The organism is Neolewinella aquimaris, assembly GCF_014197245.1.
Classification (GTDB): Bacteria; Bacteroidota; Bacteroidia; order Chitinophagales; family Saprospiraceae; genus Neolewinella; species Neolewinella aquimaris.
Window position 1 is genome coordinate 228,494 of record NZ_JACIFF010000001.1, and the last position, 230,686, is coordinate 459,179.

Below are 230,686 nucleotides of genomic sequence, written 5' to 3' on the forward strand. Positions count from 1 at the left end.
GGGCATTTACTCGTCCAAAATAGGCTACGGACTTAGCGCCGCGATCGGCGACTTTGACCGCAACGGCTATCCCGACGTGTACGTCTGCAACGACTTTTCGGAGAACGACTACCTCTACCTCAACCGGGACGGGAACGGTTTCGACGAGCGCATCCGGGAACGCACGGGCCATACCTCCAACTTCAGCATGGGCAGCGACGTTGGCGACCTGGATCGGGACGGCTGGCCGGACATCGTGAGCCTGGATATGCGACCGGGAGACGAGCGGATCCTGAAATCTACCGCCAGTGCGGATGCCTACAATGTGTACCGGATCAAGCGTAGATCGGGTTACTACGACCAACTGCCCCGCAACAACGTGCAGTGGAACCGGGGGCGGGGCCACTTTTCTGAAATCGGCGAGCTTTCGGGGCTGGCGGCGACCGACTGGAGCTGGTCGGTGCTACTGGAGGACTTCGACCTGGATGGTCACCCGGAGGTATTCGTGGCCAACGGCATCGAACGGCGGCCGAACGACCTGGATTACCTTAAGTTTATCAGTTCCTCCCTGGCGCGATCGGCGAGCAACCTGGCCGTGGTGGATCAGATGCCCACCGGGCACGTCGCCAATCAATTGTTCGTACGGACCGGTTCGCTTACTTACCGGGAAGCGGACTGGGGGCTGGGCTACGTGGGCAGTTCCACCGGTGCCGCGACGGCCGATCTGGACGGGGACGGCGACCTTGATCTGGTGGTCAACAACGTCAATGCCCCCGCAATGCTGTACGAAAATACCTTTCTGGGGCAGACGACTTTTCTCGATCCGGTAGCTCTCGAAGGACACCCCGGAGCGAAGCTTGTTCCGATGATCCGGGCGGATACCCTCGTCGGCCTACGCATCATTGATTCCCTTCTCGAACGCGGACAGGCGTGGTACGAATTTTTATACGCGGATGGGAGTCGTAGTGCCGTGGAGCGGCGGGTGCAGCGGGGCTTTCTGTCGCAGTCCGCTCCGGTATTCACCCTGGGCGTAGCCGGAAAATTGGGGCTTCCCGTCGGCTTGCTGCGGTATGCGGGTGACGGGAGTGTGGCGGAAGAATTTGAGTTGACCCTATCAGATAAGCAACTGAAGATCAAACAGGGAGCTGCGGTACGCCCCGCAGCCGAGGTCACGTATGAGGTTACTGCGTCCGACTCCGTAGACTACTGGCCGGACCGGTCCGCCAGCTTTGATCGGGAACCACTCCAGCCCTTTGCCGGCGCTACCGTGGGGGACAGTACGCTGATCCTAGACTTACCCGATGGCACACGCATCACCGGCGGCATGTGGCAGCCGCTGCGCTTCGGTACCCGTACTGACGGGGTGTGGCACTACGAAAGCATTCCGGGTACCGAGGGCTGGTGGCAATCCTTTACTCCAATACAAGTGGATGGGCGTACCGAAATTATCGCCGGCAACTGGGGGCTCAACAGCTCACTGGGATCGCCCACCTCCGCTGAGCCGTTGCGGCTCTATCTCGAAGACATCGATGGAAACGGCCGACCCGATCCCCTCATCACCTACGTGTGGAACGGAAGCGAATACACCCTGGCCGACAAGGACGAACTGGCCCGTCAGTTATCCGGATGGCGGAGGAATAACCTGAGCTATAGCGATTTCAGCCGACGCTCATTCCGGGAGAATTTTCCCGATCTCGGTCCCCCGCACCGCACCGCGGCCACCCTGGCCCACGCGCGATTGCAACGGATGGAGGACGGCAGCTGGCGGGTAACTCCACTGCCCGCTGAGGCTCAGGTCACGACCCTAAATGCGGCGGTGTCTACCCCCGCGGGAATCCTACTGGGCGGCAACCGGCTCGAGGTGCTCCCACGGGTGGGCCGACAGGATGCGGCCGCCCTGCAGCTACTGCTGCCCGACGGGCGTACCGTATTCATCGATCTTGGAGGCTCACGTAACCGGGAGGAAGTCACAGCCATCACTGCGGTGGGCCCGGACCGGTGGCTGATTTCTCTGCGCAATCAGCCGGGCGTAGTGGTTACATTGCCGTAATTTCGCGCCCAAATCGCCACCTATCGAACGCTCCGCATCCCTCCTCCGCACCCGGATCGCCGTCGCCCTGGCCTTTTCGATCAACGGCTTCATTTACGCAAACTGGACGAGCCGGCTGCCGCGACTGCAGACGATGTACGACATCGATAACGGGGAGACGGGCTTCGTCCTGACGTCCCTCGCGGTGGGGGCCCTGCTGGCGATGCCTTTGGCGGGCTACCTCATCGTACGCAACGGCAGTCAGCAGTTGTCAATCGTTTCGACGCTGGTATTCATTCTTTCCGTACCGGCCATGGCGTACATGCCGGGGTACCTGGGGTTGCTGATCCTGATGCCGCTGATCGGTGTAGCGACCGGGGTGATGGACGTGGCCATCAACGCCCAGTCGGTGGAGATCGAGCGCCTGTGGGGCAAGCCGATCACGAGTTCCTTCCACGCGTGTTTTTCCGGAGGTATGTTTCTGGGGGCGGGGACGGCGGCATTGTTCATCTACCTGGGGTTCGACCTGGGGCACCATTTGCTGGCGGTTTCGGTAATTGCCCTGCTGGTGGCCGCGGTTTCTTTGCCCTACTTCCTGCGCGACGACCCGGCTGCTGCGGTTGATTCGGGCGGTAACGGCTCCAAGTTCGGTCTGGCGATCATACTACTGGGCATCGCCTCCCTCTGCACCATGATCGGGGAGGGGGCAATGGCCGACTGGACACCCCTCTACATGACGCGGGTGACGGGGAGCGAAGAGGCTCTCGCGCCGATGGGGCAAGCTGCGTTTAGTGGCGCCATGCTGGTGGGGCGGTCCGTGGGCGATTACGTACGCGCCCGTATCGGCTCCCTTTCCGTGGTACGCATCGGCGCATTTTTGTCCTTTCTCGGGGTAAGCGCCGCGATCCTCTTTCCGACACCGCTGGTGAGTATTCTCGGTTTCGGGCTTGTCGGTCTGGGCCTGGCCAATATCGTTCCGGTGATCTTCAGCGAGGCGAGCAAGGTGCCCGGGTTGCGGCCGGGAGTGGGCATTTCCTCGGTGAGTACGATCGGGTACTCTGCCTTCCTGTTCGGGCCGCCGCTGATCGGCTTCGTATCGGATTACCAAAATTCCTTGTTGCCGCAGGGCATGGCTTTCTTTCCGGGCGTGGAGGGCCTACGCGTAGGCCTGGGTCTGGTTGCGCTGTTGATGGCCGTGCTGCTGGGGCTAGCGGTTTTTTACCTGCGGGTGGACGACTAGGGAGCACGCGGTGGGCGGGGCCGCGGGAGCCGTGAACGTGGGGTTGAGCGCTGTGCGGGTCCGGCTACCTTACTATTACATACATTTGCGGCGGGGAACCCAAAAAATAATGCATCAATGAAATTCAGTATTGACAAGCAGGAACGCTACAGCGTAATCAAGCCGGAGGAGGATAACCTCAACTCGGCCGTAGCGCCTCAGCTCAAATCGGAGTTCGTCATCCTGGCCAACGAGGGGATCAACAACTTGATCCTCGACCTGAGCGGGGTGAAGTACGTAGACTCCTCGGGCCTCAGCGCGATCCTTACGGCACGCCGGCTCTGGAGCAACCTGGGTACGTTCGTCGTCACCGGCGTAGAGCACAGCGCCGTAAAGCGGTTGGTAGAGATCAGCAAGGTCGACACCGTGCTGACCATCCTGCCTACTATGAGCGAAGCCATCGACTTTATTCTGATGGAGGAACTGCAACGCGATATGCAGGCCGAGCCGGGCGAAGACTAGGATCGCGGGTGCGCTTCGAGGTATCTATTCTGGGTTCGAACGGAGCGGTGCCGCTGGCCGGACGCCACTCCTCCGCGCATTTTCTGTCTTCGGAGGCCACGGACGTGCTCATTGATTGCGGAGAAGGCACCCAGATGCGCCTGCAGGCGGCGGGCCACGGACTGGGAAGGGTAGAGGTGATCCTGATCACTCACCTACACGGCGACCACTTTTTCGGACTTCCCGGCCTCATTACCAGCCTTGCCCTCACCGGCCGGACCGCCCCGCTACGGATCGTGAGTCCGCCCGGTCTGCGCGAAAAGATTGCCCCCCTCCTCGAACTCGACCGCTGGCAACTGCCCTTCCCTCTTACGTTCGTGCCCCATGCCGCACGGGCATACGGTCTGCTGACGACAACGGGTGATCTGGAAATCTTCAGTTTTCCCCTCCGGCACCGCATTTCAACCAACGGCTACCTGGTACGCGAAAGGGCGCGGGAGCCCAATATTCTGAAGGAACAGGTACGCGCGCTCGCTATCCCGTGGCAGGAAATCGCGGACATCAAGGCCGGCGCCGACTATACGACTCCGGACGGAAGGAGGGTGCCCAATGCGGAACTCCTTGCTCCCGCGTCCCCGCCGCGATCCTACGCCTACTGTTCCGACACCGTGTACTTTCCCGAACTGGCCAGCTACGTGAGGGGAGTGGACTTGCTGTACCACGAAGCAACTTTTCTACACGACATGGCCGAAGAGGCCCGGGAAAAGGGACACTCCACCGCGCACGAGGCTGCCGTAACCGCCCGCGCCGCGGGGGCCGGTACCCTGATTCTCGGTCACTTCAGCTCGCGCTATCCTCAGGTGAACGACCACGAAGCGGAGGCCCGGGCAATTTTTCCCCAATCCTATGCGGCCAGGGATTTATACCGCTACGGCGTGCCCCACGTGGGGCGGGACGCACAGAAGTGAAGGCAGTTCAGTACCTTGGCCTAAACAATGAAACCGACTATGCGCAACCTCTTTTTTATCTTTTTCGTCTGTCTGGCCGGCACCGCCGCCTGTCAAATTACCGACCCCAAAGCCACTGAATTCTACGAGCCCGTACCCCCGAAAGTCAAGCCCGGGGCCACCCTCGGTCAGCCGCCCGCCGACGCCATCGTACTGCTGGGAGAAGGAGCGGACCTGAGCGAGTGGAAATCGACAAAGTCCGACGCTACCGCGGAATGGACCCAGGAGGGCGACGCCGTCGTAGTGAAGCCCGGGGCCGGAGACATCGTGACCCGCCGCAAGTTTGGTGATATGCAATTGCACGTCGAGTGGCGCTCCCCCAGCGAACCGGACAAAGAAGGCCAGGGCCGCGGCAACAGTGGAATATTCCTTTCCAACCGCTACGAGGTGCAAGTGCTGGAAAGCGAAGGCAGCGACACCTACACCAACGGACAGGCCGGCTCCATCTACAAGCAGTCGCCGCCCCTGGTCAATGCGCTCAAGCCCCAGGGCGAGTGGCAGACCTACGACATCATCTACGACGCTCCGGAATTCAATAAGGACGGCATGTTGGTTTGTCCCGGATACGTTACCGTACTCATGAACGGCGTGGTGGTCCAAAACCACACTGAAATCAAGGGCACGACGGAATACATCGGACTGCCCCGCAACATTGCCCACGGCGACGATGTGATCAAGCTGCAGGACCACGGCAACCTGGTGGCCTACCGCAACATCTGGGTGCGGGAGCTCTAGCCCGGCCCGATCGCCGCCGCCGATACATGACCACCAAGCGCGTTGGACTACTGCTCGGTCCACTACTGTTCACGCTGATTCAGCTGTTCTTTCATCCCGCCGGACTGTCGGCGGGAGGCACCGCGCTGCTTGCCGCGACGGCCTGGATGTCTACCTGGTGGATCACCGAAGCGGTCCCGATCGCCGTCACCGCCCTGCTGCCCATCATCCTGTTTCCGCTTACGGGCGGTATGGAACTGGAGCCGACCACCGCCGCCTACGGTCACCGCTACGTCTTCCTGTTTCTGGGCGGCTTCCTCATCGCCATGGCCATCGAAAAGTGGAACCTGCACCGCCGTATCGCGCTGGGCATCATCGCCCTGATCGGAACGAACGTAAGGATGATCATCCTGGGGGCCATGACGGCCACCGCCCTGCTATCGATGTGGATCTCCAATACCGCGACTTCGGTCATGATGCTACCCATCGCAACCGCGATCGTAGCCCAGTTGCGCGACGATTCCAGCACCGAGATCGACGAGAACGATCAGTTCGGTAAGGCCTTCATGCTCGCCGTGGCCTACAGCGCTTCCATTGGTGGCATGGCCAGTCTGATCGGTACGCCCGTAAACTTGGTCTTTGCCGGGGTTGTGCGCGAGACCTACGGGGTGGAAATCAGCTTCGCCCAGTGGTTCATGATCGGGTTTCCCGTGTCGGTGGTCCTGTTGATCATGTGCTGGTGGTACCTCACCCGCGTCGCCTTCAGCTTCGACCGCAAAACCTTTACCGGGGGGCGGGAGGAAGTGCGCCGGCAGCAACGGTTGCTCGGGCCCATATCGCGGGAGGAAAAGAAGGTGCTCATCGTATTTGCCGTTACGGCACTGGCCTGGATCTTCCGCACCAGCGTACTGCAAAACTTCGTGCCCGGCCTTGATGATCCCATTATTGCCATGGTGGGTGGGGTTGCCCTGTTTATCGTGCCCGGTGACCGATACGATCGTCCTCTACTGGAGTGGTCGGAGGCCGTGCGCCTGCCCTGGGGCATTATTCTGCTACTGGGGGGAGGATTTGCGCTGGCGGCCGGTTTTTCGGATAGTGGATTGGCCGAGTACATCGGCAATACGCTGCGGGTACCCGAGGGGGTCGGCCTGCTCGTGGTTATTCTCATCATTACGGCCGCCGTAAATTTCCTTACCGAGATTACGAGCAACGTGGCTACGACCTCCATGCTCATGCCGGTATTCGCCGCCGCTGCCGTGCCGCTCGGTATTCACCCGTACGCCCTCATGGTGCCGATCACGCTTGCGGCTACCTGTGCCTTCATGCTTCCGGTGGCCACCCCGCCTAATGCCGTGGTGTTTGGGTCGGGCTATCTCTCGATCCCGGATATGGTGCGGGCGGGGCTGTGGCTCAACCTGCTTTCCATCGGGGTGATCGCCCTATTTTGTTACTACCTGCTTCCCCTGATTTGGGGCTACGATCCGGGGCACGTTCCCGACTGGGCGGTGCCGAATTAGATAAAGGGGGCCGGGGGTAAAAAAACTCCGGCAATGCTTTTGTAACCGAACTATCCAGCGTAAATTTGCGTCGCTTTAGCACCAACGGTACCGGCAGCAACTTATCGCCGCCGCGGCCCGTTGAGAGCAAAACACCCGGAGACGTGGGTGAGTGGCTGAAACCACCGGTTTGCTAAATCGACGTACCCTTACCGGGTACCGCGGGTTCGAATCCCGCCGTCTCCGCCACGGGGCATAGCGCAGTCCGGTTAGCGTGCCTGCTTTGGGAGCAGGAGGCCCCAGGTTCGAATCCTGGTGCCCCGACCAGGAAGAGTGAGGGATGATCGCAGCAGCGGTCATCCCTTCCTTCTTTTCAGGAGGTTTCTCCGGCTCCGGCGGCCTACAGCTGCATGGCATCCTCCCGCAAAACCCGTTGCAGGTATTCCACCAACTGGTCCGCATCCCGGCGGCGGAAGCAGAGGGGCGGTTTTACCTTTAGTACATTTTCGTGGGGTCCGTCGGTGCTCATCAAGAAGCCCAGTTCGCGCATGCGCTCCTTTAGATAAGTTGCCTGCGGGGTCGCGGGTGCAAGGTCTTGGTGGCACAATTCAAATCCCAGGAACAAGCCCGGTCCACGTACGTCGGCGATGATCGGGTGCTCAGCGCGCAGGGAAGAGAGCAATCCCGTCAGGTAACTTCCTACACCGCGGGCGTTTTCCATCAAGTGCTCTTCCTCAATAACCTGGAGTACGCTGAGCCCCACCGCGCTGCTTACCGGATTGCCGCCGAAGGTATTGAAGTATTCCATCCCGTTCGCGAAGGCCTCCGCGACCGCCTCGGTGCACACGACGGCCGCCAGGGGGTGGCCGTTGCCGATGGGTTTGCCGATGGTGACGATGTCCGGGACCACCTCCTGAAGTTCGAAGGCCCAGTAGTGCGATCCCACCCGCCCCAGGCCGGTCTGAACCTCGTCGGCAATACAGACCCCACCCCGCGACCGTACGTGGTCGTACACCTGCCGGAGATAACCGGGCGGGAGGGGAATCTGTCCGCCGCAGCTCAGGATGCTTTCGGCGATAAACGACACCTTGCTTTCGGGAAGGTGAGGAGTGGGGTCGAGGTTGCGGTTCCGCAGCTGGTCGGGTATGGGCAGCAGGGAGGTGTCGGGCGGCTGTCCCTGCCCGCCGCGGCGGGCGAATTTGTAGCTGCTGACCTCGATGGTACGGTTTGAATTACCGTGGTAGCCCATTTCCATAGCCAGGGTGCGCCGGGTGCCGGTGCAGGCTTCCGCCATGCGGAGGGCAAGCTCGTTGGCTTCGCTGCCGGAATTAACGAAGTGGACGACCGAAAGCTCACCGGGTAGGGTCGCGAGGAGTCGTTCGGCAAACTCTAGGATGTTGGGATGCAGGTACCGACTGTTGGTGTTCAACACTGCCGACTGCTGCCGGAGGGCTGCCACCACGCGTGGGTGCTCGTGACCGACGTGGGAGACGTTGTTGACTGTATCGAGGTAGCGGCGCCCGGTGTGATCGTAGAGGTACTGCATGGATCCGCGCAGGATGTGTAGCGGTCGCCGGTAGGACACGCTGAGGCTTTTTCCGAGCCTGGACCGCCGGCGCGCAAGGAGTTGGTTGGAAGTGGCCGGGGGGGGTGTTTCATCCGGCACGGGCACGGGGATCAGGGTGCGGGGATCGGGACAGATACCCAGCCACACCTCCCGTTCCTCCGGGTAGGCTACTCCCGGGAAGTCGGCTTCAGTATCCAGCACGTCGAGCATCACCTGGAAGTGAAGGTGGGGTGGCCAGCCTCCATTGGTATCCTTGGATCCGATGGTTGCTATTGGTTGATTTTGTTGCACCTGCGTGCCCGCCACTAAATCCTTTGCTATGGCGCCCAGGTGACCGTACAGGGTGTAAAAAGTGAGGTGGGGTAGGGGAGAATGCCGCAGAATGATGGTGTGACCGTAGCCCCCGGAGGTCGGGTCCGAACCGCAATGGTGGACCGTGCCGTCAAGGGGTGCCGTGACCGTGGTCCCCGACTGCCCGGTCCAGAAGTCCAGGCCGAGGTGAACGCTTCTCCAGCGCGGACCGTCGTTGCCGACGCCCTGAAACGCATCGGTGGTGTAGACGGGACGCGCTTCTCCGTATCCCCCGATTGCCCAGTCTGCGTGGCGATCCTCCAGGTAGCGGCGAACGAGGGTGGTAAAGGTGTCAATGGTTTCAAAGTTGTGGTTTAGTCCGAGGGTGGTACTTCCGACCCCGAGGTCGATGGGGATCAGTGCTTGTCCGTCCAGGGGTAACGGTGGTGCCGAATGGCACGTGCCGGCCCATTCGTGGAAGGCGTGCCAACTGGGGTGGGGCGTATACCCTGCGGCAAGTCGAAAATGTGCGCGGGCTAGATCGGGGTGAATGTTGCGGAGCCGCTCCAGCAACTTCCAGGCAGAAGCTTCGGAAACGGATAGGTAGGCATTGTGGGGGAACAGGACGCGATTTTCGGCGGCGGCGGTCACCGAGAGCAGGAGTCTGGCGCAGATCAGGTCGAACAGGGCATCCAGTTCGCCCTCCTCAATCGGAAATACCGACTGGTAACCGTTGATGAGCTCCCGCATCGGCGCAATCGGATCCGGTTGGTGCATGCCCGCGTAGGCACACGCGATCGCGAGTTCGCAGACCGTGGCCGTATAGACCGCATCGCCGAAATCAATGATGCCGGACACGGTCTCATTTTCCACTATCAAATTGTGCTCGTGGGCGTCGTTGTAGTTGACGGAGCGGCGGAGGCGATTAAAGTCTCGCCCTTCCAGCCTTTCGTAAAAATACTCAGCCAGCTTTTTCTGATCTTGATTTAGATACTTTACCAAGCCTTTAGTAGCTGGTGCCCGAACGGGGTCCCACTTGTATTCCCGGTGGGCGAACGCGTGATCGAAGCCAGCGAGCGTACGGGAGAGGTGGCCGCAGGTACGGCCCCATGAGCGGTAGAGGGTGGGGGTGCGTGGATTCACCTCGTCGAGTACCCGCCCTTCCACCCAAGAGTGAAGGCGAAGCAAGCGCGTACCGGCGGGGGTCTCGAACGGGTGCTCTTCGATGAGGGTCGGAATGCTAAATGGCAATTCGGTGCCGGAAAGATGGCGAAGCAGTGCAGACTGGAAGTGAATTGATTCCGGAGCAGCCGCCGGCGGGCTGATCTTGAGTACATAAGCAACGCCGTTCGAATCGGTTACCCGGTAATTCTCGTCGATTTCTCCGGGCAGAGCCTTTGCGGTGGCGGCCGCCGTGGGAGGGAAGTCGGTGACGAATCGGTGTAGATAGTTGTGGAGGGTAGCTGGTTCGGACATGGAGCGAACATACGAATCACCCGAATTGGGGTGGCTCCGAAGGCCGAAATGGTGCAAAATTTTGCCGTAAGTGGAAGAAATGTCTAACACGTTGACGGTTCAGAACACCAAAGTGACCGGTCAGAACATGAAAGCCGAAAAGCTAGTGATGTGGGCGGTTGCCACCCTATGTTTGTATCATCATCATACGGAGTTGCTCTATAAATTGACCGAATATCCCGACTGCTGCGACTGATGGTAGAATTATAATCCCGAGTTAATTGACATTACGAGAGACGTTGTTTTACTGCTTTATTGATTAGCCATAACGTTGTGAGAGACGTTGATTTTCAGGAACAACACATGTATTACATGATTTGCACCCTACACCCACACGAATACTGGCATATACAGCATTCGTTAAAGAACTAATTGTTGGTGCGATCTTATAAACCCGACCCACTTTTGTGGTCGGGTTTTTTTTATGTCCGTATCCGAAGGATTGGCTGCCGGTCGACTACTAAAAGCCGTTCGCGAGCGCCGTTCAAAACAACATCGAGGTATTTCAGAACTTTTGCCGTGGGTTACATAATTTTTGTCTGTGGATTACATTAATGATCTGCCGTACAAACTCATATTGTTAATTTAAATATTCAACCTTGATCGAAGACGCAATTTTCTAGGCGATGACTTATTCACCATTGTCACGCCGGCTACCGTTTGCGTCATTACGCTAAACGGGCAAGACCACCTATTCCCTCACCTACCCGCATCAGTTGGTCATTTTGACTACGGACACCGCTGACATCAGAGCGTGGCCATCCGATACTTGATGCGCTAAACTGAACCCGACCATTCTCGTGGCCGGGTTTTGTTTTGGTCACTCGAAATGACCGTTCAGAACACCCATCCTACGTTTGGGAACACGGAAAGGACAGGAGAAAATTTAGTGACCAATCCGGACATTATCTACCCGACATCCATAACTAACGTAGTGAAGAACGTAAGTGCTTAAAAACCTATTTTTATCCAGACAGCGAAATGTAATCCCAATCTGCTGTCGGTTCAGTTAGCCGTTGTGAGAGACGAAGTTTACTGAGAGATTAATCCATCAACTGTTTGAAGTTGTATTACCCGGCCCCGGACAAGGCCGGGTTTTTTATTCTTGCCACTTATCGTTGGGGTGCTTTTCCTTGGCAAAGTGACCCAGCGGCCCGTTCGGAACACGGATCGTGCAGTTGAGAACACAGGGGGGGCGGTACGTAATTTTACCTTCGATTGAGGCATTATCTATATGACATCGATAATGAAACGTTGTGAGAGACGGAGAGAAATTACCGATAAATTAGCTACCGAATTACTTGAATTTTAGTTTTCAGAGATTAACGTTGTGAGAGACGTAGACCTCTATTTAACCTGTTGAATTACACCATCACCCGGCCCTAACAAAGCCGGGTTTTTTTATGCATGTATCCACGGTCAGTACCGACGGCAACCGGTCCAGGTAACTATAGTCGTCAGGCCGGAATTTGCATAGATCTATATGAGTTATAATTCCCAGGAATTGGGGAAATTTTAGTCGGGTACGGCCCCGATTGATACTATACATATTGAGCAATTTTAATATGCATGTCATTACAATGTAACTCATTAAGAACACGCCACGGGTGATTCAGAACATAGCGCGCTTGGCATGTAACAACCCTAGCCGCTGAGCCTTATGTTTAGGCAATGGAAGGAAGGAAAGGGACGAAATCCAGGGTAGCAAATCAACCGTTTGCTCGTTCCGCAAAACCCGTTAATAGCTGTTACAGCATTAATTTTTCTGCTGCTTTTGCGTTCAATTAAATAGTCGATACGGGTGACTGAAAGACTGACTGCTTTGCGCAGGCATCAAGCTGGACTACGAGCTAGTCCGACGAGCCATGAGATGATTTGCCCTGCGCAGATCATGAAGACTACGTCTCTCAGTTAAGTCGCTTGGCTAGCGGCATTATCATTGGGGTGGGCGGACGCCAACGTGTCCGCCTCCCTTTGGTGATCTTACTAAATCAGCAGATCGTACCTTGTGCTATCTGTGTCACGAAAATTTCAGCAATCGTGCTACTATCGTATAAAATGAGGGGTTTCGCCCTTTCGGCACTGATACTGCTTTCTTTCTTCGGACAGGCCCAGACCGAGGACATGTGGCGTAAGCTGCTGACCGCCGAAGGTCTCATTACTGCTTCCCGCAATGACACCGCTATCGTTATACTGGACCGCATGCTGGTTTCTCTCGATCAAGACACGCCAGCCGACCGGGCATTTCGACTGCGGGTAAATTTGGTGCGCGCCCAGGCACTTACAAAACAGCGAAAATATCCTAAGGCGACGGAAGAACTGCTGCGGTTGATTGACCAGGCTTCCGTCCTACAGGAATATAAGATTGAAGCGGAGTCCGCCCTCGGGATGGCGTACATTCTCCAGCGACAGAATAGTCCCGAGGAATGCCTTGCCTACCTTAAGCAAGCCGAAAATCTGATCAAAGACCACGGGCTGCACGAACTGAACGCCCGGCTATGGAACCGCACCGCCGCCTACCATTACCACTACGGTGATCGGGATGTAGCCCTTAAGCTGGCCAATCGGGCCGTGATCGTTGCCCGCGAGCAAAACGATTCCCACCAACTTGCCCTGGGCCACTACATCATCAGCCTGTTAAAGCGAAAGGAAGACCCCCGTTCCAGCGAGCGCCATCTAGCCAATGCCGCTAAGTACTACCGCAACACCGGCAGCATGAGTGACTACCTCGTGATGACGCTTGCGGTAAACCGTCTGCAAATGGACGGCGGGCGGATTCGTGAGGCACTGGTCTCCAATGATTCCGCTATGGTGTATGCCTCCAGGGTCGAGGACCGGGACAGCACCTACGTTAGCCGTGTGTACGACTACCGGGCGGAGTTGATGAAAATGATGGGTGAACCGGATTCCGCATGGTACTACCTCAACATGGCCCACAACTCGCGGGTACAGCACCTGAAGAAGGTCAACGACCAGCGAGCCGTGGAGATTGAAGCGCGCTACAAGAACGAAAAGAACAGTCAGCTGATCGCCGAGCAAGAGCGGATGTTGATCGAGGAGCGGGACCGTCGTTCCACGCTGATGATACTTATCGGTTTTACGACGATCTGCCTGGCCCTGCTTGGGTATTTTTACAACAGGCTGCGGCGGGCCAAGACCGAACTGGAAGAGCAATACCTGATCGAGCAGGAAAACGTAGAACTAACCCAATCACTCAATAAGCAAAAGATCCTACAGGGTGAGGTCCATCACCGGGTCAAGAATAACCTACAGGTAATCATCAGTCTGTTGGAGCTGCAGATGGAAGACCTGTCCGATCCCGAGGCCAGGGCGTGTTTGGAGGCGATGTCCGGCCGCGTCTTCAGTATGGCCGCCGTCCACGAGACCCTGTACCAGGACGGTCGGGGAGGGGAGATCGACTTCTGTCTGTACACCGAAAAAATCTGCCGGCACTTCGATCAGTTATACGGGTTGCCTGAAGGCTGCGAGTTCGATATTCAGATCAAAGATTACTGGTTCAACCTGGAAACGGCCATTCCCCTGGGAACCGTGCTCAATGAGTTGCTGACGAACAGTTTTAAGTACGGCGTGCCCGAAACCGGGGAACCGCTGAAGATCTCGATCAGTATGTCGACCCTGGAGGACCAAATCTGCCTGGAATACCACGACAATGGACCCGGGTTCCCGCAGGGTGCCCTCACCGAACGCGAGGGTGGCCTGGGTACCTATCTACTGAATGGCATGAGCCGGCAGTTGCGTGGACGCATGGAATCCCTGAATTTGAATGGAGCGCTTACCCGGGTATTCTTTAAGCGTAAAAATCAATCTGCACTTCCCAGTCAGAAAAAGAACCGCAGAAAACGGGAGCGCGTACTAAATGGTACGGTCTGAGGAATTGATCGAATAGCGTACCTTCGCATGGCACCCGATTTAGCTTTATTTTACTCTCATGAAGTCCCCCGCATCTGCACCCGCTCCCGGTGGTTACCGCATCCTCGTACTGGAAGATGAATTCATCATCGCCGACAGTATTGAAAGAAACCTTGTCCGCAACGGTCATACGGTCACGGGAAAGGCCATATCGTACGAAGAAGCAGTCGAACTGTACGAAGAAGATCCCCCGGAGTTGGCGCTGGTTGACATCCGGCTGAGCGGCCACCTTACCGGTATCGATTTCGCCCACTTCCTGAACGAGCAAAAACCTCCAATCCCCTTCATCTACCTGACCTCACAGATGGACGGGACCACCCTGGATCTGGCGAAAGAAACCTTCCCCGCGGGATACCTCAGCAAGCCCGTGCAGATTCCTTCCCTCCTCTCCACGATCGCGGTAGCGATGCACAATCACCAATCCGATCCTGGAGTGGAAACGGTTACGCTGAAGGACGGTCGGGAAACCCACGTGGTCGATACGGCATCGATCAAATACCTCGAAGCCGAACACGTCTACCTCCGCCTGCACCTGTCCGATCGACCGGCCCTGGTGCTGCGCGCATCCCTGAGCGAACTACTAAGTCAGCTGCCCGAAACCGAGTTTGTCCAGACCCACCGCAGCTACGTGGTCAACCTGAAATCAGTGACGCGGTACACGAAGGACAGCCTGCACATCGGATCGGACGTCATCCCCATCAGTCGCGGCCGGCGGCAGGAGGTCCTCGCCAAACTTTAGTTTTCCCTCCGGACCAAACTACCTTCACCTGGAACGCTATCCCCCTTCCTCCGATCCATCGTTACGGGTCAGCAGTGTCGCCGACGAGCTGCTGCTGGAATGGGCGCATGAACACTGTAGCCACGCCGGAACAACGGTTGTTGCCCACGACCGATTCGGGGTGCTTGCGCTCGGCGCTCCACCGCCGGTGGTATTCATGTCCGCTTTCCACAGCCAGGAGGAAGCCCTGCGCCGCAATGCCGCGGGTCGTCCCGTGCGGCAGGTATCCGTGTTAGACCCACTGTCCGGGATAAACCGGGGGCTCCTGCGAATTCCGAAGTCGCTGGATCTATTTGCGGTTTATCTGGATCGCATAGCCGCCGCGGCCGGTCCCGGACTTATCGTGGCGGCAGGCTTCATGACCCGTCACTTCACGCCCCGCTTGCTGGAAGTGGCCGGTGGGTATGCCGATACGGTTGCCCAAACCAGGGCCCGGAAGAAAGCCCGACTGCTCGTACTCAGCGACTTCCGCGGGGAGCGTCCGGAAATCCGGTACAACGAACTCGCATACGGAGGAGTTACCTACCGACAGCACCCCGGCGTGTTTTCCGGGAACCACATCGACTACGCCACCCAGTTTCTACTTACCGTTTGGGAAAAGGTGGAGTCCGGCTTATCGACCCCCACGAGCATACTGGATATCGCGTGCGGGAATGGTATCATCGGCGATCAGCTCCTGCGCAGGTATTCGGAGGCCCGATTGACCGCGACGGACGACAGTTTGCTGGCGGTCCGAAGTGCCAAAATGAACTTGCCCGCGGACCGCTCCCGGATACTCTACGACCATACACTGGATCAGGTGGTGGATCGATCGATCGACCTGGTGGTTAGTAATCCCCCCTTTCATTTCGGGCACGAAAACAATATAGACGTCAGCCTGGGATTATTTCGTCAGGCCCGCCGCGTCTTACGGGAGGGTGGCTCGTTGGTGGTAGTGGCTAATCGCCACCTTAACTATGCGACCCACCTGGAAAAGCTCTTTCGGGCAACCACCGTGGCGGAAACCGATAAATACGTCGTTTACCGTGCGGATAAGGTTGGTTAACCGAACGATTTGTAGTCGGTTAGGTAGGACAGATTGGCCCCGAAATCGGGGGTGCCGCCACGTAGGATTTCCCGGCGCCAGCGCCAGAGGGTTCCGAAGTTGAGCATCCAGAGCGATCGACATTCGTCAAGATAGCGCAGGACGGCACTCCGCTGACCGTGGGCGAGGAGCCGGTCGGCAAGCAACATGGTGGGGCCGAAGGCCTTGATTTGGGGGGAACCCGGAGTGCGGGCGGAATCCATCAGGTAGGCCGCCGCGCGATCCACCCGGTCGTTCTCAAGCTCCACCAGACCGAGCATGGTATTTGCCTGGTGTATGGCGTTGCCGTAATTGGCACAGTTCGGAAGGCGCTGAGCCGCTGCGAGGTAGTCGATGGCCATCTGGCTGACCGCCAGGTAGTCGCGCCGGGCGTATGCTTTAAGCAGACGGCGCCCCATCAGTATTAGTTCGTTTTCCATTACAAGCGTTGGTTTCAAGCATGAACACTCTGTCACAACGCGAACGCAATAGTAGATGTTACGCCAACTTATTAATATTGCACCAACTCAGGATTGGCAGCTGCAATAGCGGGGTAACCGCGACAGCAGGAAAATTAAGTTTGTCCACTAGCCGAAAGACTTGGGATCGAGCAAATAACTTAGGTTCGCACCAAAGTTGGGTACCCGTCCGCGGCGAATCTCAAACTTCCACATCCACAGCTTACCGAAGCTTAACTTCCAGAACTTACTGCAGCAATCGAGGTACTTCAGCACGGCGTGTGACCGCCCCGCCTTCAGGAGCTTGTGCGCCAGCAGCATATTCGGACCGAAACCGGCCAACTGGCTGGAACCCGGCGTACGACCGGCAGCGGCCAGGTAAAACTCGGCGCGGTCGACGTGATCGTTCTCGAGGGCAAGGAGACCCAGTACCGTATTGGCCTGATGAATGGCATTGCCGTAATTTTTGCTTTGACGGTTCGATTCCGCCAGTTGCAGGTATTCCTTGGCAAGTGCGCGCACCGTGTCCGCGTCGCTGCTGCGAAAAGCACGGAGAAGGTGATTGCCCCAGAGGATAAATTGGGGACCCGCCGTAGCGGCTTCCAGTCGGGTAGGAACTGGGATGGTTTGAACGTTCATGAGAGTGAGACTTGAAAATTAATCGTTGAAATCATCGAACATGGTGTGCATAGACCAAATATTAACAGATTCCACATTTAAATTTCTTTAAGAATTCTTTTCGTCCCCCAGTTTATCCAGCCTTTTCGAATAAGGGTGCCGGCCCCGAGTCCCGATGATGCCGATGCGTGTCAAAACCTGTTTGTGCTCCAGGTTCAGAAACTGACCTACGTCACTAACTTTTGTGCCGATTTTGAATTATCTGTTATATGAGCCCTACCGAACAGCTATTCACCGCCATCCGCAATGGATCGATCACCGAAATACGTAACCTTATCACTCAACGGCCGGAACTGTTGCAGGCGCGTGACCCGCGCGGATCTACACCGCTAGTACTCGCCACCTACCTTGGACAACTGGAAATCACCAAGGAATTGGTTGCCGCCGGTGCCGATCTCAATGCCCGGGATGGAGCCGGTAGTACGCCACTAATGGGGGTTTGCTTCAAAGGAAATGAGGAGATCGCCACCTACCTGCTCGATCAGGGAGCCGATCCGTCCATCCAGAATCCCACCGGTGCCACGGCCCTGATCTTTGCGGCCATGTTCAACCGTCCCGCCCTGGCCAGCCTGCTGGTCGAACGAGGAGCTAATCCTTCCGTGAGGGATCAGCGCGGGCTTACGGCGGCCGACTACGCCCGCAACCAGGGCCTCACTGAACTGGCAACCCAACTGGAGGCCGATGCGGCTAATCGTTAACCACCTTCACCCCGAGGGACAATTGCGTGGCCCGAAAGCCATTGTCCCGACCGTACGCACTTATGTTTACATCAATACTCTTCAGCCCCCAACCCAGCAACCGTGCTCTGGTAAGAATATCGGAGTACGATAAACCGATGCTGAACTGATTGGCGACGAAAGCAGACAGGTCGTAATCGGAGGTATAAAACCGGTTGTCCGTGAGGTGCTCGTTAAACCCGGCAAAATAGTCGGCCGCCGTCTGGGTATAAAAGCGATAGGAAGGACGTACGGTCAGGTACTGGCCGAGTTTTACGGGAAGCTCCACGTTCAGCGTATGCGATCCTACCCCCCAGTCGTCCGCATAGTAGCGGTAAAAACTCCGCACTACCATTCGCTCGTTCAGGTATGCGTGCAACCTGCCCCCCAGGGCTAGTTTGACCCTGCTGTCCGGCAATCGCTCGATATCGTCCGCTAGAGGGAAATTCCCCGAAAAGCGATCGGTAAGGTCCGCAAAATAAACCCGCTGAAAGGGGGTCGACAGCAGGCCGGTCTGCTGCACCAGGTCTAGCGAGAGCATACCCTGTACGCTGCGGGACACTACTTGCGAAAAGTTTAAGCCAAGGTTGAAGCTGTTGCGGGAACTTTCATCGAGTAGATCGTCCTGCCCCCGTAGCTCAATGGGGTAGATCAACTTCCAGTCGTCCAGAAATACATTTGCCTTCAGGCTCAGTTCGGTATTCTTTTCGTTCAGCAGACGGGTGATGCTGCCACCAAAGCCGACGGACTGATAGTCGTACTCGTTGGACCCCGATACCGTGCCCGAAACTACCGTGTTGCGGTCCTCGGAGCTGTGGGCGTAGGTGAGCGTCCCGTTGATCCAGATGTCGTCTCCGGAGGCACCCGTAGAGGCCTGGAAGGGATCCGCCTGCCCCCGGCCGTCGAAGGGATCGACGTTGCTCGATGAAGCGGAAGTATAGGCGGATACTCCGAAGCTTGCGGTGAGTACACCATCGTCACTGAGCGGCATGGCCAGAATGACGGTCGGATGCACGTCGGTAAGTTCCTCCGTTCCCCGTCCACCGGTTACCGCCGCATTATCGCCGTCCTGGGCATAGTAGCTGCTGAGAATTTGCAGTTCGGCATTCTCCAGAACCCGTTTTTTATACGTGGTAGCAGCCACCGGCGCAACGTCCTGGGCGGGGACGCAGGAGCAATAAACGACCAATAAAGCGATCAGTACTGGCCTTGCACCCCGGCCGGTGAGCGATTCAATTGCAGCCACAGCCCCCACCGGTTTTTCCCCCGTTCGCGCCGGCCGCCGCTTCGCGGTAGCTCTGAAAATCGGCCTGCTGTATCTCCGTTCCCGTCGGATTAAGTGCCATATCCGGATCGTTAAGCCGGACCATCTCGTAGCCCCTGACGGATACGCAGGACGCCAGGGTAGCGGTAAGCAGTACGCACCCGATGCATGCTTTAATTATCGGCACGGTAGACTTCCAGGTCGATTCCGTTAGAGACATGTAGTTGATTTTTTTCGTCGACAATGATCAGGTCGATCTCCGGCAGTTGATTGATGAAGTCCAGGCCCGTTTCGATGCCCATTACAAATACGGCAGTCGCCAGCGCATCCGCCAGTTCCGCCTTCGGAGCGAATACCGTGGCACTCACGATACCACTACTCGGATAACCCGTGCGGGGGTCGATGATGTGAGTGTAGCGTACCCCTTCGAAGGTAACGAATTTCTCGTAGTCTCCCGAGGTCACCACCGCCCGGTCGGAAATAGGAAACCAGGCAAAGGCTTTCTCGCGGTTGAGCGGATTTGTAATGGCCACCTTCCATTCCTGGCCGTCGGCACGGGTACCCCAGGCCGTCAGGTCGCCCGAAGCATTGATGATGCCTCCCTTTACACCGGCCCGCTCGAGCAGCTCCCGCGCCCGGTCGGCCGCGTATCCCTTTCCGATCGCCCCAAATCCTATTTTCATTCCCGCTTCCGGAAGATAAACGCTGCTGCTCTCCGGGTCGAGTCGGATGTGCCGATACCCCACCTTCGCAACGGAGGCGCGAACTGCCTCGCGGTCCGGCATACGGGTCATCGATCCGTCGAAGGCCCAGATTCGATCCAGCGCGGCGTACGTTAGGTCGAAGGCCCCGTCCGTAAGCCGGGAGATGCCGTTCGCGCGCTGAATCAGGTCGAATAGTTCGCGGTCTACCACCACCGGGGCGGTACCGGCCATGCGATTGATGGCGGATGTCTGTGACGTAGAATCCCAGCTCGAAATGAGTCGCTCGATCCGCTGAATTTCCGCTACGGCAAGGTCTAGGTAGTCCTTCGCGCTGCCCTCGTCCGCAGCTACAACCGTAAGGTCGAAGTTGCACCCCATCAGCCGCTCCGCCCGGTGGTACCCAGCGTTTTGCCCCACCACCATCAGCGGAAATCCCAGGACTATGATCAACCAGCACCGCATTACTGAGCGGTAAAGGAACGCAGTAGGGCCAGGTACTCGGCCGGGTTTGATTTCAGGTAGCCGGTTAGGCCGACGGTTTCCCCTTCCGGCGTGATGACCACGACCAGGGGAAAGCTGCCTCCCCGGTTGTATTGGTTGGCGAGTTCGCCGTTGGTGGCGGCGATTGCTTCCGGAAGCCGGTTCTCTTTTTTGCGGGGAAAATCTGCGCGGTAGAAGACGAATTCCTCCCCGGCAGCCGCCCGAAAGCCTTCGTCCTGCCAAATCTCCCGATCGAGTTTAATGCAGGGCGCGCACCAGTCGGACCCGGAAAAGACCAGCACGATATGCTTTCCGTCACTTCCGGCCGCCCCTTGCGCGGTAGCGAAATCGGCAGCCCAGAACTGGGCGTCCACGGCACCGGAGCAAATGCAGAGCAGGAGGAGGGGGATGATAAGTTTCATACGACTACAACGGTCGGGAGGGAGAATGTGCAACGGCCGGGGTGAAAGAGAGCGGACAAACCATGACCTTTTAGCTCAGTAAGTTGTTGGGAACGGAAAGACAAAGTCGCTATGCCCTATCTCGCATTCCCACAAATTTTAGGCGGTACCGGGCCGGTCGCTTACCTGGTCCTTGCGGGTATCGTAGCACTCGTCGTCGGCCTCATTATCGTATTCTACCGCTTGCTGCAGCAGGAACCCGATTAGCCTGCTCCTGCGCCCCCGCCCATCGTGTTTAATTCCGGGGCTTGCGAATTTCCCAGGGGCCCGAGGCCATCTCCGGGCGGGCATTGAGTTGCGCAAAGTGTCGCTGCATGGGCTGACTGCGCCGGTACTGGACCGGCGGGGTGGAAGTGAAGTCCGTCACGATCTCGACCAGCACGTGTTCGGGCTCGGTTTGGAACCTTAGTGTACGGGACTTGAGCAATTCATCCGCCTCGTTTTTTAGCGTGTATTCGTGCTCGTAGCCGTAGTCTCCGGTGTCTGTGCGCCGGATTGTGAGCCGCCGTCCATCTTTATTATAGACGCGAATGGTGCTCGTAGCGTCCCCCCCGCTGGTTTGCCGATCGGAGGTTTTCTCCCATTCGGTAAGGTCGAAGTCGCCGAATTTTGGAAAGCTAAGGTGTTCCGGATCGCGCTGACCGATGCCCTTTTCCATGCCCCGGCGTTCCACGGCGCCACCGAAGACCCATCCCGTCTGACCCTCCGCGGTGCTTACCCGCAGCCAGGGTTCGGAGAAGGCGATTCCCCGCAGAACAATCGTCTCTATCCCGTCAGAGGTTTCTCCCGAAAAAGCCAGGGGAGTACCCTGACTTACCTGCGCTATAATTTGCGCATTCTTTTCCGGACGGGCCCGTACGTATAGGCCGTCGACCCACGCCATCACGGTATCGCCTTCGGTGAGGGGCGGCAAGGCAGGTTCCTGACTGATGCGGAGGGAATCGCTGTTGTTGGCGCCCTCCGCAGTAGCTGAATTCTCCGACGAGGAATCACCACAGCTAAAGAGAAAACAGAGCAAGAGAAGGGTGACGGGTATACGTAGCTGGGACATGGGCGGGCGTAGGTTTCCGCAAAGCTAAGCAGGCCGGGAGGGTTGTTGCTATAGAAAAGCCCCTTTAGCATGGTTAAACCGTCGGCGGTGAAGGGCGGTTCCTAAGCCATGACGACCGAAGATTTCAAGCGCATTGCCGACACCGTGCCCCGCCAACCGGGGGTGTATCGATTCATCAGTCCGGACGATACCATCATATACGTAGGTAAGGCAAAAACCCTGCGCAACCGGGTCGCCAGCTACTTCGGTGATCGCAAGGACCGACTGAACCGTACCCGGGTCATGGTGAAGAACGCCGCGCGCCTTGAGTTTACGATCGTCGAATCGGAGGCCGACGCCCTGCTGCTGGAAAATGCACTCATCAAAACCCACCAGCCCCGGTACAACATCAACCTGAAGGACGACAAAAACTACAGCTACATCTGCATTAAAAACGAGCGGTTCCCCCGGGTATTTATTACCCGTCAGGTGTGGCGCGACGGCAGTTATTACTTCGGTCCGTACACCAGCAAGAATCGCTTAAAGATCATTCTCGACCTGGTCAAAACGCTCTTCCCGCTGCGTACCTGCAACCTCAATTTGTCACCGGAAAATATTGCGGCCGGTAAGTTCAAGGTCTGTCTTGAGTACCACATCAAGAACTGTGAGGGCCCCTGCGTCGGGGAGGAATCGGAGGAGAACTACAACGAAAAAATCGAGCAGGTCAAAAACATCCTCAAGGGCAACTTCGTCGAAGTGAAGCGGCACTTTCAGGCGGAAATGGAGGAGCTGGCCGAGAACCTCGAATTCGAGCGGGCCCAGCAGATCGCCGATAAGCTAAAGGCCTTCGAAAGTTACCAGAGCAAGTCGACGATCGTGTCCACCAGCATCCGCGACCTCGATGTTTTCGGGCTGGCGATGGACGAAAAGGAGGCCTACCTCAACTACATCAAGATCGTAAACGGCGCGGTGATTCATACCCACACCCAGGAGATCGAGATGAACCTCGACGACGACGAGGAATCCTTACTCAGCTACGCCATTCCCGAATTGCGCGACCGCTTCAACAGCATCGCTCCCGAGATCATCCTAAACCACGAGCTGGAACTGGGGGGCGTCGACGCAACCGTTACCGTACCCAAGATCGGCGACAAAAAGAAACTACTCGACCTGAGTGAAAAGAACGCGAAGTACATGCTCCTGCAGCGCAAGAAGCAGCGCATCAGCAACGCCAATCGCCAGACGCCCGCCGAACGCATCCTGCGCCAGCTGCAATCGGACCTGCAAATGGACGAGCTGCCGATGCACATCGAATGCTTTGACAACTCCAACATACAGGGTACGAATCCCGCCAGCGCCTGCGTCGTGTTCAAGAACGCCAAGCCCAGCAAGAAGGACTACCGCCACTACAACATTAAAACCGTCGTGGGGCCGGACGACTTTGCCAGCATGAAGGAGGTGGTGCACCGTCGGTACCGCCGGCTGGTCGACGAGGGGGAGCCGCTGCCCCAGTTGGTAATTATAGATGGTGGTAAGGGACAGCTGAGTTCCTCAATGGAAAGCATCGACCTGCTCGGGCTCCGGGGAAAGATGACCATCGTCGGAATTGCCAAGCGGCTGGAAGAGATTTACTTCCCCGACGATATGGTGCCCTTACACATCAATAAAAAAAGCGAATCGCTGCGACTCATCCAGCAGTGTCGCGACGAGGCCCACCGGTTCAGCCTGCGGCATCACCGCAACAAGCGCAGCAGCGGCATGATGCAGACCGAGCTGACCAATATTCCGGGGGTAGGGGAGAAGACCGTGCAGAAACTGATCGCTCACTTTGGGAGCACGAAAAAGGTCAAAAACGCGCTGGCCAGCGAGATCGCGGAGGTGACTAATCTGAGTACGGCGAAAAAAATTATGGACTACTTCAGGCGGCAGGAGGTGAGTGAGGGGGAGGTGCCGAGGGATAGGGGGTAGGGGAGGCCGTTAGTACGGTAGTCAATTAGTAGGGTAGTACGGTAGTAGGGGAGTACGGTAGTCGGTTAGTATGTTAGTCGGGGGTGTTTTTTGATTGTTTGTCTTTGGCGTCTTGGATGGCTTTCCAGCGGGGTTGGGGGGTGGTGCCTTGTTGGGGGACGGGCCAGCCTTCGCGTTGTTGGGAGCGGTCGCCGTCGGTGGCTTCGGTTTGGTCGTGGAGGAGGTTGACGCGGGTTTCGTAGGGCATGTCGATCTTGGCTTCGTCGAGGGCGAGTTTGACGGCGGTGAGGACGCGGTCGTGCACCTTTACTACACTTGCGCGCTGGCTGTCGGTCCACCAACGGATGCGGATGGCGACCCAGCTGGCGGCGAGGTCCCAGGTGAAGACGTCGATGTCTTTGGCGTCTACACCCTCCACGCCGCGTACGGCCTTGCGGATGACCTCGGTGGCCTGATGGATGTCGTCACCGTATCCTATGCCTACATCGTATTCCGAGCGAATGAGTTGGTTGGCGGTTTTGACCCGGACGGCGTTGGTGTAGACTTCGCTGTTGGGTACGATCGCCCGTTCGTTGTTGTAGAGGTTGATGATGGTAGCTCGCGTTTCGATCCGCTCAACCGTTCCTTCGTAGCCGTTGACGACAATCTGATCGCCGATGTTGAAGGGTTGACGGAGGAGAAGTAATAAACCCGCCAGCCAGTTCTGCAGGATGTCCTTAAAGGCGAAACCGATGGCGACGGAGCTGACGCCGAGTCCGGCAATGAGGTCACCGGGGTTCAGGGTCGGTACGACGATGGTGGCTGCAATCAGGAAGCCGATCACGTAGATGACCCACTTGATGAAGCCTCCGGCGACGCGTCCTAGATTCTCCCGGTTCTTGTCTACGGTCCGTCGCTCAAACGTCCGGGCGACGAAGCGGGCAACGAAGATAAAGATGAAGAGGACAACGATACCTACGAGAATATTCGGTACGAGCCGTACCAAGCCGTCGACCCAGCTGTCGATCTTTTCCAGGATGGCTCCGGGGTTTAGGTCGATTTTTTCGGGAACGTCACTGGCGGTAGTGTCTTGCGGTTGGGGAAGCATAGGGGCTTAGATTACGGGAATAGAAGAGTGAGACGATTCATTAGTTCCCGATCGGGGCAACGAAACCTGGTGGCGACCAGCACATTTCGGTACGCCGGACCCCTGTCAGAAGTCGGCTACACGTCATTTAGCAAGGAAGTGGACCTATCGCGGCAAATCATTTATTGAATCGGAACTCACCAATCGGCGTACCTTAACTTTAGTTGCCGCGAATTGCGCCGTTTCCCACGGGGGGACGGCCGGCAGCACCCATCTTTCTAACCCATACCATTTCACTATGAGACAACGAACGTATACTCCCATCCTCACACTTATTCTCTTGCTCTTCGGATCGGCTGCCCTGTTTAGCCAGCTGCCGACCTCCGGAACGGCCAGGCTCAGCGGCCAGCAGGAAGTCCTGCCCGTGATCACCGCGGCTACCGGGATGGCCCGCGTAGATTTTGTTGCCGTGGGCACCGATCAGCTGCGGGTGACGGTCAGTGGGGAATTCAGTGATCTTAGTTCCGCGGTGGCCACCCAGATCAGCGGTGGAGCGCACATTCACGTCGGTTACCCGGGGCAAAATGGCGGAGTGGTGATTCCCCTGGTCCCCGAGCTTGCGGACGATTCACTGAGCGGCACATTTAACGAAGAGGATAATACCTTCGTCGTGCCGGTGACGGATTTTGAAGACGTCGACGTGGGGCAGGTGTACATCAACATCCATACTGCCAATTATCCCGGCGGCGAACTGCGGGGGGCGGTACTGCGGGACGGCCATGCGCCCTACTTCACCAATCTACTGGGGAGCAACGAGGTTCCGTCCGTGATCTCTTCCGGGTACGGGGCGCTCCTTTTGCAGGTGGACGAAGTCGAGAACGTGATGGTGGTCACCGGTTCCTTCCGTGACCTGAGCGACACACTGGCTACCCAGGTCGCGGGTGGAGTGCACCTGCACCTCGGACTTCCCGGCCAGAACGGTCCCGTGCGTATCACACTGAACCCGACGGTGAATACCGATCGGCGCAGCGGAGTCTTCGAGAGTGGCACGAATACATTTTCCGTTACCGAGGAGCAGAAAACGGCGCTGCGCAACGGTCAGATGTACGCGAACATTCACAGTGGGAGTCACCTGAGTGGCGAACTGCGGGGGCAGGTGCTTCCGCCCGCGGACGCCATATTTCGTGCCCACCTATCCGGTGCGAACGAGTGGCCCGTGGTCACCAGTGGTGGTTCCGGTCAGGTTCTGGCCCATATTGTGGATGAGAACCTGACCCTCGTGGGAAGTTTTTCCAACTTGGGTAGCCCCGTCGCGACCACCATTGCCGGCGGTACCCACCTTCATCCCGGTCTGGCCGGGGAAAACGGGCCCGTACTCCAGGCGCTGACGGTAGAACTCACCGCGGATTCACTGGGTGGAAGTTTTGCCAAAGCAGCGAATACGTATCAGTTGACGGAGGATACTCGTGCCCTTTTGCTGGGGCGGGAAATTTACCTGAACGTTCATTCCCAGGACCACCCTTCGGGCGAGCTGCGGGGTCAGCTTTTACCCGAAAGCCAGGCGGTGTTTACGGCCTTTCTGAACGGCAACCAGCAAATTCCCTCCGTAATCACCACCGGTCGGGGACTGGTCAAGGTCGAACAGATGGGTAGCCGGATGACGGTAACGGGAAGCTTCCGCGACCTGATGAGTGACCTGAATACCGCCATCGCCGGCGGCGCGCACGTACACGCCGGGTATCCGGGGCAGGCAGGACCCGTAATTTATCCCCTCAATGTCGCTTCGGACGACGATGACATGCAAGGTAGATTTATGCCGATGGACAACACCTTCGAGCTTACGGGTGATCGCCTGGATACGCTTACCGATCGTTTCTTCTACGTCAACGTACACTCGCTCGAGCAGCCCGGTGGAGAGATCCGGGGCAGCGCGCTGGCCGAGGCCGAGAGCTATTTCCTCGGTCCCCTCTCCGGGGCAAGCGAACCGCAGGGCGTACCGACCGACGCTACCGGAATGGTGGCTGCCGAAGTAACGGACAGCACCGTGATCCTGGTTGGCTCCTTCGCCGGACTTGACAGCGACTTTGCCGCAGACGTAGCCGGAGGGATGCACCTGCACCGGGCCATCGCGGGAAGCAACGGCGGGATCGTAGAAGCAATCAATACGGAAATAGCGGAGGACGACCGCAGCGGAGAAATTCACGCCGACAGCAACATGATCCAACTGACCGCTGCCGGTCTAGAGGCCATGCTGGACCGCATGATCTACGCTAACGTTCACACTGCCAACAACCGCGGGGGTGCCATTCGTGGCCAAATGCTACCACTGGCCGGCAGTTACTTCCACACGACCTTTTCCGGAGTCAACGAGCCAGCGTACGTAGCAACGACCGCCCAGGGAGGGCTTAAGATGGAATTAATCGATTCCACCCTGAAGGTATCCGGCAGCGTAACGATGTTGGAGGGCGACTTCGATGCATCGGTGGCCGGGGGTGCCCACCTACACCTGGCCCCGGCCGGGCAGAACGGTGGTATCCAGATCGGACTGAACGCCACGCCGGCGGAGGACCTTAAGAGTGCTACCTTCAGTATCGAGGACAATACCTTCACCCTCACGATGTCGCAGCTGGAAGACCTAAGGGGGAAACGGCTTTACGCCAACGTACACACTACCATGGTCAGGAGCGGTGAGGCCCGCGGACAGGTACTGGGTGAGTTGAACCTTCCCCCGGCGGCATCCAGCATAACTTCACCTACGGAGGGCGATAGCCTGGACTTGGCCGGCGATGCCGACGAGATGTTGCGGGTGATATATGAGTCCACGACCGACGTAGACGGTGATACGGTGATCTACATCTGGCAGTTGGCCGCGGATAGCCTGTTTGAGAATGTCCTCTTTGCGAGCAACACCGGTCGGGATACCTTTTTCGATTCGGATTACGCGACCCTGGACACCCTACTCGTAGGAAGTGGAATTCTTGCCGGTACCCCAACCGCCATCTACCACCGCGTGCTGGCCAGCGACGGAAGCAACTACCGTCCCGGACCGGCCTCCTCGATTGTTGTAACGCGGGGAGACATCGTAGGCACCCGGGATTTCCGGCCCGACGGATTTGCCGCGCGCATGTACCCCAATCCGACGAGTGCCGGACGGGGCGCTTCCCTGGAAATCGAGACGCGCCAGTCCTTCCGGGGACGGGTCTTCGTCTATACGCAACTGGGCCAACTTCAGCAGGAAATCTTCGTCAATCCCCAGCCGGGCAAACAGACGTATTTGCTGGAGACCTCAGCCCTTGCCGCCGGCACTTACTTCGTGACCCTCAGGAACGAGGACGGGCGGCTCATTCAGGCATTGCGTCTGGCGGTGCAGTAGTTCTAATACTGTAGGCATCGAACAGAGGGGAGGCACGAAAGTGTCGCCCCTCTGCCATTTTGTCAATACTGGCAGGTGGAATTGGGCCGGCTGTTTGCCAACTTGCCCGGCACCCGCGACCCCGCCCACCCCTGGCACGGTGGTTGCACGTTACGGGCCGACAACAGTGTCACACAACTATTAATAAACAATCGTATGAGCAAGATTATCGGAATTGACTTAGGTACGACCAACTCATGCGTGGCGGTAATGGAGGGCAACGAGCCCACCGTGATCTATAACGATGAGGGCCGTAATACGACCCCTTCCATCGTGGCTTTTCTGGACGCCGGAGAACGCAAGATCGGCGAGCCGGCTAAGCGCCAGGCAATTACCAACCCCACGCGGACGGTCGCATCCATTAAGCGGTATATGGGACAGCGCTTCGACGAAGTGAAGTCGGAAGTAGACCGCAGCGCCTACAAAGTAGTAAAGGGCGACAACGGTCTGGCCCAGGTAGAGATCGACGGACGTAAGTACACGCCCCAGGAGATCAGCGCCATGGTGCTGCAAAAAATGAAAAAAATCGCCGAGGATTTTCTCGGTCAGGAAGTAACCGAAGCCGTCGTAACGGTTCCCGCTTACTTCAACGATTCCCAGCGTCAGGCCACGAAGGAGGCTGGTGAGGTAGCCGGACTCAACGTCCGCCGCATCATCAACGAGCCCACTGCCGCGGCCCTGGCCTACGGTCTCGATAAGCGGAGCAAGGACATGACAATCGCCGTCTATGACCTCGGTGGCGGTACGTTCGATATCTCTATTCTCGACCTAGGTGAAGGCGTATTCGAGGTAAAATCCACCAACGGCGACACCCACCTCGGTGGTGACGACTTCGACCGCGTGCTGATCGACTTCCTCGCCGAGGAGTTCAAGAAGCAGGAGAATATGGACCTAAAGAAGGACCCCATGGCCCTCCAGCGCCTTAAGGAAGCCGCCGAGAAAGCCAAGATCGAGCTGTCCAGCACGACCGAAACCGAAGTCAACCTGCCCTACATCACGGCGGTAGACGGTGTGCCCAAGCACCTGGTCGTCAAGATCAGCCGCGCCAAATTCGAGCAGCTCGCTGACGAACTGGTTCAGCGTACGCTCAAGCCCTGCGAGAAGGCCATGAACGACGCCGGTATTAGCAAGGACGAAATCGACGAGGTGATCTTGGTTGGTGGTTCTACCCGTATCCCCGCGATCCAGGAAGCCGTCGAGAAGTTCTTCGGCAAGAAGGCCAACAAGAGCGTGAACCCCGATGAGGTAGTAGCCGTAGGTGCCGCGATCCAGGGTGGCGTACTGAGTGGAGACGTACAGGATGTGCTCCTCCTCGACGTAACCCCGCTGAGCCTCGGTATCGAGACCATGGGTGGTGTATTCGACACGGTGATCGAGTCAAACAGCACAATCCCCGTCAAGAAATCCAAGGTGTATTCCACTGCCTCCGACAACCAGCCCAGCGTGGAGATCCACGTGCTCCAGGGTGCCCGTCAGATGGCCAAGGACAACCGCCCCATCGGTCGCTTCGTACTCGGTGACATTCCCCCCGCCCCCCGCGGCGTACCCCAGATCGAGGTGATCTTCGATATGGACGCCAACGGTATCCTAAGCGTAACCGCCAAGGACAAGGGTACCGGTAAGGAACAGTCGATCAAGATCGAAGCCGGTACCGGACTGAACAAGGAGGACATCGAGCGCATGAAGGCCGAAGCAGCCGCGAACGAAGAGTCCGACAAAATCGCCCGCGAGCGCGTCGAGAAACTGAACGGTGCCGACCAGCTGGTATTCCAGACTGAGAAGCAGCTGAAGGAATTCGGCGACAAAATTCCGGCCGAGAAGAAATCGGTCATCGAGTCCGGTCTCAACGACCTGCGCGAAGCCCACAAGGCCGAGGACATCGCCAAGATCGATAGCGCGACCGAAGCACTGACCGCCGCCTGGAACGCAGCCAGCCAGGATATGTACCAAGCCCAGCAGGACGGCAACCCAACGGCGGACGCCGCAGGTGCCGGAACGGACGGTGATGCCAGCGGCAGCGCCGGAACCAAGGGCGCGGACGATGTCCAGGACGTCGAGTTCGAAGAAGTCGAAGGCAAGTAAGTCCATCGCTTCCCCTTTAGAGCTAAAAGCCCACTGGTCGCCCGACCGGTGGGCTTTTCTCATTTATTTACCACTCAGTTGCTATTTTAGCCTCCAACTCACCGACATTCATGCAAATAGATTACAACCTGCGCCTCCAGGACCTGCAAGGCAAAATGGATAACTTCTGGCGCCTATCCGGGAAAAAGATCACCTCGATCGAGCAGGATTACGACGAGAGCCAGGGCACTCCCGTCTTCACCGCAGCCGGCAGGTATACCACCCGGGGATGGACGGAATGGACCCAGGGCTTCCAGTACGGGTCGTCCATTCTCCAGTACGACGCAACCGGCGACGAAAGTTTCCTGGAGTACGGTCGGAAAGGAACCACCGAGCGCATGGCCAGCCACGTCAGTCACTTCGGCGTGCACGACCACGGATTTAATAACGTGAGCACCTACGGTAACCTGTTGCGACTGATGCGCAACGGGAAGATCGAGCCAAACGACTGGGAGCGGCACTTCTACGAGATTGCCCTGCAGTTGAGCGGTGCCGTACAGGCCCGGCGGTGGACGCCCATCAGCGACGGCGGCGGATTTTTGTACTCCTTTAACGGTCCGCATTCCCTCTTCGTCGATACCATTCGTACCGTGCGTGCGCTCGTCGTGAGTCATGAATTAGGGCATTCACTGATGGGGGACAACGATCTGAAAGTCAGTTTGCTCGAACGATCTGTTCAACACGGACTGGCAACCGCTCGCTTCGCTATTTACTACGGCGAGGGTCGGGACAGTTACGATGAATGGGGAAGGACCGCCCACGAGAGCATCTTCAATACCAACGACGGCAATTACCGCTGCCCGAATGCACAGCAGGGCTTCTCCGGATTCACCACCTGGACCCGTGGACTGGCTTGGGCGATGGCCGGATTTCCCGAGCAACTCGAATACCTTTCGCAGCTTGATCCTGAGGCACTCGAAGCGCTCGGTGGCTTTGAGGAAATTGAAGCAGTCTACCTGAAAGCGGCCCGCGCGACCTGCGATTTTTACCTTGCCAACACGGCTACCGACGGCATTCCGTACTGGGATACCGGCGCGCCCCGACTCCACGAACTCGGCGATTACACGACGCGACCCGCCGACCCGTACAATGAGTTCGAACCGGTAGACAGCTCGGCCGCCGCCATCGGTGCCCAGGGACTGTTGCGGCTGGGCCGCTATCTGGAACAGCGCGATCCGGAGGCGGGAAGAACCTACTTCCAGGCCGGCCTCACGGTACTGCGGACCCTGCTCGACGAGCCGTATTTGAGTACGGATGACGGCCACCAGGGGCTTATCCTACATTCCATCTATCACCGGCCCAATGGGTGGGACTACGTGCCCGACGGGGCCAAAATTCCTTACGGCGAATCCAGTATGTGGGGTGATTACCATGCGCGCGAAGCGGTCCTTTACGCGGGCAAACTTCTGGCGGGTGAGGATTACCGCTTTTTTGACTGCGTCCGATAATTCCCGCCATGCCCACCGACTTATCTAAACTCTGCGTACACACCATCACGACCAAACCCTGGTCGCTGGACGTTGCCGTTGACAAGTACGCCGCGGCGGGAGTCGCGGGAATTAGCGTCTGGCAGGATGCGGCTACCTCAGTCGGGCTAACCCAGGCCCGACGCATCCTGGAGGCATCTCCCCTGGAAGTGGTCAGTTACGTGCGCGGCGGCTTTTTTCCCAACCATAGCCGTGAAGAGCGCGCGCGCGCGCTTGACAAGAACCGGCAACTGATCGACGAAGCCGCTACCCTGGGTGCCCCGCTGCTAGTACTAGTCTGTGGTGCCGAGCCACGGCAACCGCTCGCCGAAAGTCGGCGGCAAATTCAGGAGGGCATCGAAAGCTTGATCGATCACGCCACGAGCAACGGAGTGAAGCTTGCCATTGAGCCGCTCCACCCGATGTACGCCGACACCCGCTCGGCCATCAGTACCCTCGGACAGGCCAACGATATTGCTGAGGCCATCGATCACCCACAGGTTGGAATTGCCGTCGACGTCTATCACCTGTGGTGGGACGACCGTCTGGAGCAGGAGATTGCCCGCTGCGGCAAAAACGACAACCTGTATGCCTTCCACATTTGCGACTGGAAGGTGCCAACTTCCGATATGCTCCTCGACCGGGGCCTGATGGGGGAGGGCTGTATCGACGTGCCCCTGATTCGCTCCTGGGTAGAGGCCGCCGGCTTCCGGGGATACAATGAGGTCGAAATATTTTCAAACGATTACTGGGCCATGGAGCAGGACGATTTCCTGGCGCGCATCACCGACGCCTACCGCGCCCACAGTTGAACCTAACTTCCGAAAAGACAACCGTAAATGAATCAATCCATACCCATACTTCCCGACCAACCTAAACCTGCCGGACAGCGAACCGTCGGCATTATCATGAACGGTGTGACGGGCCGGATGGGAACCAACCAGCATCTCCTGCGCTCGATCGTCGCCATCCGCGAGCAGGGCGGGGTATCGCTTCCGGAGGGCGGAACTATCTACCCGGAACCCATTCTAGTGGGGCGCAATGCGGAAAAGCTCCGTGCGCTCTGTGAGCGCACCGGCATCGAACGCATGACCACCGACCTCGACGAGGCCCTGGCGGATGATTTCTACGAAATCTACTTCGATGCCCAGATCACCGGACGTCGGTACGGGGCCGTGAAACGGGCGATCGAGGCGGGTAAGCACGTGTACTGCGAAAAACCCACGGGTACCTCCACCGAAGAAGCGCTCGAACTGTACCGCCTCGCCAAGGCGGCCGGGGTGAAACACGGGGTGGTGCAGGATAAGCTCTGGCTCCCCGGTCTGCGCAAACTAAAACGACTAATGGAGGCCGACTTTTTCGGCGACATTTTGAGCGTACGCGGTGATTTCGGCTACTGGGTCTTCGAAGGCACGTCCATCCCGGCCCAGCGCCCCAGCTGGAACTACCGGAAGGAGGACGATGGCGGGATCATGGTCGATATGCTCTGCCACTGGCGTTACGTCCTGGACAACCTGTTCGGTAAGGTAGAAAGCGTCTTCTGCCTCGGTGCCACCCACATCCCGCAACGGATCGACGAAAACGGTAAACCCTATAGAGCCACCGCCGACGATGCCGCCTACGCCATATTCGAACTGGCGGGTGGGGTAGTGGCCCAGTTCAATTCCAGCTGGGTCACCCGGGTACGCCGGGACGATTTGCTCACCATCCAGGTAGACGGCTCCCGCGGTTCCGCCGTAGCCGGTTTACGGGAGTGCCACGTGCAGCACTACGGCAACACCCCCAAGCCGGTCTGGAACCCCGACGTGAAGCAGCCCATCGACTTCTACGAAGATTGGTCGCAGGTGCCGGAACAGGAAGCCTACGGCAACGCCTTTAAAGTCCAGTGGGAGCTCTTCCTGAAGCACGTCGTCCTGGACACCCCGTTCCCGAACGACCTGCTGGAGGGCGCAAAGGGCGTACAACTCGCCGAACTCGGATTGAAGAGTTGGGAGCAGCGGTGCATGCTGAACGTAGAGGACCTGGAGATATGACAAACGCTGAGCACCAGCCATCGGCCTTTGTCACCGGCGGAAGCCGGGGCATCGGACTAGGTATCGCCCGCGCGCTGGCCACTGCGGGTTATGCGCTGGCGATCAACGGCATGCGGCCGGAAACTGAAGTAGGGGATGTTCTCGCGGAGCTCCGCGCGCTCACGGATCAAGCGGTGCACTACGTCCAAGGAAACATCGGCTACGATGCAGATCGTGAACGAATGGTTGACGAAGTGTATACCCACTTCGGACAGCTTCACGTACTGATCAACAACGCCGGCGTGGCGCCCCGCGAACGGGCGGATGTGCTGGACATGAAATCCGAGAGCTACGATCGGGTACTGGAAATAAACTTACGGGGTCCCTTCTTTTTGACCCAGGCCATCGCCAAACGTATGGTGGCCGACCGGCGGGATAGAGACACCTTTTCGGGATGCATCATCAATGTGGGGTCCATCTCCGCGACGGTAGCCAGCATCAGCCGTGCCGAATACTGCGTATCGAAGGCCGGAATCGGTATGATGACCCGCTTATTCGCCACCCGCCTGGCCCCGGAGGGTATTCCGGTATATGAGCTCAGGCCCGGCATCATCCGCACCGACATGACCCAGGGGGTTACCGAAAAGTACGACCGGCTCATCGCCGATGGGATCACCCTGCAACCCCGCTGGGGCTATCCCGAAGACGTCGGTCGGGCCGTGTCAGCCCTGGTCCGGGGCGACTTTCCTTATTCCACCGGTCAGGTCATCATGATCGATGGTGGGCTCACCCTGCCCAGGTTATGAAAAAGACGCTACCATGAAAGAGGCGGAAGAAAAATATACGGCGTGGCGCATTTGCTGTACCCTCGCCGTAGTGGTGATGGGCCTGGCCTTTACGCCGCTTCTGATTCCGGCTGGAGTCTGGACGCCGACGGTGGCCGGGATGCCCTACGCCCTGTGGACGGGCATTGCCCTTTGCATCGTCATGGTCGGCATCACTTACTTCGCTACGCTGGTACACCCCGGAACTAAAAAAGCTGACCGACCATGATGCTTGCCCTGATCGTCGTTGGAATCGTGTACCTGTCCTTACTGATCGGGGTGTCCGTATGGCAGCGGCGCCTCCAGACCAACAGTAAAGACTACCTGTTCGCGGGCGGCAGCCTGCCCACCGTGCTGGGCCTGTTCACCTTTGCCGCGACCTTGTTCAGCACCTTTACGCTTCTCGGGATGCCCGATCTGTTTCGCGTTCACGGGGTGGGGGCGTGGCACTTTTTGGCCGTCAGCGATATGGCACTCATCTTCGGAGTGATCTGGATCGGATACCACTTCCGTAAAGCGGCCCTGCGTCAGGGGTTTTACGGCATGGCGGGATTTATGAACCAGCGCTACGGCAATCGTTTGGCCGGCGGGGTAGCTTTTTTCGGTGTATTCATCTTCCTGATTCCCTATGTAGCCATCCAGATCAAGGGCGTTTCCGATTTCGTGGCCCATGCGTTTCCGGGTACCCTGCCGGGATGGGGCTGGTCGGTGCTGATGGTTTCGGTCATGTTGCTCTACAGCGAGCTGGGCGGATTGAAGGCCATCGTATATAACGACGCCATTCAGGGCCTGATCGTGCTCGTGGTCATCTGGATCGTGGGCATCAATTGCCTGCAGGGCGTGGGCGGACTGAGTGCGGGATACGCCACCCTGCAACAGCAAGAACCTGCCCTACTTAGCGTACCCGGTCCGAAGGGCTTGTTTACGCCCCAGTTCCTGATCGGCTCGATGGTAGCCATCCTGCTGATCCCCTTTACCCAACCGCAGGTCAGCATTCGACTGGCCATCATGCGCGACGACCGGTCGATGTACCGTATGGCGGTCGGGGTAGGCGTCTTTGCGATCCTGGTGATCCTTCCGACGGCCTTCATCGGGCTGTACGGTTCGGTGCGCTATCCCGAGCTATCGGCCTTCGAATTTTTGACCCAAACGCTGATTCGCGATCAGCCGCCCACCCTTGCGGCCTTCGTGCTTATCGGTCTGCTGGCGGCTGCCATTTCAACCGCCGACTCCCAGATCTTTGCCCTGGGGACGGAGTTGCGCTCCATTCTGGCCATTAAGGACGATCGGCGACTGCTTCGCATCACCAAGGTGGGCATTGGGGTCTTTGCCCTGGTAGCGCTGGCTTTCAGCATCGTGAGTGGCGATCAACTGGCTTTGCTCGCCCGCACCAGCTTCGCGGGTACTTCCCTGCTGGCGCCCATGATTTTCTACGCGATATTCGGGCGGCGGGGCGCGGGGAGCAAGGTATTACCCCTCATGACGCTGGCTGGAATTTTGGTGTTTGTGGGTTCCCTGTTTGGCGTAATCGGGGACCACGTTGCCGGCCTGAGGCTGGACCTATTGCTACTGATTGGGCTTGCGCTGACCGCCTTGGGCGTCGGCCTAATGAATGAGTCAGTCGCCGAAACTTCGTAGGATGGACTTATATAATTAGAATAGTTTTTTCTTCGGGCTACCGCGAATGCCGCCCCGAACAATTCCGCACCAAATGGGTCGTTTTTGCTCCGCACGAGCTGGCCTACGGTAACCGGCCACATTATTGCGTAAACGATCAGGCACAACTAACCTATGTACAGTACCAAACGCTTCCTTCTCCCTTACCTGCTGATCTTACCCATTCTGATGGGGTGGTGGTCGGGACTAGGTGCCCAGCACAAGACGTTCAACGAGGCGGAAAAGGTGGTCATTGACGTCAGTCAACCCTCTTCCCGGCTGGTAAATTTCCGGCACGCCTTCCGCATCGATAGCGTCTACGGACTCCAGAGTGGAGCGTATACTACTACCATCGAGGGCACCTCCTTTCTACGGGTACCCGTGGAAAACATCGGTCAGATCATCATTTATGCCCGGCTCATCGGGTCGGCGGACTCCAGCATCTTCGTCGATAATCCCAAATTGAGCGGGAGCATCACGATTTTACCCATTGTCAACGGTAAGGAAGTCGAAGCGGCCCGTGCCGTTTATCAATTCAGCGGGGCGGATACCTACCGTCAGATATACTATATCAGTCAGACCGTCGATGTGGATGAGGTAATTGTCACCTTCGAATCCACTGCCGGCTATTTCATCCTCTCCCGCGCCGAGATCATTCCCTACACACCCTACGGCATCGACAACATTCGCAACCAACGGCAGTACGACAATCAGCTGAGCTCCAAACCCGAGCGTTACCGAACCTTGCGTGGGGCATACACCGAAGAACTCAAACGGATCGAAAGCTACCATAAAGTCCTACGGGAGCTCATCGGCCGGGAAGAAAGTGCCGGCCTCGCCCGACTCAAAACCCAGGGCTACAACCCCTTCGGATCGGTTGAGTTCCAGCAATACTTTACCCAGCTGCTCGAAAAGGCCGATGCCACGGAGAAAACCGAATTGTCGCAGGTGCGGCGGGATATCTCCCAGTTCAACTTTGAGGACATCGCCCTCACGGTGGATAACCTCCTGCTGGGGGGCAAATTCTCCACCCTGATCGGGTTGATGGGCAATGCGTTCGCAGGAGGCATGTCGATCGCCGACAGCCGCGGCCGTACCCAGGATATTGTCGAACTGGACGGAACCCACTACTTCCGCGACGACCGCGGAAGCAAGATCAAACTGGAAGCCATCGACGACGAAGACGTGCTCCGGAAGGTCGAGGAGCTTTCCCTCAAAAACCGTCAGTTTCAGCAGTACATCTCTATTCTACAGCAGTTTATGGGGCAGGACCTCGACCTGCAGAACAAGATCAACCAGGACATCCTCGTTGCCCGCACCCTCATGGACGAACTGGAAAAAGTACAGTGGCAGCTCCTCGACGACATTACCGACCGCCCCCGCAAGGAGTTCATCGTCGACAATACCATCAACTATACTGCATCCTACGACGCCATCGTCCAGGAATTTCCCGACTTGAACGCAGCCTCGCTAGATTTTCTGGATCAGCAGGAAGTGCGGATGCAAACGGTGAGAAGTGAGCTACGCGACATTCGCACCAAGTACCAACGCCTGCTCGGCAACCTCAAAACCCACTACGACAATCTCTACCAGGACTATCCTCAGGACCGCTTAGCGGCCTTCCAGTCGCTCAATCAGCTTCCGGTCAGCCTGGGTGAATCGTGGAACGAAAATCAGCGGCAGATCATCTCACGTTACAAAGACAGTTCGCTGTTGAATATGCTCAACAGCGCGCTGTCCGGTCAGTAGGCGTGGTTGGTTGAAAGCTTTTGCTGCATCGCCTCCACGGCACGCAACGAAGGGAGGTGGGGAATGCGATTGCCCCGTTCGTCCAGATCGTATAGTCCGCAATTGGAATAGCTCGTCAGGTTATCCCAATCGGGCCGGTCGACCACGGGATAGATGCACACCCCCAGGCAGTCGTCGGTATGCTGCCGCAACAAACGGATTTCCTCGGTAATTTCCAGCAGCCAGGCTGCGCGGCCATCCCCGAAGTGGCCGGTTTCCGAGAGAAAGAACGGCCGATGGTACCGCTGGTGGGCGTGCAACAGCATCTGGTGCAGGGGTACCCGACGCGCTTCCGTGTCCGGCCAGGGTAGGGGCACCACACCGTCGGTCCACTGCCCGTTGTAGTAGTAGTTAAACCCTAAGATATCCAAGTACCGTTCCTGTCCCCCCAGGTCGGGACACATGCGTCCGGCAATGATGTCCATCGCCTGAAACTGATCGTTGTTGAGATTGGCAATGTGGGCGGGACTGGAATGTTCCGTAGGGTGCACCCGAATCAGGGGTTCGACGGTAAGGATCCGGCAGCCGGGATCCGTTTCCAGCAGCGCCTGTATACCGGCAATGGCCGCGCGACAGAGGTGCCACTTGATGTCCCAGCCCGCGTGGGTCGCGAAGGGCACCGTACCCCGCATATCGCCCGAGTGCCACGACAAAAAGCTGATCTCGTTGATGGGAACCACGAACAGGGTATCGGTCACCAGGCTCCGGTGAAAGCCGGCGAAGGCACGGCACAGCGCCACGAAGCGATCTACGAATCGGGGGTGGGTGGGCATGAGGTCGTCGGGGTAACCGAAGTGACACAGGTCCCAGATTACCTGGATACCCCGCCGCTGCGCCGCCAGCACCCTTGCACCGACTTCCGAAAAGTCAAACACGTAGGGAGAGGTTTCCACTGCCGACCAGCAGATGCCCTCCCGGACGGTATAGATGGATAAACCGGCGAGCAAGGTATAGTCTTCCTCCGCACGCAAGTCGTGCTGGGTAGTACGGAGTAAGTTCACGCGATCGCCGGAGCGGTTGACGTGGTCGGCACACTCAAAACCACCCATCAGGAAGGAGCGGAAGGGGGTCAACCGGCCATCGCCTTTACCGCCGTCGTGGGGATGGATTTCAGTTGCTTCGGTTCCAACTGCTGGAACAAATCGAGGGCGTTCTTGAACGCTTGGTCCATGTTGAAGTACTTGTAATTTGCCAGACGTCCCACAAAATACACGTCCTCCAGGGCTTCCGCCTCTTTCCGGTAGCGCTCGTAAATTTCCTGGTTGCGGGCGTTGGGCACAGGATAGTAGGGATCACCCTCGTCGGTGGTATACTCCTTGACGATGGTGGTCACGGCCGGACCCGTCTGGTTACCGAAGTGGCGGTACTCGACGATGCGGGTATAGTCTACTTCGCGACCGGGGTAGTTGATCACGGAATTCTCCTGAAATTCCTTACACTCAACAGTTTCGGACACGAAGTTGATGGAGCGGTACTCCAGCTTCTCGGTCAGGCTGTGCTTAAACTCGAAGAAGCGATCGATGGGACCGGTGTAGAACAGCTTTTCGGGCCGACCGATCTGGTCCTTCACATCGAAGTAATCCGTATTCAGCAGGACTTCAATATTCGGATGATCGAGCAGGGCGGCGAAGAAGCGGGTATAGCCTCCCTTCGGCAGGGCCTGGTACCGGTCGCTAAAGTAGCGATCGTCAAAGTTGGTCCGCACGGGAATGCGATTCAGCACCGATGCATCCAGCTCTTCGGGGTACTTGTCCCACTGCTTCTTGGTGTAGTGACGGAACATTTTTTCGTACAGGTCTTCCCCCACCTTGTGCAGTACGGCATCGCGGCCATTAGCGGCGTCCGGAATGTCGATCCGCTCGGCCTCTAACCACTCGCGCATCTCGCTTTCGTTGCTGATGGAAAGCCCGTATAAAGTATTCACGGTAGTGATGTTGACCGGGATCGGCACGAGTTTGTCGTCGACCTTGGCCAGCACCTTATGTTCCCACGGGTACCACTCGCTGAAGCGGTTTACGTACGCCCATACGTCGTCGTAGTTGGTGTGGAAAAGGTGGGCTCCGTACTTGGAAACGAGAATGCCGTTGTCGTCGACGTAGTCGTAGCAGTTGCCGGCAATATGATCCCGTTTCTCGATGATGGTGACCCGCTTGCCCCGGGAGGCGTAGCGTTCGGCCAGGACGGCACCGGAAATCCCGGCACCAATGATCACAATGTCAGAATGTTTCACGCGGGTTGTTTTGCGATGATGGATTCCATGCGGCGCACGGTGGCGTCCCAGGAGGTTTGGGTTAGGATGGCGGTGTAATCTGGGGCGGAAGCCTCGGCCAGCGCGCTGCGTACGGCCTCGGCAAAGGATGTTGGACTGTTGACGATCTGAACGACGTCGGCGTATTCCCTCACTACGTCCCGAATGGCGGTGGAAACGATGGGCCGACCGGCAGCCATGTACTCCAGGGTTTTGGTAGGACTGATAAACTTCGTTGCGTCGTTCAGGGCAAAGGGCATCATCGCCACGTCGAAACACTGCAGGTAGTTGGGGAGCTGCTGGTAATCGCGCATCCCCGGGTAATGGAGGTTAGACCGGCGGGGCAGATCGTCCGGTGAAATTTTGGCCAGGGGACCGATCATCACGAATTGCACGTCGGGGAGAAGTTCGGCCGTACCGTCCAGCAGGGCCAGGTCAATGCGTTCGTCAATAACTCCGAAGTAGCCAACGATCGGTCGGGAAAGCGCGGCCATATCGTCGGGTACCGGTAACCCCTTCAGCGCACGCGCGAAATGGTCCTGGTCCACCGAACTGGGGAAGCAGTGTACATCGTCGTGGAGTTCCGCTTTCGCTTCGTAGAGGGACCTGCCCCCGGTGAACACTACGTCCGCACGCCGCAGCAGCATCCTTTCCTGTTCGATCAGTTGGGCCGGCGCGCCGCGGAACAGACTTAACTCGTCCATGCAGTCGTAGACTACCTGGTCGAACGACAGCTCGGTAAGCACTCCGATGAAGGCAGGTGAATAGAACCAGCCAACGGACGCTCCGGTGCCGGCGTATTCGGTCACGATTGACCCCACCTGGCCGATATCGGTCACGTTGGGCTGGAGGACATCAAGCCCCTCCTGAACGGATCGCAGCGAGCTTCCGGACTGTTCCGGCCGGTGCCAGGGTTCCTCGACGAGCAGTACACGCTTGCGCTGGGCCAGGCGGCTGATGATGTGTTGGGGGCGTTGGTAGACAAAGTCCCAGCGCAGGTGACAGAACACGACGATATCGTAAGGCCGGCTGGCGGCCAGGGTACCGTGCGTTCCACCCGCCGGGGTGGTAGCATTGGTCATACAAATGTGGTGTTGAAAATGGCTTGTAAAGGACGACTCCTGGTCCCAGGAGTCCGGGTGGGCGTGTTAAAACATAGGCATGGCGCACCGATAATAAGCAACGCGGTCCACCGTAGGGGTTTAACTCAAATTTGAGAAGAATGGTTCTGGAGTGGCCAACTTATGTTGCCGGAAATGCTTTCGGGGGGATGAAATCACTAAAAAATAATGAAGCCGACGCTATTTCAGGTCAAGACACCGGCGTACATCTACCTCGTGCGGCGGGGCCTGACCGTGTTCCAGTAGTTCGAGCAGCCACCGACTACCCAGCGGAGCCAGCGAAGCTCCCTTCGTCCCCAACCCGTTAAAAATGTACAACCGCGGTCGCTCGGGGTGGCTGCCGATTACCATTCGGCGGTCGCGCGCGGTCGGCCGGATAGCGGCACGGTGATCCGTAATGGTAAAGGGTACCGTCATGACTTCCCGCAGACGGTCCGTGAGGTATTCCCGCGCAGCCGGCGTCGGCAGGTCGTCAGTAAAGTTATTTTCACTCGTGGCCCCGATCCAGTAAGATTGATCCGATTGCGGAACCAGAAACACGCGGTGCTTGAACAGCCGATCGAGCGGTGCCTCGGCCGTTGTCACGAACAGTACCTCCCCCTTGTTCCCACCCGGCGGAACAAAGTCAAAGTAAGGATTGAACCGGGAGCGCCAGCCCTCGCAGAAAATAATGCGGTCGTAGCCGTCCGGAAGCCGGTCGTAGTCTACGGACCCCGCGATGAACCGGTTCTCCTCGGAAATCCGATCGCGGAAGGCCGATACGAGCAGGCTAACGTCCACCCGGGCACTATGGCGGACGCAGGCGTAAGCAAAGGCAGGCACCGTGACGTCCGGGATGCGCCCGAGCGCGGGGTGATCCTCCATGTAGTCGGCGTAGCCCGCATCGGCCGATCGCGCCAGCCAGTCGTTCTCGTCTCCGCGGTTGAAAAGGGTTCGCACCAGGGGTGTATCGTGCCACAATTTCACCCCAAGGAGGGTTTCCAACTCTCCGTACAGGCGCCGGGCTTCGGGCAGCAGCTCGTCGATGCGCCAGCTCTTTACGAAGCGGCGACCGGTAATGGGATTGATGATTCCCGCGGCGACGCTACTAGCAGCGGTCTGCTCGGGAGCATCCAGGTAATGCACCCGGTGACCCGCAGCTTCCAGGCGGTAACCGATTAGCGTACCCGCCAGTCCCTGACCGATGATGAGGTAGTCGATGCCGCAAGTTGCGACTTTATTCGACGCTGGAGAAGGAAATCGCTGCGGAGCTTTTTCGGACGTCACCGTATCGGTGCCAGCGCCCATCGGCGGGTGGTTACCTTTGCGGCCTAAAGCCGACTCCCTTATGCGTACGATCACACTTTCCAAAGGCCGCGAAGGCGCCATCCAGCGGCGCAACCCCTGGGTGTTTTCGGGTGCCGTTAAGCAGGAGGAAGATGGCGTGGCTGACGGAGATACCGTTCGGGTGACTGACCACCAGGGCAAACAGCTGGGCGTCGGTCATTACCAGGCGGGAAGCATTCGCGTCCGGCTCCTTTATTTCGGCGAGGCGGAGATGCCCGAGGATCACCTGACCCGTCAACTTGCCGCCGCGATCGAGCTACGTGGCGTCCTGGGGCTGACTGAGGATCCGCTAACCAATGCTTACCGGCTCGTCCATGGGGCCGGCGATGAGCTTCCGGGCCTGGTTGTCGACCGCTACGCTTCGGTTGCGGTGGTGCAATGTCACAGCATTGGGATGCACCATCAGCGCGAAGCGATCGCCGCGGCCTTGCTGAATCTTCTGCCGGGGGTGATCACTTCCGTATACGACAAAAGTAGTGGGGTGCTCCCCGAACGCTATGTGGCCGCGGACAGTACCCTGGCGGGCGATCCCGTGAATGAGGTTGTCGTGCTGGAAAACGGCCGTCGCTTCCACGTAGACATCGCGGGCGGACAGAAGACCGGGTTTTTTCTGGACCAACGCGAAAACCGTTGGTTACTGGGTAGTTACGCCCGGGACCGGCGGGTCCTCAACACGTTCTGCTACACGGGGGGCTTTTCCGTGTATGCCCTGTTGGGCGGCGCCGCGCAGGTGCAAAGTATCGACCTAAGTGCAAAGGCAACGGAACTCACGGCCGAAAACGTCACCCGCAACGGGGAATTCGAAGCCGCACACGAAGCGCATACGGCCGACGTAATGGATTGGCTGAAGGAGAACGCGGAACCTCGGTCTTACGACATCGTCGTGGTAGACCCACCGGCCTTCGCTAAAAACAAGCACCGTCGCCACAAGGCCGTGCAGGCCTATAAGAGATTAAATGCCCGGGCGATTGAGGCCATTAAACCGGGGGGGCTGCTGTTTACCTTCAGCTGCAGCAGGGTAGTGGACCGTCAGCTTTTCTACGATACCATTGTAGCGGCGGGACTCGAATCGGGGCGGCGGGCGCAGGTCCTGCACCGTCTCGGGCAGGGGCCGGACCACCCGGTAAACCTTTTCCACCCGGAAGGGGAATATTTAAAGGGACTGGTACTGCGCATCGATTAGCCGTACCAGTCCCCTCGGAGGTTCCGCTCCTAGCGGATCAGTGAAGTAAGCGTGAAGTCGGCGGTGGTGGTGCTGGAGGCATTCACACTAAGCCCGAGCAGGTTAACGCCCGCAAGTGCGCTGGCGGAGAAGGTGCCGCGCATCTCGATCTTGCCGTCGCTATCGGTGTCCTTATAAGACACCGCGACCAACTCGTAGGTGCCGGACGGCAGAAAGGCGAGGGTGTAGTCGCCACTGGCCTTCACAGTCGTGCTCGATACGGCCCGGAGAAACCGGCTGTTCTCTTCCCCCTCGGCTTCCTGGCTGGAGTAGGTGCCTTTTTCGTAAGCGTAGACCACGATCGTGCCGTCTTCGGAAGTGGAGTTGGTCACCGTGCCGCTCAGGGTGCCCGACTGGTCGCGCCGCACCATTCTGACCGAGCTCTGGAGCCGGCTTTCCCCCGCAAAGCGGTAGGATTCGCTTGCGCCTTCCGTGCGGATCAGCGCCTTGCGCAGGTCAAAGTCGACCACGGCCTGTACGGCGCTGTTCTGCTTAACTTCCGTCGTGGAGTTCTCGATGCGGATCACGCCTTCGTTCGCGACCTCCAGGGCGACCTTTTCGTTGTCCTGGTTCAGCAGGTAGCAGCCCGGCTGACCGTTTACGTCTCCGTCTTCGAGGACTAAGTCGATACTCGAATAGGTTTTGGCGTCGAGTTGGCCGGTGAACAGAGTGGCGGTTTTTCCTTCGGTCAGGGAGGACAGTTCTACGGTAGTCTGATTGAAGCCCTCGACGGAATTTCCGTCGAGCCGTACATCGGTTACGGTGACAAAGACCGCCTTTACGCTGGCGTCGTCAATGGGTGCATCGGTGATTTCCATGGAGAATTCTCCCTTGGCCTCGGTACTGGACTCTTCCTTTTCACAGGAGGGCAGCAGCAGGAAAAGGAATAAGGCCGGTGCAAAAAGTTTCGGCAAATTAAACGTTGTCATCTGGAATACGGATTTAATGAATGCGGGTACGGGTCTGACCGCTACGGGGGGTGGTAGCAGCCGGTATAAAAAATGTGATCACCGGTACCCGCGTAAATAGGATAAAGTGAGTGGGCGCCATCAGCTGTCATCAAGACATTGATCACCGCCCGAACTGCGCAATGAACGAGGAAGGGACAGAACGTATTGTGGGCGGAGCGGTCGGGTTGAAATCGGTCGGCTTGTGGTGTCCGCTAACTTTCGGTATGCCGAACCGGGGAATACCGAACCTAGTAAAACATCCCCGGTTCTAAGGCGGTAACCCCAAACAAGTATTTCACCCTTTGGCAGCAAGTACAGGTAAGAAAGTAGGCAGATTCATCTTTTGGTTCGTCGCCTCGCTGCTGGGGTTGATCGTGCTGCTGTTTTTGTTGATCCAACTGCCCTTCGTTCAGCGAAAAATCACGACCGAGATCGAGAAGATCGCACAGTCTACGCTGCAGACCGACCTGGGTATCGGCGACATCAGCATCAAATTTCCTTCCCGCCTGGAGGTCGACAACCTGTACATCAACAACCCGGCCGGTGACACCATCGCCAAGTTGGGCCACCTGGGTCTGGGAATCAATATGTGGTCGCTCGTCAGGTCGACGGCCGAAATTACCGACGTCGAGATCAACGATGTATACGCTAATGTCGTCACGACGGATTCGAGCAGCAACATCCAGTTCCTGCTTGATGCCTTCTTACCGGTAGACACCGTGGCCATGGCCGATTCTCCCGCGGCCGATTCAGTAGCAGCCACCTCCGGTGGCTGGCTGATCGATCTGAACGGCGCGTCGCTCTCGCTCACCAATGCGGACATTTACTACCAAGACGATCCCGCCGGTATACTCGCCGACGTGACCGCCCGTACCTTGCAGGCCGAAATCAACGAGGCCGACCTGAATGCGATGCGCTTTGACATCGATTACGTGGACCTTGAGGGAACGGACATCGCCGTTGCCATCGGTGAAAGCAGCACGCCGGTCGATACGACCGCGGAAACCGTTCCGATCGAACTCGTTGCCGGAAGGCTCACCATTTCGGAGAGTGCATTCCAGATGAGCATGGACAGCCTGGATATCGCAACGGAGCTCCCCTACGTCAACTTGGAAGGATCCGAACTTACGATGGGCGACAGCATGGCCTTTCGGGGCGAACTGTTTCAGTTGCGGGACTTCGCACTGCGGATGGACACCCCCGCACCGCCCTTGGAGGGTCCGGGAATCGACTACAACCATTTGGCTCTGAGCGCGGTAGAGGCCGAAGCCACCGACATTGCTTACATCGTCGATTCATTGCACCTGCGTCTCCGCCAACTGAGTGCGCGCGAAAAGAGCGGTCTGGAAGTAGTTAAAACCGAAGGTACCGTGGTGTACAATCCTTCCTTTCTAGGCCTACAGAATTTTGTGCTGGAGACTACGAACAGCGCGTTGCGCAGCGACGATACGGCGATCAAGTACGACTTTGCGTCCACCGACCTGGAAAAAATGGTGGCCCGGGCGCAGCTCGACGGTCATTTAGGAATGCGTGACATTGCGCTCATCGCGCCCGACCTGGCCTCGGAATCCATTATCAACAGCAATCTCGGGCAGCAGATCAACTTTTCCCTCCGGGCGGACGGCACCGTTGCGCAACTGGAGATCGGCCGGATACAAATCGATGGGCCCGGTATTAAAGTACGCGCTAGCGGATCGGCCATGAATATTCTGGACACGGAGCGGGTAGGGGGCAGATTGTTCCTACGGGAATTTAGCATCACGCCAGGCCCCCTTCTGCCGCTCCTACCCCAGGGCACCCTGCCGCCCGGCATCGACTGGCCGCAACGGATCATCGCGGAGGGCAGGGCGGAATACCGGAACGATCGTCTCGTGCTCGACCTGTACGCGCTGGAGAATCGGGTATTCGGCAACGGCCTGAACAGCCGCGTAAGGACCAGTGGCATCGTAAATGGTGTAACGGCCTTTCCCCGCACCCGGCTTGACGTAACGCTGGATACGCTGCTGGCTACCCGGGCCACGATACTGGCCTATGTTCCCCCCGGCACCCTGCCCGAAGACTATACTCTCCCGGATTACGTACGGGGGAGTGGCTCGGTGACCGGCCCGATGGAGAACCTGGACGTTAACCTGCGACTCAATTTACCCGGCGACAGCACCTACGCCCGCATCAACGGCAACGTGCGCAATGCCATGGATCCGGATAAGCTGTCACTGGATCTGGAAGTAAGCGACCTCGGCATAAACATTGCCGACGTACGGAGCATTTTGCCCGATAGCCTGCTGCCGGCCAACGTCAATCTTCCCGATCTACGCATTCGGAATGCCCATATATCCGGTTCGCTCACCGATATGACCTTCGACGTACCCCTGGAAACCTCGAACGGAAACTGGGATTTGAGTGGGAGGTACAACCCCGAAGACCTCAACGTAACCGCTAATTTAACCGGCATCAGCATACCCGACTTGTTCATCGGGCCGCTACGTGACACTTTGCTTAAGCTCGAACTCGGTCCCCTGAACGTGAATGCCGAGGTAACCGGAAAGCTTGAGCCCACGATGGATCTGGATGTTGCTGCCATGGTCACTTACGCCGACGGGGATTCCCTGCTCGATCTTACTGCATTGGTTACCGATTCCCGTTACTCCGGCGAGTTTGCCGTGAAGCATCCCGATATGTTGGTGAGGGGAAGCGGGAAGTACCTGATCAACGCTGATAGTACAGTCTTCGTGGAAGGTCTGGTGGACGTGGAGCGGATCGAGCTGCGGAAATGGGGACTTACTTCCCAACGTATGGAAGTCTCCGGCGACATCGTGGCCCGTAGCGAGGGAATCGATCCGTATGCACTGGATGCTTTCTTCCGCCTGGACGACTTTATCCTGCGCGGCGAGACGGGAAGCAGCTACGTCGACAGCTTGTTGCTGACGGCCTCCATGCACGACTGGGACAACAAGATATACCTGCGCTCGGACGTCATCGACGGTGATGTGGTGGGTCGTTTCGATCCCCTGAAAACCCCGGAGAAGCTGACCCAATTTTTGATCGGGTACTGGGACCCCTCGGTCCGGCAGCCCGATCCCGTGGAGGACGGCAACTCAATGGACGTCAGTCTAAACCTAAAGCGTCCGCAGGTGCTGACCGGTGGCTTGGTGGATGGGCTGACCCAACTGTCTCCAATGAATATGTCGTTGCTCTACCGCGACGCTCAGCCGGAGTTGTTGTTCAACCTGAATCTGGGCGAGTTAGTGTTCTCCGGCATCGAAGCCCGCGACCTGCACATGAAGGCCATCGGTGATACCTCTTCACTGAATTTCACCGCCGACTGGGGGGATGTGAACTACAACGACCAGGTACAGCTCGGGCGGACGGTCATATCCGCAGAGACCATCGACGAGCAATTGCTGGTGGAACTCAAACTGTATACCGAGGCGGACAGCCTGCGCCACTATCTCGGTGCCTACATCGATCAGGAGGGTGATTCACTGACGGTGCAGCTAGAGGAAGAGCAAATCCTGAATTTCGATACGTGGATGGTCCCCGCCAACAACCTGATTGCGCTGGCGGGGCCGAATTTGATCATCAACAACTTTTCCCTCCGGCACCAGACCCAGTCGCTGATGGCGCAATCTGCCGACTCGAACAAGGTCCGGATCGAGTTCGAAAACTTCGATTTGCATACTCCGAGTCGTTTGCTGTTCTCGGAGGAGGAAGTACTGGGGGGCATTCTTAACGGGACGGTAGGCCTGGACAACGTCCTGTCGAACCTGGGGATTCAAACCGATCTGACGATTGAAGACTTGTCCTGGACGGGAACCGTAGTGGGAGACGTGACCGCCCGGGTGACGAGCGGCGATGAGCAGAATTACAACATTGACGTGGCACTCACCGATGAGGGCAACGAAATGACCGTCACCGGCGATTACGCCCTGAACGGCCCGATGGATCTCCTGATCGATTTGCAACGGTTTCAGTTGTCGAGTGCCGAACCATTCAGCCTGGGATACCTCACCGACACCGAAGGGTACCTTACCGGGCAAATTGACCTGACGGGTACTATCGACGCCCCCGTTCTCGATGGCAGCGTGGCCTTCCGCGAAGCTAGCCTGGTGATCAGTCTGCTGGGTGAGCGGTTCCGTATGGGTGAAAACCCCATCACCTTCACCGGTCAGCGCATCACCTTTACCGACGGACTAAGTATCTACGATACCAAGAACAACGATGCCGTACTGACCGGCGACATCTATCTCAATAGCCTGAGCGACATCCGGCTCGATATGCTGTTGGTAGCCGAGGACTTTACGGCCATCAATTCCACCGACGACGACAATCCCGACTACTACGGAACCATGTCGGTCGACGCACGGGTCGAGATAGGCGGTACCGCCACCCTTCCCGTGCTCAATGTAGACGCAACCACCAACGACGGCTCGGACATTACGTACATCTATTCCGTCCCTTCCGAGGGCCTGGTCGACAACGAGGGCATCATCGAATTCGAGGAAAAGTACCAGTGGGGGGACATCATTCGGCGGGATACCACCATCAACACCGATTCGCTCGTGTCCGCACGCACTGGGATCGATATGACCATCAACCTTGACATTAAGCCCAACTTATCGGTCACCGTGGTGGTCGATCCGGCCACCGGTCAAACCTTTGTCGGACGGGCCGAAGGCAATCTGACGCTAAAGATAAATCCGGACGGTAGTCAGGAGGCCACCGGGCGGGTCGAAGTAGTACAGGGGCGCTACGACTTCATCTACCAGGTCATCAATAAGGAACTGGATATCGTGAAGGGGAGCACCGTGACCTTCAACGGGGACATTCAGAATCCGATCCTCGATGTCACCGTGCGGTACGCCGTCAAGACTTCACCGCTCCCGCTGGTCGAAGCGATGAGCGGAGGATCGGTTTCCGATGCCGGCACCCTGAGGCGAAAGCAAACCTTCTACGCCCTGATCGGACTGGAAGGGGAGCTTACGAACAGCAAACTGACCACCAACGTCGAGTACCCGGAGGGCGTCTACGGCAACCTCGGACTTAGCTCCGTGTCCAACGCACTTTCCGCACTGCGGCAGGACGACAGCCGACTGACTACTACGACCTTTCAGCTGCTGGCCTTTGACGGATTTAATATCCCGATCATCGACCAGGGCGGAGGAGACGGTACCAGTCTGGTCAACACCACCCTCAATAATGCGCTGGGAGGATACCTGAATAACCTGGCCAACAAATACGTCGGCTTCGTTGAACTCGATTTCGGTCTGGACAGCTACCAGGCAACGAACGGTCAGACCAACACCAACCTTCGGGTAAGTTTACGGAAGACCCTGTTTGACGACCGGGTAGTCATCAGTGTAGATGGCGTTGCCGGCAACGCCGCCGACGAGGCAGCCGGTACCCAGCAGACCTACCTGGACAACATTACCGCCGAGTACCTCATCAACGACGACGGCACCTTCCGACTGAAATTTTTCAACGACCGGGACCGCGACATTCTCGTGGGAGGCAACGTCCTTCGCTACGGCGGGCGACTGACCTTCAGCAAGGATTTCGACCGTTTCTTCTGGACGCCAAATAAGAATCAATGATGGGCATGCGATTAATTCTGGCCCTGCTTGTCGTCACCGTCACCGGGTGCAAAGTGACCAAGTACCTGCCCGAGGGTGAACTACTCTACCGGGGCGCGTCGCTCACCATAGAGTCTGCCGATAGCGTGAATACCGACGAGTTGGAGACGGAACTTACCGCGGCACTGAATCAGAACACCAACCAGAAGATTCCCCTGATCGGATACCGCAACATCTGGCGCTACTATAAATTCGAGGAGAAAAAGGCCCGTAAGCCGGAAAAGTATGCTGACGATCCCGACGAGATAAGGGGCGAGGAGCCCATCTTCTTCGACGAAAATGTCGTGGAGGCAGTCAGCGACCTACTGGAAAACCGGGCGTCCAACAACGGATACTTCCTGAACGAGGCCACGTACAGCCTGGACACTAACCTACAGGCGCGGGAAGTTGCGGCCGACTATGTCATTTCGGTGGGTACGCCCTATACGATCGACTCCGTAGAGTATTTTTGGAGAGATACCAGTGTAGCCAGAATCGTTAACGCGGCAAGATCAACTACGTATTTGGAACGGGGAATCCGCTACGATCTGGACGCCATCAAGGCCGAACGGAACCGCTGGCAGGAAGCCCTCAAGCAGGAGGGGTATTTTTACGCCAACGGGAATGATTTTATTTTCCTGGCGGATACGGTTACCGGCGACTACGAAGTAGACCTGCTCGCCAAACTGAAAACCGACGTGCCCCCCCAGGATTTACGGCCCCAACGCATCACCGAAGTCAACATCTTCCCGAACTTCGACCTTTCGGACACCACCGACCGGGGCAGTATCAACCTGACCGAACTGAATGGCCTCAACATCCGGTGCGAAGATTGCCCCCTGCGTCCCAAAATAATTGACGAGGGCTTCTACATGGCTGCCGGAGATTTGTACAATCCGGATCGCCACCGCAAAACCCTCCAGCGCCTGGCCAGCTACAACATCTTTCGTTACATCAGCCTCGATTACGAGGACGTACCGGGGTCAGACTCCACCCTGATCCTCAACGCCTTCATGGACCCGCTGCCCCGCCACCGGTTCGAGGGGGAACTGGGATTGACCTACAACAGCGCACGGTACGTAGGTCCGAACGTGCGCCTCGCCTACTCCAACCGCAACCTGCTGCACGGGGCCGAACTATTTAAGCTGGAGGGAGACTTTAGCTACGCGGTGTTTCTCGGGAACCGGGATCAGATTCGGGTGCCCACCTCCGGTATCTACGGGCTGACTGCCTCGTTGACCGTGCCCCGGCTCTGGCTTCCAAATCGGCGTAAGCTCATTCCCCGGGTACTAAGCAGCGGTACGGTGATGTCGCTAGGGGGGAAGTTGGAAAGCCTATCCCTTACATTGAGCAAATTCAGCACCGAGATCGCGCAGCTTAACTTGTCTGAACTGGCCGACCTGCTGGAGGAAAATCCGGAAGCGAGCGAATCGGTCAGCCTGCTGCAGATAAAGGCGGAGTACGGTTACACCTGGCGGAGACGCGTCAAGAAAAGTCACCTCCTGAACCCCCTTTCGATCAGGCTACAGGACCCGGTAGTGAGCAACGACGAAGTACTCGACATCGCCCGGAACCTCGGTCTTGCCGAGGGTGCTTCGGATGCAAATACGAGCGCCACCAGCCGCTTCGACCGCATGATCGTGTATTCACCGAATTACACACTGACCTACGATTCCCGCCTGGACGGAGAGGACCGCCAGAACATATTCTGGCAGCAGTACCTGTCCATGAACTTCAATAATGTGTTTCCGGTCGGCAGTGGTACCGAAGACATCGGTCGCGTGTCGAGTATTTATCCCCAGCTGGAGACGGACCTTAGGTACTACCTAGGACTTACGCCTAAGCTACAGCTAGCCACCCGCCTACACGGAGGCATTGCTTATCCCATTACGGACCGGGCCATCGTCCCTTACTTTGATCTGTACACCATTGGCGGACCTAACAGCCTCCGTGGTTTTGCCCCCCGGCAACTCGGCCCGGGACGGACCGCGCCGGTGAACAACAACCTGCTGACTTCAAGCGGATATGGCAACCTCCTACTTGAGTCCAGCCTGGAGCTCCGGCAGCAGGTCACCCCGCTGATCGAGTTAGCAGCCTTTATCGATGCCGGTAACGTATGGACCTATAAGACCGAGTTCGAGCCGCTCGACACCGACTTCCGCCAGGGTGATTTCATCGACGAGCTGGCGATGGATTACGGCATCGGATTCCGCTTCGACCTGACCTTCCTCATTTTCCGGCTCGACCTGGCAAAGCCCTTTCAAATCCCCTATCAGGACGCCGTCAACGATTTTCAAATCCCCCAAAAGTTTGTCGGTGATCCGGTTGACAAAAATATTCGACTGGTTGTGGCCTTCGGCTACCCCTTTTAATTCGCCGGTCGGCTGATCTAACAATGCACACGTCCGAACCTTCCGGTACATTTTCCTATACATAGGAAAAGAACCAATGAGAGCATTAACCTATCACGGTCAGGGCGACGTACGCGTAGACACCCACCCCGACCCCCGCATTGAAAAACCCACCGACGCCATCATCCGCATTACCTCAACGGCGATCTGTGGCTCCGACCTGCACCTGTTTGACGGTTTCGTCCCCATGATGAAGGCGGGCGACATCATTGGTCACGAACCAATGGGCGTCGTAGAGGAAGTGGGCTCGGCCGTAAAGAATATTAAAAAGGGAGACCGGGTGGTGGTTTCCTTCACCATCTCCTGCGGCAGCTGCTGGTTCTGCGAGCAGACCATGTATTCCCTCTGCGACAACTCTAACCCCAAGCCCGAAAATGCCGAGAAGGCAATGGGCCATTCTCCGGCCGGTGTGTACGGCTATTCCCACTTACTGGGCGGAATTCCGGGCGGACAGGCCGAATACCTCCGGGTGCCCTACGCTGATGTGGGAACCATCAAGATCGCCAGCGACCTGCCGGACGAAAAAGTATTGTTCCTATCCGACATTTTCCCGACCGGTTACATGGCCGCCGAAAACGCCCAAATCGAGGACGGCGACACCGTAGCCATTTGGGGCTGTGGGCCCGTAGGTCAATTTGCCATCCAGAGCGCGTGGATGATGGGGGCCGGCCGGGTGATCGCCATCGACCAGGTGCCCGAGCGACTGGCGCTCGCTAAAACCCACGGCAAGGCCGAAACGATCGACTTCTCCGAAACCGATGTCCTGGAAAAGCTCAAGGAGATGACGGGCGGCCGCGGTCCCGATCGGTGCATCGACGCCGTTGGTGCGGAGTCCCACGCCGCCAATCAGGTCACCGCAGCTGCGGACGACCTCAAGCAAACCATGCACCTGCAATCCGACCGCCCCTACGTGCTCCAGCAAGCGATCATGGCCTGCCGTAAGGGAGGAACGCTGTCGGTACCGGGAGTTTATGCCCAAAACGTCACCCTGCCCTTCGGAGCGGCCATGAACAAAGGGCTCACCTTTAAGATGGGACAGACCCACGTACAGCGGTACCTCCAACCGCTACTCGATAAGATCGAGGCCGGTGAGATCGATCCGAGTTTCCTGATCACCCACACCGAACCCCTCGAGAACGCACCCGAGATGTACAAGACCTTCCGCGACAAGAAGGACGGCTGCATCAAGGTCGTACTGAAGCCGTAACAACCTAGCGTGGGGGCGGGCCTTACTTGACCTCGAGGTCGGTAGACGCCCGCCCGTCGTTCGACTGAACGATGAGGTGGTACTTTCCGGGACGTAAGTAAAAGGTTCCGTTGTCCGCCGCTTGGACCCTGACGGGCTTGCTGTCCTGCTTGCGGTCCTGGTTTAGCAGCTTTGCTACTTCATCAGCCTTACTGGCATCAAATGCAAGATCGTAGGTTAAGGTGTTGATGCCGGGAGTAAGTAATACCTCTTTGGTAGTCAGCACCATACCGTCATTGGTTTCTACCGATAGCTTTGCACCTGCGTCCCCGCCCTTGCTGTATACCTGGAAAACCACTTCCGGTTCCGTTTTGTCCGTAAACCAGCTGCTGCTGCCGTAGCGCCCCGAGTACCGCTGTGTTGGGACGGAAGAGATCACCAGCGCCGAATCGGTCGCTCCGGCAACCACTTGCAGCAGCTCCACGTCGGCCCGGTAGAGGCTTCTTCCGTGGGTGCCGACGATGAGGTCCTTTTCCTGCTCCTGTACCACCAGGTCGTGAACGGCTACCGCCGGAAGGTCGGTAATGGCGGCAAAGGTAGCACCCGTATCCTGACTGATGTAAAGCCCGTGGTCCGTTCCAACGTACACCAGCGCGGGGTTAACGGGATCTTCCTTGATGACGTTGACGGGTTCTACGGGGAGGTCGGTGCCGATGGGTTCCCAGGTCGTTCCCTTGTCTGTACTGCGGTACACGTAGCTGTCGAAATTATCGTCCCGGTAGCCGTTGAGGGCCAGGTAGACCACGTTCTCCCCGTGGTGAGAAGCCTGAATACGGGCCACCCACAGATTTTCCGGAAAGCCACCGAGCTTCTCCCAAGTGGCTCCGCCGTCGAGGCTGCGGTGTACGATTCCATCATCGCTTCCCGCGTAGAGCAGACCAAAACGAACCGGACTTTCGTCGATGGCGGTCAGGGTGCCGAAGGCAACATCGCCGCGGCGCCCTCCCCCCGTGAGGTCGGCACTGAGAGTCTCGAAATCGTCGCCCCGGTTGAAGCTTCGGTGAAAGTGATTGGAGCCCATGTAGAAAATATCGGGCTGGTGCGGACTGATCAGAATCGGTGCCTGCCAGTTCCACCGGTAGGGACGCTCGCCCAGCTCGTGTTTCGGCGTGATGTAGGTGCGCTTGTCTTCTTTCGGGTTGAGGCGATAGTAGTTGCCGAACTGGAATCCTACGTACACGGTTTCGTTGTCCCGGGGATCCACCTGCACCTGCATGCCGTCGCCGCCGAAGAGCATTTTGTAGGGGTATTCTCCGCGTTGCTGCCAGTCGGTGCTCGCTTCGTAATCGTGGGGGCCCCGCCACGTGCCGTTGTCCTGTAGCCCGCCGTACACCCGGTAGCCGTTCGGGTGATTATCTGCCGCAACGTTATAGAATTGGCCGACGGGCGGCATGTTGCACTTGATCCAGTTCTTGCCGCCGTCGTAGCTGATGTTGACGCCGCCGTCGTTGCCGTTGATCAGGTGATCGGGGCGGGCGGGATTGATCCACATGTAGTGGTGGTCGGCGTGGACGTTGTCGCCGTTTGCTCCCTTCCACGTTTTTCCCCCGTCGGTTGATTTGATGATGGGTACTCCCATGGCGTAGATGGTCTGCGGGTCGGATGGGTGCACGGCCAGCTGACCGAAGTAGTATCCGTAACTGTAGTACACGTCATCGATGTAGTCGGAGTGGGTGCGTTCCCACTGCTTGCCGTTGGTGCTGTGGTAGAGTTCGAACCCCTTCACCGGCACGTCGAAGAGCATGCTGTTGGCGTCCTCCAGGTACTCAACGAGCTGCAAAGGAGTGATGTCGCCGCTTTCCAGCCTTTTTCTCACCGTAGCTGCGGAAAGTTCCTCCGGAAAACCGTTCGTGCGTAGAAAATCTTCGAGCAGGTAGGTTTCCAGGCGGAGCAGGTCCTCCTTCGGCATGTTCCGCAGTTGATTCTTGGTGAGTGTTTCCGGGTCTTCCTTCTCCGCTTCCCGCAGAAAGTAGTTGTCGATGCTGGCGTACAGGTGGCGTTTTCCGCCCTTGTCGTAGCTGATGGCAAGTCCGATCCGCCCCGCGCCCCGGCCCGTCGGGAACCCGCTTTGCTCGGTCGAAAGCAGTTTCCAACTGTTGCCCCGGTCGCTGCTGTGGTAGATGCCGGACCCTGCTCCGCTTTCCGTAAAGTCCCAGGCCTTCCGTTCCCGCTGCCAGGTTGCTGCGTAGAGCTCGTTCGGTTTTTTGGGGTCGCGAATGAGGTCCACGGCTCCGGTGCTGTCGTTCACGAAGAGGGCCTTGTTCCAGGTCTTACCGCCGTCCACGGTCCGGTAAACTCCTCTTTCGGGATTGGGGCCGTAGAGGTGACCGAGGGCAGCTACCCAGACGGTATTGGGATCGCTGCCGTCTACGATCAGGCGACCGATGTGGTGTGTTTCGTCGAGGCCCAGGTGTTCCCAGGTCTCTCCGCCGTCCTTGCTGCGGTACACCCCGTTTCCAGCGTAGGAACTGCGGCTGCTGTTTACCTCCCCCGTGCCGACGTAGATGGTTCCCGTAGGCCAGTGAACGTCGATGTCCCCGATGGTCATGACGGCCTCATCGTCGAAGCGGGGCGTGAAGGTGGTGCCGTTGTCCCGGGTTTCCCAGAGGCCGCCGCTGGCGTAGGCTACGTAGAAATGGGTGGGGTCGGCGGGGTCCACCGCGATGTCGGTCACCCGTCCGCTCATGATGCTGGGGCCGATGTTGGTAAACGCTATTCCCCGTACCGGAGAATCCTCCCGCAGCAGCATTCGCTGTTCGTAGCCGGCCTCACGGTCGGCGGCCGGGGTAGGGGTTTGGGCGGGGACGCAGGTCCAAAGGAGGTTCAGTAAAAAGCAAAGGTAGAATGGGCGCATGCGGTTTGGCTTGTTCATTTCGCCAAGGTAAGCAGCGCAACGTAAGCCCTCTCCCTGCCGTAAAACAGCGATGGCCGCTACCCGGGGGGCAGCGGCCATCGCATGAAACGTTTGGTGCGTGGGGAAAGATTATTCCTTCGGCATCAGAACGCCATCGATCGAGTGGATCAGTCCGTTGCTTGCAGCAACATCGGTAGCGGTAATGGTGGCCATTTCGCCGTTACCATCGGTAAGGATGACGTTACCGTCCTGCATTGAAGCGATGAGGCTTCCACCGCCCAGGGTCTGGATGCGGAAGTAGCCTTTATTGGCTTCGATTGCTTTCATCAGGTCGGCTGCGGTGATGCGGGAAGCAACTACGTGGTAGGAAAGAATTCCCTGTAGCTTCTCCTTGTTGCTGGACTGCGTCAGATCACTTACGGTGCCTTCGGGCAGTTTGTCAAACGCATCGTTGGTGGGGGCGAATACGGTGAACTCCGTATCGCTTCCGAGCAGGTCACCGAGTTCGGCGGCCTGTACGGCAGTAACGAGGGTGCTGAAGTCTTCGTTGCCGCTGGCTACGTCGACGATCGTATTACCGTAGGTGGTCTTACGGGTGGTCATGTTACCCATGTCGTCCATCTCGCGGCTTACGTCGTTTCCAACCTCAGTAGTGTTCCGTTGTACGGCCTGGCTGGTTTCTTCACCGGCACGTTCGACTTCGTTTGCCATCTCGCGACCGGCTTCTTCCACCTCGTTGCCCATTTCCCGGGCGGTTTCGCGAACCTCGTTGGTAGCTGCCTGAGCGGTTTCACGCGCTTCGTTGCCCATTTCTTGAGCGGTCTCGCTTACCTCGTTGCCGGCTTCCTTAGCGGTTTCGCGCATTTCGTTGCCCATTTCTTCGGCGGCCATTTCGCCTTCCATCATTTCGTCGTCGGCTTCATCCTCTACGGCGCCCAGACGGTCTTCCATGGTATCGCTGACTTCCATGTCGTTCATGATCAGTGCGTCTACGTCCACGTTATCCGGAAGCAGCACGTGGTCGATCAGGTGAATGACACCATTGGAGGCCATCACGTCGGCGGTGGTTACCAGAGCGGTGTTGCCCTTACCATCGGTGAGTTGTACGGAACCATCCATCAGGTTGGCGGTGAAGTCACCGTTCAGGGTCGATGCCATGAAGGGCTCGTCGTCGGAAGCTCCTTCGATGCCGGCGGTTACGTCAGCGGCGGCTACTTTGCCATCGGCAACGTGGTACTTGAGAATCTCAACCAGTGCAGGGCGGTTTTCGGCCTTCAGCAGCGCACTGAACACTTCCGGTGGAAGCGCGCGGAATGCTGCGTCGGTAGGGGCGAAAACGGTATAGGGACCGTCGCCCTCCAGGGTCGATACCAGGTCTGCAGCCTTCAGAGCGGCAACCAGGGTACCCAGATCGGAATTCTCGCTCGCAAGTTGAACGATGTTTTTGTCTGCTTGATCCGTGGTCTGTGCAAGGACCGTAGCGGGATTGAATGCCATCACGGCAAGGAATGCCATGAGGCTAAATAATAAATTCTTCATTTTCAAAAGGTTTGTGATAAAAAAAGCGTGTCGGGCATTCGCCCGTTGTTGGGTTGCCATTAAAACGTAAGCCGGCGTGCCTTGTTCAGTAATCCACTTTCCTTGTGCTTATGCACATATCCCCCGATCAGCCGTATCTATGCCTGACCAATTAATTACCCAAGCTATGCTGAAACAGCTGAACCCAACTACGACCCTCGCCTGGAAAGAACTCGAAATCCACGCCCACGAAATGCAGCAGCGGCACATGAAGGATCTCTTCGCCCAGGATCCGGACCGCTTTCAGCGATTTAGCCAGACCGTCGGCGATATTTTGGTCGATTACTCTAAGAATATCCTGACCCAGGAGACCCTGGACCTGCTCAACAAGCTGGCCCGGGAATGCGGGGTCAAGGAAGCGACGGAAAAGATGTTCACCGGTGAAAAAATCAACGGAACGGAAGACCGGGCCGTGCTGCACGTCGCACTCCGCAACCGGGGCAACGATCCGATTATGGTCGATGGGCAGGACGTTATGCCCGAAGTAAACGAGGTGCTCGAACGCATGGACGCCTTTGCTTCCCGCATCCATTCGGGGGAACACACCGGCTATACCGGCAAACCCCTTACCCAGGTCGTAAACATCGGCATCGGCGGATCGGACCTCGGGCCGGTAATGGTGACCGAAGCGCTGCGACCCTACTGGATCGACGGGCGGGAGGTGTACTTCGTTTCCAACATTGACGGTACCCACCTGGCGGAAGTGCTCAAAAAAGTAGATCCGGAAACCACGCTGTTCCTCGTAGCCTCAAAAACCTTCACCACCCAGGAAACCATGACCAATGCCCGCAGTGCGCGGCAGTGGTTCCTCGATCAGGGCGGCAGCCAGGAGGACGTGGCCAAGCACTTCGTCGCCCTGTCCACCAACGCCGCCGGCGTAACGGATTTCGGCATCGCGGAAGATAATATGTTCGGCTTCTGGGACTGGGTCGGGGGGCGGTACAGCCTGTCGTCGAGCATCGGCATGAGCATTGCCCTCACGATCGGCTTCGATAACTTCGCGGCCTTGCTCGACGGGATGCACGACATGGACGAGCACTTCCGGCACACCGAACTGGAGCAGAATCTTCCCGTAAAGATGGCCCTGATCGGACTGTGGTACACCAACTTCTTCGACGCGGAGACCGAGGTGATCCTGCCCTACGATCAGTACATGAGCCGCTTTCCCGCCTACTTCCAGCAGGGCAATATGGAAAGCAACGGCAAAAGCGTAGACCGCAACGGCGACCCCATTGAAGACTACAATACGGGACCGATTATCTGGGGAGAGCCCGGAACGAACGGTCAGCATGCCTTCTACCAATTGATCCACCAGGGTACGCGGATCATTCCGGGTGATTTCATCGCGCCGGCGGTTTCCCACAATCCGCTGGGGGAGCACCACGCCATCTTGCTGAGCAACTTCTTCGCCCAGACCGAGGCACTCATGAACGGAAAATCCGCCGCCCAGGTAGAGGCCGAACTGCGCAAGGAGGGAAAGGCCGACGAGGAGATCGCCAAACTGGTGCCCTTCAAGGTGTTCGACGGAAACCAACCGACCAATAGCATACTGGTGAAGCAGATTACTCCCTTCACCCTGGGACAGCTGATCGCGCTCTACGAACATAAGATATTTGTGCAGGGCGTCATCTGGAACATTTACAGCTTTGACCAGTGGGGCGTCGAACTCGGTAAGCAACTGGCCAAGGCGATCCTTCCGGAACTGAAGGGCGAGAAGGAAGTCAGTAGCCACGACAGCTCAACCAACGGACTGATCAACAGCTATAAACAGTGGCGATAGGAGATGAAAGACCGCTCATTCGCCGGTAATCTGGTCTTCATCCTGCTGGAACTGGGGATTCTGATCGCGGGCCTGTACCTGATACAGTTCGATAAAAACATTCTGTGGGCCGAGGGGCGACCGGATTTCTGGCGCGTCCTCCTCTACTTCGCGATGACCGTGGCGATTCTCAACGTGACCACCCGGTTCGTAAAGTGGCTCTACCGCCGCCGCAACTACGCCAAACGCCGCGGAGCAAAAAACTTCGTGTACGGGGTAGAAAACATCCGCAAGCTGCTGCTGGGTGCCGTCGTGATCTTCACCATCTTTTCCCTGATCGGTATCGACTTCCGCACCTTGTTTACCTCGCTCAGCATCGTGGCGGCGGCGATCGCCATTGTCTCCAAGGACTTCGTGAACGACCTGATCGTCGGCATCTATTACAGCTTCACCGACGTGTTTGAGGTGGGCGACTACGTGCGATTTTACACTTATAGGGGTAGGGTAGCGGACATTGGATTGTTGAAGGTCAAAATACTTAACGATAACGACGACGTGGTCATTCTTCCCAACGGTAAGGTGTACACGAATGAGATCATCAATTATACCCGCCGCGACGTCCGATTGATGAGTGTCGACTTTGAAATGGACATTCGGGCCATCAAGAACATCGACCAGCTGGAGGTGGAACTCCGGGAGAGCATCAGTGCCTACGCCGACATGATCGAGGCCGATACCTACTTGCTCAAGATCGTCGAGGTGAAAAAGGACTTCATGGAGCTCAAGTTCCAGTTCCGCCTCAAGAGCTTTGACCGCAACCAGCAGCGGGAGATCAAGCGAAAGGTCGTACGGGAGATATTCAGCTACGTTAGTTCCCACAAACCGGGCTAAGCCCCGGTGTTTTTCTTAACTGATACTATAATTACCTACCGGCCGTTCGCCCTTTATACACCCTAGTTTACACACGTAAGTCGCATCCTTACCTGAATTTTTTCGGCTAAGTACCAGCGCTAAGCAACTTCCCCCGGGAGGCACACCATGAATCATCTTTTCCCAACCGTCCTGCTACTGCTATGCGTAGGTGGATCCGCTTATGCGCAAGACGTTCTCGCACAGCACTTTAGGGGCCACGAGTCAACCTATAATCCTGCTTTCACCGGACAGGTCGGCGCCACCCGGGTCACGGTCGGCACCCGCAGCCAGTGGGGATCGGCGAGCGGAAGTGGGGGAGCTTCGGTGGCGGGCTACGAATCGCGGGTCGTCAATTATGAAGAAGGGCTGCCGTGCTTGTTTTTTGATTATGGGCTGTTCGCCCGACGGAACTCCCAGGGCCACGGTCAATTGACCACCAGCGAAATGGGCGGCCGCGTCGCCGTCGCCATCCCCCTGACCAAAAACTCCACCGATCGGGTAAGCAACCTTCGCTTGGGCCTTGGCCTGACGCGCGGACAACGCCGGATCGACTACAGTGGACTGATCTTCCTCGATCAACTGAGCGACGTAACGGGGCTCATCGACTGGAACGGGAACCCCAACCCTACGGGATTCGTCCCGGCCGATCGGACGGGTAGCCCGTGGTATACGTCCACCAGCCTGGGCGCCTCGATCAAGGGGGGGATGCTCAACCGGATTCAGCGCATCGGCGATCGACCCATCACCTACGATGTCGGCGTAGCGGTACACAACTGGAGCGGACTGGTGAGTAAGGACGGCCGGCAGACCGCTTCCCTCATCGGACTGGACGGCGGGCTGCGCGAGCGCTGGGTATTCAGCGGAAACGCCAGCGTAGTGGTGGCCAAGAAAAATAAACGGTACTGGTCGGTACACCCCCTGATCATTGCCCAACGACAGCAACAGTTCTCCTACCTGGAGCTCGGCGGCGGACTCTCCTGGAACCGAAACTTCGAACTGGGGCTCTACCAGCACATCGCCAACTCCTCCGAGGGGAAGGCAAACTGGATGACCGTCCGCGCCGAGATGGGTACAGTACTGCCCGATGGATATACCCGGGTCGATCTGGGACTAGGGTGGTCCCTCCAGTACGGCAGCCTGAAAAATTACGTACGCGCACCCTTCGAGCTGACCGCCACCTTCAGCTTCGGTAAGAGCATCACCTGCCTGGCCACCGGCGGAACGAACGATTTTACCTCCGGCGGACGACCCGCCTGCTACAGCTTTGGCACCTCGCGTAACCGTATCTACGACAACATCTGGTACCAGAACTGATGAAAAAACTTACGCCACTTTTGACACCCCGTACCCAGTTCGGATTATTGTACGCTACGCTTCTCGTGTTTTTACTCAGCACCTGCGTCCCCGCCCAGAGCCTCACTTCCTGCAGTGCCGGCGATTGTGGCGATCTTCAGGTCCAATTCGGAGACACCGACCAGGAGGTTGCTTGTTGGGGAGAACCTTTCACCCTGCCGAATCGGTCCGAAGCAGGTATTGATTATTTCGTGATCGACTGGCGGGACGGTACCATCGATACCGTGCGCCACGCCGGACCGATCAGCCACGTGTACACAGCGACGGAAGACGGATTTTGCTCGCCCGCCGAAACCTACCGGATCACCTACCGCGGCGTACGCGAATGCGACCAGGGAACCAGCTGCGCGACCGGTGCGGTTTACGTGGAAGTATTCCCGGACCCTACGGCAGATTTCTCCGTCCGGGCGGAAGCCTGCGTGGGGGAGGAAGTGGTCTTTCTGGAAGAGAGCTGTAACGAAAGCAGCGACGGGTACTTCTGGAACTTCGGCGATGGCGTTACCAGTACCGAAGCGAACCCGAAACACGTTTTTTCTAGTCCGGGCAACTACACCGTGCGGCTGCGCGTCACCGCCCGCGGGGGCTGCGGCAACCGGACCGACGAGGTAGTGCGCCAGGTGCGGGTGGTTGCCCCTCCCGATCCCGCCTTTACCGTTAGTGAAGGAGACCGCACGGTCTGCGTAGGCGATGCGATCACCTTTACGAATCAGTCGAGCGAGTACACCAACGTGCGCTGGGCAATTTCTTCCCCCCAGGAGTGGGAATTCACCGATTCCGACATGGACCTCACGTCCGAAGTGATTACCGTCCGCTTCCGGGAAGTGGGAGACTTTCGGATCCGGCTGACCGGCGAGAATGCCTGCAGCAGCGAGATCGTGGAGAGTTCCATCCGGGTGCGTACCTCTCCGATCGCTAACCTGACGGCCCCCGATCCATCGTGCGGCCCCCTGGCACTGACGGTCGGTGAGCTCGATTTCTGGATGGGCGGAGAATACGACGAACTGTGCTGGATATTCGAGCAAGAAAGCGGGCGCGATACGGTCTGTCGCGAAGATTTTGGCACGTACACCTTCGAGACTTCGGGAACGGTGCAGCTGAACATTCAGAGCTCCTGCGGACTACAATCCTGGCAGGCGGACGTGACGGTTAACCTGGAAGGATCGCTCGAATTAACTGCCGAACCCACTTACTGCAGCGGCACCGCGCCCACGGAATTCACGGCGAACGTTGCGGGTGGGGAGTGGTCCGGCTCCGGCATCGTCGACCCCCTCACCGGGCGCTTCGATCCGGGCAGTGCCCGGCTGGGGGAGAACGTCATCACCTATACGGTCAGCAATAAGGGATGCGAATACTCCGACCAAATCACGGTTAAGGTTGTCGCAAGCGAAGCGGTCGCCACGCCGGATGCTGCCCTATGTATCGATGGTGCCCCTCAGCAATTGATCGCTTCCCCCTCCGGCGGCAGTTGGTCGGGTACCGGCATCACGGATGAGCGCAGCGGCCTGTTCGATCCCGCCCTGGCCGGCGTTGGGAGTCATACTCCGCTGTATACCTATACGGACGGTAGCGGATGTCGGGTCGTGGGACGACCGACCGTGGTTGTCGCGGAGCTTCCCGCGATCCCGGTGCCCGACACGATCGAAGTGTGCTTTGCCGATGCCGATTATGACCTCACATCCATCAGCGGACTGACCGACTGGGCCGCCCGCGGCACGCTCACCTGGTCGGTCGATAATAGCGAGATCGCGGCCGGTCGCTTAAATCCCACCCGAGTGACCACGGGGCCGGATACGCTGGTGCTTCAGGTGGTGTACTGGGAGGCGAATTGCACCGTCCCCCACGATGTTGTACTTCACGTAACCGAACCGGTACGGATTACCGTAGATCCGGTTCCGGACTTGTGCGTGAGTGAACTGACGTATCGGTTAGTCGCAAGTCCCCTGGGGGGTGTCTGGAGCGGACCCGGTGTAGATCCGCTAACCGGCTCAATTGACCTGAGCAGCACGGGCGGCGGTCGCTTCACTTACCGGTATACCCTGTACGGAGCAACCCCCTGCGAGCGGTCGGCAACAACGGTGATTACCGTCGATGATCCTGGCCACGGCCTGAGCGCTGGTGCCGGCCAGCAGGTCTGTGAGGGAGAAGCCGACACCTTACTGCTGCTGGGCGCACAACCGCTGGATGGGGAGTGGACGGGTCCAGCGCTTTCCGGGCTTACGGTCCACCTTACCGAGCTGATGCCTGATTCAGCCTACACCTATACCTACACCCGGACCGGTCCGTCGGGTTGTACGGCTACGGCAACGAAGGTGGTGAAGTACTCCGCCCGCCCGATCGTGACCTTCGGTACCCCCGATTCACTCTGTGTAGCCGAGCCGTTCCAACCCGCTGATGGTGAGACCGATGCATCCTTTCACTGGGATTTTGGCGACGGAGCTACTTCGGACATCCCGGCTCCGGAACATACGTACACCGAAGGCGGCCGATCCTATGACCAACGACTTACGGTCACCTCGGCCGCGGGCTGCCGGGTAGATACCCAGCGCACCGTTTACGTGACTGCCCGACCCACCGCTTCGTTTGCCCTCGATAGCCTGGTCGGTTGCTCACCCTTTACCCTTGATCTTCAGTCGGAGAGCGTGGGAGAGATCGTGCAGACATACTGGTTCGTCGGGCGGGACACCGTAGCGGATACACCCTCGGGCACCCACATCATTGACGGATACCTCAGGGACACTAGCCTGACGGTCACGCTGGTCGCCGAGAACGGATGTGGGGCGGGGACGCAGGAGCGGTCCGTACGGGTAAAGCCCCGGCCCAGGGCATCTTTCGCCTTAGCGCTCGACACCGGATGTTCCCCCTTCGTACCGAGGATCAATAACCGGAGCCAGGGGGAGGTCGTTTCTTACCAATGGGACTTTGGCAACGGAAACTACAGCACCGCTGCTCAACCGGAGGTGCCGGAGTACCTCGCCAGCCTCGACCTGTCGGTCCCCTATTCAATCAATTTGTACGCGGAGAACGCCTGTGGCCGCGACACCGCCCACCAGAGGATCCGGGTATTCCCCGCCGATGTGCGCTCCATGATTAGCCTGGAAGAAACCGTGGGCTGCCAACCGTGGACGGTTCGCCCGCGCAGCGGCGCGACGCCCGGCGCCGACCTGGCATGGTTCGTACTCGACTCGCTGGGGAAGAAAGTAGCCACCGGAGCGGGTGAATCCCCCAAACTCACCCTGCGGGAGGCCGGAGAATACCGGATCGTACTGGGGGCAAGCCGCTGCGGAACAGCCACCGATACGGCATACGTAACGGTCACGGCGGCACCTGACTTGAGCATAGACCTTCCCCAAGCGGTTTGTCAGACGGAAGCACTTACCCTTGAGCCCCACGGCAGCGCCTTCGTAAATCCCCGCTGGCGGATTGGCGGGTCGGTCACGAGCACCGATATGAGTCCGACCGTAAGCTTCACCAAAAAGGGGATCCACCTGATCGAGCTGACGGCCGAAAGCCCCTTCACCGGCTGCACGACCAAGGTTTCCACATCAATCGATGTCCTTCCCCAGCCCGTAGCCAGGCCAGCAGCAATCGACAGTAGTGGGTGCCAACCCTTCACCACCACTTTTAGCAGCGGAGCGGCTGCGAAAAGTGGTCTGACGTACCAGTGGAAATTCGATAAGGGCGGAGACGTATCCGACCAGGAATCACCCACTTACACCTACCCGCTTGCCGGAAACTACGAACCAAGCGTTACGGTGACGGACAGCAGCGGGTGCAGTACGACCGCCGTGCTGAGCCGGATACGGGTACTTCCCGTCCCCGTTGCCAATTTTACTGCTCCCGCGGAGGAGTTCTGTGGCCCCACCGCAGCAGTACCTTTTCGCAGCGGAGCAGTCGATGCGGCGTCGTACCGGTGGACCTTCGGCGACGGTCGGCAGTCGGATGCTGCCGCGCCCGTGCACACCTACCAAGAGCCGGGGGAGTACCCGGTAAAGTTGATCACCCGGTCGGGTTACGGGTGCAGCGACACCGCGGCAATGCGCGTGAGGATGCTGGCGGCACCGGTTGCTAAGTTCGAACTTCCCCCACCGGTGGCCTGCGGTCCGTTAGAAGTGAGCTTTCGCGCGGAGGATACCGATGCATCCCGCTTCGAATGGTACCTCGATGGAGAAGAATTAACCTTTGCCGGCCGGCTGTTCGATACCCTGCTCACCGAGAACAGATCCTATAGCCTGCGCCTGGTCGCCATTAATCAGGAAACCTGCCGGGACACTTTTACGGTGCCCGACGTGTTGCAACTGGAAGCCAGGCCTACCGCCGATTTTTTTCCTCACGTGAACGAAGATCCGGTAGCCATCGGCGACGTACGGTTTGAGAACAGGAGCACCGGGGCGGATACTTACCGCTGGGAATTCGGCGACTCTACGATGTCCACCGCCACATCCCCAGACCACATCTACCGCGGCGACGGAGCGTACAGCGTGAAATTGATTGCGGCCGCCAATTACGCCGGCGGGTTTGCCTGCCTCGACTCCGTGAGCCGGGTGGTCCAAACCGAATCCTTCGGACGCTTTTTCGTGCCTACGGCCATCTCGCCCACTTCCGGACCCGATGAGGTACGTCAGTGGGGCGCAAAGGGCATGCTGGTGCGGCAGTACGCGCTCGAAGTATTCAGTCCGTACGGTCAGCGCATCTTTGCCACCGAGGAGCTTGAGGACGGACGGCCAACGGGTCGGTGGGACGGCAGCTACAGCGGTAGCGACGAATTGGTGTTGCAGGGGGCCTACACCTGGCGGGCCCGGGTCACTTACGAAAGCGGCCGGACGGAAAACCTCATCGGCACGGTGACCGTCATCCGGTAGATCGGTGCACCTTTACGCGTCCACAGCCGTTCTTCTTTCCAAATCCCGGCGCCCGATGCTTAGACTTTCGCTATTCCTGCTCCTGCTGTATTCCTGCTCGGATCAGCCGCCCACTACCCCGGAGACCCGACCCGTCGAAAATCCCAACGCCGGCAACACCGCCATCTACGACGTCGATGCCGATGACCCGTATGAGATTGGCGACGGCGCGTTTATGGAGATGCGGCCCGGCGGCGACCTCGCACCGTTTTCCCGCGAACTGGAACAGGGGGATGCGGGCCACTTTTACATTAAGGGAAGGCGCGGCGATCGCCTCGGCTACTTGATCGCCGTGGAGGAGTCAAAGATCGGGAGTATTCACCTTACTTCTACGGACGTAGTGACGCGCGACGGTTTACGGGTGGGCAACACCTTTGCGGAGTTGGTGGAGCGAATCGGGAAACCCGATGCGATCGAGCAGGAGGGAGGCCGGGCTTGCGCGCGCAAAGATCGCCTGGCCTACTGCCTGGACGCAACGGATGTGTTGGACTCGGCCCGGGTAGTCGAGATCGTCATTCTACCCTAGGGCGGATGGAGCTTGCGATCCTCATGCTGGCCGCCGGCAGTTCTACCCGCATGGGACGGCCGAAACAATTGCTTCCCTGGCGGGGAGAAACCCTGCTCCGCCATACTATCCAACGTACGGAACCGATCGCCGCAACCGCTAGGTTCGTAATGCTGGGTGCGCACCGGGAAGAGATTGAGCGCAGTATTAAAGACCTGAAGATCAATATACTCTACCATCAGAATTACAGCGAAGGTTTAGGTTCAACCATCAGTTCGGGCGTGAGGCAAATCGTTAACAGTGGTAGGTTTACCCACCTGCTCATCGCCCTCGGGGACCAGCCCGGTGTAGAAACCCGCTACCTGCAGCAGGTGGTTGACGCGGCGGCGCGGGCACCGACACGGTTCATCGCGACTGCCTACGGAGAACACAGCGGTGTGCCGGCACTTTTTCCCGCGGCTTATTTTCCCGATCTTATCGCACTGGACGGGGACGCGGGAGCCGGCCAAATTTTAAAAGCAAACCCCTCCGGTGTCCTCCGCCTACACCCTCCCGCACCCATTTTTGACATAGACACCCCGGAAGATTACCGACGCCATGAAGGAGATCAGGAACATCGTTGAATTATACGACAAGTTTAGGCTCGATGGCACCGCCTGCGCACTGGCCACCGTCGTAAGTGTAGAGGGCTCTTCCTATCGACGCATCGGCGCTCGCCTCCTCGTCGGGGCGGACGGACGGTACACCGGTGGCATCAGCGGCGGCTGTTTGGAGGGGGACGCACTCCGCCGTGCCCAGCGCGCCATCTATCAAGGCATGCCCAGCAAACGCGTGTACGATACCCTGGAAGGGGAGGACCGTGAGATCGGCATCGGTCTCGGCTGCAACGGCCGCATCGAAGTGCTGTTCGTGCCGCTGGACTTTGGGAATAGTAACAATCAGATTGAGATACTACGCGTACGGCTCGACACCCGTGTTCCCCTCCTGCTGGTCCAGACCGTAACCGTGCCGGCAGGCGAAGCGCTCGACGGGAAATTACAGGAAGTGCCCCTACATTCCGTCGACTTACCACTCGGTAGGTCACGGGTGCACGGGTATACGGATGCCAGTGGCCGGAGGTACGAACGCCTTTACGAACTACTGCGACCCGAGCTTCACCTCATCGTCGTTGGTGACAATTACGACATACCGCCCCTCGTCACCACCGCCCTCCACCTGGGTTGGAAGATCAGTGTGATCGGGCAGAGAAGGAAATTTACCGCCACCCTTTCTTCCGTTGCCCGCAAGCTGTACGATTACGGAGAGGCATCCGCGCTGACCGTCGATGAGTACACCGCTGTAGCCTGTATGTCCCACGATTTCGACCGCGATACCCAGATGATCGAACACTTTCTGCCACAGTCTCCTCCCTACCTGGGTATCCTCGGGCCCCGTAAGCGAACCATCAAACTGGATGGAGTGCTTCGCCAGAACGGAGAACTTCGGCTCCTCGACTACAACTGTCTGTATTCACCCATTGGGCTCGACATCGGAGCCGAAACGCCCGAGGAGATCGCCATGTCGGTCGTTGCGGAGATCATTTCCGTCTTCCGTGATCGGTCGGGTGCTTCCCTTCGCCACAGGCCGGGCACCATCCACCAGCGGGTAGGGGAGTAAGCCCGGTCTATTCTTCCAGTTCCAGCTGCTCGGCGACCAGTGTGCGTTTGATCAGGTGGTAGGTCTCTTCCTGGCTGCGAATGGATAGATCGCTCCCTCCGCGGTAGTAGGTATTGCCCTGTTGATCGCTCAGTAGGCGGGCCTTTACGTTATCGGCGAGCTGGATGTCCAGGATCTCAAAGATTTTGTCCTTCAACTCTTCGTCGTAGACCGGGAAGGTGGTTTCCACGCGGTGGCTCAGGTTGCGCGTCATGAAGTCGGCCGAGGAGAGGTACACCAGTTCCTCACCGGAATGGTGGAAGTGGAATACCCGGGCGTGTTCGAGGTAGCGGTCGACAATGCTGATGCCGTGAATATTCTCACTGTACCCCTTCCGACCGGGAACCAGGCAACAGATGCCACGCACGATAAGGTTGATCTTGACACCTGCCCGACTGGCGCGGTACAGCCGCTCGATCATGGGCTCGTCCTGGAGGCTGTTCATCTTGAGGGTCATGGCGGCCTGCCTTCCGGCTTCGGCTTCGGCGATCTCGTGGTCGATGAGTTCCTCCAGCCCGCTGCGCAGGTTAAACTGTCCGACCATCAGGTGCTGAAAGGGCTGATCCGGTATCATCACGTTTTCCAGAAAACTGAAAATTCGGGAGACCTCACTGGTTATACGGGGGTCGGAGGTGAACAGTCCGAAGTCGCTGTAAATCTTTGCCGTATCCTCGTGAAAGTTGCCGGTGGAGAGGTAGTTGTAAATCTGTTCATCACCATCCTCTACCCGGCGGACCAGCGCCAGCTTCGAATGGACTTTCACCCCCGGAAAACTGTAGTGTACGTGTACGCCCGCCTCCTCCAGTTTTTCTCCCCACCGCAGGTTGGCCTCCTCGTCGAAGCGTGCCTTCACCTCGATGAATACGCTTACCTGCTTACCCAGGGTCACCGCCCGCATCAGGGCCTGCATAATGCGCGACTTGCGGGCCACGCGGTACTGCACGATCTTGATGTGAGAGACCGCCGGATCTTCGGCCGCCCGCTCGAAGAAGAGGACGACGGATTCGTACCGGTGGTAAGGATAGACCAGTAGGTGATCCCGCTCCCGGATGGCGGCCCAGTAGTCGGAGGATTCCTCCAGTGCGGGGTAGGGCAGGGGCGGCTGGGGAGGATTCTGCAGCTTCGTCATCCCAAAGGTCGGGAAGCTGAAAAAGTCAAAGTTGTTGTGGTACCGGCCCTCCGCCAGAATATCGTAGCGGTCGAGTTCGAAGGTGTCTTCGAGGTACTCCCGCAGTTCGGTTGGCATTGTGCGGTCGTAAACGAAGCGACTCGCGGGGCCGACGTGACGGCGATTAAGGCTGGTCTTAATTTTTGCGAGCAGGTCTCCCGAGAACTCATCGTCAATGTAGAGTTCCGCATCCCGGGTCAGTTTGATGCTGAAGGTATCCTCGATGTCGTAGCCGGGAAACATCCACGATACGGAGTGTCGAACGATGTCGTCCAGCATGATGAGGTTATGCACTCCGTCCTTTCCCGGCAATTCAATGAAGCGGGGCAGGTGGTCGCTCGGAATCTTGACGATCGCGTAGCTCGTCTTGCCCTTTACCTTATCTTTCATGTAAATCGACAGGTACAACTGGGCGTTGTTCAGGAAGGGACGTACCATGTCCTTAATCAATAATACGGGCTGCACGTAGGGGAGCATGTACTCCCGGAAGTAGCTTTCCACGTACGTCCGGTCTTCTTCCGTCAGGTCCAGGCGACGCTTGAGGGTAATTCCGTTCTTGGCGAGTTGGGGGATGATCTTTTTCTCGAAGATGCGGCTGAATTCAACCTGCTGGCGGTTGACGATCCGCTGGATGGTGCGGACGGTTTGCTTCGGGCTGATGTCGAGTTCCCGTTTGGTTTTCTTGTTTACCCGCAGCAAGTTGCGGTGGTTGGCCATCCGTACCCGAAAGAATTCATCCAGGTTGGAGGAATAAATGGCCAAAAACTTCAATCGCTCGAATAGGGGTAGGCTCGGGTCTTTCGCTTCCTGAAGCACCCGGTGGTTGAAGGAAAGCCAACTGATGTCGCGGGGTATGGCCGGATAATCTTTCATAATATTGGGTAGGGATAAAACCATCGGGGTTAAAAAAGGCGCATTTGCTCCGGGCCGCGGTGGGGCGACGGTCCCCGGGTTTCGGCAAACCCCAAACCCGCAAGGTGATTGGCAAACCAGGCGGAAGCATCGGGGGCCAGAACATTCTCCGGCTCGTGGGGAAAGATAAAAGATTCCGGCAGATTCCATTCCCGGAGCTTTTCGGCCCACTGCGCCAGGCGGGTAAAGTCGCTGTCGATCAATCCGTTGCCCACAAACCGGATCATGGTGCGTGGTGCGGTCACGTAGCCGTGTAGCACATCCCGCCTGCCGGCTACGTCGGTAATCACGGCCGCGACTCCCCGGGCGGCAAGGGCATCCATCAGGGATTCGGTTTTGAAGGGATCGGCAAACCAGCTCTCGTGACGAACCTCCAGGGCCAGGGGAAGCAGACGGGGCCAGCGGTCCAGAAAGTGTTCTACCACGGGGAGGCGGTCCGCGCCGAAGTAAGGGGGCAATTGAATGAAGGCACACCCCATTTTCTCCTTCAGGCCGTCGAGCGCGGCTACGAAAAGTTGAAGCGCATCGGAGCCCGCCCCGAGGTCGTTGACGTGGCTGATGGATTTGGGCAATTTTGGACAGTACCTAAAGTCGGCCGGTACGGCGGCATACCAATTCGCGATGGTATCGGCCGTCGGGATGCGGTAATGCGTGGTGTTGAGCTCAATGGTATTGAATTGCTCGCCGTAGTGGGAGAGGTAATCCTTTGTTTTGGTCCCGGCGGGATACCACTTACCCACCCATTCCTTCATACTCCAGCCGGTCGCACCGATGTACACCTGCGGCCTGCCCTGTCCCGCCCCCAGCTCGTAGCGGTCAAGCCGGGCGGGGTTGGCGAGCGGCTCGACCGGTAGTTGGTAGTCGATCGCAGCGGGGTCTGGAATCTGGCCAAATTTCATACCACCTAATACGTACCTACGGGACTCAGGGTTGGAATAATTGCCCGAAATGCCGGCACTTTGCCGCTCACCTTGCTCCCGCGCGCGCCGCCCCGAAAATCCTTTGACTTACTACACAATTACATATTCAAGTGTCCGTTATTTTTCTGAAGGATCATCAAAACGAAGAATATCTTCGATTGATTTTATCTCCTTGCCCGGCTGATTGGTCAGCCACTTATTCCGCTGTTTATGAAGGTCACCCGCCTTTTATTCCTGCTGCTCGTGGTAGGAATACACCCCCTTGCGGCCCAGTACGAAAAGGGGCTCGAATTTGGCCGCGTGTCAAAGGAGGACCGACAGCTCACTACGGTACCGGGCGATTCTACCGCATCCGCTTACGTACTGTACGACCACCTCGATCTCGCGTACCGGTACAACGATACCGATGGTCCTTCGCTGTTTGAAACCCACCACCGCCGCGTGAAGCTGCTTAAGCCGGCTTCTTTCGATTTGGCAAACGTAAGCCTGCACTACGATCGCGATCATCAGTCCATCGATAACTTACGGGCCGTGATCCACTTGCCCGACGGCGGCACCATTCAACTACGTGATACGGACTTCGTCAGCGACCGCGACTCGGACGGCCGTGCCACCGTAAAGTTTACCTTTCCGCGCGTAGTTGCCGGAGCGATCATCGAGTACACCTATTCGCGGAGCCAGGAGTCGATTCTCTCGCCCACGGTGTACTACTTCCAGGAATCCATCCCCGTACGGTGGGCGGAGTACACGGCACTCATCCCGCCGTATTATCAGTACATGAGTCTTGCCAACCCGGCACAGTACCACCTGAAGGAAGCCAAGCTGTCGCTTGCCGAGTTCGGTCCCAGCTTCGGGGTGGTTACTTACGGTTCCCGGGTAAATGGAATCGAACACAGCGAGCTTAGGTGGGTGATGAAAGACCTGGCCGCCTTCGAACGGCAACCGTATACCAATAATGCCGAGGACTACATCCCGCGCATCCGGTTGCAATTGCAGAAGGTCCAGTATCCGGGGGAGGGCCCACGACCCATTTTCAGCGACTGGGAGGAAACGGTGAACAGCCTGCACGACCGCCAGGACTTCGGCCGGTATTACCGGAAAAAGGGCAATTACGCAAAGCTCTGGAAGGCCGCCGAGGACGCCATCGCCGCAGCGGGCAGCGACCGGGAAAAAATCGAGGCGGCCTACCGCTTCGTGATCGATCGACTGTCGTGGAACGGCAACTACGGTGTTCTCGCCTCCGCCAGCCCGAATGCGGTGCTCGACGACGGGACCGGCAACAGCGCCGACCTCAACATCTGCCTGCTCGCTCTGCTCAATGAGGCCGGCATCACCGCCCACCCCTTGCTGGTGTCCCTGAGAAACAGCGGTGCCCCGATCGAAGTATACCCCGTGGTCAATCAGTTCGATCACCTCATGGTGTATACCGAACTGGGCGGGCAGCCCTTTCTGCTGGACGCCAACGACCCCGATCGCCCCGCCGGGCTGCCCCGCGTAGCGGCCCTCAATCACCGCGGCTGGGTGGCTGATCCCGATCGGCCGCGCTGGATCGACATCGATGTCCCCGCCGCCCGCCGGATCGTGATGCAGGAAATTTCGGTAACGGAAGACGGCACCGCCAGCGTAGCCCTCCGCAGCCGGTTGGAAAGCTATTTTGCTTTTTCCGCGCGCAGCGAGTTGCGCAACGCCAAGACCCCCGCCGAAGCTCCCCTGGCAGCCGAAATCATCGCCCGCTTTCCGGAAGCCGAAGTGACAATGCCGGGTACCGTCGCCGCTAGCGATGTACCAACCGCCCCGCTGGATTATTCCCTGAAACTGCGCATCCCATCAGCGGCAACGGCAGTTAACGACTACCTCTACGTACAGCCCCTCCTGTTGTCGGTACTCGACGATGAGCTCGATGACGTGGAAAGGCGTCTGTATCCGATCGACTTTGAATTTCCCTGGGAGCAGCGCTTCATCGTCAATATTCGCGTACCCGAGGGCTACGTCCTCGACGAAACGCCTCCCGCTCTAAAGGTGCGTGCCGAAGACGGCAGCATGGAGGGCACTTACGCCACCAACGTGATGGTGGATGGGGCAGTGACCCTAATCTTCAACGTCAGCCTGACCCGCACCTTTTACCCCGCCGACCAATACACCGGACTCCGCGATATGTATCGCCGAATTATTGAATTACAAAACTCCCCCCTGGTTTTCAGGCGGGAACACTAAGTCACCTATGCACCACCCATTCACCCTCGCTTTTAGTATTCTATTCCTGTTTGCCACCAATTTATCCGCTCAGTACGAAGACGGACTCAAGTTCGGAAAGATCACCGACGAAGACCGGCAGCTGCTGCTGGTCCCCGGCGATTCCGCTGCCGCCGCCTACGTGCTCTACGACAAACTCGACCTGAGCTTCGATTTTTTACCGGATAAGGGCCCGGTTCTAAAGGAATCGTTTCATCGTCGGGTCAAGCTGCTCAAACCGTCCAGCTTCGATCGCGCCAACATCACCCTTCGCTACGACCGATCCTTCCAGAGCCTAGGTAACCTGGATGCACAGGTGCACCTTCCCGACGGGACGACCATCAAACTGCGCGGCGGTGATTTCGTGCGGGAGAAGGGTGACGACCGGAAGGAAACGATGAAGTTTACCTTTCCCCAGATCACCCCGGGCGCGGTGATCGAGTATCGGTATACCCTTTCGACCGAGAGCATTCTGACGCCCACCAATTACGTGTTTCAGGAAGACATCCCCGTGCGTTGGGCGGAGTATACCGCTCGCATCCCTAAATACTATTCCTACTTGAGTCTGGGTATGCACGGCAACTACCACATTCGGGAGGTCGAGCAGCGACCGTTGCGCTGGAGTCCGGTTGCCCTACGGGGACTCAGCAACGAGCAAATGATCATGCACTCCGATATGCGTTTCGTAATGAAGGACATCGTACCCTTCAAGCACCAACCATACACCAACAACCTGCGCGACTACCTCCCCCGGGTGCGCCTGCAGCTGCAGTCCGTACAGTATCCGCAGTCAATGGTTCAGCCCGTGCTCAAGGATTGGCACGCCGTCGCGAATGAACTCGACGAACTCCGCAACTTCGGACGTGCCTACCAGGTAAAGGGGAACTACAACCAGTTGTGGAAGGCAGCCGGCCCAACGGTCATGGCCGCCGAATCGCCCAGGGAGCGAATCGCCGCCGCCTACTATTTTGTCGCCTCCCGCATTCGCTGGGACGAACGGTACCACTTTATCGGTTCGGACTCCCCGGACAACATTTTCAAGGCTGGCGTGGGAAACAGCGCCGACCTGAATCTTTGCCTACTCGCCCTACTGAACGAGGCGGGCATCGACGCCCAGCCGATGCTGGTCTCCCTGCGCGACGGCGGAGTACCGATCGAAGTGTATCCGCTGGTCGATCAGTTCGATCACCTGATGGTGTACGCTACGGTCGGAGAAGGCAGTATCCTGCTCGACGCAAACGGTGTAAGCCGTCCTCCCGGCTTGCCGCGTGAGCGGGCTCTGAACCACCGGGGTTGGATTGCGAGTACGCAGAATCCACGCTGGACCTCGGTAGAGGTGCCGCGTGCCCGCCGGGTGATGCTCTGTGAAATGAGCGTAGACGAAGCGGGCTTGGCAGAAGTCGACCTAACCGGACGGTTGGAAAGTTACTTCGCCCACTCGGGGCGGCTGCAACTCAAGAAGATGAAGGACGACACGGAAGCACCCATCGCCTCGGATATCCTTACCCATTTCCCCGAAGCCACCGTCGTGAGTAAGGAAATAATTAGCGGAGGCGATCATTCGGCCCAGCCACTGACCTACAAAGTGCGGATGAACGTCGCGGCGGGAATGGCAAGCGACGACTACCTCTACATCCAACCAATTTTGCTCCCCCTGCTTGACGCGGAGTTGGACGATGTGCAGGAGCGGCTTTACCCCATTGACTTCCCGTACCCCTGGCGCGAACAGTACATTACCAACGTTACGGTTCCCGAGGGCTATGCGGTGGAAGAACTGCCCGAGTCAATCCGCCTGCGCTCCGAAGACGGAGGTATGGAAGCCACCTACACCGCAGTTGCCAAACCGGATCGTACCATCACCATCAACTTCTCGGTAGATTTGGACCGTACGGTCTACCAGGCCGCCGATTACGCTACGCTGCGGGCCATGTACCGGCGAATCATTGAATTACAGGAGGCAAGCATCGTCCTAAAACGCGCCAAGTAATGAACGTACTCCACTACCTCTTTCTGGGATGCCTCCTTTTCTGGGCGGGCGCGCAGGTGCAGGGCCAACGGCTGGAGCTGAGCGCACTGGCGGCACCCGATTCCCTGCGGACCGGCAACTCCGTAGTCCTCTCCCACGACATTGAATACCGGATCACGTCGCTTAATTCCGCTACCTATTCCTCCCGTAAGGTGATTAGCCTACTAAACGCGGATGAGCGCAGCGGAAACGTAATGCACGAGTTCTACGACGACGACAGCAAGGTCACCACCTTCAGGGCCGCGGCATACGACGTTTTCGGGCAGCAAACGTACAAGCTTAAGAACAGCGACATCTCCGACAGTCGCTTTACCAGTCAGGTATCGTTTTATGAAGATACCCGGGTGAAGTACGCCGAAATACCCTGCGCAACCTATCCCTGTACCATCGTATTCGAGGTGGAGAGAAAGGTAGCGGACTTTTCCTACGTCGCGGGAATTCCCCACTGGCAGCCGGTTCGCCGCGGACAGTCGCTCGTAGAAGCCTCGTTTACGGCTTACGTTCCCTCCACCAACGAACTGCTCTACCGCAGCAATCTTCTCGCCGATCCGACGGTTGCTACGGAGGGCGACAACAAGGTATATCGCTGGACGGTCAGTAACCTCCCCGCGCAACCTAAGGAGTCGTATGCTCCGGCGGAATCGACCACGCTTCCGTACCTGCGGCTCGCCGTCGCCGACTTCGAAATCGATGGATTTCGTGGTAGTTACCGCAGCTGGGAGGATTTTGGAAAATTCATCGGAGACATTATGGTGGGTCGCGATGCGCTTCCCGACGGCTTGGCCAGGGAAGTACACGACAGGGTAGCCGGAGCGACTACGGAACTGGAAAAGATCGATCGGCTGTACCGCTTCATGCAGGAGCGGATGCGCTACGTAAGCATTCAATTGGGGATTGGCGGCTGGCAACCGTTTTCCGCTGCCTACGTCGAGCAGAATCGGTTCGGCGACTGCAAGGCACTCAGCAACTACATGGGCGCGATGCTCCGGGAAGTGGGCATCACCTCGTATCCCGTACTGATCGAATGGGAGGAACAAATGGATTACCCACTGACCGAAGAGTTTACCACCTCCTCCTTTAACCATATGGTTCTCTACGTGCCCTCCCAGGACATGTACCTCGAGTGTACCAGCAACGACGCCCCCACGGGCTACCTGGGGGAGGACAAGCAGGACCGCAATGTCCTCTGGATCACCCCCGAGGGTGGTAAACTGGCCCGGACGCCTATTCTCGAACCCGCCGCCAACGGGCACACGCGTACGGTAGACCTGACCGTGAACCACGACGGTTGGACGGAGGTCGGAATACAGGCCACCCTGTACGGTGGGGCGCAGGAATTCTTTCGGTACATGGTTGCCGAACTTCCCGATCCCCAGGATCAGGTCAAGTGGCTGCACGAGCAACAGCTGCTGCCCGACGTTTCCGGTAAGGGGTATTCCTTTGTCCCGAATAAGGATCGCCCGGAGGTCAGCATGACGTACACCACCGGGGTGGGCAACTACGTCCGGACCCTCGGTAAGCGGCTGTTCGTACCCATCAATGGCTATTTCCCGGAATCCGACGTGCCAAGCAGCGATCCGGACCGCAAGCTGCCGATCGAAACCTACACTACCCGCTTTTTAGTCGACACCGTCAACCTGCACCTTCCCCCCGAACTCGAATTTGAAAGTGGTGGCGGTGAATCCACGACCGAATTTTCCCACACGGCCGGGGAGTATCGTTCGCGCATCGTCCCCACCGAGACGGGCCTGCAGTGGATCAGGAGCCTCAAGCTACTGCCCGTAAGCTTGCCGAAGGAGGCCTATGCGGGATACCGTCAGTTCTTTCTCGATGTCTCAAAGGCCGAACGGATGCAGGTCGTCGTTCGGGAAAAACGGACCAAGTAGCTTAGCGCCCGAGGTTAATCGACTGGTTCTTCTTGTCCGTATCGAGCCCCTTATAGAGCCACTCAGAAAACAGCGTATCCATGAGCGGCGTGATGACGTAGTTCAGGAGTGGTACCAAAATGGCGGTCTCCAGAATTAACTTAAACCACAGGGGCTCGACCCCCACCCACTGTAGGGCGTAGGCAAGGATGAGCAGGATCGGAAACAGTCCGAGCCACTTCACGAGCATCAACTTCCAGGTTGGTGGGGCGGCACCTTCGTTCGGATTTCCCATGTTGGTCTGAATTTTAGGTCTAACCCGGCAGCTTCGGAAGGGTTGCGGACAAACAAAGGGGCCCGCCGGATCGTCGATCCAGCGGGCCCCGTTAGCATAAGCAATGACTACTTGCCTAGTAGCGGTAATGATCCGGTTTGAACGGACCGTTCTGCTCCACGCCGATGTACTTGGCCTGGGCTTCGCTGAGGTCTTCCAGATCCACGCCGATCTTGGCCAGGTGCAGGCGAGCGACTTGTTCGTCGAGGTGCTTGGGCAGCATGTACACCTTGTTTTCGTAGTTGCCGCTGTTCTTCCACAGTTCGATCTGGGCAAGCACCTGATTGGTGAAGCTGTTGGACATAACGAAGCTCGGGTGGCCCGTACCGCAGCCCAGGTTCACCAGACGTCCCTCGGCGAGGATGATCACGTCGTTGCCGTCGATGTTGTACAGATCGACTTGTGCCTTGATGTTGTCCTTGGTATGCCCGTAGTTCTTATTGAGCCAGGCCATATCGATCTCGTTGTCGAAGTGACCGATGTTGCATACGATCACCTTATCCCGCATGGCGCGGAAGTGGCGTTCCGTCAGGATGTTGAAGTTGCCCGTCGCGGTTACGATGATGTCGGCACGCGGGACGGAATCGTCCATCCGCTTTACTTCGTAGCCGTCCATGGCCGCCTGTAGGGCGCAGATCGGGTCGATCTCGGTTACGATCACGCGGCAGCCGGCACCGCGCAGGCTAGCGGCGGTTCCCTTTCCTACGTCACCGTATCCGGCCACGATGGCGACCTTACCGGCCATCATCACGTCGGTAGCCCGGCGAATGGCGTCTACGGCAGATTCCTTACAGCCGTACTTGTTGTCGAATTTGGATTTGGTCACCGAGTCGTTCACGTTGATGGCGGGCATCACGAGGGTGCCGTTCTTCATGCGCTCGTACAGCCGGTGAACGCCGGTAGTGGTTTCTTCGGATAGCCCGCGGATCTCACTGACCAGCTCGGGGTGCTCGTCGAACACCATGTTGGTGAGGTCTCCGCCGTCGTCGAGGATCATATTGAGCGACTTACCGTCCGGGAAGGCGTAGAGCGTTTGCTCGATGGCCCAGTTGAATTCTTCCTCGGTCATGCCCTTCCAGGCGAAAACCGGTACCCCGGTGGCTGCAATGGCGGCGGCGGCGTGGTCCTGGGTCGAGAAGATGTTGCAGCTCGACCAGCTTACCTCCGCGCCGAGCTCGACGAGCGTCTCGATCAGTACGGCGGTTTGGATCGTCATGTGCAGACATCCGGCAATGCGGGCACCGGCCAGGGGCTTGCTAGAGCCGTACTCTTCGCGGAGGGCCATCAGTCCGGGCATCTCCGCCTCGGCGAGCCTGATTTCTTTGCGGCCGTAGTCGGCCAGTTCAATGTCCCTTACTTTGTAGTTCGGGCGCGTTTCGGTTGCGGGCATAAATGCTTATTTTTTTCAGCCGCAAAGGTACGGCTAGTGGATGAAAGCATATTGGCGGACAATGGTTCAGCCAGAACCGTACCCCGTAGGGTTTCGTGCCAGCTTTGCCCCGCACCTTCGTGTGTTGCGCGCCGTTAGAATTCCTGACCGCCACCCATCCCGTATCTTTAACCCCAACGGTTTTCATCCTACCCTTTCGCCCTAAGTCGTATTTATGACCTTCAGGAACTTTCGCATTGTGCTCTTTTTCGGCATCCTTGTTGCCGTAGTGTATCCTTCACTTCCCGCCGGTAGTTACCCGATCGACGGATTTTCCGAAACCGGTATCGCCCGCCTCGTACGACTGACCAAAATGGACAGCGCCGCCCTGGTGCGTACCCTGCCTTACGGTGGACGGCACAGCCTGGAGTACGTCCGGCTGAACCTGATGGATCAGCCCCTGGATTCGTTACCCACCGTAGACGCCGAACTGCAACGGGAGATCTCGACGATCTTTCCCAATATGCATCCTTCCTACTCCGTCTCCGTACTGGACATGACGCCCGGCCGGGCTCCCCGCTACGCCGAGCGCAACCCAACGGCGGGATACCAGCCCGGAAGCGTGGGCAAGTTGGCCGTAGTGACCGCCTTTTTCTGCGAGCTACAGAATCTGTACCCGGAAGATTACGAAAAACGGTGGGAGCTCATGCGCACCAAAGTCGTCAAGGCGGGGCCCTTTGGCGTATACGATCACCACACCATTCCCCTGTACGACACGGCAACCGAACGCTACGCCCGTAAGCGGGTGGACCCGAACGATGAGTTCAACCTCTACGAGTGGGTAGACCATATGCTTTCGGTAAGCAACAACGGTGCCGCCAGCATCGTCTGGCGCGAGGCCCTTCTCATGCGCGTCTTCGGGGACGAATATCCCGACCTCACCTTTGAGGAGATGATGACTTACTTCAAGGAAACGCCCCGCGATTCCCTACGCAACATCGGCGAGGACATCGTCAACGGCCCCCTCCGCGACATGGGCATCGACGGCGACGCCTGGCGGTTGGGTACCATGTTTACCCGCGGGGCCAGCGCCATCGTTCCCCCCAAGGGGGGCAGCACCGGAACGGTCCGGGGCCTCATGCAGTGGCTCACCGCCCTCGAGTCCGGTAGGGTAGTGGATGCCCCTTCCAGTCTGGAAATTAAACGGCTCATGTACATGACCGATCGTCGCATTCGCTATGCCCACGCCCCCGTACTGGATTCCGCCGCCGTGTACTTCAAATCGGGCAGCCTCTACGGGTGTTTACCCGGCACCAGCTGCGGCAAGTACAAGGGCAACCGCATGAATTACATGAACTCCGTCGCTATTGTCGAGCAGCCCGACGGTACCCGCTACATGGTAGCCCTCATGTCCAACGTACTCGGCAGAAATTCCGCCTACGACCATCAAGTTTTGGCTACCCGCATCGACAAAGTCGTCCGCCGCACCAACTCCGCCGACCCCCGCGAAAGCATCGGCACCGGCGAGGATTCCAATGAATCAGGTAACGACTAGTCCTTGGGTTAGGTCGAGCTTTTTTTCAACGCAGATTTAAGCAGATTGTCTTCGCGGATTGTCGCGGATTTTAGGTCAAGCGGCCTCTGGTCCGACACGCTATCTAAGGTTGAGGCTTTCTAAGCCGACCCTGCTATGTAGGTAGGAAGCGTTCCAGGGTCGCCCCAGAGGGGCTCATCCTTTCCCTACCCCTTACTAGTTTGACTGGGCCGCACCTCCACCTTGCTCGGCAGCGTACGGGCCGGCATTCTTAGCAGGTCGACGACGAGCTGGCCGAGGTCTTCAATTTGGATTTTCCAGGCATCGTCCTCGTCGGGGGTGTTGCCGTTGAAGTGGGTGGCGACGGAGCCGGGCATGATGGTGGTCACCTTCACTCCTTCCTGACGTACGTCGAGCATGACGGCCTGGGTGAAGCCGACGAGTCCGAATTTGGAAGCATTGTAGGCGCTGCCCTTGGCGAAGAAGTTGGTGCCGGCCAGGCTGGCGATCGTGATCAGGTAGCCCTTGCTTTCGATGAGGGAGGGTAGGGTAGCTTTGACCGTGTTGAACACCCCGGTGAGGTTGATATCTAGAGTTTCCTGCCACTGCTCGGGCGTCAGTTCCTGTATGGGGGCAAAGTGACCCACTCCGGCGTTGGCGATTACGATGTCGACCCCGCCGAACTCCTGCTTGGCCAGGTCCATGGCCCGTTGCTGACTGTTGAGGTCCCGCACATCCGCCTCTACGCCGATGCACTTTCCGGGGTGGCCCAGTTTATCGAGCTGGTCGACGGCCTTGTTGACCGACTGCTGGCTGCGGCTCGTGATGATCACGTTTACGCCGGCTTCCATTAATTTTTCGGCTACGCCGTATCCGATTCCCTTGCTGCCGCCCGTGATAAAGGCGGTCTTATTCTGTAAATTTTCCATGCCACCACCAACGCAACATTGCTTTAAAGGTTGGGCCCTGAACCTGCGCCCGCCGCCACTTGTCTGTACGTATGATGGACAAATTGAGCATCGGTATAACGCTTTCGGGCGGCGGAGCGCGGGGAGCAGCACATATTGGGGCGCTGCGCGCGCTGTTGGAAGCTGGCATCGAACCGACGCGGGTCGTGGGCGTCAGTGCCGGTGCCCTAGTCGGAGCCATGTACGCCGCGGGAGTCCACCCCGACGATATGATGTCGTTCGCACTGGAATCCTCGATCTTCCGCTTCTACAAACTCGGGATGCCCCTCACGGGATTGACCAGCAGCGACTACCTGAAGGAGCGACTGGCTACGGTCATTCCCGAGAACAGCTTCGGCGGCCTGCGGTATCCGTTTCACGTAGGGGTGACAAACCTCAATACCGGGCAGCTGGAATGTTGGGATCGGGGACCCCTGCACGATCTGGTGGCGGCGAGTTGCGGCATTCCGTTTTTGTTTCGACCGGTGGTCATCGACGGGGCTCAGTACGTTGACGGAGGCGTGATCGAAAACATGCCGGTACGACCCTTGCTGAGCCGCTCCGACTTCATCATCGGTAGCAACCTGATGCCCTACGAGAACCTGAAACCCGCCGCCGTAAAGACCGTGGTCGGTATCGTATGGCGGTGTTTCGACCTTTCCATTATGGCAAACACCCTGCCGTCTGCCGAACTGTGCGATATTGTACTGGAGCCGAGCACACTGAACGATTACCATATATTCAACCTGAATCGGTTGACGGACCTGCACGATGTGGGGTACGAACATACCGTAAAGCGATTACCTTACATTCTGCGCTCCCTGGAAAGCAAACGTGAATTGCTCGAAACACTATCCTAGAGAACCCCAAGACGCGTCATGATCAGCCTCGTCAATTCTATTTTTAAGACCTACCTGGGCCGCTACCGCCGGGAGTTGCACGAGCATTACGAATTTCCACTTGACCTCCAGGCTGCCGTACTCCAGGATATCCTAAAGTCCAACCGCTCAACCGCCTTTGGCAGGGAGCACGATTTTGAGGGAATGTGGCGGCAGCCGGACCGCTACGGTTCGCGGATCCCCGTAAGAAACTATGACGCACACAAGCCTTACATCGATCGCATTCTAAACGGAGAAGAGCGCGTGCTCACCCACGAGCCACCGGCCTGGATCGCCACCACCAGCGGTACGACCGGCTCGGTGAAGTACCTCCCAATCCCCCAGCGCGCGGTAACGGAAATTCACCTGAAGGGGAGTTGGCTCAGTCTGGCTGCGCTCTACGAAAAGGACGAGGAGCTGCAGGTGTTCAGCCACAGGAACCTCCTGATCGGTGGCGCCTTTAAGGGAATGCACGAGGGCCTAAACATCCCCAAGGCAGACATCAGTGCCGTTATCATTCAGAGCATTCCGCGCATCATGCGGCCGTTTTACATTCCCGACGTGGCCCTCGCCACCGCCGTCAACTACGAGGAAAAGATCGAGAAGATCGCCCAGCTCGTCGCCCACGAGCCCGGCATCACCATTCTGGGCGGAGTCCCTACCTGGAACTTGCCCCTGTATCGCCGTATTCTGGAAATCCACGGCGGGGAGAACATGCTCGACGTGTGGCCTCAGGCGTCCGTATTCATGCACGGTGGAGTGAACTTCGCTCCCTACCGTAAGCAATTCGAGCAACTGTTTCCCAAGCCGAATTTTCTGTTTCAGGAAATCTATAACGCAACGGAAGGATTTTTCGCCATTCAGGACAAGGACGAGCTGCGCAGTATGCTTCTACTGCTGAGTAATGGCATCTACTACGAGTTCGTTCCCTGGTCGGCATACCAATCCGAAGATTTTACCGCGGTCCCCTTATCCGGCGTACAAACGGGTACTCCCTACGTGATGCTGATCACGACCGTCGCCGGCCTGTACCGCTACCCGATGGGTGATTTGATCGAGTTTACCGAGACGAATCCTTACCGACTCATTATTCTCGGACGCACCCAGGAATTTATCAATGCCTTCGGCGAAGACTTACTCCGGTCGGAAGCAGAAACGGCCCTTCTAATGGCTTCCCAAGAGACCGGTGCCCTGGTCAGGGATTTTACCGTTGCTCCCCAGTACATTGAAGTAGGCAAGCAGGGGCGCCATCACTGGCTGATTGAGTTTGAGCGTCCTCCTACGGACATCGAGAAATTTAACCGCACGCTGGACGAAGCGCTCCAGGAACAGAACAATAACTACGCCGCCAAGCGGGGGAATGACTTTGCTATCGTCCGCCACAAACTCACCCTGCTCCCGTCCGGATTCTTTCACAACTGGATGCGGGAACGTGGCAAGCTGGGTGGACAACACAAGGTGCCGCGCTTGGCTAATCACCGCGAATTTTTGGAAGACATTCTGGCTCACTTATGATCAGGGACACGCTATCCGTTCGACACCGATTCGATCGGTCGTCAGCGGGGTAGGGACGAGGCGATACTCCTGTTCCTGGACCCGTTTCGCCAGTTCGCCGCTGCCGTGACTGGCGTGCCAGTCGGCATACCAGTTCCTTACCAGGTAGGTTTGATCGTCGGTAACCTCAGTGGCACATTTTGGTAGATCGGCAACGTTGCGAAACACCGGGGATCCGGTTTGAAAACCATTAAAGTAGTCACCCAGGTTCCTGGTCACTTCGGAGCCGTAGAGTACCGACCCTTTCGGTGCTTCGCCGATCAATTGTTGAAATGACCGTTTTACCTCCGCGTATTCGAGCGTGCGGCCGTAAATAGCCTGCTGCACCGTCGGTGTACACAAGCCAGTAAGTAACAGCCCAATTGCCAGCAAGAAGGTCGAAGAGTTGGTGGCAATTCGGCGGAATCCGGTCAACAGGCTTAGCGACCGCACGGAACACACCGCGAAGATGGGGGAGAACAGCAGGATATGCCGCGGGTCCAAACAGATCGGATTATAGGACGTAAGCGAGATGGTCATGAAGTTCACGGACAGCAGTCCCAGAACCACGGTCAGGGGATAGAACAGGTTTCGCGCGTTCGCGGATCGCCGGTATCGCAGTACCACCAGGGTAACGACGGCTACGGCCAGGTGAATCAGCAGCCCGGCACCCGTAAAAAGTTGCCAGAAGCCGGTGGTCCAACGGTCGATCAGGGTAGCCCAGGGTAGGGAATCGTAGGAACAGGGATTCAGGTAATGGTTGCTGGTAATGGCCGTGAAGCGGGAGAACGGCGACCCGGTGAAGGAGTATATGACCAATAAATACGCCCCCAGGAGCACAGATGTCACGACCAGGAAATTGCGCCAGAACATCCACCGCTTACTGAGAACATCCCACAGGAAGTATCCCAGGAATATCGGTGCCAATAAAATGATGGTGCCCTTTGCGTTAAACGCCGCGAATAGGGCAAGGGCGGCTAAAACGCCCGCCCACCGGCCGAACGACGGCAGTTGCCTGCCCCGCTCGTAAGCCACCCAGCCGGCAAAGGCGAAGCCGCTGACGAAAATGTCCGGCATAAGCTTGTCCGAATAAAAAACGTTCCACTTCATCCCAAAATAGAAGCCGATACACAGGAGGAGTTTCCACCACGCTTCTCCCCGGAAGGTCAGGTAGAATAAGTACAGAATTCCTCCGGAACACAATAGAGCAGGAAGTGCGGAAGCAAGATCGTTGACGCCGAATACCGAGTAACTCAGTGCGATGAGAGCCAGCGGAAGAATGCGGTAACTGTAGGGATTATCTGGGTCGAACACCCCCGACGTGAGGTCATGGGCCAAGCGGGCATAGTGCAGGTCGTCGAAGCCGAAGTGGCCGTAGAAAAAGAAGGCATGGTGCAGCACGAGAGCGAGGAAAGCCACAATCAGTACTACGACATTCGCTTTCATGAAGTGGTAATCAATCGTAGTGCAGTGGCCGTCCGTTCCTGTCCCCTAATTATCCGGGCATCTGGGAGTAAAATACGGTAGCGTTCAAAAATTTTCCACCGGTCGGATGCCTCCGGATGCTCACGCTGGGGGTCGTAGGTCCAGGGCAGGTCCGGGGCACACAGTAGGGTAAGATCGTACTTAACTTGTCGCAGAGCTTCCCGAACGGAAGGGGCTACCTGGCCATACTTTACCTCGGACCAGACATAGATGACTTCCGGTCCGGTGTCGCAGACAAGGTAAGATGGCATGGGGGCGGCAAAAGTTTTTTCGGCAGTTAACTGCCGCTGACATATCTGGGGAAGGTCTGCGGGGCCGTACAGATTATCTCTTTCCTGAAGGTAGGTTCGGGCTTGTTCGGCGACGAATATCCCATCGAGGCTCCAGGCGAGGGCGCGTGCGAGGGTGGATTTACCCGATGATTCCGGACCGGTGATGAGTATACGCAATTACCGTTTAAGCTCGATCTTTTCGCGTTTCTTCTGGGCCTTGATCTTATCGCTGGTGGCCTTCATTTCCTCACCCATTTGCTGGCTGGCAACGAAGCTGGCCGTCATGTTGGCGAGCATATCGGAGCCGGCGGTCGGAGCGTTGGGGAGCATGATCAGGTTGGAGTTGACGTTCTCGCCCATGCTCTGCAGGGTATCGTAGTGCTGAGTAACGACGATGAGGGCGGATGCTTCCTGGCTGTTGATGCCGACGCTGTTGAGGATGTCGACCGACTCTTCCAGTCCCTTCGCGATCTCACGGCGCTGGTCGGCGATACCCTGGCCCTGGAGGCGCTTGGATTCGGCCTCGGCGCGGGCCTTGGCAACGATGCGGATGCGGTCGGCTTCCCCTTCGTACTCGGCGGCGAGTTTTTCGCGTTCGGCGGCGTTGATCCGGTTCATGGCAACCTTGACGGTGGCGTCGGGATCGATGTCGGTGACAAGGGCCTTAACGATATTGAAGCCGTAGTTTTTCATGGCGTCCTGCAGCTCTGTCTTGATGGCGTTGGCGATGTCGTCCTTGCGCTCGAAAACGTCGTCGAGTTTCATTTTCGGCACCTCGGCGCGGACCACGTCGAAGATGTAGGAGTTGATCTGCTCGTAGGGGTTGTCGAGCTTATAGAACGCATCGTAGACGCTATCGGCTCCTACGGCAAACTGTACGCCTACCTTCAGCTTGACGAATACGTTGTCCTTGGTTTTGGTTTCAACGTTGACGTCGAGTTGTTGCACCTTGAGACTGACCTTACCGGCTACGCGGTCGAAGAAGGGGACCTTGAAGTGAAAGCCCGGGCCCCGAATGGCCTGAAAGCGGCCGAGCCGTTCGAGGATCGCGGCGCTCTGCTGACGGACGGTGAAAAAACTCCCCGTGATGACAAGTAGGGCAAGGATCAGCGGGATAAGTATGAGGAGGGACATGGGATAATTTATGTTGCCGTAATATAACGACCATTCGGGAATGGTGGTTGCGGGTTTGGGCCGGTGCTTTACCCGAATTTTATTGCTCCGGTAGCTACCGGGGCGTCCCCGCCCCAAATGCCGTACGTTGCATTACCTCCTAAGCAGCGGTTTGCGTATCTTCGCCCTGCGCTCACGGGAGTTGCGGGACCTGGTAATGCCTTAAGTGGCATTACCGGGTTTTCTTTTACTGATCTTAACCGAACGTCATGTACGAACTGAACGATACCTATAAAGCCCACCTCGATGCGATTGCCGACGCGATCCAGGCCAGTCCCAGTCTGGCCCTTTACCTTGAAGAAGAGGAGGACGAGCACTACGAAGCCCTTAAGGCCGAGTTCGAGCCGCAAATAGAGGCCGCGCACGAACAGATCAACCATTACTCCCCCTTTGAGATCGAGGCGTTCGAACGGTACCTCCTTGACGACCGCTTTGAGGGATTGTTCCTCCCCCGCGTGTTGGGCTATAGCGTACTGCGTCCCGAGATCAACCAATTGTTCTACTACGCCCGCCAGAACGATCACTTCGGCACCCTGCTGACCTACATTGCGGGCAACATGAACTTCGACCAACTTCGGACCCGGATCGGGCAGGCCGTACAGGTGGGCTTCGCGCTGAGCAGCGACATCTACGTGACTGGGTTGATCGACGAAATTCCTACCAAGCGCGTTCGGCAGTTCCTGCTCCAGCAGAAATCCGACGATGCGCGTACCGCCGATGGCCGCAAGCAAATTTTCAACCGCTACAAACGGCAGTTTGCCAGTCGAAACTACCAGTACGCTCCGTTTCCCCAGCAGGTGGGCGAACTGATCTCCCACACCAACCACGCGGTTGAATTCCTGCTGTACCGGGTCTCGAACAAGGACCTGAACAACGATGCGCTTCCCGCTCCCCTGTACCACTTCGTGACCAATCCTGATTTTGCCGGACGGAAGGAGATCATTCGGCCCCTCGTGATTTACGGCGCATACCTGCCTCCACAGGACGATACCAAGCAGGCGGTGGTGGACGTACTGAACCGTGAACGCAAGGAAGACCCAAAGCGGGTATCGGAGCAGATCATGACCTTCATCCTCCGGCTAAAGAACGACCCGCAGGTGACCTTCGGCAAGGACGAGGAAGCCAATCTGGGCCTGATCATCGACCGCAGCATCGACGACGATCTGACCGCCTACTTCAACCTGACGGACAGAATTCACGCGGAGGGCTACGACGACGCGGACGTGCAGGAGGCCATACAGGAGGAAGTCCTGAAGCAGGAAGGGCTGAGCGACATCAACGAAAACATTCGCAAGACGATCCTGACGTACTTCGACGATCTGGCCGCCAGCCTGGGTACCGATGAGTACAATAAGTGGTTCCGCCTGACCGGGAAGTTGTTTCCGGTGTACATGAAAATATTTGCCAACGAGCAATTCAACCAGCACCTGAGAAGGCTGGCCATCCGCTACACCAAGCGCTTAATCAAAGTGCACACCAACAAGCGGGGAAAGGACTACCGGGACATCAAGAAAACCACGGTAGCTACCTGGATCGACTACGGTTTTATGAGCGATAAACAGCTCAAGGAGTTCTTCAAGACACCACGGAAGCGGAAATCCGCGGAGTAACGGCTACGGCAAGTACATCATCGAAGGTAGCGGCGAAGTGAGCCGTTATACCTTCCTTGATGTAGTCGTCCAGCTCCTCAAAGTCCTGGCGATTTTCCTCCGGGAAGATCAGGGTCGAAATACCCACCCGCCGGGCACCGATGGTCTTTTCCTTGACGCCGCCGATGGGCAGTACCCGACCGGTTAGCGTAAGTTCTCCGGTCATCGCCAGATTATCGTTGGGTGGCTGTCCGGTCGCCAGGGTGTAGAGTGCCAGTGCCATGGTGATGCCTGCACTGGGACCGTCCTTCGGCGTCGCTCCGGCCGGTACGTGCAGGTGCACCTGGTGGTTATCGTAGTAATTGTTACCCGCCGTGCTAAGGATGGACTTAATGTAGCTCAGGGCGATCTGGGCGCTTTCCTTCATGACGTCGCCGAGTTGTCCGGTCAGGCGAAAGCCCGCGTTCTCCGCCGGTATACCCCTTGCTTCGATGTAAAGGGTTGCGCCTCCGAGGGCGGTGTAGGCCAGCCCCAGGACTACCCCCGGCAGGGGCTCGGCGTAGAGTTTTTCCGTAGTGAACCGGGGGCGGCCGAGCATTTCTTCAACCATCGCGGCGGTAACTTCGAAGTCGTGCTGGTCCGATTCGGCCTGCTTAAGCACCAGTTTGCGAATGATTTTACGCAGTTGCTTTTCCAGGTTCCGCACGCCGGCTTCCCGGGCGTAACGGTCGACAAGAAAATCGAGGCTGGCGGCGGTGAAAGTCACCTCATCGGTTGCGAAGCCGTGGTCCTTCAGTTGCTTGGGAATAAGGTACTGCTGGGCAATCTTTATTTTTTCTTCCTTGATGTAACCGCTCAGCCTGACCACTTCCATGCGGTCAACCAGGGGCCCGGGGATGGTGTCTAGTTGATTGGCCGTGGTGAGGAATAGGACATTGGACAGGTCGAAGGGCACGTCCAGGTAGTGATCGACAAAGGTTTCGTTCTGCTCCGGATCGAGCACTTCGAGGAGGGCAGAGGCGGGGTCGCCATGTCCGCTACCCAGTTTGTCGATCTCATCGATCAGAATGACCGGGTTGCTGCTTTTCGACCGGTCAATGGCCTGAATCAGTTTGCCGGGCATGGCACCGATGTACGTGCGGCGGTGTCCCTTGATTTCCGTCTCATCCCGCATACCCCCGACGCTGAAGCGGTAGAAATGGCGGCCGAGGGCGCGGGCGATGCTCTGACCGATGCTGGTCTTGCCCACACCCGGCGGGCCCACCAGGCAGATGATGCTGCCCGCGACCGACCCACGTTTGATGATGGTAGCCAGATATTCGAGGATGTTGTCCTTCACGTCGTCCAGGCCGTAGTGATCTTCATTGAGAATGCGGCGTGCCTCAGATATATCGTTCGTGTCGGGACTGAACACTCCCCAGGGTAGACCGGCCATGGTTTCCAGGTAGGTACGGGTGACGTTGAACTCCGGACTCTGGGTATTGAGCGATTTTAATTTGTTCAGTTCCCGATCGAAGACCTCCCGTGCTTCCGGGGGTAATTCCTTTCCGGCAAGCTTGGAAACGATGCGTTCGGTGATGGATTCGCTGTCGTCCTGCTCTTCGCCCAGTTCCCGGCGGATCGCGGAAAGCTGTTCGCGCAGAAAGTATTCCTTTTGCTTATCGTTGACTCCCTGCTCGATTTGCTTGTTGATCCGCGACTGGATCTTGGCTACCTGCAGTTCATCCTTGATGATGCTGAGCAACTTCTTCGAGCGGGCGAAGATGTCCCAGGTTTCGAGGAGGTCCTGCAGCTTATCCTTTTCGGAACTGACCAGGTTGCTGATGACGTCGATGGTTTGTCCGGGCTTTTCGTAATTCAGCTGGGTGACCACCATGTTGACCTGTTCCTGAAAGAGGGGATTGAGGGCGAGCAGGCTCTTGATGTCGGAGCTGATCGCCAGCATGTAGGCCTTGAGTTCTGGATCCGGCTTGGTGGCGGGTTGGTTGTCGTACTGTACCCGCCAGCGCAGGCTGGGTTCGGTCTGCACTACCCGTTGCAGGCGGAATCGCTTGATGGTCCTTCCGAGCACCTGGACACTGCTGGACCCCATGGGCATTACCTTAATGATCTGGTAGACGGTCCCGACCTCGTAGTACTCCGATGCGCGGTAGTCTTCTTCGTTGCTTTCCCGCTCCAGGACCGCACCGATAAATCCGTCGTGTTGCTCGACGGCAATTTTGATGGCGGTCAGCTTGTCCGCTCCGGTAAAGGTCATGGGTAATGCCGTACCGGGAAAAATCGGACGCTGGGAAAGGGGAAGGATGGTGAGGAGCTGGGGCAGACTGGGATCGATCAACTGCATAGCGGTCCCGTTGATCGTTTGGGTGGGGTCCGGGTGGGTAAATTCTTCTTCCAAGGGGATGACTTTAGCTTTCGGTACAATACTGGTCACCCCCCTTATTTGTTCAGCCCGGCAGTACCTTGCGGGTATGACTAAGACTATCATCATCACCGGCGCAACAGGCGGTTTCGGACGCGCCAGTGCCGCCCGCTTTGCCGCCGCGGGGTACTTTCTCGGCCTCTTCGACGTGGACGAAGTCGGTCTCCGCGAGATGGAGGCCAACTACGGACCCGAACGGTGCTTCATTCGTCGACTTGACGTGACCGATGCCGACGAATGCCGTGTCGCCCTGGAAGCGTTCGCGGAGAAAACCGGTGGCCGACTGGACGTGCTGCTGAATAACGCCGGCATCATCGGTGTGGGTGATTTTGCTGAATTGCCGCTCGCGGCCGAGCACCGCATCATCGACGTCAACCTGAAGGGAGTAATGAACATGGCGTATTACGCTCACCCGTTGCTGAAAACGACCCCCGGATCACGCTTGATCAATTTGGGAAGCGCTTCTGCGCTTCACGGCAACCCCGAAATGGTGGCCTATAGCCTCAGCAAACGGGCGGTGAACAGCTTTACGGAGAGCCTCGACATCGCCTGGAAAAAGGACGGCATCCGGGTATGTGACATTAATCCCATGTACGCCCGCACGGCGCTCATCACCGCAAACCGTCACCTACTCCGCAAGCTTCCCGAATCGGGCATCAAACTTACTCCCGACGACGTAGCACGGGCAATTTATGCGAGTCTGGAGAGCAAGCGGGTACATCACTACGTAGGGAGGGATACTAAGGTATTCGCATTTGCGAATGGGTTCCTGCCGTTTGCCGTACGGCGGTTCTTTCTAAAAAAGGTGATTGGGTACTAAGCGTGGCCGGTCGTGCTCCGGAGTTTCCGGAAGGCTGACCCAAGGTGGCTGACGACATCTTCCGCCAACAGGCTTTCCTGCCCCAGCACCTCCGCCGCCAGATCGCCCGCCAGACCATGCAGGTACACACCCAGGCAGGCCGCATCCGTGGGGGTGTAGCCCTGGGCGAGCAGACCGGTCAACATACCGGTGAGCGCATCACCGGTCCCACCGGTACCCATGCCGGGATTGCCCGTCGAGTTGAAAAATAACCTGCCGTCCGGGGTGGCGATACTCGTGTAGCCCGTCTTCAGAATGATGGTGAGGCCGAGCGCCTGCGCCCGATCACGCTGCAGGGACCAGCGGGAAAAATCATCCTCCGTCGGCCCGAATAACCGTTCGAATTCCTTCGGGTGGGGAGTAAGGATGCTGCCGGCGGGTAGATCACCCAGCCGGTCGGGGAATGTCGCAAGGATATTCAGGGCATCGGCGTCGACGACCATTGGCACCTTACAGTCGGCGATCAGGGCAAAGAGTCCCTTTTCGGTGCTCTCGTCCGTACCCATTCCCGGGCCGACGCCAACCGTTGCATAGGGCGCGATGTCCTCCTCGATGCCGGTAAAGTGGTAACGGTGAACGTCCACGCTGCACATTGCTTCGGGAAAACTGATCTGCATGATCTCGTAGCCCGAGCGGGGGATGTGGGTGGTTACCAGGCCGGCACCGGCACGTAGAACGGCGCGGGCGCAAATGACGGCCGCTCCCATCTTACCAAACGATCCCGCGACGAGCAGTGCGTGTCCGAAGGTGCCCTTGTGGTCGTTTCCGTGGCGGTGCTTCAACAGCCCCGCGACGTAGCGATCGGAAAGCATGAAACGTTGGCCGGGTAGGCCATCTACGTAAGCGTCCGCTACCGCAAAGGGGACCAACTCCCACGGGCCGAGGTAAGGAGTGTTGCCGGGAGCAAACAGAGAGAGTTTGGGATAACCGAGGCTGAGGGTTCGGTGCGCCCTGACAACAGCACCGCGGGATACCTCGTCGGTGGCCAGGCCGCTGGGAAGGTCGAGGGCGATCCGGGTGACTTCCTGCTCGTTTAGGTGTTCGATCAGTTGGGCCCAGTATCCCTCGACGGGACGACTCAGTCCGGTACCAAACAATGCATCGATTACGATCGTGCCGGGGGGATAAACCGGGAAGGCGTCGTCCTTATTCAGGTAGCGGATGGGTACACCTACGTCCTTAGCCCGTCGCTGATTGGTCGCGTTGTCCGCCGCTGCCGTCCCGATGGTGGCACAAATTACATTGACGGTATAGGTTTCGAAGCGGAGGAGCCGGGCGACCACCAATCCGTCTCCGCCGTTGTTTCCCGTTCCCGCGAGGACGGTGATGCGCCGATTTTTGTTGGGATATAGTTGGCTGAATCTTTTGGACCAGGCAGTTGCAGCCCGTTCCATCAGGTCAAGGTTGCTGATGTCCTCCTTACGCATGGTGGCCTCATCGAGGGCGTGGTGCTGTTTGGCCGAGAGGATGCGCATGGCGTTAGTTTTCTTCCGCGATCTCCGCGTCCTTGCGATCAAATTTAAGCACGCGCTTGCGGCTCTTGAAGGGAACGTAGCGGTAGGGACGATCCTGGAGGTCGGAGAGGAGGGTATCCGCCGCAATGCTGGCCCGGTTGAGCCGGTTGTAGATCTCGTCGTCGGTGAGGAGCTTTCCGAGGGTCCCCTTGCCGCTCTGGACGTCGTTCATCACGGCCGTGACTCCACCCAGGGCGCGGTCGGCTTCATCGAGGGTTCCCCGCAGCCGCACGATGCTGGTGTTGACTTCATCCATGGTCTGGTCGAGATCGAGGCTGCTAAGGTTAGTGGTAAGGGTATCGGCGTTCGCGATGATGCTGGTGATGCTTTCCTCCTGATCACTTAGCGCTCCGGTGAGGGTGGCGAGGTTGTCGAAAGTTGTGTTGATCTCGCGGCTGTTGGCATCCATAATTTGTTGGAGGCGGGCGGTCGTTAACTTTAGGTTCTCCATGGTGACGGCCAGGTCGCGGGAGGAGCGCGCCAGCGGGTTATTGCTTTCTTCGCTGAATAGGGTCCACCGAATGCTATCGACGGCCTCACTGATTTGTCCCTTGATGCCCGCAGCCGGATCCGCATCCGGATCGGTCCCCAGGAAGGAAGCCAAAATCCCCTTTGAGGATCCCTGCAGGTAACTGCCGCTCTCGGCGCAGTCGTCCTCCCCAAAGCAGGGACGATCGTACTCCAGCTGTACGGCTTTCTCACCGAGCAAACTGATGGTGCTGATGTACGCCTGGGTTTCTACGGGAACGTTTACGTTCTTGCGGACCTCGAGGGTAACGACCACCAGCTTCTTGATCTGGTCGAGGTTGATCTGCTTGACCGTGCCGACGGTTACCCCGGCGATCTGTACCGGCGTTCCGACGGTAAGCCCCGCGACGTCTTTATAGTCTACGTAGTAGGTCTGTGATGAAGAAAAAAGGTTGCTCCCCTGGATAAATTTGAAACCCCAAAAGGCCAGTAAAATGGCCACGATGGCGAGGATTCCAATTTTGACTTCGTAACGCATAGGGGGGAGGGGTAACTAGATGAGGCGCGCCGGGCGCGGTCGGTGAATACCCGTGTGTAACGCGATGGTGAACCGATTGGTTTGGCCCGTGCGCGGCAGCATTCGGGTGGAGGAGAGCAGCCGACTCGCTACTCTACGATTTCGTATTCTTTAATCTTCCGGTAGAGGGTTCTTTCGCTGATGCCCAACTCCGCCGCGGCTTCCTTCCTGCGACCGTTGTGCTTCTTCAGCGCTTTGCGGATGAGTTCACGCTCCGCATTGGCCAGACTAAGGTCTTCCTCGACGATCTCACTGCGGTCATAGGCCCGTTGCATGCCCGTATCTACGATGATGGGGTCATCCATGGAGGGACGATATGCGTCGTTGTCGAGACCGGCCCGACGGTCTATTTCTTCAGCCGCGGCGGGGTAGGCCCCCGGCAGTTGTAGCGCCCGGATCTTTCCCATATCGGGGACCCGGAGGTCATTGCTGCGAATGAGCTCGAAGATGAGCCCCTTGAGGTCGTTCAGGTCAGCCTTCATGTCGAAAAGGACCTTGTACAGAATTTCGCGCTCCTGCATTCCGTCGCCCTGTCCGTTCTTCGTGATCGCGGGCAGGTTGCGGTCGCGCAGTTTGGGCATCATGGACAGCAGGTCCGGTCCGGTGAGCTCCCGTTTTTCGGCGAGGATGCTCAGCTGTTCGGCGACGTTCTTCAATTCCCGAATGTTGCCGGGCCACTGGTAATTTTCCAGCAGCCACCGGGCTTCCTCGTCGATCCGGATCGGTTCGAACCCCTGTTGCTCCGCGAAATTGTTGGCGAAGTAGCGGAAGAGCAGGTAGATGTCCTCCGACCGTTCCCGCAGGCTGGGTAGTTCGATGTTTACGGTAGCGAGGCGGTAAAAGAGGTCTTCGCGAAACTTGCCCGACTCGATCCGTTCGCTGAGCTTCCGGTTGGTGGCAGCAACGATGCGTACGTCCGTTCGTTGCACCGTACTCGATCCGACGCGAATAAATTCACCGCTTTCCAGCACGCGCAACAGGTAAGTCTGGGTGTCGAGGGGCATCTCGCCGATCTCGTCCAGGAAGATGGTTCCGCCGTCGTAGGATTCGAAATACCCCTTACGGTCACCCGTGGCATTTGTGAAGGCTCCCTTGACGTGCCCGAATAGTTCGCTGTTGATGGTCCCCTCCGGGATCGCGCCGCAGTTGATGGCGATAAACTTCTCGTGTTTGCGCGGACTGTTATCGTGGATGATGCGACTAAATACCTCCTTCCCGACGCCGGACTCGCCGGTGATCAGGATGGACAGGTCGGTGGGGGCCACGCGCAGTGCGGTATTCAGGGAATTTTCCAGAGCGGGGGAGCGTCCCACGATACCGTAGCGGCGTTTGGTGCTGTCGATGGCTGCCATACCGTTAGTGGGGGGTGTTGAGGTGTCCGAGCAGGGTGGCGGAGGTCGCATCGGTAACCGTCACCGTGACGTACTCGCCGGGGCGGTGGTCTCCGTTCTTGGGGAAGATGATCATTTTGTTCTGGGTGTTGCGCCCCTTCCAGTCCTGATCGGAACGCTTGGATTCTCCCTCAATGAGGACCCGGAACGTCTTGCCGATGTCCTGCTGGTTGAGTTCGTGACTGATACCGGTCTGCAGGTCAATAATCTCCTGGAGGCGCCGTTTCTTGACCGACAGGGGAACATCGTCCGCAAACTTCCGGGCGGCGGGCGTCCCGGGGCGCTCGGAATAGTAAAACATGTACGACATGCTGTAGCGGGCGTACTCGATCATCGACAGGGTGTCGCGGTGTTCCTCCTCCGTCTCCGAACAGAATCCGGTTATAACGTCCGAACTGATGGCGCACTCCGGGATGACCTCGTACACGCGATCGATCTTCTTCTGGTACCACTCCCGGTCGTAGGTACGATTCATTAGGTCCAGGATGCGGCTGTTACCGGACTGTACGGGTAGGTGAATGTACTTACAGACGTTCTCGTGAGCGCGCATGGCGTAAAGCACGTCATCGGTGATGTCCTTTGGATGGCTGGTACTGAACCGAATACGCAGATCGGGATGAACCGCCGCGGTAAGGGTCAGCAGCTCGGCGAAATTTACGATCTCCTCCGTTTCGGGATTGGTCCACTTGTAACTGTCGACGTTTTGTCCCAGCAGGGTGACTTCCCGAAATCCACGATCAAACAGGTCAGTAGCCTCGGCAACGATGCTGAATGCACTACGGCTGCGCTCACGGCCACGGGTGTAGGGCACGACGCAGAAGGAGCACATATTGTCGCAACCCCGCATGATCGAGATGAAGGCCGTTACACCATTGGTCTGCAGGCGCAGGGGGTTGATGTCTGCGTAGGTTTCCTCGCGACTCAGAAAAACGTTTACGCCCTTGTCCCCTTCCTCGGCTCCGGCCACCAGATTTGGAAGATCGCGGTAGGCGTCGGGGCCGACGACGAGGTCGACCAATTTCTCTTCTTCCAGGAACTTTGCCTTTAGCCGCTCGGCCATGCACCCCAGTACGCCGACCATGGTGCCCGGCTTGCGACGCTTCACCTTGTCGAAGACACGCAACCGCTTGCGTACAGTATCCTCTGCTTTTTCCCGGATCGAACAGGTATTGATGAGGATTAGATCGGCGGCGTCGAGGTCGCGGGTAGGGTTATAGCCAGCATCGCCGAGAATGGACGCGACGATCTCCGAATCGCTGAAGTTCATCTGACAGCCGTAGCTCTCTATGTAAAACAACTTGGTGTCGGGGTCTTCCGCCACGGCCGCAGCTGCGTACACCTGCCCCTGGGCTGACTCGTCGATCGTTTTAGACCCAAGGTCCTGAAGGGTCGGATTTTCGTTATACATGCTTCTATCCGGTTAGACCCGCAAAGGTAAACGATTGGGCTGACAGATTGTCAGTAAATCAAACATATTTCGTTGCTTGGGATCGAGTAATTTGCCTTCACCTCGTACTACGCCGCGTCGGTGAATGCCAATTAACCTTGCACTTCGTCACGTTCACGGCACCTGCGGCCCCGCCCCGTGGAAACAATGGCCGCCGTCAGTCGTTTTTCAGCAAATCTCCCTTCATGTCGCGCTTCTTTTTCCTTGCTTTCGCCCTCGTCCTGCTGGCCGGCTGCACGTACACGGCAAAGGTTACCGACGGGGCAACCGCCGTGGACCGTAAACAGTACGACGTGGCCGTTCCGATGCTACAGCGGGAATTCAAGCGGGCGAAATCGCGGGCGCAGAAGGGCGAGGTCGCAATGAATCTTGCCATCAGTCTGCGGGAAACCGGCCAGGACACCGATGCGGTCGAATGGTTCCAGGTAGCTTACGACAACGGGGTGGGCCCGGACGCCCTGCGGGAGCGAGCCGCTGCCCTGAAGCGACTGGAGCGCTACGAGGAGGCCATTCAGGTGTACACTGATCTAGGATTCGAGATCGGTTCCCGCTACGAGTTTCGCCGCGACATCGCCGGTGCCGAACTCGCCATGCGACTGAAGGCCCAGCAGGAAGCCGCCACCGTAAAGGAATACGAGGTGACGCCGGCCCCCTTCAACAGCGCAGCCGCCGATTATGCTGCCGTATCCTACGGCGACGAACTCGTGTTTACCAGTGACCGGGGCGCCGCCGCCGGGGAGGACAGCTACAAGTGGACCGGCCGCAAGTTCAGCGATCTCTTCCGGGTCGATCCCCAGGCCGCCGTAGTTCAGGGATTCAGCACGGGTCTTAACACCGGCGATAATGAGGGCACTCCAGCCTTCAGTCCGGACGGCAATACGATGTACTTCACCCGCTGCTCACCGCCCCAGAAGCGCTCCGATGCTTACTGCGGGATCTACCGCAGCGACCGGGTGGGGGAGGGCTGGGGTCCGGCGGAAAAGCTACCCTTCGTCACCGCGACCGCCAATTACATGCACCCGGCGGTGAGTGCGGACGGCGACAAACTGATCTTTTCGGCCAATCTGCCCGACGGATGGGGAGGATACGACCTCTATACCGTCACCCTCGGCCCCGACGGAAACTGGAGCGAGCCCGACCTGATGAACCGGGCGATCAATACTGAGGGCAACGAACAGTTCCCCACCCTGGACGGCGACACCCTGTACTTTTCCAGCGATGGGTTGGAGGGCCTGGGGGGGCTGGACATCTTCCGCACCTGGCCCCTCGAAGACGGGCGCTACAACGCTCCGAAAAACCTGCGCATGCCGATCAACAGCGGCGCCGACGACTTTGCCTACACCATCCTGCGGCGGAACGGCGAGGGGGTGGGATCGACGACCACAGGCTACTTCAGTAGTGCACGGCCCGGGGGAGCGGGAAGCGATGACATCTATGCCTACACCAAAACCGTACTGCCTCCGCCACCGCCCGATACCACACCCATTGCTTACCGCAACGTGCTCGACGTGACCGTAGTGGAAAAGATCCTGGAGGATCCCGCTAATCCCGCCAGCCGTACCCTCGGCGTGCGACCCGTACCCAACGCAACCGTAGTGGCCAAGGTGGGCGACCAGAGCCGGACCGTCACCACCGACGAGGAAGGGCAACTTAGTTTGGTGCTTGTAGACGATCAGCGCTACGAATTTCGGGCCGAGCGTCCCGACTACCTGGCCGCAGAGGGGCGCTTCAGCAGCCGTAACCTGCCCCGCGATCCGGATGCGCCCGAGCAGCGGTACGAACTTGAACTGGAGATCGAAAAGATTTTCCGCAACCAGGAGATCGTGCTCGAGAATATCTACTACGACCTCGACGAAAGCTTCATTCGCGAAGACGCCCAACCTACGCTGAATGAACTGTCCGACCTACTGACCCGCAATCCCGACATCCGCATCGAGCTCGGCAGCCACACGGATTGCCGCGCCACGGACGCCTACAACGACCGACTGAGCCAGGCCCGTGCCGCCGCCGCCGTCGATTACCTCGTGGCCCAGGGCATCAGTCCCGACCGGCTCACGGCCCGGGGGTACGGGGAATCACAGCCCGTAGCCGAGTGTGTCTGTCAGCGCTGTACGGAAGAGGAGCACCAGCGCAACCGGCGCACCACCTTCAGGATTTTGAACTAGGCAGGCGTACCGCCTTGATCATGTAGCCTTCCGGGCTTTCCCAGTCGTACAGTTCGATGTGCGTCTGTTCGATGAGGATATTGACGAGAGAGTAGGTTGTGCCGATCGCGTAGCCCTTATTGGCCAGGTACTGGGTCACGAACCATTTCAGGCCCACGTAGGTGGTGAAGTTAAGGTGGAGGGCTTCGTGGAGCTCGGCCATGATTTCCTCCGCCGTGATCACGCGGTAGCCGGGCGGGGCGGTATCGCGGTAGGTATTCGTCTTGTGCTCCAGCTTAATTTTTCCGATGATCTTGGGGCCGGTCAGTTTGACGCGGTGATCGTGGTCCTTCGGGGTGCCTCCGCCCACCGGACCCGTTGCCGGCTCCTCGATCGTGGTGTGGGGGCGTCCGCCGGCGATGTCCTGTGCCTGCTGTACCGCGGCCTCTTCCTGTTCCTCCCGGACCACTTCGGCGGCCGCCTGGTGAATCGCCTGCTTTTCCTTGAGCGACAGGACGATCTCATCGATGTGGTACTCCGCCTCCTTAATGATGGCGGTGAGTTCGGCCGACAGCTCGATGCCCTTACGCAACTCACTGTGGAAGAAGGTGGCCTGGTGGGCGACCTTATTCCGGATTTTGGACATCTCCTTCCACAGCCGCTCGAAGTTCTTGTCGCGGAAGAAGGTCTTAAAGTACTTGGTGTAGTTGCCTTCCAGGTTGGATTTGAGCTCCTGCAGCTCCTCCAGCGTTTCGATGGTGCCCAGGCGCTCAAGCACTTTTTCCGGTTCATTGAATCCCGTCGACTGCTTGTAGATCAGCAGTCCGAGGTCGTCGAAGTCGGCAAATTCGATGTCGCTGTTGATGAAGTAGCTGAACTGGTTGGAGCGGTTGCGCTGGCGGGCCTTGACCTTTTCGATCATTTTGGGCGTAGCCGTCACTTCCCACCACGACATGCCCACGCGCTGGAAGAAGAACTTGATCAGGTAGCGGCGCAGGAGGTTTTCTACCGCGTTGATCTTGGGATAGAGTTGGTTGGCGATTTCGCTGCTGATGTCGTCCTGTAGTACCCTCAGGTGGGCAAAGCGCAGTTTGTCGCTCAGGTGGCGAAGCAATCTTTGGCGAAAGGGCTCGAGGGGTTCGAATAATTGGCTTTCTACCCGCAATACGAAGGCGGCTTCTACGAGATCGGTAAGGATTTTACTGGTGTCGACATTAATGACGGTTACGATAAGTCCGCTTTCCCCCTTGATGTAATCGTTGCCGTTTTTGTCCTTCGTAATGATCGGGGAACGCCCGTTCCACACATCGTTGCTATAGCTGATGGCGTGGATAAACCCGCGCTGGTCGTTGATGTCGTCGGGGTCGATGCAGAGCAGTTCGAAGATAAAATTGGATGGCATATCATAATATATTGACTGGGAATTAGTAAAAATGGATTCCCGGAAATATACCCAATCTCACCCTCTGCACCTAACCGCCGGGCAATTTACGTGGGTGCCGCCCGGTCAACTGTTGTACTTTTACCCGGCCGTATTAACGAACCGTTAAAGGCACCCCTAACAAACCGCGGACGTGCCGGCGGGGTCGTTAGCCTGACCGGAGATACACATCGCTTTGACCAACTTCTTTTCGCACCTGCGCACCGCCGCCCTACTTACCTGCCTGCTGCTGCTGACGTCGTGGGCGGGGGCGCAGGTGGATAGTATTCCGGCAAAAGCAGGCTTTGCGGGCACCACGGCCAATTACGCGATCAGTGAGGACAGTCTGGTCGCTCCGGTAGAGTACAGCAGCCGCGACAGCATGGACGTAGACCTGGTCAATCAGCGCATCCACCTGTACGGTGATGCCCGGGTGAACTACCAGGAAGTTACCCTCGAGGCCAATCACATCGTACTCGATTACGGACAGAACATCGTGAATGCGGAGCCCTGGCCCGATAGTTCCGGCACCAAAGTAGGTGACCCCCGATTCAGCGATGGGGGACAGGAGTTTACGGCAAAGGGCCTCACCTATAACTTTAAGAGCCGTAAGGGGATCGTCACCGAAACGGTGACTACCCAGGACGACGTATTCGTGCGCGGGGGAAAGTCGAAATTCGTGAGCGGTGGAATCGAGACCAACGACAGCTCCCGCTCCGACGTGATCTACACCGAGGGGGCCATTTTTACCAGTTGCTCGCTGGACCATCCGCACTTCGGCATCCGCACCCAGCGGGCGAAGGTGGTGCCGAATAAGCTGGCCATTATCGGTCCTTCAAACCTGGAGATTATGGGGGTGCCGACTCCCTTCTGGCTGCCCTTTGGCTTCCTTCCACTCAAGAGTGGCCGCAGCAGCGGCCTGCTTTTTCCGAGCGATTACCAGTACAGTCCGCAGTGGGGATTCGGTTTTCAGGGGGTGGGGTGGTTCTTCCCCCTGGGCGAACACGTCAATCTTACCGCCACCAGCGACATCTACCTCAACGGCACCTTTACGATCAACACCGCTACCAGCTACCGGCGGCGGTACAAGTACAGCGGAAGCGCCAACTTCAGCTACCGGCGCCTGGTCGATGAAACCGCGATATCGGAAGGCCTGCAGCCAAACGTGAACCAGGGCATTACCCTGGGCTGGAGTCACCGGCAAGACCAGCGGGCCCACCCGACCTTTAACTTCGGCGGCAGCATCAACTTCCAGACCAACCTGGCCGATCAGCGCTATCTAAATACCTACGAAGCGGCGAGCACCAACATCATCCGGTCTGCGATGAATATCACCAAGTCTTTCCCGAAGCTAAAGTCGACCCTAACCGCCGGACTAAACCACAGCCAGAACAACCAGACGGGTGCCATCACGGTAAGCTTTCCCGACGCGCGATTCCAGACCCAGACGATCTATCCGTTCCGCAAACTCCCCGGCAGCCAGCGCGCCTGGTACAAGAAACTGAGCTTCCGGTACAACAGTCAGTTGAAGACCGAATTCTCCGGACAGGACACCACTTTCTTCACCCAGCAGACCTTCGATGAGGCGAGGTACGGCTTTCGACACGACGTCACCACCTCCCTCAGTCTAAACGCGCTGAGGTACTTCAACGTAAGTCCGAATGCCAGCTACAGCGAGGTATATTACGGCAAGACGCTGGAGTACTTTCTTGACCCCAGCACCATCGTCACCGCACCCGGAATCGACGAGAACGGAAACCCGGTAGTGGACACTACTTCGTTTGCCTCGATCAAAAGCCGACTCAATCCCGGACTCGCCAGTTTCCGAAGCTACAGCGCGGGCGTAAGCGTGAGTACCCAGCTGTTCGGGACCATTCGTATGGGCGGGCGGGGGCTGTTCGGCCTGAAGGGGCTGCGCCACGTGATCAAGCCGTCCGTTACCGTGGGCTACTCACCGGATTACCGCAACGCTACCGACTTCATTAGCGGAACGCCCTACTTCATTCGCCAGACCCTGATTGATCCGGTAAGGGGCAATCCCGACCTGTTCGTCACTCCCTTTGATAATCAGATCTTCGGTGCGCCGAACTCCTCGGAGGAGAGATTCGGCGTGAGCTACTCCATCGCCAACCTCTTCGAGGCGAAGGTGTACAACCGTAAGGACAGCACGGACAACATCATCAAACTGTTCCAAAACATTGGCGTAAGCGGCAACTACGACCTGACCGCCGACACCCTGAAGTGGAGCGCGATTAATGTGAGCGGCAGTACTCAGTTCTTCAAGGGGCTTACTCAGGTAAGTTTGCGGGCAAATTTCGATCCCTACATCAGCGAGTTTAATACTCGAACCGGGGCGGTGCGGAGGATAAATACCACAACGCTGAGTGAGCGCGGCGTGCCCGTTCAGCTCAACACCTTCAACGGCACCATCTCCACCAACCTGACCGTCGCCAAAATCCGGGAACTGTTCCAGGGGGAGGAAGAGGAGTACGTCACCGATGTCGTCGAGGAACGACGCCGGCGTCGGGAGGAGGAAAATACCCTGTTCGAGGAGACGGACATCCTGAGCCTCTTCGAGAAATTCAGCATTCGCCACACCCTGAATTACCGCCTCGACCGGGAAGTTTCTACTACGCCGGGTGCCCGTGACACGCTCAGGTTCAATACCAATGCCAACAGCATCGAGCTGAGGGGGGCTTTACAGCTTACGGAAAACTGGAGCGTTAACATCGGCCAAATTGGCTACGATTTCACGAGCAAAAGCATCACGTACCCCTACCTCAGTTTTGCCCGTGACCTGCACTGCTGGGAGATGCGCTTCAGCTGGGCACCGCAGCGGAATACCTATCAGTTCAGCATTGCGGTAAAACCGGGAACCTTTGACTTCCTGGAAGTTCCGATCAACCAGAACCGGTACGACGGACGCCAGCAGTTCGGATACTAAAAAGCCCGTTCCGCGGTGAAGCGAAACGGGCTTAGGTGTTACATCCGGACCGACGCGATCAAAGCCGGTCGTTGGAGGATGGATTGCGGTAGAAGTTGCTGTCGTAGAACGCATCGTCTAGGGAATCCGCGTCGCGGTGGTGATCGGTGGAGTACCGATCGCGGTCGTAGCTGGAGCCGTAATCGTGGAATCCGGCCAGGTAGTCGTTCGTGTCCACCTCATAACGGGTCGTATAGCCGCGTTGTCTGGGGAAGCGCGGATAGTCGATGATCTGGTCCAGGGTCAGGCCGTGCATGGTCACCGTGTTGTTGGCCTCGTTGATCTGAATTAGCCCGACGGGCACCAGAGCGTGCTTATCCGCGGCATCATAACGATCGAAGGTGTGGCGTTTGATCACATCGTCGTCGATTTCAACTTCGACGTAGCGTACCAGTTTGGCGTTGATATCGGCCAGCAGGCCTTCGACCTCGCCGATTGTTTCCCCGGAAGGAAGAACAACTTTATAGCCGCGGGGATCGGTATCGTCGTGATGGACCTTGTACCCCTCGAGGTTATCCAGTAATTCGAGGTTCTTATTTGGGTTATGATTCAGTGTGGTGCTCATGGCGTTTCGTTTTATGGTTAAGGAATGAGGAAATGGTGGTACTACTCCATCATCTCCAGCACGCGGCGCGCCTGGCCGAAAAAGCTACGTACGTCGGACTTTTGTTCGAGGGTCAGGGTGCTGCCATCGATGGCCTGCGCCTCGCTACGGAGCTTATTTACTTCAGCGTCAAACTCGCCGTCGTAGGCGCGTTCGTTTACGTCTTCCAGAATCTCGGTGATGAGCAGCGCACCGGTGACGATCTTGTCGGCGTGGCTTCCCGCCATCGGGTCACGGGTAATTTCATCGGCCATCTTACGCGCCCGGTTGGCTTTGCTGTCGGGGTCATTCGCGTCGATGCCCTTGCTTTCGGCGAGTGCGGCGGCGGCGTAGGAAAGGCGGGTGAGGGCGGTACTAGAAAAGTCGTGTCCCAGGCCCATTTCACCTTCCATATTGGCGGTGTAGTCTAGGTAAGACGTCCGGGCCTCACCGTAGTTGCCCATGCCGTTGCGCATTTGATCCTTGTCGACGGCCTCGTCGCCGTAATCGTTGTAGTTGTTGTTTTCGTCAATTCCAGTAGCGACGGGTGCAACGGTACCGTCTTCCTCGACGACCTCTTCGGTCAGTACTTCCTCCGATTCATCGAAGGCCTCGGCGACGCCCCAGATGATGAGCGCGAGGAGGAGGAGACCAATGATCCAGGGTAAAATGGAGCCTCCGGATTTCTTTTCTTCAATTCTTATTTGTGCCATGATCGGTTGATTTTATTGTGGTTGAAATGGTCTTGAATGATAAAGTTAGGCCCGAGCGTTGGTGGCGGGTAAACAGTACATTACAGGGCGTTTAGTGCGCCATTTTAAGACACAAGCGGGTGTAGTTGTGCATTTTGTCGCCCCCCTATAGATGTTGTCTGCCGGTGATTATGTTCTGAATAAGCAGCAATTTTGACATTAGCACAGGATGTCCTGAAACCAAAAAACCCCCGACCGCATTTGCGATCGGGGGTTCGGTACGCTTGCGACGAGCAAACGAACTGGCGGGTAGGCTTACCGGAAGATGTACCGGAAGCCGAGCTGCATGGTGTAGCGGCTGCTACGCAATCCGGAATCGTCAAGGTTGTCGTTCCAGATGTTGTCGGGGGAAGCACCCTCGAGGATCTCGTTGGGCACGGTGTAGGTAGGTACTCCTTCGTCGCTGATGTCCTCAAGGTTAACCAGTGAGTAAGTACCGAAGCCGAGGTTGTTGAGGCGTCCCCAGTTCTTGTTCAGCAGGTTGTTGAGGTTGAAGATGTCGAGGGATACCTGGAAGATGTTGGTCTTGCCGTTGCTCATCGGTACGTTGAAGTCCTGCAGGATACGGGCATCGAAAATCACCTTGAAGGGTCCCCAGGCACCGTTGCGCTCGGCGTACTGGCCGCGGCGTTCGCTGAGGTGGTCGTCGGCCTCGATGAATTCGTTCAGGGCGGCGTACTGGGCGGCGGCACTTACGCCATCGCGGTTTTCGACGAGGTTGATCTCACCGGCATTGGCAGGTACGTAGGCCACTTCGTTGAAGTCAAAGCCGAAGTCGTTAACGAGGTCGCGGTTGCGGGCACCAACTACGTAGGTGTAGGGCTGGGCTACATCACCGTTCATGAACAGCGAGATCGTGGTCTTGGTGTACTTGCTGATCTCCATAGCGTAGGAGGCCGAGCTGAATACCCGGTGGCCGGCGGCAAAGGCGGAACGCTGGACGGGACCATCGTTGTTGCGACCCTCCGGATTGTAGTAGCCACGCCACTGCGAGGAGTTCTGGCTGGAGGTGCCGTCAAACAGGCTGTAGGAATCGCCGTAGGAGTATCCCAGGGTGCCGAGGAAGCCGTTGGAGAAGGGCTTTTGCAGTACGGCCGAGAAATTCCAACTGTAGCCCTTGTCGGTGTTGGTGCCGAGGTAGATACCGGTATAGGTGCGGTCCAGGCTCGAAGAGCTGGTGTAGTAGACGCGGTTGTCGGGCGAGCCGGTAAGACGCGACTGATTGGCGGGATCGAGGTTCAGGCTCTGGTAACGGACGTAGTTGTTGAACTTGGTGTAGAGACCTTCTACCGTCAGGATCAGATTACCGGGCAGTTGGTAGTCAACGGCCAGGTTAATTTTGGTCGTCTGGGGCAGCTTAAAGTTCTTGGCGAACAGGTCGATCTGGCCGGAAGGGGCCGGGTTGGACAGGTCGATGTCTCCGGGAAACTGGCTGTTGACGTCGGGGTTGAAGGCAACGGTTCCGCGTTCACGCACGCCACCGATGTTGAAGCCGTAGTTGTTGTACGCACCGCCTACCCAGACGAGGGGAGCCCGGCTGGTGAAGATGCCGATGCCACCACGCATCTGAAGCGTACGGTCGCCGAATACGTCGTAATTGAATCCGAGGCGGGGGCTGAAGAGAATGGAAGAGCTGATGCCCTGTCCGGTCAGTGCGCCCTCCAGGTCGTAGCCGGCCGCCTCCAGTGCGGGAGCGGTCTCGTTGTTGAACTGGGCGTTAGTGGGCACATCATTAGGGTAGATGGAAACGTCGGCGCGCAGTCCACCGGTCAGGCGCAAACGGTCGGTAACCTGAAACTCGTCCTGGATATAAAATCCAACGAGGGTTTGCTTCAGGCTGGCGATGGCCTCGCTGTCGTCACCGGTCACGTTATCTACCTGGCTGTAGCTGCGGTCGAACTGGCTGGAGGGGAGGCCGAGCAGAAACTGGTCGACGGCCGATGTATCACCGATACCGAAGTACTGGTAAGAACCGAAGTTCTCCCGCACGAACAGGTTGCCGGCCTTGAAGAATTCGAGGTTGGCTCCGATCAGAATGTTGTGGCGGCCCTTGTAGATGTTGAAGTCGTTCTTGACGGTGAGCACGTCCTGGTTAAGCAGGTTGGCGGTACTGAAGCGCTCGGCACCGAATTCGATCTGCTCGCCGTTGTTGCCGTCGTTGATGCGAACCGTGGGAAAGTCAGCGCCGAAGGGGTCGCGGTCGTCGCGCACGATGGTAAGACCTACCGTAAGGTTGTTCGAGGTGTTGTTGCTGAAGATCGAGTTGAGTTCGACGGCGGAACTGTTGGTCTTGCTGATGAAAAACTCCGAGCCGTTAATGAAGTTGATGCTGCGTGCTCCGGAGCTCCGGGCTTCCAGGTTCTCGGCACTCACGTAGGAGTGGCGGACCGAAAGCTTGTGCACGTCGCTTAGGTTAAAGTCCAGCTTCGCCAGGATCTTATCGCTGTTCAGGTAGGCCGTGTTGTTGTCGTAGCTGCCCAGATCGTAGTTGTACGTGTTGCTGACGAAGTTGCGCAGGCTTTCGATGTCGGCGGCGGTAGAATTGCCGGAGTAGTTCTGGATGTTAAAGGGCTGGGGCGTCTCGTCGCGCTGCAGCTCTGCATTGACGAAGAAGAACACCTTATCCTTTACGATGGGACCACCGAGGCGGGCACCGTAGGTCTTGGCGGTGAATTCCGCAATGTCATCGAAATTATAGCGATCGGAATTGACGTACCCTTCGTTGCGGGTAAGCCCTTTATTACGGAGGAAGTAGTAGGCGCTTCCCTCGAAGTCATTGGTACCCGATCGGGTAACCGCGCTGATGGATCCGCCGGCGAAGCCGCTCTGGCGGACGTCGAAGGGCGCAACGGATACCGTAAACTGCTCCACGGCGTCAATTGAAATGGGAGAAACACCGGTCTGGCCACCGTTGGTGCCGGAACCGGAAAGGCCGAAGGCGTCGTTGTTTACCGCACCGTCCAGGTAGATGGAGTTGAAGCGGTTGTTCTGGCCGGCGATGGAAATGCCGAAGCCGTCGCCCTCCGTTACTTTGGCCAGCGGGTTGAGGCGGGCGTAGTCGGAAATGTTGCGGTTGACGGTAGGTAGGGCGTCAATCTGCTGTTCGTTGATGGTGGTCTCCTGTCCCGTACGCTTGCTGTCGAATACACCGCCACGGGTAGCGGTAACGGTAACTTCGCCGAGGGAAACCGAGCCTTCGCTCAGCGCCTGGCTGAAGTTCACCGCCTGGCCGAGGGCAAGGTAAATGTCGTCCTGTACGACGGGGTTGAAGCCAGTATAGGTAACGGAGATGGTGTAAGGACCTCCAACCCGCAGGCCGGGCAGCCGGAAAAACCCTTCCAGATCGGTCACGTTGCCGTAGGTAGTACCCGAGGGGGTATGGACGGCCTGAACGGTAGCGCCGATCAGCGGCTCTTTACTGTCGAGGTCGGTAATTTGTCCGTAGATCGAAGAAGTCGTCACCCCCTGTGCGGCTACGCCAATGGGCAGTAGCATCAGCACCAGTAGGACGGTGAGAAGTGTGGTAAAAAACCTCATACTAGAAAGGATTTGGTTGATTAGGTTCCGGGAAATACCCGCGTAATTTGGCGCAAAGGTCTAATGATTTTTCGACCTCCACGTTAACCTAATGTTAACCTTTCACAAATCCCTGCCGGAAGCTTACCGGCGCCTACTTATCCTGGCGGGCAAAAACTTTGCGCAGCAGTTCCGTATTCCGTAGGGCCGGCTTTTGGCGCAATTCCGTTTCCTTTACCTCGATCAGTCCGAACATTCCTTCCAGTGCCCGTTCGGTCACGTACAGGTCCAATTCGGGTTCCGCTTTTTTTACGAGCGGTAGTTTGTTGTAGGCCGTCACCACCTTGCCCCAGATCTCGTTGGCGTTCACTTCGTCGAGGGCGGTACGAATCACGGGGCGAAACTCACCGGTCAGTGCGGTAGAGGTTCCGGTCTCCAGATAGCGCGTAGCAGCATCGTCGGCACCCATTAACAGATTCATCGCGTCCTTAAAGGTCAATCCTTTAATGGCATTTACGAAAATTGGGGTGGCCTTTTTGGCAGCCAGCTCCGCGGCGCGGTTGATGCGCTCGGTAAGGTCCTGCTCGACGTTTCCGAATCCCGGTAAAGCGCTCACCCGGTTCACGATGGTCTGGGCTTCCTCCGGCAGCAATATCTTGTACGGACTCTTCAGGTAGCCGTCCTGGGCGGAAAGCGAGGTGACTGCCTGACCAACCCCCTGATCAAGAGCTTGTTTAAGGGCGGCACCGATTTCGTCCTCACTCAGCGGCGTATCTCCGTTCAGCACGCCCTGGGCCTTGTCCGCCAGTTTGCCCAGTTTTCCGAACTGCGCCGCGGCGGGCAGCGACAATAGTCCAACGAATAGAAGTAGTAGTAACGAACGTACCATAGCACAGGTCTTTACACCAAAACGTCGGGCCGGCCGATTAGATTACGAACGAGAGGTTAAGGGAAGCCTAAGGTCGGAGTATTGCACGCCGAGTCCCTCACTCATAAATCCTCCCGCGTCACCCCCTCTACCTCCATAATAAGGTCCGCACCGTACAGACCGGCCGGCGTACGGTACCCCGGCTCGACGTCTCCGGCCAGTACCCGCTTGACGATCATCAGGGCGGTGATGGCGGTAAGGGTATAGCCTTCGGGTGTCCGCAAACGAGCGGCCACCGTCTTTCCGCTCACGTCCTTTACCTCGCCGTATATATAGGCCTCGGCTCCGGCGCGTTGCGCGTCGTCGGGACCGGCCGGTCTCGCTTCGATCTTTTTGGTCAGGTACTTCTTAACCACGCCGAGCCGGAGCAGGGGTCCGAGGTAGTTGCTGCGCTCCATCATCTTGATCTGAGCGGGCGGTACGGCGAAGTAGGTTTTTATGTTGGGTATACCGGTCGTGAAGTAAGCCGTAAAAACATCCCCCCAGGGAATCGTAACGGCCCGCAGGCTGGTCTCGGCGGTAAACGGAAATTTCCGTTTGTCGTAGGCGGCCTTGACGGGGACGATCTCGCCGTGCTGACGGATTGCTCCGCCGCTACCCAGTCCGCTCAGCATGGTTTTCGAGGTGCCCTTACTAATCATACCGCCCTTCCACGCGAAGGCGAGCACCAGGTCGGTGGCTTCGGGCATGCGTCGCTTCAGGTAGGCGGCCATGCAGTCGGTGGGCACTACGTCGAAGCCTACGCCCGGCATCAGCATCACGCCAGCACGCTCCGCTTCCGGACCCCGTTTGGCCGATTTGGCGAACACCGGGATTTCACCCGTAATGTCCAAGTAGTGGGTCCCGGTAGCCAGACAGGCCTCCTGCATGGCATCCGCCGTGTTGACGAAGGGGCCGGCTGCGTGCAATACTACCTTATGGTCTTGCAGCAAGCTGTGCAATTCGGTTCGGTTGTTGAGGTCCACGGCCCGGTAGTTGTAGCCGAATTCATTGCTCATCGCCTCGAGTTGGGTGGCATTGCGGCCACTGAGCAGCGGGCGGAGGCCGTATTCCGCGGCGAAGCGGGTGATGAGCCGGCCGGTGTACCCGTAGGCACCGTAAAGAATGAAGTCGGACATAGGTTCGGTTGGTTTACAGTTGCTTACTGCAAGGTACGCACCATACGGGCGCACGGCAATTGCGGCAAAATGGGCCCTTACGATAAAATGGCTCGCGTGAAATAAAAATTCTTCCTACCTTTCCGCCATGCAAATGAAAACCTCCTTCGGTTGGTGGCTCACCCGTACTCTCCCCTGAGCACGCACTAGCCCATTTGTAAAGATTCAAAGGCTCGTCGGTTGCTCCGGCGGGCCTTTTTCGTTAGGCCAGCACCGGCATCCGGCATAAACTATTCCTCACTTGTCCACCGCAACCCTCACCCAGGAAATCACCAGCCTCCGCGTCGTCACTCGGCGACTCACGGCCGATCAGCTGACGCCGGTCTCGCTTTACCTCGCGCTGCGGGACAGATTCACCGATCCCGTCCTGCTGGAATCAAACGAAACCCGCCACAACGAGCACTACTTCAGCGTCATGGGCCTGGATACCCTCGCGTATTACCGGGTCGACGACGGGCTCATCCACCGCGGCAGGGTAGGGGAGGCGGGTACGCAGGTGCCGTGCAACGACGCCGAAACGGTGAGCAAGGACCTCAGTGCCTTCCTCCGCTCCTTTGCGATCGACTTTGGCGACACCACACCACTTGTTCGGCAGTTCAACGGACTGATCGGCCACACCAACTTTGAGGGGGTTGCCTATTTCGATACGCTCTCCTTCCAGAATCCACGGCTCCTGCGCGCGCCCGCCCTGAGGTATCACCTGTACCGCTTCGTGCTGGTTTTTCACCACTTCCGCGACGAGCTCCTGCTCATCGAGAACCTGCCCGAAGGGGAGGAGAGCCGTCTGGACGAAGTGGAGAATGCCATTCGCACCGGCGGCACCGTACACCCCTTCATCACCGAGGGAGAAGAGTCAAGCAACCTTACCGACCAGGAGTACCGCGAACTCGTGGCCAGGGGAAAGCACCACTGCCGCGTCGGCGACGTGTTTCAGATCGTGCTGAGCCGGCAGTTTCGTCAGCAGTTCAGGGGCGACGAGTTTCAGGTTTACCGTGCCTTACGCAGCATCAATCCCTCCCCCTACTTATTTTACTTCGACTACGGCGATTACCGGATCATGGGCTCTAGTCCGGAAAGTCAGATGGTCATTCGCGACGGGGTAGCGCGCCTCAACCCAATCGCGGGTACCTACCGCCGCACCGGCGACGTCGACCGCGACCGGGAGGCCACCGAACGACTCCTCGCCGACCCTAAGGAAAATGCCGAGCACGTCATGCTGGTCGATCTGGCCCGCAACGACCTCAGTCGCCACACACGAGAGGTGACGGTGCGGAGTTTGCGGCAGGTCCACTATTACAGCCACGTGATTCACCTGGTGAGCACCGTCGACGGCAAGCTGGAACGGGAAGACGAGGCGGTGCGCATCTTCGGCGATACCTTCCCCGCCGGCACCCTCAGCGGGGCACCCAAGTACCGGGCCATCGAGCTGATCGACAAGTACGAAAATCAGCAGCGTGGATTTTACGGCGGTGCCATCGGCTTCATCGACTTCAACGGCGGTATGAACCAGGCCATCCTGATCCGGTCGTTCTTCAGTCAGGACAACGTGCTCTACTACCAGGCGGGGGCCGGGGTGGTGGCGGCCAGCGACGAGGAAAGCGAACTGCAAGAGGTCTACCACAAGCTAGGGGCCCTCACCAAAGCCATCACCAAAGCGGAGACCTACTCGGCCAGCTTCTAACCCGTCCAACGGGGTCCCCCCGTTGGACCGCTGTAGCAAAAATTTTGGGAAAATGAAAATCTTAATTCTCGACAACTACGATTCGTTCACCTACAACCTCGTGCACTACATCGAGGAGGAATTGGGTGAATCGATCGATGTTTTTCGCAATGACGAGATCGCCCTCGATGAGGTAGCAAAATACGATCTCGTGGTTCTGAGCCCGGGCCCGGGTCTGCCCGCCGAAGCCGGGATCATGCCCGAGCTGATCCAACGCTACGCCGGTAAAACGGTCATTTTCGGCGTATGCCTCGGTCACCAGGCCATTGGTGAAGCCTTCGGTGCCAGCCTGCACAATCTGGCTCAGGTACACCACGGCGTGGAGACCGAAATGCAACGCACGCTGACCGACGACGAACTTTTCGCCGACGTACCCCCGAAATTTCGGGCCGGTCGCTACCACAGCTGGGTGATCGATCCGGCCACCCTGCCGGACGAACTGGAGGTCACGGCTACCGATGAAAGTGGCGGGATCATGGCCATGCGCCACCGCAAGCAACCCATCTTCGGGGTGCAATTTCACCCCGAAAGCATCATGACCGAGCACGGTCGCCTGATGATCAAAAATTTACTGAACTTCGTCAAATCACGACAAGCCACCACGGTATGAAAAACATTGCAATAGACGATCGCGGCTACTACGGCCGCTTCGGTGGAGCCTACATCCCCGAAATGCTGCACGCCAATGTCGAAGAGTTGCGCCGCAACTACCTGACCATGATGGCCGACCCGGATTTTAAACAGGAGTTCGACCTGCTCATGCGCGATTACGTCGGACGGCCCAGCCCGCTCTACTACGCCGAACGCCTGAGCAAGCACTACGGCACCCAGGTCTACCTCAAACGAGAAGACCTCAACCACACCGGCGCCCATAAGATCAACAACACCATCGGCCAGATCCTACTGGCGGAGCGACTGGGTAAAAAGCGCATCATCGCCGAAACCGGTGCCGGCCAGCACGGCGTAGCGACTGCTACGGTCTGCGCCCTTAAGGGCCTGAAGTGCATCGTGTACATGGGGGAGGTCGACATCGAGCGGCAAGCCCCGAACGTAGCCCGTATGCGCATGCTCGGCGCCGAAGTACGTCCGGCCCTCAGCGGCAGCCGCACCCTCAAGGATGCGACCAACGAGGCCATTCGGGACTGGATCAACAACCCGGAAGACACTCACTACATCATCGGCTCGGTGGTCGGGCCGCACCCTTACCCCGACATGGTCGCCCGGTTTCAGGCTATTATTTCGGAGGAGACGAAGTGGCAACTGCAGGAAAAGATCGGTCGCGACTACCCCGATGCCATCGTGGCCTGCGTAGGTGGCGGGAGCAACGCCGCCGGAGCCTACTACCATTACCTGAACGACGAACGGGTGCGCCTGATCGCGGTCGAAGCGGCCGGACTGGGCGTTGACAGTGGGGAATCCGCCGCTACCAGTCAGCTCGGCACGGAGGGCATCATTCACGGGAGCCGCACCCTGCTGATGCAGACGGAGGACGGGCAGATCGTCGAACCCTACAGCATCTCGGCGGGTCTGGACTATCCCGGTATTGGCCCCCTCCACGCCTTCCTGATCGACGGAAAGCGCGCTGAGGCGATCAGCGTTACCGACGACGATGCCCTGGCCGCCGCCCTGTTCGTAGCCCGGCAGGAGGGGATCATTCCGGCCCTGGAAACGGCCCACGCCTTTGCCGCACTGGACCAGATGGCGTACGGCCCCGACGATGTCGTTGTGGTTTGTCTCAGCGGGCGGGGTGATAAAGACCTCGCCGCCTATTCTTCCTACCTCGATTCCGTACCCCTCAATCCCGCGTAGCACCCCAGCAAAGAACAACGATGAACAGATTAGCCCGGCTATTCGCCGAAAAAAAGAAGGACGTCCTCAATATTTACTTCACGGCCGGCTACCCGACCTTAGATAGTACGGTGCCCATCATCCGAAGCCTGGCCGAAGCCGGTGCCGACCTCATCGAAATCGGGATGCCTTATTCGGATCCGATGGCCGACGGCGAGACCATTCAGCACAGCAGCTCGGTCGCCCTGAGCAACGGCATGAACCTCAACCTGCTGGTGCAACAAATCGCCGAGGCCCGCCGGCACACGGAGGTGCCGTTGGTACTGATGGGGTACTTCAACCAGGTTTTGCAGTACGGCATGGAGCGCTTCGTGGGCGCGGTCGCAGGAGCAGGCATTGACGGGCTGATCCTACCCGATCTGCCAGCCTACGAGTACGAGCGAGATTTTCGCCGGCTTGCGGAGGAAGCCGACCTGCAGGTGAGCTTTCTCATTACCCCCCAAACCACCGACAACCGGATCAGGGAAATCGCAAGGAGCAGCACCGGTTTTCTGTACGTGGTATCGAGCAGTAGCATCACGGGGGGCAGCTCGGAAATCAGCGACAAACAACGCGCGTACTTCGACAGGATTGAAAAGCTGGGCCTCGATAATCCTAAACTCATCGGCTTCGGCATCAGTGACGCAGCGACCTTTCGTACCGCCTGTGAGTACTTCAACGGTGCCATTATCGGGAGTGCCTTCATTCGCTCGCTTGCGGGTCAGGAGAGTAGGGTAGCGGAGGCCAGTCGGGAATTCGTCGAGCGCATTCTGCAACCGCAGGAACAGTAAGCGGTGAAGCGGGTAATCGTCATCGGCGGCCCCACCGCGAGCGGCAAGACCAGCCTGGCCATCGAGGTAGCGCGGCACTTCGGTACGGAGATCATCAGTGCGGACAGCCGGCAGTTTTACCGTGAGATGCGCATCGGTACTGCGCGTCCTTCTCCGGAAGAGCTGGCGGCAGTCAGCCACCATTTCGTGGCCGATCGTTCGGTGACCGAGCCGCTATCTGCCGGTCGCTTCGCCGAGGAGGGCCTGCACCGCTTACGGGAAATTTTCACTTCCCACGATCTAGCCGTCGTGGTGGGAGGAAGCGGTCTTTTTATCCGGGCTCTCTGCGAGGGGCTAGATGAATTTCCTGAGGTAACCCAAGAAGCTCGCCGCAGGGTAGAAGAAATCGAGGCACGCGAAGGATTGAGTGGACTGCAACGTGCCCTGCGGGAGGCAGATCCTGCCTACTTCGGCGAAGTGGATCAGCAGAACGGGCGGAGACTGCAACGAGCCCTGCGGGTCTGCTTCACGGAGGGACTACCCTACAGCAGCTACCTAAACAAGGTCACCCCCCGGAGTTTTCAGTCGCACTATTATGCCCTGGCCCCGGAGCGCGCCTACCTGTACCAACGAATTGAGAAACGCGTCGACCACATGCTGGCGAATGGCCTGGAGGAAGAGGCGCGGAGCCTACTGGCATATCAGCAACTACCGGCCCTGCAGACCGTAGGCTACCAGGAGTGGTGGCCCTACTTCAGGGAAGAATATCCCCGGGACCGGGCGATCGAGCTCATCAAGCGGAACAGCCGTCGCTACGCGAAGCGGCAGGTTACCTACTTTCGGGATTTTAGGGCTGTGGAGGATTTTACCGAAATTGCAGCCCAAATGGAAGCGGTCTTGGGGTAACGCAAGTTGCTCGCTACCGGAAGAGATTCGGAATACATCGCATTTACCGTGAATTTCACTGCACCTGCGGCCCCGCCCCCGCGTTAGCCTTGCAAAAAAGAAGAATATGTCTAGAGTGATGATCATTGGCGCCGGCGGCGTCGGACGCGTAGTGGCCTACAAATGTGCCGAGTACCCGGAGGTGTTTACCGAATTCATGATCGCCAGCCGTACGCAAAGTAAGTGCGACGAGATTGCCGCCGACATCAAATCAGACCTGGGCTACGATAAGATCACCACCGCCGCCGTCGATGCCGAAGACGTGCCGGCCCTCACCAAACTCATCAAGGACTACGATCCCTTCATGGTCATCCACGTGGCCCTGCCCTACCAGGACCTGACCATCATGGACGCCTGTCTGGAGGCCGGTGTCCACTACCTCGATACGGCCAACTACGAGCCCAAGGAGGAAGCAAAATTCGAGTACAGCCACCAGTGGGCCTACCAGGAAAAGTTCAAGCTGGCGGGCTTGACGGCGATACTGGGTTGCGGATTCGACCCCGGAGTGACGAGTATTTTCACCGCCCGCGCGGCTACCCACTTCTTTGACGAAATCCACTACCTCGACATCGTAGACGCCAACGCCGGAGATCACGGCAAGGCTTTCGCTACCAATTTCAATCCCGAGATCAACATTCGCGAGATCACCCAACCCGGCAAGTACTGGGAAAACGGGAAGTGGGTGGAGATCCCCGCCTTCAGCATCCGTAAGGACCTGACCTATCCCGACATCGGCCCGAAAGAGAGTTACGTCCTCTACCACGAAGAACTGGAGAGCCTGGTTAAGCACTTTCCTACCCTCAAGCGGGCCCGTTTCTGGATGACCTTCGGCGACGAGTACCTGACCCACCTACGCGTAATCCAGAACATCGGCATGGCCGGTATCGAGCCCGTCATGCACAAGGGCGTAGAGATCATTCCCCTCGAATTCTTGAAAACCGTACTGCCCGATCCCGGCGGACTCGGCGAAGGATACAGCGGCCAGACGAGCATCGGCTGTCGCATCCGCGGCATCAAGGACGGGCAGGAAAGGACCTACTACATTTGGAACAACTGTAGCCACGAACGCGCGTACCGGGAAACACGGGCGCAGGGCGTAAGCTACACTACCGGAGTACCGGCGATGACGGGTGCCATGATGCTGATCCAGGGAAAGTGGGACGGTACGGGTGTATATAACGTAGAGCAATTCAATCCGGACCCCTTCCTGGAGGTACTCGGAAAGCACGGTCTGGAATGGCACGAGGAGGTCGGTGCCGACCTTGAATTGTAGGGTCGGTTCGTCGCAGCATCCGTTGAAACCAAAAAACTACCCCCCGCCTATAATAATAAGCGAGCTTATGCTACCTTTGCGGCTCATTTGAGGGACAGCAAAACTTCCCAACGCATGACGGCCAGCGCTCGCTTACTTCTTTTGTTCTTGTTCTGCTTTGGTTTTGGCCTGGTCTCCGCCCAGGCAGTCAATGATCACGGCACCGCCGGGGACCACGGCACGGCAGGCGACGAGACGGATGTTCACCAGAGCTGCGACGCCCACGGCGACGACTACGATCCGGCCGGAGTAATTCTCCACCACATCGCCGACGCCAACGAATTCCACGTGTTCGGGGATGTTTCGATTCCGCTGCCGGTATTCCTCTACGCTCCGGACCACGGCTGGACCGTCGGCCTCAGCAGCATGTTCCACCACGGCGAAACCGCCATCGACGGCTACGTCATGAACCACGGGCGGGTCAACCGCATCGCCGATCAGGACGCCGCCGTGCTGAACGGTGAGCACCACGTGGAGTGTATCGTGCACCGCCAGGAAACGGTTGACGGGAAAACGAGCGACATCTACGCCGCCAAGATCGACGGTCAGGAGTACCTGCTTGACGCCCCCTCCGTTGGAGATGGCGGACTGCTCGGCGGTGGCATCACCAGCTTCTACGACTTTAGCATTACGAAGAACGTGTTTACGATGTTACTGGCGGCCCTCCTGCTGATTTGGCTCTGGGGCGCGGTAGCACGTCGGTATAAAAAGAACGAGGGCAAGGCACCGACCGGCATTCAGAGCCTGATGGAGCCCTTCTTCGTTTTTCTGCGGGAAGAAATTACCATCCCCATGATTGGCGAGAAGCACTACGAGCGCTTTCAGCCCTTTATCATGACGGTGTTTTTCTTCGTCCTGTTCTGCAACCTACTCGGCCTGGTGCCGATTTTCCCCGGCAGCTCCAACGTAACCGGCAACATCGCCGTGACGATGGCCCTGGCGGTGATCGCGGCCTTCGTAGCATACTTCCACGGCAACAAGCACTTCTGGGCCCACACCCTGTGGATGCCGGGTGTACCTGCTGCCATCAAAATATTTATCCTCACGCCGGTCGAGATTCTCGGACTGGTCATCAAGCCCTTCTCGCTGATGGTGCGTTTGTTCGCTAACATCACGGCGGGCCACATCATCATTCTGAGCCTCATCAGCCTCATCTTCATCTTCGGTTCCAACGGAGAGAATGTGATTGGCGCGGGCGCAGGAGCAGTGGTTGGAGTGGCTTTTACCTTGTTCATGAACTGCATTGAATTGCTGGTCGCCTTCGTGCAGGCCTTCATCTTTGCCATTCTATCAGCAAGCTACATTGGCGCGGCCGTCGAGGATGCCCACCACCACGATGAGCTCGGTCATCACGGAGAAGAAAAAATTGCGGAAGGAGGAGCCATGGGCGGTGCCGTAACCGGCATGCACACCTCAGCAACCTAACGCAGCAAAGAATTTTATTAACCCATTTCAATTATACAACATGGGAGCTCTTGGAGCAGGTATCGCCGCCCTCGGCGCAGGACTCGGAATCGGACTCATCGGTAGCAAAGCCACCGAAAGCATCGCCCGCCAGCCTGAGGCAGCCGCCGATATCCGTAGTGCAATGATCCTTACCGCCGCCTTCGTCGAAGGTGCCGCGCTGTTCGCGATCATCGTAGGTCTTCTGGACAAGCTGCTCTAGTAGCCGTTTGGGCCCAGGCCACAACCCCAGCCGGTGGCGAACTGCGCTTGGCAGCGCCACCGGCTAATTTTGTCCCTCGAGTTAATCTTAACTTTACCTCATGTCCACTCTTTTTCTCGCCGATTTCAGTGTAATCAAACCCGATTTCGGACTCATCTTCTGGACCGTCGTCATCTTCCTGATCCTCTACGCGATCCTGGGAAAACTGGCCTGGAAGCCCATTCAGAAAGCCCTGCGCCGCCGGGATGAAGAGATTCAGACCAGCATCGACGAAGCCAAACGCGCCCGCGCCGAAATGGAAGCTCAGGCCGCCGACAACCAGCGCCTGCTCGTAGAAGCCCGGGAGGAACGCACCCGCATTATCACCGAAGCCGAACGGCAGAGCAAGGAGATGGTCGCCGCGGCAAAGAACGAAGCCCGGGAAGCCGCCCAGAAGGTAGCCGCCGACGCCAAACGCGACATCGAAAACATGCGCAAGGCAGCAATGGTCGACCTGAAGAGGGAAGTTGGAACCATGGCCGTTGAAATCGCCGAAAAAATCCTGCAGAAGGACCTCCGCAGCGACGCCAATCAGGAAGCTTTCGTTCGGGAGCTCGTGAGCGACCTAAACTAAGCCCCGCATGACCAACCCTACGGTAGCCAAGCGCTACGCACAATCCCTGATCGAACTTGCCCTGGAACGTGGCCAGCTCGACCAGATCAAGGCCGATGTGGACTCCATCCTCGCGATGGGTAAGAACCGCGACTTCGCGCTGCTGCTCAGTAGCCCGGTCGTCAATCCCAGTAAAAAACAGGCCATTCTGAGCGAGTTGCTCGACAAAGCAAAGGTCGATAAACTCGTTCGCCTCTACGTCAAACTGCTTATCGACAAGGGCCGTGAGGTGGATATGCTCGGTATCCTGCAGGCCTTCAACGAGCAGTACAAGAAGATCAAGCACATTTCCACGGTTAAGCTTACCAGTGCCGCGCCCCTCTCGGCCGCCACGCTATCTACCCTGCAGCAGCAGCTGATCGCCAGCGGCAGGACCGAAAGTAAGATCGACCTGGAAACGAACATCGACCCGGACCTGATCGGTGGGTTTATCCTTGAATTCGACGGACAGGTCTACGATGCGAGCGTATCGCATAAGCTCAAGAACATGAAGAACGAGCTGCGCAAACCAAATCTTTACGTAAACAAAGTAACCGACTAAGCCCCCCGGCAAGTCTCCCCATACGGTTCCACCCCCGGACCGACAACATCAACAAGCAATATCAATAAGCCATGGCTGACGTAAAACCTGATGAAATCTCCGCAATCCTGAAGCAGCAGCTTTCCGGATTCGATACAGCGACCGAACTGGAGGAGTACGGCACCGTACTGCAGGTAGGTGACGGTATCGCCCGCGTGTACGGTCTCAACAACGCCCAGGCGGGTGAATTGGTGAGCTTCGAAACCGGTACCGAAGCCATCGTACTGAACCTGGAAGAAGACAACGTCGGTGTGGTACTGATGGGCTCGGCTACGGGCATCCACGAAGGCAGCCGGGTTTCCCGCACCGGTCGTATCGCCTCCATCCAGGTAGGTGAAGGCATGGTCGGCCGGGTAGTCAACTCCCTGGGTCAACCCATCGACGGCAAGGGCGACATCACCGGTACCACTTACGAGATGCCCCTGGAGCGGAAGGCCCCCGGTGTCATCTACCGCCAACCCGTGAATGAGCCCCTCCAGACCGGAGTGAAGGCCATCGACGCCATGATCCCCATTGGTCGCGGACAACGTGAGCTTATCATTGGCGACCGCCAGACCGGTAAGTCGGCCATCGCCATTGACACCATCCTCAACCAGCGGGAGTTTTACGACCGCGGCGAGCCCGTCTACTGCATCTACGTAGCCTGCGGACAGAAGGCCTCCACGGTGGCCCAGGTGGCCAAGACCCTTGAGGACAACGGCGCGATGGATTATTCCATCATCGTTGCCTCTTCGGCTTCCGAGCCCGCGCCCCTTCAGTTCTACGCCCCCTTCGCCGGAGCCGCCATCGGTGAGTACTTCCGCGATACGGGTCGCCCCGCACTCATCATCTACGATGACCTCTCCAAGCAGGCTGTAGCCTACCGGGAAGTATCGCTGCTCCTCCGTCGCCCTCCGGGACGTGAGGCCTACCCCGGTGACGTATTCTACCTCCACAGCCGCCTGCTGGAACGCGCCGCCAAGGTGATCGACAACGATAAACTCGCGCAGGGCATGAACGACCTGCCCGTAAGCCTGAGTGAAGCCGGCATCGTAAAGGGCGGTGGTTCGCTGACGGCCCTGCCGATCATCGAGACCCAAGCCGGTGACGTATCCGCCTACATTCCGACCAACGTAATTTCGATTACGGACGGCCAGATCTTCCTCGAATCCAGCCTCTTCAACAACGGTATCCGGCCCGCCATCAACGTAGGTGTATCCGTATCCCGCGTAGGTGGAAACGCCCAGATCAAGCCAATGAAGAAGGTATCCGGTACGCTCAAGCTCGACCAGGCCTCCTACCGCGAACTGGAAGCATTCGCCAAGTTCGGCTCCGACCTCGATGCTTCCACCATGGGTATCCTCGAAAAGGGTATGCGCAACGTGGAGATCCTGAAGCAGCCGCAGTACAGCCCCGTATCCGTAGAGAAGCAAACCGCCATCATCTACCTCGGCACCAAGAACCTCATGCGGGACGTCCCCGTCGATCAGATCAAAAACTTCGAGAAGCTCTTCCTCGGCGAGCTGGGACGCAAGTACCCCGAAGTCCTCGAAAACTTCCGCGCAAAGAAGTACCAGGACGAAGATCTACAGAAGCTGGAATCGCTGGCTGCTGAGCTAAGTCCACAGTTTAAAAAGTAAGAAAGTGAGTTGTTGGGTTGTTGAATTGTTGCGTTAGCCACATTCAACAACTCAATAACTCAACAACCCGCCAACCCAACCTCTACCATGGCAAACCTCAAGGAAGTACGCGAACGGATCCGCTCGGTAAAGAACACCCAGCAGATTACGAGTGCAATGAAGATGGTGTCCGCGGCCAAGTTGCGGCGTGCCCAGCAGGCAATCACTGAGTTGCGGCCCTACGCCGATAAGCTCGATGAGATGCTGCGCAACATCCTCACGAATCTTGAAGGGGATGCCGATACGGTCTTCAATAAGGTGCGGCCGCTTACGGGTGCGTGCGTGGTGGTGGTTACCTCCAATCGGGGGCTGGCTGGTGCCTTTAACACTAACGTGATCAAGGCAGCCGAAGCTACCATCCGTGAACTCGGGCCACTGTCCGGTCCGCTCGATATCATTTGCATCGGGCGCAAGGGGGCCGAATACTTCCGCAAGCACTACGGCAAGCGCGAGAACGTAAAGGTGGTCACGGACTTTCAATCGTTGTTCGATGACCTCAGTTTCGATGTCACCAAAGAGGTTCCCGAGCTGATCATGCAGCGCTTCAAAGTGGGCCGGTACGACCGGGTGTATATCGCCTATGCGCGCTTTAAAAACGCTGCCGTCCAGTATGCGACGAGCGAGCAGTTTTTGCCGGTGGAGGAACAGGCATCGGATGAATCCGTCACCGATACGGGCCGTGCCCACTACCGCGCCGATTACATCTTCGAACCCGGCAAGGAGGAACTGCTGGCCTACCTCGTTCCCAGCATTCTGGAGACTAAGTTTCAGGCTGCTCTACTCGATACCCACGCTTCGGAGCACGGTGCCCGCATGACCGCCATGGACAAGGCTACCGAGAATGCTCAGGACCTGCTACGGGACCTGAAGATCAGCTACAACAAGGCACGCCAGGAAGCCATTACCAACGAGATCCTCGAGATCGTCGGTGGTGCCGCCGCCCTCGAGTCCGCCTAGTACCGGCTCTGCCACCGCGGTCGCCGGAAGTACCGCAGGCTCAGACCGAACATAGCGACCCAGTACACAATCTCCACGCTCCAGGCGATGGTCAGGTTTCCCCATCCGCTGCGGACGACCACGAAGACTAGCGCCATGTACAGTACGGCACAGGACGTTTGATAAATCAGTGCCTTCTTTGTTTGCCCCGCGCCGATCAATCCATTGAAGAAGATACTGCCGAAGCTGAAGGTGATCAGGATACCCAGCAGTACCCAGAAGACCGGGTAGGCGGCCTCGATCAAATACGCCCGACCGTCTCCCAGGATGGGGTAGAGTACCTCCCGGGGAAACAGGATGATCGGTAGTCCCATCAACAAGGTCACTCCGAGGCACATATAGGCGGTTTTCCAGAGCACGATCTTTACGTTGTACAGCTGTCCCTTCCCTACAAAGTAACTGACCAGGGTATTGATACCCGTGCAGAATCCCCACGCGGGTATGGAGAGAATCAGGTAGGCAATGCGAACGATATTGGTCACCGCCAGCGCCCGTTCGCCGAAATTCTCGACCAGGCCGAAAAAGAAGAAACCGCTGCCCAGCCCGACTACGGACATGGCTACGATCGGCACCGAGAGGCCCACAATCTCGCGGATCAGCTTGCGGTCCCAGTCGGGCAGTTTGCCGATCCGGTAGATCCGGTTCTTCCGGTCAAACAGCATGTACACCAGAAAAACCCCGAGGGCGACGTACTCCGAAATCGTGCTCGCCAGCCCCGCGCCCGCAATGCCCATCTCGGGAAAGCCATAGTTGCCGAAGATGAGGGCGTGGTCCAGGAAAATATTGGTAGCCGCCAGGACAACGGTATCGATCACAATAAAGACCGGCCGCGCGATCCCCGTGTACAACGCGATACACGCTACCCCGAGGTAGCTCGCGAACACCCCCCACTTCCGGGTCTCTAGGTATTCCAGCGACTTGTAGAAAATGATGTCCGAGTCGACCAGTGAGGCAAAGAGCCAGTACGCACCGTAAGTCATGAACAAAAACACGGCGATCGCAAGCACCAGCTCGAAGTACACCGTGCTGTAGAAGGTTCTTCCCACCAACTCCGGTCGGTCCTGACCCGCGCAGTGGGCAATCATGATCTGCCCGCCCCGACTGAAACCGAAGCCCACGGCCGCTACGATGATGTAGAAGGCCGCGACAAAACCAATGGCCGCAAAATCATCCTCGCTGCGGTAGTATAAAAACACCGAATCGGTCATGGCCACCACGTTCTGAGCGGCGCTGCCAATGATGATCGGTATGCTAACTTTCCAGATGCTGCGGTATGAGGTGCCTAGTTCCAAGGCCGCCAAATCTACGACAAGCCTCCGGTTAATCTACCTAATTCGCGAGCAGCTCGAAGGGGGTCACCGGCAGGCCTTCTTTGCTGAATAAATTGGCATCGTCCGGATTGTCGAACCAGGCGTACCGAACCGCGGTGATCTCCTCGCCGTCCGGATTTACGACGGTAAGCGTACCCTTTTTCTGGTTGAGAACGCCGACCGCCCACTGCCATTCCCCGCGTGCGTTGCGAACGGTAAGTGACTTTACCAGCGGGTAGCGCGTTGAATCACCCACCACCGTTAGTCCGGAACCGACTTCGTCGAATCTTACGGTCGCGGTCGAACCGTTGATCTCCAAGTTGACGGCCACCGGACTACTCGCCTGCACGTCCTTACCGTAGATATTCTGGAGTGCATGAAGGGAAAGCCGGCGACCCACCTCCCACTTATTCTTCGGATGAATATCGTCCGCCTCGCCGATGTCGGTGATCACGGCCTGTCCAGTACCCGGCAGGTCGAGGGCGGCAGTTTGGCTATTTCGCAAAATCGCCCATCCCGGTTCGTCGGGTCCGGTCGGCGGCGCCCTAAAGTTGGCCAGTTGCACCCAGTAGAAGGGCAGTTCCTCCCGCTCGAACCGCTTGCGCCAGGAAGTGACCAGGGTGCGCATTCGATCGGCGTAGGCCTCCGCGTCGTCCGGTCCCGCATTGGATTCGCCCTGATACCAGAGCACACCGGTCAATGGTAGGTTTTGCAGGGGGGCGATCATCGCATTGTAGAGCAGGGTAGGGGTCTGATTTGCGCGGCTGGCGGACTGGGTGGAAAACTCACCGATCCGATAGTGGTAGGTCCCGGCCAGGGGTACCTTTCCGGCCGAAGTTTCCAGGTACATGGACTCGGCACTCCCGGTAAATCCACCTCCGCCCCCACCGTCGTATACGCGGACCGCAAGCGTATTTTCCCCGGGGCGCAGAATACCGGCGGGTACGCTGTATTCGCGGTGCTCGGAGTATGCATTTGGAGTAATGCCGACCTGCTTCCCGTTGATGAACGTTTCATCGCCGTCGTCGATAGGTCCGAGGAAAAGCGTTGCCGCACCCGTCGCCTGCGCTTCGGTAAGCTCGAAGGTCCGGCGGTAGTAGAACACCCCATCCACATTGTCGTAGCCGCGGCTTTCCCAGGTGCCGGGCAGGGGAGCAGTTGCCCAGCCGTCGAAATCGATGCGGTCGTTCAGGTAGCCGAGGTCGCGGCCCTTATCGGTCTTGGGGGGCGTACCGTCTCCGAATTCACTCGCATAGAATTCGACTGCCTTTTGATTTACCCGCTCGTGTTCGGCGCGACGATCTTCGGCAATTTGGGTTGGGTCGATCCCGAGTGCTTCGGCACTGATCCACGGTTCGATGCGGCTGCCGCCCCAGCTCGAGTGCACCAGACCGATCGGGACCTCCACACCGCCCTCCCGCAGGTAGTGGGCAAAGTAGGCTCCCACTCCACTAAAATCCGCTATTTCGTTGGCCACTCCCGGCTTCCACGCTTCATCGAGTGCGAGGTGGTTTTCCGGAGCATCACTGTAGGTTTTGGATACCAGGATTTGGCGGATCAGGGGGTCGGCGATCGTGCGTGCCCGGGTACTATCGGGGTCGGACTGGGACAATTTCCACTCCATATTCGACTGGCCGGAAAGCAGGTACACGTCCCCGAAGTACACGTCTTCGAGGCGTATTTCACTGCGACCGTCGGAGATCGTTAGGGTGTGTGGGCCACCCGCCGGCATCGGGGGTAAGGAGGCGTTCCATCTCCCGTCGCGCTCCGTTTTAGTCTTTACTGATTGCCCGTCCACCGTAATGGTAATTGAGCGACCCCGGCGGTCCCAACCCCAGATCGGGTGCTCGACATCGCGTTGCAGCACGGCGTGATCGGTAAACAGTTCGAACACGGAAAGGTCCTGGGCGGCCAGCGCGGGAGCGATGCACACCAGAAGAAAGCAAAGAAATTTGGTAGCCACGATCGATGATTTGATCGTGGAATATCGCAATTATTCGCGGGTCCAGATTTCCCAACTGGCCTCCGCCTGTTTGTGCAGCATTCCCAGTCCGTTCGCTGCTCCTGCGCCCCCGCCCCTTGCCAAACGCAGAAACTTGGTTTCGGCGGGATTATAGACCAGGTCGTAACAAAAGTGGCGATCCGAGATAAACTCAAAGGGGATATCCGGAGCGGTTTCCACCCGCGGACTCATACCCAGTGGCGTAGTATTTACGATGATCCGGTGGCTTTCCATGGTATTCCGATCCAATTCGGAATACGTGAGCTGATTTACACCCGGGCTACGGCTGACGTACTGACCGCTGACGCCCAGACTTTTAAGGGCCTCGCGAACGGCTAGTGAGGCTCCCCCGGTTCCGAGAATGAGGGCCGACTGTCCGGAAAGATCGGTGTCGTGACCCTGAAGTTTCATCTGCTCCAGCAGGTCGTTGCGAAAGCCCCAGTAATCGGTGTTGTAGCCGATCATTCGCCCTTCCCGGATCAGGATGGTGTTCACCGCGCCAATGCGCTCCGCTGCGGGGTCTATATCGTCCATCAGCTCAACCACGCTTCGCTTATGGGGGATAGTGACGTTGCAACCCCTTACATCCTCGTACTCCTCCAGCTTTTCCTTTAATTGATTTACGTCCTCAAGCTCAAAGTTTACGTACTGATGGGTGTCGCTTAGCCCGAGTTCGGCAAACTTTTTCGTGAAGTAACCCCGGCTGAAGGAGTGGGAGAGGGGATAACCGAGAAGGGCGTAGGTGGTCATGAAATGTGGGTATGCTCAGGCCGCGGTCTGTTCCTTACGCTCGGTGGCGGTGGCTTCCAGTAGGAATACTACCGCGAGGCCGATCAGAACGGCAATGATGACTGCGATGACGTAGGGTTCGCCGCCGAGGTAGTGTGCGGGTAGGACGTTTGCTTCCAGTACGGGTACTACTTCGCCACTACTGTTCGTGCGGGTGGTGATTGCATTACGCCAGGGCCACAGCTTATTCAGGGACCCGATCATGAAGCCGGTGAGCAGCGCGAAGGTGCGGTTGGGGTAGGTTTTAAAGGTCCAGGTGAGCAGCTTGGCGAACAGCGCCAGTCCGACCAGGCAGCCGGCGGCGAAGCAGGCAACGATGAGTAGCGCACCGTCCTCGCCCGAAGTGAGTCCCTGCACGGCACCGAAAACGACGGTGTACATACCCAGTAAAACGAGAATAAAACTTCCCGATACCCCCGGCAGAATTAAAGCGGAGATGGCAACCGTGCCGGAAAAGAATACCAGGAGCGGTGAGGTACTGCCGGCCAGGGGGTTGATGGTAGTGAGCAAATAAGCCACCACGGCCCCTACGATCAGGAAGGTAACGGTACCCGAACTCCACCCCCGGATCTGTCGTCCTACATAGATTGCCGAGCTGATGATGAGTCCGAAGAAGAATCCCCAGACCACGGTAGGATAATTTTCCAGCAAGTACGTGATGACCTTTACCGCGAAGGCCAGTCCGATCACCATTCCGCCGCCGAGTTGCAGCAGGAAGGCGCCGTTGGCGGCGTGCCAGGCGGGTCGGAATCCCTCCCGCTTAAAGGTTCCGGCTACCCGGGTGCCCAGAATTGAGCCGATGGATTCCAGGAGTCGTTCGTAGATGCCCGTGATGAAAGCGATGGTACCGCCGCTGACGCCGGGGATGGCTTCGGCGATGCCCATGGCCATCCCCTTGAGGATAAGACTGATCTTCATCTACTGGGCGGGTTTTACGCTATTGTACATGGCCTCGGCTTCGGAAAGGGTAAAGACGCCGTCGAAGGAGTTCTGGAACACGATCTCGCGGTCGCCCCGGTAGATGATGTAGCGAAACCCGTAGGCCGATATACTGTCGATTTTATTCTCAAATACGAATCCCTGCGGTTCTTCGGTGACGATGCGTTCGAAGTAGCGGTTGTCGCGGACCAGTTCGAGTTCGTTGGCCTTCAGGCGAGCCATGTCGTTGGTGGTCGCGTCGCTGGCCAGGATCTGAACGGCAAAGCGATCGGCGGGACTCTTCACGGTGATGTCGTCGATCACGCCCGAAAGCGAGCCGGAGACTACGCGGGCGCTGTCCGGTGCCTGAATCGTTACGGGAATGTTGTAGGCCGTAAGGTCGAGGGCACGGTAGCCGCTGCGGCCGTCGGATTCACAGGCGGTAAAGAGAAGGAGGGCAAGTATAATTGGGGTAAAACGCATCCTGATAGTATTAGCGCGCAAAGATACCATGCCGCCCGTAACCCACCGGAGTAAAGCACTTGCCATAACAACATTTTGTTGTTCCAACCGGGTGCCATAGCTTTGTCGCACAATGATGAATTCCACCTTCTATTTCTGGTTTAGCTTTTACTGCCTACGCGAGTAGGGGGACGCTGAACACACGAATTAGAAAGTAACAGCACGAGCGGTCCCCCACTGATGGGTACCGCTTTTTTATTTTAATCTCTCCATGCCGTCAGCTACCGACATTCAGCAACTTCGCGTCAGCATACAGGGGTATGCCGGAGCCTTTCACGAGGCCGCCGCCCGGGAACACTTTCACGATCGCGAGGTCGTCATTGTACCCGGACACACCTTTGCCGATGTGATCGGCCAAATTGAAAGCGGCGAAAGCGACGTCGCCCTCATGGCCATCGAGAATACGCTGGCCGGCAGCCTGATGGCCAACTACGACCTCCTGCAGCGCTCCGACGTGCGGATCACGGGTGAAGTCTACCTAAAGATCCGGCAAAATCTGATGGCACTTCCGGGAGTCGGCATCGACGAGTTGCGGGAGGTGTATTCCCATCCCATCGCCCTCGTGCAGGTACGTGAGTTCTTCAAACCCTGGCCGAAGATCAAACTGGTCGAATCGGCCGACACTGCCCTGAGTGCCCTGCACGTGAAGGAGAGCAACGACCGCACCCGCGGCGCGGTGGCCCACACGCTGGCCGCCCGCCTGTACGGCCTCGACATCCTGGCCAGCGGCATCGAAACCAATAAACTCAACCACACGCGCTTCCTGGTGCTCGAGCGGGGCCGGGACACCAGCCTGGACGAGGGCAACAAGGTGAGCATGAGTTTCTCCGTAAGCCACGAATCAGGCAGCCTCTCCCGGGTGCTGATGGTGCTGGATGCGTATAAGATCAACCTGACCAAAATTCAGAGTACCCCGATCGTAGGCCGCCCCTGGCAGTACCGCTTTTACGTGGATTTCCTCCTTAACGGGAGTATCACGGTATCGGAGGCCCTGGCGGGAATTCGGCCCATCACCAAAGAACTGCGCATCCAGGGTATCTACACGGCCGGTGAAAAACCCTGAACCCCATGAAGAAAGCTAACACCATCCCGGCCGTTCGGCCCGTCATCCCGGTCAGTGACCGCCTCGGCGATACCAAGGAATACTACTTCAGCACCAAACTGCGCGAAATTGCCGCCCTACGCGCCGCCGGAAAGGACATCCTCAACCTGGGCATCGGCAGTCCCGACTTACCCCCCGCACCGGAAGTAGTGGCCGCGCTTACGGAAAGTGCCCGCTCGGAAGATGCCCACGGCTACCAGCCCTACGTCGGCCGCCCCGAACTGCGGACTGCATTCTCCTCCTGGTACGCCAGGTACTTCGGAGTGACGCTCGATCCGGACACCGAGCTGCTCCCCCTAATGGGCAGCAAGGAGGGGATCATGCACATCAGCATGGCATTTCTCAATCCCGGCGATGAAGTGCTCGTGCCCAACCCCGGCTATCCCACCTACCGCTCGGCCACCGAACTCGCCGGAGGGGTGGTGCGCAGCTACGACCTCAGTGCAGCATCCGACTGGCTACCCGATCTGGAGGTCCTAGAATCTGCCGGACTCGATCGCGTAAAGATCATGTGGATCAATTACCCCCACATGCCCACCGGCGCTACGGCCCCTCCGGATTTCTTCCCCCGCCTCGTCGACTTCGCGCGGCGCAACGGCATTCTCCTGGTAAACGATAATCCATACGCATTCATCCTGACGGATTCCGTCCAGAGCCTGTTATCGGTGCCGGGAGCCAGGGAGGTAGCCCTCGAGTTGTCCAGCCTCAGCAAGGCGCAGAATATGGCCGGGTGGCGGGTGGGCGTACTTGCCGGCGCGGAGGAATACCTGCAAACCGTGCTGCGGTTCAAGTCTAACATGGACAGCGGCATGTTTCTTCCCGTACAGCGGGCGGCTGCCGTGGCCCTCGGTCTGGGAGAGGACTGGTACACCAAACTAAACGAAACGTACCGCCGGCGCCAGCAGGTCGCGTTCCGAATCATGGATACCCTTGGCTGTACGTACGATCGGCAGCAGGTCGGACTGTTCGTTTGGGCCAAATGCGCCGGCTCTACCGATGGATACGGCACCTGCGACCGCGCCCTGTACGACCACGACGTGTTCCTTACCCCGGGCGGCATCTTCGGTTCGGCGGGAGAACAGTACGTGCGCATCAGTTTGTGCAGTACGGAAGCGGAACTGCTCCAGGCGTTGGACCGCTTAGCGGTTTCTGCCGCTTCCGACGATTCCCAACCTGAATCACGCCACTCATGGTAGTCGGCATCATCGGCATCGGGCTCATTGGAGGTTCACTGGCCATCAGCCTTAAGGAGAGTGGACTGGCTACCCGCGTGATCGGTATGGACGCCAGCCAACTTAACCTGGATAAGGCAGTGCGGCGACGGCTGATCGATGAGGACCTCCCCCTCGAGCAGGGCATGGATGTCTCGGACGTGCTTGTCCTGGCAACACCCATGGATGCCATGCTGAACCTGCTACCCCGCCTGCTCGACCGCATACGGCCGGACCAGACCCTGATCGATGTCGGCTCCACCAAAGAATCGCTCCTGGACCTGGTAAAGGACCACCCCAGGCGGGGACGCTTCGTAGCCTGTCATCCGATGGCCGGTACGGAGTTCAGCGGGCCCGAAGCGGCCGTTCCCGATCTGTTTACCGGCAAAACCTGCGTGATCGTGGATGCCCAGGATAGCGATCCGGATGCCGTAGATATGGCCAAGCGGGTGTTCAGTAGCGCGGGGATGACTTTTACCCACCTCGATCGCTGCGCCCATGACCTGCACTGTGCGTACGTAAGCCATATTTCTCACATCGCCAGTTTTGCCCTCGCCCTTACGGTGCTGGAAAAAGAAAAGGACGAACAGCGCATCTTCGAACTGGCCAGTTCCGGCTTCGGCTCGACCGTGCGGTTGGCCAAGAGCTCTGCCGACATGTGGGTGCCGATCTTTCGACAGAATCGCGATCACGTCCTCGACGTCCTCGACGAACACATCGAGCAGTTGGCACGCTTCCGTACCCAACTCATCAAGCGCGACTACGATGGCTTCTACGAAAGAATCCAGCGCGCCAATCAAATCGAAAAAATCCTGAAGTAGGGACACCGACTTAAGTACCATTCAATCTACTCTCCACCAATAAATACTACTACCATGGAAATGAATATTAAAAAGGTCATCACGCCTACCCCCGGTCGGGGAATCGTAATTGCCGGACCCTGTAGCGCCGAGACGGAGGGACAGGTCATGCAGTGCGCCAAGGACCTCGCCAAACTGAATCAGGTCGATCTGTTCCGTTCCGGCATCTGGAAGCCGCGCACCCGGCCCGGTAGTTTCGAAGGTGTAGGCACGGAAGGGCTATCGTGGCTCAAGCGGGTCAAGGAAGAAACCGGACTAAAGACCACCACCGAAGTAGCTAAAGCCAGCCACGTATACGACTGTCTTAAAGCCGGCATCGACGTCCTCTGGCTCGGAGCCCGTACTACCGTAAATCCCTTCAGTGTACAGGAAGTAGCCGACGCCCTAAGCGGTGCCGACGTACCGGTGATGATTAAAAACCCCATCAATCCCGACCTCGGACTCTGGATCGGTGCCGTCGAGCGCATCTACAAGGCTGGCATTACCCGCATTGGACTCATCCACCGCGGATTCAGCTACCACGGGGAAACCAATTACCGCAACGTGCCCCGCTGGCAAATGGCCATCGAAATGAAACGCCGCTTCCCCGACCTGCAGATGGTAGTCGACAACAGCCACATCTGCGGCAACCGGCACATGCTCGCCGAAGTCGCCCAGGAGGCCCTCAACCTCAACTACGATGGTCTCATGACCGAAGTCCACCCCCGTCCCGACGAAGCCTGGTCCGACGCCGCCCAGCAAATCACCCCCTCCGTCTTCGGCGAACTCCTGCAGGGACTCCGTCTCCGCAAGCCCACCGTCGACGAAATGGAAATGGAACCCCTCACCGAACTCCGCCGCCAGATCGACGAAATTGACAACGACCTCATCGGCATGATCGGTCGCCGCATGAAACTCTCCGACCAGATCGGCGAATTCAAGGCAGCCCGCAACATCGCCGTCCTCCAGGAAAGCCGCTGGGAAGCCATCCTCCAGGAAGCCACCAAATCGGGCAAAAAGCACGGACTAAGCAAGGAATTCATGGAAAGCTACCTCCGGGCCATTCACCAGGAGAGCATTGATCACCAAGATGCGATAGTGAATAAGGCGGTTTAGGTTGTTAGTACGGTAGTCATGTAGGCAATACCGTACTACTGTACTACTGTACTATTAATCTACCGTACTAAATCCCCTTCCATCACCACCGGCTCCTCCTTCCAGTACTGCTTGATCTTGCCGTGGAATTCGGTGTGCTCGTCGTCGGCTACGTGTTGTTCGAAGTGGGCGTAGGTGTCCCAGCACTCCATGGTGGCGAACTTGGCGGGGTTTTCGCGGTCGCGGATGAGGTAGAAGAAGCGGCATCCGGGTTTGTCCTTGCTGGCGCGGGCGTGCTCGGCGAAGGTGTCGGCGAATTCATCGGCTTTGTTGAGTTCGAACTGGGCGATGAGGTAGAGGGGTTTTGACATAGTACAACGTTTCCCACCTAACCCGGCCCCCCGGTCCAGGTTCAACGCTCTCCTGGTCAACTCATGCCCTCTCCTTACACGTTGAAGCGGAAGTGCATCACGTCACCGTCCTGGACGACGTATTCCTTTCCCTCCACGTTTAGCTTTCCATTGTCGCGGGCGCCCGATTCGGATCCGTAGGTGACGTAGTCCTCGTAGTGGATGACTTCGGCCCGGATGAAGCCCTTCTCGAAGTCGCTGTGGATCACGCCGGCCGCGCCGGGAGCTTTGGTGCCGCGGTGGATCGTCCAGGCACGAACTTCTTTCTCGCCGGCGGTGAAGTAGGTGACCAGGTCGAGCAGCTCGTAGCTGGCACGGATCACCTTGTTGACACCGGGTTCGTTGAGGCCCATCTCTTCGATAAATTCGGCGCGCTCTTCCTTGGTTTCCAGCTCGGCGATGTCGGCTTCGATACCGGCGGAGATGAGAATTATTTCGGCATCCTCGTCGGCCACGGCGGCGCGGAAGGCTTCGGTGTGGGCGTTGCCGTCGTCGATGCTGTCGATGTCGACGTTGCAGACGTAGAGGATCGGCTTGCCGGTCAGCAGCATAAGTTCCTTTACGACTTCCTCACCCTCTTCCGAAGTCTCGAAACTGCGCGCGGGTTTTTCGCTTTCCAGGTGGGCCAGGAGCGCTTCGCCTACTTCGACGACGCGCTTGGATTCCTTGTCGCCACTCTTGGCCGTACGGCGGAACTTTTCGACCTTCTTCTCGACCGTGTCGATGTCCTTCAGAATAAGCTCGGTGTCGATGATCATTTTATCGCGCACCGGGTCCACGCTGCCGTCTACGTGCACGACGTTATCGTCTTCGAAGCAGCGGACCACGTGCAGGATGGCGTCGGTCTCGCGAATGTTGCCGAGAAACTGATTGCCGAGCCCCTCTCCTTTGCTGGCTCCTTTGATCAGGCCGGCGATGTCGACGATATCGACCGTCGTGGGCAGGATGCGCTGGGGGTTGACCAGCTCGGCGAGCTTATCGAGCCGCGGGTCGGGAACGGTGATCACCCCGAGGTTGGGATCCTTCGTGGCGAAGGGGTAATTGGCGGCGAGTGCCTTTGCGGAGGTCAGCGCATTAAAAAGCGTTGATTTGCCCACGTTCGGCAGGCCCACGATACCACACTTAAGTCCCATATGCTCTCAGGTTTTGCTAAAGGACCGCAAAGGTACGAAGCCGGCGGCTGGCAGGGTGCCGATTGCGCTTGAACGGTATAACAGATTTTAGAAATTCGGTCCCTGCGGCTGTAGCAGGCGCGCAACAAATTCCGTCATCAATCCGGGCTCGTACGCCAGCGAGAGGGAAACGTAGGCGATCAGGCCGAAAATGGCACCCCACAGGTGGGCATTGTGGCCGATGTTGCTGCCCCCCTGCTTGTCGGCGTAGTGAGAATAAGCAATGTAGCCGATGCCGATCAGGATGGCCGGTAACGGCGGGAAGATGAACCACGCCCACGGCATCCACATGATGTAGGGCCAGATCATGGCTGCGACACCACCCGAGGCGCCCAGACTAGCGTACATCCGGTTGTCCTGGTGGCGTAAGTAGTCGGGCACGCTGGCCGCCACGATCGCCGCGCAATAGAATAGGAGGTAGGCCACCTTCCCGAAGGCCGGACCGAACAGGTACACCTGGAAAATATCCTCGGCGGCCTGTCCAAAAATGTACAAGGCCCACATGTTAAACAGCAGGTGCCGAAAGTCGGCGTGTACGAAGCCGTGGGTCAGGAACCGGTAGTACTCCCCGCGGTCTTTCACGGCGGTGGGGATGAACATCAGCCGGCTCTTCAGCTCCGGGTTATTGAAGGCCTGCCAGGAGACGAGCGCGGTAATGAGAATGATGATGACGGTCATAGGTAGAGGTTGGCGCGGACGAAGTATCTTGGCCGCGTACTTAAGCTAACTCAATGATCTACACTCCGCAATTGTTGCCCTTCCTGTTGATTCTCGGTCTTGCCACCAGCGGCTGTGTAGCCCACAATCCGCAAAATAACACTATGACCCAGACCTCCGCCCCCGGTATGGCCCACACCGTCTACTTCTGGCTTCACGACGGACTTACGGACGCCGAGTTGAAGAGCTTCGAACAAGGAATGAAGAGCCTTCAGGAGGCGCCATCGGTACTCCGCGCCTTCGTCGGTAAACCGGCCACAACGCCATCGCGAGACGTGGTTGACAACAGTTTTGATTACTCCCTCGTCCTCTGGTTCGACGACGTTGCCGCACACGATGCCTACCAAATTTCGCCGACTCACCTCAAATTCGTTGAGGACCACGAAGCAAAATTTGACGTGGTCAAAGTCTTCGACAATTTCCTAATCAAGTAGGATTCTCCGCATCTCCAGCAGTATTTCTTTTTCCGGCAGACTCAGTTTGGCGGCCAGGGCAGCCTCCCGCCACAGCAGCAATGCATCGATCTGCCGCAGCGACCACCGCGTTAGGATCGTCGACACCACCAGGTAGGCGGACAACCAGAAGGGAAGCAGGAAAAGCAGGGGCAGATAAAGCAGGGTCCCCACAGCGACAGTAGCGAAGCGAACCGGGCTATAAAATTCGATCGTTTTCGGCCCCTTCAGCGCAATTACCTCAGCCAACATCCATAGGGGCAATTGGGGCACGAGCAGCAAAACCGCGAGTAACCCCATCCGGGGAAATTTTTTCCCCTTCCCACCGGCCATCAGTCCGGCATCCGTAATACCATTCTGTTGCAGGCGGGCGGCGTAGCGCAAGGAGCGGTGATCATCGGGAGAATAGCCTGCAAGCCCGGTAAGCTCCCGCTCGAGTCGGTCTCTGGAATCAGCGCTACCTGCCGTCGAATTTACGGCGAGTTCCCGGAGCACGGTGACCCGCGATTCGTACAGGTCGTCGGAATCCCGCTCCGGAAACCTGATTACCTGCGCCGATAGTGCGGCTTCCAGATCACCAGTCAGTTCGCGAATCCCCGCCGCCTCGTTGTGCCGGAAGCCGGCCAGGTAAGCACTTGCCCGCAGGGGAGCGCCGCAACGGATCATTACCGACGAGCGGACCTTAGCGGCTGCGGTAAAATTCACCCCTACCGGTACGATGTAAACCTCCGGAATGGCGGAATCACTATCCAGTGCCCCCAGCGCGATGCGGGCGGTTCCCTTCCGCAACGTCCGCAGGCGTTTTTCGTGAATGCACCTGCCTTCCGCCAGGATCATCAGCGCTTTTCGCCCCGCCAGCGCGGTGTAGCACTCCCGAAAGGTGGCGTAGTTCTCCGTGAGCTTGCCGTAACCGCCGTCCTGTATCCGGTATACGGGGAGCATATTGAGGCCCCGCAGGGTGACCGAAGCCAATTGATTGACAAACAGATCGCCGCGAGCCAGAAAATGCAGCACCCTGGGTTGAAAGCAGGCCATGATACAGGGCTCCAGAAAGGCCGTCGGGTGGTTAGCGGCCAGGATCACCGGAGCATCCTTGGGGATGTGCTCGAGCCCCGTAATCTCGATTTCTTTAAAGTAATAGGAGAGTACGTGACGCGCAACCGGCCGAACCAGGTAATAAAGCATCAGGCGTCATTGCGTCTCGCGGCGAGGAGGTACAGCACGGACATCCGCACTGCCACCCCGTTTTCAACTTGCTGCAGAATGATACTGTGGGAGCTGTCGGCCACCTCCGTATCGATCTCGACCCCGCGATTGATCGGGCCCGGATGCATAATTACGATCTCCTTGTCGAGGCGGTCCATGCGTGCCCGCGTAATGCCGAAGTGCCGATTGTATTCCCGCAGACTCGGGATGTACTTCGTATCCTGACGCTCCAGTTGAATGCGCAGGACGTTGGCAACATCGCACCATTGCAGGCTATCCTGAACGTCGTAACTTACTTCTACGCCCAGGCTACCGATGAACTTGGGAATCAGGGTGGGAGGGCCACACACCCGCACCTTTGCTCCAAGGCGCTGGAGACAGAAAATATTGGACAGCGCCACCCGGGAATGGGTCACGTCGCCGAAGATGCATACCCGCTTGCCGCGCAGGTCACCCCCGAGGGCGTCGCGCATGGAGTAGGCGTCTAGCAGGGCTTGGGTCGGATGTTCGTGGGTACCGTCGCCGGCGTTTACGATGCTGGCGTCGATCTTTCCGGCCAGGAAGTGGTGGGCACCCGGGGCGGGATGGCGCATCACCACCATGTCGACCTTCATGGCCAGGATGTTGTTGACCGTATCCAGCAGGGTTTCTCCCTTCTTAACGGAGGAGCTGGAGGCGCTGAAGTTTACGGTATCCGCGCTAAGGCGCTTTTCGGCCAGTTCAAAACTGATCCGCGTCCGGGTAGAATTTTCGAAGAAGAGGTTGGCGATGGTGATGTCGCGCAGGCTCGGGACCTTTTTAATGGGGCGATTGATCACGTCCTTGAACTCGCGGGCGGTATCCAGAATGAGTTCGACGTCGGCAGCCGTGAGGTACTTGATGCCGAGAACGTGTTTCGTGGATAGTTGCTGAACGGAGGCCATCGCGAGGGTTAGGAGCCGGTGAGGATGATCTGATCGGTGCCGTGAGTCTCGGCCCACTGCACGTCGACGTATTCGTCGGTAAGGGTATCGACCACCAGGCCGCGGTAGTTGGCCTGGACGGGTAGGGTACGTCGGAAGCGGCGGTCGACCATGACAAGCAGCTCTACGGCAGACGCGCGGCCGAAGTGGTTGAGGGCGGTCATGGCACTCAGTACGGTCCGGCCGCTGAAGAGCACGTCGTCGACCAGCACCACCCGTTTGTCTTCCACCAGAAAATCGATCTCGGTGGGGTGAGCGGTCAGGGGGCCGGCCTTGGTCCGAAAATCATCACGGTAGAAGGTGATATCCAGTTTTCCGTAGGGAAGCTTGGTCACTCCGAGTTCGATGAGCCGACGGTGCAGCCGTTCGGCGAGTTGTACCCCGCCGGTCTGGATGCCGATGAGGCAGCTGTCGGCAAAATCGCCGTGCTCCTCGATCAGGTGGCGGCACAGCCGTTCGATGGTCAGGGCAAAGCGGGCGCTGTTGTGTATGGTGCGGGTATCGGGCACGGGGCGAAGGTAGCGGTTTAGCCCGGTGAATGTATATTTTAGCGGCCGCGATTTAGACGCGGGTACCGAAAGGGGCGAACCAGCTATGGGCCCGCCGGTTATCCTATATCCGAAAGCTAAATTTCTCTCCCCCATTATGCAGTATCGTCCCGGCAAGGAAAGTGACTTCGATCACCTGGAGACCTTCGTCTGGCAGGCGATCTTCCCCGGCTTCGACGTGCCGGGACTTTCCGACGACCAACGGGCCGAAAACGACGAGCTGGTCGCCCAGGCCAAGACCCGCGCGATCGCCGCCCTGAACAGCCCCGACCACCTGGTCCTCACCGCCTGGGACAACCGCCGCCGCAACCTTGTGGGCTACCTCATCCTGGCGCTAAACTCTGGCGACCACGCGGAAGTCGTACACCTCATTGTAAAGCGGGGTGCCTGGGGTTCGGGGGTGGGGAAGGAGCTCCTGGAGCAGGGGGTGCAGCGCTTACGTCCGGGCTCTGGATTGCGCCTCGCGGTTCGCCCCTACAACCAGCGCGCAATCGCCTTTTTCACCAAGCACGGCTTCATCGACACGGGGGAAGCGGCGGGCGACGCGGGCATCGACCGAATCCACATGGTCAAAGCGGCGGAAGTAGTTAGCAAGCCGGAGCCGGCAAAAGTGGTAGTGGAAGAGGAAGACGATTTTCCGACCGCCGCCGACGAGCCGTATTACGAGGAACTGCCCGATTATCGTCTGGCTGCGGATGACTGGTCGGAACCCGTCTTCGACCCCGAGCAGTCAACCCTCGACGAGGAACAATTCAACCAGCTCGAAGACTTCATCACCCGGGCGAAGGCCCGCAAGGCCGGGCAGGCCGCCCCCATCACCCGCCACCCAGAGATCGAACTGGAGATCGATTATGGCGAAAGCACCGACGCGAAACCCACAAGCACGCCGGAACCTACCGGGTTCACCTTTGCTTTTGACTATACCGACCCTGGACCCGCGTCCCCGCCCAAGGATCGCGGCGGAGCGCAGGAGCAAGCGGAGGAAACCCTGGAGCTGGACGAAATACCGGAGGAGATAACGGTTGCCAAATTGCGTGGCGAACTGGAAGACGGGCTGGGCGACAAGCTGACGGCCTACTTCGGAGCCGATGCGCTACCGGATTACCTGGAAATCTACCGGAACGACGACAATTTTCACCGGATTCGGGACGTAAGCTTAGCTTCCCTGAGTACCTATCTCAATGGCCACGACCGCGATGCCCAAGCTGCTCGCCGCCGCCGTGATGTACTGGCTGATCTAACTGAATACTTCATGGTGGAAAGCGGAGCCGAGCTACACGAAGGCTTGTTTCCCCAGAAGCTGCTGCGATTCCAGGGGCTGGATTGGAAAAAGGTGGATCTCTTTCGCCTGGTTATGGCTTACCTCGACTTCGACCGGGAAACGGAGTCGGTGTATACAGATTTCGTGACCATGCCGCCGCGGGTGCTCAAGAACGCAACCTCGGCATACTTGCGCGCAGACCGCGACGAACGCGTACTCTTCATCTGCGACCAGAGCATCTTCGGTAACGGCAAACAGGGGTTTGCGATGACCGACAGTGGCGTGTACTGGAAGAACGTGCTGCAGCCCCCCGGAGCCGCTACGTATACGACGGTCCGACGACTCGGCATCCACGGCGACCACCTTATGATCGACGGGCAGTATTTCGATGCGGGGCGGCGGCTCAACCTCCGCGTGGCGCTGTTGTTGGATAAGCTGCGCAGGATGGACTTGTCCGATTAACTACCTTTGCGCGCCCAAACGAGCCGTCATGCATTACCTGACCCGTCGCGAAACCTTCAATGCCGCCCATAAACTGGCGGTAAAGGACTGGCCCGACGACAAGAACAAAGAGATCTTCGGCAAGTGTGCCAACCACAACTGGCACGGCCACAACTACGACCTGCGTGTCACCGTCAGCGGCACCCCCGATCCCATGACGGGCTTCGTGCTCGACGCCAAGAAACTCTCGGATCTCGTCAGGCGGGAAGTGGTGGACAAACTGGACCACTCCAACCTAAACCTTGACATCGACTGGTTCGCCGACGGAAAGCAGCCGACCACCGAGAACCTCACCACCCAGATCTTTCAGCGTCTGGAAGCCGGGGTCGCCGAACTGGGCGCCAGCCTGTACCGAGTCCGCCTTTACGAAACCGAAAACATTTACGCCGACTACTACGGTCCGGCCGGAAGAAAATAGCCCATGCAGCCCAACGAACTACTGACCCACGAGGAAGAAACCACCGACGTCCTGAGCGGCCACTTTTCCGAAATCATCAGCGGACTCGGTGAAGATCCCAACCGCGATGGCCTGCTGAAGACACCCGTCCGCGCCGCTAAAGCCATGCAGTTCTTCACCCAGGGCTACGACATGGACGCGGAAAATATCCTCCGTTCCGCCATGTTCGCCGAGGACTATTCCGAGATGGTCATCGTCAAGGACATTGAGCTCTACTCCCTCTGCGAGCACCACCTGCTGCCCTTCTTCGGCAAAGCCCACGTGGCTTACATCCCCGACGGATACATCGTGGGCCTCAGCAAGATCCCCCGCGTCATCGAAGTCTTCTCCCGCCGCCTCCAGGTCCAGGAACGACTGACCGACCAGATCCTACAGTCCATCCAAAAAACCCTCAATCCGCTCGGCGTGGCCGTCGTCATCGAATGCCAACACATGTGCATGATGATGCGCGGCGTACAAAAGCAGAGCAGCGTCACCACCACTTCCGCCTTCACGGGCGCCTTTAAGTCGGAGCGTACGCGGAATGAGTTTTTGAAGCTGATTACGAGTAGTCTTCATTGAGTTGTTGGGTTGTTGAGTTGCTGCATTGCCGTCAAAACTCAACAACTCAACAACCCACCAATCAACTCTCCTTCCTCCGCATCACCGGCACATCCTTCACCACCATTTGTAGCGTGAGGGGGAGGCGGCCTTCGAGGAGGTTGACCTTGCCGCGGCGGAGGCTTTCGACTACGTCGGGGGTGTAGTGGCGGATCGTGATAAGTTCGAGGTTGCGGTCGACGGTGGTTTTGAAGTTTTCGTCGATGAGGGTGCAGAAGCGTTCTACGCGATCGTCGATGTCGTTTACCACTACGTTGAAGCTGATGGCCGTATTCTGCATCATATTGACCTGGAGGCGGGTCGTGGTGATGTGCTCGAAGAGTTCCTTGATGTGGTGCTCGGCGACGAAACTGAAGTCGCGGGTGCTGATGTTGATGAGGGCCTGGTCGGGTTCTACGGCGACCATGGGGGGGTAGGCATCGCCGGCGTCGTCGGTGACGAAAGTGCCTTCCAGCTCGGGTTCGATGAAGGAGCGGACGTAGAGGGGGATGCTCTTGTTCTGGAGCGGTTTGATGGTCTTGGGGTGGATGACCTTGGCGCCGTAGTAGGTCATTTCGATCGCTTCCCGGTAGCTGAGGCGGTCGATCTTGGAGACGTTTTCGAAGATGCGGGGATCGGCGGTAAGTACGCCCGGGACGTCTTTCCAGATGCTCATGGCTTCCGCGTTCAGGCAGTAGCTGAAGATGGCGGCGGAGTAGTCGGACCCTTCGCGGCCGAGGGTGGTCGTGTAATTTTCGCTGGTGTTGCCGATGAAGCCCTGGGTCAGGACGAAGTTCGTTTCCTTCAGTAGTGGGGGAACCAATCGATCCGCCCGTTCTTCCGTTTCGGGCCACTTCACCCAACCTTCGCGGTAGGTGTTGTCGGTCTGGATGACGTCGCGGGCGTCGAGCCAGCTGGTGGGTAGGCCGACGGCATTAAGGTGGGCGGCAACGATGTGGCTGCTGATCAATTCGCCGAGGCTGACGATCTGGTCGTAGTCGAAGTCATATTCCTCATTCGGCGTTTCGTCGAGGGCCCACTCCACCGATACGAAGAGGTCATTGATGGAGGCGGTAAGTTCTTCCGGCACCTCGGCGAAGAGTTCCTGAATGATGGCCGTGGTCGACTGATGGATGTCGTGCAATTTTTGCCGGGCTTCATCCGGTTTTCCGTGCCAGTAGGCGTGGGCGACTTCTTCCAGCGCATTGGTGGTTTTTCCCATGGCCGACACGACGATCACCAGTGAATCACCGGCGAAGGGTTGAAGAATTTCGCCTACGTGGCGTATGGCGCTGGCATCCTTTAGGGAAGCACCTCCGAATTTGAATACATTTACCTTCTTCTGCATAATCGCGCAAAGGTAACTTTACTGACTTTTTATTGGGAAACGTACGCACCGATTTATGAGCACCACCGACAAACCGTTCATCGCAGCCTCCATTCACTTCTTACACTGGAACGTGGAACGGATTGCCGCTTGCCTCAACGAACTGACCGAAGAAGAAGTCTGGCAACGCCCAAATGACAATTCCAACAGCGTAGGCAATCAACTCCTCCATTTACGCGGGAACATTCGGCAGTGGATACTCACCGGACTGGGTGGAGTGGCGGACGAACGGCAGCGCGACGAGGAGTTCTCCGCATCGGGAGGAATTGATAAGACCGAACTGTATAAACAGTTGACCGAGACCGTTAATGAGGCCGTCGATATCATCAGAAATTTACCCTCACACCACCTTATAGAAGAGCGCCCCGTACAGGCCTTCGTCCACGACGGGACCTTTATCATTCTGCACGTCGTGGAGCACCTAAGCTACCATACCGGGCAGATCATCTTCTGGACCAAATTGGTAAAGGATAAGGACCTTAAGTTGTACGGCGACACGAATTTGAACCAAACCAACTAGCTCCCGACCATCAGCGAAAATTCGCTGGCTTTCTTTGGACCGCCCGGCCCCACCATTTACCTTTACCGGTATGGTACAGTCGATCGTTTTTGCGGTGGTGGCCCTGCTGGCACTGGGTTTCGCATACTTCCAGTTTAGCAAGGTTTGGGCAAACGTAATGTTGGGTAAGGCGGAAGAGGTAAGTGGGCCGACGGGTGAGCGGTGGAAGAACATGTTGCTGGTCGCCTTCGGGCAGAAGAAGATGTTCAAGCGGATCATTCCGGCCGTGTTGCACCTTATGCTTTACGTAGCCTTCGTCTTTACTCAGATCGAACTGATCGAGATCTTCATTGACGGAATCTTTGGGGTGCACCGCTGGTTCTTGGGTCCGCTGGGGGGGATGTATAACTTTATCATCAGCACCATCGAACTGCTGAGCATTCTTGCCTTTGTGGCTACGGTCATCTTTCTGGTTCGGCGCAACGTGCTGTTCATCCCCCGTTTCCACAAGCCCGAAATGCAGGGATGGCCGAAACTGGACGCGAACCTGATCCTGGTCTTCGAGCTTATCCTACTGGCCTGCATCTTCACCATGAACGGTACCGACGTCGTGCTGCAGGATCAGGACCCGGACCACTACCGCGCTACCAATTTCGCCGTCAGCGGCTTCCTTGGCCCGGTGATTTTCGGAAGCTTTGACGCATCAACCCTTTACGTGCTGGAGCGAGTAGGGTGGTGGGGACACATCATGATGGTCTTCGTCTTCCTGAACTACCTGCCGAAGTCCAAGCACCTGCACATCCTGCTGGCCTTCCCCAACACCTACTTCGCCCGCCTCAAACCGAAGGGGCAAATGATCAACATGCCGGAGATCATGAACGAGGTGAAATCCATGATGGGCCTCGGCGATCCCAACGCCCCCGAGCCCGACATGAACGCGGAGCTACCCGAATTCGGCGCCGACGACGTAACCGAAATGAGCTGGATCGATGTACTGGGCGCTTACTCCTGCACCGAATGCGGTCGCTGCACCGCCGTCTGTCCCGCCAACATCACCGGCAAAAAGCTGAGCCCCCGCAAGATCGTCATGAACGTCCGCGACCGCGCGGAAGAAATCGGCGACAAGATCCGCTCCGGCAACACCGAGTACGCCGAACACGCCGACCAGCCCCTCAGCCGCACCAATTTCCAGGACGGCCGCAACCTCTGGGACTACATCACCCGGGAGGAAATTCACGCCTGTACCACCTGCAACGCCTGCGTGGAAGCCTGTCCCATTCTCATCAATCCCCTGGAAATGATCAATAAGCTTCGCCGTCACGAAATCCTCACCGAAGCAGCCGGTCCCTCTGATTGGCGCCCCCTCTTCAACAGCATCGAGAACCAGCAGCGGGCGTGGAGCGTGGGAGGATCAAGGATGGATTGGGTGGAGTAGGTTGGTGAATTGTTGAGTTGGTGAATTGCAGGTGTTGCGTGGTTACATTGCTAAATTGAGGAGAGATGGATGACTTTGAAGAGATAAGAAGTTTGTTGATGGAACCCGCTAAGGAATATGGAGAGGGACGCACCTCCAGCAGGGAGTTTGCCATTGAACTAAAACGGCGGACGAAGGAGGCTGCAATTCGCTTGGTTAATTTTATGGAGAGGACGGGCAAGAGTCCTGCGTTGAGCGTGGTGAGGTACCAACTATTAAAATCAGGAACCTCCGTAGCGGCAAACTACCGCGCAGCATGCCGAGCACGTTCAAAAAAGGAATGGTACGCTAAGATGTGTATTGTGGTCGAAGAATGTGACGAAACGGTTTTTTGGCTCGAAGTACTTATGGAAAGCGAAATCCGAGTAAATGAAACCGAAGTGCGTGTATTGGGCAAAGAATATCAAACCCTCCTACAAATATTTGCCAAAGCAAGAGCAACCGCCAAAGTTTAACAAATAGCACAACCCAACAACTTACCAATCCAACAACCCCACAACCCCCTCCAATCAACAACCAACCCCAATGACCGTACAAACAATGGCCCAACTCGCCGCCGAAGACCGCCAGCCCGAAATCCTCTTCTGGGTAGGCTGCGCGGGTTCCTTCGACGATCGGGCCCAAAAAGTGACGCGCGCCTTTGCCGAAATTCTAAACGCAGCGGGGATCGACTTTGCCGTGCTGGGAGATGAGGAAGCCTGTACCGGGGATCCCGCCCGCCGGGCCGGCAACGAGTTTCTGTACCAGATGGTGGCGCTGCAGAATATCGAGACGCTGAACATGTACGGCGTAAAGAAGATGGTCACGGCCTGTCCGCATTGCTTTAACACGATCAAGAACGAGTACCCGGCACTGGGGGGGCACTACGATATCGTACACCACACCCAGTTGCTGCAGCAGTTGATCGACGAGGGACGGATCAAGATGACCGAAGGAGGAGCGTTCAAGGGGAAACGGATCACTTACCACGACAGCTGTTACCTCGGGCGGGCGAACGGAATTTACGAAGCGCCCCGGGCGGTACTAGAGTCGATCGACGGGCAACTTGTGGAAATGAAACGCAGTCGCCAAAACGGCCTGTGCTGTGGCGCGGGCGGAGCGCAGATGTGGAAGGAAGACGAACCCGGCGACAAGCGCGTCAACGTGGAACGTACCGATGAAGCACTGAGTCTTAACGCCGACGTGATCGCCGTTAACTGCCCCTTCTGCCTCACCATGATGACCGACGGCGTTGCCGCCCGCGAAAAGCAGGGACAGGTGATGGTCTACGACCTCAGCGAACTGATCGTAAGCGAGTTAGCCCGCTAACCATACATAAAAAACCGGCGACGGACACTAGGTCCGCCGCCGGTCTTTAGCGGGCGATCTGTAGTTAGAACAGAATTTTCTCACCGCGCTTACGCTCGGCTTCGCGGAGCAGGGTCTTGCGCAGGCGCAGGCTCTCGGGAGTAACCTCTACGTACTCGTCGGCCTGAATGTATTCGAGGGCTTCTTCAAGAGAGAACTTACGGGGTGGGATCAGGCGGGCCTTATCGTCGTTACCGGAGGAGCGCATGTTGGTGAGCTTCTTGGTTTTGGTCACGTTGATCACCAGGTCGACCGAGCGGCTGTTTTCACCGATAACCTGTCCTTCGTAAATCTCCTCGTTCGCGTCGATGAAGAAGCGACCGCGGTCCTGCAGGTTGTTGATGGAGTAGGGGATGGCCTTGCCGTTCTCCATGGAGATCAGCGAACCGTTGAGGCGACCGGGAATCTCGCCCTTGTGGGGCTGAAACTCCTTGAAACGGTGCGTCATGATGGCCTCACCCTGGGTGGCGGTCAGCATGTTGGACCGCAGGCCGATGATGCCGCGACTGGGGATCTCGAATTCGAGGACTACGCGTTCGCCCTTCGGTGTCATGCTTAGCATCATTCCCTTGCGCTGGGTAATCATGTTGATGGCGGTGCCGGAGAGCTCGTCGGGCAGGTCGACCGTCAGTTCTTCCACGGGCTCCTGCTTCTGGCCGTCGATCTCCTTTACGATGACCTGTGGCTGACCGATCTGGAGTTCGTATCCCTCCCGGCGCATGGTTTCGATGAGTACCGAAAGGTGCATGACGCCCCGTCCGAATACGCGAAACTTATCGGCGCTTTCGGTATCCTCTACGCGCAGGGCCAGGTTACGTTCGAGCTCGGCGGTCAAGCGGTCTTTGATGTGACGGCTGGTTACGTACTTGCCTTCCTTACCGAAGAAGGGGCTGTCGTTGATGGTAAAGACCATGCTCAGCGTCGGCTCGTCGATGTCGATGGTGGGCAGCGCCTCCGGGTTCTCCCCGTCGGCGATGGTATCTCCAATCTCGAATCCTTCTACGCCGAACACGGCACAGATGTCGCCGGACTGTACTTCGTCCACTTCCACGCGGCCGAATCCTTCATAAACGAAAAGATTACGGGCGCGTGCCTTGGTTTGAACCCCCTCGCGGCTGATCAGCGTCAACTGCTGGTTGGCCTTCAGGGTACCGCGGCTCAGTTTGCCGATGGCCATACGGCCAATGTACTTACTGAATTCAATGCTGGTGACCAGCAGCTGGGTGTTTCCTTCCTTAATCTTGGGCTCGGGTACGTGCTCGAGGATCGCGTCGAGTAGGGGCAGGATGTTTTCGGTGGGCTCGCGCCAGTCGGTGCTCATCCAGCCATTTTTGGCCGAGCCGTAGATGGTTGGGAAATTGAGCTGCTCTTCCGTAGCGTCGAGACTGAACATCAGGTCGAAGACCATCTCGTGCACTTCCTCAGGGGTACAGTTCGGCTTGTCGACCTTATTGACCACTACTAGCGGGTTGAGGCCGAGCTTAAGGGCCTTGTCCATTACAAAGCGGGTCTGGGGCATCGGGCCCTCGAAGGCGTCGACCAGCAGCAGTACGCCGTCGGCCATATTCAGGACGCGCTCCACCTCACCGCCGAAGTCCGCGTGACCGGGGGTATCGATGATGTTGATCTTCGTGCCCTTGTACTGGATGGACACGTTCTTGGCCAGAATGGTAATTCCGCGCTCGCGCTCCTGGTCGTTGCTGTCCATGATCAGCTCACCGGGCCGCTCGTGATCGCCGAAAAGCTGGCCGGCGAGCAGCATTTTATCCACCAGGGTGGTCTTGCCGTGATCGACGTGGGCGATGATGGCGATGTTACGAATTGACTGCATACCTAAGGGTTTAGCGCGGGGGGCCGCGTTTAAGCGCGCAAAGGTACGGCTTTCCCGCTTGGCATAGCCCCTTATTGTGTTAACGGAACGTTTTCGTTCGGGCGGGGACGCACTATTAACTGCCGCCTGGCATACGGCTGCCTTTGAAACAACACTTGTATGTTGTCACATAAAGTAGTATGTTCGTACTCGCGAATAGCATTAAATAACTTTTAATTGGTGTTTGGTAACCTAAAAACAACGCTCTATTAATCATGCCGCCGTTGGCTCGTCTGGTGCATCCCGGTAGTTTTTATCCAAGTAGGGGCCCGACCCCTCGCACTATGCACATCACTTTATCCTAAGGAGCCGGTTGGTGTACCTTTCCCATAGCCAGCGGTGGCAGAGCATTGACCTTTCACATGGGGGTTCAGAAAGCTAAATTTCCCCACTTCGAGTAATTTTTTTGCCGGTATTCGCTGTTCTGGGTAGGCGATGTGGAGCTTGATTTTGCCGTCACATTCGAAGCACCGCTTGCACTTTCACGCCATTCATCTTGTCCCCCGGTCAAAGTTTTGGCTCATTCGGGCGGTCAGATTCAGTTTTTCATCCGCAGTGGAAAGCGCAGTTCCTGCTTAGGTTGGTACAATCAACCACCTATGAGAACGCTACTTCATCTGACCTTGCTGTTATTTCTATTCTCCACCTGCGACGGCGGCGGCGACGACCAGGACGGCGGCGATCTTTCCGCAGCCCGTAACCTGCAGATCGGAGAACTACAGACCCGCATCGACGGCAACATCTGGAAGGCAACCGCCTCCTTTGGTGCCCAATCGGTAGGAGGGGGCTTCCGAACGCTATCCATCTCAGCGCTCACGGATGCCGGTCTTAGTAGCCAGAAGACCTTTTCAATCTACCTGTTCCAAACCAGTGAGGATGAAATGCTGTCCGGTCAGTACGATTACGACCCAGACTGCAGCAGCAGCCCCGGTATCCCGTGCTTGTCCGCACTATACGTAGACGAAACGAACAACTACTTGCTAAGTGGACAAACCGCCGCAGAAATGGGTACCCTGAATATAGAATTTTACGACGGGCCGAACGGCCCGTCCGCGGCGGGTACCTTTTCCATGGTTATGGGCATTGTGGACGAAAGCGGCACCCTGGAATTTACGGACGGAAAATTCAACGTGATGATTGTGGAATGAGGTGCCGTCCGTCCCCGCCGGGAGGAAACAGCCGTGCCAGCCGGACTTCCTGCCGGTGAATGTGCAGTAACGACTTTAACCTTCCCCTAATAAACGCTCCGGCTGCTCACCCGTTAGCTTGGCATTCAGTGTGAACCCTGCTCCCGCGGCCCCGCCACAACCGAACGACGGGGGGGAAGTGTTTACCTTGCGCCAAAATAACCAAATGATGAAACAGCTTTTTTTTCTGCTTGCACTTTCGTGTGCGGTAACCCTCGGTGCCCAGGAAGCTGGAACCCCCAACAACTGGTGGGAACTCGACCGCACGGACAATACCTTTCCCGGTGTGAGTGCAGCGAAGGCCAACGCCTACCTCGAAGGTAAGAAAGCGGAAACAGTGGTGGTCGCCGTCATCGATTCCGGCGTCGACATCGAGCACGAAGACCTGAAGGACGTCATCTGGACCAATCCCAACGAAATCCCCGGAAACGGCATCGACGACGACAACAACGGCTACGTCGACGACATCCATGGCTGGAATTTCATCGGTGGTGCCGACGGCCGCAACGTCAACTACGAAAACCTGGAAGTGGTACGGATGTACAACAAACTTCACGCCAAGTACAACAACCGCAACCGGGACGGACTGAGCAAGAAGGAGAAAAAAGAGTACGACGCCTACCTCCAGTACAAGGAGGAGATTGAGGCGAAGGAAGCCGAGCTCGGGCCCACCGCGGAGCAGTTTACGATGATCAAGGGCGCACTAGATCAGGTGCTTGCCAAAATGGGCAAGTCTGCCGACGAGGTCACTTCCGACGACATCGCTGCGTACAAGGGCGACGACCAAATCACCATGATCGTCAAGAACATCGTAGCCAACACCGCGGCTAATGGTGGAAGCTTTGCCGATCTGTACAACCAGTTCGAACAGGGCACCGAATACTTCGACGGCCAAATAAAGTACAACTACAACACAGACTTCGACGCCCGCGAGATCGTCGGCGATAACCCGGAGAACCTCGACGAGCGGTATTACGGCAACAGCGACGTAGAAGGACCCGATGCGGCCCACGGCACCCACGTAGCGGGCATCATTGCCGGAGTACGTGACAACGGCATCGGCGTGAACGGAGTAGGCGGACCGAACGTGCGCATCATGAGCATCCGTACCGTACCCAACGGCGACGAGCGGGACAAGGACGTGGCCAACGCCATCCGGTACGCGGTCGATAACGGAGCAAAGGTGATCAACATGAGCTTCGGCAAGGGCATCAGCCCCTACAAAAGGGAGGTCGACGCGGCCATGAAGTACGCCGAGAAGCGCGACGTACTGATGGTACACGCCGCCGGCAACGACGGTAAACTGCTTACCCTGGCTAACAACTACCCCAACGATACCTACGACGGCAAAAAGCGCAGCAGCAAGACATGGATCGAAGTGGGGGCCGCCAGCAGCGACTACGGCGACCAACTCGCCGCCGGCTTCTCCAACTACAACAAAAAGTACGTAGACGTATTCGCCCCCGGTGCCCAGATCTATTCGACGATCCCTGATGACCAGTACGCCAAATTTGACGGCACCTCCATGGCCGCACCGATGGTGGCGGGAGTTGCCGCCCTGGTACGCAGTTACTTCCCCGACCTGAAGGCGAAACAAGTGAAAGAGATCATCGAGGAAAGCGCCCTGCCCGTCAACCTGGAAGTAATCAAGCCCGGATCGGAAAACGAGAAGATCAAATTTTCGGAATTATCCGCTACCGGTGGCTTAGCCAACGCCTACACCGCCGTCCGTCTTGCCGAGCGCACCAAGGGCAAGAACCGCCGTGCCCCCGAGCGCGATGCCAGTCTGATGAACTATTAATGGTCAAGCTTACCGAATTTTCTCACGGCGCCGGTTGCGGGTGTAAAATCGCTCCGGCCGTGCTGGACCGTATTCTTGCCCAGACGGCCAAGGGAGAACCCTTCCCCAACTTGCTGGTCGGCAATGCCGAACGGGACGACGCCGCGGTGTACGACCTCGGAGACGGTACGGCCGTCATCAGTACGACCGACTTCTTCATGCCCATCGTGGACGATCCGCTCACCTTTGGCCGCATCGCCGCTACCAATGCGATCAGCGACGTGTACGCCATGGGTGGCACACCCTTGCTGGCTATCGCGATTCTGGGTTGGCCGGTCGATAAATTGCCCCCCGAGGTGGCCGGACAGGTGGTCGAGGGCGGCCGACAGGCCTGCGCCGAAGCGGGTATCCCCCTGGCCGGCGGTCACAGCATCGACAGTCCCGAACCGATCTTCGGCCTTGCCGTCAGCGGTAGGGTCGACATCGCTCACCTGAAGAAAAATGGCGGGGCACGGTCGGGCGACCTGCTCTTCCTGACCAAACCGCTCGGAGTAGGCATCCTGAGTACCGCCCAGAAGAAAAAGCTGCTGCGTCGCGAAGATGCGCTGCTCGCTACCGAACAAATGGTTCGTCTCAACCGCATCGGACCGGAACTCGCTCGTCATAGTTTCGTGCACGCGATGACCGACGTCACGGGCTTCGGTTTGCTCGGTCACCTCACCGAAATGTGCACGGCCAGCAACACCCGGGCGACCATGTACATGGATCGGGTGCCGCTCATCGATGCCGAAATCCTGGACCACTACCTGAATGCCGGCTGCATTCCGGGAGGGACCAAACGCAACTATGCCAGCTACGGCGACCACGTAAACTTGTCGACGGAGCGGCAGAAGTGGTTGCTCGCCGATCCCCAAACCAGTGGTGGCCTGTTGGTGGCCGTTGCGCCGGAATCGGAGGAGGAATTTCGGGCGTTTTGTGAGCGCAAGGGGCATCCCGTCACCTCATTCGGGGAGATGATTTCACCGGGGAACGGTAAGCTGATCGAAGTGGTGTGAACTAATGCCGGAAGGGCGGTTTTAGTAGCAAAATCACCGCCCATGACACCGGTATTCACCCTCTCCCAGTTACCCGATGGCCACATGCACCAAGTGAAGGTGGGCGAGTACGACGTACTGCTCGCCAACGTTGCCGGTGAGGTCTATGCGGTAGAAAACAAGTGCAGCCACTACGGCGCTCCGCTTACGGGGGGTGCCCTGTGCCAACACCGGGTCCGCTGCCCCTGGCACCACGCCTGCTTCGATGTCCGCACCGGAGCGCAGATAGAGGCACCCGGAATGGATGGTCTGGCCCGCTTTGCCGTCCGCGTCACCGGAGACGACATATCGGTAAGCAACGAACCCGTCGAGGAACCCCGGCCCGAAAAGGTGCCGGAACGGACCCTGCCGGAAATCGATACCGTCGAGCAGGTTGACTACCTGGTGGTGGGCGGTGGGGCCGCCGGAGCCTACGCGGTAGAGGCCATTCGCGGCGAGGATGCCGAGGGCAGCATCCTGTTCATCGCTAAAGAAGGCTTACCGCCCTACGACCGCACCATGGTCAGCAAACCCTACCTGGAAAAGGATATGCCGGTCGAAAAACTTCCCCTACGGTCGGCCGAATTTTACCGCAAGCTCAACGTGAATTTTCTGGCGGGAACGCAGGTGCAGGGGCTCGACCTGAAAGCAAAATCGGTGACGCTACCGAACGGCCATACCCTGAGCTACGACCGGGTCCTGTTGGCAACGGGGGCTACGCCGCTGAAGCTCAAGGTACCGGGCAGTGACCTGGATGGCGTCTACACCCTCCGCAAGGCCGAAGACGCCCACCTGGCCCGGGAAGCGACCGGGGAGGGAAGTAAGGTAGTGATCATCGGCGGCAGTTTCATCGGACTGGAGGCCGCAATGAGCCTCGGTAAACGGGGAGGAGACATTACGGTGGTTACCCGGGAGAAAATTCTCTTCGAACCCTCCTTTGGCGAAAAGGTAGGACGCTTCATCCGCCAGCTACATGAAGAAGCCGGCGTCACCTTCCGGATGAGTGGGGAGGTGAAAGAAATCAGGGGAGAAGGTAAAGTCCGCGAAGTGGAACTGGAAAGCGGGGAGATCCTTCCCGCCGACCTGGTCGTAGTCGGCATCGGCGTTAAACCCACGACGGATTACGTAAGCGGTATCGCCTTTCAGAACGACGGTAGCCTGAAGGTCGACGGCCACCTGGCCATCCACGGTAAAAATGCCTGGGCTGCGGGAGACATTGCCACCTATCCCGACCGGGAAGGGTTCGTACGCATTGAGCACTGGAAGGTAGCCGCTCAACAGGGCCGCGTAGCGGGGCGCAACATGGCGGGAAATTCCCAACCCTACTATATGGTTCCCTTCTTCTGGTCGAACCAGCAGGGCACAAATTTCCGCTACGTGGGCCACGCGACGAACTTCGATCGCATCGTGTTTGACGGCGAGCCGGGCGACGGACCTTTCCTCGCATTTTACATCAAGGACCGTCACGTTCAGGCCTGCCTCGGAGTAAAACGGGATGCCGAGACCGCCGCGATCGGCGAATTGATGACCCGGGGGAAAATGCCATCCATCGACATGCTGATCGATCGGGAGTGGCTTACGATCTGCCGGGAACTTCGGTAGCTCAGGGGACGATCCAGTCCAGTTTCCACACTCCGGCTGCTCTGGTAGCCGTCAGGCGCGCGTTACCCTGCCGACTGAGTTGCAGAACCTCTCCCCACCGCAGCTGGGTTTCGAGCACGCAAAAATTTGCTTCGGCGTAATCCGTTTCAGCGAGCGTCCGCTCATCCCAGTCGGCGGGCAGGCCGGTCTGGGCTTCCGGCAACCCGGCAGCCGGGGGAAGTAGGGTAGCGTAGGCGCGACGACCGTGTTTCGGCAGTTCACTGAAGATCCGTTGGCGCTCTTCGTCTCTCACCAGGAGTGCGGGGCCACCACAGGTGAGCTGTAGTTTGGTAGCCGGATCCCAGAAAAGCCAGGACAGTTCCGCGCCCTCCCGCCTGAGGTGATCCATCTTTACGGAACGTATGTCGGTGTAGCACCTTAGGGTAGATTGATCTTCCGTGGCGGCGTCGCGCAGCACCACGGTGCGTAGTCTAGGAACGCCGTATGGGTCGGTAGTGGCGACCGCCGGAGTAGCGTAGGGATGGTCAGGAGTGTTAAGGGCCTCAAAAATCAGCTGCCAGGCTTGTTTCCAAAGGTCATCTGATACTATCTTACGGAGCATAACCAATAATTCTGGAATGTCTGGGAATTATTGCCCGGTTGTCAAAACGGTTCCATCGAATAAATACGTATGTATTTACCAGCTGGTACACGCTCCGACGAGCAACGATTCTTGGATCGATGAAACGAAAAACATGAGGTGACCTTTTTTGGTGAGCTGCGTCACATGACCGGAAACGGCATGTATAGTCGTCGCCAAAGTATTAAGTGTCTCTCAATATGAATATGGGTTTTAGGTGTTTTTCCGGAGGGTCTGATCGAAAGTTCGGACCCTCTTTTGTCGTACAACCATCCCAGCGCGAAAGTCGTTCTATCTTTGCCCCTTACAAACCTTAGAACATGAGCTTCCTCACTCTCTTTGCCGTCATTTTTGCCGTTTTTGGACTGAGCTTTGTGCTGATCAACATCCGGCATCTAATTACCGGTGACGAGTTTCGGGGCACCTGCGCCAGCAACAATCCGATGCTGAAAAACAAGATCGGCAAATGCGATGTGTGCGGCAAAACTCCCGAAGAGGACTGCCAGCTTCCGGAAATGCCTAAGGCCTAAACCTCAATCCGCTAGCGAACCTGACGCATGGCATCGCAAACCTTGGCGATGTGCTCGACGGAGGGCGTACGCACGATTATCCTGCGTACGGCGAGTAGTTCCGTTACGAATCCTTCCGCCCTAAAGGTCTTGAGATACTCAGCATTGAACAACAGCTGGGTCTGGACCATATGGCGGCATTCCAGCATGAAGTAGTTGCGGTCTTTCGGATCGTAGGCGACCACGAAGATTTCCTTTTCCATTATTTCGGTCAGGGGCACCAGGTAGGGGTAGGGGAAATAGTCGTCGTTCCAAATGTCGTACAGCCCGGCCTCGAACAGCGGATATACCTTGAGCTGCACCGAGTGCCCCAGGTCATTGAACAGTTCCACAAACTTCGTGAGCGCGTGTACCTGAGCCTCCACCGGACCTTCCCGCAGCGGATCCAACTCCCGGTAAGGCTGCCACTTATCGGTACGGATGTCGAAGTATTCGGCGGTACCGAGCCGGAGCTTGTAGTCGAACCTGGCGTACCCCGGTACTACGTAGCCGGGGTAGTAGTAGCGAATCCCGCGATCCAGACAGAATTGAATTTCCAACAACATCGTGTAGTAGCCCAGACTGAAGGAGCGCAGGTTGGGGTCGAAGATGCCGAGGATGCTAGCGGCCGATTCATTGCCCAGATCGAAGTAGCTACTGGCCACCAGTTTGCCGCTGACCCGCTCGCGCACCGACACCTCCCAGGTGTTGAATACCACGTCCCCGTCGTAGTCTTCCAGGCTGTCGGCAATGGTGGGGGAGAGGCGGCCGTCGAACTGTTCGGCGTACAGGTCGTACAGGTCTTCGTGCTCTTCGTCGATCGTGCGGGTAGCAACGACGGTGGTAAACAGTTGGCTGTTCTTGCGCAGCAGTTTGCGCTGGCTCCGGGAGAAAGCAAAGTCTTGCAGGTCGATCCGTATCCAGAGCGCGGAATACGGCCGGTTCTTGAAAAACAAGAAATGGGTGGTAAAGATGGTAGATCCCATACGGTACCATCCCCGGGCCAGGTGCCAGTCCAGGGTATCCGGGCTCAGGATAAAGGGCGTATTCTTTTCGGCGTAGCTGAATAACATATAGGTACCCCAGTGAGGTGGGTGTAATATCCGAATTTAGTGGGGGAAGCACGAATGCTACAGGTCGGTAATTAAACTGCACGACACTAAGTCCCGTGCATCGTTGCTGGCAATAACGGTAAGGCGGCCCGTTGCGAACCGGTCGAGCTCCCCAAAGAACCACTCGGCGGCCGGAAAGTCCAGGGTTACGGTAGGCTCGTCCAGGATCAGCAGGGGAGTGGCCGCGTACAGTGCGGTGGCCAACATCACCCGTTGCCGCATGCCGGAAGAGCAATCGGTAAGTTTTCGGTCGCGGAAAGATCCGAGGCCGATCCGCTCGCAGATGGACTGGGGAGTAAGGCCAACCACAAGCGGTTTCATGGTAAAATTAAACTCCAGCAGCTCAATAACGGAAAGTTCCTCGACCATTTCGAGGTAGGGGCCCGTCCAACTCACGTAGCGAAAGATATCGCCTACCGGAATATCGTGCCCGGAAATCGTGTACTTTAAGTCTCCCCGGCTGGGACTGAGTTGTCCGGCAATGATTCGCAGCAGGGTAGATTTTCCGGAGCCGTTGCGCCCACGTATCCCGTAGATGCCGCCGGATACGTAGGTAGCGGTATGCTGTTTGAGTACCCACTCCCGTCCAAACTTTTTCGATACCTCCCGCAGTTCGATCCGTAATTGCGGAATATCAGTTTCCATTGTCCAGGGCCTGGAAGCTGCGGATGATGCCGGTCTTTTCCGTCGCTCCGATAAAGCTTACCACTTCGTCGCGCTCGTCCGATACCGGTACCGAAGCCTCGATCTCGGTCACCGCATTGGTGATATTCAGGCCCTTGACGAACAGAATACGGTAAATCTCGTGGATCGCGTTGATCTGGTTGATGGTGAAGCCCCGCCGCTGCAGCCCGATCCGGTTGACCCCGATGTAGCTCAGGGGCTCGCGGGCGGCACGGATGTAGGGAGGTACGCTCTTGCGCACCAGGCTTCCCCCGGCAATGAAGCTGTGTCGTCCGATGCGAACGAATTGCTGCACGCCCACCTGTCCTTCGATGATCACGTAATCTTCCAGTACGACGTGCCCGGCCAGGTTTACGTTGTTGGCGATGACGATGTTGTCGCCCAGTATACAGTCGTGGGCCACGTGGGCGTAGGCCATTAGCAGGCAATTGCTGCCGACGCGGGTGGTGCCGGCTGCGGCCGTGCCGCGGTTGATCGTAACGTACTCCCGGATGGTCGTACCGTCACCGATCTCGGCCGTGGTGTATTCTCCCCGAAACTTGAGGTCCTGAGGAACGGCGGCGATCACCGCTCCGGGAAATATCCGCACGTTTCTCCCGATGCGGGCGCCCCCATAGATCGTAACGTTGGGACCGATCTCACAGCCCTCCCCGATCTCAACATCTTCCTCGACGGTGGTGAAGGGCCCTATGGTTACACCGGCTCCTAGTTTCGCGTTGGGATGAACGACGCTCAGGGAATGAATGGACATGTGGTGGGTTAAAAAGGGTGAAAAAAGGGCCGAACGTCTAGCTGCGGCGAACGATTTGGGCCACTAAGTCAGCCTCCGATACCAGTTTGTTGCCTACGTAAGCAGTGCCCCGCATTTGGCAGATCCCCCGCCGTACGGGTGCGATTAATTCCATCTTGAATAGAATGGTATCTCCCGGGACAACGAAGTTTTTGAACTTCGCGTTCTCAATTTTAAGAAAGTAGGTGTCCCAATTGCCCGGATCTTCCTGTTGGGTAAGGACCAGCAGACCACCGGTCTGCGCCATGGCTTCGATCTGCAAAACGCCGGGCATGACGTGGTTGCCGGGGAAGTGGCCCTGAAAGAAAGCCTCATTGAACGACAGGTTCTTCAACCCGACAATGTGGTTTTCCCCCTTCTCGATGATCTTGTCGATGAGCAGAAAAGGGTAGCGGTGGGGCATGATCTCCAGGATCTGCTCTACGTTATAAACCGGCTCGTCGTTGGGATTGTACTGGGGGCGACCCTTAAGGCGCCGCTGGTCCAGGTACGCCTTTTTGAGCAGCTTGGTAAAGGCGACGTTGACGCGGTGTCCGGGCTTAGTGGCCAGGATACGCCCGCGGATCGGTACGCCGAGTAGGCTGATGTCGCCCATCACATCGAGCAGTTTATGGCGAGCCGGCTCGTTGTGAAACTTTAGGTCGAGGGTATTGAGGATTCCCTGCTCGGTCACCTCCACGGTATCCTTCCCCATCTTCTGGGCAAGCGAATCGAGGCGGGGCTGCGGCACGTGACGGTCGGCGATTACGATGGCGTTGGTCAGGTCGCCCCCGCGGATGAGATCGTGCTCGAAGAGGGCCTCCAATTCATGTAGAAAAACGAAAGTGCGGCAGGGCGCAATCTCTTCGGCGTAGTCTTCGTAGCCCCGCAGGGTAGCGTACTGTTGTCCGAGCACCGGACTGTCGAAGTCGATCATGCTCACGACCTCGAATCCGTCGTAGGGTAGGGCAACGATCTCCGAACCCGTGGTTTCGTCGCGGAAGGTGATGGGCTCCTCCACCACGAAGTAGTCGCGGGGAGTGTCCTGCTCTTCAAAGCCGACCTGCTGGAGCACTTCGACGTAGGGGCTTGCGCTGCCGTCCAGAATCGGTACTTCACCGCCGTCGATCTCGATCAGAATGTTGTCGATCTGCAAACCGCTCAGGGCACTGAGCAGGTGTTCGATGGTCGAGACGGTAGCGGATCCTCCACCCAGGGTCGTCGAACGTTCGGTACTGACCACCCGGTTGACGTCTACGTTCATGAGCGGCTGCTCGTCCAGATCGGTACGTTTGAACTTAACGCCGTGACCGGTGGGTGCGGATTTGAAGGTCAGATTTACTTGCTGACCGGTGTGCAGGCCTACCCCACTAATGGAGACTGTGCCGGCAATTGTACGTTGGTTCATATATACTATCCCACTTTTCTGGGCGGCAAAGATAGTACGTCAGGCCTGATTGTACCGGTGGCTCGGATCGCTGGCCCGAATGATGTGCTCGTTCAGCTCGTCGCTCTCCGTCTCCCCATCCCGCAAACGGACGATACGGTGGGCGTGCTCGGCGATGTCGGGTTCGTGGGTTACGATGATCACGGTGTTGCCCCGATTCTGGATTTCCTCAAAGATTCCCATGATCTCCATGGATGTTTTGGTGTCCAGGTTTCCGGTGGGCTCGTCGGCCAGGATGATGGCGGGCCGGTTGACGAGGGCCCGGGCTATGGCCACCCGCTGTCGCTGTCCTCCGGAGAGTTCATTGGGGCGGTGATCGAGGCGATCGCCCAGTCCGACGGACTCCAGGACTTCCGCCGCACGCTGTTGTCGCTCCCGACGACCCAGTCCGGCGTAGACGAGGGGCAGGGCAACGTTTTCGAGGGTGGTCTGCCGCGGCAGGAGGTTGAAAGTCTGAAAGACGAAGCCGATCTTCTCGTTGCGGATATTGGCCAGCTCCGTATCGTCCATTTTACTGACGTCTTTGCCGTCGAGGTGGTAGGTGCCGGATGTCGGCGTGTCCAGGCAACCCAGCAGGTTCATCAGCGTAGACTTGCCCGAACCCGAGGGGCCCATCAGCGCAACGTACTCGTTCGTCAGGATCTGCAGGTCGATACCGCGTAGGGCCCTTACCTGGGTCTGGCCCATGATATAGGTCTTGGTGAGCGATTTAATGTCGATGACGGCAGACATAGGCGTAGGATGGGGTTATAAAAAAGTTAAATGACCCGGGGAACCTTGAAGTATTCCCCGTCGCTGTCCGGCGCGTTTGCCAGTGCGCTATTGCGGTCGAGGTGGTTTCCGATCCGGTCGGGACGCAGCACCTGCTCGACTTCGGTGACGTAGCGCAGGGGCTCCACACCTTCCAGGTCGAGCTCGTTCAGTTTCTCTACCATCGCCAGGATGTTGACCAGGTCGGTGCGCAGTCGCTCCACCCTTTCGGGGGGCAACGCCAGTTTTGATAGATCCGCTAGGCGCAATACTAGGCCTTCGTCCACATTCATAGCCTCTGTTTTCGACAAAGCTACGCTTCCCGCCGCTCAACTACCGCCGGGGTGGTGGTTGCCGGTGGTTCCGGTTGCCCCGCTCCTGCGTCCCCGCCCAAAAGTGACGCGTGGAAAATCCCTATGTTTGGGGCGACCTACCTTGAATCAATGAAACATTGCACGCGCCTGCTCGCCCTCCTCTTTTTTTGCGGTATTGCGCTTCCGGTGACGGCACAGTTCCGGACCGAAAAGCGTACCGCCGACAAAGAATTCGAGCTGCACGCTTACAACCTCGCGATCCAGAGCTACCGGCGTGCCCTCGCTTACCGCAACGACGACCTGGAGACCCTGTCGCGCCTCGGCGATGCCTACCGGATGCTCAATCAGTTGGATACGGCCCGCATGTTCTACGAACGGGCAATCAACGACCGCCGGGTCACCCCGGAAACCCTGCTGGCCTACGCCCACACCCTTAAGGCGCTGGGTGAATACGAGCAGGCCCAACCGCTCTACCTGGCCTACGCCCGTGAAGCGGAGGCTACCGTCGGCAATCATTACGCAAGGAGTTGCGATTTTGCCGTGCTGCAGCGCAACGAGTCCGCCGGGTTTACGGTACGCCCGGTAAACGTGAACAGCCCGGCGGCCGATTTCGGTCCCACCGTCCCCCGCTCCGGCCAACTGGTCTTCAACTCATCCCGCATTGACGAAGACTTCAGTGGCGTTGCCGTAAACCGGCCCTATGTATCGGTGGTGGAGGATGGCGGTGCCCTTTCAGCGCCCGTCCCGGTTGTCTTCCGTTACCGGGTGGAGAACGGCAACGTCGGCCCGGTCAGCTACAGCCCCGACGGCACCCAGGTCGTATTCAGTCGCAACAACTTCACGCCCGGCACCCGGATGATCCCCGAAGCCGGCATTACGCTGAGCCTGATGGTAGCGGACGTTAACGAGGCCGGAGCCTGGACCAACGTTCGGCCGCTACCCTTCAACGGCAACGATTTCAATACCGGTTTCGGTAGTTTCGGAAGCGACGGGACTACGATCTACTTTGCCAGCGACCGGCCGGGCGGGTGGGGCGGCTACGACCTTTACCGCGTCAAAAAATTGGGCGATGACTGGGAGGTTGCGCCGGAGAACCTCGGACCGACCGTCAATACCCAGGGACACGAGATCACCCCGTATTTCGATGGCTCCAGCCTGTTTTTCTCCAGCAACTGGCACCAGGGACTGGGGGCGTACGACGTATTTCGGGCCGGTATGGAAAACGGTCGTCCCGGGACGCTCTTTCACCTGGGTGGTGCGGTAAATAGTTCACGCGACGATATGGGCTTTATTTATGACCCCGCCTCGGGACAGGGATACGTCGTGTCCAATCGCACGGGCGACGCAACGCAAGAGGACATATATGCCGTACAGCTGGAGCTGATCAGCCCCGCAGTGTCCGCCGCGGAAGCGGCTTCACCCTCCGCGATCAGCACCGGTGTGCCGGAGGGCGTAGTGAGCAATACGCCGGTACCGTACGGCAGGGTTCGCGGGTATGTATCCGATATTCAGACCGGCAGGCCGGTAACGGACGCCGCGGTTAAAGTGACCAGCAGGCGGGATGCCTCGGTGACCAACATGCGGACCGACGCGGAAGGGGCCTACTACCTCGCGGTGGAACCCAACAATGTGTATGACGTGCAGGTGGAGGCCACCGGGTACGAGCCCATGAGTTTTCCGGTAACGACCACCGCCGCCGCCGATCCAGACCTTTTTGGAAACATACTCCTGCTGCCGGCGCAGTCCGTAGCGGTGGCCGATCCCGTCGCCCCGCCGGCAACTGAGGTGCAGCCCGAAGAATCACAAGCGGAACCCGCCCCCCAGACGTACGGTGAGTCGCCCTCCCTCGTCGCTCCCCCCTCCGGCTTTGCCATCCAGGTCGCCAGCGTTGCCTCGGCGCCGGACCTGACTGCATTCGACAAGCTTGCAAGCCTGGGTCGGGTGTACGCAGTGGAGGCCGACGGACGGTACAAAGTACGGGTGGGCACCTTCGCCGATCGGGAGCAGGCGGTCGCGGCGGCTAGCCAGGTCAAGGACTTGGGATACGCGGGCAGTTTTGTGGTCACTGAAACGCAAGTAGCAGCTGTTCTTGCCGCTCCGGCTCCCACCGTTACGACCACCGATGCGCCGTTCCGGGTGCAGTTGGGCGCCTTCGGTAAACCCGAAAACTTTGACCGGCAGCGGGCGACGGCACTCGGGACCCTGGCCAGTATGCAGAAGGGCGACCTGACCGTTTTTTACATCGACGGACTTACCTCCCTCACCCAGGCGGAATCGGTGCAGCGCCGGGCGCTTGCGGCCGGCTTCACCGGCGCTTACGTCCTGCAGTTGGTGGATGGCAGCTACGTCAAGCCCTGAACAACCAAATTTATTCGTACCGATGATCGAGTTGCAGCCGCTTAACGTAATCCCTAACCAGGCCGACCTACTGGTGACCCACGAAGCCATTCACCCCTTCGTGCACCGCACCCCCGTGCTGACCAACCGAAGCATCGACCGGATGGCCGGGGCGAAGTTGTACTTCAAGTGCGAGAATTTTCAACGGATTGGCGCCTTTAAGATGCGGGGTGGCGCGAGTGCCGCCCTGCGCTTTACACCTGCCGAACGGTTGCGCGGACTGGCTACCCACAGCAGCGGCAACCACGCCCAGGCCGTAGCCCGGGCCGCTCAGGAACTCGGGGTGCCCGCCTACATCGTGATGCCGCACGACGCTCCCCGGGTAAAGATTGCCGCCGTGGAAGGCTACGGGGCTACCATCTTTTACTGCAACAACACGCCCCGGGAGCGGCAACAGGCCCTGGACTCCGTCGTGGAGCGCACCGGTGCGGCCTTCATCCACCCCTTCGACGACTACGGGGTGATCGCCGGTCAGGCTACGGCAGGAATGGAACTGATCGAGGACACCAGCGTAGTATTGGACTGCATCATCACCCCCGTGGGTGGGGGAGGACTACTCGCCGGGACCGCCCTGGCGGCTCGCTACTTCAGCGTAAAGGCGCAAGTTTACGGTGCCGAACCGGAGGCCGTCGACGATGCCGCCCGCAGTCTCGTAAGCGGTAAAATCGAGATCAACGAATCCAACGTGACCGTCGCCGATGGCCTGCGCACGAACCTGGGCGAGCGCACCTTCGCAGTGATTCACCGCTACGTCCCCAAGATTTTTCTGGTTTCGGAACAGGAAATCGTTGCCGCCATGCGCCTCATCTGGGAGCGGATGAAGATCATCGTCGAGCCCAGCTGCGCCGTGCCCCTCGCCGCGGTACTGCGCTACCCCGAGGAATTTGCCGAAAAGGAAGTAGGCATCATCCTGACCGGTGGAAACGTGGACGTCGACAAGCTACCATTTTAACCCGGGGCCAACATTGATCCCGCAACGGGTGTATCCATCCCAAAATATCCCCCATGGCCTCCGCCCGCAAAAACCTTAGCTCCTACGACGAAAACAACCTGCCCGATGCCGCCCCGATGAGTTTCGGAATTGCGGTAGCCGACTGGAACGAAGACATCACCCACGCACTCTACGAGGGGTGCTACGAAACCCTCGTGAAGCACGGTGCCCAGGCGGAAAACATTCACACCGTACAGGTTCCCGGCACCTTCGAACTGCCCACGGCCGCCCGCCTTCTCGCTAGTCGGGAAAAGCTGGATGCCATCGTCTGCCTTGGATGCGTGATCAAGGGGGAAACCCAGCACGATGAGTACATCAACAATGCCGTAAGTCAGGGGCTCGTCAACCTCAGCATCGCAACCGGAAAACCGTACATCTTCGGGGTGCTCACCCCCAACACTCATGAGCAAGCCCTGGACCGCGCCGGTGGAAAGCACGGAAACAAGGGGGTCGAGGCCGCCGTCACCGCCATCCGCATGGCAGCGCTCTACCGCAGCAACAAGCTGAGCAAAAAATCGATCGGCTTCGGTAATTAATCCTCCTTTCGCAGGACGACCTTGCCGTTCCGGAGCCTGACTTCCACGGGACCGGTGTTGACTGCCGCAGGATCGACGATCAGCCTGCCCGCCTGGCTCACCAGGGCATACCCGCGGTTCAGCGTGGTCGTGGGATGCAGCGCCTCCAACAGTTTATCGTAATGATTCAGCTGCAGCCTGGTCGTTGCCACCGCCCTGCGGGCCGCATCGTTGAGCTGTTTTTCCTGGGCGGCGGCGCGCAGGTGCGCAGCACTCACGGAGGCCAGGGCGGTCTGGTGGATGCCGGATTGCAGTCGGTCGAGCCGGTTTGCTTGCTGGTTGCCTAAGTGGTCCACGATAGTGGCGACCGACCTACCCAGGGCCAGCAAGCCCGCTTCCGCACGTAATAGGCTGTCGACCAAAAAAGCAGCGACGGCGGTCGGGGTTTTCAGGCTGCGGTGTACGACCCGGTCCAGCACCGTCGTATCGATCTCGTGGCCAATGCCGACGAGTACGGGAAGCGGTGCGGCGGCCACCGCTCGGCACAGTTGCTCTTCGTCAAAGGCCGCCAGGTCGGTTTTTCCGCCTCCGCCCCGCACAATCACGATGGCGTCGTATTCATCCCGGCGGCGCGCGATCTGCCGCAGTCGGGAGGAGATTTCCTCGCCCGTCTGCACGCCCTGCATGGCGGCCCCGTATAGGTCGGTGTGGAATACGTATCCGTAGGGGTTTTCCCGCAGTTGCCTGTCGAAGTCCACCAGTCCCGCGGCGGTATCGGAACTGATCACCGCCAGCCGCTGCAGTACCGGGGGGAGGGGCAGGGAAGCGTTGCGGTCTAGGATGCCATCGCGACTCAGTGCTTCCAGGGTAGCCTGCCGCGCTTTTTCCAGACTACCGATGGTGTGGGCGGGATCGACGTCCTCCACGATCAGTTTGAGCCCAAAGCGTTCGTGAAACGAGGCAGTGACTTTGAGTCTGACCGACATTCCCTCGCGGAGCAGGCCGTCGATGACTCTAGAGGTGTGTTCCTTCCGTATCTTTTTGAGGGCGCTGGCCCACACTACCGCATCCAATTGGGTAGTGATCTCTCCCGAATCCGGTGCCTTCTCGACTAGTGTGAGCCAGGTGTGGCCCCTCGATCCACTGACCTGGGCCAGTTCGGCCGACACCCAGATGGCTTCCGGCAGGTTGAGGGCGAAGACGCGGCGAATAAAGGCGGCGAGTTGCGAGAGGGGGAGGGTATCCATGGCGCCCAAATTAGGTAAGACGGTGCGGACCTACTACCCCCGTTAAAGTGACCGTAGAGAAGTGCCTACTTTTGCCCGACCATGCACGAAAAGAACCGGTACCGAGACCAGCACGACTTCAGCGCCCTCTGCGCGCTGGAACCGGAACTAAGGCCGTTTCTGACCGTGACGCCCGACGACCGGGTTTCCCTCGACTTCAGCCATCCCCGCGCGGTGTACCTGCTGAACCGAACCCTGCTGTTGCGCGACTACAAGCTCAAACACTGGGATATACCGGCGGAAAACCTCACCCCACCGATACCCGGGCGCCTCGATTACATACATGCCCTCCACGATTTATGTCCGGATACGAAGCGGGTGCTCGATATCGGGACCGGGGCAAGCCTGATCTACCCGATTCTCGGGGTGGGGGAGTACGGCTGGTCTTTTGTCGGGAGTGAGATCAATGCAACGAGCGTAAAGGTAGCCCGGGCCCTGATTCAGTTTAATCCATCATTGCGGCGGCGGGTTGAAGTTAGGCAGCAGCCGGATCCCTCCCGCATCTTCGATGGCATTATTGTTGACGGGGAGTCCTTCGACCTTATCATGTGCAATCCGCCATTTTTTGACAGCCGCGAAGCGGCGACGTTGGCTGCCCGCAAGAAATGGGAAAAGCTGGGTCGGTCGGATGGGGGACTGGCCTTTGGCGGGGCCGACCGGGAACTCTGGACCGTTGGTGGCGAGCCGAGTTTCCTGCGCACCATGATCGAGGAAAGTGCTACCTATGCCTCACGCGTGGGTTGGTTTACGACCCTGGTCTCCAAACGGGGGTACCTAAAGCAGGCCCTTGCGCACCTGGAACAACGGCAGGCTTCCGAAGTGAAAGAGATCCGCCTGGCCCAGGGGAACAAACAGATGCGCATACTGGCGTGGCGTTACTGACGCTCCCCGAGCAGCAGGCTACCGATACGGACGAGGGTGCTTCCCTGGTCGAGGGCGATGCGGTAGTCGCCCGACATTCCCATACTGATCTCAGTGAACATGGGGTTGTCTTCGAAGTAAGTCTCCTTTACTTCCGAATAAATTTCGTGGAGGGTACGGAATTCTTCCGCTACGAGATCCCGATCGTCCGTATAGGTGGCCATACCCATCACCCCCAGGATCCGAACATTCCGGAGCGGGTGGCGGGAAACGTCGTCTAACAATTCCACGCCGGTGCTGCGTGTGAGTCCGTACTTGCTTTCCTCCACCGCGATGTGGTACTGCAGCAGGACGTCCACACTGTTTCCACCCGCTCGTTTGTCCAGTTCGCGCAGCAATTTGAGGCTGTCGCCCGAGTGGATCAGGTGGGCCAGGGGGACCACGTTCTTCGCCTTCTTCGTCTGAAGGTGACCGATAAAGTGCCAGTTGATGTCTTTCGGCAGTGCGGCGTGTTTTTCGGCTAGCTCCGCTACTCGATTTTCCCCAAAATCCCGGTGACCTAAATCGTAGAGTGACTGAATGACCTCAACGGAATGCGTTTTAGTAACGGCGACCATTCGCGCGCCGGAGGCTGCAATCTCCCGGCTGAGGGAGACGTAGGTATCGTTTAGGGACATGTGTTAAATTTTTTAAGCAAGCCGGCCCGGGGTGGAAAAGTTCATCCTTGCCGAAAACATACCGGTCCCTGCCAATCTTGCCCCGCGCCGTAAAGCGGGCCCGGCGGTGTCACCAAATTGAGTGAACCGGCGGGGTAACGGATATGATTTTCAGTATATTAAGCGTTAAATCAGCAAGACCTACAATTACGTACCAAATATGAGCTATATCACCCTTAAGAACGATCGCAAGCGCCGCCGCCAGGCAAGGGTCGTTACTTTCATCGTCACCGTATCTATGCTAAGTGCCGCTGCCTACGGAATGGGTGCTACCCAGGAGTTAGCGGACTTCTTCCAACAACTGATCGCCACCGCTCCCGCTGCGGAGCCCGTCGCCTAGACACAGAAAGGGCCTTCCGATCACCGGCAACAAGGGTTGCATCGACACCGGAAGGCCCGTTCAGTTTTAATCGATCGCTGCTTTACTTGACCTCGAACAGTTCGACGTCAAAAATCAGGGCAGCATACGGGGGGATTGCGGGTGCCGATCCCCGGGGACCGTAAGCCAGATCGTAAGGAATGAAGAAGCGGTATTTTGCTCCTTCCTTCATCAGCTGCACGCCCTCGGTCCAACCGGGGATAACCCGGTTCAACGGAAACTCAATCGTTTCGCCGCGTTCGACGGAACTGTCGAAGACGCTGCCGTCGATCAGGGTTCCGTGGTAGTGGACGCGCACGGTTTCGGTTGCCGCGGGGCTTGCTCCGGTACCTTCCTTAAGCACTTCATACTGCAGGCCGGAATCGGTCACCTTTACTTCGGGCCGCTTGGCGTTTTGTGCCAGGAAAGCTTCGCCCTCTTGGCGGGCTTCCGCTCCTGCGCTTGCCGCCGCCTTCTCAACGTGCTGCTGGATGTACTGATTGGCTTGTTCGGGAGTAACCTTGGCGGTGCCATTGAGTCCTTCTTCAAATCCCTTCGCCAAGCTGGATGCGTCGATGCTGTCGAAGCCCTGCTGTTTGAGGTTCTGGCTCAGCACGATGCCGAGGCTGTAACTGGTGGTATCCATAGTGGATGAATTTTGCGCCGCTGCCGCGGCGGTAAAAAGGAGTAATACAAGCAAGCTGGCTAACAGTTTCATGCGCGGGATTTAAGACGGTGGCTGTACTTCTTTCTTATCTTGCTCACTTTGGGGGTGATGACGAAGCTACAGTAGCTGTTGCGGTCGCCGACCTTGTTATAGTAATCCTGGTGGTAGCCCTCGGCCGGGTAGAAGGCCTGGAAGGGATGAAGCTCGGTAACGGCCGGCTTTCCGTAGAGTTCGGGGACCAGATCATTCATCAGTTGTTGAGCAGCTTCTTTCTGTTCGTCGCTGGTGTAGAATATGGCGCTGCGGTACTGTGGCCCGACGTCGTTTCCCTGACGGTTGGGCGTAGTTGGATCGTGGGCCGCGAAGAATATTTCGAGAATATCCCTGCGGTCGATAACGGTGGGGTCGAATTCTACGAGGATTACTTCCACGTGTTTGGTTTGCTTGGTGCAGACCGCTTCGTAGTTAGCGGTTTCGGCCGTTCCGCCGGCGTAGCCGCTGACGACGCTTTCGACACCTTCGATATCGACGAAGACGGCCTCGACGCACCAGAAGCACCCGCCACCGAGAATAATGGTTTCTTTGCGGGGCGTATTGTTCACTTGGTTGAGCACTTCGCCGAACTGGTAGGAGGTTGACATATATTATGCGTTATGTGATGGTTAGAATCTAGACGTTAACAAATACCCATGCAGCAGGTTCTGAGCAAGCTATTTCGCGCCCGTCCCGGGGAGTGGGGGGCCGTGCTTTTGCTCCAGTTGTTGGTCTTTCTCATCATCTGCACGCTGCTGATCGTAAAGCCTACCGCCAGCGCGCTCTTTCTTTCCGAATACGGTGCGGTGGGATTACCCTACATTTTTCTCGGTACCGCCGGTCTTGCTGCCGTAGTGAGCACCGGATATTCCGCCGCACTCAGGAGGTATAACTTACTGCAAGTCAGTGTCGTGTCCCTGGTGGTCTGCCTGTTTATTTTGCTGGCCTGTGCTGCCTTTATGCGGTTGCCGCCGGCCCGGCCGATGGTGGCGGTGGTCCTGTACTTGTGGACGGCCATCTTCGGGGTGCTGGCCGCTTCCCAGTTCTGGATGATGGCCAGTTTCGTCTTTGACGTGCGGCAGGCCAAACGTCTTTTCGGGCTCATTGGGGCCGGGGCGATCGCGGGTGGTATTGCCGGGGGCTATGTGACCACCCTCCTCGCAAGGGAAATCGGTGCGCGGAACCTGGTGTTCCTGGCTGCATCACTACTGATCCCCTGTCTCATTCTTACGGCCTTCATCTGGCGCCGCTACGTCGTGAAACGGAAGAGCGTCATTTCACGGAAGAAAAAATCGAATACCGACAACCTAGCGCCCCACCGCCTTATCCTGGGCAACCGGCACCTGTTGCTGCTCTGCGGCATCGTTGCCCTAAGCGTGACGGTAGCCAAGCTGGTCGACTACCAGTTTAGTGTTCTGGCCGCGGAGCGCTACGGCGACCAGGACCGGCTGGCGGCCTTCTTCGGCTTCTGGTATTCCACCTTTAACATTGTTGCCCTCGGCATTCAATTGTTGCTCACTCATCGGGTCGTTCAGGGTCTGGGAGTCAGTGGGGCACTGCTGTTCTTACCGGTCGGACTCGGCTTCGGTGCCGCCGTTATGCTCTTCATGCCCGGACTGAACGCTGCGATCATCAGCCGCTCGGTAGACGGCAGCCTGAAGCAAAGTTTGGGGCGGGCCAGCATCGAAATGTTGTTCTTACCGCTTGACGAGGAGACGAAGAAAAAAGTGAAGACCTACATCGATGTTTTTGTGGACAGCCTGGCGGGCGGCTTCGGCGGACTGCTGCTGATCGCACTGACGCAGGTGCTCGGTATATCGGCGCCGGCCATCAGCTGGTTCATCCTTATCCTGGTCATGGGCTGGATCGTCAGCGTAATCCTGATCAGGGAAGAATACATAGAGGCGTTCCGCGCGCAGCTCTCCCACCTGAAGCCCAAGCAGCACCGCAGCCGCCTTAAAAGCCACCACCGAAAGGTAATGGCGGGCTTCTTGCAAGTGCTGGAAGAGGGGCAAATGAGCACCCACGAGAAGCAACTGCTGTACGTATTGGAGCGAACCGACGACCTGAGCAACGAGTCGTTCCGCGAACCGGTGCGCCGCTTGCTCACGCATCCATCGGGCAGCGTACGGTCGCGCGCGCTGCGTAGCCTTTATCTGCAGCCCGGAATCGAACTGATCGATGAGGTGATGCCCCTGCTGCGCGATCCCGACAAGCTGGTGCGGTCGGCTGCCTTCGACTACCTGTTTTCCCGGCCCAAGGAGGTTGGTACGGAAACGCTGATCGCTCACCTGGATGATCCAGATCCGGACATTGCCGGGGCGGCGCTCGTGAGTCTGGCGACCGAGATGGCCAGTAACGATTTCGGGCAACGGCAGTGGAAGATCAGTCAGCGATTACGCCGCCACATTCGCATGTTGCCCACCTACCCCGAGGAGGTGCGGACAAAGTGGTACCACTACCTGCTGAAGGCATCCGGGCGGTCGAATACGGCTACCGGGCGGGCCTTTATTCAGCGGTCCTTGCTGGAGGAAGATGAAACCGTTTTACGCTACGCGATCCTGGCGGCCGGTGAAAGCCTCCACGAGAACCTTATTGTGCCCCTGTTACACCTTATTACGGTACCCACCATGCGGCCGCTCGTAATCAATGCACTGGTGCAGTACCAGGGCGGTTTGCTTGCGGTGGTTCCGGGACTGATCGCTTCGAAGGAACTGTCGCTGGAAGAGGTGCGCCGATTGCCGTCCGTGCTGGAGAAGATCGACCGGCAGCAAACCGTCGATATTTTGTTCTCCCTGATCGAGCGGTGGTATCCCCACGACCTGCCGCTGCGCATGGAAGTACTGCGGGCGCTGAACGCCATGCGCCGCGACTTTCCGAAACGGAACCTGCCGGCAAAACTGATCTACCGGCAGATCGTAGCCGAAGCAAGGACCTACGAGTCCCAGCAACACCAACTGAATAACCAGTACATCCTGCTCCGCTTCACCCGCAACGAAGAGGAGCTGGCCTACCGGGAGGCCTACGCTAATCTGTTGCGGCAACGGATGACCGGTACCTTTAACCGGATGTTTCGTTTCCTGGGGCTGCGCTATCCACCGGCGGACATCATTCCCGTCCACCTTGCCCTGAACAGCGACACGACCTCCATTCAGATCAGCGGCATCGAGTTTTTGGACAACCTGCTCGAGCTTTCCCTGAAGCGGCTGATCATTCCCCTGCTCGACCGGCGGCAACGCATGCTTGCCGGGCAGGGCAGCGAGTTCCCGCCGCTGGAAGAGAACGTGAACGAGTTGCGCCGACTCGAGTTCAAGGCACTGCGTCGTAACCTTCGTGGGCGCGACCACCAACTAAAAATGGCCTCGTTGCGCCTGATCTCGACCCTGGGCGATGCCCAGTACATCCCCGTGCTCGCCCACTACGTCGACGACCCGGGAACCCCGGCAAAAGTAAGGGCGCTCGCACAGGAGACGTTGGAACACCTGCGGGTCTCCCTGACCGATGTAGGCGTATAAATCGTCCCGGAGCTACACCCTATCTTTGCCGCCCATATGATCCAACAGCTTCCAGAAAAACTGACTTCCGGTGCCCGCGCCGGCCTCGAATCGCTCTACGGTATCGATGCCGCGGGGCAGGATATTACCCTCCAATCGACGCGCAAGGAATTCGTCGGTGAGTTTACCATAGTCACCTTTCCCCTCACCCGCTTAGCGCGGAAAAAACCGGAGGAGATCGGTACGGAACTCGGAAAATACTTGCAGCGGGAATTGCCCGAAGTGAGCGACTTCAACGTGATCAAGGGGTTTTTAAACCTGGTCATTTCTCACGAGTACTGGATTGAATTTCTCCTCGACGCTGCGGCCGACGAAGCCTACGGAACGGCCGAAAAGAACGGCGAACGGGTCGTCGTCGAATTTTCCAGCCCAAACACCAATAAGCCGCTTCACCTCGGTCACGTGCGTAACATTCTGCTCGGATGGTCGACCAGTCAGTTGCTCTCGGCCGCCGGGTTTGACGTCAAGAAGGTGCAGATCATCAACGACCGCGGCATCGCAATTTGCAAATCGATGCTGGCCTGGCAGCGTTTTGGCGGAGGTGAGACGCCAAAGTCTACCGGCACGAAGCCCGACCACTTTGTCGGAAAGTACTACGTCAAGTTCGAGCAACACTTCCAGGAGGAGTACAAGCAATGGCAACGGTCCGATACCGCTGCTACCGTACTGGCAAACAACCCGAAACAGCTATCCCCCGAGGATTTTTGGAAGGGCTACAAGAACAAGTACTTCAATACCTACAGCGAACTGGGATCCGCCGCTAAGGACATGTTACTGAAGTGGGAAGACGGCGATGCCGAAACGGTGGCCCTCTGGAACAAAATGAACGGCTGGGTATACGAAGGATTCGACGAAACCTACCGCCGCCTCGGAGTCAGCTTCGATAAACTGTACTACGAATCCCAGACCTACCTGCTCGGTAAAGACATGGTTGAAAAGGGGCTGGAAAAAGGCGCATTCTACCGCAAGGAGGATGGTTCCGTTTTCGCCGATCTGTCCGACGCCAACCTCGACCAAAAAGCCATTCTGCGGAGCGACGGTACCAGCCTGTACATCACCCAGGACCTGGGCACCGCGCGCCTACGTTACGATGACTTCGGTGCCACCCGCATGGTCTATACCGTAGCCGACGAGCAGAATTACCACTTCCAGGTGCTCTTCGAACTACTGAAGCGACTGGAGGAACCCTACGCCGACGGACTCTTCCACCTTAGCTACGGCATGGTCGACTTGCCCACGGGCCGGATGAAAAGCCGCGAGGGTACCGTAGTCGATGCCGATGACCTGATGGACGAAGTCATTCAGGAAGCCTACCAGTCTAGCCTCGAGCGGGAAGCAACCAGTGAACTCAGTGAGGAAGAGCGCCGCGAGATCATCCGCAAGGTCGGCATGGCGGCCCTCAAGTTTCAGATCATCAAGGTGGGCCCCCAGAAGCGCATGACCTTCGACCCGAAGGAAAGCGTCGATCTACAGGGGCAAACCGGTCCCTACGTGCAGAACGCGTACGTGCGTACCCGGGCCGTCTGGCGCAAAGCGGGGGAGCGCGACCTCACTGCCGCTGCCAACTATTCCGGACTAGAACCCACCGAACGCGAACTAATCAGCCAACTGTACGCCTACCCAGCCTTGCTCCGCGATGCCGCCGCCCAGTACGATCCGTCCGTAGTGGCCATGTATTGCTACGAACTCGCCAAAAACCTGCACAAATTCTGGCACGACGTAAGCATCCTGAATGCCGATACCGAAGCCGCAGTTGCATTCCGTCTGAGCCTGTGCCGCACCGTTGGCAATGTCCTCAAATCGGGTATGGGGATACTGGGGATAGAGATGCCGGAGAGGATGTAGTCGGGTAGTACGATAGTACGGTAGTACAGTAGTGTAGATAAAACTACTGTACTACCGTACTACCGAACTACTCTACCAACATCTGCCACCCCTCGACATAATACGTCGTACGCCCCGCTACTTTGGTGATCTTGACTTCTCCGATTCCTTCCGGTCCGGGTTTGCCTTCTTGTCGCCATACGTGCCAGAACCAGTTTTCTGGGTAATTCTTGTAGTAGGGTGCATTTTCGGTTCCGTACGTCATGACTGCTACGGTTTCGGTGTGGATGGACGTGAGTTGCTCGTCGGTGAGGGAATCGACGCGGGCAGCCGGGTGAATGCGGGTGCGGTAGCAGATCTCGTCGGCGTACAGGTTTCCGACGCCCGCGAGAATGGATTGGTTCAGCAGCACCCCCTTGATCGTTGTCTTGCGGCCCCGCACGGCGGTCAGCCAGGTTTGCAGGGAAATGTCTAGGGCATCCGGTCCTAATTTGATCTCTCGGATGTAAGTGTCCCGATCGTGGAGGTAAAGGATGCGTGCGAACTTCCTTGGATCGTCGAAACCCAGAATATTTCCGTCCGTAAAGTGGAGCGCGAAGCGCTCGAATTTGTGGCGGTCTACTTCATCCTGGTAGAGGTTCAGATCGCCCGTCATGCCGAAGTGCAGAAGCAGGCTGTGCCCGTTGTCGAGTTCGGCAAAAAGGTACTTGCCACGCCGCAGGCTGCCGGTAATGGTTCTACCGGCGAGGGCATCGGCGAAGGCGGGGCCGGACATATTCCGGATGATGTAATCGTCGTGCACCCTTACCGATGCGATGGTTTGTCCGGTCGCCGCGGCATCGAAGTAAAGTTTGAAGTTGTGGACTTCCGGCAATTCGGGCATGTCGAGGTCGGTTTCACAGCACAACGGCACCGGGGCCCGGCAGTTGTGGCCTATGCCAGACCAAACAGCTTCTCCTCGATGAGCCAATAGCCCTCGTCAAAAGATCCGAACTTTGCGAAAAAGGCTCCCACCCCGGGAAGCTCGGAACCTTCGAAGTCAAACACTGCACCCGCGTTCCCCGCCCGGTCCTTCAACACGAGCGCGATCAGCCTGCTCATTCCCCTGCGTTTGCGTCCGCGGGGGGTAGAAGCGGCCACCAGGTTGATGGTCCGTCCGCCCAGCTCGGGATAAAACCCTACGGCGAGTAATTCGCCTTCTTCCCATAGTGCGTAGGACTGTCCGTGTCCCCGGGGAGTTGCTGCGTCGATCAGGTCCCGCAAGCGCCGAAAGTGTGATTCCCGCATCCCGTCGCGTGCCCCCAACTGTTGCCGACACTGGCTCACCAGCGCTGCGGGAGTGATCGAAACCAAGACATCTTCCTTGCTTTTTTTCAGGTACGCCTGCAGTTTTTTGGGAAAGGCGCGGGTTAAGTCGGCATAGGGTCGATCGAGGTCTAGGACGTAGTTCGTCCGTCTGCGGCGAGCGAAACGGTCGGGTATATCACCAGGATCGAGATCGGTCCGCAGGGGCAGGGAAATCTGAAAGGCGGCGGGAACGGCCTGCAGCAGCGCCCCGACGACCCTCCCGTTCAACGCTCCGAACGGGCCCAGCTGCTGGGTATAGGGAGGACGGACGAGTGCCGGTACAATACCGAAGCGCCGCAGGCGCGGCAGGGGAAGCACGGCGGTGTAGTCTCCGTAGACCAATCCGTCCCAGTGCCTCTCGGTAACCGCATCCAGCCACCAGCTCAGGGCATAGGGTAGGGGGCGCGCATCCTCGAGGACCGCTTGGTCCCAACGCGCGTCATCGATCTGGTTGCGGCGCAGGCGGCGAACGCTGGCGGTCAAGGCTTACTGGGCTTCCTGTACTCTTCCGCGCACGTAGTCGGAGTATTTGGTCTGACGGAACTCCCGCCACTTTTCGTAATTTTTGGGGAAGCGGGCCAGTTCCGCCTTGAAGTTCTGGAAGGGGTTGGGCCGCTTCAGGGCATAGGTAAGGGCCTGCCAGAGCTCCTGGTTGCGGACGCGGTCGGTGAAGGCCGCCATCACCTTGATGGCTTCCGGGGCGGTCATTCGCTCGATGTGGATGTAGGCATCGGGGTCCCGGGTCACGTCCTGCATGATGGCTTCGAAGACTTCCGGATCGGCGCGCACGTTGCGTTCCGGGTCGTCGGCGATGAGCATGCGGCCGTGTTCGCGGTGGATGTACACCTCCATACCCCGCCGGATGGCGGTGGCTGCGTCGTTAATGTCGTGATCGTTTAGCTGGATCATATTTTATTGAGTTGTACCCGTACTAGCCGGTCGTCGTTGGTCAGGTAGAGCCAGTCTTCGTGTGGCGACAATTCGACGTTGGATACGGGCGCGTCGCTGCGTATTTTACTTAATAGGGTTCCATCGGGCTTAATCACCCACACGCCGCCGGGGCTCGTGGCGTAGATGCGTCCGTCGGCGGCTACGGCCAGTCCGTCGGGTGATCCCGGAACGCTGCCGGCCAGGTCGGTCGCGTCGATAAGGATGCGTGCCTCGCCGAGGGTGAACTCTTCGTCGAGGATGGGCGTGGCCGTCACCACCGCCCGTTTCCCGTCCGAATTGCCGATGTAGAGTGTTTTTTCGTCCGGACTCAGCCCGATGCCGTTCGGCCGGCTGTACTCTTTGGTCAGCAGGGTAACCGTTCCCCTGGGGTCGACCCGGAATACGCCGCAGTAGTCCATGTCACGCTCTGCATCCCTGGGTAGGCCGTAGGGAGGATCGGTAAACAGGACGCTGCCGTCACGGGCTACCACCAGGTCATTGGGGGAGTTAAACTGTTTGCCCTCGTAGTGGTCGGCCAGCGTGCTGTATTCGGCGCGGGGGGCAGTGACGGGGGCCTCCATGCGTGCCACGCGCCGACTACCGTGCTGACAGAGCAGGAGCTGATTGTCGGCCGTAAGAGCCAGGCCGTTGCTGCCGGGTTCCCCGCTGTATTCATTGGCTGCCGCACCGGAATTGGCTAGCCATACCCGACTCGTATCCCCGACCCACTGTAAAATATGGTTGCGGGGAACATCCGAACAAATAACCGTGCCGTCGGGAAGAACGAGGGGGCCTTCGGACCAGTCCATGCCGCCAAAGAGCACTTCGATCACGGGTGTTTCCCCAAAAAGCGATCGGGTAGCCGCCTCATCGAAGGCTTCGATCCGGAGCCCGTTGTCATCAGTTGTTACCACATCCCCGGACACCTTAGATCTACAGCCAACGGCGAGTAACAAAAGCCACAGGGGCAGCAGTTTGGTCATGCCGCAAAATTAGGGAAAATTTCGGGCGGGTGCGCGGGTGCAGTGCAATTCATGAAAGCTGAGCCGTCCGGAAATTAAGCCTGGGTGAAACCCGATTGCCGGGTTATTCCGGTATTTCACTATACTTACACGCGTTTTTACGCGATGAACTCATTAGTACTGTCGATACATGAACACATTCGAACTGACCGGGCTAGACCTTACGGTGATGGCGGTCTACGCCGTTTTTATTATTGGTTACGGTCTGTATTCCGCCAAGGCGCAGACATCGGAAGAATACTTCCTGGCCGGGAGGAACATGACCTGGCCCATCGTGGGAATTTCGTTGTTTGCCGCGAATATTTCGAGTTCGACGCTGGTCGGTCTGGCCGGGGACGCCGCCAAGACCAATACCCAGGTCTTTAATTACGAATGGCTGGCCTCAGTGGTACTGGTGTTCTTCGCCATCTTCTTTCTGCCCTTCTATCTTCGGTCGAAGGTGTACACCATGCCGGAATTTTTGGAACGGCGGTACGACGTCCGTTCCCGTTACTACTTCAGCTTCATCACGATCGTCGGCAACGTCCTGATCGACACCGCCTCGGGCCTGTACGTCGGCACGGTGGTGTTGAAGCTTTTGTTCCCTGATTTGAACACCTTCACGATTGTATCCATCCTCGCCATTGCGGCGGCCGCCTACACGGTGCCGGGTGGGTTAAATTCGGTGATTCAGACGGAAGTGATCCAGGCGATCCTGCTCGTAATCGGCAGTTGCCTAATCACGTATTATGCCTTCGACGAAGTGGGGGGCTGGAGCGAAATGATCGCCAAGCTCGATATCCTGGGCGCTGCCGGAGAGCTGCCCAACATCAACGAAATCAACGCCGAAGCCTCCGGGGTGCTGGAGGGTGTCGCGACCACCACCATTCCGCTTGCCGACCGCGTATACGAATCCACCTACTATACTCCCCAAAACGCCGAGGAGGTGCTGAGCCTGGTGCGCCCGGCCGATGACCGCTTCATGCCGTGGCCCGGTCTGCTCTTTGGTGCGCCCATCCTCGGGTTCTATTTCTGGGCCACCAATCAGTTCATGGTACAGAGGGTGCTCGGCGCCAAAGACCTGAACCACGGTCGCTGGGGAGCGCTCTTTGCCGGCCTGCTGAAGCTGCCCGTGCTCTTCATCATGGTCCTTCCCGGCACCCTGGCCATCATCCTGTTTAAGGACTTCGACATCGCCACCCTGGCGTACAAACTGCCCGACGGGGGCGTGTGCCAGAACCTGGTCGACTGTCCGAATGCGACCTACCCCCTGCTGTTGTTTACGCTGCTGCCTAAGGGAGTCCTCGGGTTGGTTCTGGCCGGACTGCTCGCCGCGATGATGTCTTCGGTCAGTGCCACCTTCAATTCAGCATCCACCCTGATCACGATGGACTTCGCCATCAAGATGAAACCGGACCTGACCAGTAAGCAACTGGTGCGGATCGGTCAGATTTCGACCCTGGTCCTGGTGGTACTCGCTTGCCTGTGGGCTCCCCAGATCGAAAAAGCCGCATCGCTGTGGGAATACTTACAGATCGTACTGAGCTTTATTGCACCTCCGGTGGCCGCGGCCTTTATCGTGGGTATGTTCTACAAGAGGGCAAACGGTCACGGGGCATTCTATAGCCTCATCATCGGGGCACTGGTTTCCATTGTGTACGTCATCATGAGCGTGATGGTAGCCCGAGGAACGATGGAATCCAACGCGTTTCTGGAGATGCACTTTCTCTACCGTACCTCCTTTCTTTTCCTGGCCTGCGCCATTATCAATGTCGTCGTGAGCCTGGCAACTCCCCCCCCGCCCGCGGAGAAGGTGGCGAATTACACCTGGAACAACGGCATCATCGCCGCCGAATCCCGTGAATTGGAAGGGGTGGTCTGGTACAAGAACTACCGCTACCAGGCCCTGATTCTCCTTATCCTCACCTTCATCCTGGTCGGCTACTTCTGGTAAGCTCCACTCCCTGAAAACCCCCAACTATGGGCACCGTCAACCTAAGCAACATCCCCACCCGGGCACCCGATGATCTCGACCGGGACGAAGCCGAGCGGATCACCCGCCAGCGCGCCCAACGCATTGCCGAGCTGCACCAGTTGTTGGTGGCCGAACGGGAATACGCCGTGCTCATCGTCCTGCAGGGGATGGATGCCAGCGGTAAGGACGGTGCCATGCGGAATGTCTTCGGGGAGTGTTCCCCTTTCGGTCTGCGGGCCGTACCCTGGAAAAAGCCAACGGAGGAGGAATTTGACCACGACTTTCTCTGGCGCATCCACAAACAAGTGCCGGCCAAGGGAGAAATGGTGATCTTCAATCGCAGCCACTACGAGGATGTGTTGGTGCAACGGGTGCACGGCTGGATCACCGAAGAGCAGGTAAGTAAACGATTGGCAAGCATCAATGCCTTCGAGCACCTGCTCGCCTACGACAACCAGACCCTGATCCTGAAATTCTATCTCCACATCAGCAAGGAACAGCAGCGGGAAGAACTGATGGAGCGACTGGAGGAGCCCGACAAGTTCTACAAGCACAACGACGGCGACTGGAAGGAACGCGAACACTGGGACGCCTACCGGGCCGCGTACGAGGACGCCATCAGCCGCAGCGAGATTCCCTGGCACATCGTGGGCGTCGACCAGCGGTGGTACCGCGACTATATCATGACGGAAATCATCGTCGACGCCTTAGAAAAATTAAATATGCAATGGCCGAAATTGGTCACTAACTTTAAAGATAAAAAGTGAAACTGCTGCGTCTCGGCCGTACCGATGCCCCGGTCTCGCTCTCCGCGGCGGAGAAGCGAAAGTTTCTTACCCTTTATCATCACCCCGTCGGCTTTCCCGAGAGCGAACTGCGCTTCCGCGACGACAGCTGCAACGAATGGCGGGAGTGGGAACAACTGCCCGGTGACCGCATCAAGGCACTAACCCACCGGCTACAGGCGGCCGGCTTCATGCCCCACGCCGCCCACGACGGCATCTTCGGCTACGTGACCCAGGCCGCCGTACGCCTGTTCCAGGAATACGTCAGGACAACTGATCTGGTGCAGGACGGAACCAGTGACGAGCCTCCCTCCTGGCCGGACGGCATTGTTGGAAACGACACCCTGCACCACCTCGATCGATGGGAGCGGGAGGGCAAACGCAGCCGTTGGTCGGACGGGCAGGCCACCCCGGACTACGAACACTGGTTCAGCTACCTAAACGATTGTGCCGCTTACTACCGGGATCACCCGACATCCGTCATGCAGCACCTTCTCCGTGCCGACCGCCGCGGAGATTCGTTAGTACCCGAAGACTGGCAATTCGATCCCGCCGAACCACATTTGATCGCCTTCCGTTCCGGGGCCTCCTTCCGTTTACCGGACAAAGCGGATCGGTCGGTAGACGACCTTTTCGTCTTGCTCATTAACGGCAAATCGTTCTACTTCTGGGGGTCGGTGGATGCGGATCCGAGTCCCAAAAAAGAAGGTTACCTGGTGGAGGGCCAGCACCGCTACCGATTCGACTGGCACAACATCAGCGGGAGACGAAGGACACGGATCTACAAAGCCGGACGCCCAGCGGGGGAGGGTGTGATGGTGATCCGCGACGTTCACGGACACAATGCCCCGACCCCAGAGAACCGCCGCGACGGATTTGATCGAAAACCCAATCCCACCTTCAACATTCACTGGAGCGGATTGGGAATAAGCAATTGGAGCGCCGGATGTCAGGTCATCAGCGGCAGGAGTTATCTGAACGATTTGGACGAGCTGATCGACTGCACCCCATTCACCGCCCGCAGAGACCAGGACCGGGGCGGCCGGCGGGTGGCCGGCGGGCCGCGACTCACCATGGGGGCCTACACCCTGCTGAGCGATTTATTACTGACATACACCCGGCCCCAGGAACCGGGAATAAAGCCTATCTTCCGGTACACCTTGCTACCCGAAGAAACTTGCTCCCGCGTTCCCGGCAAATCCTGCGAATTCCTGCGCAGTCAACTCGACAGGTTGCGCGCAGTGCCTCATTAATACCACTTACCTCACCACACTACTCCATGTCAGAAAATAAAACATTCGGCGACCTGATCAACGATATGAGCAGCCTCGACGTAGTCACCCTCACGGGTAACCTCACCGTTCAGGTCAACGACGTCGAGGTCGCGTCAAACGGAAACGATGACGGCGACCGGCCCCTCCGGTTTTCCCGCATCATGCGCGAATTGGAGGGAAGAATCATGAAACGGGACTCCCAGTTATCGGCACTAGCCGCCACCCACGTTAGTTTGGACAAGGACACCGTCTCCTTCGTCAGAGAAAATCTGTCTACCGACGAGGCCATCTACCTGAACTTCCACAACGAGTCCGTAAAGGCAGCCGGCATCGCACGCGCCGCCATGGCCGATGGTATCGCAAAGCTCCTGATCGGAAATAAGAAATAACGTGGGGTGGGGGCCGAAGCATTCATCGCCACCTGCCGCCAACTGGGGGAGCTGGACTTTTCACCGGACGTAGCCCGGCGGGCCCTTGCCGCCGCGGAGGAGGAACTGCCGGTGCGCTACGCCATGCCCTTCCCTCCCGGTCCCTCCCCGGTTTTCGAGCGCGGAGGACGGGATATGCACAATCGCCGCGGACAGTTGCACGAATTGGTGCAACACCTAACCGACCTTGCCTACCTCACTCCCTCCCGCTTCCGGCAGTGGCACGAATGGAGACAAAACGGAGAAGGTGAATTGTCGCCGGTGCTGCTCGATGCCGTATTATCGGCCGTTGGGCAGTTTGTCAGCGAGGACGATTATGCCCCCTTCGGACAGGTAGACCAATTCCCCGCTGCCGATCGGACAGCCCGGCTCGACTGGACGGAACGTACCCTGGCCATCCTGGTACACCGGGCGGCTGCCCTGACCTCCTTCGATGCCGAACTCTCACCGAGGCCAAGCTACCGCATTGGGGAGCGCACGGCTTACGGCCGGAGCCTGGCCTTTCGTATTCGCCTCTATTTTCACGACTTCGTGGATCGCAGAACGGATGCACGCAAGGTGTATTTCGACGCCGACCTGGTGCCCTTCCTGCACACCCTCGACAATTCGCTGGGGGACCCCTTTCATCAGTGGCTTCCCCGGAGGGAGGACCATCACCTGCACCCTGGCCTACAGGCCTTGTTGCTGGACGCCCGAATTGTATTCGAAAAATTTAGGGAGCGCCACCGCTTTTTGCCGGATCGTCGGCAACCGTATTTTCTGGTGTACGACCTTGACCGACCGGCGGATCGGGGGGCTGACTTCCTCGACCGCCTCAGTCGCCGGGCGGGCAAAAAGGTTGCTAAGAACGCGTTCCACCAGGACACCGGAAATAACCGGCTCGGGGTACGGTTGCTGCAGTTGTGTCTGTGGCGGGCCGGATTCTACACCGGTACCCTCGACGGCTTATTCGGTCGGATGAGTCACGACGCACTGCTCGCGCTGATCCAACAGGAGCGCGAGGCCGGCGGTACGCTGAAGGAGCACCAACTAAATCGGGTTTGCCTGCCGGCGGGGGAGGGGGAAGACCGGCTGTGGGTGGTAGACCTGCGGCTGGCCGGTATGCTGCTGGACGCATATATGCCACCCGATGAGGCCACGGCCAATCGGGAGGAGGAACTGATCTGGGACCGGATCAGGAGGGAGGGGAAGGAAGCGGCCCTGGATGACCAGCTCGCCCACCGTCGGGAGGAATTTAAAGGGCCCTACGGCGAGTTACATAAGTATCCAGACCGGAGGGTGTACTACGGACTTCGGGGGTTGATCCGCGGGGCCTTTCGGGCGATCGGACGGGTTGTCGGATGGATTACCGGGGTGGTGGATGACCTCCTCGGGGCCGTATTCGACTTCGTGAAGTCGGTGGTGAAGCGCATCCAGGAAGGGATCGGTTGTTTTCTGGCGGGCTTCCGGTACTTTGCCCATTACCTGCTGGGAAGGCCCTTCGTATCGCTGGGGCAGGCAGTGGAGGGCCGGCATCCCGTGCTGCTGACGAAGTTTGTCATCGACTTCGACGTGGTGTCTTTTCTCGATACGTCGGCGTCCGGAGCGGACCGCAGGGCCCATACCGCATACCTGAAGCGGATGGCGGAGGGGGTCGCTTTCTTTCTGGGGACTACCGTCGACATCATTCGCCTGGTGAGTAAGCTTACCGGGACGGTCGGCTGGCTTCGCCTGGGAATTCTGATCGCGCGCTGGGTTCGAGCGTGGTTGCGAGGTGTACCGCGAAGCGCTGCAATCGCCTAATTAGGCCTGTGGGCGGACTCGAAGAGGTGCAGGAGGTCGCTGAGTCGCTCCGTGAGTTCGGCCCGGTCGACGATGAAGTCGAGGAAGCCGTGCTCCAGCAAAAACTCGGAGGTTTGGAATCCTTCGGGAAGTTCCTTCTTGATCGTCTCCTTCACGACCCGGGGGCCGGCAAAGGCAATCAGGGCTTCGGGCTCGGCCAGGTTGATGTCGCCGAGCATGGCGTAGCTGGCCGTTACGCCCCCGGTGGTGGGGTCGGTCATCAGGCTGAAGTAGGGCACGCCATCCTTTGCCAACTGACTGAGTTTCACGCTGGTTTTGGCCATCTGCATCAGGCTGAACGCGGCTTCCATCATGCGCGCACCGCCGGTTTTGGAAATAATCAGCAGGGGAGTACGCGTTTTGCGGGCCTCGTCGATGGCGAAGGCGATCTTTTCTCCGACAACGCTGCCCATGCTTCCGCCGATGAAACCGAAGTCCATGGCGGCGACGATGAGCGGGCGCCGGTTGAGTTTGCCACGGGCCACCCGGATGGCGTCCGACAGGCCGGTCTTTTTCTTAGCCGCCTTCAGGCGGTCTTTGTAGGATTTGAGGTCCTTGAACTGCAACACGTCCACGGCTTCCATATCGGCTTCGTACTCTTCAAAGTTGCCGTCGAAGAGGAGGTCGAAGTATTCCTGGGAGCCGATCCGCTCGTGGTAGTTGCAGTTGGGGCACTTATAAACGTTCTCCCGCAACTCCTTGCGGGTCACGGTTTCGCTACAGCGGGGACATTTGTACCAGAGGCCTTCCGGAGCCTCTTTTTTGTTGCGCGTGGCCGTCTGTATGCCGTCCTTGAGTCGTTTAAACCATCCCATGTATACCTATTATAGAATCGGCAAAGGTAAACAAGTTCAGTTCGTTCGCAGCATCACCACGCCCCCGATGATGAGGGTGATACCCGCGACGCGCAGCCAATTGATGGATTGCTGGGGAATCCCCATCATGCCGTAGTGGTCGATCACCAAGCTGAACACCATCTGCCCGGCCACCGTCAGTCCGATCGTAAGGGCCACGCCGAGGCGGGGGGCCAGTACGATGATCGCAAACACGTAAAACCCGCCGAGCACCCCCCCCATCCAGTAGTACCACGGCAGCTCAAAGGCGCGGCGCAGGTTGCCCAGGGGAACCCGGGTGACCAGGCAGTACACTAGCAGCGCGATTCCCCCGGTAACGAAGGAAATCAGGGCACCGTACACCGGACTTTTCACCGCCTTACCGATGCCGCTATTGAGCCCAGCCTGTACCGCCAGCATAGCTCCCGCGACCACCGCCATCAAAAAAAGGAGAAATTGCTGCATGGGCTTGGGGTGTGCATTGTATGTTTGTTGGCCCAAAGTAGAAACTAATGCTGAGAGAGTTCAACACCCTGACCCCGGAAGAGCAGCAGCTCATGTTCGACGCCATCCCCCTGATTACGATTCTGGTCGGGGCGGCCGATAATGTGCTCGACGAAGTGGAACTCTCCGAAGCCCAGCGCCTGGCCGACATCCGCAGCTACAATACGCGCGGTCGGCTCAACGCCTACTACGAGATGATCGACGAGGGGCTTTCCGAGCGGATTCAGCAGCTCTACAACGGCATGCAAAACGGCATCGAGCAGCGGGAAAAGTACATCGTCGGCGAGCTCAGCAAGCTCAACCAGATTCTGCCCAAGCTCCGCGAGCCTTACGGATACCTGTACTACCACAACTTCCGCACCTTCGCCCGCCACATTGCCGAGTGCCACGGGGGCTTTCTGCGCTTCATCACCATCGGACCCAAGGAGGCCAAGGTGGTCGATCTGCCCATGATTACCCCGATCCCCAAACCGCCGGAAGACGAGTACCCCAACCTGATCTAGGGTAGACCGCCGTTTTGCGGTGTGACCTCCGCCGACCTATTTTCAGCCCCCAACCAACCAAATCATGAAAAAGCTTGCACTGCACTGGCAGATTTTACTCGGCATGGCGTTCGGGGTTGCCTTCGGGGTGCTGGCTTCCACCCAGGGGTGGGGCGGTTTCGTCGAAGACTGGATCAAGCCCTTCGGCACCATCTTCATCAACAGCCTCAAACTCATCGCGATCCCGCTCATCGTGGCTTCCCTGATTAAGGGCATCACCGACCTGAAGGACATCAGCAAGCTGAGCACGATGGGCGTCCGCACCATCTTACTCTACATCTCGACCACGGTCGTGGCCATCGTTATCGGCCTGCTGATCGTCAATGTAGTTGGGCCCGGTCGGGGACTCGACCAAACCACGCGCGATAACCTGCTGAATGATTTTGCGGAGGACGCAGGAGCAAGGATCACGGCCGCCAACGAGCAAGCGGATACCGGACCCCTCCAGGCACTGGTCGACCTCGTCCCGGACAATATTGTAGGTGCAGCGAGCAGTAATGGCAATATGCTGCAGGTGATTTTCTTCGTCATTTTCTTCGCCGTGGGCCTGATCCTCATCGAACCGGAGCGGGCCAAGCCGGTCAAGGATTTCTTCGACGGGGTCAACGAAGTCGTGCTCAAACTGATCGACATGATCATGGCTGCGGCACCCTTCGGAGTGTTTGCTCTGCTGGCGGCCCTGGTGGTCGAGGCTCCGAGCAAGGATCTCTTCTTTGCCCTGCTGAAGTACAGCGCCTGCGTGCTCGGTGGCTTGGCAATAATGGTCCTTGTCATTTACCCCCTGTTGGTAAAGGTTGTGACGGGGCGCAGCTACTCGAGCTTTATGAGCGGCATCAGTCCCGCTCAATTACTCGCCTTTAGCACCAGCTCGAGCGCGGCCACCCTTCCCGTGACCATGGAGCGGGTGGAAGAACACCTGGGGGTCGATGAAGAAGTCACGAGCTTCGTACTACCCATCGGCGCCACCATCAATATGGACGGAACGAGCCTCTACCAGGCGGTCGCAGCGGTCTTTATCGCGCAGGCCTACGGCATCGGTCTGGATCTGGGCGACCAGCTCACCATCATCACAACGGCACTGGCGGCCAGTATCGGCTCGGCGGCCGTACCGGGAGCCGGAATGGTTATGCTGGTGATCGTGCTCGGACAGGTGGGGATTCCGGAGGTGGGGTTAGCCCTAATCTTCGCCGTCGACCGTCCCCTCGACATGTGCCGTACGGTTGCCAACGTTACCGGAGACGCGACGGTGGCCATGCTCGTCGCGAAGTCGGTGGGCAAACTCGGTGAACCAAAGGAGCGTAGGCTGGACGATCACTACGTGGAGGTCTGATCTATTCGGCGACCAAGTCTACGGAACCCAGCCGGTAAAACCCGTCGCTCATGTTCAGTGATTCCTTGTAGCCCAGGGGTACCTCCTGTAGATCGCGGTTTGCGTCGCGCAAGCGAACGCCCACCATATAGGTGCCCGGCGAGAAATCCGCCGGAACGTCAAAGCGGTAACTCAGCCAGTTAGCCAGGTGCAGCTCTCCGACGGTATTGGCGCCGGAGGGGACCGAATAGACCTTCGTCGCGGGACCCGCGAGCGTGACATCCATCGTGTACCGGGCGTTGGGATCTACGCTGCCAACGGTGCGCCATTCCATTTGCACCTCAAACTTCTCGCCGGCGGTGATCGTCTCCGGCAGGTTGAGGGCGTACACGTAATGGCCGACCCCGTCGACCGGACTTTCCACCACCTGGTCGCTTAGGTCAATGTCCTGTCTGTTGCCGTTCGAACCGCAGGCGAAGGAACCAATAAGGAGGATGAACACAGCCAAAAATTTCATACCGTTTGAGTTTATGTTAAGAGGGGCTCACCGCGGGATTTGTTTGTAAACATTTGATATTTTTATCCCTTAGAGCTCTGGGTGCTAAATACACTATTGTCCCTACCTTACGCTCCGGGATGGGGTGTGTTTCTCGCGTAGCGTCCGTCAATTGTTGTGAACTTCATCCCGGTTAGACCGTCTATTGCCCCTTCCATTTACGATACCAAACCACTTAGATGATGAAACCAATTTTGGTACTATTTGCGCTGTTGATTGGGGCGACGGGACTTCGGGCGGATCAGGTCTATTTGTTGTTCGATGAAGGCTGCGGCGACCACATTCGCTACGAGCGAACCGTAGGTGGAGCATCCCGGATGGACTATTTTGCCTACGGACTGACCGTCTCCGACGGATCCCAACTTATCTTCGAAACGGACGCCGAAGGGGCAACCTACCGCCACATCCTGCCCCCGCAGTACCTGTCCTGTTCCGACCTGTCCCTCACGGCCGAGCTGGCCGATCGGATCAACAGTGGACAAACCCACCTATTCGTCGTGCTTCCCACCGGTGATGAGCAGTACCAAATGCAACCCGTAGTGATGGCGGCGGTAATGCAGCAACGGGGCAACGACATTCGGTACCGCTCTCCCTTTGCTGCGTTCAGTTTTACTCCCGATGATGCCGTCATCGGAGTGAATCTCGACAATGGGAACCAGGGCGCCCACGTATACTTTGAAGGAAAGGAAGGAGAGGAGCTCGGTGGTGCCTTTCTATTCCGTCAGCACAATCCCCTTAGCGCCCACCCGATCATCGAATACAAACTGATCCCGGGACTAGGTATCGTACAACGCCGCATGGGTGGCGACGGTAAGTTTAGCGAGGAGTCGGAAATCTCGGCCCGCGAGGTGAACGGCACCGACCTGATCACTTACCTCCGCGAACGAGAAGACGGGAACGACACTGCTGCTACGAACTATACCGAAGAGCAACGCTCCTTCAGACCAATCTACGTGGAAGCCGCACCACCCCCCTCCATCAGCACCGAGGCACAGGCGAAGGATGTTCCCCACGTCATTGCATCTGCGTCCCCGCCCCCCGCGACAACTCCGGTTACCATCCACTACGTCGCTCCCGGCGAAACGCTTTATGCGATCTCCCGGCGCTATGGAGTTGCGGTGGATGCCATTAAGCACCGCAACGGATTAGTCGATAATACGATATACGTAGGCCAGCAGCTCGCGGTCGGCGACGACCGGGTAGAACCCACCGTGCCGCCACCGAGCCAGGAGGAATACGCAGCGCCAGTAGTGGCAGTGCCCGTCCCCTACGAGCGGGAAACCTCCGAACCTATTTCCGTAACCTCCGATAAATTTCACATCGTCCAGCCGGGTGAAACCTTCGCCAGTCTTGCCCTTCGGTTTGGCTACACTACCGCCCGCTTTCGCGAGTTTAACGGCGTGAGCGATCAGGCGGTCGCGCAAATCGGACAAAGGTTGAAGACCAGCGACTGTAATTGCCCGCCCCCGCCGGCCGCTGCGGTGACCAATGATCTGCCGGAAGTCGAGGTTCCCCGGCCGAGTACCTACGTCGCTCCGGCTCCTTCGCCCGCCGCAAGCAGCGAATATCCGGAGATGCCCCAGGACTATACCGACAGCTACCCCCAACCCGCCTCCGTGGCCCAGCCCGCGGTAAACGTGGTCGTGCCGCCCCCGGCCCGCACCGTGCCGGACGCTGGAAGACCGTCTGCTCCACCGGCCTACGGCGGAGGGATCGACATCAGTGGGGGAGATGCTGCTCCTGCCACCTACGGAACGACCGCACCGGTTCAGACCGACCTGCGTGCCACCCACCAGGTGCGGGAAGGGGAGAGCCTTTACTCGATTTCCCGCCAGTACAGCATTTCGGTGGAAGAGCTGCGCCGGCTCAACGACCTGCTTCCCGCGGACGTCATTGTGCCCTTTCAGAAGCTCTACGTAAACTAATGGGCCCGACCTCGCCTTCTACTGTCGGTAACTAGTCCGCTTACATGGTCCCCTTATTATTATTCGCCCTCTTCTCCATTGCCTTCAGCTTCCTGTGCTCGATCTTCGAGGCGGTGCTCCTGTCGATCACTCCCAGCTACGTGCAGGTCAAAGTAAAGGAGGGAGGCACCACCGGCATGCTGCTGCAACGCTTTAAGCAGGAGCTTAACGAGCCACTGACGGCCATTTTATCGCTCAACACCATTGCGCACACCGTCGGGGCGATCCTCGTCGGGGCCAGTACGGGGGCGGCATTCGGCGAAGGTGGGTTCGTCCTTCCGTTTATCGGCTACGAGATATCCTACGAGGTGATCGTCAGTGTGGTAATGACCCTCGCTATTCTCATCTTTTCCGAAATCATTCCCAAGAACCTCGGGGCGACTTACTGGAAACAGTTGGCGCCGTTCACGGTCAAATCGCTGAATATTCTCGTCAAGATCTTCAAGCTGCTGGGCATGGTCCAGATTTCCAATGCCATCAACCGATTGATGGGCGGAGGGGATGCCCATTCTACGGCTCTCACGCGCGTAGAATTTGCGATGATGGCCGAAGCCCAGACGGAAGGCGGGCAGCTGAAGGAGGAAGAAGGGCGCATCCTGCGCAACCTGCTCAATTTCGAGTCACTTACCGTACACGACGTAATGACGCCCCGCACGGTGGTCGTAGGGGCCTGGGCGACGCTCACCATCGGAGAATTCTATAAAAAGTTTGACAACAGCCCCTTCAGCCGTTACCCGATATTTGGAGAAACCCGGGACCAGGTACTTGGCTACATCTTGAAGGATATGGTGTACAAGGCCATCATCCAAAAACGGGAGGAGGAGCCCGTGAAAGTGCTTGCCCGGGACATCCTCGCAGTCAGCCAGGACACTTCCCTGCACAAGTTGATCGACATGATGCTGGAGCGGAGGGAGCCCATCGCCATGGTCGTCGATGAATTTGGCGGGATGGAAGGACTGGTCACGATGGAAGACGCCATGGAAACCTTACTTGGGCTGGAGATCATGGACGAAATGGACAGCACCCAGGACATGCAACGGCTCGCCCGCGAACGCTGGCGCGACCGCGCCAAGGCGATGGGCCTCGAACTGCCGGAAACCATGGTCGATTAATCGATCTTTCCCCGTAGCCCGAGTTCGATGACCTCGAGGTCTTCTACCCGATCGTCCGTTACGGCAAACCGTAGCAGGGTTCTCATGCGGTGAAAACCGTGGCGCCCGCAGGCCCCGGGATTCATGTGAAGTACGCCCCGCTGCTTGTCCATCATTACCTTCAGGATGTGGCTGTGGCCACAGATGTAAAGTTTCGGCTTCTCCTCTTCGATCAATTTCCGCACCCGCGCGGTATACCGCCCCGGATACCCGCCAATGTGGGTGATGAGTACCGGTAAGTTCTCGATAACGAAAGAATTGTTGAGGGGGAGGCGACTTCGCACGGAGGTGTCGTCGATGTTCCCGTACACCCCCCGCAGCGGTTTGAAGGCTTCCAGTTCGTCCAGTACGGAAGCGTCTCCCACGTCGCCGGCGTGCCACACCTCATCGCAGTCCCCGAAGTAGTCGAACACCGCCGGATCGAGGTAAGAATGGGTGTCGGACAGTAGCCCGATACGTTTACTCATGGTTGATCTTGTAGATGCCGATGCTGATGTCTCTGCGGGGGGCAATTTCCACTACGGGATGCGCGAAATGGACTTCCCGCTTCCCGATCTGTTCTCGCTCTTCGGGATAGAGGAAATTTGTGGCTACGTAATCGGCCAGGTGCCACTGGGGTTCGTTGATGATCTTGGCCCGGGCGGCGGGGGGAAGCGCCCGAATATTGTCGATGCAGGGCCAGTTTTGGCACTTTACGCGTCGCGTCTCTCCCTCCGGAATTTGGTCGGCGAGCTTGACCAGGGCCTCCCGGTATCCGGCTCCCCAGTAATCCATATCGAACCGCCTCAGAATGGGATCTCCACTGATCAGCGCGTTGAAGTACACCTGCTGCTGCGGGTGCATCCTCACCATATTGATCGCCGTAACGACGATCCCCGCCGCCAGAATAGGCATTGCCCACTTCCGGTACCGGGTAGCCACTGTGTCGTAACCGACCATGAGCAGGTACACCAGACCGGGATAAACGAAGTGCAGGTGGCGCCACCCGTTGTATAGCGTTGAATTAAGAATGATCACGACCAGGATTGGCCCGATCGACAGCCCCAGCTGCACAAAATCCATTTGCCCGCTGAAGTCCCTCCACAGCCTCCCGCGAAAAACGCCGGAAATACTTTCCCGACTACTTTTCCATATCCCCACAAACATGAATGCCAGGTAAACGATTGGCGTCGTAATCGCGATCCAGGCAGGAATGTAATAGGCGGGCAGCTGCATAGCGTGGATGTAATCACCGAACAGGAGCACGGAGCTATCCCAACTGTAGTCTGACATTTTGGTGATCGCACCGGTCAATCGGCTGCCCGTATCGACCCACAGGTAGGGGAAGAAGGGGAGCATGAGGAGCAAAGTCGCCGGAAGGTACACGGCCGCCTGCACAAGTCTGCGGTACCCATTGGGCTTCTCGAAGAGCTGTTCCCAGACCAGAATAAGTACCGTGGCCGCAAGAATGATCATGGCGGGCAGTCGGGTATTAAGCGCGAGGGCGGAGGCAAGGACGTGGAAGGCCAGGGCACGATTGGTACGCTTGCGCAAAAAATTGAGCAGGGTATAGGTAGCAATCAGGTAGAAGACCAGCAGAATGTGATCTTTTGGATTGAAGAAGGCATGAGCAAAGATGCGCGGGCTCAAAAGAAGTACGACCGTGCCGATGAGGGGAAACCACCGGCGCGTCGGCCACCGCAGGCGGAGCGTTCGGTAAAAGAACATGAGCGCAATCCCGAACAGCAGGTAATTCATCACGTGCCGGATGCGGTAGTAGCGGTAGGGATCTTCGATTGCTCCGAGTTCGATCTCCGCCAGGGTAGCAACGATCTGATAGATCATTCCGTACTGAGAAAAAGACTTGCCCTCGGTAGCCAGCGGTGGGTGGTCGATACCGAACCGATCGGCCACGTACTCGACGGTTACGTGGCCATGCCGCCGCTGTACCGCCTCGTCGTAGGTGATGCCGTAGTCGTCCACGATCAGGTAGCCTACGATGAAGTAGGTCAGGAAGAACAGGCTGACGATCAATCGGTGGTTCACGACGATAAAATGTAGTGGTTACCCCAGCAGATTAAGGGCTTCGGTGAGGACTTCCCGCTCGGCACTGTCCGCAATATCGCCACCGTCGGTGAAACCTACCTCATTTTGGTAGAGCGGCATCGTAGCGACGATTCGGGCATCCAGTGCCTGCAACGTCCATTGCAAGGTCCGCATCGCTCGTTCTCCCCGGGGTGGGGCCGGCGTAAAGGTGAGTAAGAGCACCGGCTTACCCGCTGCTTCGCCCGAGGAAGTGAGCCACTCGAGGGCGTTCTTCAGTACGGCGGGAATAGTGTGGAGATAGGCGGGGGTGCACAGGATCACGCTACTTGCCTGCCGCCACTTGTCGCGCCATTCGGTCACGGTCGCCGGCCACGGGGACCGGTCGCGATCGGGCTGAAAGACGGGAAGGTCGGCGATGTTGCCGGCGGACACCAGAGCGTGCTCGGTCAGGTGAGCCAGACTAGCCAGCAGACGCGAATTGGCGCTTAGGGGATGGGGGGATCCGGAGACGGTAAGGTAGAAACGTTCGGTGTCGCCGCTAGTCGTCATCGTCGGCGACGTCCTCGTCGCTGAGCTCATCCAGGTCGATGTCCGCTTCCTCGATCTCGTCGTCGTACTTATCACCGTACTCTTCGCGGGCCTCGTCGGTCAGGATGCCTTCATCGTCGTAGTCGTCATCGTCTTCGATGATGAGCTGCGCTTCGGACTTGGTCATCCGGATCAGGTAGTACTTCTCAGCGGTTTCGAAGGGAAGGGCACTAGCGATTTTACCGTTCACGTCGGTGAAGCGGATCAGGTTGCGCTCGAACCCGTTGGGATAGTTCAGTTTGATCTGCTCGAGAAGTTCATCGTCGAGCTTATCGTAATTCTTTATTACGCGGGGCTTACTCATGAGCGAATTTGAGAGTCGGTAATTTAATGACTAAAAGTAAAGAAGGTCACCCGGAACGAATAGCTAAGGTTCCGGGTGACCTAGGGGCTAAGAAACTACGCTCAACGCTTTTTTGTGATCGGCGAGGAACTTCTCGAGTCCGATGTCCGTCAGGGGGTGCTTGAACAGGCTATCGAAGCTGCTCAGGGGGCAGGTCACGACGTCGGCACCGGCCTTGGCGGCCTCCACGATGTGCTTTCCGTTGCGAATGGATGCGGCCAGGATCTCAGTCTCGAAACCCTGAATGGCGTAGATCTCGGCGATGTCGGAGATGAGCGACATGCCCTCCCAACCGATGTCGTCGATGCGACCGATGAAGGGACTCACGTAGGTAGCACCGGCCTTAGCTGCCAGGATCGCTTGTCCCGCGCTGAATACCAGCGTACAGTTGGTCCGGATGCCGTTGTCGCGGCACCAGGCCAGGGCCTTTACGCCCTCACGGATCATGGGGATCTTGACCACGATGTTATCGGCGATCTTGACCAGCTCACCGGCCTCACGCTTCATTCCTTCGAGGTCGGTGCTGATCACTTCGGCACTTACGTCACCGTCGGTGATCTCACATATCTTCTTGTAGTGATCGCGGACGTTTTCGTTGCCGCTGATGCTCTCCTTGGCCATCAGGCTAGGATTGGTAGTCACGCCGTCGAGAATGCCGAGGGATTCGGCTTCGCGGATGTCGTCTAGATTTGCGGTATCGATGAAGAACTTCATAGTTCGGTAGTTTACTGTGTTTATGGCGCTAACATACCACCCTCCGGGATGTTTCCCAGCGTTTTAGGTAATCTGTACGATAAATATGCCGTTTCACACGCGCTTCAGCCGGATCGGATAGGTCCGACCGCTAAACCACTGGGGCACGTAAAGATTTTCGTCCCCGTCCAGGCATACGTCGTGGGGGTTCAGGAAGGTACGGTTATCGTACTCGATGGCATTGAAGTCCCGCTGGTTGATCGGGGCGCTACCGCCCGGCAGCGACACTACCTGCATATCGGCATCGAGTACCGCGACCATCCCGTCGTAGTCGTACCAGCTCCGGGTCACGATCACGGCGAAGTAGGTTTGATCGCCGTTGATAACCGGCCGGCAAATGGAAAGCCCCGGCAGCTGGTAAGTGGTGAGGTGCTTCCCGTCGAGCGTCCACCGCTGAAACTCATTGGCCGCCCGGCTGGTGATGAGCAGGGTAGGCTGCTCGGTCCGGTAATCCACCACGATGCCGTGACAGCAGTTGAAGTGCTCGCTTCCGCCGAACGAATCCCGCAGCCTGCCCTTATCGTCGTACCTAAAGATCAGGTTGCTACCGTAGCCGTCGGCCACATAGATATCGCCATCCGTAGTCACGGTGGTCTCCGTGGGCTTATAGGGCTTGCCCTTGAGTATGTCTTTGGGGGGGCGATCCAGCTCCCGCAGAATGCGGCCGTCGAGGTCGAGGTTGACAACCGCGCCGGTCTTCGTATCCGTGATCCAGAGGGTCTGGTCCTTGCCCTCGCCCGCGCGCGTCAGGCCGTGGGGTTCGGGCAGGTCGTGTTTCCAGGCATCGAGGAGTTTTCCGTCCTTATTATACACCAGTACGTCGTGCCCGAGGGAGACCGACGAACACACCAGGCGGCCGCGGCTGTCCATCACCATCTCGTGGCAGTGCTGTACGGCGTGACGACGGGGATCGAGTTGGCCCCATTTTTGGTCGGCCCGGTATGTAAAATCGCCGTGGCCCACTACGTCGGCCGCTCCTGATATGTGGGTTGCGGCGGGGAGGATGGGGCCCATCGCTCCCAGTCCCAGCACGGCGGATTTTTGCAAAAATGATCGTCGGTTATTCAAAGCCTGGGTTATTTCGTGAGGTTGGAAGGAGTGATGCTATATCCCGTATCGACGGCAATCTGGGGGTGCTTCTCGGCAAAGGCCGCTGCCGCTCCCGGAGTGACGGCCGTTTGCCAGAGGTACACCCTGCGTAGGGCGGGGTAGGAAGATAGGTATTCGAAGGTAAAATCTCCCACTTCCGTACCGTATAGGTTCAGCGACTCGAGGTGTTCGAGGCGTTTCAGACCGTCGAGCGTCTGCTCTCCCACGCCCGTTCCGGTGAGTCTTAGCCGGTTCAGGTTGGGGAAGTCGGCTACGATCGCCAGGTCATCGTCGCTTAGCGCCTGTCCGTCCAGGTAGAGGTAGGCAACTTGTTTGCCGGCGGCGGCGGAGAGTTCGCGGAGCGCTTTGGCATCCACGGTTTTGCCCGGCTGCGGTTTGGCCTCCAGGGCGGGTCCGCCGGGCACCAGATCGGAAATCAGCCAGTTCAGCGATCGCAGTCCTTCCCGCGTCTGTTCGTCGATCGCGCTTCCCTGCACCGTTTCTACATACTGGCGGGGCCGCAGGTCCAGTGCATAATCGCGCAAAAGCAGGGCCTTCAGGTCGTCGGGGATATCGCTTACCACCAGGGTACTCAGGGTATCGGCACCGTGGTTGATCCAGTACTCCAGTAACTTTACTTCGGTGAAGGTCATGCGTTCGCCCTGGGGGGGCATGGCCTTTACGTTCGAGGAGGGAAGCGTGACCCGGTTCACCCACCGGCTGTCCATTGCTTTTCCGGGAACAAACAACGGACCGGAATCGCCTCCGGCATAAAGTAAGTGGGCGGAATCCATCCGTAGGCCACCGTTCTGTTTGTCTGCATTGTGGCAGCGTACGCACTTGTCGCCGATCACCGGTCGCAGAAAGGTCCGGTACACGTTAATGCTATCGATATTTACCGCCGACCAGTCCTGCAACACCGCGGTATCCGGCACGTGTCCGGCAAGTTTTTGTACTACGGGCGGTGCATATTGAAACAGGTATTCCTCCCCGTGGGTCAGGTTGCCGCCCTGATGGCCGGCGAGAGTGAGTGCTCCGGCGGTCATCAGGCCGTACACCTTGGCCGTTATTCCACCGCGGTTCTGTACGTAGCATCCCCCCACGGCCAGTACGGCCACGGCCACTCCCGCCCAGCGGTGCCAGAACAGGGTAGGTCCGCCGTAGCCTCCCCCCGATGCGAGTAACCAGCCGGCGGTAGCGGCTCCTACGGCGGATGCAGCCCCGAGTACCCAGGCGACCCGGATGGCTGGCCGTACCCGGTCGCCCGGCCACAACTCCAGCAGGACGGCCAGCAACAGAAACCCGATGGGCAAGTGAACGATTAGCGGGTGGAACCGCCCGAAAAAGAGGGCATAATCAGTAAGTAAGAGGCTTGGCATAATTCGAGTAGAGTTCACCAGCAAGGTACTGCCCAACCAGGGATTTTGGCCGGACATCCCTACTACGTATCGTTCAAATTAGGCAACGAATAAAATGTGGCGGGCATCGGCTGTTTATCTTTACCTTTTTAGTTACCTTTGCGCCCCGGCAAAACCGGCTGCCCCCTTGCGGGAGTAGGTCGGTCTTCAATAACAAACGACAAGTTGTCACCATGCCAGTTAAAATTCGCCTCCAGCGTAAGGGTCGCCGCAAACGCCCTTTTTACCACATCGTCATTGCGGACGCCCGCGCACCCCGCGACGGTAAGTTCATCGAGAAGATCGGTACGTACAATCCCATGACCGTACCGGCCACCATCGAGCTCGACCGCACCTCCGCCTACGAATGGCTGATGAAGGGCGCCCAGCCCACCGATACGGTCCGTGCCATCCTCCGCTTCAAGGGAGTACTCTACCGCAAGCACCTCATGCGGGGTGTAGCCAAGGGAGCCCTGAGCCAGGAAGAAGCCGACAAGAAATTCGAAGAGTGGATCGATACGAAGGAAGGCTCTACCGCCGAACGTCGCGCCGCCCAGGAAAAGAAGGAAGCGGAATTCCGTGCCGCCGTATCCGGTACACCTCCCCCGCCACCCGAGCCGGAACCGGAGCCCGTCGCTGAGACGGAAACCGCTACCGAAGAGCCGCAGGCCGAGCCTTCAGCTACCGCTGAGCTGGATGCTGCCCGTGCCGAGACCAATCCCGAAGCAGCCGCCCAGGTCGCCGGAGAGGCTGCCGCCGAGGCCGAGGCAGCCGAAGCTGCCGGAGACGCACTCGAAGCCGCCAACGAAGGCGAGAACGACGCCGCAACCGGCAACATCGACAAGGAAGTATAATTTTCTTTCCAACTCACTTAGTGAAGCCTCGATCGTGTCCTACGGTCGGGGCTTTGTTGTGTCATGCGTAGGACTCCCAGGCCTCCATCAATGTTAGGGTCACCGGCCCCACCGGTTTTTTGGTCCGGTCGATGGTGCCGATGGGCATGGGCCCCTTGATGGTACTACAAATGATGGCCTCGTCTGCGTTCCTGAATTCCTCCTCACTCACCCGGCGCTGTTCACAGGGTATTCCGAGGCGCTCTGCCAGTAGGATCAGGTGCTTGCGGGTAATGCCTAGTAGAATATCGTCGACCGGAGCTACCAGGGTGCCTTCCTGCACGATCATCACATTGGAGCGGTCGCTCTCGCGGACGTTCCCCGCGCGATCGACGTACACAGGATAGTCCGCCCCCATCGCCCTGAGCAGCGGCTTGATGCGGATGCCCTCGATGTAGTCGATCGATTTGACTTCCGGCAGCTGTCGTTCGTATCGGTGCATCATCACCAAGCAGCCGGTCAGGTAGGCCGTATCCGGCGGTGGCTTGTGTGCATTCGGTAGGGCAAGCAGGTTGGTTTCACGGGGCGTATATCCGTCATCGGCGTAGCCACCGGTAAGAATGAGTCGCATTCCGCCATCGCCTCCGCCGTTCCGTTCGATCAGTTCACCGATGATGTTCCTTAGCTCCTCATCCGTTTGGGGCAAGTCAAGATGGAGTCCTGCCGCGCTCCGGCGAAACCGGGCAAGGTGGTCCTCAAGGAACCTGGGCGTGCCGTTGCTGTAGCGGAAATAGTCAAACGCGGCATACCCCCGTAATATACTGAGGTCGGAGACGTGCAGGGTGGCGTCCCGCATCGCCGTAAATTTGCCGTTGACGTATACTTGGTCGAGCATGCTAAATGGTAAAGGTTCCTTCGAATACCAGCTCCGCCGGACCGATGAGTCTAAGGTGACGGTACTGTGTCCCGTATCGCTCCCCGGTAACGGAAAGGTTTCCACCCTTCGCGCGCACCTTGATGCGAAACGGGCCGTCGGTTGTGCCGCCCCGCCGGTGGAGGTGACCGACCACGGCCGCAGTGACACCGGTTCCGCAGGCGAGCGTTTCGTTCTCTACGCCCCGTTCGTAGGTGGCCAGCTCCAGTCCCTCGGGGGTCTCCCGAACGAAGTTGACGTTGATGCCCGCTTCGCGGAAGAGAGGGGACTGCCGGATGGTTCTGCCGTTGGTGACAACATCGACATCATCCAGATCGTCAACGAACTTCAGATAGTGGGGCGAACCGGTGTCCAGCACGAGGTCACCGTCCAGTTCACGAATTTCCGTTACATCGTTCATTTCCAGGGACACCTCACCCGCAGGCGTGACCGTAGCTTCGTGGGGCCCGTCGACGGCTAAAAACTTGTAGACTTCGCGATCGATACCCAGATCGGCGGCAAAGCGCACGATGCACCGTCCGCCGTTGCCGCACATGGTGCTGCGTCCGCCATCGGCATTGAAGTACACCATCTCAAAATCGTATTCCGCATCCGCTTGTCGGAGGAGCATCAGGCCGTCGGCGCCAATGCCGAAGTGCCGGTCGCAGAGCCGCGCGATGGTGGGGCGGTCCAGCTTGTCCACGAGGGTACCCCCACGATCGTCTAGTAGAATAAAATCATTGCCGGCACCCTGGTATTTGCGGAAGTTGATTTCCATTATTGCTGACGCTTGCTGCGAATGGAGTCCTGCGCGGCCCGTTCGCGAGCGGCCTTTTCCTGGTGATACTCCTTGCTTCCCTCCTGCTCCAGGGGGTCATCAAAACCAACCGGTACCGAGAGCGAATAGTGACGGTAAGCGGCCAGTGCGGCAAGGGCGACAATAAGCACGAGTCCGATCAGCGATACGCGCCAGCCGAAAATGTTGCCGACCGGAGTTTGGTCCGTTGGTGGGGGTGGTTTGTTAATCACCGCGTAAAGATAATATCCAACCATCTCTCCGTGATCGGGGGTAACAAATGGGTTGGCCAAGGCGTTGTGATCGACTATGACGACACGTTCGCTCGCCGTACTGATCAGCGCCTGTTTTTTATCCGCTATGTTCGGGGTTTTCGTTGCCTCGTCCTTGCGGGATGTACCCTCCGTCGAGGACCAGGCAGTCAGCACCCAGCTCGACGATCTACGGTTGCGCACCTTCGCGAGCAGTTCTCCAACCAGCTTTATCAGTGCTGCGGAGCGGGTGACTCCAGCAGTTGTATTCGTTCGGTCGTACCTAAAGCGCGACCTGCTCGGTGATCTTCAGGGGGAGCGTACCACCACCGGATCGGCCGTCATCGTCTCCCCCGACGGTTACATTGCTACCAACAATCACGTGATCGAAGGCGCCCGGCGCATCCGCATAACCCTGGAGGACCGGCGGGAATTCGATGCCGAGGTAGTCGGCGTCGACGAGAGTACCGATCTGGCACTCCTCAAAATCGAAGCCGACGGTTTGCCTAACCTGATGTTCGGCAACAGCGACAGCCTGCGGGTGGGTGAGTGGGTGCTGGCCGTCGGCAACCCCTTCAGCCTGAACAGTACCGTTACCGCCGGCATCGTATCGGCTAAGGGTCGGAGCATCGATGTACTGGAACCGGACGACCGCATAGAGAGCTTTATTCAGACCGACGCGGCCGTCAATCCGGGCAACAGCGGCGGCGCCCTCGTGAATACCGCGGGCGAACTGATCGGCATCAATACGGCGATCATCACCAACAGCGGCCGTCACGAGGGATTCGCCTTCGCCATTCCCGGTAACCTGGCCGATCGCGTAATTCGGGACCTCCGCGACTACGGGGAGGTGAAGCGGGCCGTACTCGGTGTCTGGATCCAGGGCATCAACGACGCCCAGGCAAAGCAACTGCGCCTGCCTTCCGCCCGGGGCGCCCTCATCACTAACCTCACTCCCGACGGCCCGGCCGCCCGCGGCGGACTACAGGTGGGCGACGTCATGACCGCCATCAACGGCGTGGAAATCAACTCCAGCCCCGAAATGCAGGAACAACTGAGCCGGTACCGCCCGGGACAACGCATACGCGTAACCTACATCCGGCGGGGCGCATCACTGAACCTGAGTATTCTGCTCCGCGACAAGAGCAACCGGCCCGGACAGCTGGTCGGGGAGCGCTCCGATGACCTACTGCACCAACTCGGATTCGAAGTAAGGGGCCTCACGCCAACGGAATTGCGGCAGTATCCAGAAGGCGGGGTGCGGGTCATATCGATCTTCCGGCACAGTCCGGCGGAATCCACGAACATGGAAGCCGGGTTCGTCATAACTTCGGTGAACGGCGAAGGGGTAACCAGCCTGGACCGTTTCCTCCGGCTCCTCCACAAAAACTCCAATCCGCTGCTGGGCGGATTGTACGACGGGTACGATGGGGAATATTTCTATCAGCCCGCTCCGTAACCGTTCGCTGCGGGCTAACTTTGTGGTCGGCTTTGCACTTAACCCGTCCGGCCCGCTCCCGCGCTCCGCCGCCCGCACAAAACCTACAAGCCAATGCCCGAGGTATCAAATCGGTCCCAGACTGTCCCGCTTTCCCCCTTCCGCAAACTTATTCCGCTTGCGGACCGTGCCCGGGCGAACGGTAAGCACATATACCACCTGAATATCGGGCAACCCGACATCAAGACTCCCCCCGCCGCGGTGGAAAAATTTCGTCGCCTGCCGTGGGAAATTCTCGATTACAGTCCGAGTAATGGAATCGATTCCTACCGGGAAGCACTGCGCAATTATTACGCCCGCTTTGACGTGGATCTCGGAGCCGACGAGATCATGGTCACTACCGGTGGCTCCGAAGCCATCCTGTTCTTTATGCTGGCCTGCCTCGATCCGGGAGACGAGATCATCGTGCCGGAACCTTTCTACGCGAATTACAACGGCTACGCCCACATCGCCGACGTGCGCGTGGTGCCCATTACGTGCCACATTGAAGATGGCTTTGCCCTTCCGTCAGCCGATAAATTTGCGGGAAAAATTACGGAGCGCACCAAGGCGATCGTGATCACCAATCCCAATAACCCGACGGGGGCGTGCTATACCCGCGACGAGCTGGAACGCATGTCCGAGATCGTCAAGGATCACGACCTGTTTCTCTGCGTCGACGAGGTGTACCGGGAGTTCTCCTACGATGCCCCCCTGCAATCGATTCTGCAACTGCCGGGACTGGAAGACCACGCCATCGTAATCGATTCGGTCTCCAAACGATACAGCGCTACGGGTGCACGGGTGGGCGCACTGGTCTGCCGCAACCTCAGTGTGCGCGAATCCGTAGATCGCTACGCTAAACTCCGACTGAGTCCCCCCGGACTCGGCCAACGCCTCAGCGAACTCATGCTCGAAGACGACGGTCCCTACCTGGCCGGGGTCAAGGAAGATTACGGCAACCGCCGGGATGTCGTCTACCGTCGGCTTCAGGGGATGCCGGGAGTGTTCGCCACCCAACCCGGAGGTGCTTTTTACCTTTTTGCCCGCTTCCCGATATCGGACAGCGAGGACTTTTGCCGGTGGTTGCTCGAAGAGTTTGAATACAAGGGGTCCACGGTAATGCTAAGCCCCGGACCTGGCTTTTATGCTACACCCGGTTTGGGAAACGCCGAATGCCGTATTGCGTACGTGCTCAACGTAGATGACCTCGAGTCGGCAATGGATTGTCTGGAAGAGGCCCTGCGGATTTATCCCGGCCGCACCGAGGGTTCTTCAGTCGCGGTGGCGGATCTGTCCCGCGACCTTGGCTAGCAGTACCTCACTTACCCAGCGATTATACTGTTGCCCGCTGGGGTGCAATCCATCGCTGGCCACGAGGTCCGGATCCGTGAGGCCGTCCCGTGAAATGGGCGTGATGTCGTAAAACGGAATACCGTAGCGGCTACAAATTGCGCTGGCCGCCTCGTTAAACGCATCGATATCCCTGCTTACCTCTTCCCGGCCGCCGCCGAAGGGCGTGTAGGCGTAATCGGGAATAGACACTACAAAGACACCCAATGTGTCGCCGCCGGCGTACCCGATGGACCACTGCAGCAGGCGTTCAAATTGCGGAACGTACGTCTCCACCGAAAAGCCCTGGTACTGATCGTTTACGCCGATGAGCAGGGAAACCAGATCAAAGTCACTACCTGGCTTACCGGCACTGAGGGCGTTTGCGAGGTTGTCGGTTCGCCAGCCGTTGCGGGCTACGATCTCCAGTGGTTCGACCTTGATGCGTTCCCGGCTCAGCAGTTGATCGGCCAGTTGAGCGGGCCACCGCTCGCTTGCACTTACGCTGGTGCCGATGGTGTAGCTGTCGCCCAGGGCGAGGTAGGAAACCGTCGTGTCGGGAGTGGCGGTTCGATCTGGATCATTGCCGGGTAAGGTCATGAAAGTTTCTTCGTCGCTGCATGCAGTGAAGAGCAGCAGCGCGGTCAGCAGTAGGTTGATCGGTCTAAACATCACCCTACATACGGCAATGGCGGACCGCTGGTTTGTGTACTAACGGTCGTAGCGGTAGGACTTGACGGCATTGACAAAGGCCTTTACTCCGTCGAGCGGCGTGTCGGGGTAGACCCCGTGGCCCAGGTTTGCGATATGCTTGCGCCCGAATTTGTCTAGCATCCTGGTGGTCGCCGCGGTGATCTGATCGACGGGTGCGTACAATTGGCAGGGGTCCAGATTTCCTTGTAATACTTTTCCCCTGACCTCGCTGCGGGCCCGTTCCACGTCGGCGATCCAGTCCAGCTGCACAACTTGGCAATCAAGTGCTCCGATTGCGGGAATGGCGTGGCGGGCATCCTTGGCGAATACGGTTACCGGCGTTTCATCTAGTTCTTTGCAGATCAGATCGATGTAGCGCAGGCTGAACTCCTGATAGTGTGCGGGGGGGAGCACACCGGCCCAGCTGTCGAAGAGCTGGATGAGATCGGCCCCGTGGCGGACCTTTTCCTTCAGGTAAGCTGCGGAAGCAATTGCGATGCGTTCGAGGAGTCGGTGACTGAGGGCGGGTTCGCGGTAGAGCATACGCCGGGCCTTGCTGAAGGTTTTGCTGCCGCCGCCCTCTACCATATAGGCGAAGATGGTCCAGGGGGCTCCCGCAAATCCGATGAGGGGCACCCGATTTTCGAGCCGTCGCTTGGTGGCGTCGAGGGCGTCGTACACGTAACCGAGGTGGTTCGGAGCATCCTCCGCCGGACGTAGCGCTTCGACGTCGGCCGACGACTGGATCACCTTCGGGAACCTGGGCCCTACCTTTTCCACCATGGTGTAATCGAGCCCGAGGGCCTCTGGGATCACGAGGATGTCGCTGAAAATGATGGCGGCATCCACGCCGAGCTCGTCAACGGGCTGAACCGTTACCTCCGCGGCGAGGTCGGGGGTCGATACCAGTTCCTTGAACCCGCTCAGGCTGGCCCGCAGTGCGCGGTACTGGGGCAGAATGCGACCGGCTTGTCGCATTAGCCATACGGGGGGGCGTTCGACGGATTCACCGCGGGCGGCCCGGAGGAAAAGATCGTTTTTGTACATGGCCGCGAAAGTAAGGCGGCGGAAGGGGCTGTGACCGGTGGCGGGCCGTTTTTGACCGAGTATTTACTAGTAGCGTCGGCTTCAGCCGACAAGCTGTTAGCAAAACGAGTACAGGCAGCGTAACGGCTGAAGGCCATCCACCGTAGCGTCCACTTCAGTGGACCAGCTGAATACGACGTACGCGATAGCAGCGTGACGGCTGAAGGCCGTTCACCGTAGCGTTGGCTTCAGCCGACAAGCTTTTAGCAAAACGAATACAGGCAGCGTGACGGCTGAAGGCCGTCGCTACTTAAACATGTATGTCACGTACTCAATAGCAGCGTGACGGCTAAAGGCCGTCGCTACGTCTGTACCGCTCCCACATTAAATCGTTCCGTCGGCGCATGGGTGGCTGCTTCGATGCCGGCGGAGATGTATGCCCGGGTATCGCGGGGGTCGATCAGCTCATCCACCCACAGGCGAGCGGCGGCGTAGTAGGGGCTGGTTTGCGCGTCGTAACGTTCAGTTATTTTCTTGAGCAGCTCCTGTTCTTCGGCTTCGGTGACTTCCTCCCCGCGGGCCTTCTGGCTGCCTACCTGGATTTGGAGCAACACCTTGGCCGCCTGTTCACCGCCCATCACGGCAATTCGGGCCGTCGGCCACGCCAGCATCAGGCGGGGGTCGTAGGCGCGGCCGCACATGGCGTAGTTGCCGGCACCGTAGCTGTTGCCGACGACGATGGAAAACTTGGGCACCGTGCTGTTACTTACCGCGCTAACCATTTTGGCGCCGTCCTTAATGATGCCGCCCTGCTCGGACCGACTGCCCACCATAAATCCAGACACGTCGTGCAAAAACACTAGGGGAATGTGCTTCTGGTTACACACCATGATGAAGCGCGCGGCCTTATCCGCCGAGTCGCTGTAGATCACGCCGCCAAATTGCATTTCTCCCTTGCCGCTGCGGACGACCTCGCGGTTGTTAGCGACAATGCCTACCGACCACCCGTCGATGCGGGCGTAGACGCACAGCAGGGTCTTGCCGTAATCTTCCTTATACTCCGTGAAGGTGCCGCCGTCGACCAGGGCACGAATCAGTTGGCGTCCGTCGTAGGGTTTGGCCCGCTCTTCGGGAAGTACGCCGAGGATGTCGGCCTCTTCCACGGCTACCGGTTCAATGCGGTCGAAGGGAGTGAGCGTTTTATCGGGGATTCGTCCGACCAGGTCACGGATTGTGGTCAAGCATTCCTGGTCGTCGGTGCATTTGTAGTCGATCACACCGCTGACCGATGCGTGCATTTCGGCTCCACCGAGCGCTTCGGCTTCTACTTTTTCTCCGATTGCGGCCCGTACCAGGTAGGGGCCGGCCAGGAATATACTGCCGGTTCCCTCTACGATGAGGCTCTCGTCGGACATGATGGGTAAGTAGGCCCCCCCGGCCACGCAGCTTCCCATGACGGCCGCGATCTGGGTGATGCCGAGGGCGCTCATTTTGGCGTTGTTCCGGAAGATGCGGCCGAAATGGTCCCGGTCGGCGAAGATCTGGTCCTGCATGGGTAGAAATACGCCGGCACTATCGACGAGGTAAACGATGGGGACCCGATTTTCCATGGCGATCTCCTGGGCGCGCAGGTTCTTCTTGCCCGTGATGGGGAACCACGCGCCGGCCTTAACCGTGGCGTCGTTGGCCACTACTACGCAGAGCCTCCCGTTGATGCGCCCGTAACCGGTGATGACGCCGCCGGCGGGGCAGCCGCCGTGTTCCTCGTACATCTCATAGCCGGCGAAGGCGCCGAATTCCAGAAACTGGGTTCCGGGGTCAATGAGTTGTGCGACCCGTTCGCGGGCCGTCAATTTTCCCTTCTGGTGCTGCTTGGCGATGCGTTTGGCGCCGCCGCCCTCCAGGATTCGTTCCAGGCGGTGGTTCAGTCGGGCTACCTGTAGCAGCATGCCGTCCTCATTTGCGGCGGCAGTTAGTTGTTCTTTGGTCATGATCGGTATTTGGGCGGCCGAAAAGTACGATATTCGCACCAACCCTCCCGGAATGACCACCAGCATCATCGGTCTCGTCATCGAACTTCTCTTCCTCGCACTCGGGGTTTACCTCTACCTTTTTGCCCGCGGCGCCGTCAAAGTCGGTAAGCCGGATACCCGCAGCCGGGCCGAGGAGTTTCGCCGCGATAATGCTACCTGGATGCGCTTGTTGGGACTGGCCCTGGCCGCCGTCATGCTGCTCAATGTCATCCTTCACGTCAGGGAATTGCTATAACAAATGGGCGGGGACGCGGGTGCCGTGAAAACAGAAAGGCAGCAGAGCAATCCGGAGATCACCTGCTGCCTTTTCCGTACCCGGAACGGGAATCGAACCCGTACTCCCAATGCTGGGAACTGGATTTTACTTACCGCTACGGCTTTCGCCGCCGCCCTTGCTGCTGGGCGTTTGTGGTCTGGACTTTATCTTCACCATACTTCGTTGGCTGACCAACGAAAGGTTAGGTGCTCGCCGTCAAGTCTCTACACCTTCCCCAGTTGCCTGGGGCTTGGCTCGGTATTGGCACCGACGTCACCGTCGAAGCGTTCACCGAATTTGACGAGTTCTACTCCGGAAATTTCTCACCGGGCAACCCCAATGTTCTTTCCCCTATAGTTCTCCGTTAAAGCATGACAATTAGGGCAGAGTAATGCCAAATTTTCCAGCCGATTATCGGAACGTTCACCGTTTACGTGGTGTAGTTCCAGAGGTATGGCCTGGTCCATCCAGGTTTCCAATTCGCACGCATTGCATCGCGCTTCCAAGATTTTCTCTGCTAATAATCGTCGCTTCAATTTATACGGTTGGTAACTAGATCCTTCTACTAAAATTTGATCGAGTGACTTTCTTGGATTAGGCCTAAACGCCAAACCCACATTCCACCCCTGTCCCCGAAAGTGAGAGGTGTCAATATTCCATCGAGCAAACTTTTGTTTTAGGGTGGTATAGTTACCTCCCGCCGCTTTAATCTGCAGCGTTCTGCAAACCTCGGCAATACTATAGGCGTCACGAACTGCATTCCGTAAATCCATTTCAGTATAAGTATATCTCATACCAAGCAAGATATTAACAGCATACGGAACACTAAACTGAGTCCAGCGCGTCTACCAATTCCGCCATCCGGGCGGTAGGCCGCAAAGTTAGTAAAATCTCCCCAGTACAACGCTGCCTTCCCCGATAGCTATCGGGGCGAAAGCACAAGGCTGCCTCTGGCAGCGCCTAAGCCACCAAATTCATCCCCTGCCGCAGCGGCACTTCCTCTGGCATGCCGCGGCAGGATGCCACGAACCGAGATGCCCGCGGCAGGATGCCACGAACCGGTAGTGCCCGCGGCAGGATGCCACGAACCGGTAGTGGTTCCCGGCATCTTGCCGGGTGGCAAAGCCGAGCTGTATACGAACTATGCGGAGGTATAGATTTTAGAGGCCCATCCGTAGAAAGGAAGGTTAGCGTCGCTTACCACTGGGCTTTCAAAGGTGGTCAGCGATTATCTTTGGCGATCAACGGGCCAGTGTGGGCCCTTATCCGTTAGTACAGATCGATCATGCCAACACCAGCTTACCGACCGGACCGGCGGTTCACCCCGCTTCCTATACTGATTTTATTGGCTTTGCTAGGCCTGCAGGCATCCTCCTGTGGTGAGGGCGAAGCAGCAGCGGAGATCGATCCGGTAGAGGACAATCGATTCACGACCAGCGTTTTGACTGACGCGGGTGGGCTCGACGAACCGATGGCGTTCACCTTTATTGACGAGGATAACGTCCTCCTTGTCGAGCGCAAGGGTGGAGTAAAGGCATTCAACATTGCTGAGCGGGATATGCGACGGGTCGGGCATATCGCGGTAAATACAATTTACACCGACAAGGCGGGCAAATCACGGGTAGCCGAGGAGGGTCTGATGGGCGTCATCGCCGACCCAAAGTTTGCGGAAAACCACTGGGTTTACCTGCTCTACGCCGATCCGGACACTGCAAAACACGTGCTTGCCCGCTTCGAATTACGCGACGATAGCCTGTACACCGAAAGCCGCAAGATCGTGCTCGAATACCCGGCCCAGCGGCAAGTTTGTTGTCATACCGGTGGTGGCATGGTCTTCGATGCGGATGGAAATCTATACCTAACGACCGGCAACAACACCGCCAACCCACCCTCCGGAACGTCTAACCTCGACGAACGACCGGGCGAAGAAACCGCCGACGATCAGCGCACCGCCGGCAACACCAACGATTTGCGCGGTAAAATCCTGCGTATCCATCCCGAGGCCGACGGCAGCTACACGATACCAGCTGGAAACCTGTTTCCAAAGGGCACCGAGAAGACGCGACCCGAGATTTATACCATGGGTCACCGCAATCCCTGGCGCGTATCGCTGGACAGTAAGACCGGATACATGTACTGGGGCGAGGTGGGCCCCGATGCTGCGGAAGACGGTCCCCGCGGTCCCCGTGGCTACGATGAATTCAACCGGGCCAAGGGTCCCGGATTCTTCGGTTGGCCCTACTTCATCGGTGATAACATTCCCTACGCGGACTTCGACTACGCTACCGATTCCGTCGGTACCTTATTTGATACCACCAGGGTCATCAACGACTCTCCTAACAATACGGGACTCGCGGAATTGCCCGAACCCCAGCCAGCTTTTATCTGGTACCCTTATTCCTTTTCTGAGACGTTCCCCCTCATGGGAAGTGCCGGACGGAGCGCAACGGGCGGACCGATCTTCCGTCAGGCGGATTTCCCGGATACCGACCGCCGTTTTCCCGCCTACTTCGAAGGGAAGTGGCTGATGGTGGAATTCATGCGCGGTTGGATCATGGCTGTTGATATTAATGAGAACGGAGATTACGCGGGAATGGAACCCTTCCTGCCGGATGAAAATTTTTCCAGCGCGATCGACATGCAGTTCGGACCCAACGGCAATCTCTACGTGCTTGAGTACGGCTCGGCCTGGTTTCAGGGTAACGAAAATGCCCACCTGAAACAGATTGTGTACAACGGCGGGAACCGCCCCCCCGTAGTGTACGCTTCGGCCGATCCGGTAGCGGGAGCACTCCCGCTCGAAGTCAGACTTTTCAGCGAAGGCACCCAGGATTACGACGGTGACGCCCTTTCGTACGACTGGCAGATCACGGCAGATAACGGGTACCGGGAAGAAATTTCCGGCGCAAATCCCACCGTTCAATTCGACCAGGAAGGTACCTACACGGCGACCCTGACCGTCACCGACAGTGAGGGCAATACGGGCACCGAATCCTTCAGTATTCTTGCCGGTAATGCACCACCCGTAGTTGACATCGTAATCAGCGGTGGCAATCAATCCTTCTATTTTCCGGGAAGCGAGCTGGACTATACCATCAGTGTCGAGGATCAGGAAGACGGTAGCCTGGAGCAGGGTCAAATAGCGAAGGACGCGGTTGCCATCAACTTCGACTATGCACCTGAGGGGTACGATCCGATCGAGATCGCGCAAAATCACCGCAGTAGCGACGAGTGGGTGCTGTACGCCAAGGGCAAGGAGTTGATCGACGCGAACGACTGCTTATCCTGCCACCGCGTGGACGTGAAGTCAGTAGGTCCGAGCTACCTACAGGTGGCCGATCGGTACCGAGGTACGCCGGAGGAAAAGCAGATGCTGGTCACCAACATCCTGCAGGGTAGTGTAGGCAAGTGGGGCGACCACGGCATGAGTGCGCACCCCGACCTACCCGAACGACAGGCCCGATTAATGGTCGACTATATTCTTAGTCTTGATGATGCAGCGGCCGAAAAGCAAGAGCTACCCCTTCGGGGAACTTTTGTGACCAACACACCACCCGGAGAAAATGGCAAGGGCGGCTACCTGTTGCGGGCTGCCTACACCGATCGCGGCACCGGCCAACTAAGGCCCCTTACCGCTGAAAAGATCATTGCTTTACGCAACCCCATTTTGGATGTCGAGAGAAATGATGCCGCCAAGGGAACCCAACTAACCACCACTCCGGGCCGCTCCTTCAATGTAGTGGAGGATGGCGGCTACATCGGCTACAATAACCTGGACCTGACGGGCATATCCGAAGTCATTATTCATGCCGAAGCGTCCAAGCGGTCCGGTGCCGCCGGAGGTGTAATCGAAGTCCGGCTTGATGCGCCGGATGGTACCCTCTTAGGAACAACGGAATCAGTTGAGTCCGTCGAGATCAATTTCGGTGCAGAGGTAGCTAAGCTGCGCGCCGAGTGGGAAGCCGGAGGAAAGAAGGGTCCCGAACCGGGGTATCGCGAAGTGCGGGATAAATTTCGCCGGGAGTATACCGTGCCCGTCGCCGAAGCGAGCGGCCGCCACAACATCTTCTTCGTCGTCAAGAATCCAGCAGCCCGCCAGGGCCAGATTTTAGTTCAGCTTCAGGACATCGTGTTTAAACCCGGTGACCGGTTGTCGCGGTAGCTCCCCAACAGTTTGTACCTTATTCACCACCAATAACTTAGAATCATGCAAAACCAACCCAATAACCGGCGTAACTTTTTACGCACAACCGCCCTGGCCACTGCTGGTCTGATGCTCGGTGCCCCACGCTTAAGCAGTGCCCCAGCTCTCCTGAAGCACTACAATAAACCCGACTCGCTGATCAACGGTGTCCAGATCGGTACCATTACCTATTCCTTCCGTAGCATGCCCGACCAGAGTGCGGAGGCGACCCTGCAGTACGTGCTCGATAGCGGCATGAGTGCCATTGAGTTGATGGGCGATCCGGCGGAAACCTTTGCCGGCCGGCCGGAGAATCCGGTCGACCGCAGCCGACTCTATGGTCTATTCCGCAAGCAACGGGGCGAGGAGGGACTTACCGAGGATGAAACCCGTGAACTGGATGAAATGCGGGCGGAAATGGACGCCTATAACAAGGAGGTAGCTAAGTGGCGTGCTACGGCAGACATGAATAAATTTGTGAAGGTCCGTGAAATGTACGCCGATGCGGGCGTCAACATCTATGCCTTCAAACCGCGCGCTTTCGAGAAGGATAACTCCGACGAGGAAATAAACTTTGGCATGCAGGCCGCCCGTGCCCTCGGTGCCTCCCACGTAACGCTTGAGCATCCCGCCGATGACGCCCGTACGCTCAAGCTGGGAAAGATGGCGAAGCAGAATAAGGTACGCATCGCCTACCACGGCCATGAACAACAAACGCCTACCTTCTGGGATACCGCCCTGAAACAGTCAAAGGGCAATGCGATGAACCTCGACATCGGTCATTACGTAGCGACCGGCCACGACCCCATCGCCATCCTGAAGGCACACCACGGCGACATCATGAGCATGCACCTCAAGGATCGTCAAACCCCCGAAAACGGCAAAGGCAACTTGATGTGGGGCAAGGGGGATACCCCAATTGGCGACGTACTGCGGCTCATGAGCGCCGAGAAATACAAATTCCCCGCTACCGTCGAGCTGGAATACGATATTCCCGAAGGCTCGGATGCAGTGAAGGAAGTCGCACGCTGTCTTGCGTACTGCCGCGAGCAGCTTACCGACGGGAAGGGATAAGTTCACCGATGCACGAAGCGCTCGGCCCTTTGGTTCGACGAGTTAAAAGAAGCTAGGGGGATGTTGCCCGGAACGGAGTGGGAGAAATCCATCCTTCCGTCTCCGTCGGTACCTCAGTCGACCCCGGCGATCAGGGGACGCAAAGACTACCGTGGTCTTACCCTCACTGTTCGTATAGCTCGATGGGCAGCCCATCCGGGTCCTGGAAGAAGGTGAATTTGCGGCCCGTCAGTTCATCTATGCGTATGGGCTCAGCCGCTATTCCTTTATCTTTTAGGAGTTGAATCGACGCCTCCACATTAGCAACGGCGAAAGCGATGTGCCTGAGGCCGGTTGCCTCCGGGCGGGTCGGCCTGGCCGGGGGATCCGGGAAAGAGAATAACTCGATGAGGTACTGGTCGCAGAGGCTTAGGTCCAGCTTATAGGAGTTTCGCTCCTTCCGGAACTGCTCGTTGATCACCCGAAACCCCATCACTTCGGTATAAAACGCTTTTGACTTTTGGTAGTCGCTGCAAATGATGGCGATGTGGTGGAGCGATTGCAAATTGAGCATAGAAACCAGTACTGGGAAGGAAATTAATCGAAGTTTAGGGTTTTCTGCAGGTCGCCCCAGTCGACCAGAATAATTTGCTGGGCGGCGAGAAAGGCTTTGAGCGCATCTGAGGTAACGTAGTCGTAGTCGTTCTGCCGCCAGGCGGAACCAAAAGCGGGGTGATCTATCGTCACCGCCCGCATCTCCGCACCGTCGAAGGCGAGGTGGACGATCAATTCGTGGAGTCCGGGTTTCATCTGCGCCAGCAGGTCGTTGTAGAAGGATGGCCACTGGTGTGCCGGAATGGTCTCATCCATCATGTACACGTCATCGATAATGATATTGGTCGAATCCAGCGCGATTGGGAGAGCGGAAGGCTGAAAAACCGCCAGACCGTATTCCCGGCCCACCCGCTGAAATATTTCCGTAAACTCGGGCTTGGCGTACAGGCTGCCCATGTGGCTGTCGAGGTGGGTAAGCTTAATTCCGAAAGCCTGGGCGCGGTCGATCTGGGCCCGCATTTCCGCTTCGACCTCTAGCGGGTCAGCGTGGGCGATAAATTCCCCCACAGAGGCGTAGAAATAGCCGGTCGTATCCAGGAGGCTGGAAATTTCACTGGACGGCAGTACTCCATCCCACTTGTAGTATTTCCACTCGGCGGTGAAGGTGAGGTGAATGCCCCAATCCATTTCGGGATGGTTGGCGGCATAGGCGGCGATCTCCGGGAACCACGGACAGGGCACCATGATGCTCGCCGAAGTAATTCCCCGCGCTTCGAAGGCCGCGATCGAGGCCGTATCGACCGAATGCGCCACGCCGAGGTCGTCGGCATGAATGATGAGCATGCGGGCATCGGCCGGGTGGCCGAGTTGCTCGGCAATATTTTGCTGAGCGGTAAGGGGAAAACAGAGGAAAAGGAGGGGAAGTATTCTCATAGCGGTAAGCGTAGGGTGGGGGGAGCAGATTAGTATGCCTCGGCGAGCTGCTGACGTAGCGTTTCCAGGGCTGTTTCGCCCTGTAATGCCAAATCTTTCCAACGTGCCTCGATCATTATTTTGCCGGTGTATCCTTCGTCCTTGAGGGCAGAGAAGTAGGGAGTGAAATACTGGCCGTTGACTCCGGGGGCGGCCCGATCTTTTCTTTCCGCAATTTCGCAGTAGATGGCGTAGGGCCCCGTTCCTTTAATGGCGTCGGCGGACTCTCGCTCCATGAGCATATGGTAGATGTCCACGCAAAGCCGAAGATTGGGGTGGTCGACCGCCTTTACCACGGCGAGGGCTTCGGGTAGGGTAGTGATGAAGTTACACTCGGTGCTGTTGAGGTTTTCGAGGGCAAGCAGGATATCGTACTCGGCGGCCACTTCGGCTACGCGTTTTGCCATATAGATGAACTGAGCCGTTGCGGTGAGTCGGCTGAATCCATCCGGTACTTCGCGGGAGCCGCCGCTTCCCCAGGTGATCAGGCTTAATCCTGCCGCGCGCGCCCGTTGGAACACTATCTCCACGTACTCCAGTACGGCGGCTTCGTCGACATCGGGGCCGACTACTTTGAGTTCCCGGGGAATGAAAATGTTGCAGGCGTATAGGGGGACTTGCAGGGACTTGATTTTGGGAAGGAGGGTAGCAAATTCCTCGTCGCTGACCGTACGCGGGGAGAGAATTTTGGGGGTTGCTTCCGTCAGCCAGCCAAAGCCCAGGGATCCGATGAGGCTATCGTTCTCCAGGTCGTTTACGATACCTACTTCCGGGATGACTGCTTGGTCAGACTGGGCGGTTACGGCGGTTGTAGTTATGCAGAGCGTAAAAAGAAGAAGAAGCTTTCTCATGCGGATTAAGGTAGGAATTATTTGTAAGGCGTTCGGTTGGTTCAACGCAGATTTAGCGCGGATCGACTTCGCAGATTTTCGCAGATTTTACAGTCACGGTGTATGCTTTTTATGAATGGCAATGCACCTGCGGCCCCGCCCGAAATCCAACTTATGCTTTTAGTTGGACAAAAGTCCAATAAAAAGTAGTACCTTTGCGGCTTCTTAGATCACACGGGTGGTTGAAGACCTACGCCGGGTGCTTTCGCAGCGCAATTTGTAGTAGGCCATTTCGCCCGTTAAATTACCGGTGAAATGGAAAATTTCAATGAAACGACGTTGCGCGACGACGTCAAACAGGCCGTGGCACACCTCGGCTTTACCACTCCCACTCCCGTTCAGGCTAAAACGATTCCCGCCATCCTGGGTTCCGACCGCGACCTGATCGCCCTTGCCCGCACGGGTACGGGTAAGACGGCCGGCTTCGGTCTGCCCGTTGTCGATGGCATCGATCCCGAACTCGACGCCGTGCAGGCGTTGATCCTGTGCCCGACCCGCGAGCTGTGCCTGCAGATCTCCAAGGACCTGACCGAATTCGCCCGCTTTCGCAAGGGAGTAAACGTGGTAGCGGTTTACGGTGGAGCCAGTGCCGGCGACCAAATCCGCGCGATCCGCAGCGGTGCAAATATCGTAGTGGGTACCCCCGGCCGTACGCTCGACCTCATCAACCGCAAGAAGCTGGTCGTCGATCAGCTCAAGCGCGTGGTGCTCGACGAGGCCGACGAGATGCTCAATATGGGCTTCCAGGAAGAACTCAACGGCATCCTCGACGCAACTCCGAAGGAAAAGCAGACCCTGCTCTTCTCTGCCACCATGCCGAAAGAAGCGCGTAAGATCAGCACCGACTACATGAACGACCCGCAGGAGATCAGCATCGATCACACCGACGCGGGTAATTCCAACATCACCCACCTGTACTATAAGGTGAAGGGATCCGATCGCTTCAGCTTGCTCAAGCTGCTGGTGGAGCTGAACGACGACATGTACGCCGTCATTTTCTGCCGCACCCGCCGCGAGGTGGACGGGGTGGCCGAAGACCTCCGGTTTGCCGGTCACGCCGCCGACGCCCTGCACGGTGATATGAGCCAGGCGCAGCGCGACGACGTGATGAAACGCTTCCGGAAGGGACGCATCAAGCTTTTGGTGGCAACCGACGTCGCCGCCCGCGGTCTTGACGTATCGGACCTGACCCACGTCATCAACTACAATTTGCCCGACGCACCCGAAGTTTACGTGCACCGCAGCGGTCGTACGGGACGCGCCGGTAAGGAGGGCATTGCCGTATCGATCGTCACCGGTCGTGAGCTGCGCAAGATCCGCGACATCGAGCGCTACGGTAAACTGGAATTCAGTGAGGCGCCCATCCCCAGTCAGGACGAGGTGTACCGCCGTCGCGCCATGAGCTTCGTCGAAACCTTTACCTCCGCCGAGCTGACCGATAACAAACTCCTCAGCCTCCTGCCCGAAATGAGCGAGGCCCTGGAAGGGATCGATCGGGAAGAACTGATCCGGAAAATCGTGGCCTTCGGCCTGGCCGACTTTAGCAAGCAGATCGGCAGCGTTCGCGCCGTTGAGGCACCACGGGAAGACAAACGCGACAAGAAGGAGCGGCGGGAGCGCAGGTCCAATGTAAGCTACACCAGGCTGTGTATGGCGGCGGGCCGTCGGCAGGGCTATACGGTTCCTCAGGTGATCGGCATGCTCAACAAAAACGTACCGGGACGCCAGATCGACCTCGGCAAGATCGACCTCCAGAACAACCTCACCTTCATCGATGTAGACGAGAAGGAAGCAACCCGGGTAGTGGCAGCCTTCGACGGAGTTCGCGACAAGGGCCAGGAACTAAACCTCCGCATCTACGACGGCACGGCCGGACCCGGCGACAACGACGACTCCCGCGAAAAGCGTCCGCGCAACAAGTACAAGACCTTCTCCGGCGGCAATCCGGGCTCGTTCGGTAAGGCGAAGAAGAAGCATCGGAAGGGGCAGGGGAAGTAGGGGGGTAGTACGGTAGTTGGTTAGTCGTTTAGTACGGTAGTACGGTAATGCACTGCGGTTGCCAATCACTCACGGAAAACTACCGTACTTACATACTACCGTACTACCGTACTTACAGACTACCGTACTACAAGTCTTCCATTCTCAAGTCATGACCAAGCTTCACTGCTAGACGGGTGAGGAGCTTAAGCCAGAGGACGGCGGTGATGTAGCAGTCGCCCAGGGCAGTGTGCCGGTCGGAGAGAGGGATGCGGTAGCGGCGGGCGAGGGCGTCGAGGGAGTAGTCGTTCTCGGGGGTCCAGTAGCCGGCGGGGCGGAGTCGCTTAGCGAGGTTGCTGGTGTCGATGACGCGGTTGACGAGGGGGCCGGCGCCGTTGCGTTGTAGGCTTCGGTTGATCATCTCTACGTCGAAGCCGATGTGGTGGCCCACGATGACGGCGTCTCCCACATATTCAAGCAGGTCAGCCAGTAGTTTTGGCTCCTTTACGTAGGTGTAGCGGTGGGAATTTGGGATGATGCCGTGGATGGAAACGGCGGGTTTGCCATCGTGTCCCGGTGGGGTATGAAGGTATGCTTCGAACTTTTCCCGGAGGCTGATGCTGTTGCCGTGCACCCGCAGACCACCCAGGCAGAGCATGCGATCCTGACGAATATCGAGGCCGGTGGTTTCCGCGTCGAGTACGACGATGGGCAATTCACTCACCAGGCGCGAAGGGGCGGGAGGCGTGGCGTTGCGCTGGCGGTACGTTCGGTACCAGTCGGGCCAGTCGTCGTTGCCTGCACCGGTGAATCTCGCGCGGAGTTTATTTAACCATTCTTTCCCCTCCATCAGCGCAGGAAATTGAGCTGGAAACGAAGCTCCAGTAGTTGTTGAATTTCCCGGACCGGATTGAAGCTGTTGCGCAGCAGCAACCGCTGTACCTGGGTCAGTTCCTCGGGTTTGATGAACCGGCCGCTGTCTCCACGTTTTAGACCGATCTCGGCGCGCAGACGAATCAGTACCTCGTAAGCTTCGGCGGCTTCCCGGTAGAGGGCGGCGTTCTGGGGTTCTATTTCGGCGAGGGCTTCGTAGCGGCGGAAGGTGTTGTTGATGTTGCCTTTGCGGGCTTGGAGGATCAGGACGCGGGCGGCATCCGTTAGCGGCCGCATAGCGCGGGCTTTAAGATCAAACTGATCCTTGTGTTCGCCGGATCGCTCGACGACAAAGTTGCGGAAGAAGGTCAGGGGACTAGGATTTTGTAGTGCGGCCTGGGCCAGGGAAGCCTGGAAGCGGGTCGACTGTCCGGCCATTTCGTTAAAGATGTGGGTGGTAAGTTTATCGGGTAGGCTGCCGTCGCCCCACACGCCCCGGTAATCAAAAAAGATCGACGTGTTGAGCATGTTTTCGGCGGTGTTCTCGTGCATCCAGTGGCTGAATTGCTCCTTCCACTTGCTGACGCTCAGGCACCATTTGGGGTTACTGGCCATCATGTCGCCGTCGCAGTACTGGTAGCCGGCTTCGTTCAGGAATTCGGTGACAAAATCGGCAAGCTTCAGGAAATAATCCTTGACGGCATTGTACTTCTCCTCCGGCACGTTTTCGAAAATAAGGGCGTTGTCCTGGTCGGTGCGGAGCAGCTGTTCCCCCCTTCCCTGGCTACCCAGGGCCAACCAGTCGAACAGGGCAGGTGGATTACCGTGCCCGTCGGCCTGCATCCGGGCTAGTCCCAACTTCATGCACTTGCGGATGATCTCGTCGTTGATTTGGGTCATCACCGCGGTGATGTGGGAGATCGCCACCTGTTTTTCGAGGTAGCCGGCCAGAATTGCTTCGGCGCGGTCGCGGAGCTCCTTGAGGTAGCGGGACGACTGGGCGCGGCTGATCTCCTGAATCAGGACGGCCGGACTGTTGCCCTGAGCGAGCAGCAGGTCATGCTCACTTACTACCCCGGTGACGGGCGATTTATCCGTGCCATCCTCGGTAAGCACCAGGTGATGGTATCCCGAGCGGAGCATCCTGATTTGAATGTCCGCGATCGAGGCCTTCGACCCGATGCAGAGGACGGGGCTCGACATAATGATCGACACCGGTGCCTGGCGGCTCACGACTGCCGTTGCGACACTGCGGCGGAGATCGCGGTCCGTGACGATGCCTACCGGTCGTTGGTCCTCATCGACTGCGACGATCGAGCCGACGCCGTTCTCCGTCATCTTTTTGGCGGCATTGATGATGGTTTCGGTGGCGGCACAGACGACGGGTTCGCGGGATTGTTGTACGGATTGAAGGGATTGCAGATCGGGGCCGCTGGCTATCCTAGATGTATCCGTAGGGATGGGGGAGGTGGAGGCCCGGTATTCGACCGCATAGCGACTGCTGCCCGCCATGCTGGTCATCAGGTATTCGAGAACCCGGGGATAATTGGTGATGAGCTCCCGAAAGCCTTCGCTGTTGACGGCGTACAGCAGGCTTTCCTCGGCGGCGCGGGCCAGAAAAACGTAATTGTCCTCGGCGAGGAGCGGGCGGATACCGAAGATCTCTCCCTCCCCACACCGTTCAATGAGCAGCTCATTGCCGTCCTTGTCCTCACTGTAAAGCTCTATCGTGCCCTCCTTTACGACAAAAAACCGGTCGCGCGGGGGCTCACCCGGACGGAAGACGATGGTGCCCGGGGGTTGGTAGCGAACTTCTACCCGTGCGGCTACCCGCAGCAGTGCCTCCTGGTCGAGGTAATTGAAGGGCGCGATCTCCTTCAGGAAATCGAATACGCGGTAAGTGACCTGGTTGGGCATGGCCGTCAATATAGCACGTTCTCCCTTTTTTTACTCGTACCGCAGCGACTCGATGGGGTCCAGCGCCGCCGCCCGCATGGCCGGATAAAGCCCCGAGAGCAGACCGACCACCGTACAGACGATCAGGGCCAAGCCGATCCACATCCAGGGCACGATGAACTCACCGCCCGTGAACAACACCACCGCGTTGCCCGCCGCTACTCCAAGAGCAATGCCGAGCAGTCCGCCGATCTGACAGATCACGACAGCCTCGATCAGGAACTGCAGCAGCACGTTGCGCCTGGTCGCACCTAGTGCCTTCCTCACTCCGATTTCCCGGGTTCGCTCGGTGACCGAAACGAGCATGATGTTCATCAGTCCGATGGCGGCACCGAGTAGGGTCATCAACCCGATGCTGACCGCCGCCAGCCGTAGTGTGACGGTATTTTCCTTGATGATGCTGACCAAATCGGAGCTGTTCTCTACCTCGAAGTCGTTTTCCTGTCCGGCGCGTAGTCCACGTACCCGTCGCATGGTAAGGGTGGCTTCGGCCATGGCCGCGTCGATGCCGTTGGGGTCACGGACGGCCACGAGGATGTCGTAATTGGTACGGTTTGACCCGTAAAATCGCTTGGCGGATTGCAGGGGCACGAGCACACGTTTATCGTTGCTGGTCATGCTGGCTCCCTTGCTCTTTAGGGTGCCGACTACCGTATACCGGATGCCACCGGCGGTGATTTCCTTGCCGATGGCAAACTGTGCCTTGCCGCTGAATAACTCGTCTACGAGGTCATAGCCCAGAATAGCAATATTGCCGCCTTCCCGCACTTCCCGTTGGGTGAAATTACGCCCCGCATCGATCTCGAAGCCCTTGCTGTTGAGGTAGTTGGAGGTCATGCCGTAGAGGGAGACATTAGGATTCGTTTCCCGGTCCTCGTAGGTGACCGCCGTAGCACCACGGGCAAAGAAGCTGATGCTGACGTCGGCGGGGTAATCGTAGCCTTCGGCAAAATCCATCGCCTGGGCGTAAGTGAATGGCTCGGAGCGTTTCCCCCGGTCACGGCCGCCCGAGGAACGGACGGTTTCGCGGGAGCGGTTGATTTCGAAGGTATTAGCACCGAGGCTGGACAGATTGGACGAAAGGGAGTAGATCGCCGCGTCGATGGCGGTCAGGATGCCGACCAGCGCCATGATGCCTACGGCAATGATCAGTGTGGTGAGTAAAGCCCGCAGCCAGTTGGCGTTGACACTGCGTAGCGCCACCCGGATGTTTTCCATCGTATCCATAGTGCCCAAATGTAGGGGATCGCCGGGGGAGGGACGCTGATTTTCGACGAACGAAAGCAGACCGGCCACCAAGGTCCCATTCAACTAAGGCGCCGTAGTTTTGTAATTGTACATATTTATTCAGGGACGAGTCAGTGGCGCCTAAACCCGCCATGCATGATTCGATCCGTAGCCCCGACCTTGCCGTATGATCGATCTTCCCGTAGCCCCCTCCCGTGCCGAACGCCAACGTAAACCCGACTGGCTGCGGGTAAAACTGCCCATTGGTCCGGACTACAAGCGCGTCCGCAAACTGGTCGACGAATACCAGCTCAACACCATCTGCCAGAGCGGAAACTGCCCCAACATGGGTGAGTGCTGGGGAGCCGGAACGGCTACCTTTATGATCCTGGGCAACGTATGCACACGTTCGTGCAGCTTCTGTGCGGTAAAGACCGGACGGCCCACCGAATACGACGAAGACGAGCCCCGCCGCGTCGCCGAAGCCATCGATCTGATGCAGGTTAAGCACGCCGTGCTGACGTCCGTCAATCGCGACGAACTAAAGGACCGGGGTGCCGAGATCTGGTACCAGACCGTTAGGCAAATCAAAGCGCGTACGCCCCAGACCACCATCGAAACGCTGATTCCCGACGTCCGCGGCAACTGGGATGCGCTGTACCGCATGATCGACGGCGGGCAGGAGGTGGTAAGCCACAACATGGAAACCGTGGAGGAGCTCTACCGTAAGGTGCGCCCCCAGGGCCGCTATAAGCGTAGCTTGGAGGAGCTGAAGCGAATTAAGGAAGCCGGCAAACGGACGAAGACGGGCTTCATGGTCGGACTCGGCGAGACCGAAGATCAGGTAGAACGCATTCTTGACGATCTGCGCGCAGTTGGGGTCGACGTGGTTACCATCGGTCAGTACCTGCAGCCGACCGCCATGCACCTGGCCGTCGACAGCTTCGTTACTCCCGACACCTTTGCCCACTATAAGGCACTCGGGATGGAAAAAGGCTTCGACTTCGTAGAGAGCGGTCCGTTGGTGCGCAGCAGCTACCATGCGGAGCGGCATTTATAATTTAGGCGGACGAGCGCACTCGTCGGCCGACTAACAGTCGTCCGCCGAGTCGCGCTTCAGATTTACCTATACTACAGGGCCAAACATGTCTCGACCAGGTCATACCGTCCCCCCCGGCGGACGAGCCTCGTTCCTCGGTCGGCCGACGGGGGGGACGGTGCCGATTTATACGTTGGTATGGTTAAGAGTCGCCCTCGGCATTCTCGGGGCGGGGGATATTCTGGGCAACGGGATCTATTATCACTGGTACCTCGACGATTATTCCGGCTTCACCTTCCGTTACTTTGGTTTTGAGTGGGTCACGCCGCTGCCGGAGCCCTTGCTAAGTCTATACTTCGTTGTGGGGTTTTTGGCCGGTATTGCCGTGGCGGTAGGCTGGCGATTTCGCTATACCGCACCGCTGTTCGCGCTCAGTTTCAGCTACCTATTTTTGCTCGAAAAGGCGCATTACCTCAATCATGCCTACCTCTTCGTGTGGCTGGCCTGGTTGCTGGCCCTGACCCCCGCCTGGCGGGAGTGGTCCCTTGACGTGCGGCGCGATCCGGGCCAGTGGTCGCCGGTCGCTCCGAAGTGGAGCGTGTACGTGTTTCCGTTGCTGATGGGGCTGGTGTATTTCTTCGGGGGGATCAACAAGATCAACTACGACTGGCTCATCGAGGCCATGCCGCTGCACCTCTGGTTGGAGCGACGCTCCGGAATGCCGGTGTTGGGCCCACTGTTCGCCCTTAAGTCCACGGCCTACGTGATGGCCTGGGGTGGGATGCTGCTCGACCTCCTCGCACCGTTTATGTTGCTGCACCGACGACTGCGGTGGCTGGCCCTTGCCCTCCTGTTGTTCTTTCACGCGACGAATCACCTGATTTTCAACATCGGCATCTTTCCCTACCTGTCGCTCGTGCTCACCAGTATGTTTTTCGCTCCCGATTGGCCGCTGCGGTTTGTCCGGTGGCTGGCCCATCGGTCCGTGCTGGTGGACGGCTGGCGAAAGGGCTGGATGGAACGGATCGGAGACCGCTCTCCGGCCAAATTGCACTGGCACCCGCGCCCCGCCGCCCTGGTGCTGCTGGTGGGACTGCACGTTTTTTTGCCCCTGCGCAACCTGCTTTTCGGATCGGACGTGAACTGGACGGAGGAAGGGCATCGCTACAGCTGGCGGATGATGCTGCGCAGCAAGCAGGGGACGGGCTTTTTCCGAATAGTTGACGTGAATACGGGGAGGGAGGAAGCGGTATTGCCGGCCGATAGTCTCTCCGAAGATCGGTACCGGAAAATGGTGACCCACCCGGATATGATTCTTCAGTACGCCCACCACATTCGTGATGCCCGGGCCCGGCGCGGTCAGGAGGTAGCGGTGTACGGAAACTTCAAAGTGCGGCTGAACGGTCGGGAAATGCAGACCTACATCGATCCGGAGGTGGACCTGGCAACCACCGAATGGAGTTGGCTGCGACCGAAGCCCTGGATCCTCGAGGAGGCTAGAGAGTAGACAGGTAGCGATCCCCGCGATCACAAATGATGCAGACGATGAGTCCGCTGTCCAGGTCGCGGGCGAGACGCAGGGCCGCGGCGGTTGCACCACCCGAACTGGTGCCGGCAAACAATCCCATTTCGCTCGCCAGTCGGTGCATCGTGGTAGTGGCTTCTACTTCGCTGACGTCGATCTTGATGTCCACCTGGGTGGGATCGTAGATAGCCGGAAGAAATTCCGGACTCCAGCGCCGGATACCGGGGATGCTGCTGCCGTCGGTGGGTTGAACGCCGACGATCTTTACCTCCGCCGACTGCTCGTGCAGGTACCGACCGGTGCCGGTGATCGTGCCCGTAGTGCCCATGCTGCTCACGAAGTGGGTAATTTTCCCCTCGGTGTCGCGCCAGATTTCCGGTCCGGTGGAGCGGTAGTGTGCCCGCCAGTTGTCGTCGTTCGAGAACTGGTTGAGCTGTACGTAGTCGCCGCTGTCCTCCATTTCCTGGGCCAGTTCCCGGCTGTATTCGATGGTGCGGTCGGCGGCGGTGAGGATCACTTCGGCACCGTATACCCGCATTGACTTTACGCGTTCCTCGGTGCTGTTATCGGGCATAATGAGGGTGATGGGGATCCGGTACTTCGCCGCGATCATGGCCAGGGCAATGCCGGTGTTGCCGCTGGTTGCCTCTACGATACGCTTTCCGCCGGCAAGCTCGCCGCGTTCCATGGCTCCGCGGATCATGCTGAGGGCGGCGCGGTCCTTCACCGATCCACCCGGATTTTGCCCCTCCAGTTTTCCGTACAGTTTGATGCGGGGGTTCTCCTGAAGGTCGGAGAGGTCTACGAGCGGCGTATTGCCGATCAGGTCGAAAAGCTGGTTCATCGGTCGAAGTTCAGGTAGGGCAACAACGCATCTAAATTTTCGGTGGAGAGCGCCCGCACTTTTTTCAGATCCTCCGCCGAGGCGAAGGGGCCGTGGTTGTCGCGGTAGCGGACAATGATCTCGGCGGTGCGCATTTTGAGCAGGGGGTGGCGACCGAGTTCGGCGGCGGTGGCGCGGTTAATGTACAGGGGGCGTGTGATCGGACTCCACCGCAAGTGGGGCGCAATGGATGCATAGACGGAATCCGGTAATCCGTAAGTCGCGGCGACCTGTTCGACCCGGGCGAATCCACCCAGCGATTCCCGGTAGGCCACGATCTGTTCGGCGCGGTAGGGACCGATGCCGGGCAGCCGGGTCCATTCTTCGGTGGTGGCTGTATTCACGTCAATTGCTGTATTCACGTCAACCGGGGCGGACGTTTCATTGGCTGGCGGGTACGCTCCGATAGTTGCCGGGGAGGGAGAATTCGGTTGAGAAATGGTAATTAGGTCCAGAAGGTCGTTGACCTTTGCGCTGTCCAGCACGCTTACGCGGTGCAGGTCGGTCGGCCGCCGAAAGGTCACCGGGCGGTAGCTGCGGTATTTGAGCAGGGCATTGGTTTCCCACTCCGTGAATCCCAGGAGGCGGAGACTGTCGGCCGGGAGGGTGTTGGGGTCAAAGGGGAAGCGCTGTGCCGGCGGGGGCGTGGCTGTAGCTTTCGTGCGGGCCTCCGGAGCTTTGGGTGCCGGTATTTCTGCGAGGCCGATAAGCCTGTGGGCCTGTTCGGGGCGAAGAACGTATAGTTTGGCGATCTCGTCCGGGTGGCGAAAGGGACGTTTGTCGCGAAATTTGGTGAACGCGGCGGCCTGCTTTGCGGAAAGTCCCAGCCGTTGAAGTTCTCCGACCGACACCTGATTGGGGTTAAACCGGAAGCTTTCGACGGACTCACCGGGTTGAGGAGTCTTGTTGGCTATAGCGCGGAGGCGGGCTGCGGCAATGAGCAGTTCAGGGTCTTTCGCAGAGGCAAAGGTTGTACTCGACGAGGCAAACGCTCGACTGATCATATAGAATGCGGTGATGAGTATCAGTAATAGAAGTAGACCGAAGCGTTGATTGCGGGTGTAGGACCAGGGGTTGGGGGCACCGGGTGGGGGCATGCAAAACTAGGGGTTAGCGATAGGGTGAGAGATTAGGAAAGCACGAGGAACTGGCAGAGTACGCCTCCCATCAGTCCGAGGGTGATGGCCCAGTACCCTACGTGGATCAGCACGTAGTTCCACCGGCGTCGTTCGAAGAGTGCATTGATGGCGAGTAGACTGCCGACGAATACAATTGCGACCAGGACACCGTGGAAAAACCCGTGACCGAAGGTGCGGTGCAGGGACATAATTCCATATTCCTGGTCTAGTGTATCTAAGGCTGCGAAAACCTCCGCGCCGACTTCATCGCCGACGTGAGCCAACAGGCTGTCTATACCGGACTGGTGAATGACCATACTCGGGAGTATGAGGGCTACCAAAATGCTGAACAGGTAGGTCATACCGAAGATGACGAGCATATTGCCCGAGCGGAGTTTATCCGCATCCAGGCCCGTAGCCCGCATCCAGATACCGCCGACGACCCGTTCGTTGTAGTAGATTGCACCGACCGCCAGGGGAATCAGGGCAACCAGGGGGATGAGCCACCAGTTCATGCGCGTGTACGTTGTTAGGTTCTCAATGTAATCAAAAACAATTGTTCGGCGCATTTCGGTCCGCGTCGAATTGGTTGTAAATTTGGGCTTTTCCAACATTTCCTCTATGATCAAGCGGCTGCACATCAGCAACTACGCCATTATCGAAGAGCTCACCCTCGACTTCGCGGAGGGGCTGAGCATCATCACCGGCGAGACCGGCGCCGGCAAGTCGATCGTACTGGGTGCGCTCAACCTGATCCTCGGCGGGCGGGCCGACACCAAGACCCTCTTCAACGATACCCAGAAGTGCGTCATCGAGGGTCGTTTCGAAGTGGCTGCTTACGATCTGGAGTCTTTCTTTGCCGAAAACGACCTCGACTACGATCCCGAACTGATCATTCGTCGTGAGATCACCCCCTCCGGGAAGAGCCGGGCCTTCGTGAACGATACCCCCGCCAACCTCAAGGTGCTGCAGCAGCTCGGTGCGACCCTGATCGACCTCCACCAGCAGTTTGATACGTTGTACATCAACAACAGCGAGTTTCAACTTGAATTACTCGATGCACTGGCTACCCAAAGGGAGGCCGTCAAGGCTTACCGGCGGGATTACAGCAAACTTCAGGAGACCCGGCGACGGCTCCACCAACTTCAGGAGGAGCAGGCTCAGGCACGTCGGGAACAGGAGTTCCTGGAATTTCAGGTCAACGAGCTTGAGGAGGCCGGGCTGCAGGCCAACGAACAGGAGGAGCTGGAAGCCGAACGCCACCGGTTGAGCAACGCCGACGAAATAAAGCAGCTCACCTCCGGCGTATTTCATTACCTCACGGAAGGGGACAGCTCGGTCAGCGACCGGCTCATGGCCATTGCGGTGAAGTTGACGCCGCTCGCCGCGGGGGATCCCCAGCTTCGGGCGATCAACGAACGCTTCGAGGGTATTCGCCTCGAACTGGACGAAGTCGCCTCCGACCTGGAAGCGTTCGGGGAAGACACTGAAGTGAACCCCGAGCGACTGGAAGAGATCGAGGAACGGCTCAATCTGCTGTACCGCCTCCACACCAAGCATGCGGTCAAGGACAACCAGGAACTTATTGAGATATATAAGGAGCTTTCCGATCGCCTCGGCCACTTCGCCGATCTGGGGGGCAACATTACCAAGCTGGAAAAAGAGCGGGAACGGCTGACGGCCGACCTGATCCGACAGGGCACCGCGCTGCGCAAGGAAAGACAGCGGGTGGCTCCCCGTTTTGCCAGTGACGTGCGCCGACAACTATCGGAGCTGAGCATGTCAAATGCCCGTCTGGAAGTCGACTTCAAGCCCCTGGAAAAGCCCGGCCCGAACGGGCTCGATGAAGTACGCTTCCTGTTCAGCGCTAATAAGGGTGGAAAACTGCAAAGCATCAAGGACGCGGCCTCTGGTGGAGAGATGTCGCGCCTCGCCCTGGTCACCAAAAGTCTGGTTGCCTCGGCCATGGAGCTGCCGACGCTGATCTTCGACGAGATCGACGCCGGGGTGAGCGGAGACGTTGCCCAGAAGATGGGCCGCATCCTTACCGAATTAAGTACGCACCACCAGGTCGTGGTGATCACCCACTCGCCCCAGGTGGCTAGCCGTGCCCACCGCCATTATTTTGTGTATAAAACCGATAAGAAGGACGCCGAACGCACCATCACGCGCGTTCGCGAACTCGATACGGAAGAACGAGTACGGGCGATTGCCACCATGCTAAGTCAGAACCCACCGAGCGATTCGGCGCTGAAGAACGCGCGGGAGCTGATCGCGGCGGATTAGGTAACCGGGGAAAATCAGTTACTGCTTCGTTGCGCAGAGCACGCCGTACTGGATCGCCCCGGTCGCGAAACCCTGCTTCATGTACTTCATGGCCCAGGCCCCGCGGATGGTGCCGATGCCCGAACGGATGAGTCCCGGCCAGTTGCGGGGATCGAGGCCGCTGCGGATCACAGCACCCCAGAAGGGTTCGACGGCATCCGACCAGTCGTCGGTGCGAATATGCTTTAGTCCGGCCCGCTCGGCCGCCGCGGCGAGGTTAGGAATACTCACCAGGGGCGGAAGGTGGTACAGCTCGCATATTTTATGGAGGGTGTACTGGTCGCTCGGAGAGAGGTAGGGTGGTTCGGGGCGCTGACACCACGTTGCCATCAGCAACCGTCCGCCTGGCTTCAGCAGCCGGCGAAACAGACTGAACAGCTCTTGCTTGTCCGCCATGTGTTCGGCGGATTCCATGCTCCAAATAAGATCGAACGTGCCGTCGACGGCGGGGTCGAGCTGGTAGACGTCCTTCGCAATGATCCGCAGACGACCGGCGAGGCCGGCCGATTGGTTGTATTCCATCCCGCGTTGGGCCTGCACCGGACTGAGGGTTACACCCAGCGCAGTGGCTCCGGGATACTTTAGAGCGAGGTACCGGCTGCTACCCCCGACACCGCAACCGGCGTCGAGAATGCTGCCGACGTTCTTATCGGGTGCCAGCCCCCATTCCAGCAGAGCTTCGATCATATCGATCTGTGCGCGGCGGTGGTCTACCCGGCGCGTGCCGTCGGGACCGTAGTAGCCGTGGTGCATTTGTTCGCCCCAAGTGTTGAGCCAAAGGGGGGTGGACTGGTCGTAAAAAGATCGAATGCGCTCGTTTAGTTCGGGCATGCCTAGCGCTTGCGGAGGATGGCCCGGACGAGGAAGTAGGTAGCGATTGCCCCGATTCCGATGAGGACGGCTTTCTGTTCGCGATTGAGGGGTTCCACCTCGCCTTCGACCCCGCGGATCGGGGCGGTGACGTGGGCGAGCAGCGCCATGGGAATGAAGAGGAAGCCGGCGGTGGAACCGACCAGCACCCGGCTCGTCAGTAGTAGGTTACGGCCCAGCCACCCTCCCTTCGGATCGGCTTCGACCACGGCGGCAGCGGCAGCCTTGCGCTCACCGTAACCGGTCGGTTTGCCGGGGGCGGGCTTCGTGCCGACGATGGCAATGCCGTAGCGTTCGTTTTCCTGCCAGTGGGGGCGGATGTAGGTCCAGTTTACGTCGGTAAATCCGGCGGTCTGGAAGTATAGGTGGTAATCGTTCTCCGGGGGAAAGAGCATCCACAAGTTGGCGATGAACTTACTGACTGGGTTGGCGGGTTCGATGGGGCCGATCATCAGCGCCTGTCCGCCCTCCTTGATCACACGGTAGGCTTCGTCGATCCCCCGTTGTGGATTGGGCCAGTACTCGATGGAGCCGGCCGAGACGTAGCGATCGAAAGTATCGTCGGCAAAGGGGAGGTTTTCGGCATCGCCCAGTCGGAAGCGGCAGTCTTCCAGGTCGGGTTTGACCATGGCGCGCTCCATTTGCTGGGGACTCTGGTCGAGGCAGATGATGTTCTTGGCGGGCACCCGTTTGACGATGCCCTGGGTGGTGAAGCCGGTGCCCGAACCTACGTCGACCACGCGGAGTTGATCGCCGTTCGCCCAGTCCGCAATGTCGAGCGACTTATCCCGCATCCGCGCCGTCCAGAAGAGAGGATTGACGAGTTTGTCGTAGAAATTGGAGAGGTAGCGGTAGAACCAAAAGGCCTCCCGTTTATGTTGCATCAGTCTCATCGGTATAGATAGGTTGCTGGTTTAATACGTCTGGAGGCCGTTTGTTCGCACCGGAACCGCCTCGGTTGAAATTCCAAATTTCCCCGCTCTTTACAACTCCGCACCTGCACCTGCGTTCCCGCCAAAGACCTACTTTGGGACATAATTCCGCTGCATTGCCTACCGAACTGACCAAACGCGATTCTTCCTGGCTTGAATTCAATGGCCGGGTACTACAGGAAGCATCCGATCCGCGGGTACCGCTCTACGAGCGCATCCGCTTTCTGGCCATTTACAGCTCGAATCTTGACGAATTTTACCGGGTAAGGGTTTCTTCCCTGCGCCAGTTTAAGAAACTGCCGAAGAACGAACGCCGGCAGCTGTTCGATTTTAAGCCCAAACGGGAACTGCGCGACATTCGCCGGACGGTGTACCGCCAACAGGAGGAATTCGGGCGCATCTTCCGGGAAGAGATCCTGCCGCAACTGCGTGAGGAGAACATCCACCTGATCCATTCGGACCAGATGAACAAAGAGCAACGGGCCTTTGCCGCCGACTACTTCGACCGCAACGTGCAGCCCCACCTGGAACTGCACTGGTTGCCCCCGGAAGGGCAGGAGGACGCGGAAAACGAGCTTCCCTTCCTCGACGACGGACAGTTGTGCCTGGCCATCTCCCTGAACGAACCCGAAGCGGAGGAAACCGGCGAGGTAGCCCTGGTGGCAATCCCCGTGAAGGAAACCGGTCGATTTGTGGTGCTGCCCAGTCCTGAAGACGATCCCGATGGGTATTACGTCATCTTTATCGATAGCGTTATTCGTGCGAACCTGGGGCGGTGGATGGACCGGCGCGTGGATTTCGGCTACAGCTTTAAGCTGAGTCGGGATGCGGAGCTCTACATAGACAATGAATTCGACGGGGATCTGCTGCGCAAGATCGAGCACAGCCTGACCACCCGCGATCTCGGTATGCCTACCCGTTTTCTTTACGACGGCGACATGCCGAGCTGGATGCTCAAGCGGCTGAAGTCAGCCCTCAGGCTTTCGAAGTACGACATGATTCCGGGGGCCCGTTACCACAATTTCAATGACTTCTTCAGTTTCCCCCTTCCGCCGGGGCGCGACCACCTGGCGTACGAACCGATGCCCCCGCTGCCGCATCCGGTGCTGGAAGGTGCCGAGAGCATCATGCAGGTAATGCAGGCTACGGATGTGCTGCTGAGTTTCCCCTACCAGAAGTACGACTACATACCGGCACTGATTCGGGAGGCCGCGGACAATCCGGAAGTGACTAAACTCAGGATCACCCTGTACCGGGTGGCCAGCAAATCACAGGTCGTACAGAATCTGCTCTACGCCCTGAAGCAGGGGAAGGTGGTGGAAGCTTTCGTGGAGGCCAAGGCCCGGTTTGATGAAGCCAGTAACCTTTACTGGGGCAAGGAAATGAAGGAGGCCGGTGCGTACGTGAGGTACAGCTATCCGGCGGTGAAGGTGCACACCAAGCTGCTGCACATCGAGCGCAAGACGGCCGAAGGGGACACCGTTCACTACAGCTACATCGGTACGGGCAACTTCAACGAAAAAACGGCGAAGCTTTACACCGATCATGCGCTGCTGACCTGCCGGCCGAAGTTGGGCAAGGACGTCGAGCGGGTGTTCGACTTGCTGCGCGGCAAGCTCATCCTTCCCCGGTGCAAGCACCTGCTGGTGGCCCCCTTCAACATGGAATCCGAGTTCCTCAACCTGATCGACCGCGAGATCGAGATCGCTAAATCCGGAGGCCACGGTTACCTTTTTCTCAAAATGAACAGCCTGGAGGAGCCCAACATGATCCACAAGCTCCGGCAGGCGGCTAGGGCCGGCGTTGAGGTGCGGATGATCGTACGGGGCATTTGCCGACTGGTGCCCCGCGAGGACGAGAACATTCAGATCATCAGTATTGTCGATCGCTTTTTGGAGCACGCCCGGATTTTCATTTTCGGGAACGACGGCGACGAGAAGGTCTATATGGGATCGGCCGACT

188 protein-coding genes and 2 tRNA genes (2 of these 190 cut by a window edge) are annotated in these 230,686 nt (G+C 58.1%); 100 read left to right on the plus strand and 90 right to left on the minus strand.

Annotated features, from left to right (window positions below):
• The 8 genes from GGR28_RS00940 to GGR28_RS00975 form a co-directional block, all read left to right on the plus strand.
• Positions 1–2,029, plus strand: the 3' portion of a protein-coding gene (locus tag GGR28_RS00940; RefSeq protein WP_183493844.1) for an FG-GAP repeat domain-containing protein. 689 nt of this gene lie to the left of the window's left edge; only the last 2,029 of its 2,718 coding nucleotides appear in the window; its start codon lies off the left edge, out of view; its stop codon occupies positions 2,027–2,029.
• 67 nt (positions 2,030–2,096) lie between these two features.
• The gene (locus GGR28_RS00945) at positions 2,097–3,248 is read left to right on the plus strand and encodes an MFS transporter (protein WP_221233791.1); all 1,152 of its coding nucleotides are present in this window, start codon (positions 2,097–2,099) and stop codon (positions 3,246–3,248) included.
• Positions 3,249–3,365: 117 nt separating this feature from the next.
• The gene (locus GGR28_RS00950) at positions 3,366–3,749 is read left to right on the plus strand and encodes an STAS domain-containing protein (protein WP_183493845.1); all 384 of its coding nucleotides are present in this window, start codon (positions 3,366–3,368) and stop codon (positions 3,747–3,749) included.
• A gap of 8 nt (positions 3,750–3,757) precedes the next feature.
• Positions 3,758–4,696, plus strand: coding sequence for a ribonuclease Z (locus GGR28_RS00955; protein ID WP_183493846.1), 939 nt, complete (start codon positions 3,758–3,760; stop codon positions 4,694–4,696).
• A 39-nt stretch (positions 4,697–4,735) separates the two neighbouring features.
• Positions 4,736–5,470 carry a 3-keto-disaccharide hydrolase gene (locus GGR28_RS00960; RefSeq protein WP_221233760.1) on the plus strand — a complete coding sequence of 245 codons (735 nt, stop codon included), beginning with the start codon at positions 4,736–4,738 and terminating at the stop codon, positions 5,468–5,470.
• Between the two features lie 26 nt (positions 5,471–5,496).
• The gene (locus GGR28_RS00965; protein ID WP_183493848.1) at positions 5,497–6,966 is read left to right on the plus strand and encodes an SLC13 family permease; all 1,470 of its coding nucleotides are present in this window, start codon (positions 5,497–5,499) and stop codon (positions 6,964–6,966) included.
• A 137-nt stretch (positions 6,967–7,103) separates the two neighbouring features.
• Positions 7,104–7,194 (plus strand) — tRNA-Ser (locus GGR28_RS00970).
• Positions 7,195–7,272: transfer RNA gene (locus GGR28_RS00975), tRNA-Pro, on the plus strand.
• Positions 7,273–7,345: 73 nt separating this feature from the next.
• Here GGR28_RS00975 and GGR28_RS00980 read toward each other — a convergent pair.
• Entirely contained in the window at positions 7,346–10,279 is a 2,934-nt protein-coding gene (locus GGR28_RS00980; RefSeq protein WP_183493849.1) for an aminotransferase class III-fold pyridoxal phosphate-dependent enzyme, read from the minus strand.
• A 2,079-nt stretch (positions 10,280–12,358) separates the two neighbouring features.
• Between GGR28_RS00980 and GGR28_RS19270 the strand changes: the two genes are divergently transcribed.
• The 3 genes from GGR28_RS19270 to GGR28_RS00995 all read left to right on the plus strand — a co-directional run bounded on the left by GGR28_RS19270 (position 12,359) and on the right by GGR28_RS00995 (position 16,071).
• Complete coding sequence (locus GGR28_RS19270) at positions 12,359–14,209, plus strand: sensor histidine kinase (RefSeq protein WP_183493850.1); 1,851 nt, start codon at positions 12,359–12,361, stop codon at positions 14,207–14,209.
• 58 nt (positions 14,210–14,267) lie between these two features.
• A complete protein-coding gene (locus GGR28_RS00990; RefSeq protein ID WP_183493851.1) occupies positions 14,268–14,987 on the plus strand; it encodes a LytR/AlgR family response regulator transcription factor in 720 nt (239 codons plus the stop codon).
• Positions 14,988–15,183: 196 nt separating this feature from the next.
• On the plus strand, positions 15,184–16,071 hold the full coding sequence (locus tag GGR28_RS00995) for a class I SAM-dependent methyltransferase (protein WP_183493852.1): 888 nt from the start codon (positions 15,184–15,186) through the stop codon (positions 16,069–16,071).
• Here GGR28_RS00995 and GGR28_RS01000 read toward each other — a convergent pair.
• Positions 16,068–16,529 carry a hypothetical protein gene (locus GGR28_RS01000; protein WP_183493853.1) on the minus strand — a complete coding sequence of 154 codons (462 nt, stop codon included), beginning with the start codon at positions 16,527–16,529 and terminating at the stop codon, positions 16,068–16,070. The genes GGR28_RS00995 and GGR28_RS01000 overlap by 4 nt on opposite strands.
• Positions 16,530–16,676: 147 nt before the next feature.
• Entirely contained in the window at positions 16,677–17,186 is a 510-nt protein-coding gene (locus tag GGR28_RS01005) for a hypothetical protein (RefSeq protein WP_183493854.1), read from the minus strand.
• A gap of 248 nt (positions 17,187–17,434) precedes the next feature.
• Between GGR28_RS01005 and GGR28_RS01010 the strand changes: the two genes are divergently transcribed.
• Complete coding sequence (locus GGR28_RS01010) at positions 17,435–17,923, plus strand: ankyrin repeat domain-containing protein (protein WP_183493855.1); 489 nt, start codon at positions 17,435–17,437, stop codon at positions 17,921–17,923.
• Here the strand turns inward: GGR28_RS01010 and GGR28_RS01015 are convergent.
• From GGR28_RS01015 to GGR28_RS01030, 4 genes are read right to left on the minus strand one after another with little or no spacing between them, the layout of a single operon-like run.
• Positions 17,913–19,187, minus strand: a complete 1,275-nt coding sequence (locus GGR28_RS01015) for a DUF3570 domain-containing protein (protein ID WP_319936687.1) — start codon at positions 19,185–19,187, stop codon at positions 17,913–17,915. The two genes, GGR28_RS01010 and GGR28_RS01015, sit on opposite strands and share 11 nt — an antisense overlap.
• Positions 19,174–19,386 carry a DUF4266 domain-containing protein gene (locus tag GGR28_RS01020; RefSeq protein WP_406603751.1) on the minus strand — a complete coding sequence of 71 codons (213 nt, stop codon included), beginning with the start codon at positions 19,384–19,386 and terminating at the stop codon, positions 19,174–19,176. The genes GGR28_RS01015 and GGR28_RS01020 overlap by 14 nt, the downstream gene beginning before the upstream one ends.
• A complete protein-coding gene (locus tag GGR28_RS01025; protein WP_406603752.1) occupies positions 19,379–20,332 on the minus strand; it encodes an FAD:protein FMN transferase in 954 nt (317 codons plus the stop codon). Before GGR28_RS01025 ends, GGR28_RS01020 begins: the two co-directional genes overlap by 8 nt.
• A 38-nt stretch (positions 20,333–20,370) precedes the next feature.
• The gene (locus GGR28_RS01030; protein WP_183493858.1) at positions 20,371–20,811 is read right to left on the minus strand and encodes a thioredoxin family protein; all 441 of its coding nucleotides are present in this window, start codon (positions 20,809–20,811) and stop codon (positions 20,371–20,373) included.
• Positions 20,812–20,922: 111 nt separating this feature from the next.
• On the opposite strand from GGR28_RS01030, the gene GGR28_RS19155 reads away from it, so the two are divergent.
• Positions 20,923–21,057, plus strand: coding sequence for a hypothetical protein (locus GGR28_RS19155; RefSeq protein WP_262890712.1), 135 nt, complete (start codon positions 20,923–20,925; stop codon positions 21,055–21,057).
• A gap of 28 nt (positions 21,058–21,085) precedes the next feature.
• Here GGR28_RS19155 and GGR28_RS01035 read toward each other — a convergent pair whose 3' ends face one another.
• A complete protein-coding gene (locus GGR28_RS01035; RefSeq protein WP_183493859.1) occupies positions 21,086–21,901 on the minus strand; it encodes an SH3 domain-containing protein in 816 nt (271 codons plus the stop codon).
• A 108-nt stretch (positions 21,902–22,009) separates the two neighbouring features.
• On the opposite strand from GGR28_RS01035, the gene uvrC reads away from it, so the two are divergent.
• Positions 22,010–23,848: an excinuclease ABC subunit UvrC gene (gene uvrC, locus GGR28_RS01040; RefSeq protein WP_183493860.1), complete on the plus strand. Its 1,839-nt coding sequence runs from the start codon at positions 22,010–22,012 to the stop codon at positions 23,846–23,848.
• A 73-nt stretch (positions 23,849–23,921) separates the two neighbouring features.
• Here the strand turns inward: uvrC and GGR28_RS01045 are convergent, their stop codons facing one another.
• Positions 23,922–24,935: a mechanosensitive ion channel family protein gene (locus GGR28_RS01045; protein ID WP_183493861.1), complete on the minus strand. Its 1,014-nt coding sequence runs from the start codon at positions 24,933–24,935 to the stop codon at positions 23,922–23,924.
• 277 nt (positions 24,936–25,212) lie between these two features.
• Here GGR28_RS01045 and GGR28_RS01050 point away from each other — a divergent pair, with 277 nt between their 5' ends.
• From GGR28_RS01050 to GGR28_RS01090, 9 genes are all read left to right on the plus strand, one after another.
• Positions 25,213–28,287: a CHRD domain-containing protein gene (locus GGR28_RS01050; RefSeq protein ID WP_183493862.1), complete on the plus strand. Its 3,075-nt coding sequence runs from the start codon at positions 25,213–25,215 to the stop codon at positions 28,285–28,287.
• A 195-nt stretch (positions 28,288–28,482) separates the two neighbouring features.
• Positions 28,483–30,408 carry a molecular chaperone DnaK gene (dnaK, locus tag GGR28_RS01055; RefSeq protein WP_183493863.1) on the plus strand — a complete coding sequence of 642 codons (1,926 nt, stop codon included), beginning with the start codon at positions 28,483–28,485 and terminating at the stop codon, positions 30,406–30,408.
• Between the two features lie 110 nt (positions 30,409–30,518).
• Positions 30,519–31,895 (plus strand): glycoside hydrolase family 88 protein, encoded by a 1,377-nt coding sequence (locus tag GGR28_RS01060; RefSeq protein WP_183493864.1) that lies wholly within the window; start codon positions 30,519–30,521, stop codon positions 31,893–31,895.
• A gap of 8 nt (positions 31,896–31,903) precedes the next feature.
• On the plus strand, positions 31,904–32,725 hold the full coding sequence (locus GGR28_RS01065) for a sugar phosphate isomerase/epimerase family protein (protein WP_183493865.1): 822 nt from the start codon (positions 31,904–31,906) through the stop codon (positions 32,723–32,725).
• Positions 32,726–32,752: 27 nt separating this feature from the next.
• The gene (locus tag GGR28_RS01070) at positions 32,753–33,946 is read left to right on the plus strand and encodes a Gfo/Idh/MocA family protein (protein ID WP_183493866.1); all 1,194 of its coding nucleotides are present in this window, start codon (positions 32,753–32,755) and stop codon (positions 33,944–33,946) included.
• The gene (locus GGR28_RS01075; RefSeq protein WP_183493867.1) at positions 33,943–34,731 is read left to right on the plus strand and encodes a 3-ketoacyl-ACP reductase; all 789 of its coding nucleotides are present in this window, start codon (positions 33,943–33,945) and stop codon (positions 34,729–34,731) included. Before GGR28_RS01070 ends, GGR28_RS01075 begins: the two co-directional genes overlap by 4 nt.
• A gap of 13 nt (positions 34,732–34,744) precedes the next feature.
• Positions 34,745–34,978 carry a hypothetical protein gene (locus GGR28_RS01080; protein ID WP_183493868.1) on the plus strand — a complete coding sequence of 78 codons (234 nt, stop codon included), beginning with the start codon at positions 34,745–34,747 and terminating at the stop codon, positions 34,976–34,978.
• On the plus strand, positions 34,975–36,387 hold the full coding sequence (locus GGR28_RS01085; protein WP_183493869.1) for a sodium:solute symporter family protein: 1,413 nt from the start codon (positions 34,975–34,977) through the stop codon (positions 36,385–36,387). Before GGR28_RS01080 ends, GGR28_RS01085 begins: the two co-directional genes overlap by 4 nt.
• 153 nt (positions 36,388–36,540) lie before the next feature.
• Positions 36,541–38,154, plus strand: a complete 1,614-nt coding sequence (locus GGR28_RS01090) for a hypothetical protein (RefSeq protein ID WP_183493870.1) — start codon at positions 36,541–36,543, stop codon at positions 38,152–38,154.
• On the opposite strand, the gene GGR28_RS01095 is transcribed toward GGR28_RS01090, so the two are convergent.
• The 4 genes from GGR28_RS01095 to GGR28_RS01110 all read right to left on the minus strand — a co-directional run bounded on the left by GGR28_RS01095 (position 38,148) and on the right by GGR28_RS01110 (position 42,849).
• Positions 38,148–39,266 (minus strand): amine oxidase, encoded by a 1,119-nt coding sequence (locus GGR28_RS01095; RefSeq protein WP_221233761.1) that lies wholly within the window; start codon positions 39,264–39,266, stop codon positions 38,148–38,150. The two genes, GGR28_RS01090 and GGR28_RS01095, sit on opposite strands and share 7 nt — an antisense overlap.
• A complete protein-coding gene (gene glf, locus GGR28_RS01100) occupies positions 39,263–40,423 on the minus strand; it encodes a UDP-galactopyranose mutase (RefSeq protein WP_183493871.1) in 1,161 nt (386 codons plus the stop codon). Before glf ends, GGR28_RS01095 begins: the two co-directional genes overlap by 4 nt.
• A complete protein-coding gene (locus GGR28_RS01105; protein WP_183493872.1) occupies positions 40,420–41,523 on the minus strand; it encodes a glycosyltransferase in 1,104 nt (367 codons plus the stop codon). Before GGR28_RS01105 ends, glf begins: the two co-directional genes overlap by 4 nt.
• A gap of 219 nt (positions 41,524–41,742) precedes the next feature.
• Complete coding sequence (locus GGR28_RS01110) at positions 41,743–42,849, minus strand: NAD(P)/FAD-dependent oxidoreductase (RefSeq protein ID WP_221233762.1); 1,107 nt, start codon at positions 42,847–42,849, stop codon at positions 41,743–41,745.
• Between the two features lie 40 nt (positions 42,850–42,889).
• Here GGR28_RS01110 and GGR28_RS01115 point away from each other — a divergent pair, with 40 nt between their 5' ends.
• Entirely contained in the window at positions 42,890–44,071 is a 1,182-nt protein-coding gene (locus GGR28_RS01115) for a class I SAM-dependent rRNA methyltransferase (RefSeq protein WP_183493873.1), read from the plus strand.
• Positions 44,072–44,100: 29 nt separating this feature from the next.
• Here GGR28_RS01115 and GGR28_RS01120 read toward each other — a convergent pair whose 3' ends face one another.
• Positions 44,101–45,039, minus strand: a complete 939-nt coding sequence (locus GGR28_RS01120) for a DUF4382 domain-containing protein (protein ID WP_183493874.1) — start codon at positions 45,037–45,039, stop codon at positions 44,101–44,103.
• A 323-nt stretch (positions 45,040–45,362) separates the two neighbouring features.
• Here GGR28_RS01120 and GGR28_RS01125 point away from each other — a divergent pair, with 323 nt between their 5' ends.
• The 3 genes from GGR28_RS01125 to GGR28_RS01135 all read left to right on the plus strand — a co-directional run bounded on the left by GGR28_RS01125 (position 45,363) and on the right by GGR28_RS01135 (position 54,287).
• Positions 45,363–50,651: a translocation/assembly module TamB domain-containing protein gene (locus GGR28_RS01125; protein WP_183493875.1), complete on the plus strand. Its 5,289-nt coding sequence runs from the start codon at positions 45,363–45,365 to the stop codon at positions 50,649–50,651.
• 5 nt (positions 50,652–50,656) lie between these two features.
• Positions 50,657–53,041, plus strand: a complete 2,385-nt coding sequence (locus GGR28_RS01130) for a BamA/TamA family outer membrane protein (RefSeq protein ID WP_183493876.1) — start codon at positions 50,657–50,659, stop codon at positions 53,039–53,041.
• A 76-nt stretch (positions 53,042–53,117) separates the two neighbouring features.
• Positions 53,118–54,287, plus strand: coding sequence for a zinc-dependent alcohol dehydrogenase (locus GGR28_RS01135; protein WP_183493877.1), 1,170 nt, complete (start codon positions 53,118–53,120; stop codon positions 54,285–54,287).
• A gap of 22 nt (positions 54,288–54,309) precedes the next feature.
• Here GGR28_RS01135 and GGR28_RS01140 read toward each other — a convergent pair whose 3' ends face one another.
• Positions 54,310–57,198, minus strand: a complete 2,889-nt coding sequence (locus GGR28_RS01140; RefSeq protein WP_246416177.1) for a WD40/YVTN/BNR-like repeat-containing protein — start codon at positions 57,196–57,198, stop codon at positions 54,310–54,312.
• A 111-nt stretch (positions 57,199–57,309) separates the two neighbouring features.
• Positions 57,310–58,719, minus strand: coding sequence for a fasciclin domain-containing protein (locus GGR28_RS18855; RefSeq protein WP_221233763.1), 1,410 nt, complete (start codon positions 58,717–58,719; stop codon positions 57,310–57,312).
• Between the two features lie 166 nt (positions 58,720–58,885).
• Between GGR28_RS18855 and pgi the strand changes: the two genes are divergently transcribed.
• The 7 genes from pgi to GGR28_RS01185 all read left to right on the plus strand — a co-directional run bounded on the left by pgi (position 58,886) and on the right by GGR28_RS01185 (position 69,841).
• Positions 58,886–60,538, plus strand: coding sequence for a glucose-6-phosphate isomerase (gene pgi / locus GGR28_RS01155; RefSeq protein WP_183493878.1), 1,653 nt, complete (start codon positions 58,886–58,888; stop codon positions 60,536–60,538).
• A 3-nt stretch (positions 60,539–60,541) separates the two neighbouring features.
• The gene (locus GGR28_RS01160; protein WP_183493879.1) at positions 60,542–61,408 is read left to right on the plus strand and encodes a mechanosensitive ion channel family protein; all 867 of its coding nucleotides are present in this window, start codon (positions 60,542–60,544) and stop codon (positions 61,406–61,408) included.
• A 147-nt stretch (positions 61,409–61,555) separates the two neighbouring features.
• Positions 61,556–62,743 (plus strand): type IX secretion system membrane protein PorP/SprF, encoded by a 1,188-nt coding sequence (locus GGR28_RS01165; protein WP_183493880.1) that lies wholly within the window; start codon positions 61,556–61,558, stop codon positions 62,741–62,743.
• A gap of 20 nt (positions 62,744–62,763) precedes the next feature.
• Complete coding sequence (locus GGR28_RS19275) at positions 62,764–67,641, plus strand: PKD domain-containing protein (protein ID WP_319936688.1); 4,878 nt, start codon at positions 62,764–62,766, stop codon at positions 67,639–67,641.
• Between the two features lie 55 nt (positions 67,642–67,696).
• Positions 67,697–68,206 carry a hypothetical protein gene (locus GGR28_RS01175; protein WP_183493882.1) on the plus strand — a complete coding sequence of 170 codons (510 nt, stop codon included), beginning with the start codon at positions 67,697–67,699 and terminating at the stop codon, positions 68,204–68,206.
• Positions 68,207–68,211: 5 nt separating this feature from the next.
• Positions 68,212–68,808, plus strand: a complete 597-nt coding sequence (locus GGR28_RS01180; RefSeq protein WP_183493883.1) for a nucleotidyltransferase family protein — start codon at positions 68,212–68,214, stop codon at positions 68,806–68,808.
• The gene (locus GGR28_RS01185; protein WP_183493884.1) at positions 68,783–69,841 is read left to right on the plus strand and encodes an XdhC family protein; all 1,059 of its coding nucleotides are present in this window, start codon (positions 68,783–68,785) and stop codon (positions 69,839–69,841) included. Before GGR28_RS01180 ends, GGR28_RS01185 begins: the two co-directional genes overlap by 26 nt.
• Positions 69,842–69,848: 7 nt before the next feature.
• Here the strand turns inward: GGR28_RS01185 and ppk1 (GGR28_RS01190) are convergent, their stop codons facing one another.
• Together ppk1 (GGR28_RS01190) and GGR28_RS01195 are read right to left on the minus strand one after the other, a co-directional pair.
• Complete coding sequence (gene ppk1, locus GGR28_RS01190) at positions 69,849–71,921, minus strand: polyphosphate kinase 1 (RefSeq protein ID WP_183493885.1); 2,073 nt, start codon at positions 71,919–71,921, stop codon at positions 69,849–69,851.
• A 29-nt stretch (positions 71,922–71,950) separates the two neighbouring features.
• Positions 71,951–72,859, minus strand: coding sequence for a DUF72 domain-containing protein (locus GGR28_RS01195; protein ID WP_183493886.1), 909 nt, complete (start codon positions 72,857–72,859; stop codon positions 71,951–71,953).
• A gap of 231 nt (positions 72,860–73,090) precedes the next feature.
• Here GGR28_RS01195 and GGR28_RS01200 point away from each other — a divergent pair, with 231 nt between their 5' ends.
• Genes GGR28_RS01200 through GGR28_RS01210 form a run of 3 tightly spaced genes read left to right on the plus strand, consistent with a single transcriptional unit; the run spans position 73,091 to position 79,024 of the window.
• Positions 73,091–75,094, plus strand: coding sequence for a DUF3857 domain-containing protein (locus GGR28_RS01200; protein WP_183493887.1), 2,004 nt, complete (start codon positions 73,091–73,093; stop codon positions 75,092–75,094).
• 7 nt (positions 75,095–75,101) lie between these two features.
• Positions 75,102–77,099, plus strand: coding sequence for a DUF3857 domain-containing protein (locus GGR28_RS01205; RefSeq protein ID WP_183493888.1), 1,998 nt, complete (start codon positions 75,102–75,104; stop codon positions 77,097–77,099).
• Positions 77,099–79,024, plus strand: a complete 1,926-nt coding sequence (locus GGR28_RS01210) for a DUF3857 domain-containing protein (RefSeq protein ID WP_183493889.1) — start codon at positions 77,099–77,101, stop codon at positions 79,022–79,024. The genes GGR28_RS01205 and GGR28_RS01210 overlap by 1 nt, the downstream gene beginning before the upstream one ends.
• 1 nt (position 79,025) lies before the next feature.
• On the opposite strand, the gene GGR28_RS01215 is transcribed toward GGR28_RS01210, so the two are convergent.
• Together GGR28_RS01215 and ahcY are read right to left on the minus strand one after the other, a co-directional pair.
• On the minus strand, positions 79,026–79,298 hold the full coding sequence (locus tag GGR28_RS01215) for a hypothetical protein (protein WP_183493890.1): 273 nt from the start codon (positions 79,296–79,298) through the stop codon (positions 79,026–79,028).
• Positions 79,299–79,413: 115 nt separating this feature from the next.
• Positions 79,414–80,727, minus strand: coding sequence for an adenosylhomocysteinase (ahcY, locus tag GGR28_RS01220; protein WP_183493891.1), 1,314 nt, complete (start codon positions 80,725–80,727; stop codon positions 79,414–79,416).
• A 214-nt stretch (positions 80,728–80,941) separates the two neighbouring features.
• Between ahcY and GGR28_RS01225 the strand changes: the two genes are divergently transcribed.
• On the plus strand, positions 80,942–82,261 hold the full coding sequence (locus GGR28_RS01225) for a serine hydrolase (RefSeq protein WP_221233764.1): 1,320 nt from the start codon (positions 80,942–80,944) through the stop codon (positions 82,259–82,261).
• A 185-nt stretch (positions 82,262–82,446) separates the two neighbouring features.
• Here the strand turns inward: GGR28_RS01225 and GGR28_RS01230 are convergent, their stop codons facing one another.
• Positions 82,447–83,169, minus strand: a complete 723-nt coding sequence (locus tag GGR28_RS01230) for an SDR family oxidoreductase (protein ID WP_183493892.1) — start codon at positions 83,167–83,169, stop codon at positions 82,447–82,449.
• Between the two features lie 71 nt (positions 83,170–83,240).
• Here GGR28_RS01230 and GGR28_RS01235 point away from each other — a divergent pair, with 71 nt between their 5' ends.
• Both GGR28_RS01235 and GGR28_RS01240 read left to right on the plus strand, forming a co-directional pair.
• Positions 83,241–84,047 (plus strand): patatin-like phospholipase family protein, encoded by an 807-nt coding sequence (locus GGR28_RS01235; RefSeq protein ID WP_183493893.1) that lies wholly within the window; start codon positions 83,241–83,243, stop codon positions 84,045–84,047.
• Positions 84,048–84,065: 18 nt separating this feature from the next.
• Positions 84,066–85,580 carry a GH3 auxin-responsive promoter family protein gene (locus GGR28_RS01240; protein ID WP_183493894.1) on the plus strand — a complete coding sequence of 505 codons (1,515 nt, stop codon included), beginning with the start codon at positions 84,066–84,068 and terminating at the stop codon, positions 85,578–85,580.
• Here GGR28_RS01240 and GGR28_RS01245 read toward each other — a convergent pair whose 3' ends face one another.
• Genes GGR28_RS01245 through GGR28_RS01255 form a run of 3 tightly spaced genes read right to left on the minus strand, consistent with a single transcriptional unit; the run spans position 85,581 to position 88,489 of the window.
• A complete protein-coding gene (locus GGR28_RS01245; protein WP_183493895.1) occupies positions 85,581–87,044 on the minus strand; it encodes a hypothetical protein in 1,464 nt (487 codons plus the stop codon).
• Positions 87,041–87,532, minus strand: a complete 492-nt coding sequence (locus GGR28_RS01250) for an AAA family ATPase (RefSeq protein WP_183493896.1) — start codon at positions 87,530–87,532, stop codon at positions 87,041–87,043. Before GGR28_RS01250 ends, GGR28_RS01245 begins: the two co-directional genes overlap by 4 nt.
• Positions 87,533–88,489: an SPFH domain-containing protein gene (locus tag GGR28_RS01255; RefSeq protein WP_183493897.1), complete on the minus strand. Its 957-nt coding sequence runs from the start codon at positions 88,487–88,489 to the stop codon at positions 87,533–87,535.
• Positions 88,490–88,737: 248 nt separating this feature from the next.
• On the opposite strand from GGR28_RS01255, the gene GGR28_RS01260 reads away from it, so the two are divergent.
• The gene (locus tag GGR28_RS01260; RefSeq protein WP_183493898.1) at positions 88,738–90,138 is read left to right on the plus strand and encodes a hypothetical protein; all 1,401 of its coding nucleotides are present in this window, start codon (positions 88,738–88,740) and stop codon (positions 90,136–90,138) included.
• On the opposite strand, the gene lon is transcribed toward GGR28_RS01260, so the two are convergent.
• Positions 90,104–92,515, minus strand: coding sequence for an endopeptidase La (lon, locus tag GGR28_RS01265; RefSeq protein ID WP_221233765.1), 2,412 nt, complete (start codon positions 92,513–92,515; stop codon positions 90,104–90,106). The genes GGR28_RS01260 and lon overlap by 35 nt on opposite strands.
• A 73-nt stretch (positions 92,516–92,588) precedes the next feature.
• Between lon and GGR28_RS01270 the strand changes: the two genes are divergently transcribed.
• Positions 92,589–93,359 carry an SDR family oxidoreductase gene (locus GGR28_RS01270; RefSeq protein ID WP_183493899.1) on the plus strand — a complete coding sequence of 257 codons (771 nt, stop codon included), beginning with the start codon at positions 92,589–92,591 and terminating at the stop codon, positions 93,357–93,359.
• On the opposite strand, the gene GGR28_RS01275 is transcribed toward GGR28_RS01270, so the two are convergent.
• From GGR28_RS01275 to miaB, 4 genes are all read right to left on the minus strand, one after another.
• Positions 93,356–94,873: an NAD(P)H-hydrate dehydratase gene (locus GGR28_RS01275; protein ID WP_183493900.1), complete on the minus strand. Its 1,518-nt coding sequence runs from the start codon at positions 94,871–94,873 to the stop codon at positions 93,356–93,358. The genes GGR28_RS01270 and GGR28_RS01275 overlap by 4 nt on opposite strands.
• A gap of 4 nt (positions 94,874–94,877) precedes the next feature.
• Positions 94,878–95,918, minus strand: coding sequence for an MlaD family protein (locus GGR28_RS01280; protein ID WP_183493901.1), 1,041 nt, complete (start codon positions 95,916–95,918; stop codon positions 94,878–94,880).
• A 128-nt stretch (positions 95,919–96,046) separates the two neighbouring features.
• Positions 96,047–97,309 carry a sigma-54 interaction domain-containing protein gene (locus tag GGR28_RS01285; RefSeq protein ID WP_183493902.1) on the minus strand — a complete coding sequence of 421 codons (1,263 nt, stop codon included), beginning with the start codon at positions 97,307–97,309 and terminating at the stop codon, positions 96,047–96,049.
• Between the two features lie 4 nt (positions 97,310–97,313).
• On the minus strand, positions 97,314–98,756 hold the full coding sequence (gene miaB / locus GGR28_RS01290; RefSeq protein ID WP_183493903.1) for a tRNA (N6-isopentenyl adenosine(37)-C2)-methylthiotransferase MiaB: 1,443 nt from the start codon (positions 98,754–98,756) through the stop codon (positions 97,314–97,316).
• Between the two features lie 224 nt (positions 98,757–98,980).
• On the opposite strand from miaB, the gene GGR28_RS01295 reads away from it, so the two are divergent.
• Entirely contained in the window at positions 98,981–100,960 is a 1,980-nt protein-coding gene (locus GGR28_RS01295) for an OmpA family protein (protein WP_183493904.1), read from the plus strand.
• Here the strand turns inward: GGR28_RS01295 and GGR28_RS01300 are convergent.
• Positions 100,944–102,341: a HEPN domain-containing protein gene (locus GGR28_RS01300; RefSeq protein WP_183493905.1), complete on the minus strand. Its 1,398-nt coding sequence runs from the start codon at positions 102,339–102,341 to the stop codon at positions 100,944–100,946. The genes GGR28_RS01295 and GGR28_RS01300 overlap by 17 nt on opposite strands.
• A gap of 214 nt (positions 102,342–102,555) precedes the next feature.
• Between GGR28_RS01300 and GGR28_RS01305 the strand changes: the two genes are divergently transcribed.
• Positions 102,556–105,303: a putative LPS assembly protein LptD gene (locus GGR28_RS01305; protein WP_183493906.1), complete on the plus strand. Its 2,748-nt coding sequence runs from the start codon at positions 102,556–102,558 to the stop codon at positions 105,301–105,303.
• A gap of 58 nt (positions 105,304–105,361) precedes the next feature.
• Here the strand turns inward: GGR28_RS01305 and GGR28_RS01310 are convergent, their stop codons facing one another.
• From GGR28_RS01310 to GGR28_RS01330, 5 genes are all read right to left on the minus strand, one after another.
• Complete coding sequence (locus GGR28_RS01310; protein WP_183493907.1) at positions 105,362–105,907, minus strand: PRC-barrel domain-containing protein; 546 nt, start codon at positions 105,905–105,907, stop codon at positions 105,362–105,364.
• Between the two features lie 41 nt (positions 105,908–105,948).
• Positions 105,949–106,638, minus strand: coding sequence for a hypothetical protein (locus GGR28_RS01315; RefSeq protein ID WP_183493908.1), 690 nt, complete (start codon positions 106,636–106,638; stop codon positions 105,949–105,951).
• A gap of 294 nt (positions 106,639–106,932) precedes the next feature.
• Positions 106,933–110,214 (minus strand): TonB-dependent receptor, encoded by a 3,282-nt coding sequence (locus GGR28_RS01320; RefSeq protein ID WP_221233766.1) that lies wholly within the window; start codon positions 110,212–110,214, stop codon positions 106,933–106,935.
• 133 nt (positions 110,215–110,347) lie between these two features.
• Positions 110,348–111,082: a DUF4197 domain-containing protein gene (locus GGR28_RS01325; protein WP_183493909.1), complete on the minus strand. Its 735-nt coding sequence runs from the start codon at positions 111,080–111,082 to the stop codon at positions 110,348–110,350.
• Between the two features lie 101 nt (positions 111,083–111,183).
• Positions 111,184–112,239, minus strand: coding sequence for a saccharopine dehydrogenase family protein (locus GGR28_RS01330; RefSeq protein ID WP_183493910.1), 1,056 nt, complete (start codon positions 112,237–112,239; stop codon positions 111,184–111,186).
• A 280-nt stretch (positions 112,240–112,519) separates the two neighbouring features.
• On the opposite strand from GGR28_RS01330, the gene GGR28_RS01335 reads away from it, so the two are divergent.
• From GGR28_RS01335 to atpG, 12 genes are all read left to right on the plus strand, one after another.
• Positions 112,520–113,959, plus strand: a complete 1,440-nt coding sequence (locus tag GGR28_RS01335) for an anthranilate synthase component I family protein (protein ID WP_221233767.1) — start codon at positions 112,520–112,522, stop codon at positions 113,957–113,959.
• A gap of 52 nt (positions 113,960–114,011) precedes the next feature.
• Positions 114,012–114,608 carry an anthranilate synthase component II gene (locus GGR28_RS01340; RefSeq protein ID WP_183493911.1) on the plus strand — a complete coding sequence of 199 codons (597 nt, stop codon included), beginning with the start codon at positions 114,012–114,014 and terminating at the stop codon, positions 114,606–114,608.
• Positions 114,605–115,807: a tryptophan synthase subunit beta gene (trpB, locus tag GGR28_RS01345; protein ID WP_183493912.1), complete on the plus strand. Its 1,203-nt coding sequence runs from the start codon at positions 114,605–114,607 to the stop codon at positions 115,805–115,807. Before GGR28_RS01340 ends, trpB begins: the two co-directional genes overlap by 4 nt.
• A 20-nt stretch (positions 115,808–115,827) precedes the next feature.
• Complete coding sequence (gene trpA / locus GGR28_RS01350) at positions 115,828–116,616, plus strand: tryptophan synthase subunit alpha (protein WP_183493913.1); 789 nt, start codon at positions 115,828–115,830, stop codon at positions 116,614–116,616.
• A 3-nt stretch (positions 116,617–116,619) separates the two neighbouring features.
• The gene (miaA, locus tag GGR28_RS01355; RefSeq protein WP_183493914.1) at positions 116,620–117,501 is read left to right on the plus strand and encodes a tRNA (adenosine(37)-N6)-dimethylallyltransferase MiaA; all 882 of its coding nucleotides are present in this window, start codon (positions 116,620–116,622) and stop codon (positions 117,499–117,501) included.
• Between the two features lie 106 nt (positions 117,502–117,607).
• Complete coding sequence (locus GGR28_RS01360; protein WP_183493915.1) at positions 117,608–118,813, plus strand: saccharopine dehydrogenase family protein; 1,206 nt, start codon at positions 117,608–117,610, stop codon at positions 118,811–118,813.
• Positions 118,814–118,927: 114 nt separating this feature from the next.
• Complete coding sequence (atpB, locus tag GGR28_RS01365) at positions 118,928–120,277, plus strand: F0F1 ATP synthase subunit A (RefSeq protein ID WP_183493916.1); 1,350 nt, start codon at positions 118,928–118,930, stop codon at positions 120,275–120,277.
• Positions 120,278–120,317: 40 nt separating this feature from the next.
• Positions 120,318–120,518 (plus strand): ATP synthase F0 subunit C, encoded by a 201-nt coding sequence (gene atpE / locus GGR28_RS01370; RefSeq protein WP_116105365.1) that lies wholly within the window; start codon positions 120,318–120,320, stop codon positions 120,516–120,518.
• 100 nt (positions 120,519–120,618) lie between these two features.
• Positions 120,619–121,131, plus strand: a complete 513-nt coding sequence (gene atpF / locus GGR28_RS01375; protein ID WP_183493917.1) for a F0F1 ATP synthase subunit B — start codon at positions 120,619–120,621, stop codon at positions 121,129–121,131.
• A gap of 7 nt (positions 121,132–121,138) precedes the next feature.
• Positions 121,139–121,711, plus strand: a complete 573-nt coding sequence (gene atpH / locus GGR28_RS01380; RefSeq protein ID WP_183493918.1) for an ATP synthase F1 subunit delta — start codon at positions 121,139–121,141, stop codon at positions 121,709–121,711.
• Between the two features lie 71 nt (positions 121,712–121,782).
• Positions 121,783–123,369, plus strand: coding sequence for a F0F1 ATP synthase subunit alpha (gene atpA, locus GGR28_RS01385; protein ID WP_183493919.1), 1,587 nt, complete (start codon positions 121,783–121,785; stop codon positions 123,367–123,369).
• Between the two features lie 87 nt (positions 123,370–123,456).
• On the plus strand, positions 123,457–124,365 hold the full coding sequence (gene atpG / locus GGR28_RS01390) for an ATP synthase F1 subunit gamma (RefSeq protein WP_183493920.1): 909 nt from the start codon (positions 123,457–123,459) through the stop codon (positions 124,363–124,365).
• Here atpG and GGR28_RS01395 read toward each other — a convergent pair.
• From GGR28_RS01395 to GGR28_RS01415, 5 genes are read right to left on the minus strand one after another with little or no spacing between them, the layout of a single operon-like run.
• A complete protein-coding gene (locus GGR28_RS01395; protein ID WP_183493921.1) occupies positions 124,362–125,696 on the minus strand; it encodes an MATE family efflux transporter in 1,335 nt (444 codons plus the stop codon). The two genes, atpG and GGR28_RS01395, sit on opposite strands and share 4 nt — an antisense overlap.
• A gap of 37 nt (positions 125,697–125,733) precedes the next feature.
• The gene (locus GGR28_RS01400) at positions 125,734–127,677 is read right to left on the minus strand and encodes a sialate O-acetylesterase (RefSeq protein WP_183493922.1); all 1,944 of its coding nucleotides are present in this window, start codon (positions 127,675–127,677) and stop codon (positions 125,734–125,736) included.
• Between the two features lie 30 nt (positions 127,678–127,707).
• Positions 127,708–128,466 (minus strand): shikimate dehydrogenase family protein, encoded by a 759-nt coding sequence (locus tag GGR28_RS01405; RefSeq protein ID WP_183493923.1) that lies wholly within the window; start codon positions 128,464–128,466, stop codon positions 127,708–127,710.
• 15 nt (positions 128,467–128,481) lie between these two features.
• A complete protein-coding gene (locus tag GGR28_RS01410; protein WP_183493924.1) occupies positions 128,482–129,423 on the minus strand; it encodes a DUF368 domain-containing protein in 942 nt (313 codons plus the stop codon).
• Positions 129,424–129,906 carry a hypothetical protein gene (locus GGR28_RS01415; protein WP_183493925.1) on the minus strand — a complete coding sequence of 161 codons (483 nt, stop codon included), beginning with the start codon at positions 129,904–129,906 and terminating at the stop codon, positions 129,424–129,426.
• A 250-nt stretch (positions 129,907–130,156) separates the two neighbouring features.
• Here GGR28_RS01415 and GGR28_RS01420 point away from each other — a divergent pair, with 250 nt between their 5' ends.
• The 4 genes from GGR28_RS01420 to GGR28_RS01435 are packed head-to-tail and all read left to right on the plus strand — an operon-like array spanning position 130,157 to position 134,213.
• On the plus strand, positions 130,157–131,008 hold the full coding sequence (locus GGR28_RS01420; RefSeq protein ID WP_183493926.1) for a prephenate dehydratase: 852 nt from the start codon (positions 130,157–130,159) through the stop codon (positions 131,006–131,008).
• 5 nt (positions 131,009–131,013) lie between these two features.
• Complete coding sequence (locus GGR28_RS01425; RefSeq protein ID WP_183493927.1) at positions 131,014–132,243, plus strand: pyridoxal phosphate-dependent aminotransferase; 1,230 nt, start codon at positions 131,014–131,016, stop codon at positions 132,241–132,243.
• Positions 132,237–133,079, plus strand: coding sequence for a prephenate dehydrogenase (locus GGR28_RS01430; protein WP_183493928.1), 843 nt, complete (start codon positions 132,237–132,239; stop codon positions 133,077–133,079). The genes GGR28_RS01425 and GGR28_RS01430 overlap by 7 nt, the downstream gene beginning before the upstream one ends.
• A gap of 54 nt (positions 133,080–133,133) precedes the next feature.
• Positions 133,134–134,213, plus strand: a complete 1,080-nt coding sequence (locus GGR28_RS01435; RefSeq protein ID WP_183493929.1) for a chorismate mutase — start codon at positions 133,134–133,136, stop codon at positions 134,211–134,213.
• A gap of 59 nt (positions 134,214–134,272) precedes the next feature.
• On the opposite strand, the gene GGR28_RS01440 is transcribed toward GGR28_RS01435, so the two are convergent.
• The 3 genes from GGR28_RS01440 to GGR28_RS01450 form a co-directional block, all read right to left on the minus strand.
• The gene (locus GGR28_RS01440; RefSeq protein ID WP_183493930.1) at positions 134,273–134,563 is read right to left on the minus strand and encodes a putative quinol monooxygenase; all 291 of its coding nucleotides are present in this window, start codon (positions 134,561–134,563) and stop codon (positions 134,273–134,275) included.
• Positions 134,564–134,637: 74 nt separating this feature from the next.
• Positions 134,638–135,735, minus strand: coding sequence for a redox-regulated ATPase YchF (ychF, locus tag GGR28_RS01445; RefSeq protein ID WP_183493931.1), 1,098 nt, complete (start codon positions 135,733–135,735; stop codon positions 134,638–134,640).
• Positions 135,736–135,822: 87 nt separating this feature from the next.
• A complete protein-coding gene (locus GGR28_RS01450; protein ID WP_183493932.1) occupies positions 135,823–136,452 on the minus strand; it encodes a rhomboid family intramembrane serine protease in 630 nt (209 codons plus the stop codon).
• Between the two features lie 53 nt (positions 136,453–136,505).
• Here GGR28_RS01450 and GGR28_RS01455 point away from each other — a divergent pair, with 53 nt between their 5' ends.
• Entirely contained in the window at positions 136,506–136,925 is a 420-nt protein-coding gene (locus GGR28_RS01455) for a Dabb family protein (RefSeq protein WP_183493933.1), read from the plus strand.
• On the opposite strand, the gene GGR28_RS01460 is transcribed toward GGR28_RS01455, so the two are convergent.
• Genes GGR28_RS01460 through pyrR form a run of 3 tightly spaced genes read right to left on the minus strand, consistent with a single transcriptional unit; the run spans position 136,914 to position 139,620 of the window.
• A complete protein-coding gene (locus GGR28_RS01460) occupies positions 136,914–138,128 on the minus strand; it encodes a 1-acyl-sn-glycerol-3-phosphate acyltransferase (protein ID WP_183493934.1) in 1,215 nt (404 codons plus the stop codon). The two genes, GGR28_RS01455 and GGR28_RS01460, sit on opposite strands and share 12 nt — an antisense overlap.
• The gene (locus GGR28_RS01465) at positions 138,128–139,072 is read right to left on the minus strand and encodes an aspartate carbamoyltransferase catalytic subunit (protein ID WP_183493935.1); all 945 of its coding nucleotides are present in this window, start codon (positions 139,070–139,072) and stop codon (positions 138,128–138,130) included. The genes GGR28_RS01460 and GGR28_RS01465 overlap by 1 nt, the downstream gene beginning before the upstream one ends.
• 8 nt (positions 139,073–139,080) lie before the next feature.
• Positions 139,081–139,620 (minus strand): bifunctional pyr operon transcriptional regulator/uracil phosphoribosyltransferase PyrR, encoded by a 540-nt coding sequence (pyrR, locus tag GGR28_RS01470; RefSeq protein WP_183493936.1) that lies wholly within the window; start codon positions 139,618–139,620, stop codon positions 139,081–139,083.
• 136 nt (positions 139,621–139,756) lie between these two features.
• Here pyrR and GGR28_RS01475 point away from each other — a divergent pair, with 136 nt between their 5' ends.
• From GGR28_RS01475 to folE, 3 genes are read left to right on the plus strand one after another with little or no spacing between them, the layout of a single operon-like run.
• Entirely contained in the window at positions 139,757–141,382 is a 1,626-nt protein-coding gene (locus tag GGR28_RS01475; RefSeq protein ID WP_183493937.1) for a GNAT family N-acetyltransferase, read from the plus strand.
• A gap of 28 nt (positions 141,383–141,410) precedes the next feature.
• Entirely contained in the window at positions 141,411–141,839 is a 429-nt protein-coding gene (locus tag GGR28_RS01480) for a 6-pyruvoyl trahydropterin synthase family protein (RefSeq protein WP_183493938.1), read from the plus strand.
• A gap of 3 nt (positions 141,840–141,842) precedes the next feature.
• Positions 141,843–142,439 carry a GTP cyclohydrolase I FolE gene (gene folE / locus GGR28_RS01485; RefSeq protein WP_183493939.1) on the plus strand — a complete coding sequence of 199 codons (597 nt, stop codon included), beginning with the start codon at positions 141,843–141,845 and terminating at the stop codon, positions 142,437–142,439.
• Between the two features lie 61 nt (positions 142,440–142,500).
• Here the strand turns inward: folE and GGR28_RS01490 are convergent, their stop codons facing one another.
• Positions 142,501–143,805 carry an aspartate kinase gene (locus tag GGR28_RS01490; protein ID WP_183493940.1) on the minus strand — a complete coding sequence of 435 codons (1,305 nt, stop codon included), beginning with the start codon at positions 143,803–143,805 and terminating at the stop codon, positions 142,501–142,503.
• Positions 143,806–143,860: 55 nt separating this feature from the next.
• Here GGR28_RS01490 and GGR28_RS01495 point away from each other — a divergent pair, with 55 nt between their 5' ends.
• The 4 genes from GGR28_RS01495 (at position 143,861) to GGR28_RS01510 (ending at position 147,125) form a co-directional block, all read left to right on the plus strand.
• On the plus strand, positions 143,861–144,364 hold the full coding sequence (locus GGR28_RS01495; RefSeq protein WP_183493941.1) for a DinB family protein: 504 nt from the start codon (positions 143,861–143,863) through the stop codon (positions 144,362–144,364).
• A 70-nt stretch (positions 144,365–144,434) separates the two neighbouring features.
• A complete protein-coding gene (locus GGR28_RS01500) occupies positions 144,435–145,778 on the plus strand; it encodes a (Fe-S)-binding protein (protein WP_183493942.1) in 1,344 nt (447 codons plus the stop codon).
• A 65-nt stretch (positions 145,779–145,843) separates the two neighbouring features.
• Positions 145,844–146,272, plus strand: a complete 429-nt coding sequence (locus tag GGR28_RS01505; protein WP_221233769.1) for a four helix bundle protein — start codon at positions 145,844–145,846, stop codon at positions 146,270–146,272.
• Between the two features lie 70 nt (positions 146,273–146,342).
• On the plus strand, positions 146,343–147,125 hold the full coding sequence (locus GGR28_RS01510; protein WP_183493943.1) for a (Fe-S)-binding protein: 783 nt from the start codon (positions 146,343–146,345) through the stop codon (positions 147,123–147,125).
• Between the two features lie 64 nt (positions 147,126–147,189).
• On the opposite strand, the gene typA is transcribed toward GGR28_RS01510, so the two are convergent.
• The gene (gene typA / locus GGR28_RS01515; protein WP_183493944.1) at positions 147,190–148,995 is read right to left on the minus strand and encodes a translational GTPase TypA; all 1,806 of its coding nucleotides are present in this window, start codon (positions 148,993–148,995) and stop codon (positions 147,190–147,192) included.
• Positions 148,996–149,633: 638 nt separating this feature from the next.
• Between typA and GGR28_RS01520 the strand changes: the two genes are divergently transcribed.
• The 4 genes from GGR28_RS01520 (at position 149,634) to GGR28_RS01535 (ending at position 154,676) form a co-directional block, all read left to right on the plus strand.
• Positions 149,634–150,182, plus strand: a complete 549-nt coding sequence (locus GGR28_RS01520) for a hypothetical protein (protein WP_183493945.1) — start codon at positions 149,634–149,636, stop codon at positions 150,180–150,182.
• A gap of 205 nt (positions 150,183–150,387) precedes the next feature.
• Positions 150,388–152,022: a S8 family peptidase gene (locus GGR28_RS01525; RefSeq protein ID WP_183493946.1), complete on the plus strand. Its 1,635-nt coding sequence runs from the start codon at positions 150,388–150,390 to the stop codon at positions 152,020–152,022.
• A complete protein-coding gene (gene selD / locus GGR28_RS01530) occupies positions 152,022–153,056 on the plus strand; it encodes a selenide, water dikinase SelD (RefSeq protein ID WP_183493947.1) in 1,035 nt (344 codons plus the stop codon). The genes GGR28_RS01525 and selD overlap by 1 nt, the downstream gene beginning before the upstream one ends.
• A 42-nt stretch (positions 153,057–153,098) precedes the next feature.
• Positions 153,099–154,676: an apoptosis inducing factor family protein gene (locus GGR28_RS01535; RefSeq protein WP_183493948.1), complete on the plus strand. Its 1,578-nt coding sequence runs from the start codon at positions 153,099–153,101 to the stop codon at positions 154,674–154,676.
• Position 154,677: 1 nt separating this feature from the next.
• Here the strand turns inward: GGR28_RS01535 and GGR28_RS01540 are convergent, their stop codons facing one another.
• On the minus strand, positions 154,678–155,277 hold the full coding sequence (locus GGR28_RS01540) for a PNPOx family protein (protein ID WP_183493949.1): 600 nt from the start codon (positions 155,275–155,277) through the stop codon (positions 154,678–154,680).
• Between the two features lie 338 nt (positions 155,278–155,615).
• Between GGR28_RS01540 and GGR28_RS01545 the strand changes: the two genes are divergently transcribed.
• A complete protein-coding gene (locus GGR28_RS01545) occupies positions 155,616–155,825 on the plus strand; it encodes a hypothetical protein (RefSeq protein WP_183493950.1) in 210 nt (69 codons plus the stop codon).
• Positions 155,826–155,836: 11 nt separating this feature from the next.
• Here GGR28_RS01545 and GGR28_RS01550 read toward each other — a convergent pair whose 3' ends face one another.
• Genes GGR28_RS01550 through gatC form a run of 6 tightly spaced genes read right to left on the minus strand, consistent with a single transcriptional unit; the run spans position 155,837 to position 160,898 of the window.
• On the minus strand, positions 155,837–156,916 hold the full coding sequence (locus GGR28_RS01550) for a GNAT family N-acetyltransferase (protein WP_183493951.1): 1,080 nt from the start codon (positions 156,914–156,916) through the stop codon (positions 155,837–155,839).
• Between the two features lie 57 nt (positions 156,917–156,973).
• Positions 156,974–157,600, minus strand: a complete 627-nt coding sequence (locus tag GGR28_RS01555) for an ABC transporter ATP-binding protein (protein ID WP_183493952.1) — start codon at positions 157,598–157,600, stop codon at positions 156,974–156,976.
• The gene (gene lpxA / locus GGR28_RS01560) at positions 157,590–158,390 is read right to left on the minus strand and encodes an acyl-ACP--UDP-N-acetylglucosamine O-acyltransferase (RefSeq protein ID WP_183493953.1); all 801 of its coding nucleotides are present in this window, start codon (positions 158,388–158,390) and stop codon (positions 157,590–157,592) included. Before lpxA ends, GGR28_RS01555 begins: the two co-directional genes overlap by 11 nt.
• A gap of 37 nt (positions 158,391–158,427) precedes the next feature.
• A complete protein-coding gene (locus tag GGR28_RS01565; RefSeq protein WP_183493954.1) occupies positions 158,428–159,816 on the minus strand; it encodes a bifunctional UDP-3-O-[3-hydroxymyristoyl] N-acetylglucosamine deacetylase/3-hydroxyacyl-ACP dehydratase in 1,389 nt (462 codons plus the stop codon).
• A gap of 39 nt (positions 159,817–159,855) precedes the next feature.
• Entirely contained in the window at positions 159,856–160,587 is a 732-nt protein-coding gene (locus tag GGR28_RS01570; RefSeq protein ID WP_183493955.1) for an ABC transporter ATP-binding protein, read from the minus strand.
• Positions 160,588–160,613: 26 nt separating this feature from the next.
• On the minus strand, positions 160,614–160,898 hold the full coding sequence (gatC, locus tag GGR28_RS01575) for an Asp-tRNA(Asn)/Glu-tRNA(Gln) amidotransferase subunit GatC (protein ID WP_183493956.1): 285 nt from the start codon (positions 160,896–160,898) through the stop codon (positions 160,614–160,616).
• A gap of 150 nt (positions 160,899–161,048) precedes the next feature.
• On the opposite strand from gatC, the gene GGR28_RS01580 reads away from it, so the two are divergent.
• From GGR28_RS01580 to ribH, 3 genes are read left to right on the plus strand one after another with little or no spacing between them, the layout of a single operon-like run.
• The gene (locus GGR28_RS01580; RefSeq protein ID WP_183493957.1) at positions 161,049–163,277 is read left to right on the plus strand and encodes an SPOR domain-containing protein; all 2,229 of its coding nucleotides are present in this window, start codon (positions 161,049–161,051) and stop codon (positions 163,275–163,277) included.
• A 22-nt stretch (positions 163,278–163,299) separates the two neighbouring features.
• Positions 163,300–164,268, plus strand: coding sequence for a threonine ammonia-lyase (locus GGR28_RS01585; RefSeq protein ID WP_183493958.1), 969 nt, complete (start codon positions 163,300–163,302; stop codon positions 164,266–164,268).
• A 53-nt stretch (positions 164,269–164,321) separates the two neighbouring features.
• On the plus strand, positions 164,322–164,843 hold the full coding sequence (gene ribH, locus GGR28_RS01590; RefSeq protein ID WP_183493959.1) for a 6,7-dimethyl-8-ribityllumazine synthase: 522 nt from the start codon (positions 164,322–164,324) through the stop codon (positions 164,841–164,843).
• On the opposite strand, the gene xseA is transcribed toward ribH, so the two are convergent.
• Complete coding sequence (xseA, locus tag GGR28_RS01595; RefSeq protein ID WP_183493960.1) at positions 164,840–166,069, minus strand: exodeoxyribonuclease VII large subunit; 1,230 nt, start codon at positions 166,067–166,069, stop codon at positions 164,840–164,842. The genes ribH and xseA overlap by 4 nt on opposite strands.
• Positions 166,070–166,150: 81 nt before the next feature.
• Here xseA and rlmF point away from each other — a divergent pair, with 81 nt between their 5' ends.
• On the plus strand, positions 166,151–166,990 hold the full coding sequence (rlmF, locus tag GGR28_RS01600; protein WP_183493961.1) for a 23S rRNA (adenine(1618)-N(6))-methyltransferase RlmF: 840 nt from the start codon (positions 166,151–166,153) through the stop codon (positions 166,988–166,990).
• Here rlmF and GGR28_RS01605 read toward each other — a convergent pair.
• Positions 166,984–167,646, minus strand: coding sequence for a YggS family pyridoxal phosphate-dependent enzyme (locus GGR28_RS01605; RefSeq protein WP_183493962.1), 663 nt, complete (start codon positions 167,644–167,646; stop codon positions 166,984–166,986). The two genes, rlmF and GGR28_RS01605, sit on opposite strands and share 7 nt — an antisense overlap.
• Positions 167,647–167,845: 199 nt before the next feature.
• Between GGR28_RS01605 and GGR28_RS01610 the strand changes: the two genes are divergently transcribed.
• Entirely contained in the window at positions 167,846–168,025 is a 180-nt protein-coding gene (locus GGR28_RS01610) for a hypothetical protein (protein ID WP_183493963.1), read from the plus strand.
• An 82-nt stretch (positions 168,026–168,107) separates the two neighbouring features.
• On the opposite strand, the gene GGR28_RS01615 is transcribed toward GGR28_RS01610, so the two are convergent.
• Together GGR28_RS01615 and msrA are read right to left on the minus strand one after the other, a co-directional pair.
• Positions 168,108–168,689: an FKBP-type peptidyl-prolyl cis-trans isomerase gene (locus GGR28_RS01615; protein WP_183493964.1), complete on the minus strand. Its 582-nt coding sequence runs from the start codon at positions 168,687–168,689 to the stop codon at positions 168,108–168,110.
• 68 nt (positions 168,690–168,757) lie between these two features.
• A complete protein-coding gene (gene msrA / locus GGR28_RS01620; protein WP_183493965.1) occupies positions 168,758–169,351 on the minus strand; it encodes a peptide-methionine (S)-S-oxide reductase MsrA in 594 nt (197 codons plus the stop codon).
• Between the two features lie 48 nt (positions 169,352–169,399).
• On the opposite strand from msrA, the gene GGR28_RS01625 reads away from it, so the two are divergent.
• Positions 169,400–172,258 carry an Npt1/Npt2 family nucleotide transporter gene (locus GGR28_RS01625; protein WP_183493966.1) on the plus strand — a complete coding sequence of 953 codons (2,859 nt, stop codon included), beginning with the start codon at positions 169,400–169,402 and terminating at the stop codon, positions 172,256–172,258.
• 36 nt (positions 172,259–172,294) lie between these two features.
• Entirely contained in the window at positions 172,295–174,142 is a 1,848-nt protein-coding gene (gene argS, locus GGR28_RS01630; RefSeq protein WP_183493967.1) for an arginine--tRNA ligase, read from the plus strand.
• Between the two features lie 67 nt (positions 174,143–174,209).
• On the opposite strand, the gene GGR28_RS01635 is transcribed toward argS, so the two are convergent.
• From GGR28_RS01635 to GGR28_RS01650, 4 genes are read right to left on the minus strand one after another with little or no spacing between them, the layout of a single operon-like run.
• Complete coding sequence (locus GGR28_RS01635; RefSeq protein WP_183493968.1) at positions 174,210–175,004, minus strand: Fpg/Nei family DNA glycosylase; 795 nt, start codon at positions 175,002–175,004, stop codon at positions 174,210–174,212.
• A 50-nt stretch (positions 175,005–175,054) separates the two neighbouring features.
• Positions 175,055–175,951, minus strand: a complete 897-nt coding sequence (locus GGR28_RS01640) for a GNAT family N-acetyltransferase (RefSeq protein ID WP_183493969.1) — start codon at positions 175,949–175,951, stop codon at positions 175,055–175,057.
• A gap of 3 nt (positions 175,952–175,954) precedes the next feature.
• The gene (locus tag GGR28_RS01645) at positions 175,955–176,377 is read right to left on the minus strand and encodes a UPF0158 family protein (RefSeq protein WP_183493970.1); all 423 of its coding nucleotides are present in this window, start codon (positions 176,375–176,377) and stop codon (positions 175,955–175,957) included.
• Complete coding sequence (locus GGR28_RS01650; protein ID WP_183493971.1) at positions 176,374–177,381, minus strand: SMP-30/gluconolactonase/LRE family protein; 1,008 nt, start codon at positions 177,379–177,381, stop codon at positions 176,374–176,376. The genes GGR28_RS01645 and GGR28_RS01650 overlap by 4 nt, the downstream gene beginning before the upstream one ends.
• Before the next feature lie 169 nt (positions 177,382–177,550).
• On the opposite strand from GGR28_RS01650, the gene GGR28_RS01655 reads away from it, so the two are divergent.
• From GGR28_RS01655 to GGR28_RS01675, 5 genes are read left to right on the plus strand one after another with little or no spacing between them, the layout of a single operon-like run.
• A complete protein-coding gene (locus tag GGR28_RS01655) occupies positions 177,551–179,353 on the plus strand; it encodes a sodium:solute symporter (RefSeq protein ID WP_183493972.1) in 1,803 nt (600 codons plus the stop codon).
• 26 nt (positions 179,354–179,379) lie between these two features.
• Positions 179,380–180,141, plus strand: coding sequence for a PPK2 family polyphosphate kinase (locus GGR28_RS01660; RefSeq protein WP_183493973.1), 762 nt, complete (start codon positions 179,380–179,382; stop codon positions 180,139–180,141).
• Positions 180,138–181,412: a peptidoglycan-binding domain-containing protein gene (locus tag GGR28_RS01665; protein ID WP_183493974.1), complete on the plus strand. Its 1,275-nt coding sequence runs from the start codon at positions 180,138–180,140 to the stop codon at positions 181,410–181,412. Before GGR28_RS01660 ends, GGR28_RS01665 begins: the two co-directional genes overlap by 4 nt.
• Positions 181,413–181,438: 26 nt before the next feature.
• Positions 181,439–181,822 carry a hypothetical protein gene (locus tag GGR28_RS01670; RefSeq protein WP_183493975.1) on the plus strand — a complete coding sequence of 128 codons (384 nt, stop codon included), beginning with the start codon at positions 181,439–181,441 and terminating at the stop codon, positions 181,820–181,822.
• 6 nt (positions 181,823–181,828) lie between these two features.
• Positions 181,829–183,643: a hypothetical protein gene (locus GGR28_RS01675; protein WP_183493976.1), complete on the plus strand. Its 1,815-nt coding sequence runs from the start codon at positions 181,829–181,831 to the stop codon at positions 183,641–183,643.
• Here GGR28_RS01675 and accD read toward each other — a convergent pair.
• Entirely contained in the window at positions 183,640–184,497 is an 858-nt protein-coding gene (accD, locus tag GGR28_RS01680; RefSeq protein ID WP_183493977.1) for an acetyl-CoA carboxylase, carboxyltransferase subunit beta, read from the minus strand. The genes GGR28_RS01675 and accD overlap by 4 nt on opposite strands.
• Positions 184,498–184,533: 36 nt before the next feature.
• Positions 184,534–184,980 (minus strand): DMT family transporter, encoded by a 447-nt coding sequence (locus GGR28_RS01685; RefSeq protein WP_183493978.1) that lies wholly within the window; start codon positions 184,978–184,980, stop codon positions 184,534–184,536.
• Positions 184,981–185,027: 47 nt separating this feature from the next.
• On the opposite strand from GGR28_RS01685, the gene GGR28_RS01690 reads away from it, so the two are divergent.
• Complete coding sequence (locus tag GGR28_RS01690) at positions 185,028–185,522, plus strand: hypothetical protein (RefSeq protein ID WP_183493979.1); 495 nt, start codon at positions 185,028–185,030, stop codon at positions 185,520–185,522.
• 64 nt (positions 185,523–185,586) lie between these two features.
• Positions 185,587–186,891, plus strand: coding sequence for a dicarboxylate/amino acid:cation symporter (locus tag GGR28_RS01695; RefSeq protein ID WP_183493980.1), 1,305 nt, complete (start codon positions 185,587–185,589; stop codon positions 186,889–186,891).
• 1 nt (position 186,892) lies between these two features.
• Here the strand turns inward: GGR28_RS01695 and GGR28_RS01700 are convergent, their stop codons facing one another.
• Positions 186,893–187,387 carry a hypothetical protein gene (locus GGR28_RS01700; protein ID WP_183493981.1) on the minus strand — a complete coding sequence of 165 codons (495 nt, stop codon included), beginning with the start codon at positions 187,385–187,387 and terminating at the stop codon, positions 186,893–186,895.
• A gap of 218 nt (positions 187,388–187,605) precedes the next feature.
• Here GGR28_RS01700 and GGR28_RS01705 point away from each other — a divergent pair, with 218 nt between their 5' ends.
• Complete coding sequence (locus GGR28_RS01705) at positions 187,606–189,351, plus strand: LysM peptidoglycan-binding domain-containing protein (protein WP_183493982.1); 1,746 nt, start codon at positions 187,606–187,608, stop codon at positions 189,349–189,351.
• A gap of 44 nt (positions 189,352–189,395) precedes the next feature.
• Positions 189,396–190,502, plus strand: a complete 1,107-nt coding sequence (locus tag GGR28_RS01710) for a hemolysin family protein (RefSeq protein WP_183493983.1) — start codon at positions 189,396–189,398, stop codon at positions 190,500–190,502.
• Here GGR28_RS01710 and GGR28_RS01715 read toward each other — a convergent pair.
• The 7 genes from GGR28_RS01715 to GGR28_RS01745 all read right to left on the minus strand — a co-directional run bounded on the left by GGR28_RS01715 (position 190,499) and on the right by GGR28_RS01745 (position 196,718).
• On the minus strand, positions 190,499–191,008 hold the full coding sequence (locus GGR28_RS01715) for a metallophosphoesterase family protein (protein ID WP_183493984.1): 510 nt from the start codon (positions 191,006–191,008) through the stop codon (positions 190,499–190,501). The two genes, GGR28_RS01710 and GGR28_RS01715, sit on opposite strands and share 4 nt — an antisense overlap.
• Positions 191,001–192,566 (minus strand): glycosyltransferase family 39 protein, encoded by a 1,566-nt coding sequence (locus tag GGR28_RS01720; protein WP_183493985.1) that lies wholly within the window; start codon positions 192,564–192,566, stop codon positions 191,001–191,003. The genes GGR28_RS01715 and GGR28_RS01720 overlap by 8 nt, the downstream gene beginning before the upstream one ends.
• 18 nt (positions 192,567–192,584) lie before the next feature.
• On the minus strand, positions 192,585–193,115 hold the full coding sequence (locus tag GGR28_RS01725) for an NADPH-dependent FMN reductase (RefSeq protein WP_183493986.1): 531 nt from the start codon (positions 193,113–193,115) through the stop codon (positions 192,585–192,587).
• Positions 193,105–193,458, minus strand: a complete 354-nt coding sequence (locus tag GGR28_RS01730) for a hypothetical protein (RefSeq protein ID WP_183493987.1) — start codon at positions 193,456–193,458, stop codon at positions 193,105–193,107. The genes GGR28_RS01725 and GGR28_RS01730 overlap by 11 nt, the downstream gene beginning before the upstream one ends.
• 87 nt (positions 193,459–193,545) lie before the next feature.
• On the minus strand, positions 193,546–194,211 hold the full coding sequence (gene fsa / locus GGR28_RS01735; RefSeq protein WP_183493988.1) for a fructose-6-phosphate aldolase: 666 nt from the start codon (positions 194,209–194,211) through the stop codon (positions 193,546–193,548).
• A 93-nt stretch (positions 194,212–194,304) separates the two neighbouring features.
• Entirely contained in the window at positions 194,305–195,297 is a 993-nt protein-coding gene (locus GGR28_RS01740) for an NHL repeat-containing protein (RefSeq protein WP_221233771.1), read from the minus strand.
• Between the two features lie 29 nt (positions 195,298–195,326).
• Complete coding sequence (locus tag GGR28_RS01745; RefSeq protein ID WP_183493989.1) at positions 195,327–196,718, minus strand: c-type cytochrome domain-containing protein; 1,392 nt, start codon at positions 196,716–196,718, stop codon at positions 195,327–195,329.
• Between the two features lie 212 nt (positions 196,719–196,930).
• Between GGR28_RS01745 and rpsP the strand changes: the two genes are divergently transcribed.
• On the plus strand, positions 196,931–197,590 hold the full coding sequence (rpsP, locus tag GGR28_RS19415; protein WP_183493990.1) for a 30S ribosomal protein S16: 660 nt from the start codon (positions 196,931–196,933) through the stop codon (positions 197,588–197,590).
• A 61-nt stretch (positions 197,591–197,651) separates the two neighbouring features.
• Here the strand turns inward: rpsP and GGR28_RS01755 are convergent, their stop codons facing one another.
• The 3 genes from GGR28_RS01755 to GGR28_RS01765 are packed head-to-tail and all read right to left on the minus strand — an operon-like array spanning position 197,652 to position 199,511.
• On the minus strand, positions 197,652–198,464 hold the full coding sequence (locus GGR28_RS01755) for an aminotransferase class IV (protein ID WP_183493991.1): 813 nt from the start codon (positions 198,462–198,464) through the stop codon (positions 197,652–197,654).
• Position 198,465: 1 nt separating this feature from the next.
• Positions 198,466–199,260 (minus strand): diaminopimelate epimerase, encoded by a 795-nt coding sequence (gene dapF / locus GGR28_RS01760; RefSeq protein ID WP_183493992.1) that lies wholly within the window; start codon positions 199,258–199,260, stop codon positions 198,466–198,468.
• On the minus strand, positions 199,260–199,511 hold the full coding sequence (locus GGR28_RS01765) for a hypothetical protein (RefSeq protein WP_183493993.1): 252 nt from the start codon (positions 199,509–199,511) through the stop codon (positions 199,260–199,262). Before GGR28_RS01765 ends, dapF begins: the two co-directional genes overlap by 1 nt.
• Positions 199,512–199,587: 76 nt before the next feature.
• Here GGR28_RS01765 and GGR28_RS01770 point away from each other — a divergent pair, with 76 nt between their 5' ends.
• Together GGR28_RS01770 and GGR28_RS01775 are read left to right on the plus strand one after the other, a co-directional pair.
• Positions 199,588–200,988: a trypsin-like peptidase domain-containing protein gene (locus GGR28_RS01770; protein WP_183493994.1), complete on the plus strand. Its 1,401-nt coding sequence runs from the start codon at positions 199,588–199,590 to the stop codon at positions 200,986–200,988.
• 93 nt (positions 200,989–201,081) lie between these two features.
• Complete coding sequence (locus tag GGR28_RS01775; protein WP_183493995.1) at positions 201,082–202,320, plus strand: pyridoxal phosphate-dependent aminotransferase; 1,239 nt, start codon at positions 201,082–201,084, stop codon at positions 202,318–202,320.
• Here GGR28_RS01775 and GGR28_RS01780 read toward each other — a convergent pair.
• The 3 genes from GGR28_RS01780 to GGR28_RS01790 all read right to left on the minus strand — a co-directional run bounded on the left by GGR28_RS01780 (position 202,282) and on the right by GGR28_RS01790 (position 206,048).
• Positions 202,282–203,010 (minus strand): SGNH/GDSL hydrolase family protein, encoded by a 729-nt coding sequence (locus GGR28_RS01780; RefSeq protein WP_221233772.1) that lies wholly within the window; start codon positions 203,008–203,010, stop codon positions 202,282–202,284. The two genes, GGR28_RS01775 and GGR28_RS01780, sit on opposite strands and share 39 nt — an antisense overlap.
• Before the next feature lie 39 nt (positions 203,011–203,049).
• A complete protein-coding gene (gene hemE, locus GGR28_RS01785) occupies positions 203,050–204,078 on the minus strand; it encodes a uroporphyrinogen decarboxylase (RefSeq protein WP_183493996.1) in 1,029 nt (342 codons plus the stop codon).
• A 341-nt stretch (positions 204,079–204,419) separates the two neighbouring features.
• Positions 204,420–206,048 (minus strand): acyl-CoA carboxylase subunit beta, encoded by a 1,629-nt coding sequence (locus GGR28_RS01790; RefSeq protein ID WP_183493997.1) that lies wholly within the window; start codon positions 206,046–206,048, stop codon positions 204,420–204,422.
• A gap of 52 nt (positions 206,049–206,100) precedes the next feature.
• On the opposite strand from GGR28_RS01790, the gene GGR28_RS01795 reads away from it, so the two are divergent.
• The 3 genes from GGR28_RS01795 to GGR28_RS01805 all read left to right on the plus strand — a co-directional run bounded on the left by GGR28_RS01795 (position 206,101) and on the right by GGR28_RS01805 (position 211,603).
• Positions 206,101–206,325, plus strand: a complete 225-nt coding sequence (locus tag GGR28_RS01795; RefSeq protein WP_183493998.1) for a hypothetical protein — start codon at positions 206,101–206,103, stop codon at positions 206,323–206,325.
• Positions 206,326–207,691: 1,366 nt separating this feature from the next.
• Positions 207,692–210,508: a PQQ-dependent sugar dehydrogenase gene (locus GGR28_RS01800; RefSeq protein ID WP_221233773.1), complete on the plus strand. Its 2,817-nt coding sequence runs from the start codon at positions 207,692–207,694 to the stop codon at positions 210,506–210,508.
• Between the two features lie 45 nt (positions 210,509–210,553).
• Entirely contained in the window at positions 210,554–211,603 is a 1,050-nt protein-coding gene (locus GGR28_RS01805) for a TIM barrel protein (RefSeq protein WP_183494000.1), read from the plus strand.
• 163 nt (positions 211,604–211,766) lie between these two features.
• Here the strand turns inward: GGR28_RS01805 and gloA2 are convergent, their stop codons facing one another.
• Genes gloA2 through GGR28_RS01820 form a run of 3 tightly spaced genes read right to left on the minus strand, consistent with a single transcriptional unit; the run spans position 211,767 to position 213,960 of the window.
• Complete coding sequence (gloA2, locus tag GGR28_RS01810; protein WP_183494001.1) at positions 211,767–212,156, minus strand: SMU1112c/YaeR family gloxylase I-like metalloprotein; 390 nt, start codon at positions 212,154–212,156, stop codon at positions 211,767–211,769.
• 23 nt (positions 212,157–212,179) lie between these two features.
• Positions 212,180–213,070 carry a polysaccharide deacetylase family protein gene (locus GGR28_RS01815; protein WP_183494002.1) on the minus strand — a complete coding sequence of 297 codons (891 nt, stop codon included), beginning with the start codon at positions 213,068–213,070 and terminating at the stop codon, positions 212,180–212,182.
• Positions 213,071–213,099: 29 nt separating this feature from the next.
• Complete coding sequence (locus GGR28_RS01820) at positions 213,100–213,960, minus strand: sugar phosphate isomerase/epimerase family protein (RefSeq protein ID WP_183494003.1); 861 nt, start codon at positions 213,958–213,960, stop codon at positions 213,100–213,102.
• Positions 213,961–214,254: 294 nt separating this feature from the next.
• Here GGR28_RS01820 and GGR28_RS01825 point away from each other — a divergent pair, with 294 nt between their 5' ends.
• The gene (locus GGR28_RS01825) at positions 214,255–215,997 is read left to right on the plus strand and encodes a DEAD/DEAH box helicase (protein ID WP_183494004.1); all 1,743 of its coding nucleotides are present in this window, start codon (positions 214,255–214,257) and stop codon (positions 215,995–215,997) included.
• Between the two features lie 127 nt (positions 215,998–216,124).
• Here GGR28_RS01825 and GGR28_RS01830 read toward each other — a convergent pair whose 3' ends face one another.
• From GGR28_RS01830 to GGR28_RS01840, 3 genes are read right to left on the minus strand one after another with little or no spacing between them, the layout of a single operon-like run.
• Positions 216,125–216,826 (minus strand): 3'-5' exonuclease, encoded by a 702-nt coding sequence (locus GGR28_RS01830; RefSeq protein ID WP_183494005.1) that lies wholly within the window; start codon positions 216,824–216,826, stop codon positions 216,125–216,127.
• Positions 216,826–218,766, minus strand: coding sequence for a DUF294 nucleotidyltransferase-like domain-containing protein (locus GGR28_RS01835; protein WP_183494006.1), 1,941 nt, complete (start codon positions 218,764–218,766; stop codon positions 216,826–216,828). Before GGR28_RS01835 ends, GGR28_RS01830 begins: the two co-directional genes overlap by 1 nt.
• Before the next feature lie 30 nt (positions 218,767–218,796).
• Positions 218,797–220,116, minus strand: a complete 1,320-nt coding sequence (locus GGR28_RS01840) for an ABC transporter permease (protein ID WP_246416180.1) — start codon at positions 220,114–220,116, stop codon at positions 218,797–218,799.
• 103 nt (positions 220,117–220,219) lie between these two features.
• Between GGR28_RS01840 and lipA the strand changes: the two genes are divergently transcribed.
• Entirely contained in the window at positions 220,220–221,092 is an 873-nt protein-coding gene (gene lipA / locus GGR28_RS01845) for a lipoyl synthase (RefSeq protein WP_183494007.1), read from the plus strand.
• A 172-nt stretch (positions 221,093–221,264) separates the two neighbouring features.
• On the plus strand, positions 221,265–222,578 hold the full coding sequence (locus GGR28_RS01850) for an HTTM domain-containing protein (protein ID WP_246416182.1): 1,314 nt from the start codon (positions 221,265–221,267) through the stop codon (positions 222,576–222,578).
• Here GGR28_RS01850 and cysM read toward each other — a convergent pair.
• Genes cysM through GGR28_RS01865 form a run of 3 tightly spaced genes read right to left on the minus strand, consistent with a single transcriptional unit; the run spans position 222,568 to position 225,112 of the window.
• Positions 222,568–223,440 carry a cysteine synthase CysM gene (gene cysM / locus GGR28_RS01855; RefSeq protein WP_183494009.1) on the minus strand — a complete coding sequence of 291 codons (873 nt, stop codon included), beginning with the start codon at positions 223,438–223,440 and terminating at the stop codon, positions 222,568–222,570. The genes GGR28_RS01850 and cysM overlap by 11 nt on opposite strands.
• Complete coding sequence (locus GGR28_RS01860; protein WP_183494010.1) at positions 223,437–224,576, minus strand: helix-hairpin-helix domain-containing protein; 1,140 nt, start codon at positions 224,574–224,576, stop codon at positions 223,437–223,439. Before GGR28_RS01860 ends, cysM begins: the two co-directional genes overlap by 4 nt.
• A gap of 32 nt (positions 224,577–224,608) precedes the next feature.
• Positions 224,609–225,112, minus strand: coding sequence for a DUF1761 domain-containing protein (locus tag GGR28_RS01865; protein WP_183494011.1), 504 nt, complete (start codon positions 225,110–225,112; stop codon positions 224,609–224,611).
• A 106-nt stretch (positions 225,113–225,218) separates the two neighbouring features.
• Here GGR28_RS01865 and recN point away from each other — a divergent pair, with 106 nt between their 5' ends.
• Positions 225,219–226,883 carry a DNA repair protein RecN gene (gene recN / locus GGR28_RS01870; RefSeq protein WP_183494012.1) on the plus strand — a complete coding sequence of 555 codons (1,665 nt, stop codon included), beginning with the start codon at positions 225,219–225,221 and terminating at the stop codon, positions 226,881–226,883.
• Positions 226,884–226,901: 18 nt separating this feature from the next.
• Here the strand turns inward: recN and GGR28_RS01875 are convergent, their stop codons facing one another.
• Both GGR28_RS01875 and GGR28_RS01880 read right to left on the minus strand, forming a co-directional pair.
• Positions 226,902–227,753, minus strand: coding sequence for a methyltransferase domain-containing protein (locus GGR28_RS01875; RefSeq protein ID WP_183494013.1), 852 nt, complete (start codon positions 227,751–227,753; stop codon positions 226,902–226,904).
• A gap of 2 nt (positions 227,754–227,755) precedes the next feature.
• Positions 227,756–228,685: a methyltransferase domain-containing protein gene (locus GGR28_RS01880; protein WP_183494014.1), complete on the minus strand. Its 930-nt coding sequence runs from the start codon at positions 228,683–228,685 to the stop codon at positions 227,756–227,758.
• Between the two features lie 155 nt (positions 228,686–228,840).
• Here GGR28_RS01880 and ppk1 (GGR28_RS01885) point away from each other — a divergent pair, with 155 nt between their 5' ends.
• On the plus strand, positions 228,841–230,686 hold the 5' portion of the coding sequence (ppk1, locus tag GGR28_RS01885; protein ID WP_183494015.1) for a polyphosphate kinase 1. 233 nt of this gene lie beyond the right edge of the window; the window shows 1,846 of its 2,079 coding nt (coding positions 1–1,846); it begins with the start codon at positions 228,841–228,843; its stop codon lies off the right edge, out of view.

Bases quoted from the DNA above. Each gene is read 5' to 3' on its own strand.
- GGR28_RS00950 (WP_183493845.1), top strand. From the start codon at position 3,366: ATGAAATTCAGTATTGACAAGCAGGAACGCTACAGCGTAATCAAGCCG.
- GGR28_RS00960 (WP_221233760.1), top strand. From the start codon at position 4,736: ATGCGCAACCTCTTTTTTATCTTTTTCGTCTGTCTGGCCGGCACCGCC.
- GGR28_RS00965 (WP_183493848.1), top strand. From the start codon at position 5,497: ATGACCACCAAGCGCGTTGGACTACTGCTCGGTCCACTACTGTTCACG.
- GGR28_RS00980 (WP_183493849.1), bottom strand. From the start codon at position 10,279: ATGTCCGAACCAGCTACCCTCCACAACTATCTACACCGATTCGTCACC.
- GGR28_RS00990 (WP_183493851.1), top strand. From the start codon at position 14,268: ATGAAGTCCCCCGCATCTGCACCCGCTCCCGGTGGTTACCGCATCCTC.
- GGR28_RS00995 (WP_183493852.1), top strand. From the start codon at position 15,184: ATGTCCGCTTTCCACAGCCAGGAGGAAGCCCTGCGCCGCAATGCCGCG.
- GGR28_RS01000 (WP_183493853.1), bottom strand. From the start codon at position 16,529: ATGGAAAACGAACTAATACTGATGGGGCGCCGTCTGCTTAAAGCATAC.
- GGR28_RS01005 (WP_183493854.1), bottom strand. From the start codon at position 17,186: ATGAACGTTCAAACCATCCCAGTTCCTACCCGACTGGAAGCCGCTACG.
- GGR28_RS01010 (WP_183493855.1), top strand. From the start codon at position 17,435: ATGAGCCCTACCGAACAGCTATTCACCGCCATCCGCAATGGATCGATC.
- GGR28_RS01025 (WP_406603752.1), bottom strand. From the start codon at position 20,332: ATGGTGGTGGGGCAAAACGCTGGGTACCACCGGGCGGAGCGGCTGATG.
- GGR28_RS01030 (WP_183493858.1), bottom strand. From the start codon at position 20,811: ATGAAACTTATCATCCCCCTCCTCCTGCTCTGCATTTGCTCCGGTGCC.
- GGR28_RS19155 (WP_262890712.1), top strand. From the start codon at position 20,923: ATGCCCTATCTCGCATTCCCACAAATTTTAGGCGGTACCGGGCCGGTC.
- GGR28_RS01035 (WP_183493859.1), bottom strand. From the start codon at position 21,901: ATGTCCCAGCTACGTATACCCGTCACCCTTCTCTTGCTCTGTTTTCTC.
- uvrC (WP_183493860.1), top strand. From the start codon at position 22,010: ATGACGACCGAAGATTTCAAGCGCATTGCCGACACCGTGCCCCGCCAA.
- GGR28_RS01045 (WP_183493861.1), bottom strand. From the start codon at position 24,935: ATGCTTCCCCAACCGCAAGACACTACCGCCAGTGACGTTCCCGAAAAA.
- GGR28_RS01050 (WP_183493862.1), top strand. From the start codon at position 25,213: ATGAGACAACGAACGTATACTCCCATCCTCACACTTATTCTCTTGCTC.
- dnaK (WP_183493863.1), top strand. From the start codon at position 28,483: ATGAGCAAGATTATCGGAATTGACTTAGGTACGACCAACTCATGCGTG.
- GGR28_RS01060 (WP_183493864.1), top strand. From the start codon at position 30,519: ATGCAAATAGATTACAACCTGCGCCTCCAGGACCTGCAAGGCAAAATG.
- GGR28_RS01065 (WP_183493865.1), top strand. From the start codon at position 31,904: ATGCCCACCGACTTATCTAAACTCTGCGTACACACCATCACGACCAAA.
- GGR28_RS01070 (WP_183493866.1), top strand. From the start codon at position 32,753: ATGAATCAATCCATACCCATACTTCCCGACCAACCTAAACCTGCCGGA.
- GGR28_RS01075 (WP_183493867.1), top strand. From the start codon at position 33,943: ATGACAAACGCTGAGCACCAGCCATCGGCCTTTGTCACCGGCGGAAGC.
- GGR28_RS01080 (WP_183493868.1), top strand. From the start codon at position 34,745: ATGAAAGAGGCGGAAGAAAAATATACGGCGTGGCGCATTTGCTGTACC.
- GGR28_RS01085 (WP_183493869.1), top strand. From the start codon at position 34,975: ATGATGCTTGCCCTGATCGTCGTTGGAATCGTGTACCTGTCCTTACTG.
- GGR28_RS01090 (WP_183493870.1), top strand. From the start codon at position 36,541: ATGTACAGTACCAAACGCTTCCTTCTCCCTTACCTGCTGATCTTACCC.
- GGR28_RS01105 (WP_183493872.1), bottom strand. From the start codon at position 41,523: ATGACCAATGCTACCACCCCGGCGGGTGGAACGCACGGTACCCTGGCC.
- GGR28_RS01110 (WP_221233762.1), bottom strand. From the start codon at position 42,849: ATGGGCGCTGGCACCGATACGGTGACGTCCGAAAAAGCTCCGCAGCGA.
- GGR28_RS01115 (WP_183493873.1), top strand. From the start codon at position 42,890: ATGCGTACGATCACACTTTCCAAAGGCCGCGAAGGCGCCATCCAGCGG.
- GGR28_RS01120 (WP_183493874.1), bottom strand. From the start codon at position 45,039: ATGACAACGTTTAATTTGCCGAAACTTTTTGCACCGGCCTTATTCCTT.
- GGR28_RS01130 (WP_183493876.1), top strand. From the start codon at position 50,657: ATGCGATTAATTCTGGCCCTGCTTGTCGTCACCGTCACCGGGTGCAAA.
- GGR28_RS01135 (WP_183493877.1), top strand. From the start codon at position 53,118: ATGAGAGCATTAACCTATCACGGTCAGGGCGACGTACGCGTAGACACC.
- GGR28_RS01140 (WP_246416177.1), bottom strand. From the start codon at position 57,198: ATGAACAAGCCAAACCGCATGCGCCCATTCTACCTTTGCTTTTTACTG.
- GGR28_RS18855 (WP_221233763.1), bottom strand. From the start codon at position 58,719: ATGAAGAATTTATTATTTAGCCTCATGGCATTCCTTGCCGTGATGGCA.
- pgi (WP_183493878.1), top strand. From the start codon at position 58,886: ATGCTGAAACAGCTGAACCCAACTACGACCCTCGCCTGGAAAGAACTC.
- GGR28_RS01160 (WP_183493879.1), top strand. From the start codon at position 60,542: ATGAAAGACCGCTCATTCGCCGGTAATCTGGTCTTCATCCTGCTGGAA.
- GGR28_RS01165 (WP_183493880.1), top strand. From the start codon at position 61,556: ATGAATCATCTTTTCCCAACCGTCCTGCTACTGCTATGCGTAGGTGGA.
- GGR28_RS01175 (WP_183493882.1), top strand. From the start codon at position 67,697: ATGCTTAGACTTTCGCTATTCCTGCTCCTGCTGTATTCCTGCTCGGAT.
- GGR28_RS01180 (WP_183493883.1), top strand. From the start codon at position 68,212: ATGGAGCTTGCGATCCTCATGCTGGCCGCCGGCAGTTCTACCCGCATG.
- GGR28_RS01185 (WP_183493884.1), top strand. From the start codon at position 68,783: ATGAAGGAGATCAGGAACATCGTTGAATTATACGACAAGTTTAGGCTC.
- ppk1 (WP_183493885.1), bottom strand. From the start codon at position 71,921: ATGAAAGATTATCCGGCCATACCCCGCGACATCAGTTGGCTTTCCTTC.
- GGR28_RS01195 (WP_183493886.1), bottom strand. From the start codon at position 72,859: ATGAAATTTGGCCAGATTCCAGACCCCGCTGCGATCGACTACCAACTA.
- GGR28_RS01200 (WP_183493887.1), top strand. From the start codon at position 73,091: ATGAAGGTCACCCGCCTTTTATTCCTGCTGCTCGTGGTAGGAATACAC.
- GGR28_RS01205 (WP_183493888.1), top strand. From the start codon at position 75,102: ATGCACCACCCATTCACCCTCGCTTTTAGTATTCTATTCCTGTTTGCC.
- GGR28_RS01210 (WP_183493889.1), top strand. From the start codon at position 77,099: ATGAACGTACTCCACTACCTCTTTCTGGGATGCCTCCTTTTCTGGGCG.
- GGR28_RS01215 (WP_183493890.1), bottom strand. From the start codon at position 79,298: ATGGGAAATCCGAACGAAGGTGCCGCCCCACCAACCTGGAAGTTGATG.
- ahcY (WP_183493891.1), bottom strand. From the start codon at position 80,727: ATGCCCGCAACCGAAACGCGCCCGAACTACAAAGTAAGGGACATTGAA.
- GGR28_RS01225 (WP_221233764.1), top strand. From the start codon at position 80,942: ATGACCTTCAGGAACTTTCGCATTGTGCTCTTTTTCGGCATCCTTGTT.
- GGR28_RS01230 (WP_183493892.1), bottom strand. From the start codon at position 83,169: ATGGAAAATTTACAGAATAAGACCGCCTTTATCACGGGCGGCAGCAAG.
- GGR28_RS01235 (WP_183493893.1), top strand. From the start codon at position 83,241: ATGATGGACAAATTGAGCATCGGTATAACGCTTTCGGGCGGCGGAGCG.
- GGR28_RS01240 (WP_183493894.1), top strand. From the start codon at position 84,066: ATGATCAGCCTCGTCAATTCTATTTTTAAGACCTACCTGGGCCGCTAC.
- GGR28_RS01245 (WP_183493895.1), bottom strand. From the start codon at position 87,044: ATGAAAGCGAATGTCGTAGTACTGATTGTGGCTTTCCTCGCTCTCGTG.
- GGR28_RS01255 (WP_183493897.1), bottom strand. From the start codon at position 88,489: ATGTCCCTCCTCATACTTATCCCGCTGATCCTTGCCCTACTTGTCATC.
- GGR28_RS01260 (WP_183493898.1), top strand. From the start codon at position 88,738: ATGTACGAACTGAACGATACCTATAAAGCCCACCTCGATGCGATTGCC.
- GGR28_RS01270 (WP_183493899.1), top strand. From the start codon at position 92,589: ATGACTAAGACTATCATCATCACCGGCGCAACAGGCGGTTTCGGACGC.
- GGR28_RS01275 (WP_183493900.1), bottom strand. From the start codon at position 94,873: ATGCGCATCCTCTCGGCCAAACAGCACCACGCCCTCGATGAGGCCACC.
- GGR28_RS01280 (WP_183493901.1), bottom strand. From the start codon at position 95,918: ATGCGTTACGAAGTCAAAATTGGAATCCTCGCCATCGTGGCCATTTTA.
- GGR28_RS01285 (WP_183493902.1), bottom strand. From the start codon at position 97,309: ATGGCAGCCATCGACAGCACCAAACGCCGCTACGGTATCGTGGGACGC.
- miaB (WP_183493903.1), bottom strand. From the start codon at position 98,756: ATGTATAACGAAAATCCGACCCTTCAGGACCTTGGGTCTAAAACGATC.
- GGR28_RS01295 (WP_183493904.1), top strand. From the start codon at position 98,981: ATGTCGCGCTTCTTTTTCCTTGCTTTCGCCCTCGTCCTGCTGGCCGGC.
- GGR28_RS01300 (WP_183493905.1), bottom strand. From the start codon at position 102,341: ATGCCATCCAATTTTATCTTCGAACTGCTCTGCATCGACCCCGACGAC.
- GGR28_RS01310 (WP_183493907.1), bottom strand. From the start codon at position 105,907: ATGAGCACCACACTGAATCATAACCCAAATAAGAACCTCGAATTACTG.
- GGR28_RS01315 (WP_183493908.1), bottom strand. From the start codon at position 106,638: ATGGCACAAATAAGAATTGAAGAAAAGAAATCCGGAGGCTCCATTTTA.
- GGR28_RS01320 (WP_221233766.1), bottom strand. From the start codon at position 110,214: ATGAGGTTTTTTACCACACTTCTCACCGTCCTACTGGTGCTGATGCTA.
- GGR28_RS01325 (WP_183493909.1), bottom strand. From the start codon at position 111,082: ATGGTACGTTCGTTACTACTACTTCTATTCGTTGGACTATTGTCGCTG.
- GGR28_RS01330 (WP_183493910.1), bottom strand. From the start codon at position 112,239: ATGTCCGACTTCATTCTTTACGGTGCCTACGGGTACACCGGCCGGCTC.
- GGR28_RS01340 (WP_183493911.1), top strand. From the start codon at position 114,012: ATGAAAATCTTAATTCTCGACAACTACGATTCGTTCACCTACAACCTC.
- trpB (WP_183493912.1), top strand. From the start codon at position 114,605: ATGAAAAACATTGCAATAGACGATCGCGGCTACTACGGCCGCTTCGGT.
- trpA (WP_183493913.1), top strand. From the start codon at position 115,828: ATGAACAGATTAGCCCGGCTATTCGCCGAAAAAAAGAAGGACGTCCTC.
- GGR28_RS01360 (WP_183493915.1), top strand. From the start codon at position 117,608: ATGTCTAGAGTGATGATCATTGGCGCCGGCGGCGTCGGACGCGTAGTG.
- atpB (WP_183493916.1), top strand. From the start codon at position 118,928: ATGACGGCCAGCGCTCGCTTACTTCTTTTGTTCTTGTTCTGCTTTGGT.
- atpE (WP_116105365.1), top strand. From the start codon at position 120,318: ATGGGAGCTCTTGGAGCAGGTATCGCCGCCCTCGGCGCAGGACTCGGA.
- atpF (WP_183493917.1), top strand. From the start codon at position 120,619: ATGTCCACTCTTTTTCTCGCCGATTTCAGTGTAATCAAACCCGATTTC.
- atpH (WP_183493918.1), top strand. From the start codon at position 121,139: ATGACCAACCCTACGGTAGCCAAGCGCTACGCACAATCCCTGATCGAA.
- atpA (WP_183493919.1), top strand. From the start codon at position 121,783: ATGGCTGACGTAAAACCTGATGAAATCTCCGCAATCCTGAAGCAGCAG.
- atpG (WP_183493920.1), top strand. From the start codon at position 123,457: ATGGCAAACCTCAAGGAAGTACGCGAACGGATCCGCTCGGTAAAGAAC.
- GGR28_RS01405 (WP_183493923.1), bottom strand. From the start codon at position 128,466: ATGACCACCTACGCCCTTCTCGGTTATCCCCTCTCCCACTCCTTCAGC.
- GGR28_RS01410 (WP_183493924.1), bottom strand. From the start codon at position 129,423: ATGAAGATCAGTCTTATCCTCAAGGGGATGGCCATGGGCATCGCCGAA.
- GGR28_RS01415 (WP_183493925.1), bottom strand. From the start codon at position 129,906: ATGCGTTTTACCCCAATTATACTTGCCCTCCTTCTCTTTACCGCCTGT.
- GGR28_RS01420 (WP_183493926.1), top strand. From the start codon at position 130,157: ATGCCGTCAGCTACCGACATTCAGCAACTTCGCGTCAGCATACAGGGG.
- GGR28_RS01425 (WP_183493927.1), top strand. From the start codon at position 131,014: ATGAAGAAAGCTAACACCATCCCGGCCGTTCGGCCCGTCATCCCGGTC.
- GGR28_RS01430 (WP_183493928.1), top strand. From the start codon at position 132,237: ATGGTAGTCGGCATCATCGGCATCGGGCTCATTGGAGGTTCACTGGCC.
- GGR28_RS01435 (WP_183493929.1), top strand. From the start codon at position 133,134: ATGGAAATGAATATTAAAAAGGTCATCACGCCTACCCCCGGTCGGGGA.
- GGR28_RS01440 (WP_183493930.1), bottom strand. From the start codon at position 134,563: ATGTCAAAACCCCTCTACCTCATCGCCCAGTTCGAACTCAACAAAGCC.
- ychF (WP_183493931.1), bottom strand. From the start codon at position 135,735: ATGGGACTTAAGTGTGGTATCGTGGGCCTGCCGAACGTGGGCAAATCA.
- GGR28_RS01450 (WP_183493932.1), bottom strand. From the start codon at position 136,452: ATGACCGTCATCATCATTCTCATTACCGCGCTCGTCTCCTGGCAGGCC.
- GGR28_RS01455 (WP_183493933.1), top strand. From the start codon at position 136,506: ATGATCTACACTCCGCAATTGTTGCCCTTCCTGTTGATTCTCGGTCTT.
- GGR28_RS01460 (WP_183493934.1), bottom strand. From the start codon at position 138,128: ATGCTTTATTACCTGGTTCGGCCGGTTGCGCGTCACGTACTCTCCTAT.
- GGR28_RS01465 (WP_183493935.1), bottom strand. From the start codon at position 139,072: ATGGCCTCCGTTCAGCAACTATCCACGAAACACGTTCTCGGCATCAAG.
- GGR28_RS01475 (WP_183493937.1), top strand. From the start codon at position 139,757: ATGCAGTATCGTCCCGGCAAGGAAAGTGACTTCGATCACCTGGAGACC.
- GGR28_RS01480 (WP_183493938.1), top strand. From the start codon at position 141,411: ATGCATTACCTGACCCGTCGCGAAACCTTCAATGCCGCCCATAAACTG.
- folE (WP_183493939.1), top strand. From the start codon at position 141,843: ATGCAGCCCAACGAACTACTGACCCACGAGGAAGAAACCACCGACGTC.
- GGR28_RS01490 (WP_183493940.1), bottom strand. From the start codon at position 143,805: ATGCAGAAGAAGGTAAATGTATTCAAATTCGGAGGTGCTTCCCTAAAG.
- GGR28_RS01495 (WP_183493941.1), top strand. From the start codon at position 143,861: ATGAGCACCACCGACAAACCGTTCATCGCAGCCTCCATTCACTTCTTA.
- GGR28_RS01500 (WP_183493942.1), top strand. From the start codon at position 144,435: ATGGTACAGTCGATCGTTTTTGCGGTGGTGGCCCTGCTGGCACTGGGT.
- GGR28_RS01505 (WP_221233769.1), top strand. From the start codon at position 145,844: ATGGATGACTTTGAAGAGATAAGAAGTTTGTTGATGGAACCCGCTAAG.
- GGR28_RS01510 (WP_183493943.1), top strand. From the start codon at position 146,343: ATGACCGTACAAACAATGGCCCAACTCGCCGCCGAAGACCGCCAGCCC.
- typA (WP_183493944.1), bottom strand. From the start codon at position 148,995: ATGCAGTCAATTCGTAACATCGCCATCATCGCCCACGTCGATCACGGC.
- GGR28_RS01520 (WP_183493945.1), top strand. From the start codon at position 149,634: ATGAGAACGCTACTTCATCTGACCTTGCTGTTATTTCTATTCTCCACC.
- GGR28_RS01525 (WP_183493946.1), top strand. From the start codon at position 150,388: ATGATGAAACAGCTTTTTTTTCTGCTTGCACTTTCGTGTGCGGTAACC.
- selD (WP_183493947.1), top strand. From the start codon at position 152,022: ATGGTCAAGCTTACCGAATTTTCTCACGGCGCCGGTTGCGGGTGTAAA.
- GGR28_RS01535 (WP_183493948.1), top strand. From the start codon at position 153,099: ATGACACCGGTATTCACCCTCTCCCAGTTACCCGATGGCCACATGCAC.
- GGR28_RS01540 (WP_183493949.1), bottom strand. From the start codon at position 155,277: ATGCTCCGTAAGATAGTATCAGATGACCTTTGGAAACAAGCCTGGCAG.
- GGR28_RS01545 (WP_183493950.1), top strand. From the start codon at position 155,616: ATGAGCTTCCTCACTCTCTTTGCCGTCATTTTTGCCGTTTTTGGACTG.
- GGR28_RS01550 (WP_183493951.1), bottom strand. From the start codon at position 156,916: ATGTTATTCAGCTACGCCGAAAAGAATACGCCCTTTATCCTGAGCCCG.
- GGR28_RS01555 (WP_183493952.1), bottom strand. From the start codon at position 157,600: ATGGAAACTGATATTCCGCAATTACGGATCGAACTGCGGGAGGTATCG.
- lpxA (WP_183493953.1), bottom strand. From the start codon at position 158,390: ATGTCCATTCATTCCCTGAGCGTCGTTCATCCCAACGCGAAACTAGGA.
- GGR28_RS01565 (WP_183493954.1), bottom strand. From the start codon at position 159,816: ATGAACCAACGTACAATTGCCGGCACAGTCTCCATTAGTGGGGTAGGC.
- GGR28_RS01570 (WP_183493955.1), bottom strand. From the start codon at position 160,587: ATGTCTGCCGTCATCGACATTAAATCGCTCACCAAGACCTATATCATG.
- gatC (WP_183493956.1), bottom strand. From the start codon at position 160,898: ATGAATGTGGACGAAGGCCTAGTATTGCGCCTAGCGGATCTATCAAAA.
- GGR28_RS01580 (WP_183493957.1), top strand. From the start codon at position 161,049: ATGAAACATTGCACGCGCCTGCTCGCCCTCCTCTTTTTTTGCGGTATT.
- GGR28_RS01585 (WP_183493958.1), top strand. From the start codon at position 163,300: ATGATCGAGTTGCAGCCGCTTAACGTAATCCCTAACCAGGCCGACCTA.
- ribH (WP_183493959.1), top strand. From the start codon at position 164,322: ATGGCCTCCGCCCGCAAAAACCTTAGCTCCTACGACGAAAACAACCTG.
- xseA (WP_183493960.1), bottom strand. From the start codon at position 166,069: ATGGATACCCTCCCCCTCTCGCAACTCGCCGCCTTTATTCGCCGCGTC.
- rlmF (WP_183493961.1), top strand. From the start codon at position 166,151: ATGCACGAAAAGAACCGGTACCGAGACCAGCACGACTTCAGCGCCCTC.
- GGR28_RS01605 (WP_183493962.1), bottom strand. From the start codon at position 167,646: ATGTCCCTAAACGATACCTACGTCTCCCTCAGCCGGGAGATTGCAGCC.
- GGR28_RS01610 (WP_183493963.1), top strand. From the start codon at position 167,846: ATGAGCTATATCACCCTTAAGAACGATCGCAAGCGCCGCCGCCAGGCA.
- GGR28_RS01615 (WP_183493964.1), bottom strand. From the start codon at position 168,689: ATGGATACCACCAGTTACAGCCTCGGCATCGTGCTGAGCCAGAACCTC.
- msrA (WP_183493965.1), bottom strand. From the start codon at position 169,351: ATGTCAACCTCCTACCAGTTCGGCGAAGTGCTCAACCAAGTGAACAAT.
- GGR28_RS01625 (WP_183493966.1), top strand. From the start codon at position 169,400: ATGCAGCAGGTTCTGAGCAAGCTATTTCGCGCCCGTCCCGGGGAGTGG.
- argS (WP_183493967.1), top strand. From the start codon at position 172,295: ATGATCCAACAGCTTCCAGAAAAACTGACTTCCGGTGCCCGCGCCGGC.
- GGR28_RS01635 (WP_183493968.1), bottom strand. From the start codon at position 175,004: ATGCCCGAATTGCCGGAAGTCCACAACTTCAAACTTTACTTCGATGCC.
- GGR28_RS01645 (WP_183493970.1), bottom strand. From the start codon at position 176,377: ATGATCCAGCTAAACGATCACGACATTAACGACGCAGCCACCGCCATC.
- GGR28_RS01650 (WP_183493971.1), bottom strand. From the start codon at position 177,381: ATGACCAAACTGCTGCCCCTGTGGCTTTTGTTACTCGCCGTTGGCTGT.
- GGR28_RS01655 (WP_183493972.1), top strand. From the start codon at position 177,551: ATGAACACATTCGAACTGACCGGGCTAGACCTTACGGTGATGGCGGTC.
- GGR28_RS01660 (WP_183493973.1), top strand. From the start codon at position 179,380: ATGGGCACCGTCAACCTAAGCAACATCCCCACCCGGGCACCCGATGAT.
- GGR28_RS01670 (WP_183493975.1), top strand. From the start codon at position 181,439: ATGTCAGAAAATAAAACATTCGGCGACCTGATCAACGATATGAGCAGC.
- accD (WP_183493977.1), bottom strand. From the start codon at position 184,497: ATGGGATGGTTTAAACGACTCAAGGACGGCATACAGACGGCCACGCGC.
- GGR28_RS01685 (WP_183493978.1), bottom strand. From the start codon at position 184,980: ATGCAGCAATTTCTCCTTTTTTTGATGGCGGTGGTCGCGGGAGCTATG.
- GGR28_RS01690 (WP_183493979.1), top strand. From the start codon at position 185,028: ATGCTGAGAGAGTTCAACACCCTGACCCCGGAAGAGCAGCAGCTCATG.
- GGR28_RS01695 (WP_183493980.1), top strand. From the start codon at position 185,587: ATGAAAAAGCTTGCACTGCACTGGCAGATTTTACTCGGCATGGCGTTC.
- GGR28_RS01700 (WP_183493981.1), bottom strand. From the start codon at position 187,387: ATGAAATTTTTGGCTGTGTTCATCCTCCTTATTGGTTCCTTCGCCTGC.
- GGR28_RS01705 (WP_183493982.1), top strand. From the start codon at position 187,606: ATGATGAAACCAATTTTGGTACTATTTGCGCTGTTGATTGGGGCGACG.
- GGR28_RS01710 (WP_183493983.1), top strand. From the start codon at position 189,396: ATGGTCCCCTTATTATTATTCGCCCTCTTCTCCATTGCCTTCAGCTTC.
- GGR28_RS01715 (WP_183493984.1), bottom strand. From the start codon at position 191,008: ATGAGTAAACGTATCGGGCTACTGTCCGACACCCATTCTTACCTCGAT.
- GGR28_RS01725 (WP_183493986.1), bottom strand. From the start codon at position 193,115: ATGACGACTAGCGGCGACACCGAACGTTTCTACCTTACCGTCTCCGGA.
- GGR28_RS01730 (WP_183493987.1), bottom strand. From the start codon at position 193,458: ATGAGTAAGCCCCGCGTAATAAAGAATTACGATAAGCTCGACGATGAA.
- fsa (WP_183493988.1), bottom strand. From the start codon at position 194,211: ATGAAGTTCTTCATCGATACCGCAAATCTAGACGACATCCGCGAAGCC.
- GGR28_RS01745 (WP_183493989.1), bottom strand. From the start codon at position 196,718: ATGCCAAGCCTCTTACTTACTGATTATGCCCTCTTTTTCGGGCGGTTC.
- rpsP (WP_183493990.1), top strand. From the start codon at position 196,931: ATGCCAGTTAAAATTCGCCTCCAGCGTAAGGGTCGCCGCAAACGCCCT.
- GGR28_RS01755 (WP_183493991.1), bottom strand. From the start codon at position 198,464: ATGCTCGACCAAGTATACGTCAACGGCAAATTTACGGCGATGCGGGAC.
- dapF (WP_183493992.1), bottom strand. From the start codon at position 199,260: ATGGAAATCAACTTCCGCAAATACCAGGGTGCCGGCAATGATTTTATT.
- GGR28_RS01770 (WP_183493994.1), top strand. From the start codon at position 199,588: ATGACGACACGTTCGCTCGCCGTACTGATCAGCGCCTGTTTTTTATCC.
- GGR28_RS01775 (WP_183493995.1), top strand. From the start codon at position 201,082: ATGCCCGAGGTATCAAATCGGTCCCAGACTGTCCCGCTTTCCCCCTTC.
- GGR28_RS01780 (WP_221233772.1), bottom strand. From the start codon at position 203,010: ATGTTTAGACCGATCAACCTACTGCTGACCGCGCTGCTGCTCTTCACT.
- hemE (WP_183493996.1), bottom strand. From the start codon at position 204,078: ATGTACAAAAACGATCTTTTCCTCCGGGCCGCCCGCGGTGAATCCGTC.
- GGR28_RS01790 (WP_183493997.1), bottom strand. From the start codon at position 206,048: ATGACCAAAGAACAACTAACTGCCGCCGCAAATGAGGACGGCATGCTG.
- GGR28_RS01795 (WP_183493998.1), top strand. From the start codon at position 206,101: ATGACCACCAGCATCATCGGTCTCGTCATCGAACTTCTCTTCCTCGCA.
- GGR28_RS01805 (WP_183494000.1), top strand. From the start codon at position 210,554: ATGCAAAACCAACCCAATAACCGGCGTAACTTTTTACGCACAACCGCC.
- gloA2 (WP_183494001.1), bottom strand. From the start codon at position 212,156: ATGCTCAATTTGCAATCGCTCCACCACATCGCCATCATTTGCAGCGAC.
- GGR28_RS01815 (WP_183494002.1), bottom strand. From the start codon at position 213,070: ATGAGAATACTTCCCCTCCTTTTCCTCTGTTTTCCCCTTACCGCTCAG.
- GGR28_RS01820 (WP_183494003.1), bottom strand. From the start codon at position 213,960: ATGAGAAAGCTTCTTCTTCTTTTTACGCTCTGCATAACTACAACCGCC.
- GGR28_RS01825 (WP_183494004.1), top strand. From the start codon at position 214,255: ATGGAAAATTTCAATGAAACGACGTTGCGCGACGACGTCAAACAGGCC.
- GGR28_RS01830 (WP_183494005.1), bottom strand. From the start codon at position 216,826: ATGGAGGGGAAAGAATGGTTAAATAAACTCCGCGCGAGATTCACCGGT.
- GGR28_RS01835 (WP_183494006.1), bottom strand. From the start codon at position 218,766: ATGCCCAACCAGGTCACTTACCGCGTATTCGATTTCCTGAAGGAGATC.
- lipA (WP_183494007.1), top strand. From the start codon at position 220,220: ATGATCGATCTTCCCGTAGCCCCCTCCCGTGCCGAACGCCAACGTAAA.
- cysM (WP_183494009.1), bottom strand. From the start codon at position 223,440: ATGAACCAGCTTTTCGACCTGATCGGCAATACGCCGCTCGTAGACCTC.
- GGR28_RS01860 (WP_183494010.1), bottom strand. From the start codon at position 224,576: ATGCCCCCACCCGGTGCCCCCAACCCCTGGTCCTACACCCGCAATCAA.
- GGR28_RS01865 (WP_183494011.1), bottom strand. From the start codon at position 225,112: ATGAACTGGTGGCTCATCCCCCTGGTTGCCCTGATTCCCCTGGCGGTC.
- recN (WP_183494012.1), top strand. From the start codon at position 225,219: ATGATCAAGCGGCTGCACATCAGCAACTACGCCATTATCGAAGAGCTC.
- GGR28_RS01875 (WP_183494013.1), bottom strand. From the start codon at position 227,753: ATGCCCGAACTAAACGAGCGCATTCGATCTTTTTACGACCAGTCCACC.
- GGR28_RS01880 (WP_183494014.1), bottom strand. From the start codon at position 228,685: ATGAGACTGATGCAACATAAACGGGAGGCCTTTTGGTTCTACCGCTAC.